Origin of the sequence: Chitinophaga filiformis (assembly GCF_021646545.1) — a bacterium.
GTDB classification, from domain to species: Bacteria; Bacteroidota; Bacteroidia; order Chitinophagales; family Chitinophagaceae; genus Chitinophaga; species Chitinophaga filiformis_A.
In genome coordinates this window covers 576,713-807,398 of record NZ_JAKIRP010000002.1, presented here as the reverse complement: position 1 = coordinate 807,398, position 230,686 = coordinate 576,713, and the positions used below count along the sequence as shown (strand labels likewise).

Annotated in this window: 171 protein-coding genes and 1 tRNA gene (2 of these 172 cut by a window edge); 92 read left to right on the top strand and 80 right to left on the bottom strand. The window is 45.3% G+C overall.

Annotation, left to right across the window (positions count from 1 at the left end):
* Together L3C95_RS09500 and L3C95_RS09495 are read left to right on the top strand one after the other, a co-directional pair.
* Positions 1-650, top strand: the 3' portion of a protein-coding gene (locus L3C95_RS09500) for a hypothetical protein (RefSeq protein ID WP_236387105.1). 172 nt of this gene lie to the left of the window's left edge; the window shows 650 of its 822 coding nt (coding positions 173-822); its start codon lies off the left edge, out of view; it ends in the stop codon at positions 648-650.
* Positions 651-808: 158 nt separating this feature from the next.
* Entirely contained in the window at positions 809-1,324 is a 516-nt protein-coding gene (locus L3C95_RS09495; RefSeq protein ID WP_236387103.1) for a hypothetical protein, read from the top strand.
* Positions 1,325-1,486: 162 nt separating this feature from the next.
* Here the strand turns inward: L3C95_RS09495 and L3C95_RS09490 are convergent, their stop codons facing one another.
* Together L3C95_RS09490 and L3C95_RS09485 are read right to left on the bottom strand one after the other, a co-directional pair.
* Positions 1,487-2,158: a hypothetical protein gene (locus L3C95_RS09490; RefSeq protein WP_236387100.1), complete on the bottom strand. Its 672-nt coding sequence runs from the start codon at positions 2,156-2,158 to the stop codon at positions 1,487-1,489.
* Between the two features lie 216 nt (positions 2,159-2,374).
* Positions 2,375-3,013 carry a hypothetical protein gene (locus L3C95_RS09485; protein WP_236387098.1) on the bottom strand — a complete coding sequence of 213 codons (639 nt, stop codon included), beginning with the start codon at positions 3,011-3,013 and terminating at the stop codon, positions 2,375-2,377.
* 475 nt (positions 3,014-3,488) lie between these two features.
* Between L3C95_RS09485 and L3C95_RS09480 the strand changes: the two genes are divergently transcribed.
* Entirely contained in the window at positions 3,489-4,523 is a 1,035-nt protein-coding gene (locus L3C95_RS09480) for an MBL fold metallo-hydrolase (RefSeq protein ID WP_236387096.1), read from the top strand.
* A 25-nt stretch (positions 4,524-4,548) separates the two neighbouring features.
* Here the strand turns inward: L3C95_RS09480 and L3C95_RS09475 are convergent, their stop codons facing one another.
* Both L3C95_RS09475 and L3C95_RS09470 read right to left on the bottom strand, forming a co-directional pair.
* On the bottom strand, positions 4,549-5,289 hold the full coding sequence (locus tag L3C95_RS09475) for a WG repeat-containing protein (protein ID WP_236387095.1): 741 nt from the start codon (positions 5,287-5,289) through the stop codon (positions 4,549-4,551).
* Positions 5,290-5,300: 11 nt separating this feature from the next.
* Positions 5,301-6,824, bottom strand: a complete 1,524-nt coding sequence (locus tag L3C95_RS09470; protein WP_236387093.1) for a hypothetical protein — start codon at positions 6,822-6,824, stop codon at positions 5,301-5,303.
* Positions 6,825-7,206: 382 nt separating this feature from the next.
* On the opposite strand from L3C95_RS09470, the gene L3C95_RS09465 reads away from it, so the two are divergent.
* Complete coding sequence (locus L3C95_RS09465; protein WP_236387091.1) at positions 7,207-7,776, top strand: hypothetical protein; 570 nt, start codon at positions 7,207-7,209, stop codon at positions 7,774-7,776.
* An 86-nt stretch (positions 7,777-7,862) separates the two neighbouring features.
* Here the strand turns inward: L3C95_RS09465 and L3C95_RS09460 are convergent, their stop codons facing one another.
* Both L3C95_RS09460 and L3C95_RS09455 read right to left on the bottom strand, forming a co-directional pair.
* On the bottom strand, positions 7,863-8,072 hold the full coding sequence (locus L3C95_RS09460; protein ID WP_236387090.1) for a hypothetical protein: 210 nt from the start codon (positions 8,070-8,072) through the stop codon (positions 7,863-7,865).
* A gap of 153 nt (positions 8,073-8,225) precedes the next feature.
* Complete coding sequence (locus L3C95_RS09455) at positions 8,226-9,092, bottom strand: hypothetical protein (protein WP_236387088.1); 867 nt, start codon at positions 9,090-9,092, stop codon at positions 8,226-8,228.
* A 294-nt stretch (positions 9,093-9,386) separates the two neighbouring features.
* On the opposite strand from L3C95_RS09455, the gene L3C95_RS09450 reads away from it, so the two are divergent.
* The 3 genes from L3C95_RS09450 (at position 9,387) to L3C95_RS09440 (ending at position 10,934) form a co-directional block, all read left to right on the top strand.
* On the top strand, positions 9,387-10,094 hold the full coding sequence (locus L3C95_RS09450; protein WP_236387086.1) for a DNRLRE domain-containing protein: 708 nt from the start codon (positions 9,387-9,389) through the stop codon (positions 10,092-10,094).
* A gap of 91 nt (positions 10,095-10,185) precedes the next feature.
* Positions 10,186-10,332, top strand: coding sequence for a hypothetical protein (locus L3C95_RS09445; protein WP_236387084.1), 147 nt, complete (start codon positions 10,186-10,188; stop codon positions 10,330-10,332).
* A gap of 365 nt (positions 10,333-10,697) precedes the next feature.
* Complete coding sequence (locus L3C95_RS09440; protein WP_236387081.1) at positions 10,698-10,934, top strand: VF530 family DNA-binding protein; 237 nt, start codon at positions 10,698-10,700, stop codon at positions 10,932-10,934.
* Positions 10,935-10,940: 6 nt separating this feature from the next.
* Here the strand turns inward: L3C95_RS09440 and L3C95_RS09435 are convergent, their stop codons facing one another.
* Positions 10,941-12,020 carry a serine hydrolase domain-containing protein gene (locus L3C95_RS09435; protein WP_236387080.1) on the bottom strand — a complete coding sequence of 360 codons (1,080 nt, stop codon included), beginning with the start codon at positions 12,018-12,020 and terminating at the stop codon, positions 10,941-10,943.
* Between the two features lie 381 nt (positions 12,021-12,401).
* On the opposite strand from L3C95_RS09435, the gene L3C95_RS09430 reads away from it, so the two are divergent.
* The gene (locus L3C95_RS09430; RefSeq protein ID WP_236387078.1) at positions 12,402-17,291 is read left to right on the top strand and encodes a PKD domain-containing protein; all 4,890 of its coding nucleotides are present in this window, start codon (positions 12,402-12,404) and stop codon (positions 17,289-17,291) included.
* 142 nt (positions 17,292-17,433) lie between these two features.
* Here the strand turns inward: L3C95_RS09430 and L3C95_RS09425 are convergent, their stop codons facing one another.
* The 5 genes from L3C95_RS09425 to L3C95_RS09405 all read right to left on the bottom strand — a co-directional run bounded on the left by L3C95_RS09425 (position 17,434) and on the right by L3C95_RS09405 (position 25,882).
* Positions 17,434-18,918, bottom strand: coding sequence for a family 43 glycosylhydrolase (locus tag L3C95_RS09425; protein ID WP_236387076.1), 1,485 nt, complete (start codon positions 18,916-18,918; stop codon positions 17,434-17,436).
* A 95-nt stretch (positions 18,919-19,013) separates the two neighbouring features.
* On the bottom strand, positions 19,014-20,915 hold the full coding sequence (locus L3C95_RS09420) for a RagB/SusD family nutrient uptake outer membrane protein (RefSeq protein WP_236387074.1): 1,902 nt from the start codon (positions 20,913-20,915) through the stop codon (positions 19,014-19,016).
* Positions 20,916-20,933: 18 nt separating this feature from the next.
* Complete coding sequence (locus tag L3C95_RS09415; protein ID WP_236387072.1) at positions 20,934-24,113, bottom strand: SusC/RagA family TonB-linked outer membrane protein; 3,180 nt, start codon at positions 24,111-24,113, stop codon at positions 20,934-20,936.
* Between the two features lie 89 nt (positions 24,114-24,202).
* A complete protein-coding gene (locus L3C95_RS09410) occupies positions 24,203-25,249 on the bottom strand; it encodes a FecR family protein (RefSeq protein ID WP_236387070.1) in 1,047 nt (348 codons plus the stop codon).
* An 81-nt stretch (positions 25,250-25,330) separates the two neighbouring features.
* Entirely contained in the window at positions 25,331-25,882 is a 552-nt protein-coding gene (locus L3C95_RS09405) for an RNA polymerase sigma-70 factor (protein ID WP_236387068.1), read from the bottom strand.
* A gap of 111 nt (positions 25,883-25,993) precedes the next feature.
* On the opposite strand from L3C95_RS09405, the gene L3C95_RS09400 reads away from it, so the two are divergent.
* Positions 25,994-27,133, top strand: a complete 1,140-nt coding sequence (locus L3C95_RS09400) for a helix-turn-helix domain-containing protein (RefSeq protein ID WP_236387066.1) — start codon at positions 25,994-25,996, stop codon at positions 27,131-27,133.
* A gap of 73 nt (positions 27,134-27,206) precedes the next feature.
* Positions 27,207-30,065 (top strand): M1 family aminopeptidase, encoded by a 2,859-nt coding sequence (locus L3C95_RS09395; protein ID WP_236387065.1) that lies wholly within the window; start codon positions 27,207-27,209, stop codon positions 30,063-30,065.
* Between the two features lie 95 nt (positions 30,066-30,160).
* On the opposite strand, the gene L3C95_RS09390 is transcribed toward L3C95_RS09395, so the two are convergent.
* From L3C95_RS09390 to L3C95_RS09365, 6 genes are all read right to left on the bottom strand, one after another.
* The gene (locus tag L3C95_RS09390; protein ID WP_236387063.1) at positions 30,161-30,610 is read right to left on the bottom strand and encodes a VOC family protein; all 450 of its coding nucleotides are present in this window, start codon (positions 30,608-30,610) and stop codon (positions 30,161-30,163) included.
* Positions 30,611-30,909: 299 nt separating this feature from the next.
* Positions 30,910-31,365, bottom strand: coding sequence for a cupin domain-containing protein (locus L3C95_RS09385; protein ID WP_236387061.1), 456 nt, complete (start codon positions 31,363-31,365; stop codon positions 30,910-30,912).
* Positions 31,366-31,403: 38 nt separating this feature from the next.
* Entirely contained in the window at positions 31,404-32,483 is a 1,080-nt protein-coding gene (locus tag L3C95_RS09380) for a DUF692 family multinuclear iron-containing protein (RefSeq protein WP_236387059.1), read from the bottom strand.
* Positions 32,484-32,566: 83 nt separating this feature from the next.
* Positions 32,567-32,722 (bottom strand): hypothetical protein, encoded by a 156-nt coding sequence (locus L3C95_RS09375; RefSeq protein WP_236387058.1) that lies wholly within the window; start codon positions 32,720-32,722, stop codon positions 32,567-32,569.
* Between the two features lie 210 nt (positions 32,723-32,932).
* Complete coding sequence (locus tag L3C95_RS09370) at positions 32,933-34,705, bottom strand: ABC transporter ATP-binding protein (protein ID WP_236387056.1); 1,773 nt, start codon at positions 34,703-34,705, stop codon at positions 32,933-32,935.
* Between the two features lie 341 nt (positions 34,706-35,046).
* The gene (locus tag L3C95_RS09365) at positions 35,047-38,478 is read right to left on the bottom strand and encodes a ThuA domain-containing protein (RefSeq protein ID WP_236387054.1); all 3,432 of its coding nucleotides are present in this window, start codon (positions 38,476-38,478) and stop codon (positions 35,047-35,049) included.
* A 314-nt stretch (positions 38,479-38,792) separates the two neighbouring features.
* Between L3C95_RS09365 and L3C95_RS09360 the strand changes: the two genes are divergently transcribed.
* The 10 genes from L3C95_RS09360 (at position 38,793) to L3C95_RS09315 (ending at position 60,310) form a co-directional block, all read left to right on the top strand.
* The gene (locus L3C95_RS09360) at positions 38,793-39,566 is read left to right on the top strand and encodes an NUDIX hydrolase (RefSeq protein ID WP_236387052.1); all 774 of its coding nucleotides are present in this window, start codon (positions 38,793-38,795) and stop codon (positions 39,564-39,566) included.
* A 453-nt stretch (positions 39,567-40,019) separates the two neighbouring features.
* Positions 40,020-43,007 (top strand): DUF5060 domain-containing protein, encoded by a 2,988-nt coding sequence (locus L3C95_RS09355; protein WP_236387049.1) that lies wholly within the window; start codon positions 40,020-40,022, stop codon positions 43,005-43,007.
* Between the two features lie 238 nt (positions 43,008-43,245).
* Positions 43,246-47,352 (top strand): two-component regulator propeller domain-containing protein, encoded by a 4,107-nt coding sequence (locus L3C95_RS09350; RefSeq protein WP_236387047.1) that lies wholly within the window; start codon positions 43,246-43,248, stop codon positions 47,350-47,352.
* Positions 47,353-47,676: 324 nt separating this feature from the next.
* On the top strand, positions 47,677-50,847 hold the full coding sequence (locus tag L3C95_RS09345; RefSeq protein ID WP_236387045.1) for a SusC/RagA family TonB-linked outer membrane protein: 3,171 nt from the start codon (positions 47,677-47,679) through the stop codon (positions 50,845-50,847).
* A 19-nt stretch (positions 50,848-50,866) separates the two neighbouring features.
* Entirely contained in the window at positions 50,867-52,651 is a 1,785-nt protein-coding gene (locus L3C95_RS09340; protein WP_236387042.1) for a RagB/SusD family nutrient uptake outer membrane protein, read from the top strand.
* A 45-nt stretch (positions 52,652-52,696) separates the two neighbouring features.
* On the top strand, positions 52,697-54,274 hold the full coding sequence (locus L3C95_RS09335) for a glycoside hydrolase 43 family protein (protein ID WP_236387041.1): 1,578 nt from the start codon (positions 52,697-52,699) through the stop codon (positions 54,272-54,274).
* A 193-nt stretch (positions 54,275-54,467) separates the two neighbouring features.
* Entirely contained in the window at positions 54,468-55,712 is a 1,245-nt protein-coding gene (locus tag L3C95_RS09330; protein WP_236387039.1) for a hypothetical protein, read from the top strand.
* 32 nt (positions 55,713-55,744) lie between these two features.
* Positions 55,745-56,755, top strand: coding sequence for a non-reducing end alpha-L-arabinofuranosidase family hydrolase (locus L3C95_RS09325; RefSeq protein ID WP_236387037.1), 1,011 nt, complete (start codon positions 55,745-55,747; stop codon positions 56,753-56,755).
* Positions 56,756-56,930: 175 nt separating this feature from the next.
* On the top strand, positions 56,931-58,895 hold the full coding sequence (locus L3C95_RS09320) for an alpha/beta hydrolase-fold protein (RefSeq protein ID WP_236387036.1): 1,965 nt from the start codon (positions 56,931-56,933) through the stop codon (positions 58,893-58,895).
* A 341-nt stretch (positions 58,896-59,236) separates the two neighbouring features.
* Positions 59,237-60,310, top strand: coding sequence for a DUF2652 domain-containing protein (locus L3C95_RS09315; protein ID WP_236387034.1), 1,074 nt, complete (start codon positions 59,237-59,239; stop codon positions 60,308-60,310).
* A gap of 13 nt (positions 60,311-60,323) precedes the next feature.
* Here the strand turns inward: L3C95_RS09315 and L3C95_RS09310 are convergent, their stop codons facing one another.
* The 5 genes from L3C95_RS09310 to L3C95_RS09290 form a co-directional block, all read right to left on the bottom strand.
* Positions 60,324-61,367, bottom strand: a complete 1,044-nt coding sequence (locus tag L3C95_RS09310; RefSeq protein WP_236387033.1) for an ABC transporter permease — start codon at positions 61,365-61,367, stop codon at positions 60,324-60,326.
* Positions 61,312-62,328 (bottom strand): ABC transporter ATP-binding protein, encoded by a 1,017-nt coding sequence (locus tag L3C95_RS09305; RefSeq protein WP_236387031.1) that lies wholly within the window; start codon positions 62,326-62,328, stop codon positions 61,312-61,314. The genes L3C95_RS09310 and L3C95_RS09305 overlap by 56 nt, the downstream gene beginning before the upstream one ends.
* Before the next feature lie 12 nt (positions 62,329-62,340).
* Entirely contained in the window at positions 62,341-63,210 is an 870-nt protein-coding gene (locus L3C95_RS09300; RefSeq protein ID WP_236387029.1) for an NEW3 domain-containing protein, read from the bottom strand.
* 164 nt (positions 63,211-63,374) lie between these two features.
* Positions 63,375-64,472, bottom strand: a complete 1,098-nt coding sequence (locus L3C95_RS09295) for a serine hydrolase domain-containing protein (RefSeq protein WP_236387027.1) — start codon at positions 64,470-64,472, stop codon at positions 63,375-63,377.
* Positions 64,473-64,719: 247 nt separating this feature from the next.
* On the bottom strand, positions 64,720-66,249 hold the full coding sequence (locus tag L3C95_RS09290; RefSeq protein WP_236387025.1) for an alpha/beta hydrolase-fold protein: 1,530 nt from the start codon (positions 66,247-66,249) through the stop codon (positions 64,720-64,722).
* Between the two features lie 292 nt (positions 66,250-66,541).
* On the opposite strand from L3C95_RS09290, the gene L3C95_RS09285 reads away from it, so the two are divergent.
* Positions 66,542-69,952, top strand: coding sequence for a HEAT repeat domain-containing protein (locus L3C95_RS09285; protein WP_236387023.1), 3,411 nt, complete (start codon positions 66,542-66,544; stop codon positions 69,950-69,952).
* A gap of 76 nt (positions 69,953-70,028) precedes the next feature.
* Here the strand turns inward: L3C95_RS09285 and L3C95_RS09280 are convergent, their stop codons facing one another.
* Positions 70,029-70,631 carry a hypothetical protein gene (locus L3C95_RS09280; RefSeq protein WP_236387021.1) on the bottom strand — a complete coding sequence of 201 codons (603 nt, stop codon included), beginning with the start codon at positions 70,629-70,631 and terminating at the stop codon, positions 70,029-70,031.
* Positions 70,632-70,682: 51 nt separating this feature from the next.
* The gene (locus L3C95_RS09275) at positions 70,683-71,189 is read right to left on the bottom strand and encodes a DinB family protein (protein WP_236387018.1); all 507 of its coding nucleotides are present in this window, start codon (positions 71,187-71,189) and stop codon (positions 70,683-70,685) included.
* A 234-nt stretch (positions 71,190-71,423) separates the two neighbouring features.
* On the opposite strand from L3C95_RS09275, the gene L3C95_RS09270 reads away from it, so the two are divergent.
* The 3 genes from L3C95_RS09270 (at position 71,424) to L3C95_RS09260 (ending at position 74,996) form a co-directional block, all read left to right on the top strand.
* Complete coding sequence (locus L3C95_RS09270) at positions 71,424-72,395, top strand: hypothetical protein (protein ID WP_236387017.1); 972 nt, start codon at positions 71,424-71,426, stop codon at positions 72,393-72,395.
* A 229-nt stretch (positions 72,396-72,624) separates the two neighbouring features.
* The gene (locus L3C95_RS09265; protein ID WP_236387015.1) at positions 72,625-73,653 is read left to right on the top strand and encodes an aldo/keto reductase; all 1,029 of its coding nucleotides are present in this window, start codon (positions 72,625-72,627) and stop codon (positions 73,651-73,653) included.
* Between the two features lie 146 nt (positions 73,654-73,799).
* Positions 73,800-74,996 (top strand): winged helix-turn-helix domain-containing protein, encoded by a 1,197-nt coding sequence (locus L3C95_RS09260; protein ID WP_236387013.1) that lies wholly within the window; start codon positions 73,800-73,802, stop codon positions 74,994-74,996.
* A gap of 266 nt (positions 74,997-75,262) precedes the next feature.
* Here L3C95_RS09260 and L3C95_RS09255 read toward each other — a convergent pair whose 3' ends face one another.
* Positions 75,263-75,724 carry a GNAT family N-acetyltransferase gene (locus L3C95_RS09255; protein ID WP_236387012.1) on the bottom strand — a complete coding sequence of 154 codons (462 nt, stop codon included), beginning with the start codon at positions 75,722-75,724 and terminating at the stop codon, positions 75,263-75,265.
* 221 nt (positions 75,725-75,945) lie between these two features.
* Here L3C95_RS09255 and L3C95_RS09250 point away from each other — a divergent pair, with 221 nt between their 5' ends.
* The 3 genes from L3C95_RS09250 (at position 75,946) to L3C95_RS09240 (ending at position 81,474) form a co-directional block, all read left to right on the top strand.
* Positions 75,946-76,752 (top strand): helix-turn-helix domain-containing protein, encoded by an 807-nt coding sequence (locus tag L3C95_RS09250; RefSeq protein WP_236387010.1) that lies wholly within the window; start codon positions 75,946-75,948, stop codon positions 76,750-76,752.
* A gap of 63 nt (positions 76,753-76,815) precedes the next feature.
* Positions 76,816-78,255 carry an alpha/beta fold hydrolase gene (locus L3C95_RS09245; RefSeq protein WP_236387008.1) on the top strand — a complete coding sequence of 480 codons (1,440 nt, stop codon included), beginning with the start codon at positions 76,816-76,818 and terminating at the stop codon, positions 78,253-78,255.
* 426 nt (positions 78,256-78,681) lie between these two features.
* On the top strand, positions 78,682-81,474 hold the full coding sequence (locus L3C95_RS09240; protein WP_236387006.1) for an alpha-L-arabinofuranosidase C-terminal domain-containing protein: 2,793 nt from the start codon (positions 78,682-78,684) through the stop codon (positions 81,472-81,474).
* 893 nt (positions 81,475-82,367) lie between these two features.
* Here the strand turns inward: L3C95_RS09240 and L3C95_RS09235 are convergent.
* From L3C95_RS09235 to L3C95_RS09210, 6 genes are all read right to left on the bottom strand, one after another.
* The gene (locus L3C95_RS09235; RefSeq protein ID WP_236387004.1) at positions 82,368-82,916 is read right to left on the bottom strand and encodes a hypothetical protein; all 549 of its coding nucleotides are present in this window, start codon (positions 82,914-82,916) and stop codon (positions 82,368-82,370) included.
* Positions 82,917-83,175: 259 nt separating this feature from the next.
* Entirely contained in the window at positions 83,176-85,359 is a 2,184-nt protein-coding gene (locus tag L3C95_RS09230; protein WP_236387002.1) for a beta-1,3-glucanase family protein, read from the bottom strand.
* Positions 85,360-85,454: 95 nt separating this feature from the next.
* Positions 85,455-86,084, bottom strand: a complete 630-nt coding sequence (locus L3C95_RS09225) for a DUF4375 domain-containing protein (protein WP_236387000.1) — start codon at positions 86,082-86,084, stop codon at positions 85,455-85,457.
* Between the two features lie 41 nt (positions 86,085-86,125).
* Positions 86,126-86,968, bottom strand: coding sequence for a DUF1444 family protein (locus L3C95_RS09220; protein ID WP_236386998.1), 843 nt, complete (start codon positions 86,966-86,968; stop codon positions 86,126-86,128).
* A gap of 83 nt (positions 86,969-87,051) precedes the next feature.
* Complete coding sequence (locus L3C95_RS09215; RefSeq protein ID WP_236386997.1) at positions 87,052-87,564, bottom strand: RidA family protein; 513 nt, start codon at positions 87,562-87,564, stop codon at positions 87,052-87,054.
* 139 nt (positions 87,565-87,703) lie between these two features.
* Complete coding sequence (locus L3C95_RS09210; RefSeq protein WP_236386994.1) at positions 87,704-88,264, bottom strand: hypothetical protein; 561 nt, start codon at positions 88,262-88,264, stop codon at positions 87,704-87,706.
* A gap of 390 nt (positions 88,265-88,654) precedes the next feature.
* Here L3C95_RS09210 and L3C95_RS09205 point away from each other — a divergent pair, with 390 nt between their 5' ends.
* The 8 genes from L3C95_RS09205 to L3C95_RS09170 all read left to right on the top strand — a co-directional run bounded on the left by L3C95_RS09205 (position 88,655) and on the right by L3C95_RS09170 (position 96,274).
* Positions 88,655-88,945 carry a hypothetical protein gene (locus L3C95_RS09205; protein WP_236386993.1) on the top strand — a complete coding sequence of 97 codons (291 nt, stop codon included), beginning with the start codon at positions 88,655-88,657 and terminating at the stop codon, positions 88,943-88,945.
* 230 nt (positions 88,946-89,175) lie between these two features.
* Complete coding sequence (locus L3C95_RS09200; RefSeq protein ID WP_236386990.1) at positions 89,176-90,453, top strand: hypothetical protein; 1,278 nt, start codon at positions 89,176-89,178, stop codon at positions 90,451-90,453.
* Positions 90,444-90,971 (top strand): hypothetical protein, encoded by a 528-nt coding sequence (locus tag L3C95_RS09195; protein ID WP_236386988.1) that lies wholly within the window; start codon positions 90,444-90,446, stop codon positions 90,969-90,971. The genes L3C95_RS09200 and L3C95_RS09195 overlap by 10 nt, the downstream gene beginning before the upstream one ends.
* Positions 90,972-91,469: 498 nt before the next feature.
* On the top strand, positions 91,470-92,183 hold the full coding sequence (locus L3C95_RS09190) for a hypothetical protein (RefSeq protein WP_236386986.1): 714 nt from the start codon (positions 91,470-91,472) through the stop codon (positions 92,181-92,183).
* A gap of 27 nt (positions 92,184-92,210) precedes the next feature.
* Positions 92,211-93,365 (top strand): DUF3095 domain-containing protein, encoded by a 1,155-nt coding sequence (locus tag L3C95_RS09185; RefSeq protein ID WP_236386985.1) that lies wholly within the window; start codon positions 92,211-92,213, stop codon positions 93,363-93,365.
* 253 nt (positions 93,366-93,618) lie between these two features.
* Entirely contained in the window at positions 93,619-94,638 is a 1,020-nt protein-coding gene (locus L3C95_RS09180) for a sensor histidine kinase (RefSeq protein ID WP_236386983.1), read from the top strand.
* Positions 94,619-95,383, top strand: a complete 765-nt coding sequence (locus tag L3C95_RS09175; protein ID WP_236386981.1) for a LytR/AlgR family response regulator transcription factor — start codon at positions 94,619-94,621, stop codon at positions 95,381-95,383. The genes L3C95_RS09180 and L3C95_RS09175 overlap by 20 nt, the downstream gene beginning before the upstream one ends.
* Before the next feature lie 12 nt (positions 95,384-95,395).
* Positions 95,396-96,274: a helix-turn-helix domain-containing protein gene (locus L3C95_RS09170; protein WP_236386979.1), complete on the top strand. Its 879-nt coding sequence runs from the start codon at positions 95,396-95,398 to the stop codon at positions 96,272-96,274.
* A gap of 103 nt (positions 96,275-96,377) precedes the next feature.
* Here L3C95_RS09170 and L3C95_RS09165 read toward each other — a convergent pair whose 3' ends face one another.
* The 4 genes from L3C95_RS09165 to L3C95_RS09150 form a co-directional block, all read right to left on the bottom strand.
* Positions 96,378-97,163 carry an alpha/beta hydrolase gene (locus L3C95_RS09165; protein WP_236386977.1) on the bottom strand — a complete coding sequence of 262 codons (786 nt, stop codon included), beginning with the start codon at positions 97,161-97,163 and terminating at the stop codon, positions 96,378-96,380.
* A 187-nt stretch (positions 97,164-97,350) separates the two neighbouring features.
* Positions 97,351-98,109, bottom strand: coding sequence for an MBL fold metallo-hydrolase (locus tag L3C95_RS09160; RefSeq protein WP_236386975.1), 759 nt, complete (start codon positions 98,107-98,109; stop codon positions 97,351-97,353).
* Between the two features lie 552 nt (positions 98,110-98,661).
* On the bottom strand, positions 98,662-98,970 hold the full coding sequence (locus L3C95_RS09155; protein ID WP_236386972.1) for a hypothetical protein: 309 nt from the start codon (positions 98,968-98,970) through the stop codon (positions 98,662-98,664).
* A gap of 37 nt (positions 98,971-99,007) precedes the next feature.
* Positions 99,008-99,307, bottom strand: a complete 300-nt coding sequence (locus tag L3C95_RS09150) for a hypothetical protein (RefSeq protein ID WP_236386969.1) — start codon at positions 99,305-99,307, stop codon at positions 99,008-99,010.
* Positions 99,308-99,418: 111 nt separating this feature from the next.
* Here L3C95_RS09150 and L3C95_RS09145 point away from each other — a divergent pair, with 111 nt between their 5' ends.
* Positions 99,419-99,676, top strand: coding sequence for a DUF4342 domain-containing protein (locus tag L3C95_RS09145; protein WP_236386968.1), 258 nt, complete (start codon positions 99,419-99,421; stop codon positions 99,674-99,676).
* Here L3C95_RS09145 and L3C95_RS09140 read toward each other — a convergent pair whose 3' ends face one another.
* Entirely contained in the window at positions 99,677-100,222 is a 546-nt protein-coding gene (locus tag L3C95_RS09140; RefSeq protein WP_236386966.1) for a hypothetical protein, read from the bottom strand.
* 135 nt (positions 100,223-100,357) lie between these two features.
* Positions 100,358-101,479 carry a Gfo/Idh/MocA family protein gene (locus tag L3C95_RS09135; protein ID WP_236386964.1) on the bottom strand — a complete coding sequence of 374 codons (1,122 nt, stop codon included), beginning with the start codon at positions 101,477-101,479 and terminating at the stop codon, positions 100,358-100,360.
* A gap of 262 nt (positions 101,480-101,741) precedes the next feature.
* On the opposite strand from L3C95_RS09135, the gene L3C95_RS09130 reads away from it, so the two are divergent.
* Positions 101,742-104,150, top strand: coding sequence for an ABC transporter permease (locus L3C95_RS09130; RefSeq protein WP_236386962.1), 2,409 nt, complete (start codon positions 101,742-101,744; stop codon positions 104,148-104,150).
* Positions 104,151-104,353: 203 nt separating this feature from the next.
* Here the strand turns inward: L3C95_RS09130 and L3C95_RS09125 are convergent, their stop codons facing one another.
* The 3 genes from L3C95_RS09125 to L3C95_RS09115 all read right to left on the bottom strand — a co-directional run bounded on the left by L3C95_RS09125 (position 104,354) and on the right by L3C95_RS09115 (position 109,240).
* Entirely contained in the window at positions 104,354-105,955 is a 1,602-nt protein-coding gene (locus L3C95_RS09125) for a glycoside hydrolase family 71/99-like protein (protein ID WP_236386960.1), read from the bottom strand.
* Between the two features lie 611 nt (positions 105,956-106,566).
* Positions 106,567-107,490, bottom strand: coding sequence for a Nif3-like dinuclear metal center hexameric protein (locus L3C95_RS09120; protein WP_236386957.1), 924 nt, complete (start codon positions 107,488-107,490; stop codon positions 106,567-106,569).
* 406 nt (positions 107,491-107,896) lie between these two features.
* The gene (locus L3C95_RS09115; protein WP_236386955.1) at positions 107,897-109,240 is read right to left on the bottom strand and encodes a vanadium-dependent haloperoxidase; all 1,344 of its coding nucleotides are present in this window, start codon (positions 109,238-109,240) and stop codon (positions 107,897-107,899) included.
* Between the two features lie 239 nt (positions 109,241-109,479).
* Between L3C95_RS09115 and L3C95_RS09110 the strand changes: the two genes are divergently transcribed.
* The 5 genes from L3C95_RS09110 (at position 109,480) to L3C95_RS09090 (ending at position 114,436) form a co-directional block, all read left to right on the top strand.
* Positions 109,480-110,259: a M15 family metallopeptidase gene (locus tag L3C95_RS09110; RefSeq protein WP_236386952.1), complete on the top strand. Its 780-nt coding sequence runs from the start codon at positions 109,480-109,482 to the stop codon at positions 110,257-110,259.
* 153 nt (positions 110,260-110,412) lie between these two features.
* Entirely contained in the window at positions 110,413-111,057 is a 645-nt protein-coding gene (trhA, locus tag L3C95_RS09105) for a PAQR family membrane homeostasis protein TrhA (RefSeq protein WP_236386950.1), read from the top strand.
* Positions 111,058-111,216: 159 nt separating this feature from the next.
* A complete protein-coding gene (locus tag L3C95_RS09100) occupies positions 111,217-111,972 on the top strand; it encodes a class I SAM-dependent methyltransferase (RefSeq protein ID WP_236386948.1) in 756 nt (251 codons plus the stop codon).
* A 109-nt stretch (positions 111,973-112,081) separates the two neighbouring features.
* The gene (locus L3C95_RS09095; RefSeq protein WP_236386946.1) at positions 112,082-113,686 is read left to right on the top strand and encodes a gliding motility-associated C-terminal domain-containing protein; all 1,605 of its coding nucleotides are present in this window, start codon (positions 112,082-112,084) and stop codon (positions 113,684-113,686) included.
* A gap of 69 nt (positions 113,687-113,755) precedes the next feature.
* A complete protein-coding gene (locus L3C95_RS09090; protein ID WP_236386944.1) occupies positions 113,756-114,436 on the top strand; it encodes a helix-turn-helix domain-containing protein in 681 nt (226 codons plus the stop codon).
* Here L3C95_RS09090 and L3C95_RS09085 read toward each other — a convergent pair.
* The 3 genes from L3C95_RS09085 to L3C95_RS09075 all read right to left on the bottom strand — a co-directional run bounded on the left by L3C95_RS09085 (position 114,426) and on the right by L3C95_RS09075 (position 116,952).
* Entirely contained in the window at positions 114,426-114,950 is a 525-nt protein-coding gene (locus L3C95_RS09085; protein ID WP_236386941.1) for a hypothetical protein, read from the bottom strand. The two genes, L3C95_RS09090 and L3C95_RS09085, sit on opposite strands and share 11 nt — an antisense overlap.
* A 484-nt stretch (positions 114,951-115,434) precedes the next feature.
* On the bottom strand, positions 115,435-115,917 hold the full coding sequence (locus tag L3C95_RS09080; RefSeq protein WP_236386939.1) for a hypothetical protein: 483 nt from the start codon (positions 115,915-115,917) through the stop codon (positions 115,435-115,437).
* A gap of 198 nt (positions 115,918-116,115) precedes the next feature.
* Complete coding sequence (locus L3C95_RS09075) at positions 116,116-116,952, bottom strand: DUF1266 domain-containing protein (protein ID WP_236386937.1); 837 nt, start codon at positions 116,950-116,952, stop codon at positions 116,116-116,118.
* A gap of 252 nt (positions 116,953-117,204) precedes the next feature.
* Here L3C95_RS09075 and L3C95_RS09070 point away from each other — a divergent pair, with 252 nt between their 5' ends.
* Both L3C95_RS09070 and L3C95_RS09065 read left to right on the top strand, forming a co-directional pair.
* On the top strand, positions 117,205-117,945 hold the full coding sequence (locus L3C95_RS09070; RefSeq protein ID WP_236386935.1) for a DUF4197 domain-containing protein: 741 nt from the start codon (positions 117,205-117,207) through the stop codon (positions 117,943-117,945).
* Between the two features lie 320 nt (positions 117,946-118,265).
* Positions 118,266-119,249: an aldo/keto reductase gene (locus L3C95_RS09065; protein ID WP_236386933.1), complete on the top strand. Its 984-nt coding sequence runs from the start codon at positions 118,266-118,268 to the stop codon at positions 119,247-119,249.
* 16 nt (positions 119,250-119,265) lie between these two features.
* Here the strand turns inward: L3C95_RS09065 and L3C95_RS09060 are convergent, their stop codons facing one another.
* Positions 119,266-120,348 (bottom strand): metallophosphoesterase, encoded by a 1,083-nt coding sequence (locus L3C95_RS09060; protein WP_236386930.1) that lies wholly within the window; start codon positions 120,346-120,348, stop codon positions 119,266-119,268.
* 67 nt (positions 120,349-120,415) lie between these two features.
* Between L3C95_RS09060 and L3C95_RS09055 the strand changes: the two genes are divergently transcribed.
* Complete coding sequence (locus L3C95_RS09055) at positions 120,416-120,643, top strand: hypothetical protein (protein WP_236386929.1); 228 nt, start codon at positions 120,416-120,418, stop codon at positions 120,641-120,643.
* Here L3C95_RS09055 and L3C95_RS09050 read toward each other — a convergent pair whose 3' ends face one another.
* The gene (locus L3C95_RS09050) at positions 120,644-120,925 is read right to left on the bottom strand and encodes a hypothetical protein (protein WP_236386927.1); all 282 of its coding nucleotides are present in this window, start codon (positions 120,923-120,925) and stop codon (positions 120,644-120,646) included.
* A 1-nt stretch (position 120,926) separates the two neighbouring features.
* A complete protein-coding gene (locus L3C95_RS09045; RefSeq protein ID WP_236386925.1) occupies positions 120,927-121,100 on the bottom strand; it encodes a hypothetical protein in 174 nt (57 codons plus the stop codon).
* A gap of 128 nt (positions 121,101-121,228) precedes the next feature.
* Here L3C95_RS09045 and L3C95_RS09040 point away from each other — a divergent pair, with 128 nt between their 5' ends.
* The 5 genes from L3C95_RS09040 to L3C95_RS09020 all read left to right on the top strand — a co-directional run bounded on the left by L3C95_RS09040 (position 121,229) and on the right by L3C95_RS09020 (position 132,964).
* Positions 121,229-122,083, top strand: coding sequence for a DUF4349 domain-containing protein (locus tag L3C95_RS09040; protein ID WP_236386922.1), 855 nt, complete (start codon positions 121,229-121,231; stop codon positions 122,081-122,083).
* A 159-nt stretch (positions 122,084-122,242) separates the two neighbouring features.
* Positions 122,243-123,853, top strand: a complete 1,611-nt coding sequence (locus tag L3C95_RS09035; RefSeq protein WP_236386919.1) for a c-type cytochrome — start codon at positions 122,243-122,245, stop codon at positions 123,851-123,853.
* Between the two features lie 240 nt (positions 123,854-124,093).
* Positions 124,094-126,637: a hypothetical protein gene (locus L3C95_RS09030; protein ID WP_236386918.1), complete on the top strand. Its 2,544-nt coding sequence runs from the start codon at positions 124,094-124,096 to the stop codon at positions 126,635-126,637.
* Between the two features lie 5 nt (positions 126,638-126,642).
* Positions 126,643-131,181 carry a TonB-dependent receptor plug domain-containing protein gene (locus L3C95_RS09025; protein WP_236386915.1) on the top strand — a complete coding sequence of 1,513 codons (4,539 nt, stop codon included), beginning with the start codon at positions 126,643-126,645 and terminating at the stop codon, positions 131,179-131,181.
* Positions 131,182-131,614: 433 nt separating this feature from the next.
* A complete protein-coding gene (locus L3C95_RS09020) occupies positions 131,615-132,964 on the top strand; it encodes a DNA/RNA non-specific endonuclease (RefSeq protein ID WP_236386913.1) in 1,350 nt (449 codons plus the stop codon).
* 100 nt (positions 132,965-133,064) lie between these two features.
* On the opposite strand, the gene L3C95_RS09015 is transcribed toward L3C95_RS09020, so the two are convergent.
* Entirely contained in the window at positions 133,065-134,465 is a 1,401-nt protein-coding gene (locus tag L3C95_RS09015) for a right-handed parallel beta-helix repeat-containing protein (RefSeq protein ID WP_236386912.1), read from the bottom strand.
* Between the two features lie 857 nt (positions 134,466-135,322).
* Here L3C95_RS09015 and L3C95_RS09010 point away from each other — a divergent pair.
* Complete coding sequence (locus L3C95_RS09010; protein WP_236386910.1) at positions 135,323-135,745, top strand: immunity 22 family protein; 423 nt, start codon at positions 135,323-135,325, stop codon at positions 135,743-135,745.
* 75 nt (positions 135,746-135,820) lie between these two features.
* Here L3C95_RS09010 and L3C95_RS09005 read toward each other — a convergent pair whose 3' ends face one another.
* From L3C95_RS09005 to L3C95_RS08995, 3 genes are all read right to left on the bottom strand, one after another.
* Positions 135,821-136,837: a cytochrome d ubiquinol oxidase subunit II gene (locus L3C95_RS09005; RefSeq protein ID WP_236386908.1), complete on the bottom strand. Its 1,017-nt coding sequence runs from the start codon at positions 136,835-136,837 to the stop codon at positions 135,821-135,823.
* A 12-nt stretch (positions 136,838-136,849) separates the two neighbouring features.
* A complete protein-coding gene (locus tag L3C95_RS09000; protein ID WP_236386905.1) occupies positions 136,850-138,169 on the bottom strand; it encodes a cytochrome ubiquinol oxidase subunit I in 1,320 nt (439 codons plus the stop codon).
* Positions 138,170-138,366: 197 nt separating this feature from the next.
* Positions 138,367-138,897, bottom strand: coding sequence for an isoprenylcysteine carboxyl methyltransferase family protein (locus L3C95_RS08995; RefSeq protein ID WP_236386901.1), 531 nt, complete (start codon positions 138,895-138,897; stop codon positions 138,367-138,369).
* Between the two features lie 59 nt (positions 138,898-138,956).
* On the opposite strand from L3C95_RS08995, the gene L3C95_RS08990 reads away from it, so the two are divergent.
* The 5 genes from L3C95_RS08990 to L3C95_RS08970 all read left to right on the top strand — a co-directional run bounded on the left by L3C95_RS08990 (position 138,957) and on the right by L3C95_RS08970 (position 144,430).
* Complete coding sequence (locus L3C95_RS08990) at positions 138,957-139,595, top strand: Crp/Fnr family transcriptional regulator (RefSeq protein WP_236386900.1); 639 nt, start codon at positions 138,957-138,959, stop codon at positions 139,593-139,595.
* A gap of 66 nt (positions 139,596-139,661) precedes the next feature.
* Positions 139,662-140,225, top strand: coding sequence for a YeeE/YedE family protein (locus tag L3C95_RS08985; RefSeq protein WP_236386897.1), 564 nt, complete (start codon positions 139,662-139,664; stop codon positions 140,223-140,225).
* Position 140,226: 1 nt separating this feature from the next.
* A complete protein-coding gene (locus L3C95_RS08980) occupies positions 140,227-140,643 on the top strand; it encodes a DUF6691 family protein (protein WP_236386895.1) in 417 nt (138 codons plus the stop codon).
* A gap of 22 nt (positions 140,644-140,665) precedes the next feature.
* Entirely contained in the window at positions 140,666-142,000 is a 1,335-nt protein-coding gene (locus L3C95_RS08975) for an MBL fold metallo-hydrolase (RefSeq protein WP_236386893.1), read from the top strand.
* Between the two features lie 171 nt (positions 142,001-142,171).
* On the top strand, positions 142,172-144,430 hold the full coding sequence (locus tag L3C95_RS08970) for a sugar-binding domain-containing protein (RefSeq protein WP_236386891.1): 2,259 nt from the start codon (positions 142,172-142,174) through the stop codon (positions 144,428-144,430).
* Between the two features lie 120 nt (positions 144,431-144,550).
* Here L3C95_RS08970 and L3C95_RS08965 read toward each other — a convergent pair whose 3' ends face one another.
* The 3 genes from L3C95_RS08965 to L3C95_RS08955 form a co-directional block, all read right to left on the bottom strand.
* The gene (locus L3C95_RS08965; RefSeq protein ID WP_236386888.1) at positions 144,551-145,891 is read right to left on the bottom strand and encodes a DEAD/DEAH box helicase; all 1,341 of its coding nucleotides are present in this window, start codon (positions 145,889-145,891) and stop codon (positions 144,551-144,553) included.
* Between the two features lie 63 nt (positions 145,892-145,954).
* The gene (locus L3C95_RS08960; protein WP_236386887.1) at positions 145,955-146,449 is read right to left on the bottom strand and encodes a hypothetical protein; all 495 of its coding nucleotides are present in this window, start codon (positions 146,447-146,449) and stop codon (positions 145,955-145,957) included.
* Positions 146,450-146,666: 217 nt separating this feature from the next.
* Positions 146,667-147,569, bottom strand: coding sequence for a glycerophosphodiester phosphodiesterase family protein (locus L3C95_RS08955; RefSeq protein ID WP_236386885.1), 903 nt, complete (start codon positions 147,567-147,569; stop codon positions 146,667-146,669).
* A gap of 784 nt (positions 147,570-148,353) precedes the next feature.
* On the opposite strand from L3C95_RS08955, the gene L3C95_RS08950 reads away from it, so the two are divergent.
* Positions 148,354-148,578 carry a hypothetical protein gene (locus tag L3C95_RS08950; RefSeq protein ID WP_236386883.1) on the top strand — a complete coding sequence of 75 codons (225 nt, stop codon included), beginning with the start codon at positions 148,354-148,356 and terminating at the stop codon, positions 148,576-148,578.
* Positions 148,579-148,582: 4 nt separating this feature from the next.
* On the opposite strand, the gene L3C95_RS08945 is transcribed toward L3C95_RS08950, so the two are convergent.
* From L3C95_RS08945 to L3C95_RS08935, 3 genes are all read right to left on the bottom strand, one after another.
* The gene (locus tag L3C95_RS08945) at positions 148,583-149,503 is read right to left on the bottom strand and encodes a c-type cytochrome (protein ID WP_236386880.1); all 921 of its coding nucleotides are present in this window, start codon (positions 149,501-149,503) and stop codon (positions 148,583-148,585) included.
* A 17-nt stretch (positions 149,504-149,520) separates the two neighbouring features.
* Positions 149,521-150,225, bottom strand: a complete 705-nt coding sequence (locus tag L3C95_RS08940; protein WP_236386878.1) for a hypothetical protein — start codon at positions 150,223-150,225, stop codon at positions 149,521-149,523.
* 379 nt (positions 150,226-150,604) lie between these two features.
* Positions 150,605-151,948: an alpha-L-fucosidase gene (locus tag L3C95_RS08935; RefSeq protein WP_236386876.1), complete on the bottom strand. Its 1,344-nt coding sequence runs from the start codon at positions 151,946-151,948 to the stop codon at positions 150,605-150,607.
* Between the two features lie 209 nt (positions 151,949-152,157).
* Between L3C95_RS08935 and L3C95_RS08930 the strand changes: the two genes are divergently transcribed.
* The 3 genes from L3C95_RS08930 to L3C95_RS08920 all read left to right on the top strand — a co-directional run bounded on the left by L3C95_RS08930 (position 152,158) and on the right by L3C95_RS08920 (position 156,127).
* On the top strand, positions 152,158-153,063 hold the full coding sequence (locus L3C95_RS08930) for a lysophospholipid acyltransferase family protein (protein WP_236386874.1): 906 nt from the start codon (positions 152,158-152,160) through the stop codon (positions 153,061-153,063).
* 56 nt (positions 153,064-153,119) lie between these two features.
* Positions 153,120-154,130, top strand: coding sequence for a fatty acid desaturase family protein (locus tag L3C95_RS08925; RefSeq protein ID WP_236386873.1), 1,011 nt, complete (start codon positions 153,120-153,122; stop codon positions 154,128-154,130).
* Positions 154,131-154,453: 323 nt separating this feature from the next.
* A complete protein-coding gene (locus L3C95_RS08920; protein ID WP_236386871.1) occupies positions 154,454-156,127 on the top strand; it encodes a C25 family cysteine peptidase in 1,674 nt (557 codons plus the stop codon).
* Between the two features lie 59 nt (positions 156,128-156,186).
* On the opposite strand, the gene L3C95_RS08915 is transcribed toward L3C95_RS08920, so the two are convergent.
* The 3 genes from L3C95_RS08915 to L3C95_RS08905 all read right to left on the bottom strand — a co-directional run bounded on the left by L3C95_RS08915 (position 156,187) and on the right by L3C95_RS08905 (position 158,759).
* Complete coding sequence (locus L3C95_RS08915; RefSeq protein WP_236386869.1) at positions 156,187-157,356, bottom strand: hypothetical protein; 1,170 nt, start codon at positions 157,354-157,356, stop codon at positions 156,187-156,189.
* A complete protein-coding gene (locus L3C95_RS08910) occupies positions 157,353-158,330 on the bottom strand; it encodes a DUF2157 domain-containing protein (RefSeq protein WP_236386867.1) in 978 nt (325 codons plus the stop codon). The genes L3C95_RS08915 and L3C95_RS08910 overlap by 4 nt, the downstream gene beginning before the upstream one ends.
* Positions 158,331-158,408: 78 nt before the next feature.
* Positions 158,409-158,759: a hypothetical protein gene (locus L3C95_RS08905; protein ID WP_236386866.1), complete on the bottom strand. Its 351-nt coding sequence runs from the start codon at positions 158,757-158,759 to the stop codon at positions 158,409-158,411.
* 613 nt (positions 158,760-159,372) lie between these two features.
* On the opposite strand from L3C95_RS08905, the gene L3C95_RS08900 reads away from it, so the two are divergent.
* The 10 genes from L3C95_RS08900 to L3C95_RS08855 all read left to right on the top strand — a co-directional run bounded on the left by L3C95_RS08900 (position 159,373) and on the right by L3C95_RS08855 (position 175,424).
* Positions 159,373-161,040: a C1 family peptidase gene (locus L3C95_RS08900; RefSeq protein WP_236386864.1), complete on the top strand. Its 1,668-nt coding sequence runs from the start codon at positions 159,373-159,375 to the stop codon at positions 161,038-161,040.
* A 107-nt stretch (positions 161,041-161,147) separates the two neighbouring features.
* A complete protein-coding gene (locus L3C95_RS08895; protein ID WP_236386862.1) occupies positions 161,148-161,447 on the top strand; it encodes a protease inhibitor I42 family protein in 300 nt (99 codons plus the stop codon).
* 281 nt (positions 161,448-161,728) lie between these two features.
* Complete coding sequence (locus L3C95_RS08890; protein WP_236386860.1) at positions 161,729-164,173, top strand: PKD domain-containing protein; 2,445 nt, start codon at positions 161,729-161,731, stop codon at positions 164,171-164,173.
* Positions 164,174-164,205: 32 nt separating this feature from the next.
* Positions 164,206-166,164: a gliding motility-associated C-terminal domain-containing protein gene (locus tag L3C95_RS08885; RefSeq protein WP_236386858.1), complete on the top strand. Its 1,959-nt coding sequence runs from the start codon at positions 164,206-164,208 to the stop codon at positions 166,162-166,164.
* A 341-nt stretch (positions 166,165-166,505) separates the two neighbouring features.
* The gene (locus L3C95_RS08880) at positions 166,506-167,315 is read left to right on the top strand and encodes an SDR family oxidoreductase (protein ID WP_236386857.1); all 810 of its coding nucleotides are present in this window, start codon (positions 166,506-166,508) and stop codon (positions 167,313-167,315) included.
* A 324-nt stretch (positions 167,316-167,639) separates the two neighbouring features.
* On the top strand, positions 167,640-168,323 hold the full coding sequence (locus tag L3C95_RS08875; RefSeq protein WP_236386855.1) for a response regulator transcription factor: 684 nt from the start codon (positions 167,640-167,642) through the stop codon (positions 168,321-168,323).
* A complete protein-coding gene (locus L3C95_RS08870; RefSeq protein ID WP_236386852.1) occupies positions 168,320-169,654 on the top strand; it encodes a sensor histidine kinase in 1,335 nt (444 codons plus the stop codon). Before L3C95_RS08875 ends, L3C95_RS08870 begins: the two co-directional genes overlap by 4 nt.
* A 29-nt stretch (positions 169,655-169,683) precedes the next feature.
* Positions 169,684-171,084: a TolC family protein gene (locus L3C95_RS08865; protein ID WP_236386851.1), complete on the top strand. Its 1,401-nt coding sequence runs from the start codon at positions 169,684-169,686 to the stop codon at positions 171,082-171,084.
* A 4-nt stretch (positions 171,085-171,088) separates the two neighbouring features.
* Complete coding sequence (locus tag L3C95_RS08860) at positions 171,089-174,295, top strand: efflux RND transporter permease subunit (protein ID WP_236386849.1); 3,207 nt, start codon at positions 171,089-171,091, stop codon at positions 174,293-174,295.
* A 1-nt stretch (position 174,296) separates the two neighbouring features.
* Positions 174,297-175,424, top strand: coding sequence for an efflux RND transporter periplasmic adaptor subunit (locus L3C95_RS08855; protein ID WP_236386848.1), 1,128 nt, complete (start codon positions 174,297-174,299; stop codon positions 175,422-175,424).
* Between the two features lie 75 nt (positions 175,425-175,499).
* Here L3C95_RS08855 and L3C95_RS08850 read toward each other — a convergent pair whose 3' ends face one another.
* The 5 genes from L3C95_RS08850 to L3C95_RS08830 form a co-directional block, all read right to left on the bottom strand.
* On the bottom strand, positions 175,500-176,918 hold the full coding sequence (locus L3C95_RS08850) for a T9SS type A sorting domain-containing protein (protein WP_236386846.1): 1,419 nt from the start codon (positions 176,916-176,918) through the stop codon (positions 175,500-175,502).
* Between the two features lie 104 nt (positions 176,919-177,022).
* Positions 177,023-177,205 carry a hypothetical protein gene (locus tag L3C95_RS08845; protein ID WP_236386845.1) on the bottom strand — a complete coding sequence of 61 codons (183 nt, stop codon included), beginning with the start codon at positions 177,203-177,205 and terminating at the stop codon, positions 177,023-177,025.
* A gap of 83 nt (positions 177,206-177,288) precedes the next feature.
* Complete coding sequence (locus L3C95_RS08840; RefSeq protein ID WP_236386843.1) at positions 177,289-180,606, bottom strand: glycosyl hydrolase family 18 protein; 3,318 nt, start codon at positions 180,604-180,606, stop codon at positions 177,289-177,291.
* Between the two features lie 459 nt (positions 180,607-181,065).
* On the bottom strand, positions 181,066-181,899 hold the full coding sequence (locus L3C95_RS08835; protein WP_236386841.1) for a S1 RNA-binding domain-containing protein: 834 nt from the start codon (positions 181,897-181,899) through the stop codon (positions 181,066-181,068).
* A gap of 30 nt (positions 181,900-181,929) precedes the next feature.
* On the bottom strand, positions 181,930-182,436 hold the full coding sequence (locus L3C95_RS08830; RefSeq protein WP_236386839.1) for a YdeI/OmpD-associated family protein: 507 nt from the start codon (positions 182,434-182,436) through the stop codon (positions 181,930-181,932).
* A gap of 62 nt (positions 182,437-182,498) precedes the next feature.
* On the opposite strand from L3C95_RS08830, the gene L3C95_RS08825 reads away from it, so the two are divergent.
* On the top strand, positions 182,499-183,002 hold the full coding sequence (locus tag L3C95_RS08825; RefSeq protein ID WP_236386837.1) for a GNAT family N-acetyltransferase: 504 nt from the start codon (positions 182,499-182,501) through the stop codon (positions 183,000-183,002).
* Positions 183,003-183,010: 8 nt separating this feature from the next.
* On the opposite strand, the gene glgX is transcribed toward L3C95_RS08825, so the two are convergent.
* Positions 183,011-185,143 carry a glycogen debranching protein GlgX gene (glgX, locus tag L3C95_RS08820; protein WP_236386835.1) on the bottom strand — a complete coding sequence of 711 codons (2,133 nt, stop codon included), beginning with the start codon at positions 185,141-185,143 and terminating at the stop codon, positions 183,011-183,013.
* Between the two features lie 77 nt (positions 185,144-185,220).
* On the bottom strand, positions 185,221-187,038 hold the full coding sequence (locus L3C95_RS08815; RefSeq protein ID WP_236386833.1) for a glycoside hydrolase family 13 protein: 1,818 nt from the start codon (positions 187,036-187,038) through the stop codon (positions 185,221-185,223).
* Positions 187,039-187,248: 210 nt separating this feature from the next.
* On the opposite strand from L3C95_RS08815, the gene treZ reads away from it, so the two are divergent.
* The 3 genes from treZ to L3C95_RS08800 all read left to right on the top strand — a co-directional run bounded on the left by treZ (position 187,249) and on the right by L3C95_RS08800 (position 191,844).
* Positions 187,249-189,075 carry a malto-oligosyltrehalose trehalohydrolase gene (treZ, locus tag L3C95_RS08810; protein ID WP_236386831.1) on the top strand — a complete coding sequence of 609 codons (1,827 nt, stop codon included), beginning with the start codon at positions 187,249-187,251 and terminating at the stop codon, positions 189,073-189,075.
* Positions 189,062-191,698, top strand: a complete 2,637-nt coding sequence (treY, locus tag L3C95_RS08805; protein WP_236386829.1) for a malto-oligosyltrehalose synthase — start codon at positions 189,062-189,064, stop codon at positions 191,696-191,698. The genes treZ and treY overlap by 14 nt, the downstream gene beginning before the upstream one ends.
* Positions 191,699-191,760: 62 nt before the next feature.
* A tRNA-Leu gene (locus tag L3C95_RS08800) sits at positions 191,761-191,844 on the top strand.
* Between the two features lie 1,298 nt (positions 191,845-193,142).
* Here L3C95_RS08800 and L3C95_RS08795 read toward each other — a convergent pair.
* Positions 193,143-194,102 carry a DUF6602 domain-containing protein gene (locus L3C95_RS08795; RefSeq protein ID WP_236386827.1) on the bottom strand — a complete coding sequence of 320 codons (960 nt, stop codon included), beginning with the start codon at positions 194,100-194,102 and terminating at the stop codon, positions 193,143-193,145.
* A 693-nt stretch (positions 194,103-194,795) separates the two neighbouring features.
* Between L3C95_RS08795 and L3C95_RS08790 the strand changes: the two genes are divergently transcribed.
* The 6 genes from L3C95_RS08790 to L3C95_RS08765 all read left to right on the top strand — a co-directional run bounded on the left by L3C95_RS08790 (position 194,796) and on the right by L3C95_RS08765 (position 201,428).
* Positions 194,796-196,379, top strand: a complete 1,584-nt coding sequence (locus tag L3C95_RS08790; protein ID WP_236386824.1) for an AAA family ATPase — start codon at positions 194,796-194,798, stop codon at positions 196,377-196,379.
* Positions 196,380-196,384: 5 nt separating this feature from the next.
* Positions 196,385-196,891 carry a hypothetical protein gene (locus L3C95_RS08785; RefSeq protein WP_236386822.1) on the top strand — a complete coding sequence of 169 codons (507 nt, stop codon included), beginning with the start codon at positions 196,385-196,387 and terminating at the stop codon, positions 196,889-196,891.
* 707 nt (positions 196,892-197,598) lie between these two features.
* The gene (gene tnpA / locus L3C95_RS08780; protein ID WP_236386820.1) at positions 197,599-197,949 is read left to right on the top strand and encodes an IS66 family insertion sequence element accessory protein TnpA; all 351 of its coding nucleotides are present in this window, start codon (positions 197,599-197,601) and stop codon (positions 197,947-197,949) included.
* Complete coding sequence (gene tnpB / locus L3C95_RS08775; RefSeq protein ID WP_236386818.1) at positions 197,946-198,308, top strand: IS66 family insertion sequence element accessory protein TnpB; 363 nt, start codon at positions 197,946-197,948, stop codon at positions 198,306-198,308. The genes tnpA and tnpB overlap by 4 nt, the downstream gene beginning before the upstream one ends.
* Before the next feature lie 50 nt (positions 198,309-198,358).
* Positions 198,359-199,852 (top strand): IS66 family transposase, encoded by a 1,494-nt coding sequence (gene tnpC / locus L3C95_RS08770; protein ID WP_236387243.1) that lies wholly within the window; start codon positions 198,359-198,361, stop codon positions 199,850-199,852.
* A 142-nt stretch (positions 199,853-199,994) separates the two neighbouring features.
* Positions 199,995-201,428 (top strand): hypothetical protein, encoded by a 1,434-nt coding sequence (locus L3C95_RS08765; RefSeq protein ID WP_236386815.1) that lies wholly within the window; start codon positions 199,995-199,997, stop codon positions 201,426-201,428.
* Positions 201,429-201,994: 566 nt separating this feature from the next.
* Here the strand turns inward: L3C95_RS08765 and L3C95_RS08760 are convergent.
* Together L3C95_RS08760 and L3C95_RS08755 are read right to left on the bottom strand one after the other, a co-directional pair.
* Positions 201,995-203,017 carry a YhcG family protein gene (locus tag L3C95_RS08760; RefSeq protein WP_236386813.1) on the bottom strand — a complete coding sequence of 341 codons (1,023 nt, stop codon included), beginning with the start codon at positions 203,015-203,017 and terminating at the stop codon, positions 201,995-201,997.
* A 165-nt stretch (positions 203,018-203,182) separates the two neighbouring features.
* Positions 203,183-203,500 (bottom strand): hypothetical protein, encoded by a 318-nt coding sequence (locus L3C95_RS08755; RefSeq protein ID WP_236386808.1) that lies wholly within the window; start codon positions 203,498-203,500, stop codon positions 203,183-203,185.
* A gap of 1,266 nt (positions 203,501-204,766) precedes the next feature.
* Here L3C95_RS08755 and L3C95_RS08750 point away from each other — a divergent pair.
* From L3C95_RS08750 to L3C95_RS35205, 3 genes are all read left to right on the top strand, one after another.
* Positions 204,767-205,750 carry a hypothetical protein gene (locus L3C95_RS08750; protein ID WP_236386806.1) on the top strand — a complete coding sequence of 328 codons (984 nt, stop codon included), beginning with the start codon at positions 204,767-204,769 and terminating at the stop codon, positions 205,748-205,750.
* Between the two features lie 215 nt (positions 205,751-205,965).
* Positions 205,966-206,760: an IS256 family transposase gene (locus L3C95_RS08745; protein WP_236386803.1), complete on the top strand. Its 795-nt coding sequence runs from the start codon at positions 205,966-205,968 to the stop codon at positions 206,758-206,760.
* Positions 206,657-207,181 (top strand): transposase, encoded by a 525-nt coding sequence (locus L3C95_RS35205; protein ID WP_410682949.1) that lies wholly within the window; start codon positions 206,657-206,659, stop codon positions 207,179-207,181. The genes L3C95_RS08745 and L3C95_RS35205 overlap by 104 nt, the downstream gene beginning before the upstream one ends.
* A 114-nt stretch (positions 207,182-207,295) precedes the next feature.
* On the opposite strand, the gene L3C95_RS08740 is transcribed toward L3C95_RS35205, so the two are convergent.
* The gene (locus L3C95_RS08740) at positions 207,296-209,263 is read right to left on the bottom strand and encodes a DUF2075 domain-containing protein (RefSeq protein ID WP_236386801.1); all 1,968 of its coding nucleotides are present in this window, start codon (positions 209,261-209,263) and stop codon (positions 207,296-207,298) included.
* A 669-nt stretch (positions 209,264-209,932) separates the two neighbouring features.
* On the opposite strand from L3C95_RS08740, the gene L3C95_RS35100 reads away from it, so the two are divergent.
* The 4 genes from L3C95_RS35100 (at position 209,933) to L3C95_RS08720 (ending at position 212,977) form a co-directional block, all read left to right on the top strand.
* Positions 209,933-210,421, top strand: a complete 489-nt coding sequence (locus L3C95_RS35100; RefSeq protein ID WP_236386798.1) for a T9SS type A sorting domain-containing protein — start codon at positions 209,933-209,935, stop codon at positions 210,419-210,421.
* A gap of 321 nt (positions 210,422-210,742) precedes the next feature.
* Positions 210,743-211,153: a hypothetical protein gene (locus L3C95_RS08730; RefSeq protein ID WP_236386796.1), complete on the top strand. Its 411-nt coding sequence runs from the start codon at positions 210,743-210,745 to the stop codon at positions 211,151-211,153.
* A 61-nt stretch (positions 211,154-211,214) separates the two neighbouring features.
* Positions 211,215-212,255, top strand: a complete 1,041-nt coding sequence (locus L3C95_RS08725) for a sensor histidine kinase (protein ID WP_236386793.1) — start codon at positions 211,215-211,217, stop codon at positions 212,253-212,255.
* On the top strand, positions 212,252-212,977 hold the full coding sequence (locus L3C95_RS08720; RefSeq protein ID WP_236386790.1) for a LytR/AlgR family response regulator transcription factor: 726 nt from the start codon (positions 212,252-212,254) through the stop codon (positions 212,975-212,977). The genes L3C95_RS08725 and L3C95_RS08720 overlap by 4 nt, the downstream gene beginning before the upstream one ends.
* A 125-nt stretch (positions 212,978-213,102) precedes the next feature.
* On the opposite strand, the gene L3C95_RS08715 is transcribed toward L3C95_RS08720, so the two are convergent.
* A complete protein-coding gene (locus tag L3C95_RS08715; protein ID WP_236386789.1) occupies positions 213,103-213,672 on the bottom strand; it encodes a hypothetical protein in 570 nt (189 codons plus the stop codon).
* Between the two features lie 134 nt (positions 213,673-213,806).
* Between L3C95_RS08715 and L3C95_RS08710 the strand changes: the two genes are divergently transcribed.
* The 5 genes from L3C95_RS08710 (at position 213,807) to L3C95_RS08690 (ending at position 221,282) form a co-directional block, all read left to right on the top strand.
* Complete coding sequence (locus tag L3C95_RS08710) at positions 213,807-214,565, top strand: response regulator transcription factor (RefSeq protein ID WP_236386787.1); 759 nt, start codon at positions 213,807-213,809, stop codon at positions 214,563-214,565.
* 186 nt (positions 214,566-214,751) lie between these two features.
* Complete coding sequence (locus L3C95_RS08705; RefSeq protein WP_236386784.1) at positions 214,752-215,567, top strand: helix-turn-helix domain-containing protein; 816 nt, start codon at positions 214,752-214,754, stop codon at positions 215,565-215,567.
* A 15-nt stretch (positions 215,568-215,582) separates the two neighbouring features.
* A complete protein-coding gene (locus L3C95_RS08700) occupies positions 215,583-216,305 on the top strand; it encodes an SDR family NAD(P)-dependent oxidoreductase (protein ID WP_236386781.1) in 723 nt (240 codons plus the stop codon).
* Positions 216,306-216,552: 247 nt separating this feature from the next.
* The gene (locus L3C95_RS08695) at positions 216,553-220,677 is read left to right on the top strand and encodes a DUF6531 domain-containing protein (protein ID WP_236386779.1); all 4,125 of its coding nucleotides are present in this window, start codon (positions 216,553-216,555) and stop codon (positions 220,675-220,677) included.
* A gap of 17 nt (positions 220,678-220,694) precedes the next feature.
* Complete coding sequence (locus L3C95_RS08690) at positions 220,695-221,282, top strand: DUF416 family protein (RefSeq protein ID WP_236386778.1); 588 nt, start codon at positions 220,695-220,697, stop codon at positions 221,280-221,282.
* A 473-nt stretch (positions 221,283-221,755) separates the two neighbouring features.
* On the opposite strand, the gene L3C95_RS08685 is transcribed toward L3C95_RS08690, so the two are convergent.
* The 8 genes from L3C95_RS08685 to L3C95_RS08650 form a co-directional block, all read right to left on the bottom strand.
* Positions 221,756-222,484 (bottom strand): LytR/AlgR family response regulator transcription factor, encoded by a 729-nt coding sequence (locus L3C95_RS08685; RefSeq protein ID WP_236386774.1) that lies wholly within the window; start codon positions 222,482-222,484, stop codon positions 221,756-221,758.
* A gap of 22 nt (positions 222,485-222,506) precedes the next feature.
* A complete protein-coding gene (locus L3C95_RS08680; RefSeq protein ID WP_236386772.1) occupies positions 222,507-223,301 on the bottom strand; it encodes a sensor histidine kinase in 795 nt (264 codons plus the stop codon).
* Positions 223,302-223,599: 298 nt separating this feature from the next.
* Positions 223,600-226,668: a lantibiotic dehydratase gene (locus L3C95_RS08675; RefSeq protein WP_236386769.1), complete on the bottom strand. Its 3,069-nt coding sequence runs from the start codon at positions 226,666-226,668 to the stop codon at positions 223,600-223,602.
* A gap of 102 nt (positions 226,669-226,770) precedes the next feature.
* A complete protein-coding gene (locus tag L3C95_RS08670; protein ID WP_236386767.1) occupies positions 226,771-227,505 on the bottom strand; it encodes an HlyD family efflux transporter periplasmic adaptor subunit in 735 nt (244 codons plus the stop codon).
* Between the two features lie 11 nt (positions 227,506-227,516).
* Entirely contained in the window at positions 227,517-229,817 is a 2,301-nt protein-coding gene (locus L3C95_RS08665; RefSeq protein ID WP_262915850.1) for a peptidase domain-containing ABC transporter, read from the bottom strand.
* Between the two features lie 40 nt (positions 229,818-229,857).
* Positions 229,858-230,061: a hypothetical protein gene (locus L3C95_RS08660; protein WP_236386763.1), complete on the bottom strand. Its 204-nt coding sequence runs from the start codon at positions 230,059-230,061 to the stop codon at positions 229,858-229,860.
* A gap of 6 nt (positions 230,062-230,067) precedes the next feature.
* Complete coding sequence (locus L3C95_RS08655; RefSeq protein WP_236386761.1) at positions 230,068-230,271, bottom strand: hypothetical protein; 204 nt, start codon at positions 230,269-230,271, stop codon at positions 230,068-230,070.
* Between the two features lie 35 nt (positions 230,272-230,306).
* Positions 230,307-230,686, bottom strand: partial view of a hypothetical protein gene (locus tag L3C95_RS08650; protein WP_236386758.1) — the final stretch only. The gene runs 463 nt beyond the window's last position; the window shows 380 of its 843 coding nt (coding positions 464-843); its start codon lies beyond the right edge, outside the window; it ends in the stop codon at positions 230,307-230,309.

The window sequence follows — 230,686 nt, the reverse complement described above, 5'->3', positions numbered from 1 at the left end:
ATAAACCTTCAGACAATTCTACATCTTTTGTGAAACCAGCTTACAGAATCGACAGACTGATCGCTGCCGATTTCGGTACATCGAAAAATGACATTACTCATAAATTCAAGACCTTCGAATACGCCAGCGGAGGAAAAGTGCTCAAAGCATATTCTTATGAATATGGGTTGGATAAATACAGCGGGTATGACAGTCTGGTATATAATGCATCTGGTCATCTAACAGCTATTTATGTTGCTACGATTACGGGGCAAGGTGCCAGCGCCGGTTTGACGCAGAAAAATGTATTCGAATGGGATACATACTACTCGAATATTATCAGAAAATATAGTATTCCCATGAGGGATGGCACAGAAACAGAAGACACGACTGTAACAGTATACACATACGACAACAAAGTGAATTATATAGCACAGCAGCCGATACTGTTTAACTTTCAAATGGACGAACCTGCAAATGCGCTTTCCCGCAACAACGTGCTGACTGCTATCACCACTTCCGGCGGTGACAGCGAGGAGATCTCCAACGTATACACTTATGATAATGGAGACTATCCAATTAGCGTGACAACCACTACGAAACAATTACATAATGGCGCTGTGGTCATCACCAGTCAAAAAAGTCGTAAGCTGACCTATGTACGATTATAATTGTCTGCATTGAGGTTACGCTTGTAGCGCGATCAAGGACAAGGCTGTTTTAGACACCTCATCGGCAGTGTACTTCCGGAGAACCAGCGTAACTATCTAATTATCGTAGACTATGTAACATCCTTACTCCTTTCATCGTTTCACCAAAAAACCTATATATGCAACTGAATGTTTACCCGGTTATCATGTTGTTAGTTATTTCCCTGTTTGCATCCTGCAAGAAAGATATCGCTTATGAAAATGACTTTTCCAGGAGCGAGAACGTCTGGAAGAAATTCAAGGCTTCTTCCGGTAATTCCTACCGTTATATGGTCACCAACGGTAGCTGGGCCGGTACGCTCAGCGAAACGATTGTGACCGTTGAGAATGGGCGGGTAATGGGGCGGTCATATCTGTATAAAGTGCGGGAAGTTCCAAACGGCCCGCTGGTGATCCGCGATCAGTGGGAGGAAGATGCTTCCAGCCTGGGTTCACATCAGCAAGGCGCCGCACAGCTTACACTTGATGAAATTTACCAGCGCGCAGAAAACGACTGGCTGAAAAAACGCGACGATGCGGAATCTTACTTTGAAACGAAAAACGGCGGTATGATTTCATTATGCGGGTATGTGAAGAATGGATGCATGGATGACTGCTTCATAGGGGTCACGATAGCGTACATTGAAAAATTATAACCGGCCATTACTAAGGAGTTTTCCGGAACTCATTTTTAGTCAAAAAGACAAGCAGTGCCTGGTTGCAGGAGAGAAAGAATAAAAAGGAAAATACTGTTAAATAAAACCTCATATAGTATATTGATAGCACTACTATCAGGGCCAGGCCCTGATAGTAGTCGTTTAGTTTAGGTTCAGCCCCAATGTAACACCCGTCCATACCTTTCCCTGGTAGATCCAGTATTTCCGGTTGCGGTCCATAAGATGATCCCAGCCAACAGCCAGACCGAAAGTAAAGGCGTTGACTGCAATATTCAGCGCGATACCCTTTGAGATCACAAATCCATCGTACTCTTCGGTGATGTTATTGCGGGTGACCCAGGGATTCATCGCTGTAGCGCCCATGCCCAAAAAACCGCCCATACTATATCCATAGTGCTCAATGTGCCTTTTATAGTACAGGGGCTTTTTACTGTATAAGACGCTGAAAGCATCGGACCTATACCCTACGTAGGCTGCACCGTTCAGATGTGTGGTGAACTGGTTAGGAAATCCGTATACAGAAGGACGGTATTTAAAAAGAATAGTCAACAGGTCGAGGTCAAAGCTATTGGTAACAAACGAATGCCTGCCACCTATTGGCCTTGCTGTTTTATCCGGCAGAGACAGGTCGATAAACTTCAGGCTATCAAATACCGGTACGTTGAGCGGATATACTTTGATGGAGTCTTCGCTTATTACTACATAAGCCTTCCCCGTATGCGCGGGGGTTTTTACTTTATAGGTTCCTTCGTTAAACTGGTATTTTGAAGATTCCTGCAATGCTTTACATCCACATAAAATGGAGAGCGCCATTATCCCGATTATTCTGATGCTATCAGCGGTCTTTGAATACAACATAAGGTCGATGGGGTGTTAGTTCGCACAGTTGCAAATATACCCATCCGCAGTTAATCTTACGTAGTTTCCTTCCGGTTTACATCACTCACCGACAAGTTTCGGCGTGAGCAGTAATGATAATACTAAGGAAAACCCACGATCATCCCGCAGGTTTTCCTTAAACAAGCTTTATCAGTTAGCCGAAAATGGCTGAGTGGAAATTCCCAGGTCATATCCTGCGAGTCTTCCGCGATCATAATCCGTTTGCGCAGTTGTTCTACCGGGGTATTGATTATTAAACTGGTACTGTAACAAAAGCGCTCGGGAACTTGCAGCATTTTTTAGCACACATCTTTTTAAAGGCCAGTTTTCGCCACATCCGTTGGATACTATACGCACAGCAGTAAATTCTTCATCGGCGTTTAATTGATAGTTTTCAGGTACCCATCTCACCGTTCCTGTCGAATTCACATCTTTGACACCTTTTTGTAAGCCATAATTACAAATCGTTTCGGTGGAAAGCCCGATATAGTTTTGATAGAACAAAGCATCCCGGTATCCATCGGTCCAACCTCTGTCATAATTGTCATTAGGATGAATACCAAATCCAGGCGCCGTTTGCGTTTGAGGGTCCTGAGGACCGGTGTAAACTACCGGATCAATACCTGTTGCAGGGTCGGGGCATTGTGTGTAGATCTCAACAGCTTCAGTATGCACGGGGGGGCGTGATTGAAATGATGTTACGCCAACAGTAGCTGAGGTTGTTCTTTCGTTCTGTTTTGTGCAGCTGAGTATTCCTAACAGGCACAGAAATAAGGACATTTTTCTCATGGGTCTTATTTTTAAGGTTGAATAAATAGAGGTTTCCGAGTGTCTTGTACTAACGCCTTTAGGCTTCTTAGGGAATTGTTCAAGGGTCAGCCGGGTTATGGGTTAAAAAGCATTTTCGCAAACAATAATAAGAAGAATAAACGAAAATATTTCTATCCCGGTTCTTTGAAAGAACAGTTGCTTGCCCTATCTTATACGTCACCAGATTGAAATTAACCACTATACTGTTCGTATCAACGTTGCCGTATTACAATTCATTTTCACACAGTAAGGAAGACACCTGGCAATGGATACCCTTGTAACGATAGAGAAACAATGCGGGAATGAATCCACCAGGAATATTTTTTATTCTAATACAATATTCCCTCCCCTCGTTCGTCATACTCATATGAAGAAATTAATCAGGATAACTATCAAAAGCCTGAAAATAGCACTTGCCGTACTTGTGCTATTGATAATCACAGTGTTAATATATATGAGACATCCACTATTCGGAAAAAATCCTTCGGGAAAGAGATTAGAATTGATCAAACAATCGCCTCACTATAAAGACGGGCAGTTTCAGAACATTCACAATACACCGCAATTGTCGGAAGGGTACAGCATGAGCGGCGTTCTGTATGATTTTATGTTCAAGAAACGCCTGCGTTTACGTCCGGTGGATTCATTACCCTCTGTAAAAACTGATCTGTTGGCGCTTAAGCCGGAACAGGATGTGCTGGTCTGGTTTGGCCACTCCTCTTATTTTATACAGGCTGGAGGAAAACGCTTCCTGGCAGATCCTGTGTTCTCCGGCAGCGCCTCGCCTTTACCCGGAGGGACTAAGGCATTTAAAGGTGCTGATATTTACACGGTTAACGAATTCCCGGCAATAGATTATCTGTTCATCTCGCACGACCATTACGACCACCTGGATTATAAGACCATGCTCGCGCTGAAGGATAAGGTGGGCAAAGTTATCTGCGGACTCGGCGTAGGAGAACACCTGGAAAGGTGGGGCTATGCGCCTGAGCGGATCATAGAAACGGATTGGTGGCAGGATGTGGAGCTGGGAGATGGATTTATTGTACACACCGCCCCTACCCGGCATTTCTCAGGCAGGACCTTTACGCGGAACAATACATTATGGCAGTCTTATGTATTGCAAACACCTGCCATGAAGATCTATATAGGAGGCGATAGTGGTTATGACACTCACTTTGCAGAGATAGGAAAGAAATTCGGTCCGATGGACATTGCCATACTTGAAAATGGCCAGTACGACCTCGCATGGAAGTACATTCATATGCAGCCGGAAGAGGTGCTGCAGGCAGCAAAAGATCTGCAGGCAAAAAGACTACTGCCGGTGCATTCCTCCAAGTTCACACTGGGCAATCATCCCTGGGATGAGCCTTTACAAAGATTAAAGGCCATTGCAGACATGCCGCTGGCAACGCCTATGATTGGCCAGATAGTAGACCTGCATAATGACAAACAGGTATTTGAGGAATGGTGGAAAGGCGTGAATTAAGGTCAGCTACAGCGCCGTTGTATCACTATTTGACACTGAGCATCGTAAAATGGGTACCATCGTTACTCACTTCAAATACTTTCCCATTAGTGTACCTCACCGCCTTGTATCGAAGCGGCACAACCGGATTGTTGTGCTCATCCAGCCATCCCCATTTACCATTTCGCCGCACGGCCACCATGCCATATAGTGGTGGTCGTACTCTTTCGTATTTGGTGGACAACCGGCCCATGCGGTAGTCAAGTTCTATGAAATATTTCGCTCCGCCGGCTAAGAGCAGTTGTTTGTATTCACGTAACCATTCGGCGCGTCCTTCATCACTATTCTCCCGGTATTGCAATTCAAGCTGATCTATCAATGTTTTACGCAGATCCCTATTCATGTCATTGAGGTCAATCTTCCAGACAACGGCATCCAGTAACAGTACGCCATAACCTTCCTGAAGCGCGACGCGGAGCAAGTCGCGGAAACGTAACGGCGGCTCATCACTTTCGGATACGCGTACGTTGGCTACCTGTTGCCAGGCAAGCTGCATTCGCCCGGCCACTATGGAGTCGGGCGTTGAGCCATCTATTTTCAAGGCATCATATAAGATGGTCCGGTGTGCCCACCGCGCTTTGCCTGGTGTATTTTCCGGTTCATTCTTTTTGATAATACCGTACAGCAGATGAAAATGGCTGGTATCCGGATATGTCAGCGTATCCTGAGCGGTTGAAGCCAAAGCATATAGCGACATTATTGACAATAGCAGGAAACGTAGCATCATTTTTTCAGCGATTATTTTATCTGCAATGCAGCGGTTATCTGGTCGATCGTCTTTTGCGCTTTATCGTAGTCGTTAAAGTCTAAAGTTGATTTTCCCGTTGCCTGTGCCAATGAGTTGACGCTTTTCCTGGAGGTCACCAGTTCCTGCACCTTTTCCAGCAGGAAATCGATATACTGTCTGTTATAGCCTTTCTTATCGGCTGCAGACCACTTGTTGTACACTTTCCCCAATTCGTCAAATCTCATGGGTATACCACCGCCTAAACTTACATAAGAAGAGAGGTTGTTCAACACAGCCATATCTGCATACACATATTTGATAGCACTGTTGCCACTGATGTCGGGGTAAGCCGCGAGTGTTTCGATAAGGCGCATGTTCGCGGAACTACCAACTTCAGCAAGCGCCATTTTATACTTGTCATTGATTATTTTGCTGGTCGCAATGTCGAACAGCTGGTTAAACCGTTTTCTGTAACCTTGTGCTATTTGTTTCGTAAAGCGACTGGCGGGTTGATTTTTTTCCAGAAACGCCAGATAGTCCTGGTCGGTCATTGCAGCTGCGCTGAAAAAACTTTCAGGGTCATTTACCTGCATTGGTGAGAAAGCCGTCAGCCACTTTGAGTCAATACTAAGTGCGAAACCCATCTCACCCGGTTGTGCGGTATTAAGGAAATCGGCGATAACAGCCAGCAGTTCGCGATCGTTATTGTAATAGGCCTTTAGCTCTTTCATAATTGCAGGCCGGGTAGTATTTTTTTCCGGCATTGCTTCGTAGAAATATTCATACAGGCGATGCCAGGCAAAGCCTTTACGTGCAGGCGAACTGGAAGGCACCGTTACCTGGGCGAAATAAATCTTTATCAAATTAGTGACAGCAGTGTCTGGCGTACTGCCACTGAAACTTCTCTCCCAGAAGCTGTTAACAGCAACATGGAATGAGTCGGGCACTGCCTGCATCACATTGTTCAAGCTCGCTAAAAAAATATTTCTGGCTGTATCCAGGTCAGCCGCCGTTTTGAATTTATTAAACGTACTCCATTTCAAATCAGCAAGTTTCGAGTTGCCAAGGCTGATCAGTGGTTGCGGCGTTTTCTTCACAATAGCAGCCTGTGTGTACAGATCGATAATATCGCCCCATTGAATGCCTGGATCCTGGTTTTTCATCTGTTTTACAGCCGCTGCCAGGTACAGAACAGCATCTGTATTACCGCCGCGGGCAGCAGCATTCAGTTGAGAGATAGCTCTGCTGGTTTGATTCAAGGCTCCCGAATAGGCAAAAGACCAGAATATCAGTCCGGCGGTATAATGATCGTCGGCATTCATTGTACTTTCTTTTCCTTTGAACGTTGCATTCATGTAATCTGACAAGAACTTAGCGTAGCTGAGCCGGGACTTGGATAGGGCGATAGGGCTGTTAGCACTCACCCATGTTTCTGTGATATAGTTGATGGTTTTACGCTTGAGCGCTTCATCTCCCTGATCCATTACTGTTTGAAAATAGGAAATAGCTTGTTCAACATTTTCGCGATCCAGCATAGCCCTGGCTGAATCAAAAGCGTTTAGGGGTGTTTGGGCCAAACAGACATGACAACATAAAACACAAATGGCCAGCAGCAAAATTCTCATACAGTATAATAGCGTATAGGTGATATAATGGGTAAAACTAGAGATATTTGTTTTATGTGAGATGGTCCAGTTTATGGATAATGTGTTGCATCTGGTATATTTCACGTACGGATATACGCTTCTGGTGGGGAAGACCCTAAACTAGTATTACATAACTGCAGACATTATCTTCATGCTCATTCCATCAAATAATATCTGACAAGAACACAAGTCCTGGGCTAAAATCACTTAAATAAAATAAGGTCGGGCTGGAGAATTAAATATATTGCTATATATTAGTTTTTTTCTCATAATGGAATCTATACCTTCTTCTCCGGATACAACCAGATTGGATCACCTGATCCAGTATCTCCCTAAGGCACACAAAGCGAATGACCTTAAGGCATTGGGAAAACTCGTTGAATATGCCCGTGCACATGGCGTTTTCTATCCGGATTTCGCGGATAAACACGCGATAGCTTTCAACCTCTTGCTGAATATCTCTCTTGACCTTTTGCGTAGCCCTCTTGTTCATCAGTCAGATGAGATCTGGTGGTTTATCGCCGAATGTTATGATATTCACTTTCACCAGATTCAGCTCGATGAATATCCTCCTGAAACGGCCCGCTTATTCTTCGAATTAACCAGGAATGTACTACATCCAGATCTGCATAAACTAGACAGGGAGGATTCAAAAATATCCTGGTACAGTCCCTGTATCTATTTTATCAAAAGGGCAAGCGGTAGCTTCTCGTCAAGACCAGATGAGTTTTTTGAACTATATACGCTTTTACAGCCCTGGATCCGGGAAGCCGGGGAAGATCATTTAGTTATGTATTGGGTAGAGGAGTATGAGGAATTAAGGTCTGGCACCGCTGACTGAACTGCGGTAGTGATATGAGAGAACAACCTCCCCGTCCACAACGAAAGCATTGTGAAATCAGTATAAGTGCACGGTATGTGCATCAATTAATGATGCGTCTGCGGATGCAACAGTTTAAAAAGCTCCTGTTGCAGATCTTCGTTTTTGTGTTTATTCAGTTGTTCAGTTTCAATTTCGTACCAGCCTGTCTTTTTACCTAAGGTTCCAATAACGAAGGAATGTCCGGCTTGTGCGGGCTCACCGGTTTGGGGGTGCTTTTTGGAAAGCGTTACAATAACATCTTTGGATTTTGACATATAGTGAATATAAGATAAAATCCGCAGATAACGTTTGATTTGCAATGTTTTATTTCAACATGGCATTTCCAATGATGAGAGTTGGCCTTCTTTGCTCAGATGGCCTCATTGTGTGAACATTATCCTTGTTATGCTATTACGATATGACAGGAACTACTTCTTTACTTCGTAAATTCCTTTTCTTTCATTCCACCGTAACTTGCTGCCATTTTCCTTCCAGAAGTTTAACCACCAATTCGCGTCTTTCGCTCCATTGACTTTTTCATCTCCGAATAATATGCCCAGGTAAGCAAATGTGTAGTGATCGGGGTTACAAAAATGTGCAGGAGAACCCTTATCCTCGGGTAGCTGATCTAATTTATATACGTCTTCCAAACATTTTTTGGTGATAGCATACTTAATTTCGTTCTCCTGCAAGGAGACAATTAGCGCCTCAACTGCATTTAGGCTGCTTACTTCAGACATTTTAGCGTTTTTGTATTCAATAGGTTTGTAGGCTTCAACAGCTTCGTTTGATAGATGCTTTAGCCATTTCGCTTTTAGTTCTTGCAGTTCTTTGTCAGTGGAATGAATCGTCACGAATCCAAAATTCTGGCGTGTCAGATTCTGGAGTATCTGATTGGCCCTACCTGCAACTTTAAATAAATCGTTGTCAATCACCAGGCCCTTTCCTTCGAAAGTTATATCCCCTGTGATTATCCTGTCCCAGATGATCAATCTGCTTGTTCCCTTTAATCTCGTTTCCTCGGTATTTGTTATTTGATTTGCCAATTCTTTCAGATAGGCTGAATCGCTTGAATGATGATTAACTGAGGCATTCATTGTCAGGAAAACCTCGCTCCAAAAAATATCACGTAAGTTTTTTTCCAGCAGTTGTGTTGATGTAAGTCCCTGAGCCTCATCGTACATCTCTTTTGTATAATTCTCGATATTTCTTTGACTCCAGGAAGTTAATATTCTTTGTGAAAAGGTATATTGATAGGTAAATACTACTAAAATGAAGGTAAAAATCTTAGCCATAGCTCGCTTGTTGGTATTGATATTAATAAACATACGTTGTACTTCATAAAACAGTTTGCCCAATTCAATTGGACGTCTATTTAATTCATCCTGACGCAAGTGTATACTAACTATCCTAAAATAACATCGCAAAGGATCCCTCAACCGTACATATTAATTATTCGTTTCTGCGTTCCCGTTGCAGCGGCACTTGCTAATATTGCAACCGATTTTCCCGGCAATGAACCCTAACCAAGCAATTCACAATGTTGCCGGGAAATTAAATTCATGTTAACCGTTCATTAAACACAAATTATGAAACCTTATTTTTCTGTAAGAATGCTGGTGTTACCAGCCCTTGTACTCTGCCTGATTGTAACAAGCTGCAAAAAGGAAAACGATCCTATTGTAAAAGAGAATCTCACTAATACCACCGGTACAGAACACCGTACCGTAGTATTACAGGCGGATGGTCGTATAATGGCATCCCCGAATGTAGAAATGAGTTTAGGCGACTATAGCGGATCAGACTATTCATTGTATCCTACGCAGGAGTTGAATGCAATTGCATGGACAATCAATGGCCTCCCTGTTACGATGAGAAGCATGTTCAAGTTTAGCGGTATTCCATCAGGAGGTGGACAGGAACCTCCGATAGCAGCATACCTGACGCTTTATTCCAGTCCCACTCCCGGCAATGGAAACCTTGTAACTCCAAATGCTGGTTGGGACAATTCATTTTATATCAGAAGGGTTACTGACAACTGGATTCCGACGTCTACGAACTGGTTTAACCAGCCAGCTACCACGAGCCAGGGTGAGGTGTTTATTCCGCATACCGATTCTCCGGTGCTGGATCTGGTAAACATCGATGTGACCCAAATGGTACAGGACATGTATACCTCCGGTAATTTTGGCTTTATGATACAGTTGCAGGGTGAATATTATTACAACTCCAGGATATTCTGTTCAAGCAATTACCCTGACGCCAGCAAACGCCCAAGACTGACTATTGTCTTTTAATTTGCCCGATATATCAGAAAATCATTGCTTGGTAACAGCTAAAACGGCCCCTTTTAAAAGAAGGGGCCGTTTTGGCATTAAAAAGCCCTTCATGAATAATCAAAAAGCGTTACTGGGATATGTAGATGTAGTAAGCACCGATATCAATTACATAGAGTATGCAATAGAGGGGCATTTGCCCGACATAATATCCATACGGGCAGGAAACATTCAGGGCCATAATAAGCAGAAGGCATAACCTGTCATAGGGGGAGCGAAAGTAGCACCCGGTTTCAGATGGGAATGTCGGGCCTTCGGCTCTCCGGCGACACGACAGGTGCTATTCAATAGATATTCAACATCCTATTCGCTTGACAAAGCCTAATCGCCATCCAGAGAGGCGCCGACCGACATCCCATACTGGAACCGGAGCTACTTAGCATAAAAATGTATCAACATCATGACAAACGCTACCGACATCCCACACTGGAACCGGAGCTACTTAGCGTAAACTGCATCTTGGTCTTCCAAACAGCAAGATCCGACAGACACTACTGACATCCCCTACTGAACCCCGCAGCTACTTAGCCTAAAAATGTATCTTTGCCCTGCAAACAGCAACATATGACAACAGGGAATACATCCAAAGATCCCTTACACGGAGTAACACTTGAAAAGATCATCACGCAACTCGTAGATAGCTACGGATGGGATGAGCTAGGCTACCAGATCAGGATCAATTGCTTCATCAGCAACCCATCCATACAATCCAGCTTAAAATTCCTGCGCAAAACACCCTGGGCAAGAACGAAAGTAGAAGAGTTCTATAAAGAGGCCCTGCGGACAGGAAAGTTGAAATAGACGGATCTACAACAGAAGATCAGCCACTCCCTGCGCTATCACCAATGCATTAGTCGGATCTGAATTCGTCAACACAACAATGGCAGAACGCTCTTCCGGAAACCTGTAATACATCGCCCGGAAACCTGGCAACACACCACCATGATAAACGGCCTTCCTGTTTTTATAGTTGGTAACATACCATCCATATCCATAATAAACAGCGGAGCTGCTCGTATCAGCAGGATTAATCTTTGAAAGATCCTGCCACATCTCCTGCCACTTATCCTGTGGTACAATCTTCCCCTGCTGTATCAATAGCTCCCATTTCATCATATCCTCAATAGTTGACAGGAACGCCCCACTAGGCCGTAAAGCAACATAATTCAAAGCGTTGACAATTGTATCTCCACCAAGGCGGGTATAGCCCCCGGCCCGGCCATTAACAATGTCTGTAAGTGACGTGGTGCGTGTTGCAAGTAAGCCATTCTTTTCGAATATCTCTTTCTTCATGTACGTAGCAAAATCCCGTGCATCGATTTGCCTGATAATATCTGCCAGCATAAAATACCCCAGATTGCAGTACTGAAATTTGGTTCCGGTCGGAAACACCAGGCTATCCTTATAGGCGGCTCTGATAATAAAAGAATCCGGTTGCGTCGCCATGGCATCGAAAGCAGGTGATTCTCTTATCAGTCCCGAAGTATGATTTAACAAATGCCGGATAGTGATTTTAGCCCAATGCGATGGTGCATCCGGATAAAACTTTGTTACCGGATCATCCAGTTTCAGTTTACCTTCCTGTATTAATTTCATGACGGTCACCGCGATCATGTGTTTGCTTACAGAGCCCAGTTTAAATACGGTCGTAGTTGTAACAGGAATATTAAGTTCAAGATTTGAAACCCCGTACCCTTTGACTTTAATAACTTTTCCATCTTTTATGACGCCTACCGCCAGGCCAACGATACGTTGCCTCGCCATGGTATTTTCGATAAATGTATCGATCGGCTCCTTTTGGGCATAAAGGTTTGCAGAAAAGAAAAACAGGATGACAATAATAGTTACACGCTGAAGTACGGGCAGAACATCTTTGGGCGATTTCATATACATGGGATTAGTATTATTGAATTTGTTTGGGTACTGGTAGCACTTCCGATAAATCCATGTAAATAACGGAAGATTTTAACTATTCCAATTGCCAGTCATAAAAAACGTTGGGGCCGTTACGGTACAGACTAATGGCAGACTCTGAGGTAATATATCACTCATTTTTGAGAGAAATTAAAAAAAATTTTGTATAAAGACTCTACAATAAAAAACAATATGATAATAAACGTTATCTCTTGCATTCACGGAATCAATCCGATAACGTTCACAACATGCTCAACCGTTAAACTACTGCTCTCAACTCCTTAGTAATGTAACACTTGCATGGTATAATCATTGCCGTATAATTTGATTAAATTCATATCCGAACCATATACTATGCCCCTAAAAACCAAAACCACTTTAGGCAATGCCTTCGCATGCGCTATATTCTGGAGCATACTCCTGTTAAGTAGTGTTGCTTATGGACAATTAAAGGCAGATTTCACTCCAAGTAAGACGAGCGACTGCGAAAGTCTTATCACACAATTCACCGACAACTCTACCGGTAACCCTGTCTCCTGGAAGTGGGACCTGGGCAACGGCTTCACCTCTATAGAGAAAAGTCCCAGCGCGGCCTACACTTCTCCTGGCACTTATTCAGTAACGCTGACAGTAAAAGATGCTGCAGGAGCCACCAATGCTGTAACGAAGACGGTTACCGTATGGGCCAATCCGCAGCCGGATTTTACCGCCAGTCCTGCCAGTGGCTGTATGCCGCTGACTGTCACGTTCAAGGATCAGTCAAACCCCGTAGATGGAACTATCACTGATTACAGCTGGGACTTTGGAGATGGCGTTATCAGCTCGGCCAGCAATCCCGTGCATACATATAAAGATGTATTAACACCCACTGTCACCCTTACTATTACTAATAGTAACGGGTGTACGGCATCCAAACGGGTCAGTAAAATTGTAGAAGTAGCAGCAGCACTAAAGGCCGGTTTTACCGTGTCTGATACTTTGCTGTGTACTGTTCCCGGTGCAGTGACCGTTAAGAACACTACCACCGGCCCGGGCAATCTTTCCTACCAATGGGATTTTGGCGATGGCGGTACAGCTGCCGGACCAACGCCCGGTGCGCATACTTATACCAGTAACGGCGTCTACAAGATAAAGCTTACTGTTACCAGTGATAAAGGATGTACTGCTACCAGCACATCCGCAGACATCAAAGTAGCTGCTTTTAAATCAGATTTTGAGTTGCCTGCCAATGTCTGTGAAAACAGTTCCGCAACGTTCAAAGCGCTTAATACACCACAGGCTGATAGTGTTAACTGGAGTGTTGATAAAGGTACCCTTACTCCAAGCGGCGCTAATGCTGTTTATCGTCCGGCGGGTACCGGTACGGTAAGAGTTACTATGACGGCCTATTATGGCAAATGCCGGGAAACAGTGACCAAAGAGCTCGCGGTAATGCCTGTTCCTACTGCGGAATTCGTAGCTGACATAAAACCGATCTGTCAGGCGCCCGTTACCGTGAACCTGACCAATCAATCGCAGGGCGCCACCAGCTGGAGCTGGGGTTTTGGCAATGGACAATCATCCACCGAACAAAATCCCACCGTTAACTACGGCAGCTTCGGCACTTTTAACATCAGACTCACCGCCACCAGTGCTGCTGGTTGCTCAGATATAGCAGAACACACCATCAACCTGATTAAACCGCGCGTAGATATCAACGCCAGCGTACCGTCAGGTTGCGAGGGGATAGCTACCAGGTTCACCAGCTACATCACTCCGGGCGATTCGATCATCACTTATGAGTGGGACTTCGGCGATGGCAGCCCCAAATCGACGGACGCCATTCCAACACATACATTCAACAATGACGGTACCTACACGGTGACGCTTAACTATACAACGAGAAATGGCTGTAAAGGAACTGTAAGCCTCGCTGCAGATAATGCTATCCGCGTTTATAAGCAACCCAAGCCCGACTTTTTCTCTCCGCAGGCACCTCAGATCTGTGGCAACAACACAGTAAATTTTATTGCAACTACAGATGTGGGCAATAAATGGACATGGGATTTTGGCGATAATACAGGTAGTTCAGGCAGCACAAAAGCCACCACACATAGTTATAAGAACCCTGGTACCTATACAGTGTCGCTGTCTGTTTCAAATTATACCTGCGCCAGCGAAAGAGTGACGAAGATAGCCTACATCACCGCCGTGAATCCTTTTCCGCGCTTCAGCATGCGGCCCGTCGACTGTAATAACAGAACAGAGATGCGTTTTGACGACAGATCGACCGGCAATATCACCAGCTGGAAATGGAGCTGGGGCGATGGAACGGCAGACGCATACACTACTAAAACAAGCACCATTACGCATAAGTATGCCAGGACCGGCACCTACAAAGTGAAGCTGACAGTCACAGATGGCACATGTACCACCTCCGACTCTATGGAAGTCAAGGTATATGCGCCCTCTCCTATTACCATCACCACAGACAGAACAACGCTGTGTGGCAGCGATACAGTTAAAGCCAGGGTGACGGCTATTAACAAAGATATCTATGGCCTGAATGTCTGGTCCTATAAGTGGATCTCGTCAGACGGCACTCCTGCCAGCGTGGACACCGACGATTACCGGAACGCGACTTTCACGAACCTGCAACCAGGTGCTGACACCATCCGCTTCGTAGCATACAACCTGCAGGGCTGTCCTGATACCAGCAATAAGGTGGTGGTGAACGTACATGGGCCGGTGGCTAAGTTCCTTGTTCCTGGTCCCGAATGCCGCGGTACAGCGCTTACGTTTACCGACAAGACAGATGTTTCCAAAGGCAAGCCGATAAAGACCTGGTCATGGGATTTTGGCGATGGCAGCGATCCGAAGGTATTTACTACCCCTCCTTTCAGATACACGTATAGCAAGTCTGGTTATTTCTATCCGAAGCTGACCGTTACGGACCAGAACGGCTGTAGCAACACCGCCTCCGGACCGAGGGTACAGGTGAATGGCCCTAACGCAGACTTCGCACCGAGCAAGTCACTGATACCACCCGGCGGCAGTGTACAATTCAATAATTATACAACTACAACCGGTGGTACACCTACCTATCACTGGAACTTCGGAGACAATACCACCTCTGCGGAAAAGAGCCCGACAAAGACCTATCCCAGAAAGGGTGTGTACACGGTAACGCTGACCGTAAGAGATAACAATGGGTGTTCAGACACTGCCCAAAAAGAGATCAAGGTGTCTACCGTCAGCGCCGGCTTTACTTTTACTACATCCTTTGTAAATAATAGTGAATGTCCGCCGGTAATTGCCAGGTTCACCAATACCTCCGTCAACCACACCAGTTCCTATTGGGATTTTGGCGACAGCAGCTTCTCCACCCTCAGCAGCCCTTCTCATACGTACACGTATGCCGGGAAGTATAAAGTGAAACTGAAAGTGACAGGGGAAGACGGCAATCAAGACACATATGAGCAGGTAGTAGAGGTAAAGGGCCCTACCGGCACGATCACCACATCGTCCAATGGCGGCTGTATGACAAAAGAGATCGAGTTTAAAGTCTCCGCTATCTCGGCAGTTAACTTCGCATGGGACTTCACAGACGGTATTGTTGAAGAGACGAGCGATTCCATCACTAAACATATCTTCAAAAATCCGGGCATCTATAAACCACGGCTTATACTATCCGATCAGGCAGGTTGTAAAGGAACTGCCTTCCTCGCCGATCCGATCGTGATAGACAATCTGGAAGTGGAGATGACAGCATCGCCGAAATTTGTATGCGATGAAGGCTGGATTTCTTTTGCGCCGACATTCAACAGCTTCTCTATTGACGAGCTGAAAAAACCGGCGAAATATAGATGGACTTATGAGGCAGGTGTTGTGGCTGAAAATGACACTTCCGCCACTCCGCGTTTCTTCGTGAATAAAACACAGGACTATACCTTCACGCTTACAACTACGACAGCTTACGGCTGTACAGAGACGGTGAGTGAGACGATTACAGTATATCCTAAACCGGAAGCGACTATCAGCGGTCCTGCGCAAGCCTGTCAGGATGCGCCGGTAAGCTTCAGCGGCAATGTGACGAAGTCCACCGATGTGATCTGGAACTGGACCTTCGGCAACGGCAACTCCGCCGATGTAAAGCAACCTGCTGATCAGACATACAGCAAGACGGGCCCCGCAGAGGTGCTGCTGCTCACTACCAGCAGGGATGGCTGTATCGACACGGCATATCACAGTATCAATATAGTACCTAAACCCGAAGCCAACGCAAGTGCCGGCGCTGATGTTGTATGTCTGGGCGCCAGCACTACACTGAGTGCAAGCGGTGGTATCACTTATCAATGGTCGCCAGCCGAAGGCCTCAGCAATCCGAATACATCATCTCCCCTTGCTACGCCTACTGTCAGCACGACCTACCAGGTTGCGGTGACAGATGCCAACGGCTGCCGCGACACAGGCGATGTAAGTATTACGGTAGCACAACCGTTCAGGATACAGGCCACACCAGATACAGCAGTATGCCCCGGCCAAACAATGGCCTTACGGGTATCGGGCGCAGACCGCTATGTATGGGAAGGGCCGGGACTGGATGATGTTAACAGTCCTGCTCCTAATATCACTACCGGCGCAGCGGGCACTTACACTTACCAGGTAACTGGTTACGATGATGAAGGCTGCTTTACACATGACACCTCGCTGGTGTTAACGGTAAATCCAGCTCCAACGATTGACGCCGGGCCTGACCGGACAGTTACGGCAGGAAAGCTCATCACCCTCCGTACACAGGGTAGTCCCGATATTGTGAAATGGACCTGGAGTCCGCCAGAGGCCCTGAATTGTACCACCTGTCAGACGCCGGAAGCGCTGCCTAACCTTTCTACCACATATAAAGTGGAAGTAGAGAATAATTACGGATGTAAAGCCACTGACGAGTTTCACCTGAAGATAGGCTGCAACAAGGATGCTATATTCCTCCCAACAGCCTTTTCGCCAAACGGAGACGGGCAGAATGAATGGTTCTATCCGAAAGGATATGGCGTAAAAGAAGTCATATCAATGCGCGTATATGACAGATGGGGCACCCTGGTGTATGAAAGAATGCGTTTCCAGATCAATACTGCTACTGCAGGCTGGAATGGAACATGGAAGGGCCGGATAGCGCCGATAGGGACCTATGTATATGCGATCGAGACGATGTGTGAGGAAGGACAAAAGTTTATACTGAGCGGTACGGTGACGATAGTGAGGTAGGTGTTGGACGTTGTATGCTTAGTATTGCTACGAGCAGCGGCTATAACGTCGGCAGGCGTGGGTAGCAAACTGTCTGGGAGATAAACAATGGAATTGATATATGACGAAAACGCCGGAGATATGAGCTCCGGCGTTTTGCTATTTAACGGATAAAGGTTCCTACTTCTGCCAATCCAGGCTGAAGCTGCGCATCATAACCAGATACAGGTACCAGCTTAAAATATCTGAAGTTCTTCCTGCCGGGAAGATTGAAATATTGCCTGTTAGGGTTGAGATCAAGCAACTTGACGATACCAAGGCTTTCCCAGGTCTGGTTGTCGTTACCCACAAGGAGCTCCAGCTCTTTTATTTTCCGGTCGCCGCTTTTCTGAACAAAGGTGAAACCATCTACGGGTAAACTACGACCCATGTCTACCGTGAGCCAATGGTCAGGATAGTTTGTTGGCGAAGTGGAATAACGTGCTATCCAGAACGTAGATTCATTATTATCTATCGCTCGTATGGCTAAGCGGTCATTGACAAGTTCTTCTGAGCTGTAACCAGCAATAGACCAATCGTCCGTTCTGTAAATTTTCCGGATAGGTTCACCAGCGGGCTTTTCCAGTGGATAACCGATCTTGGCTGGTACACCAAAATCGGGCGAGCCGTCTGCTTTCCAGGTAAATTTCTGCATGCGTGCGTTACGCCCCCCGCCTCCGGGTGCATTACGCGCATGATAGATGATCCAGTCTTCCGTACCATCCGGTGATTTGAAAAACCCATTGTGACCGGTTCCATAAGCCCCGCTCTCTGCCAGCATGGAAAAGACGGGTTGCTGCGTCTTCGTCCAATCCGCCGGATTCATAGGGTCACCGTTTACCTTAAGGCTTAGTAATCCCAGGCAATACGTATCTACCCAATAGCCGCTGGCAGAATACACTACCAACACCTGTCCGTTCGGGTTGATCAGCACCTGGGGACCTTCATTAATGGCACTTCCGTTCATTTCCCAGGGATAGGTAGGACTGGAGATGATCACTTTTTCACTTTCGATCGTCCAGGGATTGCTCATTTTGGCGATGCAGATATGCTGTGGAGCAGCGCCCGCATTACCGCCGGACCACAACATGTACATTTGCCCCTGGTGTTTGAATACGGTTCCGTCTATCGCCCATTGATTGGAAGGGTCGCTGACTTTCCCTTTCAATACCCATTCTCCCTGCATGGGATCTGGTGAACTGTTCTCCACCACATACATGCGATGATTCGCATTAGTTCCATTATCTGCGGCAAAATAGATGTACCACTTATTGTCTATTTCATGCAGCTCCGGCGCCCAGATGTTTTTTGAATAAGGTCCTTCGGGGTCAGGGATCCACGCGTCGTGCTGTGGCGCTAATGCCAGTTCCGATAAAGCTTTTGTCTGGAACAGTACCAGTTTGCTGCCTTGCGTATACGTGAAATAGTAGACGCCATTCTTCTGCGTGACCCAGGGGTCAGCACCGCGAGGTATCAGCGGATTCGTGAACGTATTTTCAACGATAAAATCTGCCGCATGAGGTATGGGGTGTTCCTCACAGGTCTTTTTACAGGCAGAACAAAGAGCAAGGCATAAAAAGCCAAGCAAATAGGCAATGTTTGTTTTCATGGGGATTGAAGGATTAACTATTAAGAAATATTATTTAAAGCGCCTTGCAGACAGCTAACTTCCGAAGGCGCTTTTTATAGCATAAAAAGGCTGATCTAATCCTGGGCAGCTATAGCTTCCTCCAGATTATCTATTGGGGGCTCATTCGCTTCATAACCTGAATAACCAAAATTCTGGTTCAGACGTCCATTTCTGTTGGCGTCAATATCAGACTGCGGCACAGGCCATAGAAGATGATAAGGGCTTACTGTAAATTCAGTACCGTACACTGTCTTTACGCCTTTATTGTAAAAGTTATTATACCGGTTCACTCTTTCATACCAGTAACTGCTTCGGGAAAGATTGTCTTCTTCGTAAGTTTTCCCGAACTCGTCGGTCGTGTGTGTACGTGCAAAAATGTAAGAGATGCGACTGAGCTCCACATGGCGCATTTCTTCATAATACAGCTCGCGGGCCCTTTCATCGAGGATAACGCCAATGTTTATTCTATCGGCGGTATACATGAGGGTACAGTGTGCGCGACGGCGAATGGTGTTCACGTCTTCAGCGGCAGCTGCCAGGTTGCCTTTCCAGAAATTGGCTTCCGCCCGCAAGAGGTAAGTTTCTGCCAAACGGTATATGTACCAGTCGCTGGCCCCTCCGTCGTAGTTGTCGACCGTTTCACTTCTGGGCGTTTCCACCCAGAGCTTATAGTGCGGCCAGTCAAACCATGTTCTGATAGTATCATTGACGAGTAGCTTGCCGGCGGCATTATATTTCTGAAGATGTTGCCCGTAATACTGATCACCATTGTTTAGCAAAGAGGGGTTGTTGTACACCATGTCCTGCATGCGCATCCAGTTGCCGGTGCTGGTGCTATGGCGAAGATCGCTGGTATCGTCCCATATGGCATCGCTGCTGTACCAGGTGGGCCTTGTTTTGGCAATGCCCCTGCCGTAGGTTTTACGCAGATCTATTTTGTCTTTTGTAAGGTTATAACTGGTGCTCATACCAGGCTTGCCGGAGGGAGTGCTGATCAGCTGATTGCCTGTGCCGGAATAAAAAGGAAGCGCATTCCGCATTGTAACCATATTCTGCCGGCTGTTTACAAAGTCTTCCCGGCTGATGATATTGAAGATGGTTTCCCTGTTGGTAGCGATGGATTTATTTTGCGCGCGATGCAGGTCCCAGATCACGTTGCGTGTGATGTTGTGTATGGCCGGCATAGGATTTACGAAGGCGCCAAAGGGATCCCACATCAATGAACGACCAGAATTATTAATAAGATCATTGGCTACCGTTATAGCCTTATCAAACTCACCTGCTGCCAGGTAACATTTTATGAGTAATTGCTGGCAGGCGCCTTTGTTCACCATTCCGAAATCTGCAATAGCAGGTACATGTTGTACAGCAAACTCCATGTCAGCTACCAGTTTTTGGAGGATCACACCTCTTTTCGTAGAACGAAAATTGAACTTAGGCGTAGTGATCTCTTTTGTGAGCAGTGGTACATCACCAAAATCAAAGATCAGCCACATGTAACGGAATGTACGATGAAAGTAGGCCATGCCCATCATCTGGTTGCGTAGCGTAGTATCCAGGCCTTCCACACGGGGAAGATTGGAGATGATGGTGTTCGCATATTTGATCCCTTTATACCCCTCGAACCAGAACCAGTTGATCTTATTGGTATTGACATCGTTATTGTTTGATGTCGGCGTGATCATGGCATTCAGGTCTTGTGCAGGGCCAGATTTATCGGTAGTACCGTCTACCGCTACATCTGAAAACAGCAGATCTGTGAGTAAAGGCGCGCCCTCACCTGTCCATACATAAGTAAGGTTCCTGTTACAACTGGTAATGGCTGCCTGTAAGCCTTCCTTCGAGGTAAAGGTGATGGTGGGTTCGTAGAACGACAGCGGATCAGGCTCGAGAAAATTCTTTGAACAGCTGAGTGGTAAAAGTATCGTCCATCCCAACAGGATCATCTTTGCAGCATTATTTATAGAGATCTTCATATCAGTTCTGTTTAAACATTAAAATGAGGCGGTAATTCCCATGGTATAATATCTGGGCATCAGTGAAGTCGTCTCAGGGTCCCAGTACTCCCAGTCTTTCGCCCATACGGCAACATTGCGCACGCCTGCATAGACCTTCACCTGCGTCATATCGGCTTTCCTGGCAATACGGGCCGGCAGTGAATAAGATATGGAAACGTTATCGAGACGGACATACGTTTTATCAATTACACGTGGGGGTGTAACATTCTGCACATTCGTGGAATTCAGCCTTGCGAAGGTGTTGGAAGGATTTTCGGGTGTCCAGTATTCCCTGACATAGGAATTGTTCCTGTCGGTCTGGGAACCAAAATTATTCAGGTAGTCAGTGGAGGTTGCCTTGTGCCCCCAGTTAGAATAGATGTTGAAAGAAAAGTCGATATTCCGGAACAATGCAAAGTCATTTCTTAATGTGAAACGGAAACGCGGTGTGGTAGAACCCATGAACCTTTTGTCTTCGTTCGTGTATTTTCCATCTCCGTTTACATCTTCTACTTTCACATCGCCGGGGATCTCGCCATATTTTGCCGCCTGGTCTCTGTCCTTCTCCTGCCAGATGCCCTGTACGTTATAAGTCCAGATAGAGGCTATGTCGTGACCGATGAACCATCCGTTAGAAATATCATCAATTTCCCTGGAGCCTACAATTTTACCATCCTGATCAAGCACATCTTCATAGGTATAATAAAGATGCCTTACGCTGTTCCTGTTAAAGAAGAAACCAAAGGTGGTGGTCCATTCAATATTCCTGCGCCTCATAGTCTGCGCGGTAATGCCCAGTTCAAAGCCCTTGTTCACCACTTCCCCAAGATTGGTGGTAACGGTACTGAAGCCGGTAAAGTCGGGCAGGGACTGGTCCATCAGCAGATCTGTAGTAGGCATGTAGTAGATTTCCATATTACCGGTGATCCTGTTGTTGAAGAAGCCGAAGTCCAGGCCTATATTCCATGATGAAGTGGCCTCCCATTTGAGGCCATAGTTGGCCATACGATCTACATAGAGCTGGGACAATTCGTACACAGTGCCATTGTTTTGTACGTATGCGTACCTGCCCGAGCCGGTAGTAAGGTTAGACAGCGCCTGATAGATGCCGATGGAACGGTTGCCGTTCATACCCCATGACAAGCGCAGTTTGCCGGTATTCATGGGCGACCAGTGGAAGAAACGTTCATTGGCGAAGTTCCATGCAAATGCCAGTGCGGGAAAGGTTGCTCTGGGATTGGAGGCGCCGAATGCGGAGTAGCCATCTCTGCGTACAGATGCTGTAAGCAGATAACGGTTATCGTATGAATAGAATAAGCGGGCCATCAAAGCATCTCCGGTGCTTCGCTGATCGTTACTGCTGATGGTGGTCTTTAAAGGATTGGCCGCTCCGATGTTATGAAATCCGAGCGCATCTGTGGGAGAAAAGTCTCTTGCAGTAATGCTTTCATTCCAGGATTTGTGTTCTTCTGCATTCTGCAGCAGTGTAACTTTCACCTGATGTTTTTGGGCAAAACTGTAGTCCCACGAAATGATATTGTCTATCTGCCAGTCGAAGTTCTTCGTATTTTCTCTGATCACTTTTCCGTTGTCAGACCATAAAGGGTTCTTTGACGATTCATGGTATCTGTTATAGAACCATTGCATTCTTGGAGAAAAGTTCAGCTGATACGTAATATGGAAAGGAAGCTTGATAGTCTGATAGATGGTCGTGTTCAATACTGTGTATCCTTTTTCCAGTGTCTTGAACTGATTGCCATAAGCTGAGTTGATGCCCTGGTTTACACTGGCGCCCATTGGTTGTCCATCGAGAATGCCGTTTGAATCCAGCGGTGTGGCAAATGGTGAGTTGTTGATGATCTGTCCGCCCCAGTCTACAGCGAGGTTGCCATCAGAGCGGTCCTGGAAATTGATGTTCACACCTGTATGCATCCATTTGTTAACCTTCCCGTCCACCTTGATGTTAGACCTGTAGGCACGGTATTTATCGCCCACCACAATACCTTCATTGTTCAGGTATCCCATTGAGATGTAATAATTGAGTGCATCCTTGTTCCTTCCTGAAAAGCTTACGTTATAATTCTGCTGTAGTCCATTTTGAAAGGAGCCATCAAACCAGTCATAGGTCCTTCCTCTTGCATAGTTGGCACGTTCTTTATCGAACAGGCCGATACGAAGTAACCATATCTCATCGGGCGTACCTGTAAGTGCGTCGTATGCGAGCCAGTCCTCCATTGTAATACCGTATCTGGAAAGGTTTTCGGGTGTGGGTTTGACGTATTTTGCCGGAGTGGCCCACCTGGTGGTACTGTTGAACAGGTCTGAACGGTACTGCAGGTATCCGTCTGCATCATACACTTTACGTGTTTTGCCGGATGTGGCAATACCGGTATTGGCGTCAAAGCGAATGGTGGGCTTGTCGGAAGCACCTTTTTTCGTGGTGATGATGATCACACCATTGGCAGATTTCGCGCCATAGATAGCTGCAGAAGAGGCGTCTTTCAGGATATCAAAATGCGCTATGTCCTGTGGGTTGATCTCGGATAGTTCACCGAAGAAGATCACACCATCCAGCACAATGAGTGGATCGTTACTTGCTTTTAACGATCGCTGCCCTCTTACCAGCATATCCCCTCCTCCTTTCGCGGAGGTGTTTTGTCCGACGTATAAGCCGGGCACACCGCTACGCAGCAGGTCCTGTATGGAGCGTGGGCTTTCCTTTTCCAGTCTGGCGGTTTTTAGCTGGCTGATAGCACCCGTCAGGTCTTTTTTCTGCATAGAGCCGTATCCTACCACTACGACCTCATTGATCCGCTGGTCTGCGTTTCTCAGGTCAACCCTGATGGAGAAGTCGGCGCCGGCTTTCAGATGATAGCCGGAAAGGATTTGTGGTTCGTATCCGATATATGAAAAGGAGAATGTATATCCGTGACCTGCCGGCAATCTGCTGAAGGTAAAAAGGCCGAGGCTATCAGTCTGCACGGAGGCAGTGAAATTGTTTGCTGCATTTTTAACTGTAACGCTTACTCCCCAAAGCGCTTCTCCTGTTCTCTCGCTTTTTACAATGCCCGAGATATCTGAGCGGCCCTGACCTGGCTGAGCCTGTAGTAACAATGGGACAAAGCTGTAGAGGGCTGCTATGCAAAGCAGCATGCACGTGGAATTCCATTTTTTCATTTTGTATCTACTGTATTACGTTAGACAAAAAAGGTCCGCTCGTTGATAGGCTCAACGATGCTCGTGGTTTTCATTTTATCATATTTCTGCTAATCTTTCTTACTTACAATGTAGTGTTCCTGTTTTTTTTCAATCTTAAGTTGGTTTAATACCGCTATATCGTTCAGAATAGTTTCTAAGCTGTCTGTTTTACGCATCCTTCCGGAAAAGTATTTGTTCTGGATATCGGAAGGGTAATAATAGATGTCTACCTGATAATAAACGCTCAGCTGATCGAACACATCGGACAATGGTGAGATGTCGAATGTGTAAGAGTCGGGCCTGCGCACATTCCGGTCTTTATGATCAGCAGGTCCTGCCTTTACCATTTTCTCTGCCGGCGTGTAACGTTTGACGCTTGCCAGCATGGTCGTTTTATCATAGATGAATTCATCACCCGGTTTCAGGATTTCTTTACCATTCCATTTCTCCCGGACTGTGTTGGCAGCTGCTACCTGTATTTTACCACTATGCAGTTTTACTTTTATGGCAGTACTTTCCGCAAATGATTCTATGGTGAAGGAAGTTCCAAGTACAGTAGTGGCCAGTCTGTCGGCATATACAATAAACGGCCTGTTTCTGTCGGCATTTGCCTGGAATAACGCTTTTCCCAGAAGATGAACGGTTCTGCTTTCACCTGATAAAAAAGCTGCATGATACCGGATGCTGCTATGAGGCGATAAGACAACGATAGAGCCATCGTCCAGTGAGAAACGCAGCAACGTATCTGAATCGTTCCTCTTTTCTGTGAACCGTCCTGACGCTTCTATAGTAGTTCCGTTCGTGGCCATGTATGTGTTCCGGACTGCAAAATAGCTCCAGACCGCCCCTATTATTACAGCGGTTGAGATCGCGGCTGCCGCCCAGTACACCCTTGTTCTGCCAGGCTTTTTAAAAGTTTGTTCGCTTACCTTTCTGTACAGCTTATCTGCTAAACGTGGATCCAGCTCTTCATTGGTTTCAAAATTGTCCCAGTCTTCATCGTTTGCGTACTTATTCCATTCTTCGGGATGATCACGAAAATATTCCAGTACGAGCTTCCTTTCCTCCTCAGAGCATTCATTCCTGAAATATTTGTCGATCAATTCCCTTTGCATCAGTTCTAATTAAGATAATGGGAGCTTTATTATTATATCGTTTGAAAAAGGGTATTCCCCTAATGGCAGGAAAAATATTTTTTAACTGAGGTGCAGGAGTAACAGCAAAAACAGCAGCAGCTTCTTTAAATGACTGAGGGCTAGAGACATATGATTTTCTACAGTTTTAACAGACAGGGAGAGTTGATCGGCGATCTCTTTATACGATTTAGACTCGTACCGGCTCAGTTCAAAAACTTTTCTTCTCATGGGAGGCATCTCCTGCACCAGCTGCCTGATCCTCAACAGCAACTCCTTCGACTGTATTATATGAAAGGTATTGCCGGTATCTCCTTCTGCAGATTTTTCCTGTTGCAGGAACCGCTCTCTCGTGGCTTCTTTTCTGAGCAAATCGATGAAAGTAGCTTTGGCAATGTGGAAGATCAATCTGGAAATCTGTTCAGATTCGTCCAGTTGTTGCCTGTAATTCCATAATTTAATAAAGGTGATCTGTGTCGTTTCTTCGGCGATATATGGGGAGTGTGTTTTGGACAGCACATAGAAATAGACCTTTCGGTTGTATTCGTGGAATAGGTCACTGAAAACCGAAGGGTCCCCTTCTTTCAACGCGGAAATCGTATTGAACGTGCACATACCATAAATATAAAAACAAATTTCTTTTTACTTAAACTAATATGTGGCAAATGCGGGAAGGGAATACCAAGCCTCAATAATCCCTATCTTTAATGCAGAAACGTCCGCGCTATGACCTTTGCTGAATTTTTCCACATTCTCATCCTGTTGGGTTTTCTCCAGGGCGCAATTATGAGCGTACTGCTCTTCTTCTCCCGGAAACGATCCCGTTCCAATCGTTTGCTGGGTACACTCATCCTACTGATAGCGCTGGCTTGTCTTAATCTGTACCTCGCCGAATCCCCCTGGTTCACCAGCAACCCCACTCTGAACCTGCTGGGCGATCTCATTCCGCTGGTGATAGTTATGCCCCTCGGGCCACTGTTGTACTTCTATGTTAAAAGTACGATAGATCCGACGTTCAGGATCACCCCGAAGCAGCGGATGCATTTTTTACCGGTGATAATAGATTGCGGTCCCCAGCTTAGTATTGTAATATATATTACAGCTGCTTTGCTGGATTTTTCGGTACCGCCAACCACTTCCGTAGGCACGTTCATTGACGATTATAACGTATATGCCGATATTCCCCGCTGGGGTTCTCTTACAGTCTATCTCTGGCTATCGGCCAGGTATCTCACTAAGGTAAGCAGCGAGAAGGATCCTCAACGCGAATGGCTGCGGCAGTTTATCCGTCTATTTCTGGTGTTTCAGATTATCTGGTTTATCTACCTGGTGCCATATGTGATCCCATCGCTGACTGACAAGGTGTTGAGTACAGTAGACTGGTACCCGGTATATATACCACTGGTAGTTCTAATCTACTGTCTTGGATTAAAAGGTTATCTGATGACGCCCGAGGAAGCACCGGTTGCCAGGAAAGTGGTGGCGCCTCCCTCAGAAAAGCTGGTAGAGGAGGCAGAACCATTATTGAAGAAAGCGATGGAGCAGGACCGTTTGTACCTGGACCCTGAGTTGAACCTGGCCATGTTATCCAAACATACCGGCCTGCCGCAGAAAACCATTTCGTTGGTACTGAACCAGCACCTGCAGAAAAGCTTCAATGAGTTTGTGAACGGGTACCGGGTGGAGGCATTCAAGCAAAATATGCAGCTCCAGCAGGACAATTTGACTATCCTGGCCATGGCTTTCGATGCCGGTTTTAACTCGCAGGCCACTTTCCAACGTGCCTTCCGAAGTCATACAGGTATGTCGCCCAGGGAGTATATGAACCGGCACCTGGAAAAGCAGCCAAAACCGGAAAATGAATAGGGAAATGTTATTCAATTCCGGATTTGAGTAGATATAACCCCTTGAAATGTCTTGCTTTACCCGAAAAAAGGAAATGAAACATTACGCTCGTCTTTGTTTGTTATTATTGGCGTTGGCCGGTAACCGGGTTCTTGCCCAGGATAAATTCATCACGCTCGCCGGCAGGATAACCGACGCCGGTAGTCATCAACCAGTTATTTATGCCAATATCCAGTTAGCAAACGGCAGCATAGGGACGGTGGCCAATACAGCGGGCGAGTTCATTTTTAATATAGCGGAAAAGTTCTGGCGGGACACCCTGCTGATTTCCTGCATTGGGTATAAGACAATCGCTATCCCCCTGCCTCAAACCAACCTGCAGGGTATGGACATCCGTATGGAACCTTCCGTTTACCTGCTCCCGGCAGTATCGGTAAACGTGCGTAACGGTTTTGGCATCCTGCGGCAAATGCTGAACAGCATACCGGATAATTACGATACAGCCGATGTGAGGATGACCGCTTTTTACAGAGAAAATATCCGTGTGGCGGCAGACACGGTCAATTTCAATGAATCGGTACTGGATATATATAAAACATATCGTACCAGCCGGGACCATAAAGACCAGATCCGCATCATCAAAGGCCGTAAAAAGACGGTGGACTGGAGTAAAGACCCGCAGTTCTATAGCTGGATCAGTAATGTTACGAATACGGCTTACTCCTCCCTGAACGAAGACTTACAGAAATACCTTGATGCGAAGAATAATATACTGAATGAACGTAATTTCCGCCATTATATCTGCGACTACAAGGAAACAATCCGGGAAGGCGACCGTAATCTGCTGGTGCTGCAACTGCAGCCTAAAGAAGACAGCCGCAAAGCACTGGTGCGGGCGAAGATATACATCGAGGAAGCCTCTCATGCAATGGTAAGGTGTGAGATGGAAACAACCCCGGCAGGCGTTGATTACCTGAACCGCCATGAAAAAGGTGGTATCGGCTATACGATCATGTCTAAGGTGCTAAAAGCAACCCTCGATTTTAAAAGGCTCACGTTGGTGATCAACTACAAGAAATATGGCAATAAAACTTATCTGAGTACTGTACAGCGACATTGGGATTGCGTATTGAACAGCAAAAAACGGGGAATGGTGGATGTACCATGGACCGGCGATTTTTACCTGCTGGTTACTGATGTGAGCAAGGATAATTTACAACGTTTTGCTGATGGTGTTAGTAACGACAAGTCATCCATGAACCATGAGGTAGGGAATGACTATGATCCGGCATTCTGGGAAAACTATAACATCCTGCTTCCTGTGCTCACCGACTCAGTAAAACAGCAAAAAGAGACGGCACAGCCTTCTGCAATACATGTATCTAATCGCCAGAACGGCTTTACCCGGGCGGATACGCTGCGCGGTACGTTATCGCCGCTTCGTTCGTGTTACGATGTTCGTTTTTATGATCTGGATGTGGACGTCAACATGGAGAGCCGTTCTATAGCGGGGAGTAACAAGATCCGTTTTAAAGTGGTGGAGCCGTTCAACCGGATGCAGATAGACCTGTATGCCAATATGCGCATTGAAAAGATAATGTATGGGGGACAGCCACTATCGTTTACCCGGGAGGAGGATGCTGTATTTGTCAGGTTCCCGGTCACATTACCTGCTGGCAGTGAAGAAACGATCACTGTGTATTACGATGGTGTTCCCCAGGTGCCCGACCTGAAGATCTCCATGCATGGCGGTGTATTATGGGACAAAGATGAGGAAGGCAATCCCTGGGTACAGGTAGTATGCCAGGGCTCCGGCGCCAGCTTATGGTGGCCTAATAAAGATCACTTGTCGGATGAACCGGACAGTATGCGTATCTGGATCACCATACCCAACGGCTTCACTGAGATATCCAATGGCCGTTTACAACGAAAAACACCAGTAGGCACCCATAAGACACGATATGAATGGCTGGTGACATATCCTATCAATAACTACAACGCTACCTTTTGCATCGGTAAATACGTTCATTTAACGGATGCCTATGTCAGCGGTGGTGATACGCTGACGCTGGACTATTATGTGATGCCTTATAATGTAGAACGTACGAAAGTGATGTTTGCGCAGGTAAAGCCAATGCTGGCCTGTTTTGAACAACATTTTGGAAAATACCCGTTTTCACGTGATGGCTTCACACTGCTGGAGAGTCCCTATCCGATGGAGCACCAGAGCGGTGTATGCATCGGGAAGATCAAAGAGGGCATGCGCCTGGATTATGTTCCTTTGCTCTGGCATGAATCAGCGCACGAATGGTGGGGTAATGCTATCAGCTGTAAAGATATTGCCGATATGTGGATACATGAGGCATTTGCCACCTATGCGGAAAGTCTTATGATGGAATGCATCGAGGGTAAGACGATAGGCCCAATGTATCTGAATACGCAGAAGGAGCAGGTAAACAACAGTGAGCCTGTAACGGGGGCATATGATGTAAATCATATCCACTATGATATCGGCGATATGTATACCAAAGGCAGCCTGATGCTGAACACGCTCCGCTTTGTAGTGGATAACGATACCTTATGGTTTGCGCTATTGAAGGATATACAGCAGCATTTCCGCTATCAGACATTGTCGTCGGATGAGTTGGTGAATTACATCTCTCTGCGTACGGGACGGGATTATACATGGTTCTTTGATCAATATCTGAAATACACCAGTCTGCCGAAGCTGGAAATATCGCTGAAAGAAAAGGGGAATAATGTACAGCTGACATACCGTTGGCAGGCAGACGTACCCGGGTTCAGGATGCCGGTTAAAGTAACGGTTGCCCGGGGCCGGTTTGGTTTCATTTATCCAACTACCGACTGGCAGACGATGACCTTGAAGCAAATGAGGGAAGATGATTTTGAAGTGGATGAAGAGCATTTTTACATACAGGTAGCAGCGGTGTGACGTTTGTTTGCTGGATGGAAACATCAAAAGAAAAACCGCTGCAACTGATCGCTGTAGCGGTTTTGAAATGCATTAAACAGGTTAACTGCCAGTATTTACTGCGGCTTTGCTTTTGATGGATCATCATAATTCACCATCCAGTTGATGCCGAACTTGTCTGTGAACATCCCGAAGTAAGCTCCCCAAAATGTGTCCGCCATTGGCATAGTTACCCGCCCTCCTGCCGATAGTCCGCCAAACAGCTTATCGGCTTCCTGGCGGTCGCCGGCGTTTACAGAGATCGAAAAGTTGTTGCCTTCTTTGTAGTTCGAAGCCCATTCACCGCCTGAATCACTTCCCATCAACATCGTTTCCTTACTAATGGGAAGGGATACATGCATGATCTTGTTGGCATCTTCCGGCCCCACTTTCATGCCGCCTTCACCATGCGGCATTTCTCCAAATCGTCCGATATACGGGAACTCACCACCGAATACGGACTTGTAAAAATTAAAGGCTTCTTCGCAATTACCATTAAAAGTTAAATAGACATTTACGGTTGCCATTGTTTACATTTTTGATTTGTGATGAACTATTTTGAAGAATGCGATCTGGTCAATCCTGTTGTCTTTGGGATTCGAGATGAGGATAAAAGAACAGATTTTTTTTCATTTAGCTTACAATATAATTTATTCGTATACGAATAAATATGCTTGTGAGGTGCTGTTCGTATTTATCATCGTCGCATGACATACTTTTCTTTCCCAGCTACAGCATTCTTTATCACAAAAATTCACCACGAGTTGTTAGGTATATTCTTTGGAGGCATCCTTACCGTGTCACCGGTTATTTTTGTCAGCTGCTATCAGCGAATAGGAGCCTTAGGCGTCTTTTCTGTTTTCCATTTAATAACATGGTACACTGCTTTGGTAGTGCCCACATTTTTAATACCATGCAATTGGTTGGATGCCTGGAAAATGACAGAACCCGGCCCGACACGTTTCGTGATGCCGTTTACGGTCGATTCAACCGTCCCCTCTTTTATAATGATCAGTTCTTCGTCGGGATGCTGATGTGGAGGATGTGGTGCTTCTCCGGGGTTCAATGTTGTAACATGCAGCTCCAGTTCATCCAGTGTTGGTGTAGGCGCCTGAAGGAACTGGCGTCTTTCGCCTGTTTTAGTGGGTTCCACTTTGATATCATTCCAGTCGTAAATAGTGGATGATAAGGGCGGTTGCTGGTTTTTATGTGCAATAATGGCTATTGGGATGCACATAATTAGTGCGGTGATGCAAACGAGGGTTATTTCGCGTTTTGTCATTGGAGTGGGTTTTGTAAAATCAAGTTACAAAAATCCACCTACTTCTTCCACTTCCGCGCAATCTTCACAGCCGTTTCAATCATATATGGCTCCCACTGCTCTATTTTCCAGTCTGAATTAGCCAGGGAAGACTGCCGGAGTGCATCCATTGCCTGTGCATAAGAGTCTGACGATTCAAGAATAGCGGAAAGTTCCAGCTGCTGCTGATATAGGATCATGTCTTCTATAGCGGTATCTGTTGATAAAGGAGATAAGGGAAGAAAAGGATCAGGCGTATCGGCATCGTTATCATCACTGTTCTTACGAACGATCTCCTCCATCTGCAGGAAATCGTTGTAGAAACATTGTTTGCTCGTTGCTGTTTCCAGACCATTTCCCAATTGCTCCAGCACCACATATTTAAGATGCGGGCATCGTGCCATAGTCATTTCAAGCAACTGAAAAACTTCAGGAGGCACTGCATCGTCGTGCGTATCTCTCCTTATGCGACGGTTGGGTACAGCGGCAGAATCGTCCCAGCTGCCGCCTGAGATATGGATTTCCCGGACTCTATCCAATGGGTATAATGCAATCATCTCATCAAAAGAGATATCGAAATTCCGGAGCTGACAGTACAGATTGTGAAGATCGAGAATAATAAATCCGTTTACCGGCTCAAGCAGCTGTTCCAAAAAGGCGCCGTGTCGCTTTACTTCGTCCAGCGAATAGGAAAAGGCCAGGTTCTCCAGACCAACCGGGCGCCCGCAGGCTTCATGGATCCGCTTCAGCCTGTCCCTTCCAATATTGAGGGTGGCGGTAGTATAAGGGATATTCAGCGGGGCTCCGTGGTGAAAGTCTTTACCTGTCATGAAGCCGAAGTGTTCCGTAATGTGGTCAAAATGGAACTCATCAGTGGTCTGCTCCAGGTGTTTTAGCCAGCTTTCCTGCTCGGGCAACCACTTACCTGAAAAAAGAGAAAAGAAGACACCGTGGCCAATCAGCCGTTTCTCATTGCTGAAGGCTGTCAGTAGTTCCCGGAACCAGGCAGGTACTTCTTTGACCTTGTATAATGCATCGAAAGACCATTCTATGGCTTCGATCCGTGACTCTTCCATCAAAGGCAAACATGCTGCGAGCATGTTTGCATCCAGATTACAGGCAACGGCGGATAAGATTTTAGGCACCTTTTTGAAATTACAGCGTGAGTGTCGGATGTCGGTTATCAACCCATACCACAGGCAGGGCAGTTGCCCAGCGGTTGATTCTGCTTCGGCTTTTCTTTCGGCTTGGGTTGATCATCTTTCCCACAGGAAACGACAGTTGTTTGGATAGCAATGCCAATAAGGATGGCGCTAAGCAGAGATTTGGGCAGCTTCATTCTTTTGCTTTTTTGAAGATGAATAAGAAAATGCGTAATTATTGTCCCAGCTACGGCTACAGTTACTACAGGTCTCGGGAGTTGTTACCTGTGAAACGTCGCAACAGGAAAAAGGTTACAGGCAGAAATAAAAATGGCCACCCTGACCTGGAGGTCAAAGCAGCCATTTATGCAATTACTAGTGTTTCAGGAATTTAAGGACGCCGTCAATTATCCTTCCCTACCTGTATCCTTCTGGTGTTTCCACAGCTCCTGAAAAATGGCGCTGTGTTCACGGAGGTATTCAAACGTTCCTTCAGCCACAATACTACCTTGCCGGAGCACATAAATATAGTCGAACTGATATAGCAGGTGCAGACGGTGCATGGAAGAAATGAGCGCCTTGTCTTTGAAAGCTGCAAACATTTTCTGATAGATCATTGCTTCCGTTTTCGGATCCACGCTGCTGGTCGGTTCGTCCAGCAACACCACTTCGCTTTCACGAGCCGCCAGAATACCGCGTGCCAGCGCCAATCGTTGTTTCTGTCCACCAGAAAGGTTTACACCTTTTTCCCGTATGTCCGATTCCAGTCCTTTGGGAAGATGGTGAATCACATCCGTGAAATGGGCGCTTTCGCTGACCTCCATTATTTCTTCGTCGGTAAAAGGAAGGCCAAGTGTGATATTGTAAGCAATAGTGTTTTCAAATATCTCTGGTTCCTGTGGGAATAAGGTAACAGTTTCGTTGATGGTATCCAATCCGAAGGGCTTACCGTCCACTTCTAACTGCATACCCGGCTCTGGATTATACAACCCCCTTAACAGAGAGAGCAGGGTGCTTTTTCCGCTGCCGCTTTCACCGATCAGGGCGATCTTTTTCCCCCGGCCGATGCTGAGACGCAGATTATGCAGGCTTTGCGGGGCATGTTCGCTGTCGTATTGGTTACGGTGCGAGAAATTGAGGTTCCTGATCTCGATAGTCTGCCAGTTATCCGGCAAATCGGTCGGTTGATCCGGACGGTGCTGTTCCTTATAGGCCTTTTCAATATTACGGGCTGTTTCCACGTGGGTATTGAACTGCACGATCTCAGTGTATTGCCAGGCAACGTCGTGGAATACCGTGGTAAACTGCGTAACAAAACCCAGCAGGGTAATCAATCCTGCTACAGGGAACACCTCGCCTGCTTTCCAATTCTGGTAGACATATCCGGCAGCAACTACCACATAAATGAGGCTCACTAACATGTCGGCCGCAAACCACTTCCATTCATTGATCACAGCATTTTTTCTGAACGGCCGCGCAATGAGCTGCACTTTACTCAGCAGTCCGCTTTCCATGCTTTTCTCCAGACGCAGCGTGATCACCGTCATAATGTTCGACAGGCTGTCGAAGAGTGTGGAAGAGACCACGTGCTCCCGCTCATTTACTTCATCGAGTGTTTTAATAAAGGGCTTATCAAATTTCATGATCACCCAGATGGTGACTAAACCCAGCAGAATGCCTATACTGCCAAACAGCGGAGAAAAATACAGCATCGCAGTAACCGAAAACACCATTTTGGCGAGTGCATGGATATACATGAATCCTTTATCAAAAAATTCCTTTAGTGCTTCAAAGGCCTTGCGGATACGGTTGATAGTGGAACCGCTGTGATGGTCCTGGTGCCATTTTATCGGCAGGTGCAGGGCCTGGTGATAGCGCTCCATCAGGAAGTTACGACTGAGGTTGAAGGCCAGCTGGCGCTCCATGACACGTGCCGGGCCGTGGAAACACCACTCGACAAGTTTCAGTCCGAAATAAGTAACCGCATAAAGAAACGCGTAATAAAAGACCCGCTGGGTATCGTGCTGGATCTTCCCGATGAACCAGCCGAAAAGAATGGGATTCAGGGAGTAAATGATATTCGCAAAAATGAATAACGTATATACAAGTATGTATGTTTTTCGTTCGTGGCGCGCATAATGGTATGCTGTCCGCAACAAAGCGATATATGGATTTGGCATTTTCTGACTAATGAAAAAGTAAATAATTGGGTTTCTCCCGGTAGACTTCCAGGAGTAGAATATGATCAGAGCGGGCCACACAGTCAATACTGCGGGAAAATGCTACTGCTTAGTATATGAAGGTGATCCGAAACCTGCCTTTCATTGTCTGAGTTTTAAAATGGAATTGCAAAGGTGTGAAAAATTTTTGAAACTGTTTGCATAGCGGGAGAATTATGTGCCAGGTGATGAATGAAATACGCTGAGATTAGTAATCAGTAAATACACCCAATATGTAAAAAGGCCGTATCACTATGATACGACCTTTTTACTATGCAGTTGTAAATAAGGAGAAATACTAATTAATCCGCCATTTTAAAGGTAGTATTCAGCACTACCATGAGAGAAGATCCCGAAGCAGCATCTTTATTTTTAAACACAAGATAAATATCATGAAAACCTTCAGTAGTGGTTACAGGCAATAGTACCGGCTTACCGCTGAATAAAGAACCACCCTGCACGTCACCGATAAACGGCGTCTGTCCCAGCAATTTACCATTAGGATCATCTACGTGAAGTTCTATAATACCACCTGCGGCGTTCAACTGTGCTTTGGGTGCCATCGCAATAAATTCCACACCGGTAATACCTGTCAGGTCAATATGCTTTAGACCGATATAGCTACCTGACTGTGCAGGAATAATAAAGTTGTTGCCACCATAGCTCATCTTCGTAGCATCCTTTACTATGTCATATTTTGTGGGGTTAATGTTAGGATTGCGCAATGTAATAGCATCCACGGATGTTATGCCAGGCAAGCCATTATTACCTTTGTCTGTATACGCGGCATTAAGAACAAAAACGCCGTTGCCTTTATCGCCTGCCGGTATTTTTGCAGTGTAGGCTCCAGTCACAGGCAATGATTTATTCACCGGTTTAGGCGCCGATAAGCTAAGAATGTATTTGATCATTTCGGCAGCATCGTCGGCAGACAGTTGCGGATGCGCTGACATAGGCACATCTCCCCAGACACCTTTACCACCTGCTATTGTCTTTTTCACAAGCTTTTCGAGCACATTGCTGTTTCCCTGGTACTTTTTAGCAACAGCAAAGTAGGCTGGGCCGATAGACTTCTTATAATCACTATGGCAGGATCTGCAATCACTGGCGTTCAGCAGCTTCAGGCCTTTGGCATAATCTGAACCAGCTACCGGTGCTTTATGCCCCGCTGGAACAGCAGGAATATCTTGTCCGGATGCAACATAATCGATGTTAACCAGGATGTCTGCCGGCTTTACTTTACCGCCAGCTAAGGTTCCATCTTCCTTGTCTTTTACATGCACTTTGTAGTTATATGTCTTTCCCGCTGTGAAGAAACTTCTATTGTTTCTGCCAATTTCAAACCTCACATCAGGCGCCTCATTCCCTGCTGTTAATTCCATTGACTGCGTGGCTATTCCTCCCTTATCGTCAGACACGGTCAGAGTGGCTTTATACAAGCCTGGCTTTGACAGCATAATACCAGCATCCGGGCCTGCAATTGTTTTAGCAAAGCCATTTTTAGATGTTATTTTCCACAAGTATTTAAGTGTATCTCCATCGGGATCAGTCGTTCCGTTGGCAGAAAGATTTATCTGTAACGGAATAGCACCGCCGGATTTATCGGTCAACATCTGGATCAGGGGCTTTCTGTTACCGCCGTTGTATTCAATACGAATTAATCTGGCATCGTCATTGGCTGAGAACCAGCCGGAGCCGTACTCCAGCATATACAGATCGCCGTTATCGGCAAACTCCATGTCCATCGGATTGCTAAACTTATAGCTGGGCATAAACCTTTCCATCGATACATAGTTACCTTCCTTATCCAGTGTTACTGCCATAATCCATCCTCGCATCCATTCGTATATCAACAGTTTTCCGTCATAGTATTTAGGGAAAGCGCGTGCCGCCTTTTTGAAATCATCACTATAGAAAACAGGGCCAGCCATCGCACTTCTACCACCGCTACCCAGCATTGGGAACTCCTTTGATGCACCGTAGGGGTACCATATGAATGCCTTCTGTGCGGGCGGCAATTCATTCAGGCCGGTATTGTTGGGCGATGTATTGACAGGTCTTGATGCATCAAATTTACCAGTGACTGCATTGGTGTTGAAATCCACTTTGGGGTAAGCTATATTATCGCCCACGAAATAAGGCCAGCCAAAATTTCCGGCTTTTTTAGCCTGGTTTATTTCATCATATCCTGCCGGACCTTTCACTGAATCAGGATCGTTGGCATCAGGTCCTACTTCACCCCAGTATAAAAATCCGGATCTTTTATCAACGGCTAATCTGAATGGATTTCTGTCGCCCATTACATAAATTTCCGGGCGTGTCTTCGGTGTGCCTTTGGGAAAAAGATTTCCATCAGGAATGGTATATGAGCCATCTGCCTGCGGTTTGATACGAATGATCTTCCCCCTTAAATCGTTTGTATTGGCGGAAGATTTCTGCGCGTCCCAGGGCGATCTGTCGTTACGTTCATCGATAGGCGCATAGGCCGTTGCCCGCGGACTGGTATTATCTCCCGTAGATAGATACAGATTACCCTGACCATCCCAGCTTATTGAGCCACCTGTATGGCAGCACTGTTCGCGTTGCGTTGATACTTCGAGTAACACCTTTTTAGATTTCAGGTCAAGTACATCGCCGTTTAATGTGTACCTGGTGAGGATGTTCCGTGGTTTAGACGGGTCAGAATAATAGAGATATATCCAGTGATTCGAAGCAAAATCGGGGTCTTTGTTCAATCCCAGTAAACCATCCTCCGCTTCAGACTCTTTACCTTCTTTGTCCTTATACTTTGTACTTACCGGGATTGTAGCGATGGTTTTCAGCTGTTTTGTTTTAGTGTTATACAACTTTACAGCACCATGCCGTTCAATGAATAATACGCGTCCGTCATTCAACACGGTAATTTCCATTGGCTCATTGAGCTTCTCTGCCAGCACCACTTTGGTGAACCTGTTCTCTTCGGGTTTGGCCTTTGAATAATCCAATGTAACAGGTGCTTTGGCACTCATGGCATATTGAAGACCAGCATACAGGTGTTTTAAAAAGAGCGGCTCTTTAAACGTCTCATCTGTATGTCCCATGTTGGTATAAAATGAACGGCCACCGTCAACATCGTGATACCAGCTCATAGGATGGTTGTTGCCGTTTTTACCACCTGTATAGCTTTTTTCGTCGAGCTTTACCAACGGGTGTATAGTGGGATCTATTTGCTTAAAGCTGTAAAATTCATCAGTACGTTCGAATGTGTCGGGCATCTCTCTGGTAGCAAAGCTGTTTTTATCTACCACATAGAACTTACCTTTCTGCACATTATTCGGCATTGGATGATCAAGGAACCATGCGCCTACCAGTCGTCCATACCATGGCCAGTCATATTCGCAATCTGTAGCCGCGTGAATACCAACAAAGCCGCCACCGGCCTGTATATATCTTTCGAATTCCTGCTGTTGTGTATCATTCAATACATCACCAGTCGTATTCAAAAAAACAACTGCATTGTAACGTTTTAAGTTTGATGTTTTAAACAGTGAAGCATCTTCGGTAAAATCGACTGCAAAGTTTTTCTCAGCTGCCATTTTTGAAAAAGCTTCTTTGCCGGCAATGATTGAAGAATGCCTGAAACCCTCGGTCTTTGAAAATACCAGCACGCGGAGTGACTGAGCATAGGTATAACCCGTTCCTAAGGTCAAAATAGCTAATAACAGTACAAAAGCCGATAGATGTTTCCTGGCCATGATATTGATATTTTGTAGTGATGGTTAATTGCGGATGTTGCTGTCATTAACTGGGTTAAGCACCGGTTTATATAGCGGCTATCAATATGGAAGCAGGTGGCATAGTATCACCTGACGGTTCAATACTGATCTATTGAACAAGCACTTTCATAACGTATAAATGACGGAATAAAACTAAGGGGAGTTTATTAATCAGCAAAATTTATTTCGTCAAATTGACATAATACATAACTTTGAGGAGGGGATATTTGCATAAATACCTGACAATGAACCGAATAAAAAGTCGTAATTTTTAATAGCACTAAAGGCAAGATATGGATACGAGAGAATTAGACCCCTCCTATTTTGATGAGCAGGTGTATGTTAAGCATGTAGCGGTTGACAATGTCATTTTCGGTTACCATGACAGGGAACTGAAGGTTTTGCTTCAGCGGCCCAATTTCCAGCTCAAATGGACAGTGGCCGGTGGATATGTGCGTAAGACCGAATCAATTGAAGAAGCAGCACATCATATCGCGTTTCTGAGAACGGGATTGAAAAATCTTTTCCTGGAGCAATTCAAGTCATTTGGTCATCCTTCAAGAACAAAAGACGATTGGCAGGCGATAAAAAAAGCCATTGAAAACGCCGGCATGACACCACCACCCGATTCCTGGATCCTGGATTATAGTGTATCCATTGCCTTTTATACGCTCACTGAATTTTCGCTGGTAACTGTGCAAAAAGGCCCCTTTGACGAAGCTCTTGATTGGTGGCCGGTTTCTCAATTACCACCCATGATGTTTGATCATGCATTAATTATTGAAGAGGCGCTAAAAGCACTGCGCCGGGATATTTACCACTACCCTATCGGTTATGAACTGCTGCCACGTAAGTTTACACTTCCCGAGATCCACAGCCTGTATGAGACGATTTTAGGGAAAATGCTCGACAACAGGAATTTTACAAGAAAATTAATGTCGACCGGCATCATAAAAAAGCTGGACGAAGTAAGGAATATCGGTGCACACCGGTCGCCTTACCTGTATAAGTTTGAAAAAAAGAATTATGATGCGGCTTTAAAGAATGGCATCTTTCTAGGCTTCTAAAGCAATTCAAAGCAGAGCCCGATAGCACGAATCAACTTAATTTTTTTACTGCTAAAAAAATTAGTATTTTTATACTGATTCGATTTGCCGAACAAGAGAACAGGTAACATACAGTTTTCTTAATCAGGCGCCTGTTGAACGTTCATAATAAATCGAATTGTCGTGCACGAAAATCATTAAAAGCCGCTGAAACCACGGAAAACACTGATCTGTTTTTGCAAGTTTGTTAACGCCATTAATACAGTCTATCCTAGTACAACTTTTGTAAAAACAGCCACTTTGTTGTGGATAGCGACACCCCATCCTTCACTCATGTAAAAAGATGTTTGAACAGAAAGCAACAATGACATTTCCAGGCTGGCTATCCAAAAACCTGGCCGCTTACATCAGGACCAATCACCCTGCATGAATCAGACCCTTAAAATTTATCGATCACATTATTAACCGTATCTTATGCCAATCACTTTCAATGGAGTTGCTCCAACTCAGGCCACCGTGGCCAAATGGGATATGTATGAAGCCATTATTGATCTTAGTGCTACTTACACCAACCCTTACGATTATACAGACATTGCTGTTCAGGCCATTTTTACCTCTCCCTCGGGCGTACAACGAACAGTAGATGCCTTCTGGATGCAGGACTATACTATTGACCTGAGCACAGGCGCCCTTACACCCACTGGTACCGCGGCATTCCGCGTACGGTTTACGCCTGATGAACAAGGCCAATGGTCGTATGTACTCTCGGGCAGCCTGCAAGGCGGCACACCTGCGACGAGTGCTGCATATTCTTTCACCTGCTCCGGCATCTCCGCTACCGGCAAGGGGTATATCCGGAAAACCAATACCAGTTATCTCCAGTGGGACAGTGGTGCACAATACATTCCTGTAGGAGAAAATATTGCCTATCCGAATGCAGATGTCATCCGTGATTATAACAATTATCTGGATAAGCTGGAACCTACAGGCGTCAACTTTATCCGCATTTGGATGGCCACCTGGGGTGTGGCGCTGGAATGGACCAACGTGGGTGGACTCACCGGTTTCGACAAGCTAAAGCAATACAAGCAAACGGCAGCGAAACAGATCGATTACCTGCTCAACCGCGGACAAACCAACGGCTATGCCATCATGCTCTGCATCAACTATCACAACCAGTTTGTAGCCGGCGATGAGTGGCAAAATAACCCGTATAATACCGTGCAGGGTGGCCCATGCAGTGAACCGCTGGCGTTTTACAGCAACAGTACTGCAAAAGATATCTTCAAAAACCGCTTACGCTATCTGGTAGCAAGATGGGGATATGCAGGCAGCCTGCAAAGCTGGGAATTGTTTAACGAAGTAGACAACACGCCGTACTACAAGAGCAGACCTGACGACGAGATAAAGTTTGACAACTCAGCTGTTATTGATCAATGGCATGATGAAATGGCCAGCTATCTGAAGTCGATCGATCCTCACCACCTGGTTACCAGTTCCTTCGGAAATGAGATCTATGGAGACGGCACCTGGCGCAGCACCAGCATCGATTTTACACAGGTACACAAATACAAGCAGGATCCACGTATGCCACGCCTGCTCGCCAACCTCAATCAACAGCGCCTCAGCACTTATTCGAAACCGGTGCTGGACGGTGAGTTTGGCATGATCGTTTACGCAGACCAGGCAAAGCTCGTCGATCCAAACGGCATCAGTATGCACAACGTAATGTGGGCTACCCTGCTAAGCGGTGCTATGGGCGCTGCTCAGCCATGGTGGGAACACTGGGTGGACGATCAGAACCTGTATCCGCATTTCTCGCGGTTGTCAGCTTTCAAAGACATAGTACCTTTTGTAAGCGGCAATTACCAGAAGGCATTCCCGACCTATTTGAACACCAATCCGATTGACCTGACCGTCATCCCGGAGGGGAACTGGCCCGACGCAAATGGCGACCCTAAACCTGTATTTGACTTTACACTGGATAATGAAGGGGAACTGACGCCCGGTTTAAGCCAGCTTTCGCAGTTCGTTTGGGGCAGCACAAACAATACCGGCTTACGCAGACCACCCTCCTTCCACGTTAACTACCTGCAAAACGGAAGCTTTGTGCTGGTGACTGCAAATGATATCAGCGAGTCAGGCGGCAGGGTAACCATTTATGTCGACGGTGTACTGGTACTCGACCAGGCAGCGCAGACAAACACTACCTACACCGTACCTGTTAGTGCCGGGGTGCATACTATTAAAGTAGACAACCTTGGGACAGACTGGATACTGGTATCTCAATTCAGGTTCATCAATGCAGCAGGGCCTTTGAATCTTTATTTCCTGAAAAGCGCCGATAGTAATGAGGCGGCAGGTTACGTATTATACAGGCTGTACAGCCATCAGTATTTTTCCAATGGCAACACTACGCCTCCCCCAACGGTGCCTGCCGGCGCTATTGTGAACATTCCCGGTATGAGCAATGGGACGTATACCATCAACTTCTATAGTTGTGCGCCTGCCGCTACTACCGCTCCTGCACAACCTGTTGCCACACGTGTGGCTACCGCTGTCAATAACGTATTGACCTTCGGCCTGCCCGAACTTCCATGGGACATTGCGTTTACTGCTACCTTGAGCAATAGCACGCCGAATGCACTTAGCGCACCTGTATCAGTGTCGCCCACGCTGGGCTGGGCCGCTACCACGGCTCCGGTTTTTACGGTAAACAACGCCGGTATAACACCCGGTACTTCCAGTCTGGGAATGTTTATCTATGGCAGTCTGGCCAATACGCAATACCGCAACCCACCTACCTTTATTGCTAACTATGCACAGACGGGGTATTTCGAAGTACGTACCGCTGCTACCATATCATCAGGTTCCCCACGGGTGACAGTGTACGTGGATGGCGTTAAACTACTTGACCAGGCGGCAATTGTTAACACCTCTTATGTTGTTGTCATCCCGCCCGGATTGCATAGCATCACGGTAGACAATCTCGGTGGCGACTGGGTGCAGGTAGATCATTATTCTTTTGTACCATCGCTTGCTTCTGGTATACCTGCACCCGGGCAGACTGCCAGTGCCAGATTAGTTGAGCCGGGATATCCGTGGGGAAGCATGCCTCCGGTGAACAGCTTTACACTTGGTGCAGACGGTACTTTGACGCCCGATGCGGCTAACCTGGCCATGTATGTATATGGTGAACCTGCCCATCCGGAGTATTACAATCCGGCTACCATCAATGTCAACTTTCCACAGAATGGATATTGTAAACTGACAACCGGGGCTTCAGTTTCACAGAACGCCCGGATAAGTGTTTACGTAGACGGTGTACTGGTGATCGATCAGACAGCAATTGCTAATCTTTCGTACGTGGCAGTGATTCCTGCTGGTACACACAATATCACCATCGATAATCTGGGTGGTGATTGGTTCCTGCTGGATGCATTAGTGTTTGATGTTCTGTAGTTTTAGTCATAGCAGTAGTATGCTGCTTGCAAAAAGCCGGCTTATCGCCGGCTTTTTGCCTTATACCTGTCTGGCATCAGTGAATAATCCCAGAATCGGGCGATGTTGAAGTACGCCGGCCGACACAGCAGTAATAATTTATAAAATTGTCAATAAAACAATTAATTTTTGCAGGGAAGATTATTAGCTTTATTCTGGAAGCTCGCGAGCTATATTAATCTGATAATTCCATGTTGTTGTGAAATATATTCTTTTCATATATTGGCTGATACTGTGGCCCCAGGTAGGTTTTTCGCAGCAAAGTGATCTTAACTTTGTCAATTTCAGCAGTAAAGATGGTCTGTCTTCCAACACAGTGACCACCATACTGAAGGATAAGTATGGCTATATGTGGTTTGGTACCGACGATGGTCTTAACAAATTTGACGGGGTTCGCTTCTCCGTTTACAGGCATAAACAAAGCGATACGATGAGTATCGGCGCCAACTCAATACTTGCCATGCACGAAGACCGCTCTGGCAATCTTTGGGTGGGAACAAATGCAACCCTGTCTCTTTACGACCGCAAGAAAGATGGGTTTATTAATTACCGGATCACCTTAAATAATACTACCCGTACGCTCTTCCGTGATCATTCAGGCATACTGTGGATCGGAAGCTATATCGGCCTGTTTACATTCGACCCGCAAACAGGAAAAACAACACGGTATAGCGCCGACGCAGGCAAACGGGGACAACTTGTGTCAAACGTCATCACCTGCGTATTTGAAGACAGCAGACACCGATTGTGGATAGGCGGCAATTCAGGCTTGTACCTTTATCGGAGAAGCAGCAATGATTTTAAACATTTCGCGCATAATCCGGCAGACCCGCTCTCACTTCCGGACAATTCGATAAAGGCTATAACAGAAGATCACAACGGCAATTTGTGGATTGGTAGCGACGATGGTGGCTTAAGTATGTTGCGACCTGATGGAAGGGGGTTCGACACGTACAGGCATAGCCAAACAGACAAGCAAACGCTGAGCAGTAACCGCATCTGGACAATAACGCCAGAGAACCGTAACAGCCTGTGGGTTGGCACTGAGGAAGGCCTGAACATCTTCGATCTGCAAAAAAAGACATCCCGCCGCGTAGAACATGATGCCCGGAATAAGTACAGCCTGCATGGCAAGTCTGTCAGAAGCATCTTCATAGACAGGAACGGCATTTACTGGATCGGAGCCTATCAGGGTGGCATTAGCAAATACGACAAAAACCTTGCTTTCTTCAACCTTCGGGAGAGTAATCCATTTGATCCAAAAGGATTGACCACACCTGTTGTGACATCTTTTTCTGAAGATGGGAATGGGAATATCTATGTTGGAACAGATGGCGGTGGTATCAATTTATTCAACAGAGGCACCGGATTATTCAATCATCCAAAGTTCTGTGACCAGGACAAACCGCCGGCAGTGCTTGCGCTGGAACGTCTGGACGGAGAGCTCTGGATCGGGACTTTCATGCAGGGCATATATGTATTGAGTATGCAGACCGGCAAGGTGAGACACTATATGAAAGGTGACGGGCCAAAAGATATTTCCGGTAATGACATTTTTTGCCTTAAAAAGGATAGCAAAGGCAATATCTGGATAGGCACTAATGGAAACGGTGTAAACGTCTATGATCCGGCATCGGGACAATTTCGCCGGTTCGATAAGGACCACAGATTCCCTGCCGATATAAAGGTGTTTAGCGGTGGCTTTATCCGGTCCATTGAAGAAGATGCATCGGGCAATATCTGGATCGGCACCCTGGGAGCCGGGATAGTGATGATTGATCCATCAGGTGATAAGATCCGGGTGTTCAATCGCGAAAACAGCAATCTGCCAGCTAATGAAGTCCAGACAATCTGTGCCAGTGAAAGCGGCCGGATCTGGGCTGGTACACAAGGTGAAGGATTATGCCTGTTCGACACCAAAACGGAAAAATTCGTCCGTTTCGCCGAGCAGGAAGGCCTGTCGAATACCGTTATCTATAAAATACTGGAAGATGACGCAGGCAAAGTGTGGGTTAGCACTAATAAGGGCATCAGCAGTTTTGACCCTTCCACTAAAAGATTCAAAAACTATTTCCCTTATAACGGTTTACAACGCAGCACCTTCTGCATGGGAGCCGGCCTGAAAACCAGCAAGGGAGAACTGTTCTTCGGCGGATTGGATGGATTTAACTATTTCAATCCCAAACTGTTGAATTTCAACAGGAATGTACCTAAGATTGTGCTGACGGACCTGAGGATCTCCAGTAGTTCGGTGATACCAGGTGATAAAGCTGCGATCAGAGAGCACGTATCTGTAGCTGATGAGATCAGGCTTGACTACAAACAGAACTTTTCCATTGACTTCACCACCCTGAACTATACAGCGCCCCAGGAAAGCAGGTATTCCTACATACTGGAAGGCTTTGATAAAACCTGGAATGATGTGGGGACTTCCCGGACGGCCGTATTTTCCAATTTGCCACCCGGCAGATATGTATTCCGGGTAAAGGCAAGCAGTGATGACGGTTCGTGGAGTACAGAACAGGCGGTCATTAAAGTATATGTCAGGCCTCCCTTCTGGCTTACTGCATATGCCTATATTTTTTACGTGTTCGCGGCGGGCTTCACCTTGTGGGCGTTGCGGCAACGCGCCATCCGCAAACTGAAGAATAAGTTTGCGCTTGAGCAGGAGCGTCTTCAGATAAGGCAAGCCATGGAACTGGAAAGAAAAGAGGCCGAGCGGCAACGCGAATTTGAGCAGGTCAAAATCAAATATCTCACCAACTTAAGCCACGAATTCCGGACACCGGTGTCGCTGATTGTTGGCCCTGTTGAAAAGTTGATCCAGGAAGAAGAGTGTCAGCCAAAATTAAAACAGTTGAATCTTGTAAAACGGAATGCAAGGCGACTTCTAAATATGGTTAATCAGCTACTGGACTTCCGCAAGCTCGAGGAGCAGGAGCTGAAGCTTAATCTTACCGAAGGCGACATCGTATCTTTTACAGGAGAAGTGGTAGAACTATTTAAGGATATCTCTGATCGCAGACATATCAATTTCTCTTTTACGAGCACCCTGGGCAGCTTCTATACCCGCTTTGACCGGGATAAAATTGAGCGGATACTGTTTAATCTTTTGTCGAACGCTTTCAAATTTACTCCAAGAGGGGGTCAGATATCGCTTAATATTGACCGTGATCCGGCGCTGGGTATCAGGATTACGGTTACAGATACCGGTGTTGGCATGACGCCGGACATCCGGGAGAAGATATTTACACGCTTTTTCCAGGGAGACGTTCATCCCGGTATACTGAATCAGGGCAGTGGTATTGGTCTTTCGATTGCGCTGGAATTTGTGAAAATGCACAGTGGCACCGTAGATGTTGAGAGCATCCCCGGGAAAGGAAGCATATTCACCGTTCAATTACCTTTAGAGCCGGTAGAGGAACCAGTAGATAGTATGGGCCAGCCGGTAGAGAGTAAAAATGCACATCATGTGTCTGATAATATGCCCGTAGCTGATCCCGGACCGGCACAAGGGGCCGTTGTTCCCGGCATTGAAAAATTGACCGTGTTACTGATTGAGGACAATGACGATTTCCGCTATTATCTGAAAGATAATTTAAACCCTTTTTACAAAATAGTAGAAGCCGCAGACGGGAAGGAAGGCTGGCAAAAGGTACTTTCGTCACATCCCCATGTCATTGTGAGTGACATCAATATGCCGTATATGGACGGCATACAGCTTAGCCAGAAGATTAAATCGGACAAAAGGACCAGCCATATCCCGATCATTCTGTTAACTGCCCTGACAGGTGATGCATCCCAGCTAAAGGGCCTGAAAACAGGGGCCAGCGACTACCTGACAAAACCGTTTAACTTTGATATATTAAATGTAAAGATCAGTAACCTGTTATTGCTGAATAAAAATCTGAAAGACACTTATACCCGCCAGTTAAAGGTAGTAATGCCTGCAGCCGAAGTGGAATCGGAAGACGAAAAGTTCCTGGTAAGGGTTACACAGTATATTGAAGACAATATCAACAGCGATCAATTAACAGTGGAAGATCTGAGTAAACATCTCTTTATGAGCCGTGCCTCATTGTACAATAAGGTAGTACAATTGACAGGTGAAACGCCTGTAGAATTTATCCGCTCCATTAAATTAAATAAAGCAGCGAGCCTGCTGGAAAACAGCGATATGAAAATTGCCCAGATTGGCTATTCTGTCGGATTTTCCACACCTAATTATTTTGCCCGGGCTTTCAAAGCGAAATTCAACCTCTTACCTTCTGAATACCAGCTTTCGAAAAAACGGTCCGTCAGTTAACATACTCCCTCCGTTGGCCCTCTCTCTACCCGTTTTAACAGGAATTTCCTTCCTGCAGGGTTTGTATTGAAATTAACTCATTCATTTTCTGTCCACCTCAGAAAATAAATACGAACAACTGCTGACATGTGATGTATTTATTATCTGTTACTCCCTTTTTATCAGACCTCCCTACCGCTTTCACCCAATAATGCACCTGTTTAAACATTTGTGCTATTCATTTTTACAAATTAACCATGGCTCCTGTAAGCGTCCGATTACATTCGTCTGCATGATTTAAGATCAGCTTCTACGTAGTACTAAAGAAACAATAAAACCACGATTATGAAATTTTCGGTTACGCACAGCTTACGAAAAGCGTCAACCTTCTACAGATGCCTATGGGGGAAAACGATGCTCGCTTTTCTATTTACTTTTCTGGCGGTGGCGCAGGCCAACGCACAAAACATCACTGTTTCCGGTCGCATTATCGGTGACGACGGAACAGGTATTCCTGGCGCCAGTGTCCAGGTAAAAGGCGCAAAAAACGGCGTACACAGCGACAATGAAGGGAACTTTAAACTTACTGCGCCCGCTAACGCTATTCTGGTGATCTCTTCAGTCGGTTTCTTACCCCGCGAAATGGCCATTAACCGGCAAACAACCGTTAACGTGACACTAAAATCGGCCGTCAGCGACCTGGAACAGGTGGTAGTAATAGGCTACGGTACAGCTAAAAAGAAGGACGTCACAGGAGCAACGGTTTCCGTCAAAGGAGAAACGTTAAGAGAGGTAGGCGCACCCAATATTTATAACCAGCTGCAAGGCAGAGCTGCCGGCATTGACATTGTGAACAACGGCTCCAGTATAGGCACTGGCGGCGAGATCAGGATCAGGGGTAACCGCTCCCTGGCGTCCAGCTCGGGCTCCAACAACGCACAGAATGGCCCTTTACTGGTGGTAGATGGTATCCCACTTTCAGGCGGCAGTATCAATGATATCAATCCCAATGATATTGCAACCATCGATGTACTGAAAGACGCATCGGCCACTGCTATATACGGGTCGCGCGGATCGGGCGGCGTTATTATCGTTACCACCAAAAGAGGCCGCCAGGGTAAGCCTGTTACCAGTTATGACGGCTATGTGGGTATTTCCCAGGCCATGGGTACCTACGATCTCTTTAACGCACAGGAATATGCCGCTTTCAAGGATGCGGCAAAACAAGGGCAGCCCAATCCCAACAATCCCCATCCTAACGCACTTACCCCGATTGAACAGGAAAACCTGGCCAAAGGCGTTAATACAGACTGGCAAAAGCTGTTGTTGACAACGGCTATCCGGACGGACCACAATATCAGCGTTTCCGGTGGCAATGAAACTACACTGTATAGTTTTGGATTTGGCGTGTTCCGTGAAACAGGCGTTATACCGGATCAACGCTTTGATCGTGGTTCAATGCATATTGCCATCGATCACAAGATGACTGAACGATTAAAAGTGGGGTTGACAACTACCAATACAATGAGCTGGGCCAACCGTGTTAATACCAACGCCTTTGGTGCCGCCACCAGGTTAAGCCCGCTGTACCTTCCCTACAATGCTGATGGAAGCATCAACTTCCAGCCAGCCATACAGCAATCCAACGATGCACAACAAATAAGCCCACTCACTTCCATCGGCAATAACGATAAGATCAAAGCCCGTACACGCCGTTTCAGAACATTGACAAATGTGTATGGAGAACTGGAGATTGTGAAGGGACTTAAACTGAGAACCAGCCTGGCCCTTGACTGGATACAGACCATGAACAACAACTACAATGGTCCCGGAACAGTTTTTAACACCAACACGACTACTGCCGGCGCTACCCTGAGTCAGTCGAATGATGAAACATGGAGCTATACCGTAGACAACTCGCTTAGCTACGAGAAGACCTTTGCAGAAAAACACAAGATACAGGCCACTGCCTTGCATGAGGTAGTAAAGAACTATAATCAGAGCCAACAGTTCAACGGACAAGGTGTTCCGGCAGACTATATCCAGGACTACAATTTCCAGCTGGCAAATTCACTGACGGCCAATCCGTCGGGTTACAGTGCACGCGGCCTGCTGTCTTATATGGGGCGCATCTTTTATTCCTATGACGACCGGTACATGTTAACCGCCACAGTCAGGACCGATGGTGCTTCCGTACTGGCTCCCGGAAATCAGTGGTTCACTTATCCGGCCCTGTCTGCGGGATGGAACCTGAGCAACGAAAGTTTTATGCAAGACATAAACTGGATAGATAATCTTAAGCTGAGAGTTGGATGGGGCGTAAGTTCCAATCAAACTATCGCGCCTTATACAACCATCGGAAGCCTCTCTTCCAATTTCTACAACTATGGTCCCGGGACTACTCCCAATGTGAACTTTGTATCGGGGTACCTGGTCAACACACTGCCTAACCCCAAACTCACCTGGGAATCTACCAGGGGCTACAACATAGGTCTCGATTTCGGATTCTTTAATAACCGTCTGAGCGGCGCCATTGAGTACTATAACGTCAATACCAGGGACATCCTGCTGAGCAAGGAATTGCCGCGAAGCAGGGGCGCTAACTCCGTGCTTGTCAACCAGGGAAAGACCGCCGGTCATGGCGTGGAAATAACGCTCAGCAGTCTGAATGTAAAGAGCCGGGGCGGGTTTACCTGGAATACAGACCTGAATTTCTCCATGGCCAGGGAAAAGATTGTTGCACTCCAACCCGGACTAACCCAGGATGTAGGCAATGGCTGGTATGTGGGGCAGCCGCTGACCGTCATTTATGATGTGAAAAAGACCGGTATATGGCAGCTTGGCGAAAAAGAAGACGCCAGCAAATATGGCGCTGCGCCAGGCGACATCAAGATACAGGATGTTAATGGCAATGGAACCATCGGCGCTGAAGACCGCCAGGTGATCGGCAATTTTCAGCCGGACTTTGTATTTGGGTTCAGTAACCGTTTTGCCTATAAAAACTTTGATCTGAACATTGTAACGTTCGGGCGTATCGGGCAGACAGTGGTTGTTACCTATCTGACCGCGGATGGTGGCGCTGCCGGTCATCCTTTCTTCATGAACAGCCGCGTGAACCAATATAAGGTGAATTACTGGACACCAGATAATCCTACAAATGATTTCCCTCAGCCCGACGCCAGCAGGGATGCGCTACAATACACATCTACCCTTTCTTACCGCGATGGTTCTTTTATTAAGATAAGGTCGATGAACCTCGGATATAACCTTCCTTCAAAAATCAGCAACAGGATCGGCATTAGCTCCATGCGGGTTTACCTGGCTGCTCAGAATCCGTTTATCCTCTGGGCCCCACTCGTACGTGACGGACTGGGAATTGATCCGGAAGGTAACGGTAATGGCAATGCTGTTGGTTCAACAGCGGGAGGAACACCGGTGGTAGGCAGGGCTATTACGGTGGGTATGGGCGTGCCTCCGACACGTCAATACATGCTTGGTGTTAACGTTAAATTTTAATTCTGAAACTTAGCTCTATATGAAACTGAATATAAAAATATTGTGGCTGCTGATGGTCGCATTGCTCGCATCGGGTACGGCATGTAAGAAAGTGCTGGAAGAGCAGCCACGGGCAACCATTGATCCTGCTTATTTCAAAACGCCGGAGGGGTTGGATGGAGGCGTTGCTGGCATATACTCATCCTTCCGCGGTCACTGGGGTACACAGATCTTTACGCAGCTATTTAATGGTGGAACCGATGAGATGATCAGAGGCGGCGCTGCAGACGTTCAGCATAACTTTACCTACTCTTCGCTGATGAAGAGCAATACCAATGACTACAGTGGTTTCTGGAATTCCATGTACATAAATATCAATACAGCTAATGGCATCCTTCAATTCGGGCCGGAGGCTGCCATGGATGAAGGCAAAAAAGCGCACCTGCTGGCGCAGGCAAAGTTCCTCCGGGCATTTTGTTATTTCTACCTGGTCACGACTTTTGGTGATGTTCCCCTTCACCTCACTTTCAATACTGAAGCAACGGCCGCTGATGCAAGGACGCCGATTGCCGAAGTATACGATGCGATCATAAAAGACCTGCAGGACGCTGCAGCAGTGTTGCCTGACCAACCGGCTCCCGGATTGGGTAAGCCTGCCTATAAGGCCACAGCCCTGTACCTGCTGGCAAAAACCTATTTGTGGCGGGGATGGTCCACGGCAGCGAAACCGACTGATTTCACTGATGCCTTTAATACAGCCAAAGGCATCATCGACAATAAAGGTGCTTATGGCCTCGATCTCTGGCCCGTTTTTGCACAGGGCTTCGTGGAAGGTAATGAATATGGACGTGAGACCATCATGGTCATTGAGCACACGAAAGACCTGAAATTTGGTGAAAATTCCCAAACGGGCACCGGCGCTTCCAATCTGAAAGAAAATAAATCCAACTTCTTTTTCCGCCCGAATTATCCTACCGTAAATGCCAATTATCCGGCCGCCGGTGGCGCCTACGTCTGCGTAAGAGATGTACAGAATGGCCGCCCCTGGCAAAGGATAAGGCCTAATATGCGCTATGTGCTGAACGTGGCGTTTGCCAACAAAGCTACCGATTCGCGCTATGATGGTACTTTTCAGACCATCTGGCTATCCAACAGTGTGCCTGGTTCCGCAAGAGGCACCACCGGCGCAGCCACGCCAAGGGGCACCCTTGTCAATGGCGTTGACACAGCCATCTGGATGGCCGACAGGATAGTAACACCAGCGGAAAGAGCTGCTTTCAAGGGTATCATTTTTGAGCCTGATTATCTGTCGGGTGCTACTGTACCTTATACCAGTCTGCTTTATCCATCTCTGCGCAAATGGGATGATTCCACGAGAGCTGATATGAACGATTATTCAGACAGGCCTTATATCCTCTTCCGGTTTTCAGAAGTGTACCTGATCGCAGCTGAAGCAGCGCTGAAAGGAGGCGGAACAGTACAGCAGGCTACCGATATGTTAAACGTACTGAGAATAAGAGCTGCGCTGAAACCAGGGCAAACACCGGAACAGTATAGCGCTGCAGTGGCGGCACAGACGATTACGCCTGACCAGGTAACGCTTGACTTTATTCTCGACGAACGCACAAGGGAACTGTATGGTGAATGCAACAGGTGGTACGACCTTTCGCGTACCAAAACGCTTGTTGCCAGGGTTAAACAATACAATGATGAAGCAGCGGCCAATGTCGTGCAGGAACATATGTTGCGGCCCATACCACAACAACAGATAGACCTGGTAACTGAGGGACCTGCGTTTCCACAAAACCCATGGTACGCGAACTAATAGCTCCGACAATAAGAGCAGCATGCAATTGCCATTTACGATATCATGAAAGAGAAATTTGCACATCGATGCCTGATTGCCCTGACGATGGTTCTTGCCACGTCAGGCCTTCGGGCACAACACGCCGGAAATCCTGTCATTTATGCGGATGTGCCGGACATGTCTATGCTGCGGGTAGGAAGTACCTATTACATGAGCAGCACGACTATGCATATGAGTCCCGGCGTCCCTATCATGAAGTCGACAGATCTTGTCAACTGGAAGATCGTCAGTTATGCGTACAACGTCCTTGACGATGTTGACGAGTTAAATCTTAACAATGGGAAAAGCACCTACGGCAGGGGTTCCTGGGCCAGCAGCCTCCGTTATCACAAAGGCGTCTTTTATGTAAGCACTTTCGCAGGCACTACCGGCAAGACATACATCTATTCTACCAGGGACATTGAAAAGGGGCCATGGAAAGCTGTTTCTTTCAAACCTGCTTTACATGACCATTCCCTGTTCTTTGATGATGACGGCCGCGTATATATGATGTATGGCAGTGGCAGGATCATGCTGGCTGAACTCAATGAAGACCTCTCGGGCATCAAACCCGGTACAGAAAGTAAAGTGATCATAGAAAATGCAAGTTCGCCAGCCGGACCAGATGTGGGACTTCCGGCAGAAGGCTCGCAGTTGTTCAAAGTCAACGGTAAGTACTATCTCTTTAACATCTGCTGGCCCAAAGGAGGAATGCGTACCGTGACGATTCACCGTGCAGATACAATTACAGGGCCTTATGAAGGGCGTCTGGCCTTGCAGGACAAAGGAGTGGCACAGGGAGGACTGGTCAATACGCCCGCCGGGAAGTGGTATGCTTACCTGTTCCGGGATTTTGGTGCAGTGGGCAGAATACCTTATCTGGTCCCGGTTAAATGGGGAGACGGATGGCCCATACTCGGTATAAATGGCCGCGTTCCCGACTCACTGGATCTGCCTGCAGGCAAAGGCTACGATCCAGGTATCGTTGCTTCTGATGAATTCTCCCGAAAGCCAGGTGCCGTACCACTGCCCCTTGTATGGCAATGGAACCACAATCCTGACAACAGCAAATGGTCACTGACACAACGGCCGGGATACCTCCGGCTCACCACAGGGCGCGTTGATACTACGCTCATGCTTGCGCGCAATATACTCACACAGCGGACTTTCGGACCGGTATGTTCCGGCGTAACAGCAGTTGACCTGTCTGGGATGAAAGATGGCGATTGCGCCGGATTAATGCTATTGCAGAAAAAATACGGATGGATCGGCGTGAAGGTAACAGGGAACACCCGATCGGTTGTTATGGTGAGCGCCGAATCCGGATTGCCCATGGAACTGGAACACATCGCCCTCAGCCAGCAACGTGTGTACCTTAAAGCGGATTGTGACTTCCGTGACAGATCTGATAAAGGATATTTCTATTATAGCCTCGACGGAAAATCCTGGAAGCAGATAGGCGCTGTACTGCAGATGGCTTACACGTTACCACACTTTATGGGATATCGCTTCGGCTTATTTAACTACGCAAGCAAACAGGCGGGTGGGTATGCTGATTTTGATTTATTTCACATCAATGATAAGATAGCCAGCAACGATTAGCTTAAATAGGGATGCTCAAACTACCTGAGCATCTGCTGTGAATATTATGAGATCCACGTTTTGATTTATAACCCTCAAAATAAAAACCATGAAAGAAAACCCTCCGATTTAGCATGCTATGCACGACCCACGTTGCTGATGCGGAATCATCAGTGCTTTGTAGAATCTATTCAATTACTTAACAGATTTCACTATGAAAACAACACCATTTCTCAGACACCTGGCCTTGTCATTCCTTTCCCTCAGTTTAGTCGTTTCTTCCTGTACCAGGCATCTGGAAGACGTTACTCCCGACAGCAAAAAAGTAAACAATGCGGAAGATGCAGGCGATGTTGTCGTAATGGCAACTGCTACAATTGACGCTAATACTGTACAACAAACCATCCAGGGCTTTGGTGGTATGAGCGTTCCTATCTGGATAGGCGACCTGACAGCAGACCAGCGGACAAAAGCCTTCTCAACCAGCAGCGGCATTGGCATGAGCATACTGCGTGTGATGGTACCCACCAGCAGCAGCCAGTTTGCTGCAGAAAAAGCTACGATCGATGTGGCCAAGAGCTATGGGGCGAAAGTGATTGCCACCGCCTGGAATGCACCTCCGTCTATGATGGATGGACTTTATCTGAGAGCCAGTTCGTGGGGCGATTATGCAGCCCACCTAAGGGCCTATACACAGGCTGTAGGTGGCGTGTATGCACTATCACCATGGAATGAACCTAACTATCTGGCTTCCGATTGGATGCACGCATCGGCTACGGAGATAGCCAATTTCGTAGCTGCCCAGGGCGACAATTGCGGCGCACCGATCATGTGCCCTGAACCATTTAATATGGACCAGACCTTCATTAATACATACCTGAGCAATGCTACAGCAAAGTCCAAGACGCTCTTTGTAAGTGGACATATCTATGGCAAAACACCCTATAATCTGGGCAACATTGGTAAGTCAGTATGGATGACGGAGCACTATACCAATTCCTCCATCAGCGGTAATGACTGGCCAAATGCCATGAATGCAGCCAAGGAGATTCACGACTGTATGACAGCAGGATGGGCCGCGTATGTATGGTGGTACATCCGCCGTTTCTATGGGCCTATCGATGACAACAGCAACATCACCAAAGTAGGTTATGTCATGGCACACTTCGCGAGATATATTCGTCCGGGATATACTAAAATTGCGTGCTCAGCGAATCCGACAACCGGGGTCTATACCACCGCTTATAAGAGCGGATCAAAGATTGTGATCGTCGCCGTTAATACGAATACAGCAGTTACCTATCAGCCATTTACCATCAGCGGCGTGACAGTTAACAGCTTCAATCGCTACGTGACCACCAGTTCATCCAACCTGCAGCCAAGCACCTTCAGCATTTCAAATAATGCCTTTGGTATCAACCTGCCTGCATCCAGTATAACCACACTGGTATCTAACTGACAGGTATTTCTTCATCAGATGTCACAAAAACTATGAAAAGATTAAAATATGTAACTGCAGCGCTCCTGTTACTGCCACTGCTCTCCCAATGTTCGAAAAAGCTGGCTGAAGTAGCTCCAGGTGCTAACATTGACAAAAGGACGGCGAAGGTAGAAGCAATTCCGAATCCAACCTGGTATGCGGAAGCCAGGTGTTTTCTGGATGGATCTGCAGGCGCCTTCGACGATCTGGCGGTAAAAGACCCGTCCATCGTTTACTCGGGCGGCAGGTATCATCTGTTTTACACTGGCCGCGATAAAGGTACCGGTGGCCTTTGGCGCATGGGATATGCTGCTGCCAGCTCCATTGCTAACCTGAAGACTGCCAGCCGGACATATATGAGTGCGCTGAATGCAGGCTCGTATTTTTGTGCCCCACAGGTCTTCTGGTTCCCGGCAAAAGGGAAATGGTTCCTGATCTACCAGAGCGGACAGGGAGCTTCATTCTCCACCTCCACAGATGTCGGAAATCCCGCTTTATGGACGCCTGTAAGAAGTATGGGCTTTGGCGACGGTATCGACTTCTGGTGCATCTCTGACGGTACGTATGTATATTGCTTTTATTCAGCGCAGGATGGATCACGCACCATCAAAAGGCGCAGAACAACAGTTGCCAACTTCCCCTACAACTGGGAAGCGCCAACGGTCGTTGCTACCAATACCTTTGAGGCAGTCCACGTCTACAGGAATAAAGCAGACGGCAAATACTATATGATCGTTGAAGATATCAACCGGTACCAGGAGCTTTGGACAGCCACCAGCTTAGGAGGCTCCTGGACACAGGTTGCCGAGAAATGGGCATCGAGAGATAACCTGAGATTTTTGTCGGAAGCCTGGACCGGACAGGTCTCACATGTTGAGGCTATCCGGTCAGGAACAGACGATAGAATGGAGATAGAGAACATCGACCGATGCCAGTTGTTGATCCAGGGAGTTCCCAACGGCGACTACGGGGACTATGGTAATATACCATACGACCTGGGGGTGATCAGGAACTATCAATAAAAATCCGCCGGAAATTTATAGTAATTAAATAAACAACGCTAAATTGGGAAGAGGAATACTCACCACATCTGGCGTTGTTTATTCCATACTTAGCCCGGTATATTCCTGTTTTATTCCCTGACCCAGGGAGCCTGAATACTTAACGAATCTAACACTATAGTAAAACTCAACACGTATGAAACGCTTGTGTCTTATCTCAGCCCTATTCTGGCTATTTGTTATCCCTGCTTTTTCTCAACAGGTTGTTCAGCAAATGCCTGATGGTTTTGACTCGCTGCGCGCCGGCATTGCCCATGGTAGTATTGACACCATCAGCTACACATCCAAAACGGTTGGTGCCCAAAGAAGGGCCTTGATATATACGCCACCGGGATTTACCAAAAAGAAAAAATACCCGGTTCTATATCTGCTGCATGGTATAGGCGGCGACGAGAAAGAATGGCTGAACGGAGGCAAGCCCCAGCTCATCCTGGACAACCTGTACGCAGAAGGAAAGATTGCGCCCATGATCGTCGTAATGCCTAATGGCAGGGCTATGAAAGACGATCGGGCCATTGGCAATATAATGGCGCCGGATAAGGTACAGGCTTTCGCAACATTTGAGAAAGATCTGTTAAACGATCTGATACCTTTTATTGAAAGAAAATATCCTGTTTTAACCGACAGGGAACATAGAGCAATAGCTGGTTTGTCGATGGGTGGAGGACAATCGCTGAATTTCGGACTGGGCAACCTGAATGAATTTGCCTGGGTAGGAGGATTCTCATCTGCACCTAATACTAAAAAACCCGAGGAACTGGTACCTGATCCACAAGCTGCTAAAAGCAAGCTAAAATTGCTCTGGATTTCCTGTGGGGTAAGTGACCGGTTGATCTCTTTCAGCAAACGTACACACGACTACCTCACAGAAAAAGGTGTTCCTCATATCTATTACATAGAGCCTGGGGTCCATGATTTTAAAGTATGGAAAAATGGCTTGTACATGTTTTCCCAGTTGCTCTTCAAACCCGTTGATGTTTCTAGCTTCGCGAAATATATCTATGCAGGAGAAGGAACACCGGCAAGCACCAATATTCCAGGTATAAAATATCCGCAGATAATGCCTGATAACAAGGTAATATTCCGCCTGAAAGCTCCCGAAGCACACAAGGTGCAGATCGATCTGGGCAGGAAATATGACATGCGTAAAGATACCGGCGACTATTGGATGCTAACTACCGATACGATACCGGTTGGCTTTCATTACTACTCATTAGTGATCGACGGGATACCTGTTGTAGATCCCAATAGCCAGGCCTTTTATGGGATGGGCCGTATGGCAAGTGGCATAGACATTCCTGATCCCGACGGCGATTATTATACCGTCAGAAATGTGCCGCATGGACAGGTGCGGTCAGTTAATTACTATTCATCTATTACCCGCGCCTGGAGGAGGGCTTATGTCTATACCCCGGCGGACTATGACAAAGACATCGATCGGAAATATCCGGTGCTTTATCTTCAACATGGAGCCGGTGAAGATGAAACAGGCTGGCCCGGACAGGGCAAAATGAACCTGATTATGGACAACCTGATCGCCGAGAAAAAGGCTGCCCCCATGATAGTGGTGATGGACAGAGGATATGCCACAGACCCGCAAAGACCAGTTGTTAATACTGCGCCAGGTCCCGGTCCGAGGGGTATGTCGAACAATGTTTTCCCCGAAGTGCTTGTGAAAGAAATTATTCCCATGGTCGATTCAACATTCCGGACGCTATCAGACAGGGAGCACCGGGCAATGGCCGGTCTTTCCATGGGAGGATTTCAAACATTCCAGACTACAATGACCAACCTTGATAAATTTTCCTACATCGGCGGTTTTAGTGGCGCCGCTTTTTTACAACAGGGCACGGATATCAGGAAGATGTATGATGGCGCCTGGGCAGATGCTACTGCATTCAATCAGAAGGTAAAACTGGTATACCTGAGTATCGGTACCACGGAACCGGAAAGAATGTACCAGGGCGTGAAAGGTTTTCATGAAGCACTTGAGACAGCAGGCATCAGGCATGTATATTATGAATCGCCCGGCACCGCGCATGAATGGCAAACCTGGAGGAGATCATTGCGGCAGTTTGCAGGCATGATCTTTAAGAACTAAGTTCTATAACAACAAGAGCCCAGGAGCGACCGTAATATGTATGTCAGGTTTAACTACATTAGCAAATAAGCTCCTCCTTATTATTAGCAATAAGAACGCGTAGAACAACATAGCCTTGCTGTTATTGCAAGGCTATGTTGTTACAGCTTTAAACGCCGTTCCAAAAGACTTCATAAATAACAGTGACAACAATACACATAGCATAAGAGTAACCTTCATAGCATTGATATTAATTCCTGCTAAATATATAAATAAATCACATAATCATTTTTTCTGTTGATCAGACGTAGCATCTTATAACCTCAATCTTTCGTAACTTCATAACACATAACCCCCAAATCATGGCAACAACCAACGCAACCATCCTGATCCCGGATATCAGCGGGTTTACTGAGTTCATGACAACTACGGAACTCAACCATAGTACACTTGCCATCAACATGCTTATAGACGCGATGATCAAAGCTGTTGGCAACGAATATGAAGTTGCAGAGATCGAAGGAGACGCCGTGCTGCTGGTCAGAAAAGGCGCCCCACCTACCCGTGAAGAAATACTGAACACCTGCATGAACATCTTCAACGCCTTTCACTACCAGCGGAAATGGATGCAGCAACATATGGTTTGTCCCTGTGGAGCCTGTCAGGCTATCAATAATCTTACCTTGAAGTTTGTCGTTCACCACGGCCCTGTAGCCGAAATAACAGTCGGACGTTTCGTAAAACAGTCAGGACCTGAAATGATCATCGCACATCGTTTACTGAAAAACAGCATCGATAGCAATGAATACCTCCTGATCACAGAAAAGTTGTTCGATGAGGTGGACGGTACACCTAAACAGGATGAACTGGAATGGCTTAGTTCGTCGGAAGAATATCCCTCTATTGGCACAATTAATTATCGCTTTGCCTTGCTTAACAAGGCCCGTGAAAAAGTGCCTGAACTACCCGGCCTGCAAAACGATTATTGCGTTGATAACACCTGTTACGTGGAAAGGCCCATACCAGCAAACTTTCGAGATGTGTATATGGTAGTAATGAATATCCCGGGCCGGGCTGAATGGGTGCCAGGCTTACATAAGGTCGAGCAGGATATACCTGCGGTGTTTATAGGAAGTATTCATTACTGCACTTTTGATAACTGTCAGGTAATTGTATCGCCACTCCGGATAAAGATAACGGAAGAGCAGATCTTCTATGCCGAAAGCCATAGCATTCCGGAGATGGATCTCTCCCTGGTCTATGAATTTGTATTTAATAAACTAGACGAGAAATCCTGCTTCTTTGCCTGCCGTTTTTTGAATAATGCGCAATCTCCGATCCCGGAAGAAATGCATACCAATTTATTGCAAGGTATGCGGGATATGGCTGAAACGCTGACAGCCTATTGCTCAAAAATGGAAGTATCTTTCTTTTGAACATACTGTCAGCTCAGGTCCTTATTTCTCTCCTCATAAACCAGAAGTATGTCAATGCAAAGCACACTGCTGTTGCCGCGAGTAAGCCGCTCACCTGCGGCCACACGATCAAAATGCTTTCGCGTACTGACAAAGGTGAAGGGATAGCGCCTGCCATCTGTTCCATCGTCAGCGGGCCCAGGCTTCTGACTGAAGGCATTAACAGCGTCGTTGTAGCATCCGTATACAACTGGCTTGGCGCCAGCCGCAGCAGGTCTAGTATTAAATTGTTGTAATAGAGAATATCATCCTGCCCCATAAAGTTGGGATCGGGGAAGAACGATTTTACGATCATATTTACGATGATCCTGTAGAAGACAGTAAAGAACAGCCAGATACCAATCGCAGTGAGCGCAGAAGTAGTAGCTTGCCTGAACTTTACAGAAAGCAGTATGGAAAGGCTCAACCAAAAGCCAACATACAGCACCGTAAGTACTATGAAAGATAATATCCGGAAAAATTCAACTGCCTCGATCCGCACACCGGTAATAATCAACCCGCCACCGATCATCAATAAGCTAAGTGATAAAAACAATACAGCTACTATCACCAATGCACTCACAAACTTAGCCAGCAACAAATTATCTCTGTATACCGGCTGTGCTAATAATCTGATCAGCGTTCCATTATTCCGCTCTGCGTTGATCGCATCAAATCCCAGGCTGATGCCCAGCAGGGCTCCCAGAAAACTCATAAAAATATGGAACGGAGGCAGCGATCCATCTGTTGCCGTCAATAATTTCAGGTAAAGAAATAAACGATCCGGATCGTTTTCATTGGAAACGGCGGCCTTTAAATTGCTAAGGGATACGTACATCGCTCCGACAAAGGTCAATACAATAAGTATAAGCAATACAATAAACCGCCAGCTGCGGATATGATCGGCCACTTCCTTACGTACCATTACAGCAAATGGTCGTCTGGAAAATGTAGTATGTCGTAAACGCAGGTTTGCCTCTTTTTTAATGCGCAGCCTTTCTGAAAAAAGATCTTTGAAATAAACCACTGGACTTACCATGAGACACGTTTTCAGTTAGATTATTGTCAAAATACCGTTGATAGATTTCTTCCAATCCATATTCCTTCTGATATACTCCCATAATATCTAAGCCTTTCTCCACGAAGCACCTTACCAGATCCGGAGTAATATTTTCAGTACAGGAAACTTCAACACTGTTGCCTGCTACCGTTACTTTCTTAACAGCTCCCATTTTCAGCAACATTGATTCCCATGCTGCTCCATCCTGCAGCGGCTCTTTCACTGTTATCGTTACCAGATATGACTCTTCGGAAAACAGGTTTTGAGAAAGCTGATGGATATCGCCCTCTGCCAGCAGCTTGCCGCCGACAAAAATACCCACACGGTCGCACACCTGTTGCACCTGGTGCAGATGATGGGAAGAAAGTAATACGGTAATACCTTGCTGCCGGCTCAGTTGCCGGATGAGATGAAGGAACTCTTTCACACCGGTTGGGTCAATACCCAGTGTTGGCTCATCCAGGATGATCACTTCGGGTTGCCTGATCAATACATCCGCCAGGCCCAGTCGCTGTTTCATACCACGCGAATAGGCACTCGTCTTTTTGTGCATGGCAGCACCCAATCCCACCAGTTCCATCACTTCCTGTACACGAGGATGCACTTCCTGTTCGCTTGTTCCGTTTAACCTGGCGATATACAACAGGTTCTCGAAGGCGGTCATGTTGTCGTAAAAGCCTACACTATCCGGCATATATCCCACCTTGCGTTTTACGCTGATAGGATCGCTGGTGGCGTTAAAACCACATACCCTTGCTGTGCCGCCGGAAGGTTCCGTCAGGCCCAGCATCATCAATATGGTGGTGGTCTTACCTGCACCATTAGGGCCTAGCAGACCGAAGATCTCGCCGGCACCAATCCTCAAGTGAAGGTTGTCCACAGCTTTCAGTGAACCATAGAATTTTGTCAATCCTTCCAGTTCAATAATTGCGTTTTCCATATGTAAACACGCTTATCTTCTGCCGTATTTTCGTATCAGGTAATAGATAATGCCAACAGCCAGCAGGATCACCATTACGCCCAGCCATCCTGCCAGCCACGACGTGGTGACCGTCATCCGGAAAGTGGCGTTGCCGCTTGCATTGGCATTTTTAACGGCGAAGTTCGTCACATAATCACCGGCAATCGTTTTGTCCGGCACGTGCAAACTGGCAATAACATCTATCGACTTGCCGGGCTCCAGCCGCTCAATCTTCGCTGGCTCGAAGGTGGCGTCCCATTTTGGGGGCGACTGTGCAGACAGCTCCAACCCATCGAGGGGAAGCGAGCCGGTGTTCTTTATTGTCAGGTGAATAGGCTTGCGACTACCCTCGGTAATTTCATCACTCAGACGCCCATCGGGTGTTGTCAGCTCTAAGGTATATGTACCCTTTACCACTGCCTCCAGTGACAGCAGCACTGTATCTCCTTCTGCGATGGCAGTAACCGGAATGTTGTATTTACCCGGTTGTACTGAAGGCGAAGCAGTGATCTCGATAGCCACATCCTGTGTCCTGCCTGAATCGAGCCGGAAGGAAGTCACCTGCATACCATCTACCCGGAATGTCGTGTTCCAGCCGGCAGGTACCTGCGCATTGAATGCAAAGATGGCAGTGTGGCCCCGCCCATTAAACAGTGAAGCATTGTACCTGAATGGTTCCCTGGCCGTAGCCTCCAGGTTGATCAGGCGGGCAGTGAATGTGGAGGTCCGGGCACGTGCCGGGGGACTACCCTTGAATGTAAGTGGGACAAAAGAAAATACAATAACAATGAGACAAAAAGGGATGTAAAGACGGAATCCGCGGCCCTCATTTCGCCGGGATTGACGAATTAGCGCTAACATAAAACTAACAAATACTTAAATTCATTAATAAAATAAAAGCGCCTTTAAAAAAGGCGAGCTAATTTATAACAAAGTGCATATTTTTTCCAAATGAAATTTAAAAAAAATTTGAGGCAGGTAGGAAACCCGCCCTGACTGTATATTGGTATCTATCGTTCGGGGTCTTATTGAATACCTTCAAATATCGCTATGACAGCCAGTCCCAAGCCTTCCTGGGCTGTGCGGTCAGATTCATTACTGAGCATCACTATGCCGGTACCCAGCTCCGGATAAAACATACAGTAACTGCTATACCCAAACGTTCCCCCGCTCTGCCAGATCTTTCGGAAGCCATTTGGGCTCACAACCATATGCCAGTTAAGTCCAAATGCGAAGCTCTTGATATCTCCCCATTGTGGCTGATGCGTTAATGCTACTACCGGATTACTTTCATTCACCTGATACCCGATATATTTCAGCATATCATCTACAGAAGAGTATAGACCGCCTGCTGCTGCCATCAGAGGCGGATTATAAGGCATAATATTCCCCTTTCCATTATGGCCTCTTGTCAACCCCTGTTTTCTATCCGGAAAGATCGCAGTGGTATGCGCCATATTCAACGGTCCGGTGATATATTTTTTCACAAGCTGTTCATAAGACATTCCGTAGATCTGCTCCAGAATGAAGCCCAGCAATTGCGTTGCCGCGTTTGAATACTTAAACTTAAATCCGGGAATGGTATCCAGTTTCACCTGCTGCAGGTCTTTCAGAAATGCCTGCTTCGAATAATTTTCCTGCATTCTGGTGATGATATTCGGAACAGAGTCTTCCGGATATTGAAAAACATCCCCCTTGTCAGGTAACAGGAATGGAAGCCCTGACACATGATAGAGCAGGTGTTTTAGCTGTATGGGATGTCCCTCATATTCCAAATGCTCATAACCAGGACCAAGGTATTTTCGCACATCATCCTCCAGTTGTACTTTTTTCTCAGCGACTGCCTGTGCTAACAGCGTTCCTGTAAATGTCTTGCTGATAGAACCTATCTCATATATTGTATTCTTATCTCCTTTGTCCTTCTTTCCGTAATTATAAATAAAGGTCTTACCATTTTTATAGATGCCAACAGACACCATTACACGTGCACTGTCCTGCATGAATTTTGATAATGCAGTCTGCACAATGGAGTCAGTTGATGTACGCATGGGATTATCCGATACCTGTGCTTTCGTGCCAATGGCCAGACATACAGATAAGATGGCAGATACTATTGCTTTCATTAATGGTTTTTGTGGTAGACCTTTAAAATGATGCCAACCGGTACTCACCTGAAGACATATTTCTTATGCAGTATACAATTACTTAATTTGTATTAAAAGCGTACACACCGCGTACGCTTACGTACGGTGTAACTGCCCCCATTACAGCCGGGAGGCTGGTGCACCTGTTGTTTACAATCGTGCTTCCAGCCTCCCGTCCTGTAAAATGTATGTGACTACATGTAGATGGTCACCTGATGCTATCTGCCTATCGTGCCAGATATTGGACATCTGATGGAATCGGAATAGGCTCCTTGGTATTCAGGATGCCTGGTGTAAGATAGGATAGCCTCAGTTTAAAGTCTTCGTTCTTATGCAGGTATTCCAGGCGGAACGGATAATATCCCTTTTGCAGTGGCAGTACGTATGAATACGTTCGGTTGCTGTAAGATCCTTCCCATCTTATCAGTAACTGATTATTGATGTACAGCTTTGAACCTTTGTCGGCATCCAGCACAAAGATATAATAGCCGTCTTCCTTGGTCTGCAACAGCCCGTCAATTACCAGCGCGTAGTTATTTTTCAGTGGCAGCTTATCTATATCGAAATCTGCAGTCGTGATACCCTCCCGTTGTGGCTTCAACTGTTTAAAGTTGGTAGTACTATCCCATTTCCCTTCATAATAAGCATAATGAAAACCACCTGCCTGTATATTCTTTTGTTTTGTAACGGGGCTTGATGGTTTTTCTACTCTGAAATCACCTGTTTTGATCTTATCATAACGCGCCCGGTTGGTAAATTGCTTCACTGTTATTTTAGCAGCATCCGTTATATCAATTTCGGACTGCACCTTTGCAGATGCTATTGAGGGCTGGCTTCCATCAAGTGTGTAGAAAGCTTTTGTCGTATCGCCAAAGTACCACACTTTAAGAGGCTTGTCTTTCGACACAATACCATTCATCGGATGAAATTCAATCTGGCCGTTATGCCAGCCATAAGAAAACTTCAAGCCGTCATATATACTTTTCAGTCTCACCGAACTGTGTGTTTCATCCGGATAATTAATATGTTTCCATGTCAATCCCGCAGGCTTGAATTTATTAAGAACGGTATCCATTGTCGCAATCTTCATACCTTCACCGTCTTGTCCCTCTCTGCCACTGATAAACAGTGTAATATCTGAACCCGCCAATGCAGACAACTTATCAGGTGCGATTTTTTGTATGTAGCAATTGTCCCACCAGAGGCTGGGATCAACGGCAATATATGACTTAAAGGTTTTCGGCTCATTTAACAAGGCGTTGATAACAAACAAGCCACCTAATGAATGGCCCCATAACGTATTATCGCCATTAGACGGGTATTCTTTATTAATGTAAGGTATCAGTTCATCTTTGATAAAACGAAGGAAATTAGCTGCTCCTCCGGAGGTTTTCCAGTCATTTATATGAGTGGGCGTAAGGTCTTTGTTACGATCAATGCCCAGAATGCTGACAACTATTGTAGGCGGCATATAGCCCTCTCCTTCCAGGAATTGTTGCACCTTGTTAATTAAACCTGTATTCCAGTTGCCGCCATCAAGTACGTACAGCACATCATACTTATTAGTGCTCCCTGGTTTATAACCTTTTGGTACGAATACCTGTAACAGCCGTTTCTCTTTTAATACGCCGGAATTGATAGAATCAAGCCGTCCGGTATCGAACACTCTCCAGACAGTATCCTGTGCCTTTACAACGTTTCCCTTACTGCTGATGATGGTTATAAGTATAACAAAAAGGATAATTTTAATTTTCATTGGGATGTATAGTTTGATTATTAATGGTATCGGATACAATAGTGTCATTGTTATTTCCCATCAATCCCTCTTTTGGGCTTACATGAAGCATTGATATTCTCCCATTTTCCATTTACCATCGGCTATAGCCCCCGGCAGACTAACTAAAAACAATGTTGACACCAAAATAAAGAATTATATACATTGTCTCACCACTCAAAAAAAATATTCCGTTCTGCAGTTTTTTTGCCCTATCTTGATCGGTCAGGTTTCAACTATTAATGTGTACAATTGACAATCATTGCTTCCTTTTATGAAAAAACTGCATGTTTTAAAAGATCCTATTCTGGCAACACTGCTCTTTTCTGCTACCTGCCTTCCTGCCTGTAAACAGGATACAGGGCCGGACAAGCGCATCAAACGGATGGATAGCACCCTTACCGCCCATCTGGCGGATTCTATTGGTGCTATAGTGAAGCCGGAACTGGCGGACAATCTATCCCTTACTCTCTGGGGCATCGACTCACTGGTAATATCTCCTATTGCTATTGATATAGACGACCAGGGAAGGGTGTATTACACTACGACAGACCGGCAGAAGCATTCTGAATTTGACATACGTGGGCACCGGGACTGGGAAATACCATCCATCAGCCTGCAAACGGTAGAAGACCGCCGCGCCTTCCTGCATAAGGAACTGTCTCCGGAAAACAGCAAAAGGAACGGATGGCTGGCAGACCTCAACGGTGACAGTTCTCACGACTGGCGCGATCTGACCATTGAAAAAGAACACGTCTACCGCGTGGACGATATCTCCGGAGATGGCGTAGCAGATCAGACGCAACTGGTGGTAGACGACTTCCACGATGAAGTGACTGACGTTGCCGGCGGTGTACTGGCAGAAGGCGATGACCTGTTCCTGGCCGTTGCGCCAGACCTCTGGCGTATAAAGGACAAGAACCACGACGGCATAGCAGATGAAAAGACATCCATCTCCCACGGCTACGGCATCCATGTAGGCTTCAGCGGCCATGGTATGTCGGGTGTGGAAATGGGTCCCGATGGGCGCATCTACTGGCAGATAGGCGATATCGGCTTTAATGGTAAAGGTCCCGACGGACAACAATGGTCCTTTCCTAACTGCGGCGTACTGGCACGTTCCAATCCGGACGGCAGCGACTTTGAAATATATTCCTATGGCATCCGTAATACGCACGAGTTTGCCTTCGATGAATATGGCAATATCATCAGCGAAGACAATGACGGCGACCACCCCGGCGAAAGTGAACGCCTCGTATACCTCGTAAACGGCGGTGATCAGGGCTGGCGCAGCAACTGGCAATATGGCAAGTACCGCGACCCCGACAATAACACCTATAAAGTATGGATGGATGAAAAGATGTATACCCCCCGTTTTGAAGGTCAGGCGGCTTATATCACTCCCTGTATCAGCAACTTCGTAAACGGACCTACAGGTTTCGTATACAATCCGGGTACCGCTTTAGGCCCCGCTTACAAGAATACTTTCTTTGTAGCCGAGTTTGTGGGCAATCCATCCAACTCCGGCATACACGCCTTTAAACTGAAACCGAAAGGCGCCACCTTTGAGCTGGGCGAACATAAGAAAGTGCTGAGCGGCATACTGGCTACCGGCATTGACTTTGGTCCGGATGGAGCCTTATATGTAGCTGACTGGATAGATGGCTGGGATACACACAACTATGGCCGCATCTGGAAGCTGGACGATAAAAGTGATGCCGCTACCGCAGAAAGAAAAACTACCAAATCCCTACTGGCGGAAGATTTCAGCAAACGTAAGGAAACAGAGCTGGCCGGACTGCTGAAGAATCCTGATATGCGGGTACGCATGAAGGCTCAGTTTGAACTGGTAAAGCGTAAAGAAAAAGGCGCTCCTTTGTTTGAACAGGCATTAAAACAAACAGATAATCAGCTGGCAAGAGTACACGCCATCTGGGGACTAAGCCAGCTGGCCCGTCAGGATAAACAATATGCGAAAGCATTACTGCCCCTCTTAAAAGACAATGATCCGGAAATACGGGCCCAGGCAGCCAAATGGCTGGGCGATATCCGCTATAAGGAAGCCGGAGCTGCCCTGGTACCAGTATTGAAAGATACTGCCAGCCGCGCACGTTTCTTTGCCGCGGAAGCTTTGGGCAGGATACAGTATGCTCCGGCAGTACAACCGCTCATTTCCTTCCTGGAGGCCAATAACGATGTAGACGCCTATCAGCGGCATGCCGGCGCCCTGGCGCTGTCCCGCATAGGTCAGGCAGACCCGCTGATCGCTTTGGCAAACAGCCCCTCCCGTGCGCTGCGCATCGCTGCTGTGGTGGCATTGAGAAGGATGAGCCATCCTGGTATAGCTGCATTCCTGAACGATAAAGATGAATTTGTAGTCACTGAGACCGCCCGCGCTATCAATGACGACCTCTCAATTAACGAGGCATTGCCAGCCCTGGCCAACCTGCTGGGTACTACACCGTTTAAAAATGAAGCGCTCATCCGCCGCGCTATCAATGCCAACCTGCGGGTAGGTACAGACGCTGCCATGCATAACCTGATGGCCTATGCACAAAAGGCAGGCAGCCCCGCGCCCATGCGCGCAGAAGCGATAGATGCGTTGAGCGTATGGGCTAAACCATCTGTGCTAGACCGTGTGGACGGAAGACTGCGCGGAGAAGTAAAAAGAAACCCTGCCCCTGTAGTGAATCTTTCTACGGCACCACTTACCGCGCTCTTAAAGGATAAGGAGCTGCCGGTGCGTATCAGCGCCGCCAAAGCTATTGCTAAATTGCAGATCAAACAGGCAGGCCCGCAGCTGCTGGCTGCCGTAAAAACGGACCGCGATGCTGACATGCGGGCAGCAGCATTGGAAACACTGGTAGCCTTACAGGACGCCGGCGTGGAACAAGGCATCACCGCTGCACTGGCTGACCGTGAAAAGTCAGTACGCGTAACTGGCCTGGACCTGTTAAGTAAACTGCATTTATCCGAAACTGTAATGGTCAACCTGCTCACAGGAGTGATTGCCAACAAGACGATGGAAGAAAAACAGGCTGCCTTGCTGACGCTGGGTAAACTGCCATCACAGTATACAGAAAAACCGCTGAGCGACCTGCTGGATAAAATGGCTGCCGGTCAGCTGGACCCGGACATTTACCTGGAACTGGGTGAAGCAATCGACAGCAGTCGCTCTACACAGCTGGCTGCCCGCTACAAAACAGTGAACGGTAAACTCTCATCCAACGATATGATGGCCTCCTACCGCAGCTGTCTGCTGGGCGGTGATCCAAGACGTGGCAGACAGATATTTTTCCATAATGAAAACGCCCAGTGTATGCGCTGTCACTCTTATGATGACCGTGGCGGTACTGCTGGTCCACGCTTAAACGGCGTTGCCGGTCGCATTACAAGAGAACAGATACTCCAGGCACTTATCACCCCCAGCGCCCGCCTGGCGCCAGGATTTGGTATGGTAACGCTGGAACTGAAAGATGGTAAAAAACTGACAGGCATTCTGAAAGGAGAAACACCAACTGGATTAACAATCAAGGAAGGAGATGCCGAACGTACTATCGCTGCAGATCAGATTACGCATAAACAGTATGCACAATCCAGCATGCCGGATATGACACATATCCTGTCCAAAAAAGAGATAAGGGATGTGGTAAGCTTTTTAGCAGAGCAAAAGATGGATAATTAACGATCATTTTAGCTATAAAAGAAAATGGCTGCGTCACTAGTCTGACGCAGCCATTTTCTTTTATAGCTAAAATAGTCTATTCCTCAGATTGATAGAAAGCTTTGCGGTGTTTTATTGGACCAAATTTTTTCTGCTGTTTTAAAACCCTGCCGAATTCATTTCCCTGGGGTATCACCTTAATTATTCTATTGGCAGGGATAGCGCTCGACAAGATAATCTCATAATCTTCAAAAGTAAAACCCATAAATCCAAATGAGCGCATATGCTCCTGCAGTATACCCGGATCGTCTTTCAATGCAGCTTCAGCTAAGGGCATAAATTTCTCATGGTGTTTCCAGTCTTCTAATGATTTATCCGCCGCAATCTGTTCGCCAATACGCCATAAAACAGTCTGCCGGTATTCAGCCTCCAATGTCTTTAGGTCTGTAATGTTCAAATTCCTGTCACCAACCCAATGCCTGAAAGAGGCTGGCAGATCGTCCTGGGTGATTCTGAAAACGATACCATTGTATTTCTTCCGTGCCCTTACCCGGCTTTGATTAAAAAAATTGACCCACCACTTGTCCAGCTGTTTTATTCCGGTAAGGGGAAAGCAGTAAAGACCTGTTTTGGATTTTCGAATACCGTTTTTCAGAATTGATTTAGTGTTATTTACGGGTGTCCAGTGAACTGCGAGCATTATAAGGATAAATATCAGGTAATTAAACATTCTGGCTGGAAAAGTAGCAGACTATCTCACAATCGCCCTCACACACGCCAGGTGATGATCATCATGTTCCGCGACAAAATATGCCAGGTCAATGACCCGCATCGGCGTTTTCAGTCTCGGATGCAGCGCCTTCCTTTCCAGCTGTTCATCTGTTAAGGTCAGCAATCTGCTTACCAGCACTTGTCGCTGTTCTCTGAACCGCTGCAATAGCGTAACTATTTTCGCCGCATTATGATCGGCATCATGCGTGGCCCGGTTCGTCAGGTCTGCAGGTCTCAGTTCTGTCAATCCGTTTACAAAATCATCTATCCTCCCGTACCACAGCGGCTCAATATCACCAAGATGTCCTATTTCTTCTTTAATACTCCATTTGCCATCTGGTTTCATTGTCAGCAGGTCAGGATCTACCTGGCCGATTATTTCCTCAACACGCGCAGGAGTGCCGCTGAGGCGTTCTATGATGGAAGGCAACAGTCCGTTATCTTCAATGATTGGAAATGTTCTTTTAAACCATTCAGTTCTTTTCATGGGGAATGATTAATAGTTCGGTACCAAATGTAGGTAAATTTGGGGGATATAGCTTCCTAATACTCAAGGCCGGTAGGTATAGCCAGGCACAAATACAGCATCTTTCCTGACAGGAAAAACGTATAGCCGTAAAAAGTAAGACACTATCATAATGGGGGCAGATAATCACGTACTCCCACAGCGGTACCAGACAAATTCCAGAGCGGAATCTTTATCTGTATTATTTTTACATTCATGTATACGCAAGTTCCATTATCTGCGGATGACCAGCGACTGCTATCATCCCTTCGCCGGGCAGCCAATGTTGAAATATATCTTGGCACCGCTGTTGGCATTATCCTGACCCTTTTATCCTGTGGTGTTGTTGGCCTTATGATGTCTGAAGGTTATTTCCCCGGCGTAGAAATATTACTGCCGTTCTTCCTGATACTGCTCGGTGTAGGTCTATACCTGTTATACAGAGCCTTCAATGCACGCCGTAAAATGAAAGCACAATTTGACCCGATACAAGGCAAGAGAATAGTTAGCGGCAGGTTACAGCAACTGGAAACAATAGACAAAAAATATCTGCGCTATACAATTGGCGGCGCATCTTTTCTGGTATATGTTCCATTACCGGTATACCTCGCAAAAACAGAATACAAAAGACCACTTGTTTCAGCAACCGCATTGTATAACAAAGATGTGGCCCTGCACCTGGTACCTATAGAACCCGGCATAGAACTGCTGTTACAATCACACTACAATCAGTCCGTTTACCGCACAAACGTCCTGCCATTGCAGGAGGAAGACAAACGGCGACAGCTGGACAATTTTAAGGCAGAAATCAAAATCCTACTTATTGTATTCGGGGTCGTTGGATTTATAATAGCCTTGATCGCAGGATTCAGAATGGAGGCATGGCTCGTACTCGGACTGATGCTGTTACTCCTGCTTATCATCGTTGCCAGTACCTCATTACCACAGATCATCAGCATTATGAAGGGCACCAGTAAGATCTGTACTACCACCACCATCACTGAGAAAGTGGAAGCAATGGCAAGGTCAGGTAAAACTATGACTAAACACAGCTGGTACAGGCTTGGGAATGGTATATTAGAGCAACACCAGCTGACTACCTTTCATCCGGGAGATATTGTGCTGATAGAGCATCTCGAAAAAAAGAACGGCAGCAAAGGTCCCCTGCTGGATATAAAAAAGATCTAGTTTATGTGCAGCTTTCCCTTGTGAAGTCTGGTAAAAGCACCATCGCCACCTGCCCTGGTCCGCACGCATCAGTGATGTTATCAGCCGCAGCATCTTATCTAGCTCTGCAATCCGCAAACCACAGAATGGTTGGATGGTAATTCGAATTCTCTTAGCTTTACTTTTATCTGATATAAAGAGACACATTGATAACCTGTTCACATCTATTAGCCATTATAAAACATCATGTATGAAATACAGTAAACTCGGCAATACCGGTCTGGTGGTGTCCAGGCTTTCTTTCGGCTCTATGACCTTTGGCAATGATCCGTCCATTACAGCAGTGTACAAAGTAACACAGGAAGACGCGCAGATAATGGTCGACAAGGCACTGGATGCAGGCATTAATTTCTTTGATACAGCTGACGGTTATTCCGGTGGTCAGTCGGAAGTAATGCTTGGAAAAGCCCTGGCTAAACGCCGCCAGGATGTAGTCATCGCTACAAAAGTAGGATTCAGAACTGGCGAGCCGGTAACACAGGCTGGGCTTTCAAGACGGCATATCCTTTTCTCCTGCGAGCAAAGTCTCAAAAGACTGAACACAGATTATATAGACCTGTATATTGTGCATAAGGAAGATCCTTATACGCCACTGGAAGAGACACTGGAAACACTGGACATGCTGGTACGTGCAGGCAAAGTACGTTATATAGGCTTTTCCAACTGGACGGTATGGAAAGCCGCCATCGCTTACCAGATGCAAAAGGAACGCGGCTGGGCTACCTTCAGCAACGGACAGATGTACTACTCGCTGTTAGGACGGGATGTAGAACACGATATCGTTCCTTTTATGCAGCATGCAGGCATAGGAATGACCGTATGGAGTCCGCTCGCTGGCGGCTTCCTCAGTGGTAAGTATACACGCGAAAACCTCACCGAAGGTGATAACCGTCTGGCAGGCTTCGATATCTTACCCTTTGATAAGGAAAAAGGTTTCAGTGTGGTAGATGTATTAAAAGATATCGCTGCCGCACACAATGCTTCTCCGGCACAGGTAGCGCTGTCATGGCTACTTACAAAACCCGTAGTGTCCAGCATCCTTGTTGGCGCCAGTAAGATCCAGCAGCTGGAAAATAATCTGCAGGCGGTCAATGTGGAACTAAGCGACGCTGATATCAAAACCCTGGACGACCTTACACAACCAGGCATCTCATACCCTCATTGGTTTGTGCAGAATCTGGCTGATCCGAAACATAAGGAAATATTGGGAGCAAAATAAAAGGAAGGTATCAGGGATAACCAAAGGGTCAGACAATACGCTTAAACGAAGATAGGCCGCTGACTGGAAGCGAAGAAACAGAAGGTGTATCTGGCTATACCTTCTATTTCTTTGAATTTGATCTCCTTTTAATTTACTTCGCATATATGAACCAACATATCCTCACGCCGTCACAAGCCCGAAAGATCATTCTCCATGCGGCAGGGCTTTCCAAAAAGGCACAATTTGGAAAGGGCCCCGAAGCCGTCTATAAACTGATCGACCACCTCGGTTTTATCCAGATCGATACAAACTATGTTGTCGAGCGCGCCCATCACCATACCATTGCATCGCGCGTGCCTGACTACAAGCCCGAATGGCTGAACGATCTGCAGGAAGACGGAAGGATCTTTGAATACTTCATTTCTGATGCAGGATATATGCCTATGCACGATTTCCGCTTTTCCTTACCTGTAAAGGAAAGCTTCGCCGCCAACGGTAAGCCGCTCACACAGGCAGAGACCAGTCTCATGAAGAAAGTACTCGACAGGATTGAGCGGGAAGGCCCATTAACGGTAAAGGATTTTGACAACGACCGGCAGGAAGCCAGTTCAGGCTGGTGGGACTGGCGGCCGTCCAAGATAGCGCTCGAACGCCTGTACATGGACGGAAGATTGATGTGCACGCGAAATAAAGACTTCCATAAATTGTATGACCTCCCCATCAACATCATCCCGGCAGATATTGATACAACAATGCCCACACCGGAGGAATTTGCCCGGCATATCATCCGGCGCACATTACAGGCGCTGGGTATTTCATATGTAAAAGAAATAGCCTGGCGTGCCCGCCGCGTAAAAGATCACCTGGTAAAACAGGAACTGCAAAAATTAGTAGCTGAAGGCGAAATCTGCCAGGTGACAGTCGAAGGACTGAAAAGCGCTCCGCTCTATATGTTGCCTGACTATAAAAACAAAAAGCTCACGCTGTCTGATGAGGCTTTCATTCTTTCCCCCTTCGATGTACTGAACGTCTTCAGGCACCGCTTAAGGGACTTCTTTCACTTCGACTATCAGATCGAATGTTTTGTTCCCGAGCCTAAACGGATATACGGTTACTTTTCATTACCCATATTGATCGGAGACACCTTTATAGCCCGCATGGACTCAAAGGCCGACCGGAAACAAAGAACACTGATCATCCACAATCTTCACTTCGAAGCAATAGAACTAAACGAACTCATGTTAGATAAGCTCACTGATGCCATCAAAGCATTTGCCACCTTCAACCAATGCAGAGACATCGTCATTAAAAAATCGAACAGTAAAAAGTACGTAAAGGCTATAAAGGACGGGCTATCCTAAAAGTTTAAAAGGTCATCAACAAAGAATTATACAGTTCCTCATCAAAGAATTGAGATGTACTCCATCTACTATCGGAACACATAAAGCATAGGCCGGGTTCAGAAAGAGACTGCCGGCCTTAGTTATTTGAAGTGCCGACGCGACCTGCCAGGGTTTAAATAATTATCCAGGGGCCAACCCGCCAATCAACGGCCCGATAGTAAGGAACTTCAAAGAACTACAGCCAGCAGTCCCTCCTGAAAACCGGCCGACGCCCCTGTCTATTATCATATCTCACAACGCATCGTCGATAGCAACTTCCTGAAACCCGCTTTCTCATAAGCCTTAACCGCCGCTGCATTCTCTTCATACACCTCCAGACGCACCTCTCTAACTCCCTTGGACAACACCCATTGCTTCAGAGCAGTAATTAGTTGTTGGTTGAGCCCCATCCCCCTGTATTCAGGAACTACATACATAAAGCCCAGATGAGCATATTCCCGGTACTTTAAATATGACTTCGCCTTTTGAATAAGCGCGTAACCACACCCCACCAGGCTACCGTCTTTCTCTAATACCAACAGCTCCGCATCATCACTTTCTATCAATGCCCTAAGGTCATAATAGATAGCCGTTCCATCTTTGATAGTCACGTCAAACGGCCTTTCAGCATCAACCAACAGCTGCAGGAAATTATCGAGTACAGGCAGATCATCGAATGAGGCTCTTCTTGTTTTTACAGTATCCATATCAATACAGTCTTCAGAACGATTTTAGTTCGCGGTTAATAAAAAATCTATCCGTTATAAGAACGGATGAAGTTATTAAAATCCGCCATTGCTTTACTTATTATTTTTCTTCCTGTAACCCATCGGCAGGAAGTACAACCAGAAAAAGCCTATCAGGAATAAAACCAGCCCGCGCTCCCACCATCCAATATGCCGGATTGATTGCGTAACTTAGTCTTCGCATGGTAGAAATCTTCGATAATATCAGACAGCTCTACAACTTCAGCGCTCCCTGCCCTGAACTGGAAGCGTATATTGAGTTCATTTCTGAATCCTCTTTTGAAGAGACTGCGTTACATGCCAATAACAGCCCTTTTACCGTGAAAATGTTCCCCAGCTGGACTCCTACTATCTGGATCAACCTGGGTGCTCCTTATGAGCTTATAACGACCAGGAACAGCTATCATATCAGTGCCAATCATGACGTGCTTATTCTGAGAGATTCGATCACAGCGCGTCACAACCTGCCGGCGGACTATATCTTCACCGTAAAGTTCTTCCCCGGCGGACTGGAAGCTATACTCGGCATCAACCAGGCACAATTCATCAACAAAGTAGTCGCACTAAAACACATCCTGCCGGCTTTGCTGATCCATCAGGTTAAAACTGCCGGGTCCTTTGAAGCAAGAAAGGCGCTGGTGCAACACTTCTTTTTATCGCAGCTTTCCCGGCAACAAAAGAAAGATCATTACATACACCTCGTAAAGGATAGTATTGACCTGTATGCGGCCAATCGTATGCAGTACAATACGAGCGAGATAGCAGAGAAGATGTTTATTACTTCCAAAACCATCAACCGTTATTTCAATGCCATTGTTGGTATCAGTCCTAAAAAGTACTTCTCCATCCTGCGGGCAAGGGCTGCGCTAACAGCCTATGTGGCTGATAAGGATGCCTTTTCTCCCTGTCACCACGGCTACTATGATATGAGTCATTTCTATAAGGAAGTGATCAGCTTCACGGGCCAGGGCCTCGCAGCACAGCAGTAAAAATGTCCGTTTTTTACCTGGATTAGTTAGTCCTGCCATTCTATTTTTGATAAAAAGCCATTCATGAAGAAAGCGATCTTATTAACCATTGCTGCAGTCGTCTTCCTGCTCCCTATTGCCCGTTCGCAGGGAAAAAATACCTATCAGCCCCTTATAGAACCATGTGCATGCCCGGTCAAAGTAGACAGCAGCTTTAAAACCCGCTGCGCCTACCTCGTAGTGCCGGAGAACAGGAAAAAGAACAACGGCAGGACCGTCAAACTGCCATTTATCATTGTTGAAAGCAAAAATCCAAACAAGAAGAAAGACCCGCTACTCTTCACAGGCGGGGGCCCCGGTTCGGGCTCACTCGGTTGGGCAAGAGGCGCTGCAGCCAGCCAGGTGATCAAAGACAGAGACTGTATTGCCTTCGAACAGCGAGGCGCCGGTTATTCCATTCCCGGCCTCAATGGACCCGAACTGGGCGCCGCCATCAAAGAGTCCTATAAGAAAAACCTTAACAAGGACAGCATGGTGATCGAAGGAGTGAAACAGCTCCGGAAAGGACTGGAGGCCCGAGGCATCGACCTTTCGGGCTACAATACAGACGAGACAGTGTCTGATATTCACGATCTCCTGTCCGCCCTGCAGATCGATTCTGTCAACCTGATGGGCATCTCCTACAGCGGTGGCCTGATGCAGGCCGTCTTACAACGTGATCCTTCCCGTATCAGGACACTGATACTGGACTCTCCATTGCCAACGTTTGTCCCGATCGATGAAGACGAACCAGCCAACTTTAATGAAGCATTGAACATATTGTTTGAGCACGTAGAAAAAGACTCTGCCGACAAAGCACAATATGGCAACCTTAAAGCGCAATTCATCCAATACTTCACGTCTATAGGCCAAACACCTTTTTACATCTCCTACCTGGAAAAAGGCACGACAGATTCCATTCGTGTAGCCTACACCAGGAATGACCTCTTCGACATTATCCAGAATTACTTTTCGAATCCTTCAGAAACACCCCATGTTATCAAAGAACTCATCAAAGGCAACCACCGTAAATATGTAACCGAATTGCTGGACGGCATCTTCAGCGGTTATAAAGGCCCTTCCGGCATGCGGATCTCCGTCTACTGTGCAGACCAGGCCGCATATCACGATGAAAATGTGCTCAAACAATCATACAAGGTCTACCCGTATATGGAAGGGTATCATATCAATGATGTCTACAATGCCATGTGCGATTGCTGGACATATTCACCCATCAATCCCGCCACCAAACAACCGTTCTACTCCACCAAACCTGCTTTACTGGCTGACGGAGAAATGGATAATGCCTGCCGGCCATTGTATATCGACATGATCCATCATTATATGCCGAACAGTCAGCGCTTATTGTTTACACACCGGGCCCATGGCGTAGGAAGCAGGGAGCTTCAACCTTTCATGATACAATTCCTCAACCATCCATACGAAAGACTGGTGTCTGACAACAAGAAGATCATTGTTTATTAAAGAACGCGCTGCTCCTGTTATCAATTTCATTTTCTACGGCCCTGCTACCTGATGCAATTCTCCACAATCAGCAGCCTGGCTTGTTTGCCGCGTTCATCAATAAAGTATGAGACGAATTATCTTTTATTTCACTCGCTGCTACGCCCACTGACAACAGTCAGCAGAAGGTGACAATGACGTAAAAAACATGATCTTCGTCGTTTCCTTACCATTATTCCGTATGGTGACATAGTACACCCCTGCCGGTAAAAAGAAGGGGTTATTTTTCACCTAATACGGGGGCAGACTCATATGCAATCGATTAATCACACGCTATTCCCATATTTTTAAATGTCAGATTCACACTTTTATTATTATTTTAGGTGACGATTTCGGGGATAACATCCGACTTATTCAGCGATAACGTAACAACTAATTAATTCCACTATGATAAAGCACTGGTCATTTCTATTAATAATGGTATGCCTGGCAACGCAACCGGTAGTTGCAGGTTCCTATGTTAACCGTAGTATTCATGTAACTCACGCTGACGATCTTACACATGCGGCATATGCCCCTGTCAGCAGCCATGTAACTCATGCTGATCACCTTATACATGCGGCACATGCCACCGATGCCGGCCACAATACACATATGAACCATATTACACATCCTACATATACCCCCAAGGCCCCCGATTCGGTATACCTGTTTTCTTATACAACTAGTAAGAACAATGAACGGGGCGGACTGCAATTTGCCTGGAGCCAGGACAAACAGCAATGGCACATGATCGGGAACGGCTTTGCCTTCCTGTACAGCGATTATGGCCGCTGGGGAGCCGACAAGCGGATGAACAGCCCCTGGCTGATACAGGGACCTGATGGCATATGGCACTGCATCTGGAGCCTGAATGAGCGGGACCGTCTTTTTGCACACGCCGCATCAGCAGACCTCGTGAACTGGAAGCGCCAAAGTTACCCCGACATCGCTGCCGGCAGGAACTTTCTGCGCCCGGCAGTACAGTACGACGCCGCACAGCGTTCTTATACCATCACTTACACTGATGCCGACGGAAAGCAATTCCAAACTACCACCACCGATTTTAAAACATACCGCCCTGCCACACAGATCAGCGCCCCTCACTACGCAGATGCCGGCGTAACCATTTCACTATCAGAAGGAACAGTCACCGGACAGGTACACCGTGTAGCCTGGGATGTAGTGGACCGGCTGATCAAAACCCGTGAACTGGCACAATATAAATGGCGGCAACAGTCAGAATCGTCCAAACAGGACGCTGAGCGTTTCGGAATGCTGCAACAACCATTGCAGGCCAGCATCACCCTGCAGCCAGAAAAAGCAAAACCGATCAGCAACCTGCTATTGGGTATCTTCTTTGAAGACATTAACTACGCTGCAGACGGTGGCCTATACGCTGAACTGGTACAGAACCGCGACTTTGAATATGCATTAAGCGACAAAGATGGACGCGATCCCAACTGGAACAGTTATCACTCCTGGACATTACGCGGAGAAAACAGCACCTTCACCGTCGATGCCACAACACCGCTCCATCCAAACAATCCACACTATGCGGTACTGGACACAAAGACGCCCGGTGCAGCACTGGTCAACAGCGGGTACGACGGGATCCCTGTAAAGAAAGGTGACAAATACGACCTATCCCTCTTCTCCAACCAACTGGACGGGAAAAGCGGAAAAGTACTGGTGCGTCTTGTCAGCCCGGGCTCACCAAACAACATCCTTGCACAGACTACCATCACCATATCCGGCAATTCGTGGAAAAAGGCCCAGACTGTGCTCACCGCCACCGCATCTGCAGACAGTGCACTGCTTGAACTGCAACCACTTACTGCTGGTCGCCTGGCGTTGGACATGGTCTCCCTCTTTCCGCAGCAGACATTCAAAGGCAGAAAGAACGGCTTAAGAGAAGACCTGGCCCAGGTAGTGGCCGACATACATCCGCGCTTCGTACGTTTCCCCGGCGGCTGCGTAGCGCATGGAGACGGACTAAACAACATCTACCGCTGGAAGAACACCATCGGTCCTCTTGAAGCGCGTAAACCACAACGCAATCTCTGGGGCTATCACCAATCCGCCGGCCTCGGATACTTTGAATACTTCCGTTTCTGCGAAGATATTGGTGCTGAACCAGTACCCGTTGTTGCTGCAGGCGTTCCCTGCCAGAACTCCGGCCCTTCCGACAAAGGCAGCGGTCAGCAGGGCGGTATCCCTATGAATGAAATGGACGAATATGTACAGGACATCCTCGACCTGATTGAATATGCCAACGGCGACATTCATACCACCTGGGGTAAAAAACGGGCAGAAGCAGGACACCCGCAACCTTTCCATTTAAAATATGTCGGTATCGGCAATGAAGACCTGATTACGGACATCTTTGAAGAACGATTCACCCTGCTCTTCAACGCTGTAAAAAAGAAGTATCCTGAGATCACTGTCATAGGTACCGCAGGCCCGTTCTTTGAAGGCACCGACTATGAAGAAGGCTGGGACATCGCCAACAAACTGAAGGTTCCCATGATCGACGAGCATTACTATGTCTCTCCGGGTTGGTTCATCAACAACCAGGACTACTACGACAAATACGATCGTTCCAGATCCAAAGTATACCTCGGCGAATATGCAGCGCACCTGCCGGGACGGCCCAGCAACATCGAAACCGCCCTGGCCGAAGCGCTGTACCTTACAGCACTTGAGCGTAACGGCGACATCGTCAGCATGGCATCCTATGCGCCCCTCCTTGCCAGGGAAAAGCATACGCAATGGACGCCTGACCTGATCTACTTTAACAACACTACCGTAAAGCCGACCGTAAATTATTACGTTCAGCAACTCTACGGCACCAACGCTGGTGATGTGTATCTTCCAGGCACTATCACCATCTCCAATGGTGAGGGTAAGGCTGTGAATACAGATGGCGTAAAAGAAAGGGTAGCTGTCTCTGTTGTAAAGGACACTAAATCCAACTCAGTGATCATAAAGCTGGTCAACCTCCTGCCGAAGTCTGTTCAATCCGGCATTGATCTCAGCGGCATCGACATTGCCGATTCCACTGCAATAAAAACGGTGTTGCAAGGCAGTCCGGACAGCAAAGACGCCAGACCAGTTGTATCCAACTATCCGGTTGCTGCGAAGTTCAATACTGAACTGCCGGCTTATTCATTTACGGTTATACGGATTAAAACGAAGTAAAGGCTGTGCGTGGAATCTCGCGGTTTGTGTTTTAGCGCTAAGTAGCTTGTTTTTATAATGCGAGTAGCTTGTTTTTTTACCGCTAAGTAGCTTGTTTTTTTACCGCTAAGTAGCTTGTCTTTTACCGCTAAGTAGCTTGTCTTTTGCCGCTAAGTAGCTTGTCTTTTACCGCTAAGTAGCTTGTCTTTTACCGCTAAGTAGCTGCGGTTTCAGTATGGGATGTCGGTCGGCGCCTCTCTGGATGACGATTGGGCATTATCAAGCGAATGGGATTTGGAATATCAATTGGGCAGCACCGGTCGTGTCACCGGAGAGCCGAAGGCCCGACATTCCCATCTGAAACCGGTGCTACTTTCGCTGTCCCTATTGAATTTCAGGTGAGAGCGTATCAGGGCTGAAGGAAGCTCAATGCCTCAAATGCCTTCCCTATTGGCTTTCAGATAGAGGAATTAATAAAAGAGCCTGTATCAAAAGTAAGATACGGGCTCTTTTTGTTCGGATACCTGACGGAGACCGGCAGGCTTTTAAGCTATTCTCAAGAGGCTCATTTATATTTGGCACGTCCTCTTTTAAATCTGTACCCAAAAAAGAAACAATTGTTTCAGCCTCAAATGGAAATGGTGCCCTACATGCCCTCCCTTTAAATTCCGTAGGGAGAGCGTTAGTAGCACCGGTTTCAGATGGGAATGTCGGGCCTTCGGCTCTCGGGCGACACGACCGGCGAAGTTAAATCGACATTCAAATCCTATTCGCTTGACAACGCCCAATCGACATCCAGAGAGGCGCCGACCGACATCCCATACTGAAACCGAAGCTACTTAGCGGGAAATAAACCGAAGCTACTTAGCGGGAAATAAGCCGAAACTACTTAGCGGGAAATAAGCCGACTCCCTTTAGCAACCACCTTTGCGAGGGGCATGCTTATAAAGTATTTTACCATCCCGTTCCACATATTCGCCCGACACTATTGGATACGCATACTTGGGCGCGTACGATACGTTATGGCTTTTTATAATTATCTTGTCGTTAACCTTCAGACTGCGTAACTGCTGAGGCCCATCGTCAAACCTAAGAATATAATCGTGACCATCAATTCTGGCCATCACTCCGAAACCTAATAATGAGCCTGGCGGAAGAGAAAGAGAGGTTACAACTGCCTCCATATTGGTATAATCCCTAATATACTTCCTTATTTTAGCAGCACCGGCATACACTTTCTTTCCCTCCGGAGACGCTTCCCATTTTTTGAACTTTATACCAGCGGGGGTAGCCTCCCATTCTTTCATTGCTGCCGTCTTTTCAGTATCAGTAAGCGGTTTTGGAGATGACTTTTTAGAAGGTTCATTTTTAACTTCGCGATTAGCAAATACTAGTCCGCTTACCGCAACCAACAAAAAGATCAGTGCATAAATGACTTTTTTCATGATTTTTGTGTGTTTCATATGCTATTAAAGTTTGATACAGCGAACGTACTTTAATCCTTTCAGTTTGAAGGGTTAGGATTGTAAATTAAAATGTAAACCTTGTAAAATTATTGTAAAAGCGCCCTGGGCCTTAGGAATCCGTTGCTTCTCAGTCCATACTTGTAAGGCTCTTATAGCTTCGGACGCAGGATGGGAGAATTAACAAAAGAAAATACCCTGTATCCACTCTTAAATGCAGACACAGGGTATTTTCCTTAATACAGAAGTCTTACTTACACTACTGCTTCAATATCTTCACCTGCTTCTGACTGCCATCTTTACGATCTATCACAACTATATGCACGCCGGCGCTCAGCGATGAAACACTGATGGTGCTGCCGGGATTCTTCACCCTCATCACTTCTCGTCCGCTGATATCGTAGATACGGAGTGTGCTCACTTTGTCATTACTGCGGATGGAGAGCTGGTCTATTACCGGGTTAGGCGACAATGTAAGCGTGGTCTGCGCTGCTGCAGGCTGTTGCTGCATCGCTACCCTGGCTGAAGAAACATTGGTGATGGTCAGGTAATTCAGGTTAAATCCTCCGGTTGCTGTAGCAATACCGATATCGTAGCTTCCGGCAGGCAATGATACGGTATGTGAAACATCGGCCCAGTTCTGCCAGCCGCCGGTATTGGGAATTACTACGGAACCCAGTTGCGTAGTACCCGCGTCTTTTTCCAGTCGCAGGGAAGTATTGGCATTAGGACTGGCTACGCGATAGCTTATCCGGTAGGTACCTGTTACCGGAATATTCACAGCGTATGACATCCAGTCGCCGGCATCTATCCATCCTACATTCTGTCCGCCGCCTGCATCTGTTGTTGCTTCAACATCAACGCCGGCCATGTAGTTATAGCTCTCCGCCTGGATAACTGTTGAAGTGGACGTAGTATTGGATTCTACTTTTATAGACGTTGCCACATCGTTCCAACTATTGTCCACCAGGCATTCATCGTTTCCTGTCAGCACCAGTGTTGAACCGCTGAAGTTGTCATTCTGGTAAAGCGTCACTTTATATCCTGAAGTTACCTTGATAGAAGAAACTTCATCATTCTGGATACCCAGTGCATTCAGCTGGCTAAGCGTATACGATCCGGGATTGAGGCCAACTGCAGTACCTCCGTAATTACAATCCTTGTAGGTAATAACCGGGCCGCTCGGCGTCTGGCCGGCATAACCGCCGATAGCAACAGTTACACGCTGTGGTGAAGGTGCGTTGACGGTTGATGAATGATTGAACACATCATCATAGCAGAACGCGTAAGTCAGGCTGTTCAGGCTGATGTCAGTACGGTGCCAGAACTTGCAATACCAGTTGTAAGGTGCAGTCTGATAATAACCTGATGCAGTAGCAAAGTCCTGCGTAGCGCCGGTGGCGAGGTTCAGGTTAATAGCATGACGATTGATCGCAGCGCAGATCTGTGCCTGCACAACCTTGTCAAATTCACCGCCGGAAGCCATTACACCACTACCTTCCATCACTTCAATGTTGGTAGGTTTACGGGCAATCGTACCTACCTGTCCGTCGGAAGTTCTTGTAAAGGTGAATACACCTCCCGATACACGGCCGCTCCAGGTACCGGCATCACCTGCATTGAAGACGAGGTTGCCATTGCTGTACTTAGACCAGATGGCGTCAACATAGGAACCGAAATAATTTCCCTGTGCGCCTCCGGGCTGGAAGGCAGTTGTTTTTGACGGGAACTTGATAATGCCATTGGTGGCATCATAGCAACCCGCAAAATCAGCCGGTGCCGTAGCCTGCCATTGTGCAAGGATCTGCTGATGTGTCATCAGCTCGCCTACTTTTTGATAGAAGCCGCCATTGCCCCAGGCTTCAAGGCCCATCGGGTATTGATACCCGTCAACACGGGTAGTGTTTACCCAAAGACCATTGGAGGCGTTGGTCAATTCGATTGTCTCATACCGGATCCCCTGGTTAGGATCTGTCGGATTGGCCAGATTAGGTGCTGCATAACCGCTTGGTGCGCCGGAAGCACCAAAGAAGTAGAGATACAGCTGTGAATTGAAGGAGATGAGCATGCGGCATCCTTCAATGCCGGGAATGTTTATGATCTTGTTAGGGATCTCGCTAAGCTTCGCAAAGCAATTAGCGTATAATCCGTTGTTTCCCGGTCCCATATTACCGTTGATGACCGGTCCGGGTACTGTGTTGTTGGACACGCTCATCAGGTTGACGGCACCGTTTTTTGGATTGATCCATACATGATTGCCGTTGATAATTCCGACAACGGCGACATAGATGTTCCCATCGGCATACGATGAGTTGTTTTGTAATGTGAAGGGTACTGTGGCCTGAGCCTGCACTGCGTCTGCAGTTGCAAATGTTAATGTCAGCAGGAGGGTGATGCGGAGACATAACATCCCGACGAGGGAAAAGAAAGATCTGGTTTTCATAGATTATGGGTTTTATATTAACAGTGTTATACAAATTTAACTTAATTTATCCGGTAAGTTGCTTTGTACACAGCACTGTACTCATAAAGCCCTGCTTATTGCTTCACAAACAATGACATATTCCTTTCAATGTAATCTACCATTGTTTTATATAATTCCTTTTTAAAGCCATCATCATAAAAGTATGCTTCTATCTTAGCTGCTGCCTTCATTTCACCATATCCTTCGCGGAAAGCTTGCCACCTTTGTTCCCAGCTCTTTCCCTCATTATTAAATCGCTCTTTTCTCTTATTATAGCTATCAGCAGTATTCGTCAACTCATCCAGGCAGGCAGCATAGTCTCGTGCAAGTGTTTCCAGTTGTAATTCCCTGAAACTTTCCAGCACTGCGAAGCTGAATTCAGGGCGGTTAAAGAAGAACTGGTACACGCCACCATTGTCCGTTTCGTCACTAAACATCAGCACGCAGTAGAATATTTTTTGTCCGCGGTTCAGCAGGCTGAAATACTCCTGATAGTTAAGCTCTTTACTAACGGATTTTTCCAGCAGTGGATAACTTAACTGATATGTATATTCCCAGAATTTATTATCGAACGCATTAAATTCTTCCCAGTTATACTTCCTGTTTGTTTCGTCAAACCATTGTTGTGAATAGTCTGGTGCGAGAATCAGCTCCTGCTGATTGCCATCGTCAAGGCTGTAAAAAGTAAATGCGCGCTCAGTCATTATGTTGTTCTTTCAATGGCATTGGATAAAAGTGTTTCATATCAATTCACGTATAGCTCAAACTTCTTCCCATTCCACTTGAACAGGTCTTCCGAAACCAGGTAATTACCGGTCTTAAATAGTTCTGCAGTCAACTCTCTAATTTTTTCCACTCCTTCTTTATTATTACTTCCTGTTATCAGGAGCACATCACGGCTCGGGATACCAACGACCCAATCGCCTTCGACAGGAAAGTTTTCTCTTGTCCATAACTCCGATTGTAAAATAAGGCTAGCCTCATAGCTTCCCCCCGCAGTAACCACATAAATTCCTCCCCACTCTTTACTAATGTCTGGAATTATTTTTCCAAAGTTCTGCATAGCTAAACTACGTAAACTATCTTTTGAAATATGAAGACCTTCAAGTTCTTTACTGAAGATATATTTAAAGCTGTGCTTTAAATCTTCAGCATAAACAATGATCAACTGATCATTGTATTTCTCTGTCACTAATTCGATTGATCTACCCTCATTTTTATTTAAGGCATTTACTTCATCCAGATATCTGGCAGACTTTATGACGGGTATAATATTGTTAGTTGACACCCCCTTGCTGGCAGCATAAACTGACTCTGATGCTGCGAGATACTTTTTGAGAATACTGTTCAGGGAGTCTGGTTCTCCCTTGTATGCAAAATAGGCGTTGTCGATATGATGTTTGATGTCCTGGCTATCCTTTTTACAAGTGATGCTTAAATCTTCCTGCAACGTGAAGGATACGGTAGGATACTTCTTTCTAAGTGCTTCGATATACACTTCGGCAAACTCTTTCTCCGTCATTACCTCCTTCCTGGGTGTACATTGACTTAATGACATGACAATCAATAACAGTACGATTAAACGCATAATAAACTTGTATAGGGAGATGATTATAATGGGCGAAAGATAATGCTAAAAGCTGAAAATTTCCGTCTCCTCTGCCCAAACCACTACTCCACTTCCACTATCATCTCCACCTCTACAGCCATGTTCAGCGGTAGGGCATTCGTTCCCAACGCAGTACGTGCATGCCTGCCTTTTTCTCCCAACACTTGTATCAACAGATCAGAAAAGCCATTGATCACTTTAGGCTGATCGGAAAACACGGCAGTACAGTTCACATAGCCATTCACCTTTACTATCTGCTTCACCTTATTCAGACTACCCAACTCCTTTTTCAGCACTGCCAGTTGATTGATGGCGGTTAACTTCGCAGCATCATAACCTTGTTGCACACTAAGCTCCTGTCCTAATTTACCAATGATATATTCACCGTTGGCATTACGGGGGCCTTTACCGGATAAATAAAGCAGATTACCCACCCTCCGGACATCCACATAACTACCAATGGCAGGCGGTACTTCCGGCAGTGTGATCTTCAACTCTGCCAGTTTTTGCTCTGGCGTTTGCGCAAATACTGCGGAACTCATTAACAGGGATAAAAATAACATCAATGCTTTCATGTGTTGGACAATTTAGGTTTGAAATTAATACAAGGCTGTCGATATCACAAGCCTTGTAGGGACATCACAAAAGTAGCATGATGCAGGAACCGGTAAAATGGCATTTTGACGCTTCCGGATGGATGTTTTGTCCATATGTCTACAATACTTTTTCCGCCTCGGTCACATTCCCCGGCAGATCTGTCGCCGTAATCAGTATATGCGTACCCCGTAATATTTCATTGGCAGCAGCTGCCGTATAATGCCAGTAAGCAATCCCCTTATCCGGAGCAGCGTATCCCTGTTCAAGTTCAGTTCCTGCTGCTGAGAGGATATGTACCTTTACGGATGCTACACGAACAATATCCCTGACAGCAATAGTAATGATATCGCCCTCATTTCCTCTATACGTTTCCGTATCAATAAGTATGACCTTAGGAGCTTTAGCAGCATCCTGAAAGGCAGCGTTATGGGCAGTTTGTCCCTTCTTTGCAACAGCTGTATACATCAGCCTTTTTACAGGATCATTCATAACTTCATTCGCATATGCCGTAGCGTCTTCAAATTTTTCGCGGGCAACCAACTGCTGATTTGTCGGCGGCGTCACGACAGGTCCGCATTTTGCGGTTACAACTGTTTTCCCTCTTCTTACACGAAGCGTCATTTGGCTGATGGATCCAGACACTCCGTCCATGAATATGTTTTCTTTTACATAAGCCATTTTTGAAAGTATTTAAAGGTTAATAATGAAAGATGGAATAGTAACTGTGTATTGTAACAAACCTTACTGACGGGAATTAACCTGGGTCAATTTTTTCGCTATTATCCGCATCATTTATATCCTTACAAATATACGAAAAACACACCTTTGCAGATCAGACATAGCCTCGTACTTCTCTCCTTTTAATGAGGATATAATGCCGTACAAACAATGGTTCTCCTATGGCTAACTTACGTTCATCCTACGTTCCGGAACGTAGGATGAACGTAAGTTAGCCATAGGAGAACCATTGTTAAATCCTGTTTAAATCGAGATCAATTCGATGTTCTTTCAAGTTAAAAATGCGTAAAACCCGCAACGAAAAAAGCCGTAATTTTAAATAAAAAAACTATGGCAAGAACAAACAATCATTTATGGAACGGCTTAAAGACAAGCCGTGGAAAATTAGGTAAAGACTTCGTATTGAAAAAACGCGGAGACAAGACGTTTATCAGTAAATATCCTGATATGAGCAATGTTGTTCCTTCAGCATTACAGCTCGCGTATAAGGATAGATTTATGCATGCGGTGGCATATGCTAAAAGCATCATTAGCGATCCCGCAAAGAAGGTTGCTTATAAAGTAAGACCTGGCAGTACAGTATATCATTCTGCTATTAAAGATTACCTGGAAAATAATTAGTCCGGGACAAACCCTCATAATTCTCATTTGTCTTATACCTTCCCTCTATACGTTTTCATAAACAAGTCCCCCTGCTTTTCCCCGGCTGTCAGGAAATTTGTAACTTATTCTGGTAAATGATTACAAACATTTGCTTAAAAAGATAATAGCCAATTTTCATTAACTTTGCTTGTTGGGTTCCTATATTTACCAGCGTTCCTATGTTGGATTATCAAAATGATTAATGGATAATGAGTAAAATCAGGGTTAAAAATTTCGGGCCGATAAAAGAAGGATATACCGATAATGATGGATGGATAGACATTAAAAAGGTGACGCTCTTTATTGGAAATCAGGGTACCGGCAAAAGTACCCTTGCGAAACTCATTTCCACATTTACATGGATGGAAAAGGCCTTAATCCGCGGTGACTATCCGCTGGTACATTTTGAACGTATCGAAGTCTTCTATGACCTTCTTAGTTACCATAATATCCACACATATTTGCAAGGGTTCAGAAATCCACAAATTGAACTTTTTTCGGACAATGATAATAAACCACCAACTGAGTTACATTACGTTGGCGAATCATATCAAATAACAGTTAAGGGAACACGTATCGATATCGAAAAGTCTAATGGGCAAAATTATCATCTCCCACAAATTGTTTATATACCTGCTGAACGCAATTTACTCAATTTCACGTATGAGTATAGACGAGCCAGACGAGTACCTGAAACATTAATTGACCTGCAGGTATCCTACAGAGAAATTATCAAAAGCATAAACGGCGGTGCGATAAAACTACCTATTAATGGTCTCGATATAACTTACAATAAAAATCTGGACACGCTAATTGTCAGAGGTCAGGACTACGTGGTGGATTTATTGGCTGCATCGAGCGGTATCCAGTCTGTTGTGCCACTTTTTTTAATATCGTTGTATTTTGCTAATTCTGTTCAATCCTCCTCTGAATCCCGCCAGCCAATGAACAGCGAAGAGTTGGAAAGATTTAAAACAGATGTAGCGGCAATACATGCAAATGCTGACCTGACTGATGACCAAAAGAAAGCGGCACTTTCTGTTGTTGCTGCAAAGTATAATAAAACTGCCTTTGTAAATATTGTAGAAGAGCCTGAACAAAATTTATTCCCTTCATCACAGTGGAACATCTTAAAGAGCTTGCTCGAGTTCAATAACATGAGCCAGGGAAACAAGTTGATCATGACGTCTCATAGTCCGTACGTTATGAATGCGCTGATGTTAGCGGTAAAGGCGCGAAATGTTTATCAGACAATACATAACTGTGGCAAAAGCGAGTTATTAAAATCCATAGAAGGTATAGTTCCCTCTAAATCCATTATAAACGCTGACGATTTAGTCATATACGAATTAAATGAGTCAGGAGGTTTGTCAAAGTTAGGTGACTATAAGGGTTTACCGTCAGACGATAATTACCTCAATAATTTGTTAGAGGAATCAAACAATATGTATTCACAATTATTACGTATAGAAGATCAATGCCGGTAAACTTTTTTGACGCACACCATACACAATCAAGCCAGGAAACGTTTGGATTGTATGACAAGCCATATCCTGAAAAGGCGCCGTCATACATCATGGAAGAGGACAAGCATGACTGGATAGGAATAGTAAATAATCCAACAAAAATCAATGCGGATTTTTACGGTTTGGATCATTCATTAAAAATACCTGTTCCACCGCCCAACCCAGATGATAAGTACATTGAAAGTCTTTGTGATGGAATGCTAAAACATGGAGATAATCTAAGCTTTGTCGAATTAAAAGTTTGGGCAAGCGATGGCAAATGGATTGGTGTATCAACGAAGCAAATATTAAATTCTGTCAAACTTTTTGCGGAAAATCACGGTTTCTCCGGATATACCCGGGTCGAAGGCCGTATCTGTAACAAGCTAAAGCCTGCACTGCATAGAAATTGTATGCATTCTCAGGAAAGGTTTCAGGAAGCTGCTGTTTTGTATGATTTTAAAGGTGAGTTGATTGTAAAGCAAGAAATTGATATCTGATATTGCAAATCATAAACTCCAACAATTCCGCTTTGATTTCACGGTCGGGTAATATTTTAAGCCGCTCGTTGAAAATCGCCTGCTCACTACCATTCAATACAATATTCGTCTCTGGCACAGTTATCCGGAACCCTCACACAGTTAACCTTCCCCTTTTGCCCCGCCTGCCCGACACCCTGCAACCGATTTTCCAATATCTTATACTGAAAAGGCTTTACATTTCCCAAGAAGTTACTACATTTGCTTACAGTAACATAGTAAACAAGGTGTTAAATCAACATCAAGCCCCAGGCCTAAAATTATCAACCAAATACCAGGATCATGTGAAGTTTACGCTTTCACTTCCCTTAACACTATATTGTTCACATTAACAAATATCAACATATACGTGAATGATATGCTATGATGTAAAACTTACAACGCTTTCACAAACGCTATTTTCTGTATGACAAGGATGATTATATGTCTCACATTTTTACAACCAAACAAATTTCCTTCATGAAAAACAAACAACGACTAATGCCTGCAAAAGCCGTGTTGCTTTTTGTCCTAGTACCTCTAATTATTGCCCTGACACCATCTAACAATTGTTCTGCACAAACGCTTGACGCCACGAATCCTGCCTCCAAAGGGAAAGCCTATACACTGAAGATCAGGAAAGGCGATTACTGGATTGGGGGCGGCCTTGGTTTGACCGGCTCTGTAGCGCCAATGGGGCAATATATCGGTACAGCGGCCCAGTTGTCCGCCAAAGGGGGATATCACATTATTGACAAACTATCCGTTGGGGTTAGCATCACCGGAGGGATCAGTATCTCTGACAAAAAGAGCCAGGGCATATATACCCGTGGTATCAGCCTGTTAGTGGGTCCCATCGTACAATACATGATCCCGGTTTCAAAGACAATCTTCCTGGCGCCAATAGTAGGTGCTACCTGGGGACCGATCCGTGTTAAATCGATGACATCGCAGCCAGGACAGCCGGAAAACTATGTTAAGATTAAGGGACATGCATTCGTTGAACTGGCCGGCATCGGACCATTCTTCGAAGTGATACCGGAAAAAGCCAGCTTTGGCGCACAGCTCCTGGTATCGTCCCTGCAACAGACAACAACACTTTATACCAACAGCGGCGAGGGCATTCCCGGCACCAAAGTGAAAGACAGAAAGACCGGACCGGCGCTGAATGTTGAATTCAGACTACATTTTTAATCGCCTGCTAAACGAGGTAAATGGAATATGTCGGCACATAACGATCTGTTCTACTCCAGATTACCAGTCAATCGTATTCCACTCAGTGAACTATTGACGGAAGAGCATTTATTCTACCAGGTTCCTGACAACTGGCACGTTATTGTAACAGATATTAAAGGCTCTACGGCCGTCGTGCAGAAAGGATTGCACGAAACCGTCAACCTGATTGCCACCGGAAGCATTGTTGCAGTACTGAACATTTGTTTTAAAGCGAATATCACCGTCCCTTTCTTCTTTGGAGGGGACGGTGCTTCATTTATTGTGCCCCCCGCTGTAAAAGACGCCGTTATGGCAGCGCTTTTACTTTACAGGCATAATACCCGGGAAAATTTCGATATCGAACTCCGTGCAGGCACTGTAGACGTCAGGGAGATCTACACCCGCGGACATGAACTCAGGATCACGAAATTTACCAGCTCCGGCAATTTTACCATCCCCATCCTGCTGGGTAACGGCCTCAGTTATGCGGAAAAACTGATCAAAGGAGAGGAATACACGCTTCCAGCCCTGCCTACCGGCGGAAATGAATTGGACCTTAACGGAATGCAATGCCGCTGGGACAAGATAAAACCACCGCTGAACAACTATGAAGTAGTCAGCCTGATTGTCCTTTCAACGGCCAATGTAACACAGTCCAGGGCTTTTCAGAAAGTCATTTCCCTCATCGATGAAATCTATGGCGCCCCCGAGAAAAGACAACCGATCTCTATATCAAAGCTCAGGCTCAAAGCCTCTTTTACCAGGCTCGGCTCAGAAATACGCGTGAAGTTTGGCGGTATGAAGGTCTTTTCCCTTGTACAAACCTGGCTCACCACGATGCTCGGGTATATCTACTTTCAGACCAAAACAGGCAGGACCTACCTCACACGGCTGGTAGAGATGTCTGATACACTGGTCATAGATGGCAAGATCAACACCGTAATCACCGGCACAGCACTGCAACGGATGCTGCTGGAAGAAAAACTGAACAGGCTGGAACAGGCCGGGGAGATCTTCTATGCCTTCTATGTCAGCAAGGAATCTGTGATGTCGTGTTATGTCCGCGACATGAAAGATGATCATATTCACTTTGTAGATGGCGCCGGTGGAGGATATACCAACGCTGCGGGCGCACTGAAACTGAAATGCCGGAATACATAGACCCGCTTTTTTTTTGAAGGAATTAATTGTCCACTTCCCCCCTCAATCTGCCCGCCTGACCCGGCTCACCCTGTTCTTTCAGTTAACGGCGTTATAGTTTTACAAGGCCGTCCCCCTCCCTGCCATGAGCGATAAAAATGCCAAGAGAAACGAGATTCGATACATCAATCGATCTATAATTGTATCGCAAGCGGAAAGAATTAAATATATCTTTGGCCCAATGGCCATGTATTTCTATAAAGTGTAAACTGTAATGAACAAGAAACCATTCAAAGTATCTCCCTGGATCATCTGGTGCAGTTCCCTGTTCCTGGGAATCATTGCCTCCGTTCCTAAGATTGCGGAGCGGCCATTTAATGTAGCGGAAGCCCTGGTCAATTCCGGCATAACATTCCTCTTTTCCATATTTGTATGGTATTACAATATTTATACCCTGCCTACTTATTCCAGGCGGGATATTAACCGTGGATTGTCAATCCCCCGCCTGGTAGCCAGCCTTGTGTTCGGCATCGGCGTCATGTTACTGCTGGCCTATATCCAACAGTGGTTACTTTCTCATATTAACTTTGGTCCGGTGATGCTGATGGTAGAAGTAAGAGGTATCATGATTAACCTCGGATTTTACATGATCCTGCACCTGTTGTATCAGAACTATCAGAACCAACAGGTGAGTATAGAACTTGAGCGTTCCCGGTCTGACAATCTCGGCGCCCAGTACGAGCTGCTCAAGCAACAGGTGAATCCGCATTTCCTGTTCAACAGTCTCAATACGCTGAAAACGATGATCGAGATGGACGATAAACAATCTGTCGATTTCGTGTTAAAGCTTTCTGAGTTTTATCGTTTCACGCTGGAAAGCCGTAAGCTGGACCTGATCCAATTGAAGGAAGAACTGAAGATACTGTCTGCATATATGTTCCTGCAGAAAGCACGGTTTGAAGATGGCATTCATCTGACTAATAACATTGATCCTGCCTATCTTTCCTCACTGATCCCACCGTTCACCTTACAGCTGCTGATCGAAAATTGTATCAAGCATAATATTGTATCGCTGGAGCAACCGCTGGAGATCAGGCTTTATTCTGAAAATGATCTCATTATCGTTGAGAACAATGTACAGCTTAAAATGGACCCGGAAGCTTCGACGAAAGTGGGATTGAACAACATCAGTGAGAGATATCATCATCTCCTGGAAAAAGAAATCATGATTGAATCTGACGATAAAATTTTTAAGGTAAAACTACCAGTCATCCATGAACATACTCATTATTGAAGACGAGATCAAAGCCGCTGCATCGCTGGCAGCGCTGATCATGAAGATTAAACCGGAAGCTAAAATTGTGTCACAGCTGCAGAGCGTCTCATCCAGCGTAAAGTACCTTTCTGAAAATGAACAACCGGACCTGATCTTTATGGACATCCAGTTGTCTGACGGGCTCTGTTTTAATATTTTTAAGGCAGTTAAGATCTCCTGCCCTGTTGTATTCTGTACTGCATTCGAAGACTATACACTGGATGCATTTAAGGCGAATGGCGTTGATTATGTATTAAAGCCATTCTCCAAAGATGACATCATTACTGCTTTCAAAAAAGTAGATGAGCTGAAGAATTTTTTCCAGCAGAATACCGCCGTTCCGCAATTGAATGATCTGCTGGCAAAGGTATCGGCCCCTGCAGGCAAAAAGAACTTCCTGGTCTTTAAAAACAACAAATACGTCAATATCTCCACGGAAGCCATTGCGTTCTTTTACATTAAACACGAGGCAACTATTATCAAAACCTTCGAGCAGGAGGAATATTCGATCAATCAGTCGCTGGACCAGGTGTATGCTATGTTATCGCCGGATCAGTTTTTCCGTCTAAACAGGCAATATCTTGTTAACTTTAAGGCGATAAAAGACGTGGAACATTATTTCGCGAGGAAATTGCTCGTTAACCTGACAATTCCGGCGCCGGAAAAATTACTTATCAATAAGGAAAAAGTACAGATGTTCCTGTCCTGGCTTGAGAACAGGTAAGCTTCACAACATATGACAACTACAACAACTTCAGCTCTTGAGATCAAGAACCCTGTTGACGGCAGCATGGGTTTCAGAATGATACATTTTGAAGACAACTCCCATTTTAAAGAGTTACAAAGGGTAGGATATTTTTCCATTATATGGCTCACCGAAGGTGAGGGGCTGCTGAAAGCAGATTTCACGGAGTATAAGATCTCCAAAGGATCGATGCTTTTCTTCGCTCCCGGCCAGCCCTTTATGATCAGCGGGGAGCAGGTGAAAGGTGTGATGATGAACTTTCATCATGACTTCTTCTGCGTGATCAAACATCATAAGGAAGTAGCCTGTGATGGTATTCTCTTTAACAATATCAATCAGACGCCGCTGGTAAATATTCCTTCGAATGAGGCGCCGGTAATCTGGCAGCTGATCACACAGGTGGAGAACGAACTGCAGACAGCGGGGCTTGCACAACATGACCTGCTGATCTCTTATCTGAAGATATTGCTGATCAATGTGACCAGGATAAAAGTAGCGCAGCATGACGTTAAGCCGCCAGTGTCGGAACAAAACGGAGAGTCGGAAGCCCTGACGCAATTTAAAGCCTATATTGATCAGCATTTCCGGGAGAAACACAGTGCCGGTGAATATGCTGAACTGTTGAATATGACCGTCAAAAACCTGGGGAAAATAGTCAGGGATTACTATGGCCGGACGCCCACTGACATGATCACGGAGCGGATCATTGTGGAAGCGAAGCGGGAACTGTACCTGACGTCTAAACCTATTAAAGAGATCGCGTACGACCTTGGTTTTAAAGATGAATATCATTTCAGCAGATACTTTAAAAATGCTATTAATACCGCTCCGCAGGCTTACAGGAATTCGCTGAAAAAAGCGTGGGCCTGAAGCGTTAAAAAAGATGGATTAAAAAAAAGAACAGGGCCATTTAAGGCCCTGTCTTGTTGTTGTCCATTCTAATGGTTATACATCGGATCTGGTCTTCCAAAAACTATTTCGCTTCAGCCGCAGCTATGATCACTTTCGCAACTGCTTCGGGTTGAGAAATAAATACTGCGTGGCTGCCTTTTACTTCTGTTACTTTATCGTTACCGCGTTTGTACATATTACGCTGAATGTCCGGAACGATGGCTTTGTCTTCAGTAGCTACAACAGCATAAGCTGGTTTTGTTTTCCATGCCGCTTCAGTTACAGGTGTTGTAAAACTTGCACCAAAGATGGGCGCCTGAGATGCAGCCATAAAGTCTGATTCAGATTTGCTCAGGTCTGCTGCAAAACCAGCATGGAACTTCGCGATATCGTAGTAAACGAATCCTTTTTCATCCGGAGGCAGAATACCAGCTTCAGGAGCACCTGGTAATGAAGTAGCCCACTGGAGGGTATTTTCGCCCTTGTCAGGCTGGAAAGCAGCTACATAAACCAGGGAGGCTACGTTAGGATGGGTACCTGCTTCAGTGATGATAGTACCGCCCCATGAGTGACCTACCAGTACTGCAGGGCCATTCTGTCTGTCCAGGATACGTTTGGTAGCTGCAACGTCGTCGGCCAGGGAAGTGAGCGGATATTGCACGATGGTCACGTTATAACCTTTCTTCACCAAGATGTCATGTACTTTTTTCCAACCGGAACCATCTACGAAAGCACCATGTACGAGTACGATGTTTTTAGCGGTCTTGTTCTGTGCAAAAGATGATACGGAAAGGAGGCTTAAGATCAGTGCAACTACTGTAAATAAAGCGCTCTTTAATTGCCATTTTGAAGTTGATGTTGTTTTCATTGTGTGTATATTTTTTGAGTTTGTTTTTGTGTTTGTGTTTTCGTTCGTTTTGTGATACAAAGATGGTTCAAAATGGCACCGTGGAGAATGACAGTATTTCCCAACCTGATGGACATTTTTCCACGGGGCATAAAAAAAGCCGGCATGTTATGCCGGCCTTATATAGTTATTTCAGCTGAAACCCGCACTACTGCTGGGGATACCAGTCGCGCAGGCGTACTTCTATGTTCTTGTTCCCTGTATTTACCTTCTCTTTAAAGGCCTTAACATCGCTTAAGCCCTTGGCACCGCGGTAGTGGTATGGGTAAACGATCCGGGGTTTGAAGGCCAGTACGGCGTCTGCTGCTTCTTTTACGTCCATCGTATAAGGCAGGTTCATACAAACGAAGGCCACATTGATATGCTTGAGCGAGCGCATTTCCGGGATGCCCTGTGTATCGCCTGATATATAGATACGTGTGCCGCTGACGCTCACTATATATCCATTGCCCCTGCCTTTCGGATGTTTGGAATCGGGTGTTTCGGGGAGGTTATACATGGGGATAGCATTAATAGTAATACCATTTTGAGTAGTGAACGCAAAGTTCTTCAACACGGTCACCATTGGTTTGTAGGAAGCGGGCAATTTGTCGGCCACTGCCTGCGGCACGATCAGCCGGGTATTGTTGGTCTTCAGGGCGGCAATAGCGGCCGAGTCGTAATGGTCGCCATGTATATCTGTGATGAGGATGATATCCGGCGCCGCAAGGCCCTTAAAATGGCTTGTTTTACCTGCAGGATCTGCATAGATCACAGTACCGCCTACAGTGAGTACCAGACTGGCATGCTCCACCGGCTGTACCACCAGGGGCCCTTTTGACGTCTTTAAAGTATCCGGAGCGCTGATCTGGGCATTTACGCTTCCGGTAAAAGCGGCGAAACACAATAATAGTATTCCAAGTCTCATAGTCATAATATTGGATGGATGATAAAATAAGCGTTCGGACGATAAATTTAATCTTTATCAACAGGTTAGCCAACAGGGTCATGTTCCACGCAGGAAAACAGCGCGGAAAATGCAGGGTAGCGGCTGCTCACTTAAATAATAAACCAACGAAGAAAGCCGGCTCAGGTGATATGAGCCGGCTTCTTTATACGTTAAAATCCCCCCTAGATACTGTACCAAAAAACGAAGAGACTAAAGACAAAGAATATTAGCAGTATTTCTATTACCCAGATGTATAGTACTTTCTCTTTCATATTTTTCACACAAAATCTGATAATGAGATCAATTAATAACGAGATAATTAGACAAGGCAGAAAAACCACAACTGCATAGATCGCATATGCTCTTTCTTCATTACGTTCCATTGGTGTCTGGCTATAAATACCAACCACCAAAAATATGATTGCGAGAATGATGCTGGGCGAGAAAATATATGCCCAGTTTTTTTTAGCAGGAGTATCAGCGTTCACGAGTTTTGTTTTAAAGTAAATATGATTATCACCAGTTGCACTCTTACCAGTATATGTGTGTAAAATGAGCAATCAAAAACACAGCCACCATTAAGATAGGTTCTATTACCCAGATATATAGCGTTTTATTCTCCTTCCCTTTCAGAAAGCCCCTGAGCATAACATCCAGTACCAGCAAAACAAGCAAACAAGGCGCGACAAGTAAAAGTCCAAGGATTAAATATGCTTCATCCTCACCACGCGTAGCGGTTATGTAGCTATAAACACCTACTATCGCGACAATAATCGTTAAAACGACGGATGGTGAAAAGATAAATGCCCAGTTCTTTTTGGGTGTAGCATCAACATTCATAGATATAATTTAAACTGAAAAAGGTCAATGACACATATTATGCCAGCAGGAAAGCAGGAATGCCTATCACCATCGCCGCTATTTCTATTACCCAGACGTAGAGTACTCTGTACTTCACGTCTTTCCGGAATAATATCCGTAGAAAGACATCTAATAACAACGAACAAATTGCACAAGGCATCAACAGCAAAAGTGCATAAAACGTATCGCCCATATCTTCGCCAAGTGCCATCAGGAGAAGCATAGCAATAAGCACCATCACAGTGATAATTGCTACAAGTCTGCCGGGAGTAAAAACAAACGCCTGCTTTTTTAAAGCAGTTGTATCTAATTTCATAGGTTTTAAATTATGCTCAATATAATTATTATCAGTAGCACACGCACTTTTTATTATCTAAAATATCGTAACTTCCCGGTACCCAAATTATTCACCTATAATCCTACACCCATGTCTACTAAAGAATCTTTCTCTCTCCACGGCGAGAACCTGTTAAAAAAGGTAAAAGAACTCATTGCAGAAGGTAATGTAAGAAAGATCACTATTACAGATAAGTCAGGTAAGGACCTGATGTCGTTCCCATTGACTATTGGCGTAGTGGGTGTATTGCTGGCTCCTGTGCTCGCAGCTGTTGGCGCATTGGCAGCGCTGGTTGGGGAGTGTTCGATTACAGTGGAAAGAGAAGAGGAAACGCCGAAGCAGGAATGATCACTCATTCTCCAACATCTTACGAATCATCTGCTGTGCTTTCTTTCGCTCCTGTTTACGCATATCAGATTTAGCTTTCGCTGCATACCCGCGGCTATCTGTTTCGAAATAGATTTCCCCATCAGAGATGTAAGACCCTTGTTTTATCATAAGACCATTTTTGTGACAGGTATCATAACCACAGGAATGTTTGGAATAGATCCCAAAGTTCCGGTGTCCGAAACGCTTTTGCGTGATTGTTTTCTGCTGATACCTTTTAATATCATCCCAGATCCTGTTTGTCTCTATCTTGGTTAACTGTTGCCCGAGCGTCAGTACCTCCAGGTAAGTCTGCGGGTCTTTTATCTGCAGGAAATCAAATGATTTTTTAAATGTTTGATGGGCATAATCACGCACGGTAATCTTATCCTCAATGCTCAGACGTTCATTTTCCATGATTGACCGGTAGAGTCCCAGCGTATTAAAGTCTGTGTATTTCTTATAATTATCTATGAAGAAGAGATATTCCTTCAGGGTTAGGGTCTTAAACTGTCTTCCTATTTTCATATCACAAATATATCGCAATAAAACGAACCTGCATTCAACCCCGAAGTGCTTCCAAAAGTGTCCAACTTTTCGGGGGAACTTCAAAGTCCGATGCAGGTTCGTTCTATCCGGAAACCTGATTGTATCAGGCAATTACTATAACTTCAAACTTACTTTCTCACCTGTTTTCGCAGCCTGGTAGATCGCATCCATGATCTTCAGGTCCTTCACCCCTTCTTCACCATTGACAGGCACTACAGGTTGTTTACCATTGAGGATAATATCAGACATCTCTTCCATCTGCAAGGTCTGATGCACCACAACCGGCTGATTCAGGTCTCCTTTATGCGTACGGCCTTTAATAGGCCCATAGCCGGTAGATGGCTGCATCTCTGCAAATCCTTTATCACCGTTCAGGAAGAATTTATCCAGGTTGTTCATGCTGTAGGTAGACAGGCAGGAAGCAGTTGCACCGCTGGGAAAGCCCAGCTGGAACTGGATCGTTTCATCCACACCGGGTTTGAACTTCTCCCGATCGGTTTTGGTCTCCTGGGCGGTCACCCACACAGGCTCCTCTCCTACCATATAACGGGCGCCATTCACGGCATAGATGCCAATATCCATCAGGGAACCGCCACCGGCCAGCTGTCTGTTCAGCCGCCACTGTGTAGGGTCTCCTATCTTAAATCCACACAATCCCTGGAAAAAGAGCACCTTTCCGAACTCACCGGCATTACGCATGCGGATCACTTCCAGTGTATGTGGCTCGAAGTGCATACGGTAGCCTACCAGCAGCTTCACCTTGGCATTACGGCAGGCATCCACCATTTCCTGGCCTTCTTTTGCATTCAGGGCCATTGGTTTCTCACAGATCACATGTTTGCCGGCCTTTGCCACACGGATCACCTGGTCGTGATGCAGGGCGTTCGGAGTGATCACATACACAGCATCAATGTCCGGGTTGTCTTTGATCTTGTCAAAGTTCTCGTAGTTGTAACAGTTCTTCTCCGGAATATTATATTTCCCCTGCCAGTCTTTGATCTTGGAAGGCGTTCCACTGATCACGCCTACCAGTTTGGCTTTCTTACAGGCCCGCATGGCTTCTGCCACCCGGGTGCCATAACCGCCTAATCCCATAATAGCCACCCGCAATACGGGGCCGTCATACGGCTGTTCGTACAGATCCGGCTTACCCGCCATTCCCAGGCGGGGAAGAACAGTCAATCCAATAGCAGAAACAGCAAAATTTTGTAAGAAGTGTCGTCGAGTATTCTTCATAACAAGGGTTTTATACAATAAATTGAGCGTACTGGTAAGATATTCAGAAAAACGGGCTCCTGCAACCCGTTCATGTAAAAGTGATGCCGCAATTTTCATACCCTATCCGCTGACTAAAAGCGAACACCACTATATCAAAACCGGACACTTTACATAACAAAAACCCCTTTAATACACTCATTATCAATACAGTTACAAATTGGCACCCTCTTGGAGCCGCCACTGTTGTATATTTCGTATTGCCAAGACTAAATAGCATTCAATGTTCCGGTATTATTACAAGATCGCTGTACGCAACCTCTGGAGGAATAAAGGCTTCTCTGCCATTACGATCTTCGGGTTGGCCATCGGACTGGCGACTTGTCTACTTATCACTCTATTTGTAACGGATGAGTTGAGGTATGAGTACTTCAATGACAAGGCTGACCGCATCTACCGTATCAATGCAGACTTCCTGGTGAATGGCAGCACGTTCAGGGAAAGAAACACGCCGGCCCTGTTCGGGCAAGTGCTGCAGCAGGATTATCCACAGATCGAAAAATATGTACGCTTTCTACAGCAGGAACATATACTGGTGAAAAAGGGAGAAGAAACCCTGATGGAGAACAATTCCTGTTTTGCCGATTCCACGGTTTTCGACATCTTCAGCCTGCACATGATCGCCGGCAATCCAACAACCGCTTTGCGCCATCCTTTTTCCATGGTTATTTCAGAAAGGATGGCAAAAAAATACTTCAACAGTACAGATGTTGTTGGCAAAATATTAAACACTGACAACATCAACCACTATACGATCACAGGTGTGATCAAAGATGTGCCACCACAATCTCATCTGCATTTTGATTTCATCAAGGCGATGGCACAAGAGGAATACAGCAGGCAGGCACAATGGATGGCTGACAATTTTGTAACATACGTACAGGTACGTCCCGGTACCACGCAGGCGCAGCTGGACGGATTCCTGCAGCAGGCCACCAAAAAGTACATGGAGAACGATCTCAAAAAACTGACAGGGAGTGACCTTGCTGACCTGGAGAAAAAAGGCGGGCATTTCAGGTATCAGTCCATTCCGCTTAAAAAGATCCATCTTTATTCCGACCTGACCAATGAAGCAGAACCTTCCGGCAACATACAATACGTCTACATTTTCATTATCACGGCCATTATCATTCTGTTGATTGCCTGTGTGAACTTCATGAACCTTTCTACCGCCCGCTCCGCAGGAAGGGCCAAAGAAGTGGGCCTACGCAAGGTGATGGGCTCTCAAAGAAGCAGCCTGATAATACAGTTCCTGGCTGAATCTATCATTACCAGCTGCTGCGCGATGCTCATTGCAATAGGCATGACGGCATTACTGCTGCCTTATCTGAATGAGTTATCAGGAAAATCGCTCAGCATCACAGTAACATCCCTAGCATGGACACTTCCCTTATTGTTCATAATAGTGATCATAGTAGGCCTGCTGGCCGGCAGTTATCCGGCCTTCTTCCTGTCTTCCTTTGAACCGGTAAAAGTGCTGAAAGGCAAATTCTCCTCCGGCTTTAAAAGCAGCTGGCTGAGGAACAGCCTGGTCATCTTCCAGTTTGCTGCAGCCATCCTGCTCATTGTTGGTACGCTGGTCATCTACAATCAGCTGAGTTATATACACAATAAACAGCTCGGGTATAACCGGCAACAGGTACTGGTAGTAGAAAATACACAGGCACTCTGGATACATGCGAAAGGATTCAGGGAGGAGGTGCTGAAGATTCCGGGAGTAACGGCAGGCACGATGACAAATACATTGCCTACTGTGATTAACATCAACACGAATATTTACTCCAAAGATGCCGCCAGGAGCCCCGGACAGGTGGTAGGTATCCCGGAATGGTATGTAGATGCAGACTATATCCCCACACTCGGCATGCAGATGGCAAGCGGCAGGAACTTCTCACCCGACATGCCTACTGATACCGGAGCACTTGTTATCAACGAAACAGCAGCACGACTGCTGGGATTTACAGATATCACTGACAAATACCTCTACCGGGGCGACAATAAAATGAAGATCATCGGTATAGTGAAAGACTTTAATTCAGGCTCTTTGCGCAACAAGATCGCGCCGGCTGTACTGACATTGGGAGAGTATACAGGCACAATGGCATTCCGCATCAATACAAACAATATTCAGCACATCATCAACAAGATCGGTGAGTTGTATCATGCACGGCCGGGCATGCAGGGACAACCTTTCAAGTATACCTTCCTGGACGATAACTTCAACAGGTTGTACCAGGCAGAAGAACGTACCGGTAAGATCTTTATTTCTTTTGCCGTACTGGCCATCCTGATCGCTTCCCTGGGCGTGTTTGGGCTTATTACCTATGCCGCAGAACAACGCACAAAAGAGATCGGTATCCGCAAGGTATTAGGCGCATCTGTATCGGGTATTGTAGCGATGTTATCAGCCGACTTTCTGAAACTGATCGCCTTCGCAGCCGTCATTGCTACGCCACTGGCCTGGCTGCTCATGGACAAATGGCTACAGAACTTTGCATACCGTATCAATATCAACTGGATGATATTTGCGGTATCCATTATCCTGATGGGACTCGTCACTATGCTGACCATTAGCTTCAAAGCCATCAAGGCGGCGCTGGTCAATCCGGTAAAAAGCTTAAGATCTGAATGATTGAAAAAGAACTCAATAAATCAACCTCGTGAAATAACTTAAAGACCTGCCTGACACCATCAGGCATCAAATAAAAAAGGGATGCATCAAACATAATGAACATCCCAGGATTCGCTGAAATGACTACCTGAAATCATTGCGTAGGTAAACGAAAGAGCCAGTATCAAAAATATGATACTGGCTCTCTTCATATAGATCAATGCTTAATTCTGCAATATCCACTGGCTGCTCTCGAAATAGGCTGGTACGTTTGTACATTGTGCGAGTCCGCTTTGGTTCTCCAGGTTCAGATAAGTATTCTGCCACTCATTCTTTAAACGCGTATTACCGTTGTAGCTTTCCAGCACCCAGTAACTGCTGTAAAAAGTATTGGGTACATCTGAACTCTCCACATAGCTGTACAGGTGCTCAATATTCAGGTAATGGCCTGTTGCCAGGTTTTTAAACCGCGTATGTCCATTCACCTGTTCCTGTACCCATCTGTATTGGTTACCGCTGCTATTACCATTATATTTTACCTGTCCGTTTTCCTCGTAGAGGTAAGTATTTAACCACTTGTTTTTGATCAGTACACCGGTGCCTGGCTGTGGATTACCGCCACCACCAATGGTGTTTAACAGGCTCTCCGCATTGCTCACCTGCAGATTGGCGAGGTAAGTAAACACCTGGTTCAGCTGCTGCTGTACGGTACCGTTACCAGCGTACTGTTTTCTATACCCATACAGACGGGCAATCAGTTCCAGCTCATGTTGTCCGTACGGAACACCCAATTTCTGCTGCATAATGGTCAGGAAGGAATAACCATATTCATCGGTCGGCTCGATGATGGTGCCTTCACCATAGTCATTCCAGGTAGCAAACTGAATGATGTTCACGCTTGAATTCAGCGCCTTATCCAGCATAGTAGAGAAGGTAGAAGTACCATTAAAGGGAATCTCCCAGGTAGGACCATCCGCACCGCCGGCAGCATAGAAAGACTTGAAGCCAGGATAAACCACTCCTATAGACAGCGGGAAACTGGCCGCCTGTGTATAGTAACGGTCCACTACACCCGGATGCTCCTGGTAGATCCAGGGAAATTCACCACCGGCATTGCTAGCGCCTACTTCATTGGTGAATCCGAAAAGCGGAATGATCTTCGGACGCGGATTAATACCATTGAGCATGGTATTCCATTCAGAAGGCTGATGGAAAGTGATAGGTCCGAAGTTCAGCACTACGGGATCATTAGACGCATTCCTCAGATAATTCCCCTGATTAAAATAGTTGTTCTGCATGTATACAAAATCGCCGTTGGCACTGGACGCCATACCAGGGTCCCAGTTGCGGTCCTCATGTACAATAGAGAATTGTAATCCCACGGCATTCAGTTTACTGATCAGCGCATTGGAATTGCTCAGGTTATCGGGATAGTCATACCGTTGCCTGGTGCCCGGCCAGTCGATGAATACGCCGTCTGCACCAGCATACTTCATCAGCAGTAATTGATACTCGATGATATCCGGATCGCCGGAAGCGTAAGGCCCTGTTTTAGGATAAAAATAAGCGGCAATTTGTCTTTTGCCATTGACAATAATGTCTGGGTTCTGGGTATTCATTTTCCAGTGATAACCCCAGGCGCCCCTGGATGCGGGTGTTTCAAACCACGGCATCCAATGGATAAAGATCTTCTTGTTCGTGGACTTGCTGACAGCTACCGCGGCCCTGGTATGCAGATCAGCAGACAGGTGTTCCTGTGGCTCAAGTGACGATTTGTTACACGCGAACAGGAACAGAGCACAACAGGCCCATAATAGAGTTCTCATTTTGAGGGAGATTTGATGAATAAATAATAAATGGTTCTTTTGAGAATGACGATATGGCTTTTCCGCATCGAAAATAATCACCGCGCGTTTACCCACATAATAGTATGACCGGAATATAGAAGAAAAAAGAGGCTTTAAAAATATAAACAGCTTGATAATCAGCCCATTCAGAGAGGATTGCTATTGAAAAAAATATAGACGTTGCCGCGATAAAAACGATCGTAAAGTACCCGTTAACGTAGGGTCACTATTAAAAAAAACGTAGACATTTCTGTTATAAAAAAGGGCATAAACCACCTGTAGAATACACTGTCACTATCTAAAAAAATATAACCATTCAGGCTGCAATAATAAATACGAAGTCTACGTTGAACACAGTACCACTATTTTAAAAGATATAGTCATTCAGACGACAATAATGAGAGCGGATTCCACGTTGAACACAAATCTACTATTTAAAAAAATATCGACGTTGCCGTTATAAAACAAGCGCAGACTATCATCCAACACACTAGGGTACCATCTAAAAAGATATCGATGCTATTGTTATAAAAACAAACGTGAACTATCATCAACACAAACTACTATCTAAAAAAACATAGACATTTCAGCTATAAGAATGAAAGCGAACTACCTGTTGGTATATGCGTAGCTTTGATAGCAGGAAACTTTGCTTGCAGCCACTTCGCCATAAATTCAGATCCTGGTTCTTCACTTACAATATGTCCAAGAACGATCAGTGACAACTGTTTACCAGCCGCCCGGGCATCGCGTACATATTCTGCAGTCTCCCATTCCGCCACTTCTCCGCACACCAGTACATCGGGTTGTGTATTGCCGATGCTTTGGATTTGGTTTTTGCCTCCGTACGCACCGGGTAGCAGCAGTATCTTTTTACATTGCTGTGCAGGATCTCCGATATACCTAACTGCTTCAATATTCAGTTTCTGCTTCAGGTCTCCGATCAATGCTTTTAATGTCATTGCTGCCGGCAAGTTATAAATAACATGATTGCTATCTTCAAACTGTTGCCAGCCCAGCTGATCTACCAGGCCTTTACGCACACCATCGGGCTTAACAGCGTGTATATAATCATGGTTACGCCAAACAACGATGTTATGTTTCCTGAGCAGATCGGCCTTATACCGGTACACGTCATCTTTTTCGAGCCAGGCTGTTTCATCCGCATGATTATAGAACGTTGGCTCATGTGCAATAATAAAATTCGCATTCAGTGCAATAGCCTTTCGGATCACCTCCACAGTAGCAAACATAGTAGTTACAATACCGGTTACAACGACATCCCTGCCACCTGATTTCAAGGTATCAACAGTATTAGAAAAGGGAGCACCTGGCGCCTCCTTTATGAACAGGTCCATGATCTGTCCTACAGTGATCCGCTCCTGTGCCGGTATAAAACCCAAACCAGCAAAACCGGCTAATGGAGATGCAAGCGCCATAGCAGATCCTGCAGCTGCCGCTACCTGTGCAATGAATTTCCTTCTGTTGATGGAGGTGTTGTTCTGACGTGGCATAATAACTGAAATAACTGATTAACCCGATAAATATAGGGCTTTTCAGGAAGAATGTTTATAAAGAAGTGTAACTGAAAACAAAGCCGAACACAAAAGTATTCGCCACTGCAACAGAGAGGAAATATTGATTAAAGCCCAAAAGTCTCAACGTCCATAACAAAACAGACGTCTCAACAGTAATAGGGAGAGCGAAAGTAGCACCCGGTTTCAGATGGGAATGTCGGGCCTTCGGCTCTCCGGCGACGCGACCGGCGTTGTTCAATCTACATTGAAAACCCTATTCGATTGACAACGTTCAATCGACATCCGGAGAGGCGCCGACCGACATCCCATACTGAAACCGGAGCTACTTAGCGTGAATAACTAACAACACTCAATCAAACCGGAGCTACTTCGCATAAAAGCATCAATACCTCAGCGACAGCACACGCAAAGCAATATCCCTACCTGTCTGCACTCCCACCTGACTATCAAACTGGTAATGAATACCACCATAGATCCTGGAAATGGAAGCCTCGTCTATCATCTGCTGAAAACCATTGAAAGAGCGCGGTGAAAAACCATCCGCCACTTTCTGGTTATCAGTAAAAGACAAACTACCAAAATAATCCTCCAGAATAGTCCCTGCAGCACTTGTAAACGTAGCATGCCCTGAAGTATAAGCCGGGAACGGCGGTGTCCCGATCAGCGAAGTCCATCCGGCAGCAATGTAAGTTTGAATGTAGCTGACAGGCCGCAGCAGATTGTACTTGTACTTGTATTTCCAGCACACAATAGCAGCGTCATTCTCACCAATACCCGCCTGCGCGAAAAGCTTTGCAGCTTGGGTGAGACTAAGCCCGTTGTCAGTCACCAGCTGCGCGGTGATCGCCAGCATGTGTCCCGGTGGCGTGAAAGTGCCGCCGCCATCAGCCCAATAACGGGCAATAGTGTTCTCTTCGGGCGTGAGTGTATTCACCTTGTTATACACGAAATAAGCCGCTTTATAGAACGCAGAAGCCGTATCTGTGGAAAAGGCAGGATGGGCAATACCGGCAGTCTCCGGAGTGGAAGGTCTTACCATCAGGCGATTATTGCCCCAGTAAGGTAGCAAAGCGCGCTGAAAGGCAGGCGGAGTAGGTACCCAGAAGCCAGGACCTACCGGTGGTACATAATCGGTCGGAAAGTTATTCAGATAGCCGTCTTTCCCGCCATCAGTAGTGGACCAGGTGTAAATAGCAGCCGCCACCTGCTTACCGAAATTAACGGAGCGGTTGACCTCATCTGCGCCACAGCTGCCTGAAGCCGCAGCTTTGTTGGTACTGTCAAGTGCAGCGATCAGCGCCAGATTAGCGGCACTGGCATTGGGATAGAGGCTCCTGATGATGTCTGCCATAGCGCTGTTGGCAGCGATCTCCCAATTGTATTTTTTACCCCATTGAGGGCGGGGCACATTGCTCAGGCCATCCAGCTGGCCGCTGAGAGAATGACCGTATCTGTCGCTCCACACTACTGCTTCATGGAGCGCCACGCCTGTATAGGCCAGCGCCCGGGCAGCTACCGGCGGACTGAATCCCGGTGTTTCTTTAATAAGTTTAAATTCAAGCTGATACCATGAAACAGGTATCGCAGCTGCTGCATTACTTTGGGGCGTGAAGTCGGCAGCAGCAATTGTTGGTTTTGGGGGTGCCTGATCTTCCTTGCTACACGCGGCAATAACAAGGATCATGAAGAGGTAGATGCACCACGAACGTTTGGAGTAAATGGTCATAAATATTGAGTTTTAAAGAGGGAGTAATATACACATGACCGATAGCAATGTACCTGCAGTCATTAACATGAAAAGTTGCCAAAATACTTCCCATTGGGTATAGGCATTACAGAAAAAAGCTTGTATCTTCGGTACCATTGTTTTGTACCTCAATTACAAGCATCCCTGAATATGAATGTTAAAGAATCACAATAAACCCACAACCCCCATTATTTAACCAAATTACCCTTCCAAACATCATGGAACTAAAACTCATCAGGATCAACAGCCAGGGTCCATTAGTAACAAGCTGGCAATTCTTTTTGATCGGTCAGGATTTGTACGACGGCGTAGCGGATGGCATTTTTTCAAGAGATGTACAGGATGCAACGATCAAATTCCAGCGTAAAAATAACCTCCAGCCTGACGGTGTTGTAGGCAACAAAACATATGGTGTTGCCATGCAATTCGGATTTGATGGAATCATTGATGACCGGACCGACAAATCAGGAGCAGATTATCCTAAAGCACCCTCATTTCAGCCATTGGTTTCCAATGAAGAAAGAGCCAGGGTGTTTGGTAAATTCGCGTATGTGTCACAGCCTGTTCCCGGCAATCCTGAAAACATTAAAGTGACCGACAACTGGGTAAGCCAGAACATTGTAATGGCATCTGTCCCACAGCTCATAAATATCAAAGGATCAGACAGGGTACAATTCCACAAGGCTGCAGCCAATCAGCTGGTTAAACTGTGGGCTGACTGGGAAAAAGCAGGCCTGCTTCCGCTGGTGCTTACCTGGGGTGGATCTTATGTACCAAGGTTCATCAGAGGTAGCCGCACCACGTTAAGCAATCATTCATTTGGTTCAGCATTCGACATCAATGTGGCATGGAATCAGCTTGGCGCCGTACCTGCATTGGTAGGCCAGAAAGGATCCGTGAGAGAGCTGGTGCAGTTAGCTAATCTGAATGGCTTTTACTGGGGCGGACATTTCTCCCGTAAAGATGGAATGCACTTTGAAGTAGCAAAGATAAAATAACATAAACATGCCGGGCCGTTGATGTAGAATGGTCCGGCATTCTAACTCATTTGCAGCGCATTGCTGCTATCACTTATAGACAATTTCTATTATAGAGATTTTCTATTTACGCAGCACACAGATTGTGGTTACTTTTATGCCAAACGTATACAGATGGCGCTACAGGTATTACAGTCAAAATACAACCGCAGACAGGAGATCGTAAACGGAATTATTCATGGCGCAGGCGTACTGTTTGGTATCAGTGCACTACCTATGCTGACAGGCATCGCAGCAACGCATAACAATACGGCGGGCATTGTAGGCGCCGCTATCTATAGCTTCTGCTTTCTCTTATTGTTTACCTGCTCTACCGTATATCACCTCTCACTTGATCCGGCAGTCAAACGACTATTTCTCATTCTCGACCACATCAGTATTTATTTCCTGATAGCCGGCACATATACACCTTTTCTGCTTGTGTATATGAACAATGCCTTTGGCATTACACTGCTGTCTTTGTTGTGGGGATTGACGCTGGCAGGCATCTTTTTCAAGATATGGTTCACGGGAAAATATGATATCATATCTACAATTGTTTATCTCCTGATGGGCTGGATATTTGTAGCAGGCGGACGCAGGTTCTTTACCGAACTGCCTCCATCTGTACTGACATTGCTTTGTATCGGAGGCGTCTTGTATACTTTCGGCGTGTACTTCTATATCACAGACAGACGCACGTTCACACATGCGGTGTGGCACTCTTTTGTACTCGCAGCTGCTATCTGTCACTTCGTAGCGATCCTGTTATCGATGTAGCTCAGCTGTTACTTTCTGCAAGGAGATTTTGTCCGCAAATGAGGGTTAGTATTACCGTAAATGAGGTGGTATTTCACACTCCTCATACGAAATTCGGTGACAATAAATTATGCCTCAAACATTTGTCCCCCCGTTGCGAACATATAATCATTAAGTACTATGCAGATGGAATACAACCGGATCGCTGATATCAAGCGACTACAATTTATCGTTGACAGTTTAAAGAAACACCTACCTGCCGGCTCCGTTGTACTTGACGTGGGTTGTGGTAATGGTATCATTGCCCGTCATCTTGGTGGCGAAGGATTTAACGTCTATGGCATTGATATCAGTCCCAAAGCAATAGAAAAAGCAAGAGCGCTCACTGATCTTCCCAATGTCAGCTTTGATGTGATCAGTGCGGAACAGCTGGTAGCTGATGGCAGAAAGTATCATGCTATCATTTGCAGCGAGGTACTGGAGCATCTTAATCAACCGGAAAAACTGCTGAACGTATTGTATCAGTCACTGGCAGATGATGGTGTATTGATCGTTACTGTACCTAACGGCATGGGGCCCAGGGAAGTGCTGATAACAAAGCCTGTTATTGCCTTACAAAAGAAAGATAACTGGTTGTGGCGCTTTATACTGAAAATAAAGTCCATGCTTGGCTATAAAGGCACTACTGTTCAATCAGATGCAGATGATCTGACACATGTACAGTTCTTCAGCAAGCACTCTCTTGAAAACTTAGCCCGCAGAACACAGTTTAAGATCATCAGTTTCGGGAAAACAAACTTTATTGATGATGTTTTTCCTTTTTCTTTCTTCACTAAAAAGATCAAAATTCTGCAGAAGTGGGATGGCGCAATTGCGGAAGTCCTTCCTTATCAACTGACTGGAAGTTTTGTTACAGTATGGGAAAAGAACCCATAGAAAAAACATTATATTTTTATTGCTGAAAACCCTCGATTTATACCCTGGCCAGGCTATATTCTCATGGTATTTACGTAGCTTTGTATTACCTATACCCGTAATATAATCTATGAAAACCTTCAGTGTACTATTCAACATACTGAAAACCATCCCTGTATCTTTATTGATCATGCTTCCTATCACAGCCAGGTCACAAACGATACCTATCTATCTCGAAAATCCGTCCTTTGAAGGAACACCTACAATGAATGGAATTCCTGCTCCATGGTACCAGCGATCTGTCAATCTGATAGCATATACTTTACCACTCGGCAGTACAAATGAGATAGCCCCGTCAGATGGAAAAACATATGCCGCATTACTGGCAGCATCTGAGAATAATACTTCTGCCGGGCACGCGGTATGGACATCTATCGGACAGCAGCTGTCAAAACCGATCGAAGCAGGCAGGGCATACCTCATCTCTTTTGATATGGCATTGATGCCTGAAGAAGACCACAGTGACAACACCGCTGCAACATCTACTGCGTTAGCTATTCTGGGCAGTACTTCAGCAGCGGATATAGGAGAAAGGATCTGGTATTCGGATATCTGTTATGAAAGAAAATGGAACAGGTACACTGCTGTATTAAAACCTAAAAAGACTTATACCCACCTTCGTTTTGAACCCTACGTTACAGACTATGACGACACTTGTTATGTAGTCACTTTTCTCGACAATATTTCCATGATCGAAGAAACGCTCAACTTTGATGTCAGTGCAGAAAATACATGCTATGGCGCAAGCGATGGCAAGGTGACTGTCACTATGCACAGCCTGGATAAAGACACTTACAGTTTCCGCTGGGAACCGGGTGGTTATACCACGCCTGAAGTATCCCATCTTCCTGCAGGTAAATACACTGTCACTGTAACAAGCAATAACAAGGGTAATTCAAGATCTGAAAGTATCCAGGTAAAACAATGGGATATTCTGATCGATGCAGCGGTGTCAGGTATCAGCTGTTTTGGTGAATCTGATGGCAGCATTTTAGTAAATGCGAGCGGAAGTTTAAGTCCCTATAAATATGCGCTGGTAAACCAGTACCCTGACCAGGATACACCTGGCTTCGACAACCTGCCTGCCAACTACTATACGGTGAAGGTGACAGACAGTATGGGCTGTTACAAAATGCAGGGTGTGGACATTGCCAATCCCGGTCTTTTACAGTTGAAAGATCTGATAGCGAGGCCAGTATCCTGCAGCAGTGTACAGGATGGTCAGCTGATCTTCACACCTGCCGGAGGCACACCTCCTTACCGGTATAAACTTGCTGACACATTCCAGCTCGAGAACAGGTTCCGTCACCTCGATGCAGGCAACTATCCTTACACGGTGGTTGACGATCACAACTGCACACTGGAAGGAAATGTAACGATCGATAAAGAGTGGAGGGATTGTGCCGTATATATGCCTACCGCATTCAGCCCTAATGGAGACGGTAAAAACGACATTTTTAAGGCGAAGCTGCAGGATGATATTACAGCATACAGATTGGCCGTTTATGGCCGCTGGGGACAGCTTATTTTCGAAACTACGGACCCTGAGACAGGATGGGATGGTAAGCAGAAAGGTCTGGACCTGCCACCGGGCACCTATATATGGGTAGCCACCTATACCGCCAGTAACAAACAACCGATGAAGCAGCAGGGTACCATTACCATGTTCAGATAAAATAAAAACGGATGTGTTCCGGATTGCAGTTAAATAGCGTAACTTGATAAGAGTTAATCTCTTAGCTATATGGAACTGGTAGTATTCGCAGCACTTCATTTTGAGCTGAATGCCCGGTCTGCAGGGGAGACAGCCGGCGGCAGCCCACCCTTACAAATGTTGATAGACCTGATCAGATCCCAACAGCGTACGGAGGCACAGCCCTTACAGATGCATGCGGGCAGCGCTTCGCCCCCACCCCTGCCGCAGATACTGGTCAGCTCCAGTATGACGCGTTATCTCGATCATCTGTCAGGCACCATGCAGGAAAATGGCACAAACGGTTATGAACTGGGCAATATTACAGTGGAGTTGCTTACAGAATACCAGGAAAAACAGGCTCCTCAGGTACATACAGAAACCGCCCTGTCAACGACGATGATGCTCATACGCAATGAGGTAATGCTCAACCCCAATATTCATGAACACAGCCTGCGGATACTTGCCAAAAAGCACTTTATTAATGAGAAAACACTGAGCAGGGCATTTACGAAAACGTTTGGGGTAAAGATCAGTGATTTTATACTGGAGCAGGTGATGCAGCGGGCCCGTTACCTGCTGGAAAATACCCAGAGGACTGTAGCAGATATAGCAGAAGAATTAGGATATAGTAACGATTATAATTTCGCCCGTACGTTCAAAAACGTATACGGTATTTACCCCATGGATCTCCGGAAAAAGAATAAAGCCCCGAAACGGTCTACATACTGAACTCCTCATAGAAAGCCTGTTTAGTAACAGGATTGTACCACAGGTACTGCCAGAATTCATCTTCCTCTCCTGCCCTGTAGGGGATCAGCTGATCTATCTCTTCCTGTTTCCACCAGTTAAATCTTCCCGGGAAGGAGATACCGCGCATATCATGTTCGGTAGTCAATTGAAGCCCGTTCTGCTCAATGATCCTGTCGATCGTTGACTGATCGCAACTAAAAGACATCAGCACAGAATAGTCGATGGCCATGAAATCGCCATAGGTATAAAGATCTTTCACGTCATTCGTCAGTTCGATCTGCAGATGTTCTCTGAAACGGTTTTGATTGTCTTTGGTATCGGCAATGTCGGCATTATATGTAGGAAATATATTTTCTACCTGCACAGTTGCGACTTCTTTAGCTCCGTTTATCAGCACGTGTCCTTTATGTCTGAGCTTCCCGCAGGAGAGAACTGTCATGGAGAATGACATAAAACATAACGTCAACAATAATCTTCCTGAATGCTGTTTCATATGACAATTTGAAAGGGATACACAAATATCATTGCAGTTGCTGCAACCTGCCTGCTTCATACGTTGGCACAAGTATCAATCATAGGCGTCTTTCCAGCGGCAGAATCCCCGCGCTTTAACCAATACAAATATACATATGAAAATTTAGAATATCATCAATATAATCCGTGCTTTTGGAAGATTTAACCTGGGCATGACTGCCCCCGGCCGAGTACTTAATACTCAGGTATTAAATTCTGGTATTATATTTGCCATCACCTAACCGTAAAGCATTTATTTCATGTTCGTAAGACCGATACTCATACTGTCGCTGCTATTTTCCTTTTTCGTTTGCTGTACTATAAGCGCATGTACATACCGTGTTGCACCGCGACCCCGACATCCTCATGGTTTGCCTCCCGGGCAAGCTAAGAAGTTAACAGGATCCAAGTCGGCAAAACCATTTGCACCGGGTCAGCGGAAGAAGCGGTACTGATCCTGCCATTCATTTTTTCCTGGTGATCATATCATACACAAGCCCTGTAGCAATAGCATATACGGCATGGTGTAGTATGTCAATGCCGATCGTTTTGGGGTCTTCCTTCTGAATGGGAGGTGCTACCTTGAGGCCTGGCAACATCACGAGTGCAGCTCCCCATACGCTTGCAAAATGTGCAAGATCAGCGGTCCATCCTTTCAGTCCGGTGAGGGAAAGTATGCCCCTTGCTATTCCCCATGTGGTGCCGTAAACCCAGTGTATTTCCTGGGATACCTTCGGCTTTTTCTCTTCGCTGACGGCAGTCACATCCAGCACTTTTGATACGGCATCTACGGGTGCATTGCTGGGTTTACGCCCAGTAATCTTCATCTCTATCATCTGCGAAACAGTAATAGCGGCGGTTCCCGCCAGTCCCGCCAGCAATCCCGCTCCTATGGCGGTACCTAAGTCAGCTATAGCTGAACTTTTTTTACGCGAAAAGATTTTCATGCGATATTTTTTTAGTCCCTTTTAGCCGTGAAAAAAACATGCCATGCACGCGTACGAGAGGTATATTCCTTTTCATCAAAGCATACAAGCGCATAAGAGATTTACCTCACGCTGCCGGTACCGGCATAAAAAAGCCTGTATCGTATTTTGATACAGGCTTGCAGAATTTCTTTGAAGGAGGATATAGCGGTTCCTCTGCTAACGACTTTCGAGTTGTACCCAGGGGCTGCTGTCTTCAGAGAGCAGATCGCAATGGGCGCCATACAGCTCATCCAGCTGTTCGAGATCGCCGCTCCACATCGCGAATCCCATCAGGTAATTTTCGCCCAGATTAGTCCAGGTAGTATAGTTGTGCAGTAACTCCTTGCCGAACTTCCGGATGTACCCGATCGCCTCGTCCCTTGACAGGAAACCGGCATCATAACCCCAGCGGCAAAGATTAATAGCACGGCCGAGGTCCCATGTCAGGGCATCCAGCTTACACTTTTTACCTTCAAAACATGCGGCTTCCTCGCGCAGGTGTTTGTAGCCTTCGGAAATATTGGAAGCGTACAGGTCTACGGATATCTCATCGCCTTTCGCGGTAAATTCCTCCTGCAGCTTTTCCAGTTCAATCGCTCTTTCCCTTACGGGCAGTGTGGTGAGTATATTCCAGATAGGTTTGAAGTAAACGCGGTGGCCATGGTTTACCAGCCAGTCAATATTGTTTAGCAGTTTATCCCTGGAATTGATATGCCATTCCCTTTTCAGCATTCCGCGGATCTCTTCCTGATCACTGTCTGTTTCCAGTGTATCCATACGGTCTCCATGCAGATAAGCCAGGTTAGCGCCGCAGGCGATGTATTGTCTGTCATGCAGCGAAAGCGTGCCATCTTCATGCAACTCCGGCGTATCCTCCTCTTCAGGTTGCATTGCACGGTCCTGTTTTGCTCTGAGAGCAATCTCTTTCGCCCTGCGATTCAATTTGATCAGTTTGACTACAACGAATAGAATGTAAAGGGCCGTTACGCCGACGATGATAATGATCGTTTTCATGTGGAATTTTTAAATACGGCAAACTGAAAAATAAATCCAGGCTGCGCTCTCGGTTACTGACTCAGTTTAAGCTGTTTTTTCTCTTTCTCTGGCTTCAAAATTGTTCTTCACTACATACTTAATAGTGTTCCTGATTGTAAGGGATTATTGCTTTCTCCTTATGCAATATCGCATTTTTAAAGGGAATATTCTATTAAAAAGAAAAATCTATCTTTGCCATCTCTAACATTTATGAATGTAATACAATCAATTATGAAACAAGGCTTTTTTGCATGTATTTTAGCCGCACTGCTTTTAACCAGCACTGGTTGTGAAACGTCACAACAGATCCTGAATAACCTGCCTAACAATCTGCCTACTGCCGGTGGACTAAGCTCTGCACAGATTGCTGCCGCGCTGAAAGAAGCACTTACTATTGGTACTCAGAACAGTGCAAACAAGCTTTCCGCTGCCAACGGCTTTTTTGCCAACGCTGCGCTGAAGATCCTGATGCCTCCCGAGGCGCAGAAAGTGGAAAACACCCTGCGTAATGTAGGTCTGGGCAGTGTAGTGGATAAGGCCATCCTGTCCATGAACAGAGGTGCAGAAGAAGCTGCAAAATCCGCCGCTCCTATTTTCGTGAACGCTATCAAACAAATGACGATCACTGATGCGCTGGGCATCCTGAAAGGTGGTAACTCAGCCGCTACCAACTACTTCAAAAGTAAAACCACTGCTGCACTCACCACTGCGTTCAAACCGGTTATTGGCGATGCCCTGAAGAAAGTGGATGCTACCAAATACTGGTCAGACCTTTTCACCGTATATAACAAGTTCTCTTCCACTCCGGTGAATACCGACCTGACCGCCTACGTAACCGAAAAGGCGATTGCAGGTATCTTCCAGGAAGTAGCAATTGAAGAGCAGAAGATCAGACAAGACCCTGCCGCCCGTGTAACCGATCTGCTGAAAACAGTGTTTGGAAGCGCGCAGGCACAGCAACAAACAAAATAATAACGATTGCACCAATAGCGATCATTGCAATAAAAAGGGCTGACCTGCGAAGATCTATTCACTTCGTTGGTCAGCCTTCTGATTTCAGGACAGTATACGTTACTTCCGTTTTGTACCTGGGTACTCATCCACTTCATATGCTCAGGATCCATTGTATCGAACTTCTGCCTTCACCTCTTTTTCGTATAACCACTAACCAAGAATCACATAAAAAAGGACAATAGGAACAGGGATTTCCCTGGTTTCGCCACCTCCAGTTATTAGTCGTATCTTTAGAGATTGAGATAAACAGAGAAACATTAACCCAAACGACGGTTCTCATGAAATTCAGGAAACTAGGTAACACAGACGTCCTATTATCTGCAATAGGTCTCGGATGCATGGGCATGAACCATGCTTATGGTGAAGCAGACGATGTTGAATCCATCGCCACATTAGAAAGGGCCATTGAACTGGGCATCAATTTCTGGGATACAGCAGATATTTATGCCAATGGCAAAAATGAAGAACTGGTAGCCAAAGTATTAAAGCCTAACAGGTCAAAGATATTTATCGCTACCAAATTTGGCTTTACGTTCACCAATGGCCAGCCTTCAGGCTTTGACGGCTCACCCGCTTATATGAAAAAGGCGGTGACAGACAGTCTAAGAAGATTACAGACAGACGTGATCGATCTTTACTACGTACACCGCGTTGATCCAAAGGTGCCCATTGAAGAAACTGTAGGAGCGATGGCCGACCTGGTGAAAGAAGGGAAAGTGCGCTACCTGGGCTTATCTGAAGCTGGCGTGAACTCTATACGTAAGGCCCATGCTGTACATCCGATTTCGGCATTACAGAGTGAATACTCCCTGCTGACAAGAGATGTGGAAGACCAGATCCTTCCGCTCTGTAAGGAACTAAAGATCTCTTTTGTACCATTCAGTCCGCTGGCCCGTGGCCTGGTCACCAATACACTGGATGTAAATGCGCTTAAGGAAAATGACTTCAGGAAGTCATTACCTCGCTACCAGGGAGAATACGCAGAGAATAACAGGAATCTGGCGCAGGAATTTGCCGCACTGGCTGCTAATAGGCATTGTACAGCCGCTCAACTGGCGCTGGCCTGGGTATTGAATCAGGATGATGATATCATTCCAATACCGGGCACTAAACGAAGAAAATACCTGGAGGAAAATGCTGCAGCAGTGAATATTACACTTTCATCTGCCGACAAGCAGGAAATCGAAGACCTGCTGGCAAGGTACCCTAATGTAGGCGATAGATATAACGAATCGCACACAAAATTCCTGGATAAGAATTAAACAAAGGCGCCGCTGTTTATAGCTGATCAAACAGGTAATCCAGCGGCGCTTCTTCCAGTACTATCCTGTTTATGTTCTTTCCTTCCTGCTCCCATTTGATAAGACGGATAAATCCTTCATTGATCTCAATGCCTGTAATATCCCCATCGCTGAAACAGCAACAGCCGGTGTTGAAATAACTGGGGCTTACCATTGTCTTCACGAAATGCTTTCCGGCATATTCTGCTTTCCTCTTTTCTAAAGCCTCCTGCAGGGACTTAATGCGTTCTTCATCATTTTTTGCTGTTGCTTTCACCAGTTGTTTGCTCAGCCGGTCTATATGGTCCATAGATGCAAATACCGGTTTATGTGTGTGTCCTGATATCAATAGTGTTTTCTTATACTGCTGGCTCCATTCATACATAATGACATTATGTTCATCTACCATGTCAAAATTATCTGAAAGTGTATCGAGTCTTACATCAAACCAGCGCTGCACAGGCGTCCATATAGCCGCTACAAACCATTTACTGAAAGCATTTCCGTCGCTTCTCAGATCTCCCTGATGACCGTGGGCCAGAAAGATCGTCTCATCAGCGTCCTTGTATCTCATTTTCAGTACAAGCCCTTCGTAAATTTTAAGATCCTTTCCAAATAAAGGCTTCAGATACATATCTCTAGGGATATGGTAGTTCCATTCCAGGTCATGGTTGCCCACTATCCTGTAATAACGTCCTTGTTGCAGAAAACGGGCTTCTTCCAACAGGGATACCCTGTTCTTTTCCACTACAACAGATGGCTTATTTTCCCACAGCTCTTCACAATCTCCCAGGTTCACGAGCGTAAACCCCTTCTCGTAATAATAACGTAAGGCAGCCAGATACGATGCTTCTGCCAGTATAAAATCATCAGACCCACCTTTGCCGCCCTTATGCTGATCTGAAAAAATGATCATGGAAGTTTTTTCATAGTCACATGTCAATACAAGTCCTTTGTCCTTCTTACCGTCACATATCTGTTTATATAACTGCGATAATGAATCGAATACCAGTTGCTTGTCCGGATTGGAAGATACCGAGTTTGACAACCGTACTATGATGTTTCTTATAAATTTCTTCATGCGTAATGGCTAAGATTGCTTATCGTTCTGGCATAGTTTTTCAGGCAACTAAGTAAAACATAAAACGATGAACCGCAAAACATTTTATATCACCTATAACGGGGAGGAAACCCGGGTAGACGTAGAGGATACCGGTGGAAGGCGGACATTCCTTGTATATGTAGCCGGGGAGGACGGTCATCTGAACATCACTATTAAGACAGATGAGAATGGCAATGAGAACTGGTATGAAGGTGAGCAACTCACGCCCCGGGCGAAAGAGATTGGAACATTAATAGAGCTGGAAACGATGTGATCAGATCCGTTGAAAATCGGCCGGCCCTACCAGGAACCATTCTCCTTCAAACTCCAGTACATCTCCCGGCGCTACGGACCGGGTACCATCTGCTACAACTACATCAGGCGTCACCTCGCTTTTGTTCGTCCATGGCTGGTCAGTATTCTGACAAAGCTCAAATGCCTCCTGCAGGTCGTTTACATCCACATCAGCAATATGCTGCAGATGTTCGATCTTCACTTCATCGCCAATCAGCGGAGAGTCCAGGGTATAGTCAGGATTAAAGTAAACTCTCACCATATCAGTCTTTTTTCATTTTATCATCTGCCTCTTTTTGTTCTTCGGCATCGGGTATGTCTTCAATACTCCCCGCTTCTTTTATATATTTTTCCGCCTTTTCGTCGACAGGCTTTTGCTCTCCGGTGTTTTGCTGCACAGGTTTCTGATCGTCCTGTTTTGGTTTATTATCTGTCATCTTATAAGGTTTAATGGGTTTACCATCACAAAAAGGATTCCAATTCATGCCAAACACCCTGTTTCACTTTAACATTTCTTTTAAGGTTACCTTTTGCGTGTTTGCGGTATAAAATGTAAACACCATTTATGCGTATTCCCCTATATTTAATGGCACCAGTGCTGCTGGCTGCCGCGTGTTCAACTGCGCCTTCAAGTCTTTCAAAAGAGGAAGAAGCCTTTGTATCCACGGCTGATTCCACGAATTTAGCAAACGACATTACCGCACTTAATTCCCCTTCCCGTAAAAGGGTTCGTACTGCAGATGTACGATGCCGCGTCAGCAATGTATTCAGCTCATTGTCAGCGTTGGAGCATACTGTTATAGGAGTAGGTGGAATGGTCGGAGAAAGCACGATGCATAATGATGTGGCGATGACGCAGGACCTGCCCTATTCTGTAGATTCATTAAAGCGTGTACAGTTGTATACACCTACAGCAACGCTGACCTTACGCGTGCCTGCGGCCAGTCTTGATTCTGTCGTGCATACATTGACGTCAATGGCGACTTTCATTGATTATCGTACAATGAAAGACGAAGACAAAACACTGCTCTATCTCTCTAATTCATTAAAGAATGACGCGCCTGAACCGGCAGTACTAAAGCCAACAGCGAAAGGTACAGCGTTGGATGTAGCCACTTACCAGGATCAACGATACGATGAAGGCACGAACCGCAGAATCGCTAACCTGGCTATCCTGGATGATGTACACTATGCAACATTCTCTGTGCAATTGTTTCAGCCACAGCAGGCAGATATACAGGTGATCGTCAATCCCGACAAGGTAACGCGTGCCGGTTTTGGTACAAGAATATTAACCGCGCTGGTTGCTGGTACGGAAACGCTCAGTAATGTTTTCGTATTCCTCCTCTCCTGCTGGCCTTTCCTTATAGTGGTGGTTGCAGGCTGGTTTGGTTACCGGAGAATGATGGTAAGGCATTAAAGATGCTTTGAATACACGAAAGGGGCTGTATCAGTAATGATGCAGCCTTTTTATTCAGGCACCTGGTGGACGCAGGTAACCATGTAATTTACAAAGATGACTTTCGTCATATTCTGATCTGACGTATGATCTTACATTCATACTAAGTAAACTATTACTATGAACAATTTATTCCGTACCTGTGCCTTGCTGCTCCTGCTGGCAAGCTGTAATTCGTTACCCTCCGTACCACCCTTACCGGCCATGCTTAACCCTTCCAGACTTCCATCACAATTATTTGATGTCAATACAGAGAGGGATACCACCCTGGCGCTTAACGGCGGTACCTTTATCATTATTCCTGCACATGCATTAAAGGCAAAAGAAGGTAAAACAGCCCGCCTGGAAGTCAAAGAAGCGCTCAGCATAGAACAAATGCTACTGGCAGGACTGCGCACCCAGAGTAATGGACAACCGCTACAGAGCGGCGGTATGATTTATATAAATGCGGCTAAAGGTGCAAAGGTGAGCATGTTGAAGCCCTTACAAGTAAAGATCCCTACTAATGAGGTAGTCAATGGCATGCAACTTTATAAGGGAGAAACGGAAAAGAATGGTATTAACTGGGTGGACCCGCAGCCGCTACCTGCGAAGCAGGATACACCTGGCTCGGCTGAGGGCAGGATCGTTCCTGAAGTTACTCCTGCTACCGATCTGATAGCCATAGATGAAACGTCGAATTTTAACGATCCTCAACACGGGAAAGCATTATTCCAACTGAATTGCGCATCTTGTCACAATGTGCATAAGCAAATTACAGGTCCTGCTTTACGTGATGTAATGCAACGCTGGAACAATGATACAGCTACACTATTTAGTTTCATTCGTAACAGTGGTGCACTAATTGCCAGTGGTCATAGGTATTCCATTAACCTGTTTAATGCGTATGAGAAACAAGTAATGCCAGGATTTCCATCCCTGAACAACGAGGAGCTCAATGATATCTTTTCATACATAGGGGAATATGCTTCTGACTATTCGCCATGTGATTCCTCCAGTAATGCATCTGCCCTGCCAGATAGCTGTGGGTACTATAATATCATATTTGATCTGGCCAGCAAAGCGGATAATGATGAAAACTTCATTAACATAACGAATACGATACTCGATGCCGGCAACCAGCTTTTAACAGGCGATGTCATACCAGATACCCTACCAGCCATAGTATACAACAACTTAATAGAGCCGAAAAACAACACATCGTTTTACTACACAATAGATATCAATACCTTCGGTTGGTATAATATAGACATGGCATTGCAGAACGCCAGTGACCTGAGCCCAGGCAAACTGACCGTCACCATTGCTGAAAGAGAAGACCAAAGCATTTCCGTCTTTCTGGTTATTCCCTCACATAAAATAATGACAGAAGGTGGATATCTGAAGGATAGTAATGTGTACGGATTTTATGAGGAAGATGGCTCCATTCCGCTTCCCTTGGGCGTCAGGGCATACATCGTAGCTATCGGAGAGAATAAAAATAATCCACAACTGTACTTTGGTAGTGCCAGCTTTATTACGGCCGATAGCCAGGCTATAAGTCTGACACTGGACACCATTTCTGAAAGCGATATCCAGAAACAGATTGCCGGACTGCAATTGCCAGACTTCCTTACCAGGGTTAACAAGAAAGAACCTTCCACACAAAGGCAGCAGCTGGAACAGGAAGCACAGCGGGTAAAGGCTATGAAGGAGTACTGCAACTGCATGAATCACCGCGGGGGCTATTGAAAGAATTGGTGATCATTTAGGACAGGCACAATCCGCCAGTCGTATATAGCTTAATTAATATCCCGGCTGAAAAGCCAACATACTTTTCAGCCGGGTTTCCCCAGTCCTCCGGAACCCCCATAATAACCAGCCATATATATTTTTCTTACCCCATTTATGGAATCCTGATAAACCCTGCATCATACAGCCGGAACATGGACCACCGGAATCACTATATTTATATCACCTAAATCTAATACCTTGAAATTTACTTTACTCCTTCTTTTACTTCCCGCCCTGGCAGCCGCTCAGGTGCGTAGCAGCGTGGAACCCATTATCTCCGGGGACTATATGGAGCAGGTAAGAAAACTCAGAGGTAACATCGATCCTGTAGACTCGGTCAGTAATAGCAGAAATACCCCTCTGAAGCTGAAAGGTCCGTTCCATCCTGATTTTGGCGTCAGGCGTGTAAAGATATCGGGCAATTCTCTGCAGATATCACCACAATATACACGCTATCTTTCTCTTTCAACCAAATATAGCGGGACCATCGAGATAAAAAGCCACAACAGGCTTCCGGAGCTGCAATCTGATTATGTGCAGGGACGCTCCGTTAATGGAGCGCTGGCCTGGAGAGGGCCGGAAACAGGAGAAATATTCAGCTATGGGCCTAATATACATGCTCTTGAATTTGATGGGAGTAATTACCCCTACGATCAGAACGGCAGACTTGTGCCCATAGGCACAGGCAACGGGAAAGCTGCCACTGCCTATAATAACAGCATCTTCCGGACCGCCGTCGCCCATTCTCATCAGCTGAAAATATCGGGAGAACTTTTCCGGTATGGTAAACGTACATGGAACTTCGGGCTGAAACTGGGACAAACTAACGAGAATACGATCATCAAAGAGAATAACAGGATTTCACAGACACTGGGGGCAGACATAGGGACCAGCATCAAGTGGTTAAATATCAAAGCCGCCTATCTATACAACCATGACCAACTTTCCAACGGCAACAGGACAGGCTTTCTGAACAGAGCTTATCAGAACGCACTCCTTACGCCGGCATCTTTCAGCAATATACAAGGAACAACGAATGGAGAAGCACAACGCAGTTATAGTAATATGGCTGATAATCCCTTGTTCCTGCTGAAAGACAATGGCAATCGTTACCGCTCTACAGAACAGAATGCCTCTCTGGTTTTAGCCTTGAAAACGTCCCGGTTTGATGTCAAACTTACCCAGTCTCTCCAGCATGTACTGGAAAACACTGTGGAAAGCTACAAGCCAGGTACTGCAGGGTGGACGGATGGTATGTATACAGACAGGAACAAAAAAGACTTTAACTATCTGTTACAATCGCAGGGACTCTACAATATCGAATATTACAATGATGAGTTTAACTCGCAACTGGGATTATACTATACTTATGGTAATGCAAACACCCGCATAAGGTATAAACCAGATGATATGCGGTATAACTATCAACGTTCCTCACACGACGTTTTCCTTACGCTTAACAACACCTTTCACTCGGCAGCGGGTATTGAATTAAAAGTAAACGCGGGAAATAAACTTTATCTTTCCAATACAGCGTCAAAGAATGACTTTATCTTACCAGCATTCGACGTTGCATTGACAATATGGTCTATACTACCCAGCGTTGATTTGAACATATCATCCTCCTACCACGAAGTAAGCAGCGAACTACCTGTTGACAGATCCCTGGTATATACCAATCTGCTACAATACTCTACAGAGCAGATATTCAGCTATCGCCCTATTACAGAGGCCGCCGGTTATAAAGGTCTGACCCCTGTCAATCGGCGGGAATGGACAGGAGGACTAAGCCTGTCGCACGACTACGTGTTCCGCCTCAATGCCAATGTCTATGTTAAAAATACCAGGAATGATATTTTTCCTGTTTACAGTAATGGAACACTTCACCTGAAGAACATGGCAGACCTGAGGAATGAAGGGATTGAAGTATCGTTGAGTGCTAATAACTATGGTTCCAGAAGGGACGTTGGCCTTTCCGGTACACTCTCCTTCTTTGCGTACAACACCACTGTCACTCGCGTCAATCAGGGCGATAATTTCACACCAATTGCAGGATTCAGCAATGTTCACAAAGCTCTTGTACAGGGACAACCTTTGGGTGTGATAGTTGGTAGCACATACTTAAAAGACGCCTCGGGCAACGTAGTGATAGGGGAAGATGGTTTTCCGCTTGTAAATCCAACACCACAGGTGATTGGCAATCCAATACCGGATTTCGTAGTAAAGTTCAACAATAACGTAAGCTGGAAAAAATTCACACTACAGGCAGACTGGGAATGGAAGAAAGGCGGTGAGACCTGGAATGGCACACAGGCAGCCCTTGACTACTATGGAAGATCGGCTATTACCAGTACACAGCGAGGTGTTACTAACTACATATTCCAGGGTGTACAGCAAAACGGTCATGTGAACGATATACCCGTGAGCTTTTATGATCCCGCTCAGCCGGTAGAAAAGAACCGCTGGACAAGGTATGGACTATCGGGTGTAGCAGCAGCATATGTGCAAAAGACAGATTACCTGCGGCTCAATAACGTTAATCTGAGTTACCGGTTCAACCTGCATCATAACAAACAGCTGCTCACCCTGTCCACCTATGTGAGCAATATCCTGCTGTGGTCAGCTTATAAAGGTGCAGACCCGGACCAATTGCTGTTTGATCAGCCCAATACGACAGGCCTGGACTTCTTTAACCTGCCTGCGGTAAAAACCTACGGATTTAACGTCTCACTCCAATTCTAAGACCCATGAACACTTATATAAAAGCTTATACCTTATTCATACTGTTCCTGCTTGCCTTTACGGGTAAAGGGAATGCGCAACTGGCAGCATACAATGACAATAAAGAAAAGATCTATATACAGACTAATCATGTGTTTTTTAAACCCGGCGATGATCTGTTTTTTAAAGTATACCTTGTAAATGCCAAGAACCAGCAAATTTCTGTGATCAGTAATGTTGTGTATGTGGAGATAGTAGGCCCTTCCGGCAGTGTACTGGAAAAGCTGAATTACAGAGTTGATGAAGGATACGCCGAAGGACATTACGAGTTTGGCCAGTCAGCCACTGGCGGCGTGTATAAGATAAGAGCCTATACCACCTGGATGAGGAACGAAAAAGAATCAACCTGGTTCACCAAAGAGATCACGCTGCAAAAAGTGATCGCTCCCAGGGTATTGATGAAACTCGATTTTCCAAGAAAAGGCTATGGTCCGGGAGATGAAGTCGTTGCAGCTTATTCCATTCGTGATCTATCCAACAAAGCCATTCCAAACTATGAAATAAAATATACGGTATCTCTTGCCGGGAAAAGCGTTGAAAATGCAAGGGCTAAAACTGATGGGGAAGGTAAGACCAATATCAGCTTCAAACTGCCGGCAGATCTGAATACTAATGATGGCGTGCTGAACGTCACCGTCAATTATGGCGCTTATACAGAAGCCATTTCAAGAAGTATACCTATTGCACTCAATAAGATCGATCTGCAGTTTATGCCGGAGGGAGGTACCTTCATTGAGAGTATCCCGACCAATATTGCTTTTAAGGCTATTAATGAATTTGGTAAACCTGCCGATGTAAAAGGTGAGGTACTCGACAACGGCGGAAATGTTGCCGCTACTTTCACCAGCTACCATGATGGCATGGGGCAGTTCTCCTTCACCCCACAGGTGGGGAAAACGTACAGCGCACGGATTATCTCCCCTTCGGGAATAAAACAGCCTTTTGACCTGCCAGCTGCCGCAAAGAAAGGCATCGTTATGAACATTGACAGAAAGGAAAAACTGTTACAGTTCAAACTAAACGCTACGCAGGACATGAAAGTCAGACTGGTGGGCCAGAGTAAAGATGACGTGTATTATCGTAAGGAGATTGTTCTCAAAAAAGGAGAACAGCTGATTGATGTAGACCCTGTGGATTTTCCCGCTGGTATCGCACGGTTCACCATCATCAATGAACAACGCATCCCGCTTGCGGAAAGAATTGTATTCCTGCATCCCAACAGGATATTACACGTAAAAATAACTGCAGATAAAAGTAAATATCTCCCGCGTGAAAAGGTGACACTTCATCTTAAAACACTGGATGAAAACGGAAAACCTGTGCCTTCGAACTTCTCGCTGTCAGTAATAGATGATAAATTATGGTCGCTGGCCGACGATAAACAGGACCACATCCTTTCCTGGCTGCTGATGAGCTCTGAGCTTCATGGTAAGATAGAAGAGCCTCAGTTCTATTTTAAACAGGAAGAAAAAACAGCCATTGCTTCACTTGACCTGGTCATGCTGACACATGGCTACCGCTACTTTGACTACATTGACTATATTGAAAAAACAGGCAAGCCTAAGTATAATCCGGACCTGAATAATGTGCTCAGTGGAATCATACAGAATAACAATGGCAAGCCGGTAAAATCAACGGTGTATCTTGTCAGTGGTACAGATAAGCATATCTATGCCAGTGGAAATGCAGTGCAACAAACCACGGGCGATGATGGCCTTTTTTTCTTTACAGACATCACTCCTGCCCTGAACTATCATCTCATAGCCCGTTCTGCCCGTAAAAAAGAACCTATCACTATCAAGATACTGGAACAGGGTAATGGTTACACACCTATGCCGGCCAGGAAGACAAAAGATCCGTTTGATAACGACGACCGTCTGCCTCCGCCCTTACTGGCATTGAATGAAGCGCCGAAACCAGAAGACGCGCCCGTCAAAAAAGCTATAGATAACCTTGACAACGCATTCCCAAACTTAGGCGATGGGAAAGCACTCCAGGAAGTCGTAGTTACCAGCCTTGGTATACAAAAGAAGTCGGTAACAGCAGGAGCTGTTGTAACGGTGAAACAAGAGGAGATTACTTCCGGCGATCCAGTGCAACAGCTACAGGGTAAGGTCGCCGGTATCAAGATTACTGAGGCCACAGGAACTGCGGGCAATGTTGCCCAGGTACAGATAAGAGGTACCAACTCCATCTCCGGATTAGATCAGCCTTTGTTTATCGTCAACGGTATTCCAGTCACCAAGCTGGATGACGCTATTAAGGCTATTGACATCGAAAGTGTTTATGTCCTTAAGGGCGCTGACGCCACCGCTATTTATGGTAGCAGAGGTACAAATGGTGTGATCCTTGTTACTACCAGAAATGCTAAAAGCCCAAAAACTGTTATCAACCTTGACCGTACCTACTATTACGCATCCAAATCTGTACAGGCAAAGAACAATACCTTTACCATAGCAAGACGCTTCTATGCGCCTAAATACTACTCCCCGGAAACAACAGAAAGGGACGATTTCAGGGAAACAATCTACTGGAACCCTGTTGTTCAAACAGACAGAAACGGAGAGGCTAAAATAGAGTTCTATAATTCTGATGCGACTACTACTTTCCGTGCTATTGCCGAAGGTATCGGGTATAATGGTAAGCCTGGCAGAACAGAAATGACCTATGCTGTACAGCCGCCGATGAGTGTAGACGCCAAGATACCGCCTTATATGACCATTGGCGACAATGCACTGATTCCGCTCGTTATCAGGAATAGCAGCAGTAAAGCTATTTCTGCCAATATCAGTACCGTACTGCCAGATAACATGGTTGCCGGCAACTACAACAGCAATGTTGAGATCGCGGCAGACAGCGCCACACAGGTGCTCATTCCTGTAAAAGCCACTGCTGCTGTCAAGGGAGATATCAAATTTGTTGTCGCCACCGCCACAAACACGGAAAAGCTTTCCCTGCCCATCACAGTGAACAGTAACGGCTTCCCGGTTATTACGACTATTTCAGGGAATAAAGCCACGACCACCAATTTCACGATCAGGAACATGATGGCCGGTAGCCTGGCAACAGAGCTGAAACTGTTTAACAACCTGGAAGGACAGCTGCTCAACGATATAGAATCCATGCTGAGAGAGCCGTACGGCTGCTTTGAGCAGACATCTTCCAGCACCTATCCCAACGTTTACATCTTAAAATATCTTCGTTCAGCTAATAAGAGCAATCCGGATATTGAGAACAAAGCGCTGACCTATATCAAAAAAGGTTACCAGCGGTTGATCGGATTTGAAACCGCAGAAAATGGCTTTGAATGGTTCGGTAAAACACCAGCCCATGAAGCGCTCACGGCCTATGGTCTGCTGGAGTTTACTGACATGCAGGAGTTCATCAACGTCGATAAAAAAATGCTTGCCCGTACAAAGAAGTTCCTGTTAAGCCGCAGGGATGGCAAAGGCACGTTTGCCATTGCTAAAAACGGATATGATGCTTTTAGAGCTGTGCCAAACAAGATCGCCAATATCTATATCGTATATGCACTCACACAGGCTGGTGTTGGAAACGAAATACAACTGGAATACGAAACAGCGGTTAAGCAGGCACTGAACAGCAAAGACGCCTATCAGCTGGCAATGATGGCGCTTGCCGCCAGCAATATGAAGAATGAGAAAGATTTCTCTCAACTGATGAAGGCATTGCAGGAAACCAAACTCGAGTCAGAAACCAGTGTAACAAATTCAAGGGCGGCATCCCTGAGAGTAGAAACAATGTCGTTGTATGCCCTGGCCCTTACAAGAGAAAAATCTCCAGACCTGGCTATTATCGGCAATGTGATATCCCGTATACTGGGCGAAAAGACCTACTATGGATATGGCTCTACACAAGCGACGGTACTTGCACTGCAGGCCATCGTTGAATACAGGCGATTGATGGGTGAGATCTCAGCTGCATCAAAAATAGAAATAAAAGTAAATGATAAAACAACCCTTGCCGGAAGGGATATGATCACCAATATTGAGGAAGGGGACAATACTTTCTCTGTTACATATGCCAGCGAAAAACAAACAGTTCCCTATCAGCTGGAACTGGCGTACTACACACTACTTCCTCCGAATGATCCGGAAGCAGAACTGCAATTATCTACACATCTCTCTGCAGCTGACACAAAAGTCGGCGAGACAGTAAGAATGCAGGTAGAAGTGAAGAATATCAAAGACTATCTGCAGCCAATGAGTATCGCTAAGATCGGGATACCCGGCGGATTAACGGTACAGCCATGGCAACTAAAAGAGATCATGGAAAAAAATCAGGTAGCCTACTATGAGATCTTCGACAACTACCTGGTGTTGTACTGGATGGGATTTGCAGCAGGAGAAACCAAACAGGTCAATCTTGATCTTAAGGCGGAAATTGCAGGCAAATACAGAGGAAGAGCAAGTACTGCCTATCTGTATTACATGCCCGAATACAAACACTGGAATCAGGGAACGGAAGTAACAATCATAGAATAATCTGTCTGGCATAATGATGGAAAGAGGCTGTTTCGCTCCGGCGGACAGCCTCTCTTGTTTTATGTCCTGTAAAATCATTTCACGCCAAATTCGTGTGTTGATACATAAGCTTCGCCAAAATCGTATAGGCCCGAAGCAGTTGGAACCCTCCCATTTTTGTGTGCCTGATACGAAGATGAGGCTGTCAGGGAAGCTTTTTCATTTTCATCTTTTTTCGATGCGCACTACATATGTAGAAAAATCATATAAATTTCCACCTCCGCCCGCCAGGGCAAATGCTAAAATTTTGTTATCGTCCGGATTTTGCTGCAGCTGTCGGCGTAAACGGTTTTAGCATTTTTTGCACTAATATTATTTTATTGAAAACTAATACAAAACTGTTTCCCATCGCCGGCAGTATCCATACCTTTAGACTGACTAAAACTCAATCACTATGAAAACCCTTTCCCCTCAACTGCTCTGGATAGCAGTCCTTTCCCTCTTTATTGCCTCCTGTACGAAAGAAGAGATCACACCACGCCCCACTCCACCTGTAAAAGGTGTGGTAAATGAGGTAGCTATTGCCGCTGTCTCTCTGACGGAAGATTTTGAATCAGGCACTAAAACTGCGTACGCAGCCGCCAACGTAACGCTGGGCAGCGGCAGCTGGAATTTCAACGACGCACTTATCGGTAATCTGTCAACAGACGCCAAGACCGGCGCTGCCTCTGCCCGTATCCGTAATACAGGGGCCATCACCATGAACTTCAATGCCTCCGGCGCCAACACCATCACTATCTCCCATGCAGTGTTTGGCTCGGATGGCAGCAGTACCTGGCAGCTCTGGATCTCCACCGATGGTGGCAGTACTTACAGCCAGACCGGCAGTACTATCACCACTTCATCCACTACACTACAAACGGCTACCTTCACCCTCAGTGTAACGGGTAACATCCGCTTGTCTATCCGTAAGGTATCTGGTGGCAGCAACCGTATTAACATCGACAACATCACCATCAATACCGGCACTTCCGGCGGAGGCGGTACCCCGGGAGACAACAGTCACCTGCTGCTGGGCAATCCAAGTGGCGCTGTGGCCAGCACGTCTTACCCCACCAATTACCTGATGGATCAGACATATTACATACTGTCTTACAATAATGTCAGAGGGACACCCAATTGGGTAAGCTGGCATATCAGCAGTTCTGACCTGGGAAGCGCGGCACGCCAGGATGACTTCAGAGCCAATACCAGCCTGCCTTCAGGATGGTACCAGGTAGGCGCTACCAGTTATTCAGGCAGTGGGTTTGATCGCGGACATAACTGTCCTTCTGCCGACAGAACATCAACCGTTGCAGCCAATTCTTCTACCTTCCTGATGACCAACATGATCCCACAGGCGCCGCAGAACAATCAACAGACATGGAATAACCTGGAAATGTACACCCGCTCGCTCGTTACAGCAGGCAATGAGGTATATGTAATAATGGGAAATTACGGTACCGGTGGCACCGGAAGTAACGGAGGCACAACAACCACCATAGATAATGGTCATGTAACAGTACCATCCAATGTCTGGAAAGTAATAGTTGTCCTCTCCAATGGCAATAATGATCTTAGCCGTATAACCTCATCCACACGTGTGATCGCGGTAAATACACCCAACGTCAACAGCATAGGAACAGACTGGAAAAGCTACCGTACCAGTGTTGATGCGATAGAAGCCGCAACCGGCTATGATCTGTTATCTAATGTACCTGCAAACATCCAGCAGGTTGTGGAAGCACGGACCGATAATCAGTAACAAAAGCGATTAAAAATTACGGATTAGAATCATGGAGAACATGGCGTGACTATCTCCCGCAGCACTTTCAATCATGATTCTAATCCGTACTTATGCGCTCTTAGTATAATTTCACATACCCGGATGTGTAACCACCAGTAAGCGTCTTGTTGGTAATCTGATAGTAGTTGGTAGCAGTGGTACCGGAAGCGGCTACAGTAGCGAACTTGTAGTTTGCCAGTGAGCCTGTGCCTTCAGACACTACAGCACCGTTCTCAGTGTAGATATAATACTTAGGATAGATTGTACCAACACCTTTCAGCGGAGCAATGAACACGTTACCTCTTACAATGTTCACACCTGTCTGACCAGAGTAACCATTGATACGCAGGTTGTTACCCTTTGTATTAGCCACCGTGTTATTCAGAAACTGTACGGCAGCACCGGCAGCTCCTCTCATACTCACGCCATCACCCTGGTTATCAGCGAACAGGTTGTTCTTGATAATGTGATTGGTACCTGAACCATAGAACTGGCATAGTTCACCCCAACCGTTACGAACGATGTTGTCGTGTGTATTGGTAGCTGTTGTACGTCCACCGATCAGGATACCACCATTGTGAGCGGAATTCTGCTGTGTAGCCCAATTGGTCACGGTGTTGGAATAGATCTGCAGGTTATCGATCGCAGACGTCTGAATACCATCCAGACCACTGTTAGATACGACGTTGCTGTAGATCTTCACACCATTCCATTTGATTGGCTGTACATATTGATGACCTGCAGTCATACCTGCTGTAGTACCATAGTAAGGTACCCAGGCTGTGAGGTCCCAATAAGTGGCAGTGTGACCGATGTACATTGCCTCATTTCTGGTGTTGTTGATGGAAATACCATGAATGGACAGATTGTACATAACTGAGTTAGGATATGCAGTACTTGCATCGCCTTTAACAGGTTCTGTCTTCGCTACGATACCTGTACCACCGTTATTGATGCTCAGGTTGTAGATCTCGAAGTTGTCAGTGTGGTTGCCCAGGTGAATGTTGAAGTAGGCTTCTCTTGCAGTCGTGGTAGAACCATTGATCACAAAATAAGCTTTACCATTCGGGCTACCCAGCTTAATGTAATGGCAATTAGAAAAATCCAATGCACATGGGTAAGATCCTCCCGCCCAGGCAGGATTCCCAAAATAGGAAACGGAACCTGATGGGTTTTGGAAAGTAATAGGAGCAGTTGCTGTACCACTCATGTTAGAAATGAAAACCGCTTTAAAGTTTCCCTTCAAATTAATAACGTCACCTGGTTTATAAGTTCCGGCCTTATTATCTATGACCAATCTTCCATATGCATCCGGTACTAATGTAAAAGTCCTGCCTGTTGTCGTAGTGACACTTGTTGCTGAATTCTCGATCGTCTTATCGATACTCTCGTCTGCCTCTTTCTTACATCCTACAATAAACGAAAGGAGTGCTGCGGCGGCAATAAGCGTATGCCGGCGGTAGTCATGTCTGATTTTCATGGTTTTTCTATAATGTTATGGTCATGCAAGCCGCCATCCTGCATTTTTCCCCCTGCAAGCGGCCTAGCGATATGGTTTAAATATTAATAACTTCTTTAATGTTGTTTTACTCTTGATTTTCTCTAAAAATTGGCATTTTTTCTCTGCAATGCATTTAACTGATAACAATACCCCCTTTTTTTTAAAAGTTTTCAAAAAACAAGCAAAAGTACTTTTTCCAAAACGAGGGCGAAGTTAAAATATTATACGTGGAATAAAACTTTTTTTTCGCCCCAAAAGCCAGACTATCAGTATCTAATATACAAAATAAATATACATAAATTTCTTTAATGTGTTAATTTAATATAAAATAAATTTCGCCGGAAGAAATTAGACCGGTCAGTTTATAACGGGAAAGAATATATCTAAAAGCTACATTTTTCTAACGGTAAAAGGTGCTTTTTTTACCCCTTATTCTAACGGTGAAGGATATACAATAAAAATATTTAATACATAAGTATATTTCATGTGTATTATCTTTTTTAACAGCTATGATATATGTATTTTCAGTCCCCGATGGTAATGCCGAACAATTACACGCGTCTGATTGTATTCTGGGAGATAACATCCCTGTTAATCGTTTTTGTTGATGAAATGATCGCTCACTGTCTGAAACCTGGCAGAAATGTTCTATGCAAAATTGTATGACCATTCGCAGGTGCGCTGTTGAAATAAATGAAAATCCCCGTTGTTTATGAACATATAAAACACTGATAAATAATCAATAACACATCTGGAACCGTTTTTGCAAGCACTACCGTACAACCGGCGTAAGGCCGGTTTTGAAAAACCTTTTTTATTCAGCAAAACATCTTTATATGAAGACGAAAGCACAATATATAGTTGCAATTTGGCTGGCAAATTTTAACCATGAGGAAGAACTGTGTAATTACCTTGAAGTAACGTATGATGAAGATGGTAACAGCCAATCGGAATTTGGCAATGCTGTAGGCCTGGACCATTTTGACAGCGACTTCCTGGAACATGCCTCTTTCAACAATACCATGCAACCTGAAGATATCATCAGTGGCGCTTCTTTCAGTGAATATTTTAAAGAGGACCTCACACCACTGATCAATCATGATTCATTAGCTGCACACAATACTATTATATTCCTGTATGGCAAACAGGATATATACGGCGCTATCAACGAGCATATATTCTCCCTGGCCAACATGCCACGCAAGCAGTTGCCCTTCAGTTTTATTGGTACTATAAAGTTTGAGATCGAAAACCAGTAAGCCTGGTTGTAAAAGACGGTAATAACAAAGAAGGTCTCACAAGATGTGAGACCTTCGCTTATTTAACACTGAAGACTAATGCAACTGTCCTTTATTCTTCTGGAAACTATAGATCAGGTAAAACAAGGCAGGCAGAATGAAAACGCTGCCTAATAATAAAGCCATCCCTAATGACCATATCGTCTTCTCCTGCCCTGCATGTTCCATCAGGGAAAGATACCGCCCTCCCTTCAGGATCACTATATTCGGGTAATGCCGCAAGGTAATGGCCAGCAGGATCATGGTCACCTGAAACCCCGCCAGTACGCGGATAATATATACTTTCCCTCTCTTCAGCAACAGGTACCACAACAACACCAGCGACAGTATTGCTGCTGTCAGTGCAATTACTCCTATGGCATTGTCAAACAACCACTCATAAAGCGGGATACCTTCTGAATGTGCTGCCCAAAATACCAAAGCACCAAATACCACCGCTGCTACATTCATCTGTTTAGCCTTGCGGATAAAACGGATACGGCTGGCCTCATCCCTTGTTTCGCCAATGATGAAGATAGCTGCCAGGTAACCACAAATAGCTACCGTAAAAAAGCCGACCGTTATCGAAAACCAGTTCAACCAGCTGAAGATATAGGCAGACAGAAAGTCCGGCGCTCCTGTATCTATCCTTCCTGAAACGGCACTCGCGGCAATTACCCCCAGGAAGAATGGCGTCACAAAACTGGAGTAAACAAAGATCTTGTTATAGACCTTCTGCATATTGTCTACCACTGCATCATAATGCCGGAACGTAAAGGCCGTTCCCCTCGCGATGATACCAAATAACATGATCACCAGCGGAATATGCAGATGGGTAGACACTGTTGTATATATCTCCGGAAAACCTACAAACAGCACTACTATCGCGATGATCAGCCACATGTGATTGGCTTCCCATACCGGGCCTATGGCCTGGTACATGGTAGTACGCGTATACTGTTTGTTCTTATTCGATGTGAACAATTCAATGATCCCCGCTCCAAAATCTGCACCGCCCAGTAGTATATATAATAAAATGGCTGCCCATAGAAATGCGATCACTACATAAATCATGATACTGAAATTTTAAACTGACGGAGAAACATCATACAACTTATCCACCATTTTTATCTGCCGGTACAGCAGGAATGTTACGATCAGCGCCAGGGAAATATATACTGCTGTGAAAATATAGAATGAATACACAATGCCCGGCATTGGTGTCACAGCATCCGCAGTACGCATGATCCCATTAATGATCCATGGTTGACGCCCCACCTCCGTTACTGTCCATCCTGCCTCCACGGCAACAAATCCCATCGGCGTGGCCAGCACAAACAAGCGTAACAACCAGTTGTTCTGCAGCCAGCTCCGTTTCTTCCAGATCGCAACAAAATAACAGAGGGCAATAGCCAGCATCAGCATTCCTAACCCTACCATTATCTGAAAAGCATAATGCGTAATGGCCACCGGCGGCTGATCCTGTTCAGGTATTTTGTCCAATCCCGTCACAGGCGTCTGGAAGTCGCTATGCACCATAAAGCTTAGCATACCAGGCAATTTAAGGGCGTATTTTACTTCCTTCGCCTCGGTATCCGGTATACCGCCTACTATCAGCGGGGCGGCTGCTTCTGTATGAAAATGTGCTTCCATGGCAGCCAGCTTGGCCGGCTGTCTTTTCGCTACATCCTTTGCAGAAATATCACCGCTCAAAGGCTGCAACAGAGCGGCCACACAGGCAAAAACAGCTGCTATCCTGAATGACTGCATATGAAAACGTATATTCTTTTTCTTCAGGATCATCAATGCATGAATACCTGCTACGGCAAACCCCGTCGCCACAAAAGCAGCAATACACATGTGTAGTGCCTGTGAGAACCAGGCATCGTTAAACATTGCCTTGATAGGATCGATATTCAGGTACTGTCCGTTCACATAATCAAATCCCGCCGGACTATTCATCCATGCATTGGCAGCCACTACCAGTATACCAGATACCAGTCCGCTTACCCCAACTACTACGCCGGTAAACCAGTGGAACCATTTATTAAACCGTTCCCACCCATACAGGAAAAACCCTAACGCGATCGCCTCTATGAAAAATGCTGTTCCTTCCAGTGAAAAGGGCATACCGAATATCGGTCCTGCATGTTTCATGAACTCCGGCCACAACAGCCCCAACTCAAAAGAAAGCACCGTCCCCGATACCGCTCCTGTGGCGAAAAAGATAGCCACACCCTTGCTCCACGCTTTTGTGATATTCCTGTATACAACATCATTGGTCCTAAGCCAGTAAAAGTGCGCTACAGCCATGAAAAAGGGCATCACCATACCGATACAGGAGAATACGATATGAAATCCTAAAGACAGCGCCATCTGCGACCTGGCAGCTATAAAATCATTCATTGGCAAATTCAATTTACACCTCAAAACTACTAAATACAGAACAGGCGACTATGACAAATGTCATTTCAGAATAAACAGGCATAAAAAAGAGCCTATATCAAAGTAAGATACAGGCTCTCTATCCGGGTACCTGATGGAATCAGGTGATCTTTTATGCGCTATGGACGTTCATCTGTTTTGGCTACATCCCCTTCATATTAATAATCGTTAAACTGCGACTTCATTACCTTCTCTTCTTCCCTTATCCTGGTAACCAGCGGGATCAGGTAAATAGCCATCCCAACTACCAGTGTTATCCAGGCATGAAAGAACAACGCAAATCCCACCAGTTCGGGCAGCACACTCAGGTAATAGTTAGGATGCCTTACCAGTCTGAATAAGGCTGACGTGTTGATCGTATGGTAGTCGGCCGGCGCAATGATCAGTTTCAATGTCCAGATATGGCGCAAAGAATAGATCACATAATACAATATGGCAACGGCCGCTGCAAAGATCGCCAGGCCTGTATAACTGATCGTATCATAAAAGAATGCACCTTTGATAGTACCTTCAGTGATGCAGGACAGGTAAAACAGTATGTGCGCAACTATCAGCAACAGGGAATTCCGCTTGCCATACTCGACAGCACCCATTTTCTTAAGCTTGCGCTCATTGATACCGGAGATGACACTGCTGATAAGACGTAAAAGAACAGTTAGAAAAAATACGGTCAGGATAATGGTCTTCATGAGTAACTTGTTATACTTTTATATTGCAAATTAGTATAATTCCGCAGAAACAACCAACCATGGCGACCAGGGCATACCTCGACAAATATTTTCCCCACTTTGAAGAAGGACTGAAAGAGCAGCTCGCGGCTAACAGCGTTATTAAAACCATCACTGCCGGCGAGTCCCTGATCCAGACAGGCCAGTATTTCCGCTCGACTATGCTGGTGGTGGAAGGGCGCCTGAAATTATACCGGGAAGGCGAAGACGGGCATGAATTCTTTATGTATTACCTGCTTCCCGGCGATGCCTGCGCACTATCCATGGTGTGTGCCACAAGGCCACATCAGACCAGCGAGATCATGGCCAAAGCGGTAGAAGATAGTGTTGTTATCATGGTGCCGCTGGAAATGATGGAAGACCTCATGCAGGAGTTTAAAAGCTGGTATAGCTTTGTAGTAGAGACCTACCGCCGGCGCTTTGAAGAACTACTTAGTATAGTAGATCAGGTCATATTTAAAGGCATGGATGAACGACTGGTCGTTTATCTTTCCAACCAGCAAAAAGCATTGAAAACCAATAAGCTATTCATCACTCATCAGGAGATCGCCACTGACCTGAATTCCTCCCGTGAAGTAATATCCCGCCTGCTCAAGAAGATGGAACAGCAAAACAAACTGGAGCTGCACAGAAATTATATACAAATGTTACCTGTGTGACCTTAGTCACCGAAATCATCTTATTGATCCCTGAGCTTTGCATTATAATCATATAATGTGTTGCTCATGACAATCCTTGATCACATTCGCCAACCATGGCCCTGGTATGTTTCCGGCCCTGCTATTGCCTCCATTATGCTGCTGCTGGTCTTTTTCGGAAGATCATTTGGGGTTTCTTCCAACTTCCGCACGATGTGCAGTATAGCCGGAGCAGGCAAAAGGGTGCCTTTCTTTCGCTTCGATCATAAAGCCCAGTACTGGAACCTGCTCTTCCTGGCTGGCACTGTTGCAGGCGGCTTCATCGCCAGTCACTGGCTGTCATCTCCCCGGCCATTACAGCTTTCTGCGGCCACTATCCGGGACCTGGCGGACTTACATATCCACTTTGACGGATTAACGGCTCCTTCACAGTTATTTGGCTCGGCTGTGCTGCTGACAGCCAAGGGGTGGATCATTCTCGCTGCCGGCGGCTTTCTTGTGGGATTTGGTTCCCGTTATGCCGGTGGCTGTACTTCCGGGCATGCCATCAGCGGACTATCCAACCTGCAGTTTCCTTCGCTGATAGCAGTTACAGGCTTCTTTGCCGGAGGACTGATCATGACACATCTCCTTTACCCCTTAATATTTTAAGATGATAAAAAGCATTAAATACATTCTCACAGGTATACTGTTCGGCATTATTATGAGTAAGTCTGAGGCAGTTTCCTGGTACCGTATTCAGGAAATGTTCCGTTTCCAGGCATTTCATATGTATGGTATCATCGGCTCTGCTGTTGCCATTGGCATCATTACTACATTCCTGATTAAACGTTACCGTTTAAAAGACATTCATGGAATAACAATTAATTTTCAGAACAAAACCCCACAATGGAAACGTTATGTAACCGGCGGTATCATCTTTGGATTGGGATGGGCACTTACCGGCGCCTGTCCCGGACCAATATTTGTACTGTTAGGCCAGGGGTTTCCCGTTATGTTACCTGTTATTGCCAGTGCGTTACTGGGTACGTATACATACGGCATTGTAAAAGACCGTCTTCCTCATTAAAACGGATTTTAAAAACAACAACATGAAGATTGAACAATTTGAAGATAAAGCACTCTCACAGTATTCATACGCTGTTCTCAGCGAAGACGATGCAGCCGTGATACTGATCGATCCGGCCCGGGATATCCGTCCCTATCTGGAATACGCCACTGCCAATAATGCGAAGATCACAGCCGTGATAGAGACACATCCGCATGCTGATTTTGTCAGTAGTCACCTGGAGTTGCATGAACTAACGGGCGCTGTTATTTATTGCTCGGCACAAACAGGCGCTGCGTATGCGCATCAGCCTTTTGACGACGGACAAACCATTACTTTCGGAGCACTCTCCTTTAAAGCGATTAATACGCCTGGTCATTCTCCCGATAGTATTTCCATTCTGCTTGCATATGATGGGAAAGATCATGCTGTATTCACCGGCGATACGCTCTTCATCGGTGATTGCGGCAGACCTGATCTCCGGGAGAATACAGGCAATCAACAGGCGCTGCGTAATGAACTGGCCAGACAGATGTACTACTCCCTTCGTGAGAAACTGATGGTACTGGCAGACGATGTGATCGTTTATCCCGGACATGGTGCAGGCACCTTGTGCGGCAAAGACCTCCGTGATGCCAGCCAGTCCACGATCGGAGAAGAAAAGAAAAACAACTGGTCACTACAGGAAATGGAGCCCGACCATTTTGTCAGTATATTGCTGGAAGATCAGCCATTCATTCCGCAGTATTTCCCCTATGATGTGAATGTAAACCGCCAGGGTGCACCTGTACTGAAAACGGCCTTATCGGGCATCCGTATCACAAAGCCGGCTGCAAACTTTATTCCCGATGAGATCGTGATTGATATCAGGCCCGCCGCAGCTTTTAAAGAAGGCCATCTGCCCGGCTCTTTTAACCTGATGCTGGATGGAAAGTTTGAGACGTGGCTGGGAGCCATACTTCCTCCCCATGAGCCATTTTACTTGCTGGCAGCCGATACCCTTTCTTTACAACAGGCAATAGAACGCAGCGCCAGGATCGGCTATGAGCCATTTATCAAAGCAGGACTTATTATGCGCAGCGGCTCCGAAAAACAGACGCCCTTTAATGCAGATTACTTTGAACAACACAAGGATGATTATACCATCATTGATGTCCGCAATACTACAGAAGTAAAAAAGAAGCTGATCTTTCCGCATGCAATTAATATTCCCCTGCCAGAACTACGCCTGCGGCTAAAGGAAATACCGTTGGACAAACCTATCGCTGTTCACTGTGCAGGCGGATACCGCAGTGCTGCCGCCAGCAGCATTCTCGAAGCAGCGTTGCCGGATAATATGGAGATCGCCGATATTGGCGACCATATCAAATCTTATTAAACGATCCATAGAGAGAAACCTCATTCATAATTTTTTAAAGGAATGATGTTACGATTTCATTATCAGTGCAACCACGAAATATTTTCTGACCGGTCAATATAACGCCTGCACTGCGGCAGCATTGCCGCACGGTCAGTTATATTGCCTGACTTAAACCACCTGCACTTTATAATGAAACGTTTTGCAAAAACCCTTTTGCTGTCAGGTCTCTCCTGCTTGCTTTATGCCGACAGCCACAGCCAGTCCTCCTGGAAGATGCAGCCCGTAGCTATTCAGACCCGCTGGGCCAGACAGGTGAACCCTGCCAGCGTATTGCCGGAATACCCGCGTCCTCAGATGGTGCGTGAACGATGGATCAACCTAAACGGATTATGGCAATATGCCATCACCGACAAAGCAGTGGAACAGCCCTCCACCTTTGACGGTGAGATACTCGTCCCCTTTCCGGTGGAGTCGGCCCTGTCAGGCGTCAAAAAGCCCGTTTTACCCACTCAGCGGCTCTGGTATAAACGCAGCTTCGACCGTCCGGCCATAAAAGAAGGTGAAAGGGTATTATTGCACTTTGGCGCTGTAGACTGGCAAACGAAGGTGTATGTGAACGGTAAAGAAGCGGGGCGGCATACCGGTGGATATCAGCACTTCTCCTTTGACATTACTCCCCTGCTGGTCAGCGGCCGGAATGAACTGATCATTGACGTCTATGACCCTACAGATCAGGGGCCTAATCCACATGGTAAACAGGTACTGACGCCCAAAGGTATCCGCTATACGGCGACTACGGGCATCTGGCAGACCGTATGGATGGAAACCGTTCCAGCTGTTGCCATTACCGGCCTGGTAATTACGCCTGAAGTAGATGAAGGCTACCTGTCGCTTACTGTTAATACCTCAGGCGACACAGATTATACAATTGAAGCCATAGCAGCTACAGCCGGCAAAATGGCTGGCTCCGTAAAAGGCCCGGCCAATCAGCCGCTGAAACTTCCGCTGCGCAATGCGCATCTCTGGAGCCCGGAAGATCCTTTTCTTTATGACCTCTCTGTTAAACTGGTGAAAAACGGTGCTGCAAAAGACAAAGTAACATCCTACTTTGGCATGCGAAAAATTGAGGTAAAGAAGGACGACGCAGGACAGGAACGCATTTTCCTCAATAACAGATACACGTACAATCTTGGTGTGCTCGACCAGGGATTCTGGCCTGATGGTATCTATACCGCCCCCACCGATGAAGCGCTCCGGTTTGATATCGCGGCAATCAAAGGAATGGGCTTCAATACTATCCGCAAACATATTAAAATAGAACCCGCCCGCTGGTATTATCATGCAGATAAACTGGGCATGCTGGTATGGCAGGACATGGTAACCTGCGCCAGCCTGGAACCGGACGCCAAAGCTGCTTTTGAAGCTGAAAATAAGGCCAATGTAGACCAGCTGTACAACCATCCTTCCATCATCTGCTGGGTGTTGTTCAATGAAGGATGGTATACCTACGATCAGCCCCGTCTCACACAATGGCTGCAGGACAGGGACCATACACGGCTGATCAATGGCCATACCGGAGAGAACTATGGCAAGGATGGTCCGCAGGATCTTGCAGGCAAATGGGCCAACAGTGACCTTACAGACATACACGACTATCCCGGTCCGGGAATTGCGCCTGCTCTGCCGGGCAAAGCAAGGGTACTGGGAGAATGGGGCGGCGTAGGTGTTCCTGTAAAAGGACATCAGTGGAATGCAGCCGCAGGATGGGGATATGTCAAGATCACTCCTTCTGAAATGACCGACAAATACGCTTCTATGGTGAAACGTCTCAAGACCTATGAAACGGCCGGCCAGTCAGGCTCCATTTACACCGAACCTTTTGATGTGGAAATAGAAGAAAATGGTCTGATCACCTACGACAGGGAAGTCGTAAAGGTACCACTCGAAACATTACGCCAGCTCCATGCACCTTTCACAGCGCAGGAACGTAGTAAAATGCTGTTGCCTGCCCTTGCGTTAAAAAATGCAGATACTACCTCTATACCAGATCCCCATCGCCGTCAGTTCCTTGCATTGCTTGAAATGGATGCTGACGTGAAGAAGACCCGGAACTACAAGACACTGACTGATACCCTGACTGCTTATCTGAGCAATGGCGGTACCAGTTTCTCGCCGGCAAAGATCAGCAGCATTTCGAAGAAGGTCTTTGAAGGCACTAATGATACTACCTTGTTACATCAGGCCTTAAAATGGATGGAAAAAGCGGTGGACATGGAAAGAAACTCTTTTACCATGAGCACCTACGCCAATCTGTTATACAAACTGGGGAACAAAGAAGAGGCTTTGAAATGGATGGATAAAGCAGTGGTGCTGGCGCCTGAAAGTGAACAACCGGACTACCAGGTGGTGATGGATAAAATGCAGAAGGGGGAAAATACATGGCCATAAAACTAAAGGTGTATCAAAAATCTGACACACCTTTAGTTTATCCGGATACCTGATGGAGGCTTGTCATCGTTTCTGATAGCCTTTACAAGCCTGATTTATCCTGATACCTGCTCTTCTTATTTATCTTTTTCGTTTAGGCTTCGCTCCTCTTGTTTTGGGCTTGCCGTACTTTTGCTTCATTTTATCTGCGTGAGAGATTTTCACGTTTACCTTTTTATTCTTCGCCAACTTCTCGTGGAAAGCCGGTCCTGCATCTTCCCTGGTTGGAAGTTTTATCAGGAAGTTCTTCATCTTCACTTCCGGCTTTTCGTCGTCTGTCAGTACATCCGAGATCACCAGGTCTTCCGGCAAAGGCAATATAGGGATCTGATAATTCATCAGCTCCTCTATCTTTTCCTGGCGTTCCCTTTCTCTGTCGGCGATAAAAATAATGGAGTTTCCTTCTTTATCAGCACGGCCTGTTCTACCGATACGATGCAGATAACTTTCCGGTACTTCCGGCGTATCAAAGTTGATAACATGTGATACTTCTGCAATGTCAAGACCCCTCGCGATAATATCTGTGGCAATGATAAATCTGTAAGTGCCATCCTTGAACCTCTTCACCGTATTGAAACGATGGTTCTGTTCTTTATTCGAGTGGATCACACCTGCTTTTTCAGGATATTTAGCTTCCAGCTGTTCATATAGCTGGTTGGCCATTTCTTTTGTAGCTACGAATATCAGGACCTTCGTCATGGAGCTGTCCCGTTCCAGCAACAGTTCCAGCAAGTTTACTTTCGTATAGAAATTAGGCACATGGTAGCCCGTCTGACTGATATTTTTAAGGGGTGTTCCTACAGGAGCCGCTTCTACGGTCACCGGGAAATTAAAATGAGTGGCTATCAGCTGTTCTACTTCCTCCGTAATAGTAGCTGAGAACAGCAAATTCTGGCGCCTTTGTGGCAGCAGATCAAGAATATGCTGGATCTGTGGCCGGAAACCCAGGTTCAGCATCTCATCCATTTCATCTATTACAACCCGTTTGATCGCTTTCAATTTCAGGGTGCCGCTTAACACAATATCCACCAGGCGGCCCGGAGTAGATACCACTACATCCAGTTTACCTGCCGCGATTTCCATCTGCGGATTCATATTCACGCCTCCGTAGAAGCCGGCAGCTTCCACACTCATATAGGGCGTCAGCTGTTTTACAGCGTCCACTACCTGCACTACCAGCTCACGGGTAGGCACTACGATCAGGAGTTGCGGAAAGCGTTCTTTGGAAAATTTAAACTGTCGCAGGCAGGGCAGCAGGTACGCGAAAGTTTTTCCGGTACCGGTCTGGGCTATTCCACATACATCCTGCCCTGACATCACTACTGAGAACACCTTCTGCTGGATGACAGTGGGCGTCGTATATCCCAGATCACTCAACGCATTCAGTAAAGGCCTGCTCAGGTTTAATTCGTCGAAAGTCATAATTCAGATAAAAATGAACGGCAAAGGTACTGCTAATCCTGCACATTCATTATTGGGCGGGCATTATCTGTCAAATCGGAGCCAGGAAGGGAGGTAATCTTCCAGGAAACCCGCACCAGCTTTTGCCCGGAGCATCGGGCTCAATATCTGTAAAACCAGCAGTAGGCCAATCGTCATGGCCAAACTAATGCCACAGAAGATCCAGGCGGGTATCTCTCTGGCATACAGGTACATATTCCATTCCTGTGTATTCATCAGCAGAAACACTACGGCTCCCGCAGCATATGCAAAGATCACTGTCAACACAGATTTTATGATCCGCAGCCAGTAACGGTCTTCTCTGGAGGATAACAGCTCCGCAAGGTTCAGCATCAATAATACCAGGCTAAGACCGTAAGTGAAAATATGTTCCTGGTAAATAGTCTTCCTTTCTGCCTCCAGCAGACTGCTCTTGAAACCAAGGTATAAGATATTGTTGGGAATCATCATTGTTAACCAGTAGATTACACCAAAACCTACAACAATGCCGATATAAGGAAGAAACCCGCGGAATGCCATTAAAGAATTATTTAATACAAATATATAAACTTAAAGATATATATGTACTTCCGGCGCTCCTGAAGTTATGCAGAACTTATCCCGATTGACGGGTACCAGACCTCCGGGCTACACCAAACAGGATATTGTGCGTGAAAATCAATTATTTAACTAACTCCCTATATCAAAAAAGGGGCTTGACCGGCCCCTTTTTCTATTTGTTATTGCTGATAACTTGTTATTTCTGTTGATAGCTCCCCGCTATTTTTACCAGTCTGTCCGGATAATCTGTAATGATCCCATCCACCTGGAGAGACATCATCTTTTCCATATCGCTCACTTCATTCACTGTCCAGGGTAAAATCAACACCTTTTTATCATGTGCTTCCTTCACCAGCTCCGGTGTAACCAATGAATAATAAGGACTGTAGATAGCAGGTGTAAATCCGAGTTTTTCCAGGTTAGCCGCAAAAGTATTCTTGTTCATGATCAGCAACGCCAATGTTTGCTTTGGATCAGTCTTGTGGATCACCTGCAAGGTACGTACATCGAACGACTGTATAGTGACCCTGTCTGTGATCTTCTTTTTCTTTATCACATCCATGACCATTCCTGCAAACACATCCGGTTTTGGATGAAATTTTCCGTCTCCTTCGGGAGAGCATTTTGTTTCGATATTGTAGTATACCGGCTTCAGGTGATGTTTTTTCACATAAGCTTCCACGCTGTCTATCAGGTCTGCCAGCAGCGGCTTATGTGCTTTCATCTTCACCTGCTCCGGAAACTGTGGATGCGGTTTCGTTCCCACATCAAATTTACGGATACTGTCGTACGTCATCGTGTATAGTGCGTACTGCTTTTCTTCCTCCTTCGTGATATCAGAACCGTCAGGCTTCCTGATAAATGCCGAAGACATGAACACGTCATGCGACACTACTACCTTGTTATCTGAAGAGATGACACAATCCAGCTCCAATGTCCTTACACCAAGATCAACGGCGTGTAACATGGCAGGTATAGTGTTCTCCGGCATTAAGCCTCTTCCCCCGCGATGTGCCTGTACATCTGTTTTCTGCTGGGCGAAAGCATGTGTTGCAGCTGCTATCATTGCTATCTGTAAAAGAAAAGTACGTTTCATCATAATCCTGTTATGCAAAGCAAGTTGGTATTTAAAACAAGAAAACTGAAATTATCTTAATGTTAAGAGAATTCTAAGATAATTTTTCGCACGCTTATTTTGGTATATAAAATATCCTTATTTTTGGAACCGTTTTACAACATTAGACCTTCCTGACATTCCCCTGGATTTACTTATACGTTTGTTAATTATTAACTATGGGGAATAAATCTTTTTATGATCTTGATTATATTATTGAGCTAAACGAACAACGCTTAGAGCAGTATGCTAATATTTATCAGAAAACTGTCGATCGGTTCACGACATTACTGGTGATCTATTCTGCATTCTGTATTTTTCTGGTGCCGATCATTCAGACATTATTTCTTACAAAAGAAGAATATCATTGGTCATACTATTGTTCATTTTATACGTTTTGCATTCTTTTCATCATTTCCGTCATCAATTCCGTTATGCTGCTGTCCCCGGGAGCATTGTACATTCTAATTGCACCCAGGGCATATTATACGGGGGTCAAGCAATTCTTTGAAGCAAAAGGCATTGCGTCCACTCAGATCGACGCTATGATAAAAACGTATTACATCACAGAACTTGAAAGAGGTATCACTGCGAATGGGCGAAGTTTAAGTCACAAAACATCATTCTACAACTGGGCGTTTCGTTTTGCAATCATGGCTTGCATCCCTTACCTGTATTGCATTTGGCTACAAATAAATTCCGAAAAAAAGGCTATTCTAAAAAAAGAAACTATTAATAATTTAAGTAGTTTTACTAAAACCAATCATATATGTGGTGGAGAAAACCAAAGTACAAAGAAATTGATGATGACCTCGTCGAACATTTGAAATATGGCTATCCTGGAGGTATACATCCCAGAGATATGATCTCTCCAGAGGGCATACGAGGCAAAATGTATCTGTGGGGGTTTATACCTGACAAATTTCAACCCAAGCCAATTTACGAGATTTTACTCGAGCAAATGGAAGAACAAAAAAGAAATAACCGCACATAAACGGTTATTTCTTTTTCCTGCTCTGTACAATTGGTCCAAATGGACCATACTTATGTTGATTAATAGAAAACGTATCAGGGAATGGTCCCATCGCTACATCCACTGGTTTGGTGGATAACACAGGCCAATCGCCTTCAAATACTTTAACAGGTCTTGATTGTGAACTTACAAACGCAGCTACGTCCCAGGCTTCCTCCTCACTCAGATATGCATTGCCGAATGGCATATTTGCTTTAATATATCCGGCTAATTTCGTCAGCCGGTAAATACCCGCACCTGTATTATAACTATGGGGTCCCCACAAAGGAGGATACAAATAATTTACGCCTGATGAATCATACTTCCCGCTTCCATCACGGTTATGACATTGTACACAGTCACGTTCAAAAATCATTTGACCTTTTATTGTATCAGCTGCCCTTTGCAGGTAAGGTAATTGTTTAATACCGCTGCCGGGTGGTCTGTATCCTTTAGCTACGTCCTTTCCCAGCCATTTGATATAGGATGTCATTGCCCTCATCTCCCGGCTGTTGCTATCCAGCGGACTACCATTCAGACTTCTGATGAGACAATCGTTGATCTTTTTTTCCAGCGACTCAATAGTACCACTGCGTTCCCTGAAGCGAGGGAAATTTGCTGCTGCGGCAGCGTAATTGTTGCCCATAAATTTCGTGCCTGCATCCAGGTGACAATTCTGGCAATTCATGCCATTACTAATATTGGCCACCTTCCCCGCTGGTCCGAGATAAACGGAAGTACGTGCTATTAGTTCCCGGCCATACAAAATCAGGTCACCAGCCGCAGTAGGAGGGATATCGGCAGTATCGGGCGGCGTCCAATATACCTTGTCATTCCTGCAGGCTACGGGCATAACAATTACACTTACTGTCCAGAAGATGAACAGCATCATCACAGCAAGTCGCATAGGTGATGATTAACAGATCAACCGGCAAAACAATACGCACATTGCTTCTCCTGTGCGCGGCTGATGGCCCATATGCCGGATGGTACTATCTGTATACCAGGCAACAAGCCTGCGACCCACTCTTTTCTCACATCCTCCGCGTTTCCTCCCATTTGCTGGGCTACGACAGCACTGTAAACAGTCAGCGCCATGTTGCAGACACAGAACATTACACCACTGTCCTGCAGCTCATTAATGCCAATGGCCACATTACCTATACCGGGAACATTAAAGTCGCCCGCCTTCGGCTGCCAGAACGGATTTCTCGTTGCAGGCTTTTTCGTAAGCGGATCATCTGCCTTGAATACCTCGCCAAGCTTATACTTCGCCCATAGTTCATCCTTCATGGCATAAGGAATAGCATCGTGCCGTAATACAACAACGACACCACAGTCCTTTTCAGGTACGCCCGTTGCTTCATTCGTTAACAGGAATACTTTTGCCCATGCAAACGGGAATATTTCATGTGGCTGCGGCACATCCAAAACGAGGCGGTGTTTTCCCTTGATCTTGTTGATCCAGGCTTCAGGATCTTCACCATCTGAAGTAACAGGGACAGGCTGCGTTGCAGCATACAGCGGTAATGTCCCCAATGAGGGTAGACCCAATGCGGTTGCACCCAGCATCATCTTACCCAGGAAGTCACGACGGTTCGTGAACAGCTCTTTGTCTGTTTTTTCCATATGTCAGTATTTAGATAACTCCTGTTGTGGCAAAACGATAACATAGCTGCTTGAGGGACAGGCTACATTGCTTTTCTGAAATACGGTCGGTTACATGTGAAGTAAGGATAGATGTGATTATCAACAAGACAAAAATAGGGAACTTTAATTAAACTAAAAATATTTTAGTGGATAGAGAAATAACGTGTGAAGGGCGCTGGGAGAACTTATTAGCCGGTATTGCCGGCTTAATACGATGCCCGATGTGATGGTAATAGCGGAGTCAACAGAAGAGATTGATTTATGGTCAAAACAGTGACGTATATACGGCACGGGTAGTATCTGAAATTCCCTGCAGAACTACATATCTGTTTATATAGTCCTGCAGGAATATTCCCTTTTATTTGGCGCCATCTAAAGTGCTCTGTTTATAGCTTGTTGTCACCGGCCTGTATTTTACATTTTCGATCTTTATCACGACAGGGTTTGGCCACTTCCTGTCAGTATAAAAACGCTGTCCGTTCACAGCGCTGATCAGCAGTCCTACCGGCGTTGACTGCGAATAGATCCCTGCGTCAAATCCTTCCTTATATTCCACCAGCTCACTGGCATATCCGAGGATAGACACTTTGGTTTGCGGTGTACCTTCCAGCGTGCGTATCACCAGGTCTTTCCTTTCCCCATATTTCCAGTCTTTGCCTCCGGGCACGAATGCGTATACGGTACTCGTATCTTTTCCACGGGTGAACCATATGTTTCCTTCCCTTGCAATATGCCAAGGCCTTACCCCCTGCACCGCCTCTCCATTCGCCAGGTTCCAAAGCGCCAGTTCACGCAGCAGGGCCTCCTGCTCTATCTGGATCTCTCCATCGGGTTTCGGACCAACATTCAGCAAAAGATTACCCCCTTTTGCGCGTGTCTCTATCAGCATATTGATCATTTCCGTTCCGGACTTCTGCGGGTCATTGGTCGGCTTGTACTGCCAGTCAGTCCCCATTGTAAAACAGGCCTCCCAGGGACCGGGCATGATAGCCGCCGGCAATTCCTGTTCGGGTGTGTTCATTTGTCCGCGGGTGACCACAATATCCGGCTGCAGTTCCCAGGCATATTCTTTCAGGCCTTCTGCCGGTCCGTCAAAGAAGATAAAATCGATCTTACCGTAGTTGGTCAGCAGCTCTTTCAGCTGCGACTTATCATAGGCCATCAGACCGGGATTTTTTTCCGGGAAATGCTGTGGTAACTGCATTCTGCCAATAGGTACTTTATGCTTATAGAGGTAGTAAAAATCTTCGGGAGAGAAGTAGACGCCGATGGCAATCCCCTGTTTTCGGAAAGCATCAAAGATGGCGCGGGTCGCATCTTTTTTGAAAGGGGTGTTCATAATGTTGAAAGGCGTTGTTTTAGTGTCCCACATACAGAAACCCGCATGATGTTTAGCTGTAAAGACGATGTACTTCATCCCTGCCAGCCTGGCCAGTACCGCCCAGTCGTCCGGGTTGAACTTGTGCGGATTAAACGTTTTGGGCAATTCTGTCGTAAAACGTTCCAGATAATCGTCAGAGGCGCCCGCCATGGAATGGCTGATAACAGCGCCAACCTGCACGTCCACGCTCCAGTGAATGAACATTCCTAATCCAAGGTCCATAAACCATTTTTCCTTCGCAGGATCATTGGCAGTCTTTTGTGCGCTGGTACTGATACACATGACAAAGGCGCAGGCTGCCAGTAAAATTCGTCTAAACATATTTTGGTCACATTTGCATGAGCAATAATAATACAGAGAAATGCCAGCAAATACAAGCAAAATCGGGTATGGGGATAGGGGTTCGGAGATGAATAGCCGTCAATGATACAATTGAAACTCAATTTCGATACAATTGAAACCGATTTTCACTACATATACAACTAAAATGCATTGTTTTATATTAATTTTTAATTTGTAATTTTGAACCAATGCTGACTTATTATATCGTACTACCGTTTATCTATCTTATATCCCTGTTACCGTTCCCGTTATTCTACGGTGTCTGTGATGTGATGTTCCTTTTACTGTATTATGTAATTGGTTATCGTAAAAAGGTGGTACTTCAAAATCTGCAAAACGCTTTCCCTGAGAAATCTGCGAAGGAGATCGAACAGATCCGCCGCCGTTTTTACCGCTATTTCTGCGATCTGCTGCTGGAAACGTTCAAAACACTGACTATCTCCCGCACGGCCGCTATCAGGCGCTGTAAACTCACACCAGAGGCACAGGCGCTTTTTGACCGTTATGCGGCCGAAAACAGGAGCATTATGATCGTTATGGGGCATTATGGTAACTGGGAGTGGGCAGGTAATACTTTCAGTCTCCAGGGTAAACACCACCTGTATGTGGTTTACCATCCTCTCAGCAATAAATACTTCAATGGACTGATGTACCGCATGCGTACCCGTTTTGGTACAGGTCTCATCAGCATGAAAGATACTTTCCGCGACATGGTAGCACACAGAAGCGAGCTGGACGCCACCGCTTTCATTGCCGACCAGACACCTGCTCCTAACAGTGCTTACTGGACAAACTTCCTGAATCAGGACACTCCTGTATTCCAGGGTACAGAAAAGATTGCCCGTAAAATGAACTATCCGGTGGTGTATGTGCGGGTACAGCGCGTAAAACGCGGCTACTACGAGATTTCCGCACGCACACTGTTTGACGAACCGGCATCTACCAAAGATGGAGAAATCACCACGGCTCATACGCAGGCGCTGGAACAGGACATCTGCGCTCATCCTGAATTCTGGCTCTGGAGCCATAGAAGATGGAAACATAAACGGCCCGAAGCTGCCAAACAGCCAGCTGCACCGGTAGCCGCCATTTGAGAAACAATTATCCTATACCTTATTACAATACCTACTTATTATTACTTTCAGAACCAATGCTAACAGGAAAACAACTGATCCTTGCCACAAAACCATACGCGAAAGAGACCCGCTGGAAAAGCTGGTATTATACCCTTTCCACCGCGGTAATACTGGCTGGACTTTTTGCAGGCACTGCCCTCCTTCCCTGGCTGCTTTTACGCATTCTTTGCAGTATACTGTCCGGGCTGGTAATTGTCCGGATGTTTGTGATCTATCATGATTATCAGCATCACACTATTCTTTACCAATCAACGGCAGCCAAAGTGCTGTTCAGTGCCTTTGGTGTGTTTATACTGGCGCCTGCCAGCATCTGGAAACGCTCGCACGACTATCATCATGCACACAATTCCAAGCTGTTTACAGCCAGTATTGGTTCCTTTCCCATTATGACGCAGCAGAAATACCTGGAATCGACTCCTGCTGAAAGGCGTTCTTACCTGGCTGCCCGTCACCCGGTTACCATCCTATTCGGATATATCAGCATGTTTATGGTGGGTATGAGCCTGCGTTCGTTTACGAGTAGCCCTTCCCGCCATATGGACTCACTGCTGGCGCTCGTCTTGCATTTCACTGCCGGTACGCTGCTTTTTGTTTTTATGGGTTGGCTCAGCCTGTTATTACTGCTGATCATACCGTTTTTCATCGCCTGCGCCATCGGCGCCTACCTGTTCTATGCACAGCATAATTTCCCTGGCGTAACCTTCAGGGACAAAGAAGGCTGGTGTCATGACAATGCGGCTATGGCGTCTTCCAGTTATATGCTGATGAGTCCTTTCTGGAAATGGGTAACCGGCAATATCGGCTATCATCATATTCACCACCTGAACTCGCGTATACCTTTTTACCGCCTACCTGAGGCTATGGCAGCTATTCCGGAATTACAGCAGGCAAAAACCACCTCCCTGTCGCCAGGGGCTATCTGGGCTTGCCTGAAACTGAAGATCTGGAGTCCGGAGGTCAATAAAATGATCACTATCAGACAATTGAAAGCTCAACCGGCTCCGGTACGTGCAGTAGCGGTGTAACGCATTCCTGTTTCAAATCAGGATTAAACTTCGTCCTGATCTCGTCTTAACAATGCTTCTCCTATGCTCATCTTACGTTCATCTTACGTTCCGGGACGTAAGATGAACGTAAGATGACCATAGGAGAACCATTGTTTGTACGTGACTATATCGAAGTCATATCCCGGAAATATCTCGTACAAAAGCCCCCATCTTACAGCCCGTCCCTACATCTCAATTTCATTTCAGGTATAAATACGCACAAATCACGTATTTACTACCTAATGGCTTACATTTCAGCATATTACCTTTGTGAGCATCGTTAACACCCAAAACACCCCAAAATGTCAAAAGAAAAGAAAAACCAGACATCAGCAGATGAAAAGCAGGCGCTTGTGGACCTGCAGCATATCCGTACACAGGTCGTACAGGACAGGACTATCTTCAACCTTGAAGCTGTGGGCCGCAACTACAAACTTGGGCAGGCTTATAAGAGTGTTCGTAACCTGCGGCTGACTGACAGAGAGAATATACAGCTGCAAACTTACAATGACTACCTGTCGCGTTACAAGAATTTTCTGGAGTTGAAACCCCTCATTGAAGATAAACCCCGGCCGTCCTACCCTGCCGGAGAAAGCTACCTGAATACTTACAACAAGTTCCGTTTTACCCGTGGTAAGGTATTGGTGATGGTACATGCCGATATCTTTGAACAGGTGAAAGAGCGTATCCACCGTTATGTACTGGACCTGGGCCGGGACGGCTTCTGGGCTACTATTCACGTGGTGCGGGGAGGCAAGCCAGCCTATATCAGGAACTATATCCGCGATAAGGCGCCGGCAGGCGTTGTAATGGTAGGCGCTATTCCTGTAGCATGGTTTGAAATGGACGACGATTTTTACGGTGCACATGCTGAATTCCCCTGCGATCTGTTCTACATGGATACCAACGGTACCTGGACGGACGCTGACGGAGATGGCAAGTATAATGCAGTAAGCGGCAATGTTACACCTGAGATCTGGGTAGGACGTATCTGGACGCCCACTTCCGGCGGTAATGATGTGGCGCTGATCAACAACTATTTTGACCGCAATCACCTGTTCCGTGTCGGCTCACTGGGTCATTCCCGCTCTGCACTGGCGTATGTGGAAGATGACTGGACCGGTTTTGATGATTGTGAGATGGACCTGATGACCCCTTCTGCCTATATAACGAAATACACCAATCCAGACATTACAGATGCTGACCTGTACAAGACAGAAATTAACAAGACGCGCTCCTTTGTACAATTATGTTCCCATTCATCTCCACATGTACATTCCTTCCGTATTCCCGCAGAAGGCACGACAGAGTGGATCGACAGGTCTTATTTCCGCGACGAACGTTGTCCGAACGCCAATTTCTTCAACCTGTTCTGCTGTAGCACTGCACGTTTTACCGAAAATGACTATCTCGGCGGATGGTACATTTTCGATAAGACAGGAGGCGAAACGAATATGGGATTAACGGTAGTGGGTAGTACCAAAACCGGTTCTATGCTGTTCTTTGCTGACTTCTATGAGCCCATCGGTAAAGGCAGTTGTATCGGCTCTGCGCTCACCCAATGGTGGCAGGCCCGCGGTGCAGATCATGACCTCGGTGAAAGACAATGGTTCTATGGTATGAGTATTCTGGGAGATCCTACCCTCACCTGGTGGAAAGGCGCAGTACCGAGACTACAGGAACCTGCCGACGGATCAGTGTTCAATCACTACCCCCGCACGATGACCTTCCGCTGGGCGCCGGTAAATATACCGGGGGCAACCTACTCGCTGGAAATAGACGCTTTTGGCGCTATCACGGCAGGTCAGTGGGCAGCTCAATCTTTCCGTAGCTTTGGCGTATACCACAACATTACAGGCACTTCCTTCAATCATAACTTCGTGGGTGCACAACCAGGACGCTGGCGTGTAAGAGCCAAAGTAGGCGACCGTTATTGTTCCTGGTCTGAATGGTCTTATTTCCGTTTCACCGTCTGACGATATACTACAATGCAGGCAAGTATCAGGTGGCCGCTCAAATTACCGGGCGGTCACCTTTAATAATCACCGGAGGCGCCACCGCCACCACCCGTGCCTCCGCCAAATTCCAGCTGATTTGGCTGTGGAGTAGCAGCATGGCTCATGGTTTGCGCAATTACCAGTGATTCTATCTGTATAGCTTCCATGGCATGTCTCTCGTCAGAAGATGCTTCTGTAAAACCGTGACGCGGCGTTTTGAGATAACGGATCACTGCATAGGCAATGCCGATCATCGCCAAACCTCCCAGCGTCATGGCTACTTCAAGCGGAGCCACACTGTGATAATAACGGATGGTGTACACGATACCGGCTACCAGCACCAGCCCCACACAGATCAGTATCCGGTCTTTCCTGCGGATGCCTGCATAAATATACAGCAACGGCAATGTGACTGTCAGTATCCAGAAAAACCATCCCCCGGGAATGTCCTGACCAGGTTGCAGATCCATATTGAACATTTCATTACTTACCTCCCTCACCACGAAATAATTTCCACCCAGATAGAGCGTGATCAGTGCGCAGACCTGTAACATCTGCAAACATTTTTTATAATGCCGGTAGGTATGTACCGCTATCAGTTTCACTGAAAGAAAATATACAGCTGCTGAAGCCAGCATAACCATGAAGGGGATGATCAGCTTTGCAATATTGCCCAATTCAACACATCCGGAAAAGATCAGGCCAAGAAAAGACAAATGGGCGACTATGCTCATACTGACATCCGCGAAGCGCAACACAAAATAGAGCGATAATATCAGCGCTGCAAAACACCATACCCATGCAGGTGCATCAGCATCGGTAGCGATGCCTAATGCTGAAAGCAAAAAGATACCTGCACCCCATATCAAAGCGGCATCGGCTCCTGATTTATAATGTTTCTTTTCACGTATCATATATTCAGCAAGGCCATAAGAGCCGGCGCCGAAAAGCATACAGAGGAAAGCGAAAGCACCCTCACCTCCCGCCATGAACAAGAGGCAAAATAAACCGAAGGAAAACAGGAGGATGATGGCCGTCAGGATAAAAATGCCGATACGCATGTAGGGATTGGGCGTATAAAGATCGGCCGGATATGCTGTTGTGATGGCATTGTACTCCTCCGCCGTAATGCAGTCTGCATTCTTCGCCATCCCGGCCTGTTCCTGTACATACACGTTGTCTAACGACTGACTGTTATATGCGATCATGCTTTCTTCAGTTTTTTATTAATGTTAATCAACAATAAGATGGCGCCTATGCCGGACATAATAAAATACAATAGCCCGGCGTAGATACCTCCCTCTGAGTCTGTTCTCATCAACAATCTTACTATCACAAAGCTCAGCCCTATGTATGCATATAATGTAATGATCAGCACGAAATAAAAAGAGCCCTGCTTCATGGCCTGGTTGTAGAAGAAAATAGTTACAGCCACCAGCAACAGGAACCATAATCCATACGCTCCGTCGTATGCCGCAAACATTCCCGCGAGGTTCGCGATGAGAAAAATATGCGTACCGAAGTTGCTGTAGGTGAACGAGAAATGGGCTTTAAACCGCAAGCGGTGACTCAGTAAAGCAGCTACTATCAGCAAAGCACCCAGCACTAACCCGGTATATATCAGTGTATAACTGGAAAAATCGTTGGCGCTTAACAACTGGAGCGGTGTTACTGTTACGCCCATCCAGGCGGCCAGATTGGTGATAGCCATACTCAGTACACCGAGGTGATCAAAGTAATAAGCTGAGAAAAACAATACCAGCATCGGGATGAAAGTAGCCGCGCCATACCTGGTGCCAAACACATTGTATTGCACCTGCAGATAAGTGATGAAGGTGATCAGCAACAAACACCCCAGTAACAGGATATAATCAAAAAAACCGTTAGGCGCAGGTACTTTCTCCCGGGAGAAAGGTAACTTATGGCGGAAGCTATAGTAAAAGCAACCGCCACAAGCTACTGCTATTGCCAGCAGAATGACCTGATGACCTATCGTATCAATATTCTTATATACCAGTATCCCTAAGCCTCCGCTTAGTAAGAGAACGCCCAGGTACAGGATGGTCTTGAGTTCCCAGTGTACAGAGAATAGCCTGTTTGCTGCGATGGTGCGTACTTTTTCTGCTGATGCAGCCGAAATAGTCCCCTCTTTTTGAAGTTGTTCAAACAAATCAATATCCATAACATTCGAAATGATGCGAAAAAGTATAACAATAAGTTCACATCAGCAAGCTATAAATATCAAAATGGCTGTTTTCAGCTAGGGAGTGACAATAATACCTTTAACCGTGTTGCTCAACATTGTCTTTATTCTAAGCATTTTGGGAGTGAGTGCCTCATCAGGGAGCTCGCTGTACCACCTGTAGGCTTCATCAAATACCTCGGCAAAATCCCGCATGGCTTCTGTCTCCGTCCTGCCAACGCCAAAGATAGACAGCATGGTATTTTCGATCACGTAATGACCATTTTCCTTGCCCATAACGGACAATAAGGGAAAATTAAACAGATACTGCCTGTCTTTCCCATTGATCACCTTCGGTGAAAACAGATAAACTTTCTTGCGTTTACGCTTACGTGTCCTTGCTTTCTTTTTTAATAATGCATTCTTCATATGTATAGTTTTTAATTCAACATTCACGAACGTCTAAACAGCTGTGCCTTACGGCAGGCAACCTGTTCAGGAAATATGATATGATGTAAGAGGAAATCCGGGTACAATGGCAGTCAGTTTTTCATCTTACAAACAATGGTTTAATGTGCATCAGTACAACGCATCACTACACAAGTTTAAGAAACAATTTATGGGATTTAGTTAATTGGAAGTTAATAAGTATTTATTTTTTTCATCTACATGCATTTACGCTATATCAGCTATTATCGGGCGTTCCCACATATTTACACAGGAAATAAATTTTATTACTTTGCAATCGTTAGCACCTTAAAATTTATTTTTAAAACTTCTGACAATCATCTAGATTTGCAGACACAAGAATGGAAGTATTCCACTTTATTACGTAAAAAAGCACCTCAAGAACCTTATTTTTCTTTCACTATCGGGACCACCAGACAGGCAACATCCTAACATATCTTTTGTGAAGACGTTGATGTACCAACATCAATAGTAAATCCTGCACGTGCATTTCCTTAGCACCGTTACTTACTTCTAAATTCAGCATTGAATTTCGGATTCGTTATTCTGTTCACTCCAAAACAATACCATTCAAATGTCTAACATCAAGATCTCAGAATTGGTAGCCGACCTGCAGAAGGAAGGTACCCAGTGGCAGGCAAGAGAAACAACAGTTTCCCAACTGCCCGATCCACAGCAAAAAGCTTTATTGGGTGTCATCGTAAACACTGAGGAACTTGCCGCCGTTATGAACAAGCGCGCTGCCGCTGCTCCGGTAGCCAATTTTGCTCAGGAAGTGGACTGGCGTAACCGCAATGGTAACCATATCACTCCTGTGAAAGATCAGGGTGGATGCGGCTCCTGCGTTTCGTTCTGTGCTACCTCAGTTACTGAAGCAATGGCGTCCATTGAAAAAGGACAATTGCTCAACCTCTCAGAAGCAGACCTGCATTTCTGTTCATCGCATGGTGCAAACTGCGGAGGATGGTGGCCTACTGATGCTTTCAGCCAGATCAAATCAAGAGGTATTCCGGACGAAGCATGCTTCCCTTATGAAACCGCTTTTCCGGAAAACAACATCTGGAAACAGCCCCCTACATGTAAAGTCGGTCCTAACCGTGATGCAAGGGCAGTAAAGATCACTAACTCTACTACCATCGCAAACATCACTGAAAGAAAGAACTACCTTTCCAACAACGGCCCATGCTCCGCTGTTATGCATGTGTACGAAGACTTCTTCTCTTATGCTGATGGTGTATACAAACATGTCAGTGGGTCAGATTATGGTCTGCACTGTGTAACAGTGATCGGTTATTCAGAAACAGAACACTGCTGGATCTGTAAGAACTCCTGGGGCTCCGGTTGGGGTAAGGGAGGATTCTTCAAGATCGCTTACGGACAAGCTGGTATAGATACAGAATTCCCATTCTGGACTGCCAGTGGAATTAAACTACCTCAGACAACCGGATGGCATGGATGGGAGAACCTCGGCGGTTTACTATCATCCAGACCAAATGCAGTATCATGGGGACCAAACCGCATTGACGTTGTTGTACGCGGCATGGATTCTGCCGTTTATCACAAATGGTGGAATGGTTCTTCATGGAATGGCTGGGAATCGCTGGGTGGTCAGATCCAGGGAGCGCCTGCTATCTGTTCATGGGCATCCGGACGACTGGATATCTTCGCCCTGGGCCTCAACCATCACCTGTATCACAAATGGTATCAGGGAGGATGGAGCGGATGGGAAGACCTCGGTGGATTGTTATCTTCCGAACCTGCGTGCGTAAGCTGGGGACCAAACCGCATAGATATTTTCGCAAGAGGCATGAACTCTTCTATGTGGCATCTCTGGTGGAATGGCGCATGGCATGGATGGGAAGACCTCGGAGGCGTTATCAATTCAGCACCGGCAGTATCTTCCTGGGCGCCGGGCAGACTGGATTGCTTCGCTCGCGGCCTGAACAATCACCTGTTCCACAAATGGTATGATACCAAATGGAGCGCATGGGAAGACCTGCAGTCTAACATGTTCGGTAGTCCTGCTGCTGTATCATGGGGGGCTAACAGGATAGATGTATTCTTCCCCGGACAAACCTACAACATGATGCACAAATGGTGGGATGGCGCCAAATGGAGCGGAGATGAAAACCTCGGAGGTATCCTCTCTTCTGACGTAGGCGTATCTTCATGGGCAGCCGGACGGCTCGACTGCTTTGTGCAAGGTACCGATTCCGCTATGTATCATAAATGGTACGTATAAATAGCAGTTATTATTGCGAATTACAGTTAACTATCTCATCTTCTGGCCCGATGATTGCCGAAGGTTTATAGTGACTGTAATTCGCATTTTGTTAAAAACCTGAAACTATGGAAAGCGAGGCTAAAGAAATAAAAGCAGGAACATCCCTCACTGTTGTTCTGCCTGGTCTTGGAACTGCAGGATTTCAATGGTTCTATAACGTCAGCAATACCGAATGTGTGGAAGTAAGACCCTATGATCACGCGGTAGATACATTCCGGCAAGAAGTAGGAACCAGCAATGAAGAGGCCTTTATCATCCATGGGAAAACCCCGGGACAAGCAAGCGTCTCCTTTGAACAAAGGCGCATCTGGGAAAAAGAAGGTCAGGCGATTAACGCCAGAAAATTAGAAATAACTGTTACCTGACCATTTTCCAATTCCAACTCCTCATAAAATGTCCCTCTTTAGAGCCCGATAGCTGTAAAAACAGTCTATCTCTTATGCATTTTAATTATTGAAATAAAAAATATATATCACCCTAACCACCCTTTTTTCTTTTCCATAAGTATTTACTGGTGAAAGTTAACTGTTGCTGGCGGAAGCTTCCTTCAGGGGCCTCCGGCATTGTGCATGGCTATAAGCCTATACCCTGCCAATTCATAGAGCTTAGTAAAATCATAAAAGACCGAAATCTATAATGACCGTTCATGAAGCGTATCTTTACAATTACCCTATTGTTCATCCATACCGGCATACAGTTATTGTCCGCGCAAACCTATACACCGGTACCGGTTACCGGGTTCAATGCTGACATTGTAGCTGAAGCAGGCACCAACGCTGTCGCCGTAACATCAACTGTAATAGACGGCAGCAATCACATCTTGCATACCCAGGCTTTTGCAGCAACGAATGGGATCGGCGGAGGTATTATCAACTCAGGCACCTTCATTAGCGGTACCCGTACTTACCAGATGAATCCGTACACCGGCCCGAACGCATTATATCTCTCTGCGGGTGGAAATGTTGCTAACTCCCTGCCTGCAGGCACCCTTACACTTGCTACACCCGCCAGCTTCAGCAAATTGAGCATACTGGCATTTGGTACCGAAAACAATAGTACCGTAACGGTAACATTAAACTATACTGACGGTACGTCTTCCAATGCAGGCACCCTCCAGATAAAAGACTGGTTCTTCGGAACACCGTTTATATTCAGTGGTATGGGCAGGTTAACCCGCACCACCACCTTCCCTACTGTAGATGGTCTTCCCAGCAACCCGAGGATGTACGCATTTGACTTTAATATTCCCTGCGCCGATCAGTCAAAGCTGATCAGGTCTGTTTCTTTTCTGTATATACAAGGCCCTAATATCAGCTCGAGAGCACTGATCATGGCGCTTTCCGGCGTACAGTATACACCGCTGACATATACGCACACTGTTACAGATGCCATCTGCGGAGGTGCGAGCGGCAGCATCGCCGTAAGTGCAACTGGCGGTACTGCTCCGCTAAGCTATTCATGGAACACCACTCCCGTACAGACTACTCCCACGGCCACAGGATTGGCGGCAGGTTTTTATACATTATCTATCAGAGATGGCAACAATTGTATTACCACTGTTACTGACACTGTAGACATGTCATCACTGGTCGCGCTCACAGCTTCTGCCAGCCCCGTTAAGATCTGTGCGGGAGAAACGGCTACGCTTTCAGCGACGGCTACCGGCGGCACTGCGGATAATTATTCATGGACGCCGGGGTCTGTTACAGGTAATACGATCTCCGTTACTCCAACAGATACTACGGCCTACATTGTTACCGCACAAGACGCCTTTGGCTGCGTGCTGAAAGATACCGTGGAAGTTGTTGTTAAACCTACACCTGTTGCCGATTTTTCTGTGCTGCCCGATGTAGTGTGCCTGGGCACCGGCCATACGCTGACATTTACTGGTACTGCGGGAACCGCGGCCACTTACGACTGGCATAACTTCTCAGGCGCTACTATACAAAGCGGCGCCGGTGCAGGTCCGTACGATATACGCTTTAATGCAGCAGGTAATTATCCCGTACAATTGCAGGTTACTGATGATGGTTGTGTGTCTGGTACAGCCACACATACTATCACCGTGTTACAACCGCCGACAGCCAGTTTCTCTGTCAGTAAAACACCTGTATGTGCAGGAGAAGCTACTACCATCAATTTCACGGGCGCCTATACAGGTAATGCTACTCCCCTCTGGAATTGGGGTGGTGGTGTTGTACAGAGTGGCAGCGGCTTCGGGCCTTATACTGTTACTTATCAGCAAAGCGGCACGATCAGTCTGATCGTACAGGATAATATATGCGCCGATACCGCCGCTTCAGTTACAGTAACTGCTGTTCCCATGCCGGTGGCTGATTTCACAACAGATCTGACCACAGGTTGTGCCCCAACAGAGATCAGCTTTGATAATCTTTCGCAGCTTGCAGATGCGTATGAATGGTCGCTCGGCAACGGCTACCAGACCAACGAAACTGATCCTGTATACAGTTACAATACACCCGGCACTTACACTGTTACCCTGAAAGCTATCTCACAAGGACAGTGCTCAACAACCGTTACCAAAACCGCATTGATCAATATACTGACCCCACCTGTTGCTGCATTCAGTGCTGCGCCGGGAGCCAATACTCCGGTGGAGTTCAAGAACGGTATATTCACCTTTAACAACACCTCACAGTTTGCATTGGAATATACCTGGGATTTTGGAGATGGCACTACATCCATTGCCGAAGATCCGGAGCATAAGTACGAACTGCCCGGCAGTTACAGAGTGACACTATATGCGAAGAATGATATTGGCTGTACGGATAGTATCAGCCATGCATGGTATATCGTCGTTCCCGACCTCGTGCTGGAAATTCCAAACGTGTTCAGTCCGAACGGAGATGGTATCAATGACCGCTGGAGCATAGACGGCTTGAAAGCAAGACCTGCTGCTACGACAGAGATCTATAACCGCTGGGGACAGATCGTATTCACAGGGATCGGTTATACTCCCTGGGACGGCACCCGCGGCGGCAGACTGTTGCCAACAGGCACTTATTACTATGTCATCAAAACATCAGCAGATGAAAAGCCCTACACAGGATGGGTGGCGCTGCTACGATAATAAAATTTAGTATCAACCAAAAATACAATTGAATGAAACGTGTTCTTATTGTTGCCTCCATGCTGGTAATATGCGCCTGCAGGTTATACGCTCAAACCTATACGCCCATTGCCGTAACAGGTTTCAACAATGACGGAGTAGCTGAAACAGGCGTTAATGCCGAAGCCGTGACAACCACCGGACTTGACATCCAGCAGAAAATACTCTACACATTTGACTTTGCTGCCACCAACGGTTTGCAGGCAGGTATACCGAATGATGGTCTTTTTACCACAGGGCTGCGTACCTATCAGATGAATAATTATGCAGACAGCAACGTGCTCTATCTTTCCAAACTGGGCGGCGTGAGCAATACTGTTGGTACAGGCACACTGACGTTCACCACACCGGCCGCATATAGTAAGATAAGCCTGTTGTGCTTTTCTACTGAACAGAGTAGTACATTGGGCATCACTTTCAATTATACAGACGGTACCACATCGGCGCAGGTCGTTGCCAGTATCCTCGACTGGTTCGGGGGTATCAATCCTGTCTTCGACAGTTATGGCCGTATTCAAAGATTGCCAGCCGGTCCATACAACGTGGAAGGACTTGGCAGCAATGATCCGCGTATCTATTCCATAGACATTGCTCCTGCCTGTGAAAACCAGTCAAAGGATATAGCATCCATTACTATAGAATATTTGACAAGCGGTGGACCCAATAACGTGTCCAGAGCGGTCTTCCTCGCAGTATCAGGACAGGCTTATGTGCCCGTTACGGTAACTTCTGATGTAACGAAGGCTACTTGTGGCAACAGCGATGGTAGTATCACCATTTCGGCTACAGGTGGTGCATTCCCACTCACCTATTCCTGGAACACCACACCGGTACAGACCACGGGAACAGCTACAGACCTGCCTGCAGGTACCTATACCTGTACTGTGACAGATGCGAATGGTTGTCCTTCCGACTTTGCGGCAGATGTCAGCGAGGAATCCATGACACTCTTAAAAGCACTGGCCAAACCGGATAATATCTGTTCCGGCACTACAACCAAACTATATGCAATTCCTACCGGTGGCAGCATGAGGAGTTATACCTGGGAACCGGGTAATATCACTGATTCCAGTTTTACAGTTACGCCTGACACTACCACCACATTCAAACTGACCGGTGAAGATCAGAATGGCTGTCACGTGATAGACAGCATCAAAGTGACCGTCGTTAAAAAGCCGGCCGCACCACTGGTATCAGCACAAAGCATCTGTCCTGACAGTACAGCGGTTTTGAAAATAGACAACGCCACCACGCCTTTTACTTATAACTGGTATACTTACCCCTCCGGCGGTGATGTTGAAGGTCAGGGAGCCACTTATACAACACCTGCGGTGAATACGGAAACCACCTGGTATGTGGAGGCAGTAAACGGCCCTTGCAGCAGTGACCGGACGGCGGTGACCGTGACTCCTTATGACCGGGCCATTACACCTGTAGTAAAGGCCGGAGACATCACTACCAGCGGTGTTACTTTCACCTGGGACACGGTACCGGGGGCAACAGGCTACATCGTTTCTGTAGATGGAGGTGCTTACATTACGCCGAGTTCCGGCAACACCGGTACTTCGCACGTGGTGACCGGTATTACTAACCAGGAATCCATCTCCATCAAAGTGATCGCCCTCGGCCCTATCAGCTGCCAGAATAGTTTGCCTGGTCTCGCCTCAGCCAAACCTAAACCCGGGGAGATATTTATTCCGAACGCATTTACGCCCAACGGCGATGGCAAGAATGACTATTTCAAACCAGAAGGCACCACTATCTCAGCCATCAACATGAAGGTGTTCAACCAGTGGGGAGAACTGATCTACCAAACCAATCAGCTGACAGGCTGGAATGGTACTTATAATGGTAAGATGCAGCCTACAGGCGTATATACTTACACTGTAAGGATCACACTGAACAACAAGACTGAGTTAACAAGAAAAGGCGCCATCAATCTCCTGCGATAAACCTGGCACAGACCCGTTTTATTCAGGGCATCCTTAAAGGGCTACTACTTTAAGGATGCCCTTCTTTTTTCTATCCACCCCTTACTACCAAAAAAGATAGTAACTTTCGCAGGAAATATTTAACAATGGGGTACATGATTTCTGTCCATCTTTGCGTCGCCGGATGCATTCCGGTGCGATATGAGAGGCACAGGGTCGGACAGCGAAACACGTCATGTGCAAGATTTCGCAGGGACAAAGAAACCGTATCCATCATCATTATAAATAACTAAAAAGACACATTAAAGAGCAATCCCTTTACAGCGGTCTCTTATAAACATTCAAAAGTTTCGGATCTGACAATGAAAAAAGTAATTCTTGTAACCGGCGCCTCAACGGGCCTGGGCTTAGCTACCGCCACGGCACTTACTGCAGAAGGTCACACTGTATACGGCACCAGCCGGGATATAAAACGTATCAAAGACGTTCCCTTTAAACCGTTGCAAATGGATATTACTGATGATGCATCAGTAAATACTGCTATCGCAGCTATCATCAAAAATGAGGGACACATTGATGTCGTTGTCAACAATGCCGGTAATGGTATTGTAGGCCCCTTGTATGCTATGCCTGTAGAACAGGCCAAAAGGCAGTTCGAGGTGAATTTCTTTGGTATGGTACGCGTGAACAGCGCCGTTCTGCCTGGAATGATAGAGCGCAAGAAGGGCCTGATAGTACAGGTGAGTTCTCTGGGAGGCCTTTTCGGACTGCCTTATCAGGGTATGTACTGCGCTTCCAAGTTTGCGGTGGAAGGCTACTCACAGAGTCTCCGTATGGAATTACTGTATACCGGTGTGAAAGTGGCTGTTGTAAATCCGGGCGACTTCAAGACAGCTTTTACAGACAACCGTGAAAAGTTACCGTTCCCGATCGCGAACGAAAAGCTGAACAGGGACTTTGACACTGCAGTCAGCAATATGGGAAGAGACGAACAAAACGGTAGTCATCCGGATGTGGTGGCCAAAAAGATCTGTAAGATCATTGCGAAATCCAGCCCTGCACACAATTACCTGGTAGGCGCCCTGGGACAGACCATTGTGCCGACACTGAAGGCCATCCTGCCGGGAGGATTATTTACAAAACTGATGAATGACCACTATGGTATAAAATAGCGGTCATAGTACTACTGAAGATTGCCATATTTTGTACAGGGTTGATTAATAGCCATTTGCGCTTTAATCAACCCTTTTTTATGTTTGTAACCATCAGACAGCCCCGACTGTAAAAAACTTTGAATTTTACAACTATTCATTTGAATGAAACAATAAAACGAGCAGGATTCTTTTCACCTTTACATTACAATTTGAAGGTACTCAACGGACAAAAGACAGTTAAAAAAGAACCACGTATGACCAGTGGTTCTTTTTTTATAAAACGATCATAAAAATCATTGCTTCAAGATTCCTTCAAACTTTAAAACGAATTATGCAGTTGATATGAAAGTACTGCTCGTTGAAGATAATATGGAACTGGCCGCCAGCATTAGCAATTTCCTCGAAAAGGAAGGTTACCTGTGCGAAGTGAGTTATACCAGCAATGAGGCACATGATAAATTGGTTTCGTTTCAATACGACTGTGTGCTGCTGGATATAACATTGCCTGACGGCAATGGACTGGAATTGTTGCAGTTCATCCACCTGGAAAAGATCGACTGCTGTGTGCTGATCATTTCTGCCAGGAATTCATTGGATGATAAGATAACAGGACTGGAAGGCGGCGCCGACGACTATCTGACAAAACCTTTCCATCTTACAGAGCTACATGCCCGGCTTAGAGCTATTTACCGAAGGAAGAAACTGCAGGGAAGTAATATTATTACGTTCAACGAGATCACGCTGAATACAGATACGCTGGAGGCCATTGTGAACGATATCAAACTGGATGTAACACCGAAAGAATTTGACCTGCTGCTTTATTTTCTGGTCAACAAGAACAGGGTACTATCGCGTCAGTCTATTGCTGCCCATCTGTGGGGAGACTATACCGATAACCTGGCCAACTTCGACTTTGTGTACCAGCATGTCAAGAACCTCCGTAAGAAGATACATGCAGCAGAAGGCGGAGATTATATAAATACTGTATACGGATTAGGATACAAATTTAATACTGCCCTGTCATGAAACTGATCAACAAATTTACGCTATGGTATCTGTGCATCACACTGGCAGCAATGCTTGTCGGAGTAGCCATCGCTTACAACAAAGTAAAATCAGGTATTGACGAGGCAGAGATCAACAGGTTAAAAGTATATAATGATCAGATGGCGATGCAGATGCAGCGTGGTGTATCGCCGGATACTTACATGCGTGGCAGGCCTGCAGAGATCAAACTATTATTGAATGAGGTACCTGTAAAGAAATATGAGGTGTATGAGCATTCCTTTTACAATACTATGCTGCAACACAGGGAATGCCGGCTGACCGTTACCTCTTTCTATAAGATAAATGGTCACTACTACAGTATCGCCTCTTATAATTATATCACCAAGGCAAGGGAGATCCTGCGGGGATTAATGAGCTCCTTTATCTGGATCTTTGCCATCCTGCTGGTGCTGACGGTATTGTCAGCCCGCTTTGTATCGCGATTGATACTGGCGCCTTTTCACTTTACACTGAAAAAGGTGCGCGCGTTCAACCTGAAAGATAAAAAACCATTACAGCTGCCGGTGGTCAATGCAGCAGAGCTGAAAACGTTGAACAGCTTTCTGAATAGTATGACAGATAAGGCATTGGACGACTATCGTTCACTGAAGGAATTCACTGAAAATGCCTCTCATGAGTTACAGACACCGGTGGCGGTACTGCGCAATAAACTGGAGTTGCTGACAGAGTCTTATTTGCAGGGAAAAGGTCCGGATACTATTACCGGGCTGATAGCAGATATGCAGAATGCCATTGACAAACTTTCCAGGATCAATAGTTCTCTGACATTACTCGCCCGGCTGGAAAACAATGAATTTGGCAATAAACAGGCTATCTCGTTCAGCCAGCTGACCACAGAGGCATTACAGGGCTTTTCTGAACTGATAGACATGAAAGCCATTACGCTGGACACGAAGATCACGTCAGAGGTATCGGTACAATTACATCCTGCACTGACGGACATCCTGCTGGGCAATCTGCTGAGCAATGCGATCCGGCACAATATATACGGCGGTATTATCAGGGTACGGCTGTCGAAGGCGAAGCTGATCATCAGCAATACCGGCAATCCGCCGGAAGTGCCTACCACAGAACTGTTCAAACGTTTTAAAAAGGGCCGGAAGAATAGCGACTCCATAGGCATAGGCCTGGCCATTGTAAAACAGATCTGTGACGTCAATCATTTTAACATCCAATATGACTATGCCGACGGATGGCATACCATGCAAATAATTTTTGAGGAATCAACAGGGAGCACAATGTTACAGAAGGAAGAAGCCAACGCATTATTTCCTGAAAGACAACATTAGTGCTTATGGTCTAATGTTCAAGTATTATCATGCAAACAAAAAGAATCGTCGTGATCCTGTTCCTGCTGTTATGGCACGGATCTATGGAAGTATTACACGCACAGCAGGTGCTGACGTTGAAAGACGCGGTACAGACTGCACTTGCCAACTATGGATCTATCAAGGCAAAGGCTAACTACCTGAATGCCTCTAAATCCACCGTTACCCAGGCGAAGCGGGATTATCTCCCGAACCTTAACCTCTCCGCCCAGCAGGATTATGGTACCGTCAACGGGCAATTCGGGCCTTCCTATGGCCTGAATGGACTGGGAGTAGCTTCGTCAGGTCCTACCCTGCCTTCACAGAACTGGAATGCAGCTTTCGGCGGACTTTACCTCGCCAATGTCAACTGGGACTTCTTTGCTTTTGGCCGCGCCAAAGAAAGGATCAAGACAGCACAGGCAGCCGTGGCCAGAGACCAGGCAGACTGGGAACAGGAACAGTTCCAGCAATCCGTAAGAGTAGCCGGAGCATATCTTAATCTGCTGGCAGCACAACGCCTCACCCGGTCATGGCAGAACAACCTGGAACGCGCAGACACCTTCCGTGCGGTGGTGGTAACAAGGGCAAAGAACGGGCTCATTCCCGGCGTAGACTCTACACTGGCGAATGCCGAAGTATCCAACGCAAAGATCGCTTTAACAAAAGCAAAGGATGCAGAACAGACGCAGGCTAATCAGCTGGCGGTGCTGATGGGTGTAGCACCTACGGAATTTATACTCGATACACTGTTCATCAACCGTATTCCGGCAGCGCTGACCGATAGCGTTAGTGGCGCAGTACAGGGCCATCCTTTGCTGAAATACTACGAAAACCGCATCAGGCTGAGTGATGAACAGACGCGTTACATACACACCCTGAACTTCCCTGCGTTCTCCGTTTTCGGGGTGATGCAGACAAGAGGTTCCGGTTTCGACGCCAACTACATCACTGATCAGACAGCATACAATAAAGGTTACTGGGATGGTGTAAAACCTAACCGTAGCAACTATCTGCTGGGGGTAGGCGTAACCTGGAACATTACTTCCCCACTGCGGGTAAAACACCAGACGGCCTCCCAGAAATTCATATCAAAAGGCCTGCAGGATGAATATGAACTGGTACGCCAGCAGCTGACGGCACAGTTGTCACTGTCAGACACCAGGATCAAAAATGCGCTTGTCAATTATGCAGAAGCGCCCATACAGGTCAATGCAGCCACTGAAGCATACCAGCAAAGAACGGTACTATATAAGAACGGGCTGAATACGATAGTGGATGTGACACAGGTTTTTTACACGCTGAACCGTGCAGAAACAGATCGTGATATTGCCTACACCAACGTCTGGCAGGCCTTGCTGCTGAAAGCAGCTGCCACTGGCAATTTCTCTCTATTCATCAATGAATTCTAATTAAATGAACCTGATAAGATCAGCATTACGCAAACCCATATCCATACTGGTGATAGTGGCTGCCCTCTTCTTCTTCGGCATAGGCGCCGTAAGAACGATCAAGGTGGATATCTTTCCAAAACTGGACCTGCCGGTGATGTACATTGCGCACCCGTTCGGTGGATATACGCCCACCCAGATGGAGGCATATTTCGGCAAGCAGTATATCAACGTCCTGCTTTACGTAAACGGTATCAAAACCATTGAAACAAAAAATATACAGGGTCTCAGCCTGCTCAAGGTGAGTTTTTATCCGGGTACCAACATGGCACAGGCACAGGCAGAGCTAAGCGCCTTCTGTAACCGTATACAGGCCATCTTCCCGCCAGGATCACAGCCTCCCTTCATTATCCGTTTTGATGCTTCTACCCTGCCTGTAGGCGAGCTGGTATTGAGCAGTGAAAAACGTAACAATAACGAGCTGCTGGACCTCGCCAATACTTATGTACGTTCTTCCTTTACCTCCATTCCGGGTCTGGTATCTGCACCGCCCTTCGGTGGTAACTTACGTACTGTCGTGATCAAGGCAGATCCTGAACTGCTCCGTTCTCACAATATGACACCTGATCAGCTGGTGGAGGCACTGCGTATCAACAACCAGACCTCTCCATCCGGTAACGTACGTATTGGTGACATCAACTTCATCACACCTGCCAATACCGCTATCCGCACGGTAAAAGATTTTGAGAACATCCCATTATTCAAAGGTGGCGTGCAAAACCTCTATCTGCGCGACGTAGCAACAGTAGAAGATGGCGCGGATATTACCGCCGGTTATGCATTGGTGAACGGGCGCCGTTCCGTATATCTGAGTGTGGCAAAAGCAGGTGATGCATCCACCTGGGAAGTAGTGCAGAAATTGAAAAAGGCATTGCCGAAATTCCAGGCCCTGCTGCCGGAAGATGTAAAACTGACATATGAATTTGACCAGTCAGTATATGTGATCAACGCTGTAAAAAGCCTGATCAGTGAGGGTACCATTGGTGCGATCCTCACGGGGTTAATGGTACTACTCTTCCTTGGTGACCCGAGAGGTGCATTGATCGTGATACTGACCATTCCAACATCTATTATTGCTGCCGTGTTGTGTCTGAAAATAGCAGGACAAACCATCAATATCATGACCCTGAGCGGTCTGGCGCTGGCCATCGGTATCCTGGTGGATGAGAGTACGGTGACGATAGAAAATATTCACCAGCACCTGGATATGGGTAAGCCGAAAGGACTGGCCATCTGGGATGCCTGTAAGGAAATCGCTTTCCCGAAACTGCTCATCCTGTTCTGTATCCTGGCGGTATTTGCGCCGGCGTTCACCATGGGTGGCATTCCCGGATCATTGTTCCTGCCGCTGGCATTAGCGATCGGTTTTGCGATGATCATTTCTTACTTCCTGGCACAGACCTTCGTACCTATCATGGCCAACTGGCTGATGAAGGCACATGCACACGGACCAGACCACATCATGAGTAAGAAGGAACTGGCAGAAAAGGCTGACCAGAACAATAATGGTAAGTTATCCTTCTTCGAAAGAGTACGTAATCGTTTCATGCGTTTCATTGAGCGGATCATGCCTGCCCGTAAACTGATCGTATCAGTATACGTAATAGCCGGCATCGGATTAGTGATGCTGATGCTGAACACGATAGGAAGGGATGTATTGCCCCGTGGCAATGGCAGCCAGTTCCAGCTGAGAATACGTGCTCCGGAAGGAACCCGCGCTGAAAGAACAGAGGAGATCACTATAAAAACGGTACAGGCCATCAGAAGCATTGTAGGACCAGAGAATGTATCTATTTCATCTTCTTATGTAGGACAACACCCCGGACAATTCTCCATCAGTCCCATTTACCTGTTCATGCCTGGCCCACAGGAAGCGGTGATACAGGTTGCGCTGAAAGAGGATTATAAGGTTAATATGGACGAGCTGAAAGACAAGATCAGGGAAAGGATGAGGGCAGAATTGCCGGGTGTTATGCCTTCTTTTGAGCCGATAGAGCTGACAGATAAGATCCTGAGCCAGGGATCTCCCACTCCGATAGAGATCAGGCTCTCCGGCAGGAACAAGCAGCTCAACGAGCAATATGCAGCAAAGGTGATAGAGAAGCTGAAAAAGATCCCTTACCTGCGCGATGTACAGCTGGGACAGTCAACGAAATATCCTTCATTGAAGATCACAATCGACCGTGTACGCGCCGCTCAGTTGGGTGTGGATGTGAGTGATATTTCCCGTTCACTGATCGCTTCCACTTCTTCGTCCCGTTACACGGAGAAGAACATCTGGATAGATGAGAAGTCAAACCTGAGTTACAGTGTACAGGTACAGGTACCGGAAAATAAAATGACGGCCATCGAGGATATCGCGGAAATTCCGCTGCTGAGAAATGCCAGCAGACCGGTATTGAGTGATGTGGCCACTATCACCAGAGACACTACTTATGGTGAAGCAGACAACCTGGGCGCCATTCCATCCCTGTCCGTTACTGCCAACACGAGTAAAATAGATCTTGGTACCGCTACTGACGATGTAAACAAAGCCATTGCTTCTATAGGCGAGTTACCACGTGGTCTGACAGTAGAACTGATCGGTCTGAGCTCGACGCTTACAGAAACGCTGGACAGTCTGCAATCAGGATTGATTGTGGCAGTAGTAGTGATCTTCCTGATGCTGGCAGCCAACTTCCAGTCATTCAAGGTATCGCTGGTGGTACTGGCCTCTGTACCGGCAGTACTCATCGGTTCACTGACCTTACTGCTTATTACCGGGTCTACGTTGAACCTGCAGTCTTACATGGGTATCATTATGTCGGTGGGGGTATCCATATCGAACGCCGTACTGCTGATCACCAATGCTGAACAGCTGCGCCTGGGTAACAATAATGCTTTGCTTTCTGCGAAAGAAGCCGTAGCATTACGTCTCCGTCCGATCCTGATGACCAGTCTTGCAATGGTAGCAGGTATGATCCCGATGGCGAGCGGCTTTGGAGAATCCGGCGACCAGACATCTCCGCTGGGACGTGCGGTGATAGGTGGTCTGATCGCTTCTACCTTCAGCACCCTCTTCATTTTACCACTGGTATTTGCATGGGCGCAGGGCAAGGCTACCACACAGTCGGTATCACTCGATCCGGAAGATAAAGAAAGTAAAAACTATGTACCATCCTTACACGAATAATATGAATAGTCTAAAAGCACTTGCTATCACGATAATATGCAGTTTGCCTGCTACAATGCTGCTCAGCAGCTGCAGCCATACAGAAGGTAAATCAGAAACCAAGGAAGCTGCTGCGCCGGAAGAAGCGGCGGTATCAGCCGTGTCCCTCCAGAAAGGTAAATTGTCTTCCTCGCTGCAGATACCCGGTGAGCTCATCGCTTATCAGCAGGTGGATATCTACGCAAAGGTGAGCAGCTTTGTAAGAAAGCTGCATGTGGATGTAGGTTCTGAAGTGAGCACCGGCCAGCTGCTGGCTACCATGGAAGCGCCTGAGATCACTTCCCAGCTGGCGGGCGCCGAATCGAGGTTAAAGGCTCAGGAGGCAATATACCTGGCCAGTAAAGCGAACTATGATCGTTTATACAGCACCAGTCTGACACCGGGTACTGTATCAAAGAACGATCTTGATATAGCACTGGCCCGTCAGAACTCAGATAAGGCACAACTGGATGCCGCCAGGGCTTCTTACAGGGAGATCAGCGACACCAGGAACTACCTGGAGATCAGAGCGCCATTTTCAGGCGTTATAAGCGCAAGAAATGTGAGTGCGGGCGCTTATGTAGGTCCAACCGGAAAAGGCTCTGAATTCCCCTTATTTACCCTGCAGGAACAAAAGAAACTGCGTCTTGTGATCTCCGTTCCGGAAGCATATACCAGCTACCTGGCCAACAACAGCGAGGTAAAGTTCAATGTAAAGGCGTTTACAGGTAAATCATTCACCGCGAAAGTGAACCGTCTTTCCGGTGCTCTGGACAGCAGATTACGTTCACAGCGTATTGAGATGGATGTGATCAACAATGATAAAAAACTGTTACCCGGTATGATCGCAGAAGTGAACATTCCAATGAACAGCGCAGACAGTGCCTTCCTGGTTCCAAAGGCAGCAGTCGTTAATTCAACCCTGAATATATTCGTAGTAAGAGTGGTGAATGGGAAGGCCGAAAGAGTACAGGTGCAGACCGGACGTGAAGCAGATGGAAAAGTTGAAATATATGGAAGTAATCTCAACGAAGGCGACACCATTGTAGCTGCTGCCACCGAAGAGTTAAGAGACGGCGCAGAACTAAAGCATGTTAAATTAGGCAAGTAAAGAAAGGATGTTAAACAACGAAAAAGGCTGTCACATGCGGACAGCCTTTTTACATATATATAGGGAGCCGAATTACTATTGGATCAATACTTTCTTCGTATGCACCTCAGCACCGTTTGTTACCACCAGGATATAAAAACCGCTGGCAATATTGCCGGTAGCAAGTGATACCCGTTGTGTATTTGTTTTCTTATACGTTACCACTTTCTTGTTCACATCCAGTAACTGCACCTGCACTGGCTTGGATGGATCATATTTTTCTACCTGCACCGTCAGTGTACCTCCGCTCACAGATGGGTTCGGGAATACGCTGATACCGGTACTTTCCTCATGCGCTGCAGCTTCTGCCGGAGAAAGAGCAGAAACAACTACAGAAGACACCTTATCATTCCAGGTAGCGACATCCAGTAAGGGAACGTCTGAGGTGATAGTAGTGCTGGCGCCAGCGAAATTATCATCTGCATACAATACGATCTTATATCCGGGTGTAACTTTCAGGGAAGTAACATCATCATTACGCGCACCGAAGGCCCTTAACCGGGCCAGGTTATAACTGCCCGCGGGTAGATATACGCCATAGCCGCCATAGTTAATGTCCTGGAACAGGCTCACGGCTATGGGTTGCGGTGTGGAATAGGTGAAAGGATAGGTTTGCTGTGCCTGCACAAACTGTGATTCATATTGGCTTGTCCAGCCGAAAGCTGTTGTAGCCAGCGGTTTCAGATTCACACCTGCAGCAGCGCTCCAGAAATGTACAAACTCACCCATGTTCATACTGTTGTAGTTAGTACCGGACCTTGAAAAATACAGGGATAACTGTGTAAAATAGCGGTTCAACACCTGCGCACCACCGTACTGGTTATAGATGGGATAGAACCAGTCCCTGAACCAGGCAGTGTTAGCCCTTGGAAAGTTGTCGCGGGTAGCGGTAAAATCGTTATAGGCTGAGGTGGCCCTGCTTTCCAGACCTAAAGCCTTGTAAACATCATAAATGAAGATCTCCGCCCATTTACTGTCGCCCCATATGCCGAAGGCAGGAGAACCATGCATGTTCTTCCCTCCCAGTTCGACCAGGTGGGCCACTTCATGCGTAAGCAGGTTGTAATCGCCCTGCGTAGCGCTTGTCCACGGACCGGCGCCGGCATCGATCACATTCCTGTAGTCATGGCTGGCGTCGAAATAAGTGGATGGATGTCCTCCGCTGTATTTGCCCGTATGCAGAATAGCAAACATGTGCGGGTCGGTTCCAAAGGAACCATAGGTCTTCTTGGTGTAACGCCATACATCACCAAGAAACTGACGGGGCCAGGTGACGGAGCTACTTACGTCACCGTCGAAATAGAGGGCCAGGTCATTGTCGTAAAAAACACGTGAAACAATCTGGTTGTGTTCAAACCAGTGTTCCTGCCAGGTAGCAGGAGGAGTTTGTGCCTTTACCTGGATAACGGGAAATGCCAGGCTGGCCAGGAGTACCAATGCGTAGAACTTTTGCATAAAAAACGGGTTGAATGTGAGAAAAACTGCCGGACCATTTATCCGGCAGCGTTATATGAATAAAAAGGACTTATTGTATAACTATTTTCCTTGTGTAATTCTTCTTACCGTTTGTTACTATCAGCTATATTACCGGTGCTAATAGAAACGCTGGATGCATTTGCTTTCTTATAAACTACTGCGGTCCTGTTGGCACCCACCAGAGAAATTTTCATCGGAGCAGTAGCATCGCACACTCCAGCTTCCAGGCTACCGGCCATCAGTGCCAGCATGTAGAATTTTCGCATTCTGTTAATGGTTATGATGAGGGAAAAGAAATAACTAACAAAGAGAAGGACTACCGCGCTGGTAGCCCTTCTTTATAAATAACTTACTGGATCAGTACTTTGCTGGTATAAGTATTTTTACCATTGGTTACTGTCAGTATATAAAATCCGCTGGCCATATTACCTGTCGGGATGTTCACAACAGCGGCATTAGCTTTCTTATAAGCCACCACTTTCTTGTTCACATCAACAACAGCTACATTTACCGGCGCAGATGCATTGTATTTTCTTACGTTCACAACCAGCGTGCTGCCTTTCGCAACCGGGTTAGGATATACCAGGAGGCTGCCGTTAGCTTCAACACTCAGATCCGTTTTAGCGACTGGTTGTACAGCTGCTATCGTTTTAGCGGCCGCTGCACCAACGATGCCGTAGTTGAACTTCTCCCAGCCATCGATAGTAGGTCTGGTGCAGGTCATTTCAGCTACACCGTTCTCAGAAGAAACATACATACCATTGCTGCCACGCAGGGACACAGTACCATCACCGTTGTCGATCCAGTCAAACACTTCCCATCCCTGGACAGTTGGCCTGTTGCAGGTAATGCTCTTTTCACCATTTTCAGAAGAAACGAACAGCCCAGCATTGCTCAATGCAATTTTACCATTACCTGCATCGGTTACCAGGAACTGGTTCCAGCCCTGTACAATCGTGGCATTGGCCCACATAGCGCCAACACCGCCTTTAGAGCTAACATAGCCACCATTATTGCCCTGCAGCCAGATAGTTTTTCCGATAGGAGCAGTACCCGGGTTAGGATTGGGATCCGGACCAGGTGTAGTTGTATCGCCTCTCTGGAGTACTACTTCGTTGATGGCATTCAGGAGGGAATTAGCACCGGTTACATCCTGAGAAAGTTCCCAGATCATGATACCGCCGCCCTGATCAAATGCCAGGTTAGTTTTAGCCTTGATGGTAGGAATACCGTTGTAACCTACACCCTGGTAAGTGTCGGCATTAGGGCTGGCGCCTCTTAGCAACAACTGAGCATAAGACTCCCAGCTTGGTCTGCCATAGAAAGGCACACCCAGGATAGCTTTTTCCTTAGGTAAGCCGCGGCCTGTCCAGTAAGCGAGTGAACGCTGTGCATAGCTGTATGTAGAATGTTGATAGTCGTTCTCATCATATGCCATCAATGTCAGATAATCTACCAGCGGGAATACACTACTGAGGATGCTGGCACCATTTGCACCAACTACAGCAGCCGTCAGTGATTTGCCACGGCTATGCAGCTGGTTGGACAGTTCTGTCATCAGCAGTACGTAGTTATTCGCAGAAGTACCATTGTCAGGGTATTCCCAATCAATATCTGCGCCGTCCAGGTTATACTGGTTTACGAAAGCAACTACTGCATTTACGAAAGTAGTACGGGAACCTGCGTTAGCAGCCAGGTTTTCAAAACCCTGATCATTACCGTCATTCCATCCGCCGATGGAGATAGATACTTTCACACCCGCAGCATGTGACTGAGAGACCAGTGCCCGCAGGGCGGTTGGATTATCCAGCGCCTGTAAAGTACCGTTATTGTTAGGCAGGATGAATGCATAGTTGATATGGGTCAGTTTATTGTAAGGCACTACTGTAGTGCTTGGGCTGCCGGCCCATCCTGGCCAGTAACCAACTACCTTGAATTTATTTGGTGCAGGATTGTTTACACTTGTGTCAGGATCCTCAACGGGAGGATTATTGCCTACAACGCCGAAAGCAAATGCTTCCCATCCCTGTACGGTTGGTCTTGTACAGGTCATTGCCTGCTGGCCGTTTTCAGAAGAAATGTACAAACCATTGCTACCTCTGAGCGCTACTTTACCATCTGCGGTTTCCATCCAGTCGAATTTCTCCCATCCCTGGATAGTAGGTCTGTTACAGGTAATGGCCTGCTCTCCGTTCTCAGAAGAAACGTAGTTACCGGTATTGCCTTTAAGCGCCACCTTACCGTCACCGGCGTCTACTACCTGAAACAGTTCCCATGCCTGAGCAGCATCAGCATCGCACCACATAGCGCCTACGCCATTTTTGGAGGTAACGTATTTGCCATTGAAGCCCTGCAGCCATACAGTTTTGCCGATAGGTGCATTAGGAGAGCTTTTGCCCGGAGCAACCGCTGCGATGGAGTTTAAGTTCTTTACGTTGTTGGCAAATTTGATATTGTTCAACACAGCGCCCATATTAGCAGCGCCGTCCACCAGGTAAGGAGGAGGAATACGCAGCAGTGCCGCATTCTCACCGGAGTCAAAACGTTTGTAGGTCCAGTTGAACCAACCCACTCCGGCAGTATTCATGGCCGCGATATTAGCACGCATCCAGTCAGCGCTGTTCTCACCGGTTTCACCTACTACTACAGGTACGTTGTGCGTGTTACGGAAATTATTGATGTTACCCAGTTCATTGATCTGGTTAGGATCGCCACCAGTGGTGGTAGGAGAAGTAGAAGTACCGTAACGGTGAGCATTGTACACCAGGTTACTCCTGTTGGTGAATGTAAATGGCTCCAGGTAATTATACTGGTTACCCCAGCCGTTACCTTCAATCATGAGCAGGTGTGTATCCCCCTGTGCACGGATAGCGTTGATCAGTCTTTCAAAGAGCGCATGGATCTGCTGATTTGTAGGTACGTGGTTAGGCTCATTGATCAGGTCATAGAAAGCGATCCTGTCATCGTTGATATAACGTGCAGAAATACGCTGCCATAAGCGTACGGTGATATCCTGATAAATAGGTTTGTTCCACAGGTCATTGCCCACAAATGCATCAGCAATGTTAGCATCAGTACCGGCAGCACCAGGAGCGGCATGCAGGTCCAATACAACGTACATCTTGTGCGCAGCGGCCCATTTCAGTAAACTGTCTGTCAGACGGAAACCTTCCAGGTTTGCATCATTAAACAGCTGGTTGCTGTTGTACCAGGTGGTCAGCGAATTAACATAACTGTTGTAGGTTGAAAAGTTACGCGCTACACCATTTCTGACTGCACGCTGTGCAGGTGTCAGGAACAGATCGTAGTGCAATGGCAGACGGATACTGTTGAAACCCAGGGAAGCGATGTAATCAACATCCGCTTTGGTGATAAAGTTATCACGCCAGCTCTGGTAGAAGGCTTCGACAGCGGCATCGCTCTGCCCCTGGTCGTAGAGCCCTTTTTTAACAGACCATTGGGTGCCGCCACCACCGGGTCTCATCATGTATCCTTCCTGCAATAACCAACCACCGACGTTGATCCCTTTAAAGATCACTTCCTGGTTATTGGCATTGACAATACGTTTCCCATCGGCCCGTAAGCGGGTCAGCTGGGAATAGGCCTGCCCGGCCCCAAGACACAGGGCGAGCAAAAGCAGTGAACAGAATAATCTTAGTTGACGCATGCTTCGTGGAATGACGCACAACCGGTTTGTGTAATGGATCTTCATAGAGGGTATTTAAGGTTTTCATATAGAAAATGGCTTGGCTACCGGCTAGGTAAAGCCAGGCTGACATAGACGTCGCACAAGAAAGGATTGGGTACCACGCAAACGATTACTTTTTTTGGCGAACAACAATAATCAACTGATGATCAATGAAATAATTTTCATGAAAATATAGGTGTTATAACGACGTTTATGAGGGGCAGGCAATATCGTGTTGCAGGAAGGTCAATGAAGATAAAGCGCGGGGGGTTATGAATGAACAATTGCCCCGCGGTGATGGTAATGGGGGACAGAGCAGCTGTTTTAAATGGTCAGTGAGATCAAAGTTGTTTTGCTATAAATGAGCAACTCCTCCGGTGCGCTGATCCCGCGCAGGCATGGAGGAGTTGTTTTATTGCAATGAGATAATCTCAACAATTAGTCTTCGTCAATTAACTTAATACCTGTCTGGGTAAAGATGATCTTGCGTTGTTTATACAGGGCGCCGGTAGTCATCTTGAAAGTTTTCTTACTCATGCTGAAGAACTCATAGATCTCTTCGGGATCTGACTTGTCATGGTAAGGCAGGTAGCCATTATTTTCCTTCAGCAGGCGTAGTATCTTATCTGCTTCACTTTCTACCCTGTCATAACCTGGCTTGCCGGTTACCACGTCTATTTTATCGCCTTTGATGGATTTGATGAAGCCTTTCAGTTTATCTCCTATATCCACGGGCCCGAATACCTCGCTGTAATGCAGGATACCTGTATGCTGGTTATTAATGATTACAACAAAACCGATCTCTGAGCGGCGGTATACGATCATATCCACAACGTCCAGCTCTTTTACCGTCAGGTTTTCATTGCTCAGATAAGGGTCTATTTTCTCGGTTGCCGCCACCCTGCCGGTCAGTTCGTCCAGGTAGATCTTTACGAGGTAATCCTGTCCGGGATGCATTTTGCTGATCTGTTTGGATGCAGGTACAAACAGGTCTTTCATCAGTCCCCAGTCGAGGAAGGCGCCCTGTTCCGTCGCACCGGTTGCTTTCAGGTTGACAATATCGCCTACAACACCGTATGGTTCCTGGTTGGTAGCCGTCAGCCTGTTCTCTGAATCATGGTAAATGAATACTCTCAGTTCATCTCCTTTTTTAGCGCCCTGTGGTACGAATCGTTTAGGCATCAGGATCTCCTGTTCTCCCCCATCCAGGAACAAACCAAACTCACTCTCTTTCTTAACCCGTAACAGGTTGTATTCACCGACTTTATACATGTAATCTCTTATTTAGCCGCAAATGTACAACTACTTTCCCTTGTTCGCTCTCATCATAGCAGGGTAATCCTGTTTCCGCGCCAGGGCAGTTACTGCCTGGGCAATACGTTTGGCTTTGGTAGGTTCGGTTTTGGCGCTTTCAATCCATTTCATGAAATAGTTCCTATGCCCTTTTGCAAGACTATTAAAGAATGCCAGGGCCTCCGGCTCATCCGCCAGGCATTCCATCAGTTCCGGCGACGAAACAGGCTCCGGATTATCATCCTCTTCGATCTGTACTGCGAGCTGGGCTCCTGCCCTTTTGGCGATAGCTTTGCGCATCTCCGCATTTACCGGCATAATAAATGATCCATCGCCCATTGGCATCAGCGCCACCGCCTCAATTGTATGTTTATCCAGCTTTCCTTTTACGCGGAAAGACTTCTTGTTTCCCGGCTTCAGCTCCTGAGCAATGTCTTCGGGAATAACGATATACGTCCAACCTGTCTTCTCGCCCTGCTTGTCAAATTTCAACATGGTAGCAGTATACTTAACCATCTTGCTTTTTTTTGCTAACTTACTTAATACCTTTGAATTTTAACAATTATAGAAATCGCATTATGCTTGTCTGTGAAACATCCAGATTAATTGTCCGCCAGTTTACCATTGACGATGCACCCTTTATTTTCCGGCTGTTAAATACTGAAATCTGGCTCACTTATATCGGAGACAGGAACATTAAAGGAATAGACGACGCCCGCAGCTATCTGGTGAACGGACCGCTGGCCAGTTATGACCGTTATGGATTCGGACTATATCTTGTGGCACTGAAAGATGAGCGTACACCTATAGGTATGACAGGGCTGATCAAAAGGAACGGGCTGGAAGAAGTAGACATAGGGTTCGCCTTTCTTCCCGAATATACCGGAAAGGGCTATGCTTACGAGGCAGCCAGCGCCGTAAAGGATTACGCCTTAACAAGCCTGCATCTGCCCCGTGTAGCAGCTATTACAACAGAAAAAAATGAACATGCGATCACCCTGCTGAAGAAGATAGGCCTTCATCACGAGAAGATGGTGTACTTACCAGGGAGTAGCACAGCATTCATGTACTTCATCAATTAATTAACCTGTCAGTGCATCAATTTATGCTGCAGAACGATTACTGAACGTGCATCCACCGTTATCACTCCTTCACCGGAATATACTTCCTCTCCGGCTGTTATCTGCAGATCCTTTGTATCCAGCATCTTCTTCCAGTTATGACCATATTTCTCGTGTGGTAGCCTGAAGTCGAGCGGCTCATAATGGGCATTGAAGATAATATAGAAGCTATCATCGACGATCTGCTCTCCTTTCGGACCGGAAGCATGCAGGCCTTTTCCGTTAAAGAATACAGCCATCGACTTTGCGAAATCATGGCTCCAGTGTTCGTCAGACATTTCAGAGCCATCCGGCAGGAACCAGGCAATATCTTCCAGGCCTATTCCTTTAATAGGTTGCCCCTGGAACCAGCGCCTGCGACAGAAGGCAGGATGTGCTTTCCGCAGGGCTATCAGCTGACGGGTAAACTGCAGCAGATCATTATCGATCTCTTTCCAGTTAAGCCAGGAGATCTCATTATCCTGGCAATAACCATTGTTGTTCCCCTGCTGGGTACGGCCCAGTTCATCGCCAGCCAGGATCATCGGAACGCCCTGCGATAATAACAGGGTAGCAAAGAAATTACGTTGCTGCCTGCGCCTCAGCGCCAGTACTGTTTCATCATCCGTAGGACCTTCCACTCCACAGTTCCAGGAACGGTTATGGTCTTCCCCATCAGTATTATTATCCAGGTTGGCTTCATTATGTTTGTCATTGTAAGCAACCAGGTCGTGCAGCGTGAATCCATCATGAGCGGTTACAAAATTGATGCTGGCAGTCGGGCTGCGATAGTCATTCTTATAAAGGTCAGAGCTGCCGGTAAACCGTTCTGCAAACTCACCCAGCATACTATCGGCCCCTCTCCAGTAATCACGGATACAATCCCGGTATTTGCCATTCCACTCTGCCCATCCCGGCGGAAATTTACCTACCTGGTAACCACCTTCACCAATGTCCCAGGGTTCAGCTATCAGTTTCACCTGTGAGATAACGGGGTCCTGGTAGATGATATCAAAGAAAGCACTCAGGCGGTTCACCTCATGCAGTTCGCGGGCAAGTGTGGACGCCAGATCAAAGCGGAAGCCGTCTACATGCATATCCAGGATCCAGTAACGCAGGCTATCCATCATTAGTCTTAACACATTGGGCAGGTAGGCATTCAGCGTGTTGCCGGTACCTGTATAATCCATGTAGAAGCGTTTATCTTCCGTAAGTCTGTAGTAAGAGGCATTGTCAATACCCCTGAAAGACAAAGTTGGCCCAAGGTGATTCCCCTCTCCGGTATGATTATACACCACATCCAGGATCACTTCTATACCCGCCTGGTGTAATACTTTCACCAGCTGTTTGAATTCAGTTACCTGTTGTCCGAGTACGCCGCTGGCAGCATACCTGGCATCAGGGGCAAAGAAACCGATAGTATTGTATCCCCAGTAATTGGTCAGCCCTTTATCCACCAGGTGTCTGTCTGCCACAAAATGGTGTACAGGCATCAGCTCAATGGCTGTAATACCTAGTTCCTTCAGGTAATTAATGGTAACAGGATGAGCCATGCCGGCATAGGTACCTCTGATGTCTTCCGGTATATCCGGATGCTGTTTGGTAAAGCCTTTGACATGTGCCTCGTAGATGATGGACTCGTTATAAGGGATCCTGGGAGGCTTATCACCTTCCCAGTCAAAAGAGTCATCTATCACAACACTTTTAGGTATAAACGGAACACTGTCCACATCACTGAAACTCAGGTCTTCTTCCGGGTCATTCATCTTATAACCAAATAGTGCGTCACTCCAGTTGATCGTACCGGCGATGGCCTTGGCATATGGGTCTATCAGTAACTTCTTTGGATTGAACCGATGTCCATTCTGCGGCTCATATGGACCATGTACGCGGTATCCGTATAGCTGTCCGGGTTTTACACCAGGAAGATAGCAATGCCATACCTGATAGGACCGCTCCTTGATCTTTACTTTTACAGCTTCCGCCTCATCGGCAGTGGTATTAAACAAACACAGTTCCACTCCTGTAGCGTTATCTGCATACAGGGAAAAATTTACTCCTTTACCGTCCCAGGTAGCACCTAATGGATAAGGGCTTCCAGGATAAACAACAGTCTGGTTCATAATGGATGATTGGCCTCCCACTTTCCCTTCCCATTGTCAGGAAGGGAAAGCCAGGAGTATATTTACTTAATCAATTTTCAGGTGGTAAGTTCATTGGACTCGAGGCTTGAGTTTTCTTGTTTTATTTTCCCGGCGGGCAGTTCCTCAGTAAAAGCCTGTGCCTCGTCCTGCAGCGGTGGCAGCTCTGTTGGCAGCGGACCGAAGATCAACGCCTGGTAGGGTGATAGCGTCACCTCATTGTTCTCAAGCCTGAATGAGAGCATGTTATTTACCAAAGGTTCGGTACCGATGTCCAGCACGAATGGTAATTTATACAACACCTCTTCTTTTGAAAAGTTGAGTACGATCAGCAGCTTTTCTTCATCCAGGGTGCGCGTATAAGTATATACCTGCGGATGATCTGGATCCAATAGTTCATATGCACCATATATAAGCACGGGTTTATGTTTTCTCAGCAGTACCAGCTGACGGAAATACTGAAGGATGGATCGTTCATCCTTGTCCTGCACGGCGGCGTTGATGAATTTATAGTTGTCGTTGATCTTCAGCCAGGGCTTTCCGGTAGTAAAACCGGCATTGGGAGACTCATCCCACTGGAAGGGTGTTCTGCCATTGTCCCTGCCCGTTATCTGTGCATCTTTTAAAAAGCGCTCTGTGTCTCCGCCCTGGCTTTTCACATACTTGTACATATTGATCGTCTCAATATCCTTGTAGTCTTCTATTTTCTCGAAGCGGATGTTGGTCATCCCGAGTTCATCTCCATAGTAAAAAATAGGAGTAGCTCTCATGGTGAGCAGGAAAGTGATCAACAGTTTTGCAGAAATCTCCCGGTACTGCTCCTCATCATTTCCCCAGCGGGTTACCATACGCGGCTGATCGTGCGTACCAAGATAGATGGTACCCCATCCGTCCTGTGCGAATACATCGTTCCATTCAGTATATAGTTGTTTCATTTTGGGAAGGTTCAATCCTCCGGGTTCCAAACGCTTATATCCTTCCTTTGCAAAGCCCAGCTGTACACCTTCAAAATGATATAACATATGCAGCTCTTTGCGATCTTCATTAACAAAGAGCAGTGCTTCATCTTTCGTAATGCCGGAGGCTTCCGCCAATGTAACCACATCGGGTCTGTCCAGTGTTTCACGATGCATTTCCTGCAGATATTCATGCAGGTGCGGGCCATGCGCATAATATCCGGACCAGTCCCCACGGTATTTTTCCTTTACAATCTTCTCTACTTCCGGCCAGGTGGTATCTTTAGAGATGTAACAGATGGCGTCCATTCTGAAACCATCTATTCCCTTGTTAAACCAGAAGCGCATAATATCGTATATGGCCTTACGCACATCCGGGTTTTCCCAGTTGAGATCAGGCATTTTCTCAGAGAAGTAATGAAGGTAGTAGGAATCGGTAGCCTTGTTGTATGTCCAGGCATTACCTTCAGGGTCGAAATGGCTGTACCGGCGCGGAGGCTTTCCTTTCTCTCCCGGCCACCAGTGATAGTAATTGTAATAAGGATTATCCCGCGACTGCCGGGCGGCTGCAAACCATGGATGTTCATCACTCGTATGGTTTACGATAATATCCATCATGAGGCGGATCTTCCGGTCGTGCAATCCTTTTATCAGTATATCAAAATCCTCCATTGTTCCCATTTCTTCCATGATATCGTAATAATCACTGATATCATATCCATTGTCATCGTTGGGAGATTTATAAATGGGATTTAACCAGACCATATCAATACCCAGATTTTTTATATAGTCCAGTTTAGATATGATGCCCTGCAGATCCCCAATACCATCACCATTGCTATCTTTAAAACTCCATGGATAGATCTGGTAAATAATGGATTCCTTCCACCAGTTTTTATCCTTGACTACTTTATTCGACATAGACCTACATTTCGGGTTAGTGCGTTTATCATTCTGCAAAAACCCTGCACAGGTCAAATCAGCCATCTGCATATCGAAAGAAATCTGTTTTTCCCACCAGACTGTAGAAATAGCGCCGCATCATTTCCACATATCAACCAGGTATATGTGAGCAGTCGGGCCATGTTTATACTGGCATATTATTTTCGCTTTACCTGCAAAAAAGATACATTGACAAGTAACTATACTTCAGCCGGGGCTGCTTTGTTACCCGGCGGCATTTGTAAATTCAGTGTTTGGGCGCCCTTTCGGAAGCAAATGGTATTGTCTGTTGTACAACCTCAGCAGGCATCATATCCCATGGTACGTGATGACCATGGCTACTGGCATGTGGAGGTAGATAATGTACAGGCAGGTACACGTTATAAATATGTTCCTGACGATGGGCCTCCCCTGCCGGATCCGGCTTCGCGTTCGCAGCCGGAGGGAGTACATGGTCCATCTGAAGTAGTAGATACGCACTTCGCATGGACAGATCATTCATGGACAGGACTGGATCTGCATGAACTGGTCATTTATGAACTCCATACGGGTACCTTCTCACTTACCCACGATTTTCAGGGTATCATTGACCGCCTGGAATATCTGCGTTCTCTGGGTGTTACAGCAATCGAGATCATGCCGGTAGCACAATTTCCCGGCAGCCGTAACTGGGGATATGATGGTGTGTACCCTTTCGCAGTACAGCATTCCTATGGTGGCATAAACGGGTTAAAACAGCTTGTCAATGCAGCTCATCAGCATGGCATAGCTGTTATACTGGATGTAGTTTACAATCACCTTGGACCGGAAGGCAACTACTTCGCGCAATATGGTCCCTGGTTTACCGGGAAATATAAAACGCCCTGGGGGCCCGCGATCAATTTCGACGACTCGTGGTGCGATGCTGTAAGAGCATACTATATACAAAATGCATTAATGTGGCTGGATGAGTTTCATATAGACGGATTAAGAATGGACGCCGTACACGCTATCTGGGATTGCAGTGCGAAACATTTTACGGCGGAGTTATCTGAAAAAGTAGATGAACTGCAAGCTGCCCTGAAAAAAAAGAAACTGTTAATTGCTGAATTAGATTTGAATAGTCCGCGGTACATCACACCCCGCGACCAGGGTGGCTATGGTATGCATGCACAGTGGATAGACGAGTTTCATCACGCATTACGCAGCATGTTGACGGGTGATCTGAATGGTTATTATGCAGACTTCGGGGGCCTGGCGCCATTGGCAAAATCATTCCGTGATTCGTATGTGTATACCGGTCAATATTCGACAGTACGCAAAAGGAATTTCGGGGTCTATCCTGCAGGAAAGGATTATCACCAGTTTGTTGTGTTTGCGCAGAACCATGATCAGATTGGTAACCGCATGTTGGGCGATCGTCTTAACAGTCTGCTACCTTTTGAGGCGCAAAAGCTGGCCGCAGCTGTTTTGTTGCTATCGCCACATATACCCATGCTGTTTATGGGAGAGGAATACGGAGAAACACGGCCTTTCCTGTTCTTCACCAGTCATAGCGATAAAGACCTGATAGCAGCAGTTACAAAGGGGCGCAGAGAAGAGTTTGCATCTTTTGCGTGGGAAGGCGAAGTACCTGATCCGCAATCAGACGAAACATTTAACAACTCTGTACTCAGCTGGGAAACGTCGTCTGAGACGGCTACTGCATTAACAGCGCTATACCGTTTTCTGATCGCTTTCAGGAAAACAAGGCGGGCCATGCAACATACTTCCCGTGACAGTGTTAAAGTGCATACACCGTCGACGCATTTATTGGTAGTGGAGCGTTCGGGAAATGATGACAAGCTGTTGCTGCTTTTCAATTTTAGTGAACGTTCAGTTCAATACACGTACCACGGAGAAGGATCACTGGAGAAAAAGTTCGATTCTGCGGCTGCTGTCTGGCATGGCCCAGGGAGTGACGCATCAGATCAGACCACATCACCGGCAGCTATTTCACTACAACCATACTCAGCTATTGTATATGAAATCATATAATCCACCCTCTGCAACTTACCGCGTACAGTTACATGCAGGTTTTACTTTTAAAGCCTTAAAAGAGATCCTGGATTATCTTCATTTGCTTGGCATTTCTACTGTGTATGCCTCGCCTGTATTTACGGCAACGCCGGGAAGTATGCATGGCTATGATGTAACTGACCCTCATCAGATCAATCCTGCCATCGGTACTATTGACCAGTTGCGGGAGATAAGGAAAACATTGCAGCAGCACAATATGAACTGGCTGCAGGATATCGTACCTAATCATATGGCATTTCATCCATCCAACGCCCGCCTGTACGACGTGATGGAAAGAGGTCCTTTATCGCCGTATTATGAATACTTCGATATAGACTGGCAACATCCTGCACCGGACTTGTCGGGTAAAGTGATGGCTCCGTTCCTTGGGAAAGATCTGGACACTTGTATTGCTGATGGTGAAATAAAACTGGCATTGACAGATAAAGGATATGCCGTCAGCTATTTTGAACAGATATTCCCTTTATCCATCTCGGCTTATGATGTGCTTCAGTCTGTATTAACTGACAGTGACGCCGTACCTGTGCAGACCTTACTCGATACACTCTACCAGCAAGCCACGTCGGGTGCAGCGTTGAAGGAGTGGCAACAGGCAAAGCATCAGTTACATACACCGGCTAACCGGGCCTTACTGGAGGGCGTTGCCTCCCGCATTAATAATGACAAAGAGCTGCTGAAAACATTGATGCAACAGCAATATTACCATTTATGTAGCTGGCAGCAAGCTGACAGGCAGATCAACTATCGCCGTTTCTTTACCGTCAATGAGCTGATCACGCTCAATATGGAATCGCCCGCAGTATTTGATGAATATCATACCTTCCTGCATAGTTTGTACAGGGAGGAACTGATACAGGGCCTCCGCATAGATCATATAGACGGCTTACGCGATCCTGCCGCTTATATTGAGCGCTTACGGCTCATGTTCGGAAGTAGCTGTTATATCATTGCTGAAAAGATCCTGGAGCATCAGGAAACCCTGCCCTCTGACTGGGCATTACAGGGTACGAGCGGATATGAATTCCTGTCTCATACAAATCACCTGCTGACCAATCCCGCCGGCGAACAGCAATTACACGCATTCTACTATGAGCTGCTTCCTGATACGGTTAATTACAAGGAGGTAGTATATGAAAAAAAGAGGCTGATCCTGGAGCGATATATGGGCGGTGAATGGGAGAACCTCGTCCGCTACTGTTACAGCCTGAAACTGGCAGATGCGCGCACTAACCGCGAGCACCTGAAAGAAGCACTGGCCCTTTTTATTGCCTGCCTGCCGGTATACCGCCTCTACCCTTCCCAATGGCCATTGGATGACTATGCGCAGGAGATCATCCGGGACACCTTTGTCAAAATGCGCGCTATGAACCGCGTCGCAGAACCAGAGATAGCGTTGCTGGAATCTCTGTGGGAGGATATTCCTGAAGCAGATAAAGCGCGCAACAGATTACTTTTCCTGCAAAGGTTAATGCAATTTACCGGTCCGGTGACGGCCAAAGGAGTAGAAGATACTACTTTCTATGTGTATAACGCCCTGCTTTCACATAATGAAGTAGGTGATAGTCCGTCGATAGCAGATTTTTCCGTCAATACTTTTCATCAACGGATGATAGCCAGACAACAGCATACTGCCTCTTCTCTGAATACAACTTCCACACATGATACCAAACGCGGAGAAGATGGCAGGATACGCCTGAATATGCTATCGCTCATGCCAGATGTCTGGCGGCAACAGGTTGCGCAATGGAGGGAATTAAATAGTTCTTATGTCAGTACACTCACCCCTGCCGATGAATACTTCATCTATCAGTCAATTATTGCAGGATTTCCGGCAGATGGTATTGTGACACCGGCCTACATTGAGCGGTTGCAGCAATACTTTATCAAATCCATCCGGGAAGCAAAAGTAAATTCATCATGGGCCCTTCCAGACGAAACATACGAAAACAACAGCGTCAGTTTCATACAGCGGGTATTAACAGCTGAAACCGGTTTTCTGGAGAACGTCCGCAGCCTTCTTGACAGGGTCAATCATTATGCACATATCAGCTCTCTCGCCCAGGTGCTGATCAAAATAACTGCCCCAGGCATTCCGGATATTTACCAGGGATGTGAACTGTGGGATTACAGTTATGTGGATCCCGATAATCGCCGCCCTGTGGATTACACCCTCCGTAAACAATGTCTTGAAACGATCATTGCAAAGGAAAAGACACCCGGGTTCTTCAGCTATCTTTCAGAGCACCGGCAGCAAGGATTGGAGAAATTATTCCTGACATGGAAGGCGCTGAACTTCCGCCGTGCTCATGCCGACCTGTTCCTGGAGGGAGATTACATTCCGCTGCAATGTAGTTCTGCGAAGCTGGTAGCATATGCCAGGGCATACCGGCAACAATGGGTGATCGTGATCGTTCCGCTTCCCGGTGAGCCGGATACGACGGCCTCTGTGCTGCTACCAACAGGCGCTCCGGGCCCATGGCGGAACATTTTTACGGGCGAAATGTTAGATAATAAAGGTCAGGTATCAGCGGCAGATGTGTTTAAAACTTTCCCAATGGGACTGCTGACAAATGAAATTTGAAAAAAAATTTGTTGGTTTTAAAAAAGTTTCTACATTTGCACTCCCTGACACGGAAAACAGATGCCCAGATGGCGAAATTGGTAGACGCACTGTGTTCAGGTCGCAGCGCTCGCAAGGGTGTGCTGGTTCGAATCCAGTTCTGGGCACTAACTGGCGGTAAAGGTCGAAGGAAACTTCGGCCTTTCTTGTTTTATACTCTTCTGGGCCGCTCTGGGCCTGCTTAAATAATAGAGCCATCGCAATCATGGATCAAGTTGAAAACGGATCAAGTTGAAAACTTGTGGGGAAGGTTAAAAAGTTGTTGTTTTGCAACTCATTAAGAAACATCAGTTTTGGATCAGACCTACCGACAGCTAATAGAATTTATGCTTCCAAAGGACTTTTCGAGTATTTTGACCTTATCAAAACCACGCAATCGCCTAATGCTTCCTGTTCATATTCTTCGTTGGTTTTGTGCTCGAAGAGCATGGGGCCATGAGAAATATAATATCTGGCAAAAAGGCTCAAAAGCTGTCCCTCGTTGCCCGCAGGAAATTAAAAGCCATCAGTAGTGTCTGAAGGTTTTTATTTGTAGATAATCTATCGTGGTCTTATCTTAAATGGTTCTAACTGTTAAAGGTTTCGGTCGAGTCACTTTTTTGTGCACCAAGAAATCTAACGCACAGTGGAAAATTGTTCCTGCTTTTGGATGAAGTAGCCACAGAGCGGGTCAGATATTCTGGTTGTCAGCTTTAACGTCCTTATGATACTGAGCATACCTGTTGTAACTCCGTCTTCTACCGCGCGGGAAACTGATCAGCTTCAGTTTGCTGTTATCATATAGCTTCAACACTTCCTTCAAAATATCATTTTTAATATAACTTTGTTGACTAATATCAGTAAATGTTTTTTTTAGGAGGAACGGATTAATAATTTAGAACCTTCTACTTCCTTTGGAAGTAATATTCCGCACCATCCACACCATTGCTACTCATCACCAAACGTCCGCTGTCTACACGTAGAACAGCCAGGGATTCGTAGGTTCCATTTGTGTTTTTATACTTTAATAAATACACAGGCGTATTAGTATTAATATCCGTTGTAGGCTCCTATTCCGCTTTTGAGGTGAATTTAATGGTATCAGATACCATCTCCGACCTTTCCGCTTTAGTGCCCAGTAGCGGAGCGTTTACGAACCAAATGATATTGATTATGATGATGTTATTTAGAAAATAGGTTAATTTATTCGCAAGAGTATGTCCATGTTTAGGAACAAGAATAGAAGGTACTGTTCTCCAATTTTAACCAGCGATGAACTAGATGATTTTACAAAAAATTAAGGTATTGTTTCTGTTTCTGGACGCCGGTACCAGATAGAGGTCTTCGAGGTGTCATCGTGCCCGTAGAGTAGGTTCCTCGAATCAAATGGTATAAATTATTCCAAAGCCACATTCGATTTCTATATTTAATACATATTACACCATTCCCCCCATTCTTGGGGATGTTGAAACATGCCAGCTTTAACACGTTCTTTAACCCGATCGGATACAATGTCGTCAAGAATCCAATTTCTTTGAATGTTTGAACCATCTGAATTTCCTGGAAGGTTTAGTTCCTGAAAATAACTAGCCAATGAACGCAGTCCTGGATATTCCCAAGCAATTTTCTTCATCAAGTGGGTTAGCATAGCCCCAATAGGCGTAAAATACTCATGGGTATTAATCGTGGATCCGGAATAAGGCAGATAACCAGTCTTGACGAGAGAGGCAGTGTCTAGCATTCCACCTAAACTTATATTAAGTTGCGAGATTATTGAATCGCTAAAGGCTAATTTAAATGAGTTCCAGCTGGCAAGATCAGCAACGCATAAAAGATCTGGCATTTCACGAGGATGAGTAACTGATTTGAAGTCCTGGTAGAGCAAATTCTTATCTATATTGGCTAAGGGGGTAGATTTTTCACCTCTCCAACTGTGAGAATGTGCTAGTAAGCCATAAATAAAAGGTGAATGTAATTCTCGGTATAAAGTCCCAAATCGTGGTGAAGAACATTGTCGAAGTGTTACGGAATTCTCCACAAAAGTTGCAATGTGATCTGCTATCAAGGTAATTTTGCACTCGAACGCTGCAAGTACGCCATCCGCTAAGTACAACTTTTTATCCAGCAATTTCTGAGGGTATTCTGGTCTTAACACTATGACATCAACTTGGGGACTAGCAATACCGTTGACGCCTAGTATTCTGCCTTTTGTGACAATCTGAAATGTTGGAGGCAGCCAATTACGAAGTAATGTTGCCCAGTTTTCCTCCCCCTGATCTCCTGCCGTTCCGGGATCTTCTTTTGCTCGTTTCCGTATTCTTTCATATTCTTCCTGCATCTCGCGGGTAGCAGAACGCATAAATTCTATTAAATCATTTGAGGCCATAAATAGATATGTAACGGGAATAAAATACCAAAAGTGAAATTGAAAGCTTTCTCTAAATATAACGATTCTTGTATTTTAACTGTTGCTTTTTTAAGAGAATGTAGGCTTGATCGAACCAAGTTTGAATTGAATATGAGACACTTATGGAATAGTATCAAATAGCTTAAAATACAAAATCCGCTCAATGAAAGGGTTTTGTGTTTTTAGGGCTCAGTGGTGGTATGTGTTCGAACCAATTGATGACGATATTTTATAGGCCAATAAAAGAGCAGAACCTATTCCAAAGGCAATAGGTAATTATATATAATTTTTTAGCGACAAGTCAAAAGCTGCATCTTTTATATTGGAATATTTTTATACGTAGTATCATCTGCTTATATGTGAGCGTTGTTATAAAAATACTATCTATATAGTGGGCTTCTATACCTTGATATTATTTCAACCATCATTAACTCTAAATTAACAAATTTCTATTGAAGATAATTTAGCTTTAATATTCTAAGTTTCGATTTGGATGTTTACGGGTCATAATATAGCGGACATTAATTAGGTTTTCCATTTAGACAATTTAATAGAATATTAAAAGTGTGTCATGCAAAGGATAGATAAATGCAAATGATCTAATAATAACTGTTCCGCCGATACCCAATACTAGTATCTTTTAAGCAAGATCAAACCCCTTAAGTAAATAAAATGCTAAAAAAACTACACGTCAAGCACTATAAGGCATTTGATGAAGCAGCAATAAATTTACGTCCTATAACAATTCTTTTAGGCGCTAACAGCGTGGGAAAGAGCTCTATAATCCAATTATTTTTGATGCTTCAACAGACTGGACGAGCAGGACTTAAGTCGTATAAGTCTGCATTGAAGTTATACGGAGGATATATAAATTTAGGAGATCCTCTGAATTTATTTAGAAAGAAGAACCAAAGTACACCTCTGAGTTTTTCATTTCAAATTGAAAGTACTACAATTAAAAATGCGTTAAAAACAGATTTTATAAATTCGTTTACACGTCTCTTTTTTGAGTTGCCAATGTTTATGCCGCTTAAAGGCTTTTCAGATTTAAAGGAAAAGCCTATTGAAACAAGAGAAGATTTCAGTAAATATTTAGATTCTGTAATTGCTGTATTAGCGAAATCGACTACAAAGGATAATTTCCGGCGCGAAATAAGATACTTTCTGAGGCAACGAAACCCCTTTCCTATATCTATAGTTAGTAAGGAGAATAAAGGGGAGCTATTGCAGCTATATGATTTTCTTAATGAACTGAGCAAAAAGATCAAAAATGATAGTTTTAGCGTATCATATAGCTTGATATTAAACGGCTCAAACAATCTGGAAGTTTCAAAGTTTGAAATCAAGCATCAAGAATTGTTAATTCTAAGTTTGTCTCTGCATGAAGAATTTATCCTTTCCTCTGATTTAATTAATCTTAATCACAATAACGTTGAGTTAGTGAGGGAGGCATTCCAATCCAGCAATACAATTTTTAGCTCATTTACTGAGGCGAATTCCCTGGAAAAATTAGAAGGTGCTCCCATCGCGAACTTTGTAGTGCAAATTTTCTCACTGTTTCAAACGGAATTGCAGAAGAATTTTAGTGAAAATAATATAAATTATGTTAGTCCTTTGAGAGCTCATCCAAAGAGATACTATATGCTTGATAAGGCAAAAGTTAATCTGACTCTTGATACCTTAGATGGTGATGCAATTACAGAAGTATTGAAGGACAATAAGCAGGTTACTAAGAAGGTAAATGTTTGGCTTAAGAATTTTGGTGTTGAAGTGGATGTTCAAGGGTTTAAAGAAGTAATACATCATCTGGTAGTAAAACAAAACAATATTGATCTCGATATTACAGACGTCGGATTTGGCATTTCACAAATACTTCCAGTAATCATTCAAGGATTCCTATCGAGCGATAGCTCAATGACAATTATTGAGCAGCCTGAAATCCATCTACATCCGAAGATGCAGGCAGATCTTGCGGATTTATTTATTGATATAGTGCATAATTCAAAAAACAAAAAGCTAATCATAGAAACACACAGTGAATATTTACTTAAAAGATTGCGCCGAAGAATTTCCGAAGGTAAAATACATCCTAGTGAAGTTTCGATATGCCTTTTTTCTCCACAAACAAAATCTGCGGGTGCTAAAATAGAAACTTTGGAAATTCAAGACAAAGGATTTTTTGATTGGCCTGAAGATTTTTACGGGGGTGAAATTATGAAAGACACAACCGAGTTTATCAAGAACCAAAATGCCTAGCCTAAATGTCAGTTTATACTATATCAGCAGACTTACTAGCTAATATTGAAAAAGATGAAGGTATATATTTTACCGATATATTATTTGTTTTCACACAAAGGAACAATGCATTTAAAGTAGCAAAGGATAAGAATGGCTACATAATTGACACTTATAAAAAGGTAATCAATAATGGCGACATTATTAAAACATGGCTAGATTTAATGTCATTTAAGCCAACTCCCTTCGAAACAATCGATATCGATTTGAGTAAGATTAATTGCGATGAAACAAAGTTTTTAAAAATTTGTAAGGAAACAAAAGGACAAAATAAATTAATCGTATATACTATTCAAAATATTAAAAACTTCGAGTGCCAGGATAACACTGTGATATTCGAGAATGTCGCGATTCGATTAATAGACAGAGACTTAGCCCGGAAAGAGCTAATGACTCCTTTAAATGGTGATGTGTATATCAATTCTCAAGTCGCGAGGGATAATTCACAAATTATAAAATCAAAAAATAAATAATGGAACAAAAGGTCACTAATTCGCAATTAGCAGATAGAGGTGGTTCGATTTCAGGCTCGAAGAATAATAATACTATCTCTATCGGAAGAATTAGAGCTGAATCCGCTATAATTAGTTTTATTGTTGGTACTTTATCCGCAATTGCGGCTTCATTTATTTATGACCATTTCATAAAGTAATTGTTAATTTTATGAATTGTTGCAGGCTCTTTAAAACTAATTTAAGAATAGTGACTTACAATACTGGGGCCGTGATATGATATCATGTTTTTTATATCATTGATTGATTTAGTCCGATAGTTGATCATCAAGTGCACCTGTAGGTCATGTTTAAATTTAGCATATTAGACATGCTTAGCTAAGATCTATGCTTAAATCCAGAATCCCCCAGGTTTTCAACTTGATCCCAAGTGGATCAAGTTGAAAACCTGGGGGATTCTTATTAAACATATAGTTTAACAAGCCTAAAAGAAAAAAGTTAACGTCCCTTACACTCCTCATAGCATTTCTAAAGGATTAAAATGGCATACACATGCCATAACTGGCAGCGCCAAAATGAATTTTGGCAAACCGAAACCAGAAAGCCTTCTATGTGTTTACGTCTTGCATAGCATTGTAATGTGCTGAATTAAAATCACCAACGATACGTATCCCTACGAGCAACAGCATCTTCTCCTAATCATCGAAAGTGATTAGTTTGCGCTCATTATGATCCAAGATTTATCACAACCAAGGGCAGCATCAGCTGTGCGTCTGTCTATCACTGAAAAGAAGCGACTACTTTCTGAATGGCAGCAAAGTAACCTGAAGATGAAAGTATTTTGTGAACAAAAGCAAATATCAGTAAATGCGTTGAAGAACTGGATAAAGCAGTTCGATATGGGGCGTAAGAGAAAGTCCAAAGTAAATCAACCTGGATCTTTTGTTGCCCTGATTCCAGAAAGATCGAACCCGGTAATTCCTTTTGCTGAATACTTGTTGCCTGATAATAGGAAACTCATAATCAACCATCCTGTTCCGGTGTCTTTCCTCAATGAACTATTATCCGCAGAAAGATGATTGCTTTAAACCCAGAATGCAGGTATTTCCTTTACAGATCCCCCATTAACATCAACAAGAGCTTTTATAGCCTGGCATCTATCGCCAGAGACCAGATGAAGGTGGACCCGTTGTCGATAGACGTGTTTATTTTCCTGAATAGTAATCGCAACCAGCTGAAATTACTCGTTTGGCAGGGCGATGGCTTTGCCATCTTTCATAAACGATTAGAGGAAGGTACGTTTGAATTACCACCATTCCTGCACGACCAAACACATGTGGTGATTAACTATAGCCAGCTGATATTGATCTTGCAGGGGATTAGCCTGGAAAAGGTGCACTATCGAAAACGATATAATCAAAAAAATGCCAGCCGTTAACTTCGCGCTAACAATATTTACAGAATGATTGTCTAACATTGCATCTCGTGATGCAGCAACACCCCAACATTGATTATAAGGAACGTTATGAACAGGCAGAACAAACCATCAGCCAGTTAAAGCATGAGCTGGCAGTATTGAAGAAAATGATCTTTGGTAGCCGCCACGAGAAGTTTGTTTCCACAGAGGCGTCAGTACAGCAATTGTCGCTGGATATAAAAGCTGGCCAAACGGCCACCAGCAGTATTGTAAGTGCCCAGAAAATCTCCTATACTCGTAACAAAATCAATACGGAACCGGTTCAGCACCCAGGTAGAAATAAACTACCCGATCACTTACGCAGAGAGGAAATTGTCATTGATCCGATAGATCTTCCACAAGGAAGCAAGAGGATTGGGCAACTGGAAACAGAAGTTTTGGAATACAAGGCTGCAGAACTATATGTCAAACGATACATCCGGCCCAAGTACCTGGCACCGGAATCTAATGCCGTAGACTTCTCTCAGATAATAACAGCACCATTGCCAGACATGCCATTGCCGAAATGCATTGCAGGACCGGGGCTGTTAGCACAGATGATCATCGATAAATTTGTTGATCACTTACCACTGTATCGTCAAATGCAACGTTTTGAGCGTTCCGGGGTAAAACTTCCGTACTCGACGTTGACGGATTGGGTTGGTGCTGCGGCTAACCTGATAACCCCTCTTTATGGAGCCCTCGTCGATCAGGTACTTAATGCTGACTACATACAGTGCGACGAGAGCCCCATGCCAGTGCTGGACAAGGATAAGAAAGGAAAAACTCATCGAGGCTTCTTTTGGGCCTATCAGGACAGCATAAGCAAGCTGGTAGTCTTCGATTACCAGGAGGGCCGCAATAAAGATGGCCCCGCACAAATGTTGAAAAAATTTAAAGGTACAATCCAGACGGATGGTTACCAGGTCTACGATACGATTGCCGAAAGCAGTGGAATAAATCTCATTCATTGTATGGCTCACGCACGGAGATATTTTGTGGATGCGATGGAGCATGACCGCAGCCGTGCGGAGCATGTTCTTCAGCAAATGCAGTTACTCTATGAAATAGAGCGGGAATGCAATGCTCAGGCATATGATATAGCAGATCGTAAATCTCACCGTTTTGAGAAGGCTGTTCCTATCCTCGCAGAGTTAGGGGTATGGATGATTAACCAGTATCCACAAGTTCTTCCTAAGAGCCCAATTGGACAAGCACTGGCTTATAGCATAAAAAGATGGAATAAACTATGCGCATATGCTCAAACAGGACATCTGTTACCAGATAACAACCCGATTGAAAACTCTATAAGACCTATAGCACTGGGTCGAAAAAATCATCTGTTTGCGGGCTCACATGAGGCTGCGAGAAGATCCGCAATGCTATATAGCTTGCTTGGGACTTGTAAAATGCATAAGGTTGACCCTGTCGAATGGTTACAGGACGTTCTCAGTAGAATAGCCAGCTATCCCGTAAACCGAATCAAAGAACTTCTTCCACATAACTGGAAACTTAAGCAAAGTTAAGCCTCTCCTGAATTACCACATAGATGCTGTTGCTCGTAGGGATACAACGATACCAGCAACGGCCGACTATACCAATGGGTGCAGTCAGTAATCGTACATTTATAGAATAAGTAAAATATCACTATTGTTAAACCCTTGTGTTATGAAAAAAAACAGTAATCCCGATTCTTCTCCCAAAAGTGTTAGTTCCATTTTCACCCTAGCTGACGCCATATCCATCGATCAGTATGGAGGCATTGCAAACGACAGCTCCGCACTGGCAAAAGCCGCTAATGTTACCGCCTTTAACGATATGGTAGCTGATGTTAATGATGGTCAACCCATGATCATTCCTCATGGAAACTGGTATTTTAATGATGCGCTTGAACTAATTCAGCCGAAAAATACGAGTGCTAAAAAGTTTGTTCTATACACCTACGGTGATTTAACTTTTGATGGCGACGGATTTGTCGTCGAGGGCTTTTTTCACCGTCTTCAATTTTACGGCGTATTAACCGGTACTAATCCGTCAGCCTCGAATGCAACCCAGTATGATGCTTATCAGGGAACCGGGATTTTATTACGTAATACCCAAAACTGCTATGTTGAAGTGAATCGCCTGCTTAGTTTCCGAAATGCAATCAATATTGCAGGAGTAAATCAGGGCGTATTGGACGGCGCACAGTACAATACAGTCCGAATCACAGGGTCACTTCGTTCAAATCGAACAGCAATCCTTTTTTCAGTAGACGGCAGTACCTGGTGCAACCGAAACACGGTAGAAGGTGGGCAACTGGGCGGCGGTACGAGTGGACCAGCCGGGGGGACCTATGGTATCAAGTTTGAACGCATTTCCGGAACTTCGAGGCCTGAAACGAATACCATAAGAGATGTGGGCCTCGAAGGAGTTGAGAATGGTATTTATGCAGAAGGTGCGGTGAACAATGATTTTTTTCTTAGCCGCGTAGAGGCGCCAGCAGTAACCAACAAATTCTATTTCCGTGAAGATAACACAAACAGCCTTTCGGCGCCAGATAACAAAGTATGGCTTACAGCCGCCTATGAGAATTACTGGGTCACTGGAGGGCTGGCAACAGGCACTATTTTCTACGGAACACTCTATACTACCAGCACGAGTAAAATCGGCGATATTTCTTTTGCCGGAGTCAATGGGAAATTTACATGTATCAACTTTAACGATGCATTTACCGCCTTTAATGAAACGACTAACGATGTACTAAGTTTCAATAACCTGGACGGAAATGCTTCAGGTCGCTATATCATAAGAGCTAAGTTGAACGGAGTTACCAGGTGGGTTCCTTTCGATCCAGAGGATGTGACTACAAGTGTTCAATCTTATTCGGTAGCGGAAGGAATAGGAATGGTTTTTATGAACCGCACGACCACACCTGGTGTAGTTAATCTTCCTACTGCAAGTTCCTGGCGGCGTAGAGAAGTAGGTGTCCGCAATATTGGAACCCAGAATATAACCGTTAACGGAGTATCTACAGGTGACAAGAGCCTGATTGCACCAGGCGAATGTGTGATATACAAAAGTGACGGCGGCACATGGTGGGTGATAAGCCTTAACGTCTAAAAGTACAAACGTACTACCCGCACTTTTTGATGTTATCATCACCTTCGTCGCCTAAAAATATACGGCGACGCAGGTGATAACATCTTTAGCCTACCGGGATGGTAGCCGCCAGCGTCGGCCTATACCTGCATGCAATTAATCGACCACAATCAGCATACAGTGAGAAGGTTATTAGAGTAATACCGGGAAAGCGTAGAAGAATGTCAAGGTTCCAGGGGTGGTAAGACAACTTGTCGAAAGACTAACATTCTTCCATGAGATTGTCAAGAAATATAAAACAAACTAATTTGACTATGCACAGAATACAGCTTGTTAATAATCAATACCATTTGGTTTGAAAACGTTCCGCTACTGGGCACAAAAAACGACAAACCCGCTAATTGAAGTGGCCCCTTCAGGTTAGACGGGTTTATAAAAGATTAAGCGCCTTGAGTTCGGTATTGTACAGGACTCAAGCCGTTTAGTTTTGCTTGATTCGGTCGTTATTGTAATAATAATAGAGCCATCGCAATCATGCCTTGCTTTATGAATCTCCAGTCTTCCATGCTACCATATGTATCACCTAATTAGTCCACTACCTGATGTTCATCAATCAGGCCCCTCTCCATTTCTTCTATCGTAGGAAGTTGAGTCTTTAAATCTTCAGGAATGATTTCGGACAACTCAAAAGCGCTAACGCCTATAGGTTTATTCATATCACGAAGGGAATATTCAACCTCTATTTTGTCTTTCATCCTACATAAGATGATCCCTATTGAGGCATTATCAGTTGAATGCCTTAGCTGACTATCCACAGCAGATAAGTAGAAGTTTAACTTACCTGCATATTCTGGCTTGAATTTGCCCGCTTTTAATTCTATTACCACATAGCATCGTAGATGCAAATGATAGAACAGCAAATCCAAGAAATAATCTGATTCATTTATTTCCAGTTTATATTGACGTCCGACAAATGCAAAGCCTTTCCCAAGCTCTAACATAAAGTCCATAATTCTTCGTGTAAGCGCCTGTTCTATTTCACGTTCCTGAGCATCATCCTCTAACCCTAGAAAGTCGAAATGATATGGATCTTTTATACTTTCTACGGCCAAATCGGACTGAGGTTTCGGAAGCGTTGTTTTAAAATTATGATCCGCCTTTCCAAACCTTAAATGGTAACTATTTTTTATGTTTGCTTCCAGCGTATCACGGGACCAGCTATTTTTATGAGTAGCATTTGCATAGACAATGGCAATATCTATGTCTTTTACTTTGGAAATCGCCGTTCTTTGATATGACCAGGGTAATTGTGCCACAGGCTGTGGCACAAATTCAAATTGTTGAGAAAAGAATAAGTACCATTGTCTTATCGTATATAAATTCCTCCGGGAAAATCCATTTATTTGAGGGAAACTTGCTTTTAAGTCTGTGGATAGCTGTTGAAGAAAATTGTCCCCCCATTTAAACTCGGCCTGCCTTGCTACAATTTCTCTCCCTAGATCCCAGTAAAGTTCAATCAAAATGGTATTGAAATTACTAACGGCTCGTAACTGTGCCTGTTGAACTTTATATTTAATTCGTGAAAACCATTCCTTGTATACTTTATCCATAAAACTATTCACGCTCTGTTTAAAGAATAATTTTCAAAAATAGCTTTATGCTGACTTCGGCAGGTTAATCCGATATTAATCTCTGTAAAAAGTTCAATAACAACTAGACCTTAGTTAATAACTTTCTTATCATCAACATTATCTGGTTCCGGGTAGAGCGGTTCGTTACCTCCCCGCTCCCCCACAGATCCGTGCGAGCAGCTTTCCATCTCCTTTAGGTATAAATACCCCCCGGACGTTGGGTGCACGGTAGTTACCGCTCCTAAAAGCCGTCAATAACTCGGGGATTCTCTCATTTCTTTGTCTATTGTAATCAGTCCATTTCTCCGCATCTACTCCGCTTGCACCCTTCTTATTCAGGGAATCGAAGCTGTCATGCAATAGTCTGATATCTATAAAATCATGCAGGTTAGTCAGCGCTTCTCCCCGATGCTTCCTTGCCCGGGCCGTTATCTGCATCTCTACTGTTAACACTTCGTTCATGTCTCTGGTACATTTGGTGTTGCTAAGATGCTAGTTCCGCAAACAGACATCCCTCTTCCCTAATAAGTGGCTTTCATAGAGCTGATTTCCCACCCTTCTAACGGTACTATGAGGATGCTAAGACTGCCTTCGTCCTTCTCCTTACCTTCAATTTCTCTCGGTTCGGATACCTCCCGATATCGCCTTTTCTTGGCGCTTACAAGGTGACGATATAAACCTTGTAAGCCTGGATTATTCTTGTTCGGTCAATCCTATATACCGATTTCCGTTTGGAGACTTTAGGCTCTCCTGTGTTCCCGTATCACCCCAGTCTGCCTTTGATATGTTCTCAGACCCCGATCGAATCGCCCCCACTCGTCTATAGCGCAGGTTTGATGTTGCTTTAGCTTTTCGAACAACTAAAGCTTCAACATACAGGAACATTTCGAGGCTCAATAGCATACCTTCGGCAGTCACTGTCTACGCTTCGTGCCATCATCTCTGACGACTACGCAACACTCGCTTCCGATGGTTGACTAGACCTTGTCGGACAGGATTGGTTACCTGCCGGGTGATTAAGAGGTGTTTCATCTAAAAAAAATCCCCACCTCACGGACTTGGCACAGCGCAATCGAAAACGTACCATCACTGGGCACGTAAAACAGGAAATCCGCTCCACTAGCGGATTTTTTGTTTAATGCATAATTCCTTCTTGATATAATCTACTCTTCTTCAACCTATAACAGGTTCCATGGATAAAGTTTTTAACTGAGAGATTCTTTAACGTTTCAAGCTTCGCAAGGATTACCATGTATTGCCAGGAGAAAATAGCAAGTCTATAGATCAATCCAAATCGTAAAGCCATTGATATCCCTCAACTTCTGCTTGCTCAAAAGGTTCTATCAACTGAATCTCGATATAATGATATAGTTAATGCACATTCAAAATATCCCTTATGCTTTGTTTTTCACCCCCTAGTCTTCGTTCGATATGGTAAAAACTAAATTGCAATTGATCAATTCGACAAAATCAAAGGAGATCGCTTCGCTACTACTGACTTACGCGAGTTGAGGTAGAGGGACGTCTTCCAGATAAGGGCGGTAGGAAGATCCCGCAGATTGTGTCGCTTCGATCTAACCCGTTAGCCTATTACCGACTTCTGTTGTCGGTCAGAAGACACGACAACGGCCTTGGGAACACCGGCAGGAGTGGAAATTGCGTTTTTGTCGAAAAATAGTGTATAATAGTGGTAACAAACGTTATCTGCTATTCTACAATCCTATAATTATGAGATATTTTTTGAAACTATTTGCTTTTGTAATTTGCATTCTTTCGATGTTGACCTGTTCTGCACAAATTGCCCCTGGTTCTGCTATTGAATTAGGCGCAGGTTTGGGAAGAGGCATTGTAGGGAAAATCAAAGATGGCAAAAAGAAAAAGTCAATTGAAAGTTCCATTTCTGAGCTTGAAATCAACGGCTCAATGATTAAAGTGCTACGTGTGCCGGAAAACAAGATAATTAGCGATGCAAAAAGCTACATCGTAAGAATACAAAATCAACTTGACAACTTCTATGAGCTTTACAAGAATAATGAGCATTTAAAAATACCTTATTACTTTGACGACATAACCACATTAGAAGCTTTGGACAAAGATTGGGCGACAGAGTATTATGAAAACGAATTGAAAGAATATCGGAAATATGAACAAAAGCTCACACAGACAGAAAAGCGTATCAAAGACAGCACCGAAACTGCAAAGAGAGCAGAGCAAAAAAGAATTGCTGATAGTTTAGCTTTTGCCGAAAGAGTGCAAGGTTATTTATTTGTAAACAAGGAGTTCACTCTTTTAAAAAACAAACCTTCTGACAAAGGCAAAACCATCGGGAAAGTTTATTTAGGTTCATATCTGAAATTTTTAGGTTACAATGACAACACGCCTTATGTGAAAGTTGGCTTGGAAGATATAGAGGGTTTCGTAAATAAAAATGATTTGTCCGATAGCATAGATAAAATAGAAGCGGCAAACGCTGATATAGCAACTTACAAAAGCAGACGTTATTACAAGTACGAGCCAAACTACGACTACATTCCAGAACAACAAAATGTCACGCCGGCAGTAACAAGTCGCGTTACTTCAGAAACAAAAGGTTCCTCGACACAAAAACAAACGTACAAACAATCTACCAGATATATTAGAGGACCAAGAGGTGGATGCTATTACATGTCTGGAGGCTCAAAAATTTATGTAGATAGAAGCTATTGCAACTGACAATCAAATGAAATACTCAAATAAAAAGGATTGTTAGCTGCTTTAAAGGTAGTATTTAGTTCTTTGTGTAAATAGTATAACACGCAACTGTATACGAGTTAATACCACCCAGCAGGTGGAGTGAAGTGAGGCGGAGCGGAGCCGAACGAAACGACACCTGCTGGGTACAGCGGCTGGATTTGCCCCCGATATTTTTTAACTTTGAATACAGTATTATGGACAATCAACACCCACAATTCCCTAAGGACTTCTTTAAACAGTTCAAGAATAAGGAAGAGTTTCACACCTTCTTTAATGGTCTCTTTAAGCAAGGAGTCGAGGAAATGCTGAAAGCAGAACTAGATGAGCATCTCGGTTATGAGAAGCATAGCCCTGAAGGCCGCAATTCAGGGAATAGCCGTAATGGGTCTTACAAAAAGAAGGTTAAAACCGAATCTCTCGGCGATCTCGCACTCAATATTCCTCGTGACCGTAATAGTGAATTTGACCCAGCCCTTATTCCCAAAGGGCAACGGATGAGCGATAAGCTGGAAGAGGCTATCATTGGCATGTACAGTCGGGGAATGACAACTTCTCATATTAGCGAGCATGTTAAAGAAGTATATGGTGTGGAGGTGAGCGAAGGCACTATTTCTAATGTTACTCATCGCATTACCGAACACGTTAAAAGCTGGCAGAATCGTCCTCTGGAATCGGTCTATTTTACTGTCTGGATGGACGGTATCATTCTTAAAGTAAAGCAGAATGGCAAATACATCAACAAGTGTATTTACCTGGTTATTGGGCTCAAAAAAGACGGTTTAAAGGAAGTGTTGGGTATGTGGATGGCAGAAACAGAGTCTGCATCCTTCTGGATGAGTGTTTTAACCGATTTAAAGGCTCGTGGTGTAGAAGATATACTGATTACTGATTGCCTGCACAGACAACTTAAAGGGTTTTACCGACGCTATAAAGGGCGTATTTCCGCAGACGGTTACTCAATTATGTGTTGTTCATCAGATCCGCAATAGTTGCAAATTTGTAGTATGGAAAGACAGAAAGGAGTTTTGCGCTGATCTTAAAGAGGTCTATGGCGCTACCAACAGGGAGGCTGCAGAGCACGCACTAGGTGCATTTGGTGCCAAATGGGGAACTAAATACCGCCATGCTATTCAATCCTGGGAGAACAACTGGGATAATCTTACCAGCTATTTTGAGTTCCCTCTTGAGATCCGCAAGATCATGTATACAACTAATACTATTGAAAATCTCAATAGAGGTATCCGTAAATACACTAAGACCAAGGTCCAGTTTACTGACGATACCGCGGCTCAAAAGGCCGTATACCTGGCTATAATGAACATAGAAAAGAAATGGAGTATGACTCTCCATAACTGGGGGATCATACTCCATCAATTTTTAACGATCTTTGAGAACAGATGTCGGCTCTAAACAGTTGCCTTATCGTTTACACAATATATTTTATAGTCTCGCTTTAAATAATTGAGGTAGTGTAAAATTCTTTGTGTAAACACAAAGGTTATGCGGAGCATCTTGTGTTTTTGTCTATATTGTTGTTAGTCCACATTGTTTAAAATATTCAAAAGTTTTGTCGTAAAACTCTTTCGGTCTTGTTGCGTCTGTATTGTCAACGTTTGGAACGAATATAATCATTCCTTGTCTCGCACGTGTCAACAAAACACGGTATGAATTCAAGAGATAATTTTTAGCAGAATCTTGATTGACATTTTGCCATTTTGAACCTTTAAAATTTTGAAAATTCCAACCATTGTCATAATATAAATTGATATCCCAAGCAACACAAGTAAAATCAATCTCTAATCCTTGTATGTCAAATTCCGTTGCTGTCTCTTCTAAGTAATATGATGAACGAACATCATCTTTGTCATTTAGAAACCAATTCGCTGGTTCAATTTCATTTTTTACGTCAATTCCGTTTGCACGTAACCTTCGTCCACCTGAACTTGCAATAACACCAATACGTTCTGTTCCTTTTGCTTTTTGTTTGAGCCAGTTTTTTGCATCGATTAAGTTCCTTGTTAGAATAATTGGATAGTTGTCTTTGAATGAAGTGAAAATGGCTTTTGCCTTTTCGCTTTCGTTTTCTAAAATATATTGAATAAACAACGCAACTTTTTCGCTTCTGAATGAACGAAGGGAAACAGCCAAATGCAAATCCGTTTCCTTGTTTCCGTTAGTTTGTAGCCAAGTCAAAAGTTCTTCATCATTTAGATAAGTTGTTTTTTCGCTTAGGATTTTGTCGGAATAGTAAACGTTCCAGTTTGGATACTTTTGTTTTAACGATTTAATCCATTCTGAAACACCTGCTTCTCCTGTGTTGATTTCTTGCCCGCCACCAATTAAACAAACAATTGTGCACCAATCTTTGTGGCGATTCATTACGCTTATCAAATAATCTGGTTCAGACATTTCAAAGTCGTCAATTCCTTTTTTGGTTTTCATAAACTTTGAGACTTGCTCTTTTTGCCAAGCCCTTTGCGCTTCATCAAAAACTACAACTTTTTCAATTGGTGCTTTTCCAGTTTTTAAATTGTCGTCTCGGAAATGATGAATGTTTTGAATAAATGCTTTTGCTTCTCGTTCAGCTTTTGTACGTGTTAATTTTTCACCATTTGCTTTTGCAGTTTCTACAGAGTCTCGTGTCAACGCTTCTCTTAAAACGTCAACTAAAGGGCCGTTACCCGAAAGAAAAACAGAGTGTTCAGATTCGTCTGCCTTCAGTCGCTCGTTTGCAATATTTAAACCCGCAAGCGTTTTTCCTGCGCCTGGGATACCTGTCAAAAAACAAATTGATTTCCGTTTATTTGTCTTTGTATGTTCAATGATTTTATTTATCGCAGTTGCTGTTCGTGAAAGATTGATTGCACCTGAATCGCTACGGGAAATTTCTTGAACATTATGTCCTTTGTAAAGCGCTTTCGCTGCCTCAATAATTGTCGGTGTCGGTCTATATGCGCTATTTTCCCAATCAAAAACATTAATGCTTTGTTTCGCTGTTTGAGCTGCTAAAATATTTTTTAAAGTGCTTTCAAAATTGCCAGCGTTGCAAAGAATACAATTGTCTAAACAAATTGCACTTTGAATGTCGTTTGTTACGTTGTCTGCTTTTGTCGCAACTAAAACTGGAATAATTGTCTTGTCATGGCTGCCTTCGTGAAAATTTTGCAAGTCAAGGCAATAATCTATTGTTTGATATTCTGCGTCTTTTGTGTAAAGATTATCTCCAATTTTAAACTCAATAACAAAGATGAAATTATTTGCGATAAGAATATTGTCAACACGTTTGCCCATTCGTGGAATGGAAAATTCAAAGTAAATGTTTCCTTGAATATCTTTGAGCCATGATTTCAAAAAGTCAATTTGTTTGAACCACGCATTTTTTTGTTGATCTTCAAGGTCGTGTTGGTGATTCTTTGCGAGTTGTCCGAAAATTGAATTTGTCTCTTCTTCTAAAAATTTATCTACTGTGTTTTGATAATAACTTCTTTTCATTTCTTTTTTCTTGGGTGTCGTTTAGCATAGCAGCTAACACTTAAAACATATGTCGTTACTCGGTACGGTTGCAAAAGCGCCAATTTTTCGTATGTCGTTTTATAAATATACGAGCCGCTTCCAATTTTCTTTATAATTATTATTCTGTTTGGATTCATTTTCGGGCAAGTCCCTTTTGCCTTTTACATAAGTTTTACATTTCCTTCTTCATCTACTTTTTCCTTTTCTAGCTGCATCAACGCAAGTGATTTAAGTCGTTCAAATTCAGCTTAACTTGTTAGAAAGTGTTTAGTGATATTTTCGTCTAATTCTAGTGTCAGTTTTACGTTGCCTAATTGAAAGTGATAATCTTCTCTTGATGTAAATATAGAGAAATCGTCTTTTTTCTTGTTTTTTAGACTTCGCAATAATTTCGTCAACTTGTTCTGGTGTCATTTTTTCAAGTTCATTTTTTACTTGTTCAATGATGCCAGTCATCGCTAATGCGCTATTAATGAATGAAAATCATACCACACAAGTGTGTTATGACAGCATTCTCCAAGCTGTACCCAGATAGTATGCTCTTCTAAAGATAACCATAGATCGCGTAGTGTAAAAAACCTTATTGTATGAAAGGTCTCCTTCATACAATAAGGTTTCACAAATTAACGGCAGGAATCGGTCTGATTAGTGCCAACTGGTGTAACAGATGCCGGATCTATTTCGTCCACACGCGCCCACGTAAACTCGAACGGCGCAGGAGATGTTAATGGCGATGGTTTCAGTGATGTGCTTATCGGCGCAATGCCATATTCTAATGGTCAAGAACATGAGGGAGCAGGGTTTATTTATCATGGTGGAGCTGCCAGCGCGGGATTAATGGTAGCGGCAGCGCCGGAGATAGAAAAGACCGTCGATGTACCTGCTTCAAGTGTTGTGAAAGTGTTCCCTAATCCGGTAGTGAATAATATGTCTGTTCAGCTACAGGGATTGGATGTGCAAGCCACAACTTATGTACAGGTGGTGAATATACAGGGAGTACTCGTTAAAACTATTAAAGTTGGTAACGTAGATAGCTATCAGCAGTCTATTGATCTTGGCGGGCTTACGCCAGGGATATACTTTGTTGTCATACAGAATGGCGGTAAGGTGTTCCGGGAAAAAGTAGTGAAGCAGTAGATATGTGGAAACCATATTAATACAATGCCCTTGTTGTCGTAGCAAGGGCATTGTGTATATCAGGAGAAAGTCATGGCTTGGCTGACTTATTATTCCCTCCAGCGAAAAACTCCCTATAACCTCATCGCCGGTCCCTGATAGAGATCGAAGCGATTGCTGTGGCCGACGATGTAGCTGAATGGCAAAAACAGATCCTGTTCACATGCAGCAAACGCCATTTCAAATAACAAAGTTTCAGAGGTAGCTGTGTCAGGATAGTTTTGCTCATGATTTCGCACTAAATAGCGCAATCAGCAATTGACACATTTAAAAACATCTAAAATGAAAAAAGGAACATTAATTCAGTTATTTGGAATACTGCTTATCACGTTGATGACTGCATGTGCAAAGCCATCTTATTTTGGAACCACATATCCACCCACTTCAAATGTTGACGTATATCTCGACAAGGCTGACATCAGAAAGCAATATACAACCATGGGTTCTACCACCCTTGAGAAAGGATTTGGTTCAATAGAAGCCACCCAGCAAAAGGTGATAGAAATGGGAAAAGCCAAAGGAGCAGATGGCGTAATTATGACGCTCACAGAAGATGTGGTCGTTACCCAGCAAAATGGCACAGCCATTGCAAGTAAAACGAAGAAGGATAAGGTAATAGCCAATTCATCCTCTCAAACAAGGGATATTAAGGAAACAAAGATAATTGCAACCTTTATTAAGTACAATCAGTAAACCCATAGTGGAATTGCGTAAGTACCCTTACGCAATTCTTCTTTATAAAAACCGTCACCTGATGTTTATAGTAAATTACAGGCGATTGCTTTTATTAGCATTATTCTCCTTGCTTATGTATGGCTCTTTCTTCTTCCTGTCATACGTAGTGGATCCCGGGCGAACCACTAAAGAATTTACTAGTCCATGGAATCTGCTACTTTTTGTAGTCGAATCAGTTATTACCCATTATGTACTGATATTTGAAGTGATCATTCCTGCGATGCATAAGGAGCGTAAGTACAGCAAATTGCTGATGATCACAATATTGCTTTTCCTCATTAAATTCATATTGAACTATGGCTACTTTTTGATCCAGCGGGAGCATAATGTTGTTTCCACCAAAACTTCATTATCTCGGAACAGTATGAGCTGGCTATTGCTGATAGTGTACGTATTTAACATTATTACAAGTTTTTCAATAGCACTGTTAGTGGAATGGATACGAAAAGGGAAAGAACGTATCATGTTGGAAAAACAAAGAACAGAAGCAGAACTCAGTGCGTTAAAGCACCAGATCAATCCTCATTTCCTGTTTAATTCGTTAAGTTTCATTTATGGAAAAGTTATTAAACTAGATAAGGAAACTGCGGATTCGATACTGATACTGGCAAACATTATGCGGTATGCACTGGGAAAAAGCGATACAACAGACGGACAGGTGAGCATTATGGATGAGTTAGAGCATATGAAAAATGTCGTTGAAATTAATCAGCGCCGTCATAACCGGCATTTACATGTTCAGTATGAAGAACAGATCGATGACCAGTCGATTAGGATTATTCCATTGGTGCTGATAACTTTGGTGGAAAATGCCTTTAAACATGGCGATCTGCATAACGCGGCTCATCCCCTGCTTATAAAAGTATGTACCAATGTAAACGAGTTTTCTTTTGACATCAGTAATAAAAAAGGAAAAGGTATTAAGGAGTTGTCTAATGGGGTTGGTCTTCAGAATATCAGCCAGCGACTCAGTCTGACCTATGGACACCGTTGCAGTTTCATATTGCAGAACGAGGAACAATTCTTTAGCGTATCATTAAAAATAAACTGGAACATATGATAGATTGTATCATTATAGATGATGAGCAGCATGCTATCGATCTTCTCAAAGAACATATCGATCAGGTACATTTCCTACGTTTAGTGGGCACGACCACAGATCCGGTAAGAGGACTTACAATGATAACAGACCTACGACCGCGGCTCATCTTTCTGGATGTGCAGATGCCAAATCTTACCGGTATAGAAATACTAAATCTCGTCGGCAAGGACAGTTATATTATCATGACAACGGCCTATAAAGAATATGCACTGGAAGGCTTTGAACACGCCGTGGTAGACTACCTGTTAAAACCGATAGCATTTGTCAGGTTTCTGAAAGCCGTTAATCGCCTGTGGACTTTTCACAATGCCACCCAATTGAAAAGTGACCAGGATAGTTACGTATTTGTAAAAACAGAACAAAAAGGCAAGTTACTGAAGATCGACTCCCGTAGGATCACATACATCGAGGGTATGGGCAATTATGTTGTTATTCAGATGGACGACCAGCGGAAGATCACCGCCTATCTGAAGCTGAAAGAACTTGCTGAACACCTGTCAACGATGGGTTTTGTACGCATACATAAGTCGTTTATTATATCACTCAGTCATCTGACCGCCATAGAAGGTAATATGGTGAGGATCCTGAACGAAACAAAACCAATTGTTATAGGAGAAGCGTATAAAAAGGAGTTTTTTGAACTGGTGAATGCAAAGTTGCTTTCTTTTAGCCGGGAATGAAATACCTACTTATTTCCTGAGTTCGTTTAGGTTGGTACCGCTGTAAGGGATTTCCAGCCTGTTGAGTGGAAAATTTAAAACCCGCCTGTACCATGATCAGTATTCGTTTACTCTTCCGCTAGGCCCTACCGAATCAGAGACGTTTTATTTTTCAATTTCAACTTTCTATACCCCATCAATCCTAACTGTGAGAACAACGTTAGCAGTGTAAGAGGCAGGAAAACTCCCTTAAGAATAGTGCTACAGGAAGTCAGCTTTATAATACTTGCCGAAATCTCATTTTCAGATATTAGCATACTGATGATACCAATATCCTCTCCCAGGTCGAACGCCCCCGCCAGTATTGGAAAAAGCAAGCTATAGAATAGTGCACTATTCCACAGACCGTTTTTCACAAGCAATTTCGTAATTGACACTGTAAAAGTAATGACATACAAAAAAATAAAAGGAATATCTGCATACAGTTCAAGTGATAAATAAGCTTCTCTTCCCTCGCTTCGAAATTTCTCTAATAACTGATGCACATAAGACGCATTATAGCCGTTAGACATTGTATCCAGGAGTTGCATGTGTCCCAGCAACAGCTGTAACCTCGGAATAAGCATGAATGTCATTACCATAAAAAAAATAACCATTGGCATAGCACATGCCCAAATACTAATCTTTAATAAAATGTTCCTGATTTTCTGTTTCATCGTGCCTATATATATTTGCCTTTCAAAATTGATTTACAGCATTTAGTTGCTTACTAAATAACTGTACAATCTATTACCTTCGCAAAGGTATTCAGCGCGAAAGCAAGGGTAAATAGTAATAAATGACCATTTTTATGACGACAGCTAATCCATCTCTTAATGACATATTCAACCAGGATTTTGCCAGCGAGCTTGATCCAAAGATGTCCCTCCAAAAATACATGCATGTCGCCTTCATATTCTCTGTTTTACAAAATTCAACCGCGGTTCTTACTGACTTTAAATCGCGAAGAAATTATACTTATCACGGAGCCTTATCAGCGCATCTCGGCATTGGAGAGAAAATGACCTCTGAAATGTCAGACTCAGTCTGGGAAGAGCGTATTTTAAAATGCATTCATCCCGATGATCTCAGGTCTAAACAAACAATGGAACTGCAGTTATTTCATTATATTAAAAACAAACCCCAGGAGGAACGTTTAAATTATTATCTCGTCATGAGAATCAGGGTGATGGCAAAAAATAAAGTATATGTCCCGCTGGAATTGAAAATATTCTATGCCTCATCTGTGGATAGCATTCAACTTGTTCTATACATATACAGCTTTACTTCCCCAAACAACGGAGACCAAACTACGCCATATACCATTATTAATTCCAGTAATGGTGAAACATTGTCAGGTACGGACCTCCGCTTAAAAAAAATCCTGACAAAGCGTGAAATTGAGGTCCTGAAAGAAATTGCCAAAGGCAGTGCAAGTAAAGAGATATCAGAAAAACTGTATATAAGCAAGAATACTGTCGACCGCCACAGGCAAAACATAATCGAAAAACTACGTGTAAAAAATTCAACCGAAGCTTGTCATGCAGCTACTTTAATGGGAATTATTTAGAGACAGTTACGCCGTAATGTTATTTATCTGCCGCGAAACTACCCCCATTAACATCGCGAATTCCCGGGAGCAAAGCACCTCTCAAATGAGCCAACCAACAAACCAATATGAGCCAAACAACAAAACGTCATAACATGTTCCTCTCCTAACTTTGTCTTGTCAAAAATGCAGCAATGCAAGTAAGTCATGGAGAAGCCGACCGTTCAACGTTCACAGATCGTTCATTATTGCTACAGCGCCACTAACAAAGAAGGCGAACATTTCATTGCGGAGCATGCACTTAGCTACCTGCTAGCCGGTTCCCAGGAATTTTATGCAGACGATGGCAAGCACCTGTTCAAAGCAGGTGACATCCGGCTGTTTGCGAAAGACCAGCTGGGCCGGTTTGTAAAGATACCACCGAACGGCGAACAGTTTGTTGTGATCACGGTTCGGCTGGACCGCGATACACTACTGAGTATGAGCGCTGAGCTACAGTTTTCTTCCAAAGCGACTTACAATGGGTCCCGCGTGTTGCAATTACCGCGTGCACCCTTATTGCTTAACTTCTTTCAATCGCTGAAGCCTTACTATGAGACCATGCAACCGGCAAGCAACGCGTTACAAAATATGAAAATAAGAGAGGCCATTATGATCTTGCTGGAAGTACAGCCATCCCTGCAGAATTTGTTGTTCGATTTTCGGTCACCGCGCAAAATGGATCTTGAACCTTTCATGCAGCGTAATTACCGATACAATGTGAACATCGATAGATTTGCTTACCTCACAGGACGCAGCCTGGCTACTTTTAAGCGTGATTTTCAAAAGGCGTTTGGCATGCCCCCCCATGCATGGCTCATGCAGCAACGCCTGCACAAAGCGCATGAAATGCTGCTGTCACAGGGCTTATCTGCCTGGGATGTATTCGAAGATGTAGGCTTCAAAGATTACACACACTTTTCCTTTGCCTTTAAAAAAGCATTTGGTTACCCGCCATCCGCTGTCAAAACATTGCATTCTTAAAAAAAATAACATAATATGAGAAAGGTATTGATAACCGGCGCCAATAAGGGCCTGGGATTTGAGCTCGCTAAGTATTTATTACAACAGGGGTACTTTGTATACATGGGTTGCCGCAACGCAGTTACAGGCCAGCGCAGCGTAGATACATTACAAGCGGAAGGCCTTGTGCATTGCGAACTGATAGAAATTGATGTATCTGATCAGACCTCTGTCACACGCGCTGCCGAAGCATATGGTCGTAAAGAAAATGTGCTGGATATCCTGATCAATAATGCGGGCATTCTGGGACGCCGTCAGGATCCTTCACAGCCTTTAAACGTAGCAGACGTACGTCACGTATTTGAGACCAATTTCTTCGGCGCCATCATGACTACGGAGGCCTTCCTTCCCTTCCTGGAACAAAGCAAACTGGCGGTGATCGAAAACATCACCAGCGACCTGGCTTCATTAACCAAACACCAGGACGAAAATTGGATACTATATAAGGCTAAATCCATTTCATACGGTCCGTCAAAAACTGCGTTGAATGCTTATACGGTAGCGTTGGCATTTCAGTACAAGGACAAAGGCTTCAAGATTAACTGCGTAACACCCGGTTGGACCTCCACAGATTTTAATGGGCATAGCGGTGGCAAATCTGCCGCTGAGAACTGCATCAACCTGGCTAAATACGCGATGTTGGATGAAAACGGCCCTACTGGTCAATACTTCGGGGAAGCAGGCGCTATGCCCTGGTAATCCCCTGTTTATAATACAGAAGTCCGGTATCAGCTGCATGGCATGATACCGGACTTACTGTTAGGATTTGCAAATGCTGGTCGGGTTGAGCTTGCAGAATATCCCCGAAAAGAATTCACCAGTCAGGACCTGAAGAACGATATCATTTTCGAAGCTAAATTTTTTAAGAAAATCTTATATTACAGTAGAGTTTTTGTCCCCCTATTGCCTGTAACCCGTTTCGTATCAGACCCAAATAAACCATTGTATGCTGGTTAGCAATAAACATTTCACCCCGGTTATCGGACTGGATATACACATTGTAATACTGTTCGGCTTTCCGATCCCACTTCCCCATCCATATATCGGGTTTGTAATTGATCCTATGGACTATATCCCATTTATGGGCGCGACCACCAAAGTGAACCATGTGCCGCGCGGTAAAAGCGATACTTCCGGTATTATTATCATCTTATTTCATATACCCATGGGTGGCCCTTTCCTGTTGGCGCCTATGATCGGCCACGACTCGGTGAACTTCTTTGGCAGTAAGAAAGTAAAAGTCGAGGGCAACCTCATGAGCCCTTCCGGGCATATGTTGATGACGTGTAATGACATTGGTATCCCTCTGTCCTTACAGCCAGGCAAAAAACTAAAGCCCATTCCCAGCATGTATCTGCCTACCTCATTTTCAATCCCGGTTTCATTTGGCAAACCGGTAATGGTAGGCGGCCCCTATGTGCCTGACTGGGCAGGAGCCATGTTGAACCTTGTTGCTTCCTTTGGTTTCGGCGCGCTCATGAAAGGTGCCGGCAAACTGGGTAAAAAAGGGCTCACCCGATTTAACCATGCACTGCAGGGAAAGATCGGCAGCAACAAACTCAGCGCCATGTTATGTAAGAAAGGATTTGAGCCGGTGGACTTAATTCAGGGTATCGTTATCTATGACGGCGTCGACTTTGAGTTGCCTGGCCCCCTGCCTTTAATATGGTCGCGATCATGGAACAGTGATAGTCCGCATACAGGTCCTCTGGGACATGGAACTCAGCTTAGCTATGACATGCGTGTCGTAGAGCTAAATGAAGACGACGCTACTGCTGTGTTACTCGGTGATGGGCGCAGCGCAATTTTTAATCCACTGCCTTACCCTGGAGACACTGATTATCATCGACATGAAAACCTGACACTTACCCGCACCGATCCTGATCAGTACCAGTTATTTGATCATCAGCGCAGGCTATTTTATCAATTTCAAAAGTCCCGTTTTCAGGACCAGCAATATTACCTCCACACCATCAGCAATGAGGCCGGCTTTACGATCAACTTCACTTATAATTACAAAATGCAGCTGGTGGAAGTAATAGACAGCGCTGGCCGGCGCCTGGAGATCGAAAACAACCCAAACGGATATATAACGGCAGTCACTGCATATCATCGGGGCCACCAACAACTGCTCGTACGCTACGGATATAATGAAGCCGGCGACCTGAGCGAAATCACCGATGCACATGAACAGACTACCCATATTCAGTACCGCAATCATTTAATGGTTGCCAAAACTGATCGCAATGGACAAACATTTCGCTGGGACTATGACAAGCAGCGACGCTGTATCCACACATCGGGAGATGGTGGCATTATGGAAGGCTGGATTGATTATCATACGAAAGAAGGCTATAATCACGTCACTGATGCACTGGGAAATATCACCACTTACTACTACAACCCCGACTTCCTGGTAACACAGATCAAAGATCCTCTGGGACATTCCAGATTTTTCGAGTACACAGCAGACTTCGAATTATACCGGGAAATTGATGAAGAAGGAAACATGAAAGGATATTCCTACGATGAACGGGGCAACTGTATCAGCGTTGAACAGCCGGACGGCAGTGCTCTTTCCTTCGCATATGATGAAGATGGCAGAATGCTGTTAGCGAAGGATGCTCAGGGCAATACCCGGTCATATGTCTATTATCAGAACGACCAATTTAACGGTCTCCTGCATACGGTTACTGATGCAGACGGTAGTATGACTATTTTCAGATACAACGACCTGAATTTACTGGGTCAGATAGAGGACCACAAGAAACAAAAAACCGTACTCGCATATGACGATGACTACAATCTGTCAGCACTTACCCTGCCAAACGGAGGCCTCTCTACCTGGGAATATAACCCCTGGGGCCAGTGTATCGCTACCCGCAATCCCCTGGCTCAGGAAAGGCGTTTCCGCTATGATGCGCTGGGCCGGATGACGGAAACAAACCTACCGGATGGCAACCACATAAAACTGGAGTACAACGCTTACCAGGATGTTACCCGGCTGGTAGACAGGCATCGTGAAGTACATTTTGCATACACTGCCATGGGCAGCCTTAAAATGAGGCAGGAAAACGGTTCAAAACTTCACTTTTTATATAACAATAATGATCAGCTGACGGCGCTGATAAATGAGCATGGAGAAAAATACAGTTTCCTGCGCAATGGCCGCGGAAATATTATAGAAGAAGTTTCCTTTGATGGCCATCATAAACGCTATGAACTGGATGCTGCAGGCAAGGTGATAAAAGTACTGCGTCCCGAAAAGCGATGGTCAAATTATGAATATGATGTAAATGGAAGACTGACCCGTGCCGAACATAGTGACGGCAGCTGGGAAACGTATAGCTATGACCTCAATGGCAAGATCATCGAAGCCGTCAATGAATACAGTACCGTCAGGATAGAACGTGATACCGCAGGAAGGATCATTCAGGAATCGCAGAACGGTTTTACTGTTACAAGTACATATGACCGCACAGGCAGGCGTATCGGAATGCAAAGCAGCCTTGGCGCCAGCCTGCAGCTCCGGCGGAACGCTGATGGCGATGTAGTCAGCCTGTATGCGAAGGCCACAGACCTGCCTGATCCCTGGATCGCCTGCATTGAACGCAATCACCTGGGACTGGAAATTGAACGCAGTCTTCCCGGAGGCGTCAGGAGCGGGTGGAGTTATGATAAAGCAGGATTGCCTGACTGCCACTTCGTGGATAGCGGACAACAACAAATGCGCAGGAAACATTACCGCTGGAATGCCAGCCATCAACTGAAACAGATCCTGGATGGCATCAGCAACGGCGTGCTGAAGTTCGGGCATGACGACTTCTGCAACCTGGCCTGGGCACAGTATGAAGACGGACAATATGATTACCGTCTTGCGGACAAAACCGGCAATCTATACAGATCTCAATCCCGGAACGACCGCAAATATGGCCCCGGCGGACAACTTCTGGAAACGCCTGATTGGCGGTTCATCTACAATGAAGAAGGCCAACTGGTGAAAAAGCTGGCCACCCGCGGAACAAAAGCGTGGGAATACGAATGGCATGGAAACGGGCTGCTTAAAAGAGTGTTACGTCCCGATGGCAAGGCAGTGGAATTCCGTTATGACCCCTTGGGAAGACGTATAGAAAAACTGTACAACGGGAAACTTACCAGGTTTCTCTGGGACGGCAATACACTGCTGCATGAGTGGAGTTATCCTGTGAAGGAACGGCCTCATATAAGCGTAGACGAATTAGGTAACGTCCAGGAAGATCACCCGGAACCCGTCCCCGCAGAAGCACTGGTCACCTGGATATTTGATGAAGGATCCTTTGCACCGGCAGCCAGGATTGCCAATGGAAAACAGTACTCAATAATAACTGATCACCTGGGTACTCCCTGCCAGGCGTATAATGATTCCGGAGACAAGGTATGGGATTGCGAATTGGATATATCTGGCAGTATACGTAAGTTAGCGGGCAACCGGGAGTTTATTCCTTTCCGGTACCAGGGACAGTATGAAGACCAGGAAACAGGCCTTTACTACAACAGGTTCAGGTACTATAGCCCGGAAGAGGGTCTATATATCAGCCAGGATCCCGCCGGACTGGGTGGTGGCTTACGGTTTTACAGCTACGTGAACACGACGGACAGTGTCGATCCTTTGGGGCTCGTGCCTGTGCCGCCTCAGGGACCTGTATCACCCCTAAAAGGACCTCCTACAGATGAAATGATGAGGGAACGGGCTAGTGAGCTGGCCAAGATGTACGGCGACAGCGAGGGTTATAAAACGGTGGCCGTAGCACATGCAGTTGATCCTACCACAGGTGATCATTTCCTTGTCATAGCGTCAAATGACACCCACCTTTCTCCCGCAATCAGGGATAGCCTGAAAGAAGGTGAGATCCGGGCACACGGTGCAGGGCATGCGGAAGTTACAGCCATCAACTTTGCTCACTCGAAAAAACTGGAAGTAAAGTCAGTGGCAGCCAGCAGACCTATCTGCCCGAACTGCGAAGCATTCCTGAAAGAAAAGGGCGTTCGTCCTGCAAGCGTTTTAAAATCCGCAGTAAATGGCTGCAAATAAACTCAATAAATACTACCATGCTGGAAAATTTAGAAGAAGCCTTATCAGCACTCGACGAAAAGGACATATCCAGGCTCGCATTGACAAATGCGGAGACATTGTGGATTACTTTCAGAGATGTTTACCGCAAAGAATATCGTGGAAACGCGGCGCAGATAGACAAGAGCCTTGACGAGGCATGGTCCGTTTCCAATACCGGAAACATCACTGACACCGAACGCCTGGAGCTGGCTGTCAAAGAAGAAATACCGGATATGGACGACTATAGTGATATCTTTGAAACAGAATGGCGCTCAGCATTAGCTTCTGCAGCACAAAATGCAGTTATCAGCGTGTGGCAAGCTATTTCCAGCCTTCATAGCGGCGCAATCAGTAAAGCAATGGAAACGGCAACAATTACAGACAATACAATTGATTTGTTGATCAATACCCGCCAAAGCATCGATAAAGGGGATGATTTTGACTATGACGACGAATATGTTCAGCAGCATCAGTTAATGCAGGAGGAATTAAAACGCCAGAGCGATGCCATTGCGGCTATTAAATCCGGTGAAACGGAGCTTCGTGCGAAATTCGTCCATCCACTGCGATTAGACCGTCTTTAATTTAGCGGCAAAAACAAACTGGCGTCATAAGCCGGCCTTTTCTAAACGAAAAACGTGATGCAACCCATACTTGAATTGCATCACGTTTTAGTAAGGAAAGCTACGGGAAGGAAAAGAATATTGAAGAAACGTTGTGGTTATCCGTAGCCATTGAAATCATCATTAAATCAGGTAAAATGTTAACCTGATCAGAAGATAAATGAACTTGTAGGATTGGTAACGGTAGTCTCAGTGGGAATTTTAACTTCACGGTTTTTTTTAGGGAATACGGGTTGTTCATCAACTTTACACTTACAAACCACCCGTTTTTTGATTTGGAGCTTCTTGGTCGACATAGACTTAGATTTAGGATTTAGGATTAATAGATGATTATATAATCCTAAGTTTATCTTTTACAAAAAAGATTCATAATTCTTTCGACCAAGCGCATCTATTATTCGACAAAAACGACTATACGAGCCCATTACAATATATTAGAATAATTCAACTATATGTTTTTTTACATCCTCCCAATAGGTTGGGCCAATTGGAATTCGTTTTACCGTAGGTAGGCTGATTTCTATATGCATGTCCTGAATATACTTAATAGCGCTTTTGCGGACAATGCAGGAACGATTAACACGCAGAAAAGCGGGAGGAGGAAGTAATTCTTCTATTTTGTTCATCGTGATGTTCAAAATAACCTTGCCATTGGGCAACTGTAGTTCCATGTAATCTTTTAACGCCTGCACAAGTATAATGTCGTCCAAACAGATCTGTACCCGCTTACGGCCTTCCTTAGCCCATACATAGTTCTTTGTCTCGCCACTTTTAGGGGCAGTAATGGCAGAATGCTGTATCTGCTTCAATTTAAACAGCTCATTTGCTTTAGTAACGGCTTTGAGGAAGCGCTCAAATGCAACAGGTTTAAGCAGATAATCTACCGCATCCAATTCATAACTTTCGAGGGCATGCTCATGGAAAGCAGTTGTAAATATTACCAGAACATTCCTCTGACGAAGAATACGCAACATTTCCAGTCCGGTCATCTCCGGCATTTGTATATCCAGAAAAATTAAGTCCGGCTGCAATTCCTGTATCGCTTCCAAGGCAACTATCGCATTGTCACAAATACCTACTATATCTAAATAACTTACTTTCCTGGACAGATTCTCCAGTATTTGCTGGGCTATGGGTTCATCGTCAACTATCAGAACTTTCATTGTAAAAGGGTAAGGGTATAGGTTACAGCTTTAGTATCAGCGACACTTCATAAACATCGTCCGTTTCTTTTATGTCCAGGCTGTAGCGCGTTTGATACTCCAACTCCAGCCTGCGTCTTACATTTTTAAGTCCTAGACCTCCTGTTGATTCGTGATGCTTTTTGCCTGTGGCTGCAACGGGTTTATTGTTTGCAGAATGGAAAGTCAAAATGCCGTCTTTCTCTGTCATAGACAATTTTATCCATGCGCTTTTAATGGTAGCATTTATGCCATGTTTAAAGGCATTCTCAATAAAGTTAATTAAAATTAAGGGTTTAATAATTTTTTCTTTATTTTCAATCTGCTCAAAATCATACTCAATTTGCACCCGGCTCTCTTTATACCGCATCTTCTCAAGAAGCAGGTAATTACTCAAAAAATCTATTTCCTCTTTTAGCGTAATATGGTCTTTAGCACTATCATACAAAGAAAACCGCAGCAAATTGGACAACTGAATGACCACTTTGCTCGCCTCCTCATTATGGATAATTAGCCCATATATGCTGTTTAGGGTATTGAAAAGGAAATGCGGCTGAATCTGCGCACGCAGGAAGCTTATTTCCATGGAGTTCTTTTCCTGCGCAATGGCTAATTTTTCCAGGGAACTTTCATGGAAATCTTTACCAATTTTAATAATGATCCCAAAGGTGTTAAACCATATTATTAAAGAAAATATCCATAGGAGTAATTCCCCTTCAAAAGCCTTCCTGAAACCGTTCACCGCAAAATTCTTATACAACCTGGCAACAACAGGATTTTCCGGATGCAGGTACCTCAACAGGTTTAAAGAACTGGTTGTTATCAATAGTGATAGTGCGTATATGGCCAGGACATCCAGTATAATGAAGACCCATCTTTTTCGCCTTATATGCTGAAAAACAAAATAACATACAAAGTAATGGATCAGGATAGCATTGATCAGCACACTAGCGGAAAAGAGTACACTTTCAGTAGTAAAAATACTTGCCTTGAATGAGAATGATGTAATAGCCATGATAAAAAATAACATCAGGACCCAGTACAAGATATGCAACAAATGCTTCGCTGATTGATTCGGATATATAGAAAACTCGTTACTACGCTCCATTTTTCTGATGCACAATTTGATTATAATACTTTCCGCAAAAAGAATATGCCATATACTCCATAAACCGCTGTTCTGTAGTAAACCACCTGTTCATGCTCATGTGTATGTAGCTTGAAATATTGTCTAAAGGCAATGTCATGCGCTTTAACGCAAGGGTTCTTTCAGCCAGGGCATCGTTAAACCGCTCACCATTTAAAAACTCGGCAATCGGCTTTTTCCATTCCGGGTACTGGGCATTTAACTGCCGTTTCACATCACGTCCAAACTCACGGGAAAAAGCATCCGACATCTCAGTACAGAAAGTGATTCTTTCCGGTAAGGACAATCTATACAAAGATAACCAGTTATGCATATTTTTTATGGAAGTTAAAAACCTGATACGCTGATCCTCCTCAAAGTCTTCTTCTTCCATACAGGTTAAAAACAAACGGCTATCATGAAAAAAAACTTCTTCTGTCAGTAACATAAGATCTTCCCCGTATCGTTCTATTTCCCGCTGATAAGTGTCCTGCTGCACCTTCCATACCAGCTTGTCTTCCAGGTATGGATGCAATATATCATAAATATACTTTGTGGCAGCCGCATACTGCCCTACCCTATCATCAACCAGATGCAACCGGAACCTGATGTGATAATGCGGATCGGTATAACGAATGAAAAAAGCCTGATCGATGACCTTCTCCTTCAACAACGCATCGATTACAGGCTTTACCACCTGTAATAAAATTCTATCTGACGCTTTGGCTCCACAGAATATCTTAAAATATATCCACTCGCTGCCAGGCTCGAAAACACGTCGGGTCTTGCCATCCTGCTCTCTTACAAATGAATGTATATTTACTGGCTGCTGCTTAGCTAAGGGAAGTATGAACTGCTGCGCGAACGGCGCCCCACAATTGTCCTGATCAGACGCACTTTTATCAAACAACCATTCCACCAGTTTTACCGTACTGCATCCCCTCATTTCCTTTAACAGTACCTGTAAATAACTATCATTCTCCGTATCAATGAATAGTTCATTATCGCCTTCGCAAAAACATACCAATTTTGCCACCTCCCACCTGGATAAAAAAAGCCGGAGTGCACCCAGTTGATCATCAGCCTGCATAATATCCCCGATATCGGATTCCCGCAGATACCACGTGGCACGATGTAAAATGAAATGTTTATAACTGATACGCGGTAAAAAACGCTTATGCTGCGCCAGCGATCCCCAATTTATTTCAAAGCCCGACTTCCCCTGATGCTGCAGGGATGCTAAAAATTTATATACCGCAATGGAACTGTTTGAATAATTGTGGGCATTAGATAATCTCGGAATTACACGTTTATTCCATTTGCGTGACCGGAGTACAATCTCGTCCCTTTGGATAGAAACCATCATATCCTCAATAGTCAGCTGCCCTTCACTATCCATTGCACTGGCGCCCAGGAATGGAATTTCATAGTTAAAAAACTGTTCTCTTCTTGCTATATTACTTACCCTGCCTTCGGGAATATGTATAATTTCCGCGAAAGCAATGTGCTCGTTTGCCCTCATTTCATCTGCGGAAAGCTGCCTGCAAAAAGCACTCATGTCCTCTCCCAGATGTGCAAACCTGCCTAATAATATATTGGGATGTGCGCCCCCTACATGCTGCAACAACATATCTCCGGATGGAAGGCAGGCGCCCATTACGGTAAAGTAACTGGCAAGCTGGTCTGACTGATCTTCCAGTTTCTCAAAATCTTTTTCCTGTAGCAGAATTCCCTTTCTCAAGGTACTATTATCCCAATACTCCATCGTATCCTGCAGCCAGGCATTACATTCATTGGTTCTCTTGCCTGCTCTTTTTTTTGCAGGCAAATTCATTTTTTCCGCGAGCGAGTTATGCGCCACGTTCCCAATATTGTCTGTTGCAGGAAATCCAATGCCAAATTCAGGATCTAATACCTCAGCCAATGAAACCTCCTGGGTTTCATATTTCTCCGTAAACTTTTTTTTAAACCGGTCCAGCTGTACTTCTAACGGAGACACTGCATGAGAAAGTTTGCTTAACAGAGAAATGGCCTTCCCCATTTCCTTTAAGCCAGACCTGGGCAAAACAAATGAAGCAGGCGCCGGTTGTTTCAGGTCGGCATGAAAAATATGACGTTGCCCCAGTTCAATATTGAGCCCCTTTAACATCATTTCTAAATGGTTGATATCATCCATCGGTAAGGCGCCAAGGGGGAGCTCTTCAAATTTGCGGAGTATTTTCCGGATTCCTTCGAATAAATCAAGAAAGGGTTTAGCCGCTGCAACAGGCAGCCTCGCTAATCTTTCCAGTACGCGCCGGATGCGCTCTACCTCATTGGGAATAGTTAATCGTAACTGTAACTCACTCACCAGTAGCTGAGTTGCTATAAGTTCACCTATAAAATCTTCAAACTCTTCATAAGTGTTATCCTCACCAAGCACAGCATACATCTCGGCAATAGTAACAGCCCGATCTTCCCGGATCAATGTTATAAGCGTTTCCAGCAGATCTGTCTGGTCAATAGAACTGATCTGATACTGATATTTACCATCCTCTATAACGGCTTCTAAAAAACGATACTGACCTGCTATATGGTATAAGGTGTCATTTACTTGGTAGCGAAGGTGAACCCATAAGTCAGGATCTTGCTCTATTTTCTTTACGATCTGCTGCAGTAGTCCCATATCAATACGCACTTTTCGCTCGCTGGTTTTACCAACCAGCTCTCCACGGCCATCCATATCAGCTAAATCGCATCCTGCATAAATACCATAAGGGGTGGGTCTTGTACTTGCACGAATAGCATACTTTTTTAAAGTATGCATTAGCTTATCTTGCTTCGAAGTATCCAGGTTTCCATTTATAAACTCCAGCACTGTCTCATAAAGTTGTGGAGAACTCCAGTAAAGGCCTTCCACAAATACCGGGTCTTTCAGCATGGTAAAAACAACCTTATCAAGATCGTGTGTCCGGCACTGCTGATCAAATAAACGCTGATAGGAATACAGGGGGGTTCTTACAACAACTTTTCCATAATCTTTAAAGGATCCTTCCCGCATATTATATTAAGTACTGGATTGCAGATGTCTATGATAGAAATGGGTTACGGATAACCAATATATGCAAAAAATATAATTCCTCAAAATAGGATGAACCCAGGATCAATTAAACATACTTCCAAAAATTCTCTGAAAAATACTCCTGTCGCTTAATACTATCTCGGCACTCCCTTCCATCACTGGCAATATGGGTATTTCCTTCTGTTCTGATGTAATAATCTTTTTCTGATTCAGCTCAACATATGCCAGATGCTCGCCATCCATTTGCACCGGGAGAATGGAAGCAATAGTTCCCTCCAAAAATCCATATTCATTACTCGGGAAGTCAGACAGTTCAATTCTAACCGACTGGCCTACCTTTACATTACCGGCACGCTTGCTGTTATACTTTACCTTTATTTCGGCCCTGGACGATTTAGGCACTACCCATATAATCTCATCCAACGTATTCTTCTGATCTATCCCCTTGGTGATGTAGATTTTACCTTCCATAGGAGTAATAGTATAGTAACTCTGCGCTGTCTTGGGATCATATCGGGTCAACAATGTGTCACCAGGAACGACCTGATCTCCATTTTTCACAAGGTAGTTAAATTTGAAATTGGCATTTTCGTCCGTCCTTCTTATGGTCACTTTCCCCGGCTGATTTTCGCTCTGCATCAGCACTGTTGCCTGAAGCATATCAGGGTAACGAACCATGTTGGCAATCAGTAAACCCAATACAGCTACGGCAAATAAAACGGTGATCCCCCAACGGATGATCCATGTAGGAATATTTCCCACCACTTCCTCCATTTCATTACTCCTGATTTCTAAAGATTGGTTATTCTCTGGCATATCTTTAATATTTATGCTACATCCAATTCCAATTGATTTTTGACCAATTCAAAATAATACCCTTTGACTCTTGTCAGGTCAGTATGATGCCCCTCTTCTACGACTTCTCCATCTTTCATCACAATAATCTGATCTGCATTTTTAACGGTGCTCAATCTATGCGCTATCACCACTACCGTTCTTCCCTTATAAAACTGGTTCAGGTTTTCCATGATCACTTTCTCGTTGTTCGCGTCAAGTGCACTGGTAGCCTCATCAAAGAATAAATACTTCGCATCTTTATATACAGCACGAGCTATAAACAAACGCTGCTTTTGGCCTCCACTTAAACCAGATCCCGAATTGCCGATCCGCGTGGTGAACCCTAAAGGCAACTTCGCTATAAACTCATGCATATTGGCGATCCTGACCGCCTCATACAGCTTCTCTTCCTGAATTCTTTCTCCGTCTACGGCAATATTTCTGGCGATAGAATCGGAAAAAACAAATCCATCCTGCATAACAGTTCCTACGTTGTTACGCCACAACTGGGCAGATATATCCTGAAGGTTGACCTCATCCACCAGGATCTGTCCTTCGGTAGGCGGATAAAACTTCAATAACAGTTTTAATAATGTAGTTTTCCCGCTACCGCTCGCTCCTACTATGGCAGTCACTTTCCCTTTGGGGATATGCATACTGACATTCTTTAGCACAAGCGGACTTTTGGGCGATCCATATCTAAAAGAAAGATTAGAAATAGTAATGCCATCGCCGGTGTTTCTCCGGATACTCTTTGTGAAAAGCTCATGACTCAGATACAGTGCGTCCGAACCGTTTTCAGGTTCCCTGGGCGATTTATTTTCGTTAAACCCGATGAGGTCTTCACTTGTTTCTTCTTCAGGCTTACTGTGGATCTCATTCAGCCTGTCAAGACTTATCTTTGCATCCTGCACGTTCTTAATAAATGAAATAATCTGGTCTAAAGGACTATTCATCTGACCGACTATGTACGAAATACTAAGCATAACGCCCAGTGTGATCTGTTGCTCAATCACCAGCCTGGCAGCCAGATAGCTGATCACTATGTTCTTAAGCTGTGTAAAGAAAGAAGCGCCAATCCCCTGGTATTGCTCTAATGCAAGGCTTCTGATATTCACCTTGAATAATTTAGCCTGAATGCGCTCCCACTCCCACCGCCTTGCCCGCTGGCTATTGTAAAGTTTAATCTCCTGCATACCTGTTATAATTTCAAACAAGCTGTTTTGATTCTCCCTGGCTCTTTGAAAACGATTATAATCAATATTCTTTCTTCTCTTCAGAAAAATGGAAATCCAGAATATGGATAACGCACTTCCCAAAGCAAATACCACTAACAATTTGGTATTATAAAGGGACAAGACAAAAGAGAAAACAAAGAGATTAATGATAGAGAACAAGGTACTAAGCGTTGACCCCGTCAGGAAAGCCTCAATTCTTTTATGGTCGTTGATACGCTGTGTAATATCTCCCACATTCTTCGACTCGAAAAAATTAATGGGAAGTTTCATCAGCTTAATCAGGAAATTCGAAATAATACTGATGCTTATGCGCGTGCTTATATGTAACAAAATCCAGTTCCGTATAAGATCTACCGCTATTCCTCCAAGGAAAAGGAGTAATTGGGAAAGCAGGATCAGATATATAAAGTTCATCTTCTTACGGGTCACCCCAAAATCAACCAGACTTTGTGTAAGGAACGGGAAACACATACTAATAAGGCTGGCGAGGATCATTCCCAGGATCAACTGCACGAAATAACGCTTATAGGGTCTTAAATAACCCAACAGGAAACCGAATCCAGTCTTTACAGTCGGCACTTCCTCAGCGTTCCGGTAAAACTCCGGAGTAGGCTCCATCAATAAAGCTATTCCCTTTTTGTCGGCCGAACTAACCCAGCACTTTTCAAACACATCTCTTTCTACCCTTACCAGATTGTGACCGGGATCTGCAATCACAATCCTCTCTACAGGGCGAAATATATTTTTCCTCTCTACGCCATACAGCACCACATAGTGTTCCTGGTTCCAGTGCAACACACAGGGAAGAGGAATTTGCTGGGTAAGCTGATCATAACTTAGTTTCGCCGACAGCGTTTTGAATCCTATTTTCTCTGCAGCCTCACTTAATCCCAATAAACTAACCCCATTCTTAGTAATGTATGAATTTGCCCTCAGGTAATCCAATGAATATTCCTCCCCGTAATAGGCAGCAATCATACGCAAACAGGTTGGACCACAATCCATATAGTCCAACTGTTTATAAAACTTGTATTTTTTACTAAATAAAGCCATCGCATCGGATTTTTAAAAACATTGCTGCATTCAGCCATCATTACTTTCCTGTAGTAGGCCAATGCGTATCTACAGTAGTATCATCATCCGTTTTTCCGCCCGTAATATCACCACCATCAATCTCCTCTATATCATCACCATCTTTACCCTTAATGATTCCAAATGACTTCAGCTTATCAATATCCACGATGCTGTCTTTCCTCTCTTTTGGTTTGGCTTTTTTGTTTTTTTTCTTCTGTGACATGACACGTTATTTAGTTTGATTAATATCGATTAGCAGATCGTTAGTCCTGAAGGAACAGTTAGTAGCGTCTTCCTGTTCGTAAATAGGAGGTTTGTATTCTTTAAACCCGCCATACAATGCATCCGACTCCTCTTTTTTTATTTCGAAAGCCGTGCATTTCTCCAATCCAGGCTTGGTATTTTTTGTAAATAACTCTATTAGCTTCTTCATTTTTCAACTGATTTATTGTGTTAAATAACTCTCCATTAATAGAATAACTTAATAACTTTTTCAGTGTTAGGAAACATATCCTTAGAAGTTCGTAAAAAATGATCGGCAGCAGTTATATAGCGGCTCCTGTCCTGAAGATCTATGCCTGTGAAAACCGTCAGAAAATTCTTCAATGTATGTTCTCTTTCGTTACAGTCATTGAAACGCGGAATGAGTTCTTTTAAGAAAATGATCAAAGACTTCAGGTAAAGCGCCACATCATTCTTCATTTTTGCCAGCACTCTTAACAATTCGAACAGCACCTGGTAAGTCATAGCACATCTCAATTGCGATTCTTCCTCGGGCACAGGATGCGCTATTTTATCCAGGTATTTTACACCCGCCGACTCCCTGGTCAAAAGGAACCATATCAGCC

What these genes read in the sequence shown, in the direction of transcription:
- L3C95_RS09495 (WP_236387103.1), top strand. Translation starts at nt 809, where the DNA reads ATGCAACTGAATGTTTACCCGGTTATCATGTTGTTAGTTATTTCCCTG.
- L3C95_RS09490 (WP_236387100.1), bottom strand. Translation starts at nt 2,158, where the DNA reads ATGGCGCTCTCCATTTTATGTGGATGTAAAGCATTGCAGGAATCTTCA.
- L3C95_RS09485 (WP_236387098.1), bottom strand. Translation starts at nt 3,013, where the DNA reads ATGAGAAAAATGTCCTTATTTCTGTGCCTGTTAGGAATACTCAGCTGC.
- L3C95_RS09480 (WP_236387096.1), top strand. Translation starts at nt 3,489, where the DNA reads ATGAGACATCCACTATTCGGAAAAAATCCTTCGGGAAAGAGATTAGAA.
- L3C95_RS09475 (WP_236387095.1), bottom strand. Translation starts at nt 5,289, where the DNA reads ATGATGCTACGTTTCCTGCTATTGTCAATAATGTCGCTATATGCTTTG.
- L3C95_RS09470 (WP_236387093.1), bottom strand. Translation starts at nt 6,824, where the DNA reads ATGCTGGATCGCGAAAATGTTGAACAAGCTATTTCCTATTTTCAAACA.
- L3C95_RS09465 (WP_236387091.1), top strand. Translation starts at nt 7,207, where the DNA reads ATGGAATCTATACCTTCTTCTCCGGATACAACCAGATTGGATCACCTG.
- L3C95_RS09460 (WP_236387090.1), bottom strand. Translation starts at nt 8,072, where the DNA reads ATGTCAAAATCCAAAGATGTTATTGTAACGCTTTCCAAAAAGCACCCC.
- L3C95_RS09455 (WP_236387088.1), bottom strand. Translation starts at nt 9,092, where the DNA reads ATGGCTAAGATTTTTACCTTCATTTTAGTAGTATTTACCTATCAATAT.
- L3C95_RS09450 (WP_236387086.1), top strand. Translation starts at nt 9,387, where the DNA reads ATGAAACCTTATTTTTCTGTAAGAATGCTGGTGTTACCAGCCCTTGTA.
- L3C95_RS09445 (WP_236387084.1), top strand. Translation starts at nt 10,186, where the DNA reads ATGAATAATCAAAAAGCGTTACTGGGATATGTAGATGTAGTAAGCACC.
- L3C95_RS09440 (WP_236387081.1), top strand. Translation starts at nt 10,698, where the DNA reads ATGACAACAGGGAATACATCCAAAGATCCCTTACACGGAGTAACACTT.
- L3C95_RS09435 (WP_236387080.1), bottom strand. Translation starts at nt 12,020, where the DNA reads ATGAAATCGCCCAAAGATGTTCTGCCCGTACTTCAGCGTGTAACTATT.
- L3C95_RS09430 (WP_236387078.1), top strand. Translation starts at nt 12,402, where the DNA reads ATGCCCCTAAAAACCAAAACCACTTTAGGCAATGCCTTCGCATGCGCT.
- L3C95_RS09425 (WP_236387076.1), bottom strand. Translation starts at nt 18,918, where the DNA reads ATGAAAACAAACATTGCCTATTTGCTTGGCTTTTTATGCCTTGCTCTT.
- L3C95_RS09420 (WP_236387074.1), bottom strand. Translation starts at nt 20,915, where the DNA reads ATGAAGATCTCTATAAATAATGCTGCAAAGATGATCCTGTTGGGATGG.
- L3C95_RS09415 (WP_236387072.1), bottom strand. Translation starts at nt 24,113, where the DNA reads ATGAAAAAATGGAATTCCACGTGCATGCTGCTTTGCATAGCAGCCCTC.
- L3C95_RS09410 (WP_236387070.1), bottom strand. Translation starts at nt 25,249, where the DNA reads ATGCAAAGGGAATTGATCGACAAATATTTCAGGAATGAATGCTCTGAG.
- L3C95_RS09405 (WP_236387068.1), bottom strand. Translation starts at nt 25,882, where the DNA reads ATGTGCACGTTCAATACGATTTCCGCGTTGAAAGAAGGGGACCCTTCG.
- L3C95_RS09400 (WP_236387066.1), top strand. Translation starts at nt 25,994, where the DNA reads ATGACCTTTGCTGAATTTTTCCACATTCTCATCCTGTTGGGTTTTCTC.
- L3C95_RS09395 (WP_236387065.1), top strand. Translation starts at nt 27,207, where the DNA reads ATGAAACATTACGCTCGTCTTTGTTTGTTATTATTGGCGTTGGCCGGT.
- L3C95_RS09390 (WP_236387063.1), bottom strand. Translation starts at nt 30,610, where the DNA reads ATGGCAACCGTAAATGTCTATTTAACTTTTAATGGTAATTGCGAAGAA.
- L3C95_RS09385 (WP_236387061.1), bottom strand. Translation starts at nt 31,365, where the DNA reads ATGACAAAACGCGAAATAACCCTCGTTTGCATCACCGCACTAATTATG.
- L3C95_RS09380 (WP_236387059.1), bottom strand. Translation starts at nt 32,483, where the DNA reads ATGCTCGCAGCATGTTTGCCTTTGATGGAAGAGTCACGGATCGAAGCC.
- L3C95_RS09375 (WP_236387058.1), bottom strand. Translation starts at nt 32,722, where the DNA reads ATGAAGCTGCCCAAATCTCTGCTTAGCGCCATCCTTATTGGCATTGCT.
- L3C95_RS09370 (WP_236387056.1), bottom strand. Translation starts at nt 34,705, where the DNA reads ATGCCAAATCCATATATCGCTTTGTTGCGGACAGCATACCATTATGCG.
- L3C95_RS09365 (WP_236387054.1), bottom strand. Translation starts at nt 38,478, where the DNA reads ATGGCCAGGAAACATCTATCGGCTTTTGTACTGTTATTAGCTATTTTG.
- L3C95_RS09360 (WP_236387052.1), top strand. Translation starts at nt 38,793, where the DNA reads ATGGATACGAGAGAATTAGACCCCTCCTATTTTGATGAGCAGGTGTAT.
- L3C95_RS09355 (WP_236387049.1), top strand. Translation starts at nt 40,020, where the DNA reads ATGCCAATCACTTTCAATGGAGTTGCTCCAACTCAGGCCACCGTGGCC.
- L3C95_RS09345 (WP_236387045.1), top strand. Translation starts at nt 47,677, where the DNA reads ATGAAATTTTCGGTTACGCACAGCTTACGAAAAGCGTCAACCTTCTAC.
- L3C95_RS09340 (WP_236387042.1), top strand. Translation starts at nt 50,867, where the DNA reads ATGAAACTGAATATAAAAATATTGTGGCTGCTGATGGTCGCATTGCTC.
- L3C95_RS09335 (WP_236387041.1), top strand. Translation starts at nt 52,697, where the DNA reads ATGAAAGAGAAATTTGCACATCGATGCCTGATTGCCCTGACGATGGTT.
- L3C95_RS09330 (WP_236387039.1), top strand. Translation starts at nt 54,468, where the DNA reads ATGAAAACAACACCATTTCTCAGACACCTGGCCTTGTCATTCCTTTCC.
- L3C95_RS09325 (WP_236387037.1), top strand. Translation starts at nt 55,745, where the DNA reads ATGAAAAGATTAAAATATGTAACTGCAGCGCTCCTGTTACTGCCACTG.
- L3C95_RS09320 (WP_236387036.1), top strand. Translation starts at nt 56,931, where the DNA reads ATGAAACGCTTGTGTCTTATCTCAGCCCTATTCTGGCTATTTGTTATC.
- L3C95_RS09315 (WP_236387034.1), top strand. Translation starts at nt 59,237, where the DNA reads ATGGCAACAACCAACGCAACCATCCTGATCCCGGATATCAGCGGGTTT.
- L3C95_RS09310 (WP_236387033.1), bottom strand. Translation starts at nt 61,367, where the DNA reads ATGGTAAGTCCAGTGGTTTATTTCAAAGATCTTTTTTCAGAAAGGCTG.
- L3C95_RS09305 (WP_236387031.1), bottom strand. Translation starts at nt 62,328, where the DNA reads ATGGAAAACGCAATTATTGAACTGGAAGGATTGACAAAATTCTATGGT.
- L3C95_RS09300 (WP_236387029.1), bottom strand. Translation starts at nt 63,210, where the DNA reads ATGTTAGCGCTAATTCGTCAATCCCGGCGAAATGAGGGCCGCGGATTC.
- L3C95_RS09295 (WP_236387027.1), bottom strand. Translation starts at nt 64,472, where the DNA reads ATGAAAGCAATAGTATCTGCCATCTTATCTGTATGTCTGGCCATTGGC.
- L3C95_RS09290 (WP_236387025.1), bottom strand. Translation starts at nt 66,249, where the DNA reads ATGAAAATTAAAATTATCCTTTTTGTTATACTTATAACCATCATCAGC.
- L3C95_RS09285 (WP_236387023.1), top strand. Translation starts at nt 66,542, where the DNA reads ATGAAAAAACTGCATGTTTTAAAAGATCCTATTCTGGCAACACTGCTC.
- L3C95_RS09280 (WP_236387021.1), bottom strand. Translation starts at nt 70,631, where the DNA reads ATGCTCGCAGTTCACTGGACACCCGTAAATAACACTAAATCAATTCTG.
- L3C95_RS09275 (WP_236387018.1), bottom strand. Translation starts at nt 71,189, where the DNA reads ATGAAAAGAACTGAATGGTTTAAAAGAACATTTCCAATCATTGAAGAT.
- L3C95_RS09270 (WP_236387017.1), top strand. Translation starts at nt 71,424, where the DNA reads ATGTATACGCAAGTTCCATTATCTGCGGATGACCAGCGACTGCTATCA.
- L3C95_RS09265 (WP_236387015.1), top strand. Translation starts at nt 72,625, where the DNA reads ATGAAATACAGTAAACTCGGCAATACCGGTCTGGTGGTGTCCAGGCTT.
- L3C95_RS09260 (WP_236387013.1), top strand. Translation starts at nt 73,800, where the DNA reads ATGAACCAACATATCCTCACGCCGTCACAAGCCCGAAAGATCATTCTC.
- L3C95_RS09255 (WP_236387012.1), bottom strand. Translation starts at nt 75,724, where the DNA reads ATGGATACTGTAAAAACAAGAAGAGCCTCATTCGATGATCTGCCTGTA.
- L3C95_RS09250 (WP_236387010.1), top strand. Translation starts at nt 75,946, where the DNA reads ATGGTAGAAATCTTCGATAATATCAGACAGCTCTACAACTTCAGCGCT.
- L3C95_RS09245 (WP_236387008.1), top strand. Translation starts at nt 76,816, where the DNA reads ATGAAGAAAGCGATCTTATTAACCATTGCTGCAGTCGTCTTCCTGCTC.
- L3C95_RS09240 (WP_236387006.1), top strand. Translation starts at nt 78,682, where the DNA reads ATGATAAAGCACTGGTCATTTCTATTAATAATGGTATGCCTGGCAACG.
- L3C95_RS09235 (WP_236387004.1), bottom strand. Translation starts at nt 82,916, where the DNA reads ATGAAACACACAAAAATCATGAAAAAAGTCATTTATGCACTGATCTTT.
- L3C95_RS09230 (WP_236387002.1), bottom strand. Translation starts at nt 85,359, where the DNA reads ATGAAAACCAGATCTTTCTTTTCCCTCGTCGGGATGTTATGTCTCCGC.
- L3C95_RS09225 (WP_236387000.1), bottom strand. Translation starts at nt 86,084, where the DNA reads ATGACTGAGCGCGCATTTACTTTTTACAGCCTTGACGATGGCAATCAG.
- L3C95_RS09220 (WP_236386998.1), bottom strand. Translation starts at nt 86,968, where the DNA reads ATGCGTTTAATCGTACTGTTATTGATTGTCATGTCATTAAGTCAATGT.
- L3C95_RS09215 (WP_236386997.1), bottom strand. Translation starts at nt 87,564, where the DNA reads ATGAAAGCATTGATGTTATTTTTATCCCTGTTAATGAGTTCCGCAGTA.
- L3C95_RS09210 (WP_236386994.1), bottom strand. Translation starts at nt 88,264, where the DNA reads ATGGCTTATGTAAAAGAAAACATATTCATGGACGGAGTGTCTGGATCC.
- L3C95_RS09205 (WP_236386993.1), top strand. Translation starts at nt 88,655, where the DNA reads ATGGCAAGAACAAACAATCATTTATGGAACGGCTTAAAGACAAGCCGT.
- L3C95_RS09200 (WP_236386990.1), top strand. Translation starts at nt 89,176, where the DNA reads ATGAGTAAAATCAGGGTTAAAAATTTCGGGCCGATAAAAGAAGGATAT.
- L3C95_RS09195 (WP_236386988.1), top strand. Translation starts at nt 90,444, where the DNA reads ATGCCGGTAAACTTTTTTGACGCACACCATACACAATCAAGCCAGGAA.
- L3C95_RS09190 (WP_236386986.1), top strand. Translation starts at nt 91,470, where the DNA reads ATGAAAAACAAACAACGACTAATGCCTGCAAAAGCCGTGTTGCTTTTT.
- L3C95_RS09185 (WP_236386985.1), top strand. Translation starts at nt 92,211, where the DNA reads ATGTCGGCACATAACGATCTGTTCTACTCCAGATTACCAGTCAATCGT.
- L3C95_RS09180 (WP_236386983.1), top strand. Translation starts at nt 93,619, where the DNA reads ATGAACAAGAAACCATTCAAAGTATCTCCCTGGATCATCTGGTGCAGT.
- L3C95_RS09175 (WP_236386981.1), top strand. Translation starts at nt 94,619, where the DNA reads ATGAACATACTCATTATTGAAGACGAGATCAAAGCCGCTGCATCGCTG.
- L3C95_RS09170 (WP_236386979.1), top strand. Translation starts at nt 95,396, where the DNA reads ATGACAACTACAACAACTTCAGCTCTTGAGATCAAGAACCCTGTTGAC.
- L3C95_RS09165 (WP_236386977.1), bottom strand. Translation starts at nt 97,163, where the DNA reads ATGAAAACAACATCAACTTCAAAATGGCAATTAAAGAGCGCTTTATTT.
- L3C95_RS09160 (WP_236386975.1), bottom strand. Translation starts at nt 98,109, where the DNA reads ATGAGACTTGGAATACTATTATTGTGTTTCGCCGCTTTTACCGGAAGC.
- L3C95_RS09155 (WP_236386972.1), bottom strand. Translation starts at nt 98,970, where the DNA reads ATGAATGTTGATGCTACACCCAAAAAGAACTGGGCATTTATCTTTTCA.
- L3C95_RS09150 (WP_236386969.1), bottom strand. Translation starts at nt 99,307, where the DNA reads ATGAAATTAGATACAACTGCTTTAAAAAAGCAGGCGTTTGTTTTTACT.
- L3C95_RS09145 (WP_236386968.1), top strand. Translation starts at nt 99,419, where the DNA reads ATGTCTACTAAAGAATCTTTCTCTCTCCACGGCGAGAACCTGTTAAAA.
- L3C95_RS09140 (WP_236386966.1), bottom strand. Translation starts at nt 100,222, where the DNA reads ATGAAAATAGGAAGACAGTTTAAGACCCTAACCCTGAAGGAATATCTC.
- L3C95_RS09135 (WP_236386964.1), bottom strand. Translation starts at nt 101,479, where the DNA reads ATGAAGAATACTCGACGACACTTCTTACAAAATTTTGCTGTTTCTGCT.
- L3C95_RS09130 (WP_236386962.1), top strand. Translation starts at nt 101,742, where the DNA reads ATGTTCCGGTATTATTACAAGATCGCTGTACGCAACCTCTGGAGGAAT.
- L3C95_RS09125 (WP_236386960.1), bottom strand. Translation starts at nt 105,955, where the DNA reads ATGAGAACTCTATTATGGGCCTGTTGTGCTCTGTTCCTGTTCGCGTGT.
- L3C95_RS09120 (WP_236386957.1), bottom strand. Translation starts at nt 107,490, where the DNA reads ATGCCACGTCAGAACAACACCTCCATCAACAGAAGGAAATTCATTGCA.
- L3C95_RS09115 (WP_236386955.1), bottom strand. Translation starts at nt 109,240, where the DNA reads ATGACCATTTACTCCAAACGTTCGTGGTGCATCTACCTCTTCATGATC.
- L3C95_RS09110 (WP_236386952.1), top strand. Translation starts at nt 109,480, where the DNA reads ATGGAACTAAAACTCATCAGGATCAACAGCCAGGGTCCATTAGTAACA.
- trhA (WP_236386950.1), top strand. Translation starts at nt 110,413, where the DNA reads ATGGCGCTACAGGTATTACAGTCAAAATACAACCGCAGACAGGAGATC.
- L3C95_RS09100 (WP_236386948.1), top strand. Translation starts at nt 111,217, where the DNA reads ATGCAGATGGAATACAACCGGATCGCTGATATCAAGCGACTACAATTT.
- L3C95_RS09095 (WP_236386946.1), top strand. Translation starts at nt 112,082, where the DNA reads ATGAAAACCTTCAGTGTACTATTCAACATACTGAAAACCATCCCTGTA.
- L3C95_RS09090 (WP_236386944.1), top strand. Translation starts at nt 113,756, where the DNA reads ATGGAACTGGTAGTATTCGCAGCACTTCATTTTGAGCTGAATGCCCGG.
- L3C95_RS09085 (WP_236386941.1), bottom strand. Translation starts at nt 114,950, where the DNA reads ATGAAACAGCATTCAGGAAGATTATTGTTGACGTTATGTTTTATGTCA.
- L3C95_RS09080 (WP_236386939.1), bottom strand. Translation starts at nt 115,917, where the DNA reads ATGAAAATCTTTTCGCGTAAAAAAAGTTCAGCTATAGCTGACTTAGGT.
- L3C95_RS09075 (WP_236386937.1), bottom strand. Translation starts at nt 116,952, where the DNA reads ATGAAAACGATCATTATCATCGTCGGCGTAACGGCCCTTTACATTCTA.
- L3C95_RS09070 (WP_236386935.1), top strand. Translation starts at nt 117,205, where the DNA reads ATGAAACAAGGCTTTTTTGCATGTATTTTAGCCGCACTGCTTTTAACC.
- L3C95_RS09065 (WP_236386933.1), top strand. Translation starts at nt 118,266, where the DNA reads ATGAAATTCAGGAAACTAGGTAACACAGACGTCCTATTATCTGCAATA.
- L3C95_RS09060 (WP_236386930.1), bottom strand. Translation starts at nt 120,348, where the DNA reads ATGAAGAAATTTATAAGAAACATCATAGTACGGTTGTCAAACTCGGTA.
- L3C95_RS09055 (WP_236386929.1), top strand. Translation starts at nt 120,416, where the DNA reads ATGAACCGCAAAACATTTTATATCACCTATAACGGGGAGGAAACCCGG.
- L3C95_RS09050 (WP_236386927.1), bottom strand. Translation starts at nt 120,925, where the DNA reads ATGGTGAGAGTTTACTTTAATCCTGACTATACCCTGGACTCTCCGCTG.
- L3C95_RS09045 (WP_236386925.1), bottom strand. Translation starts at nt 121,100, where the DNA reads ATGACAGATAATAAACCAAAACAGGACGATCAGAAACCTGTGCAGCAA.
- L3C95_RS09040 (WP_236386922.1), top strand. Translation starts at nt 121,229, where the DNA reads ATGCGTATTCCCCTATATTTAATGGCACCAGTGCTGCTGGCTGCCGCG.
- L3C95_RS09035 (WP_236386919.1), top strand. Translation starts at nt 122,243, where the DNA reads ATGAACAATTTATTCCGTACCTGTGCCTTGCTGCTCCTGCTGGCAAGC.
- L3C95_RS09025 (WP_236386915.1), top strand. Translation starts at nt 126,643, where the DNA reads ATGAACACTTATATAAAAGCTTATACCTTATTCATACTGTTCCTGCTT.
- L3C95_RS09020 (WP_236386913.1), top strand. Translation starts at nt 131,615, where the DNA reads ATGAAAACCCTTTCCCCTCAACTGCTCTGGATAGCAGTCCTTTCCCTC.
- L3C95_RS09015 (WP_236386912.1), bottom strand. Translation starts at nt 134,465, where the DNA reads ATGAAAATCAGACATGACTACCGCCGGCATACGCTTATTGCCGCCGCA.
- L3C95_RS09010 (WP_236386910.1), top strand. Translation starts at nt 135,323, where the DNA reads ATGAAGACGAAAGCACAATATATAGTTGCAATTTGGCTGGCAAATTTT.
- L3C95_RS09005 (WP_236386908.1), bottom strand. Translation starts at nt 136,837, where the DNA reads ATGATTTATGTAGTGATCGCATTTCTATGGGCAGCCATTTTATTATAT.
- L3C95_RS09000 (WP_236386905.1), bottom strand. Translation starts at nt 138,169, where the DNA reads ATGAATGATTTTATAGCTGCCAGGTCGCAGATGGCGCTGTCTTTAGGA.
- L3C95_RS08995 (WP_236386901.1), bottom strand. Translation starts at nt 138,897, where the DNA reads ATGAAGACCATTATCCTGACCGTATTTTTTCTAACTGTTCTTTTACGT.
- L3C95_RS08990 (WP_236386900.1), top strand. Translation starts at nt 138,957, where the DNA reads ATGGCGACCAGGGCATACCTCGACAAATATTTTCCCCACTTTGAAGAA.
- L3C95_RS08985 (WP_236386897.1), top strand. Translation starts at nt 139,662, where the DNA reads ATGACAATCCTTGATCACATTCGCCAACCATGGCCCTGGTATGTTTCC.
- L3C95_RS08980 (WP_236386895.1), top strand. Translation starts at nt 140,227, where the DNA reads ATGATAAAAAGCATTAAATACATTCTCACAGGTATACTGTTCGGCATT.
- L3C95_RS08975 (WP_236386893.1), top strand. Translation starts at nt 140,666, where the DNA reads ATGAAGATTGAACAATTTGAAGATAAAGCACTCTCACAGTATTCATAC.
- L3C95_RS08970 (WP_236386891.1), top strand. Translation starts at nt 142,172, where the DNA reads ATGAAACGTTTTGCAAAAACCCTTTTGCTGTCAGGTCTCTCCTGCTTG.
- L3C95_RS08965 (WP_236386888.1), bottom strand. Translation starts at nt 145,891, where the DNA reads ATGACTTTCGACGAATTAAACCTGAGCAGGCCTTTACTGAATGCGTTG.
- L3C95_RS08960 (WP_236386887.1), bottom strand. Translation starts at nt 146,449, where the DNA reads ATGGCATTCCGCGGGTTTCTTCCTTATATCGGCATTGTTGTAGGTTTT.
- L3C95_RS08955 (WP_236386885.1), bottom strand. Translation starts at nt 147,569, where the DNA reads ATGATGAAACGTACTTTTCTTTTACAGATAGCAATGATAGCAGCTGCA.
- L3C95_RS08950 (WP_236386883.1), top strand. Translation starts at nt 148,354, where the DNA reads ATGTGGTGGAGAAAACCAAAGTACAAAGAAATTGATGATGACCTCGTC.
- L3C95_RS08945 (WP_236386880.1), bottom strand. Translation starts at nt 149,503, where the DNA reads ATGCGACTTGCTGTGATGATGCTGTTCATCTTCTGGACAGTAAGTGTA.
- L3C95_RS08940 (WP_236386878.1), bottom strand. Translation starts at nt 150,225, where the DNA reads ATGGAAAAAACAGACAAAGAGCTGTTCACGAACCGTCGTGACTTCCTG.
- L3C95_RS08935 (WP_236386876.1), bottom strand. Translation starts at nt 151,948, where the DNA reads ATGTTTAGACGAATTTTACTGGCAGCCTGCGCCTTTGTCATGTGTATC.
- L3C95_RS08930 (WP_236386874.1), top strand. Translation starts at nt 152,158, where the DNA reads ATGCTGACTTATTATATCGTACTACCGTTTATCTATCTTATATCCCTG.
- L3C95_RS08925 (WP_236386873.1), top strand. Translation starts at nt 153,120, where the DNA reads ATGCTAACAGGAAAACAACTGATCCTTGCCACAAAACCATACGCGAAA.
- L3C95_RS08920 (WP_236386871.1), top strand. Translation starts at nt 154,454, where the DNA reads ATGTCAAAAGAAAAGAAAAACCAGACATCAGCAGATGAAAAGCAGGCG.
- L3C95_RS08915 (WP_236386869.1), bottom strand. Translation starts at nt 157,356, where the DNA reads ATGATCGCATATAACAGTCAGTCGTTAGACAACGTGTATGTACAGGAA.
- L3C95_RS08910 (WP_236386867.1), bottom strand. Translation starts at nt 158,330, where the DNA reads ATGGATATTGATTTGTTTGAACAACTTCAAAAAGAGGGGACTATTTCG.
- L3C95_RS08905 (WP_236386866.1), bottom strand. Translation starts at nt 158,759, where the DNA reads ATGAAGAATGCATTATTAAAAAAGAAAGCAAGGACACGTAAGCGTAAA.
- L3C95_RS08900 (WP_236386864.1), top strand. Translation starts at nt 159,373, where the DNA reads ATGTCTAACATCAAGATCTCAGAATTGGTAGCCGACCTGCAGAAGGAA.
- L3C95_RS08895 (WP_236386862.1), top strand. Translation starts at nt 161,148, where the DNA reads ATGGAAAGCGAGGCTAAAGAAATAAAAGCAGGAACATCCCTCACTGTT.
- L3C95_RS08890 (WP_236386860.1), top strand. Translation starts at nt 161,729, where the DNA reads ATGAAGCGTATCTTTACAATTACCCTATTGTTCATCCATACCGGCATA.
- L3C95_RS08885 (WP_236386858.1), top strand. Translation starts at nt 164,206, where the DNA reads ATGAAACGTGTTCTTATTGTTGCCTCCATGCTGGTAATATGCGCCTGC.
- L3C95_RS08880 (WP_236386857.1), top strand. Translation starts at nt 166,506, where the DNA reads ATGAAAAAAGTAATTCTTGTAACCGGCGCCTCAACGGGCCTGGGCTTA.
- L3C95_RS08875 (WP_236386855.1), top strand. Translation starts at nt 167,640, where the DNA reads ATGAAAGTACTGCTCGTTGAAGATAATATGGAACTGGCCGCCAGCATT.
- L3C95_RS08870 (WP_236386852.1), top strand. Translation starts at nt 168,320, where the DNA reads ATGAAACTGATCAACAAATTTACGCTATGGTATCTGTGCATCACACTG.
- L3C95_RS08865 (WP_236386851.1), top strand. Translation starts at nt 169,684, where the DNA reads ATGCAAACAAAAAGAATCGTCGTGATCCTGTTCCTGCTGTTATGGCAC.
- L3C95_RS08860 (WP_236386849.1), top strand. Translation starts at nt 171,089, where the DNA reads ATGAACCTGATAAGATCAGCATTACGCAAACCCATATCCATACTGGTG.
- L3C95_RS08855 (WP_236386848.1), top strand. Translation starts at nt 174,297, where the DNA reads ATGAATAGTCTAAAAGCACTTGCTATCACGATAATATGCAGTTTGCCT.
- L3C95_RS08850 (WP_236386846.1), bottom strand. Translation starts at nt 176,918, where the DNA reads ATGCAAAAGTTCTACGCATTGGTACTCCTGGCCAGCCTGGCATTTCCC.
- L3C95_RS08845 (WP_236386845.1), bottom strand. Translation starts at nt 177,205, where the DNA reads ATGCGAAAATTCTACATGCTGGCACTGATGGCCGGTAGCCTGGAAGCT.
- L3C95_RS08840 (WP_236386843.1), bottom strand. Translation starts at nt 180,606, where the DNA reads ATGCGTCAACTAAGATTATTCTGTTCACTGCTTTTGCTCGCCCTGTGT.
- L3C95_RS08835 (WP_236386841.1), bottom strand. Translation starts at nt 181,899, where the DNA reads ATGTATAAAGTCGGTGAATACAACCTGTTACGGGTTAAGAAAGAGAGT.
- L3C95_RS08830 (WP_236386839.1), bottom strand. Translation starts at nt 182,436, where the DNA reads ATGGTTAAGTATACTGCTACCATGTTGAAATTTGACAAGCAGGGCGAG.
- L3C95_RS08825 (WP_236386837.1), top strand. Translation starts at nt 182,499, where the DNA reads ATGCTTGTCTGTGAAACATCCAGATTAATTGTCCGCCAGTTTACCATT.
- glgX (WP_236386835.1), bottom strand. Translation starts at nt 185,143, where the DNA reads ATGAACCAGACTGTTGTTTATCCTGGAAGCCCTTATCCATTAGGTGCT.
- L3C95_RS08815 (WP_236386833.1), bottom strand. Translation starts at nt 187,038, where the DNA reads ATGTCGAATAAAGTAGTCAAGGATAAAAACTGGTGGAAGGAATCCATT.
- treY (WP_236386829.1), top strand. Translation starts at nt 189,062, where the DNA reads ATGAAATCATATAATCCACCCTCTGCAACTTACCGCGTACAGTTACAT.
- L3C95_RS08795 (WP_236386827.1), bottom strand. Translation starts at nt 194,102, where the DNA reads ATGGCCTCAAATGATTTAATAGAATTTATGCGTTCTGCTACCCGCGAG.
- L3C95_RS08790 (WP_236386824.1), top strand. Translation starts at nt 194,796, where the DNA reads ATGCTAAAAAAACTACACGTCAAGCACTATAAGGCATTTGATGAAGCA.
- L3C95_RS08785 (WP_236386822.1), top strand. Translation starts at nt 196,385, where the DNA reads ATGTCAGTTTATACTATATCAGCAGACTTACTAGCTAATATTGAAAAA.
- tnpA (WP_236386820.1), top strand. Translation starts at nt 197,599, where the DNA reads ATGATCCAAGATTTATCACAACCAAGGGCAGCATCAGCTGTGCGTCTG.
- tnpB (WP_236386818.1), top strand. Translation starts at nt 197,946, where the DNA reads ATGATTGCTTTAAACCCAGAATGCAGGTATTTCCTTTACAGATCCCCC.
- tnpC (WP_236387243.1), top strand. Translation starts at nt 198,359, where the DNA reads ATGCAGCAACACCCCAACATTGATTATAAGGAACGTTATGAACAGGCA.
- L3C95_RS08765 (WP_236386815.1), top strand. Translation starts at nt 199,995, where the DNA reads ATGAAAAAAAACAGTAATCCCGATTCTTCTCCCAAAAGTGTTAGTTCC.
- L3C95_RS08760 (WP_236386813.1), bottom strand. Translation starts at nt 203,017, where the DNA reads ATGGATAAAGTATACAAGGAATGGTTTTCACGAATTAAATATAAAGTT.
- L3C95_RS08755 (WP_236386808.1), bottom strand. Translation starts at nt 203,500, where the DNA reads ATGAACGAAGTGTTAACAGTAGAGATGCAGATAACGGCCCGGGCAAGG.
- L3C95_RS08750 (WP_236386806.1), top strand. Translation starts at nt 204,767, where the DNA reads ATGAGATATTTTTTGAAACTATTTGCTTTTGTAATTTGCATTCTTTCG.
- L3C95_RS08745 (WP_236386803.1), top strand. Translation starts at nt 205,966, where the DNA reads ATGGACAATCAACACCCACAATTCCCTAAGGACTTCTTTAAACAGTTC.
- L3C95_RS08740 (WP_236386801.1), bottom strand. Translation starts at nt 209,263, where the DNA reads ATGAAAAGAAGTTATTATCAAAACACAGTAGATAAATTTTTAGAAGAA.
- L3C95_RS08730 (WP_236386796.1), top strand. Translation starts at nt 210,743, where the DNA reads ATGAAAAAAGGAACATTAATTCAGTTATTTGGAATACTGCTTATCACG.
- L3C95_RS08725 (WP_236386793.1), top strand. Translation starts at nt 211,215, where the DNA reads ATGTTTATAGTAAATTACAGGCGATTGCTTTTATTAGCATTATTCTCC.
- L3C95_RS08720 (WP_236386790.1), top strand. Translation starts at nt 212,252, where the DNA reads ATGATAGATTGTATCATTATAGATGATGAGCAGCATGCTATCGATCTT.
- L3C95_RS08715 (WP_236386789.1), bottom strand. Translation starts at nt 213,672, where the DNA reads ATGAAACAGAAAATCAGGAACATTTTATTAAAGATTAGTATTTGGGCA.
- L3C95_RS08710 (WP_236386787.1), top strand. Translation starts at nt 213,807, where the DNA reads ATGACGACAGCTAATCCATCTCTTAATGACATATTCAACCAGGATTTT.
- L3C95_RS08705 (WP_236386784.1), top strand. Translation starts at nt 214,752, where the DNA reads ATGGAGAAGCCGACCGTTCAACGTTCACAGATCGTTCATTATTGCTAC.
- L3C95_RS08700 (WP_236386781.1), top strand. Translation starts at nt 215,583, where the DNA reads ATGAGAAAGGTATTGATAACCGGCGCCAATAAGGGCCTGGGATTTGAG.
- L3C95_RS08695 (WP_236386779.1), top strand. Translation starts at nt 216,553, where the DNA reads ATGCTGGTTAGCAATAAACATTTCACCCCGGTTATCGGACTGGATATA.
- L3C95_RS08690 (WP_236386778.1), top strand. Translation starts at nt 220,695, where the DNA reads ATGCTGGAAAATTTAGAAGAAGCCTTATCAGCACTCGACGAAAAGGAC.
- L3C95_RS08685 (WP_236386774.1), bottom strand. Translation starts at nt 222,484, where the DNA reads ATGAAAGTTCTGATAGTTGACGATGAACCCATAGCCCAGCAAATACTG.
- L3C95_RS08675 (WP_236386769.1), bottom strand. Translation starts at nt 226,668, where the DNA reads ATGCGGGAAGGATCCTTTAAAGATTATGGAAAAGTTGTTGTAAGAACC.
- L3C95_RS08670 (WP_236386767.1), bottom strand. Translation starts at nt 227,505, where the DNA reads ATGCCAGAGAATAACCAATCTTTAGAAATCAGGAGTAATGAAATGGAG.
- L3C95_RS08665 (WP_262915850.1), bottom strand. Translation starts at nt 229,817, where the DNA reads ATGGCTTTATTTAGTAAAAAATACAAGTTTTATAAACAGTTGGACTAT.
- L3C95_RS08660 (WP_236386763.1), bottom strand. Translation starts at nt 230,061, where the DNA reads ATGTCACAGAAGAAAAAAAACAAAAAAGCCAAACCAAAAGAGAGGAAA.
- L3C95_RS08655 (WP_236386761.1), bottom strand. Translation starts at nt 230,271, where the DNA reads ATGAAGAAGCTAATAGAGTTATTTACAAAAAATACCAAGCCTGGATTG.